This is a genomic window from Streptomyces phaeolivaceus (assembly GCF_009184865.1).
GTDB classification, from domain to species: domain Bacteria; phylum Actinomycetota; class Actinomycetes; order Streptomycetales; family Streptomycetaceae; genus Streptomyces; species Streptomyces phaeolivaceus.
This window is the reverse complement of record NZ_CP045096.1, coordinates 2,526,023-2,756,708: the sequence shown is the minus strand read 5'-3', so window position 1 is coordinate 2,756,708 and position 230,686 is coordinate 2,526,023. Positions and strand designations below refer to the sequence as shown.

The window sequence follows — 230,686 nt, the reverse complement described above, 5'->3', positions numbered from 1 at the left end:
GAGCAAGGCGTCGAGCAGCGTGTTCGGCTCCATATGGCCCCCGAATCTCTTAGTGATCCGAGCGTAGCCACGAGTGATTCACACAGTGTGTGAACGCCTCAACGCCACTGGTTCGCCGTACGCACTGCCGCCAAGACGGCTGTCACGGACAGCATTTCTCGCAGCCGCGAGAAGAACCCCGGCGACCGCTGACACGGCCCCGGGGCGCGGCCGATCTGACAAGGAGACCGACAGTGCATCTTGTATCACGCGCACTCGCGTGGGTAAGGATGGCCCTCTTCGGGGCGCCCTCCGCCGACCAAGGCACGACCTGCGAGGCGACGTCCCGCATGTCCGGTGCGACGTGCACGGACCTTCCTCGCTCCAATCCCTCACCCGAAGTCTGGGCCGCGATCCTCGCCAGTGCCCGACGCCGCCGAACTCCGCGTTCCTGGCCTCCCAGCCACCTTCCCACCATCACCGCCGAGGAAATCACCAGCACTCTTGTCGGCTCCTACCTCCTCCCGCCCGAAGTACGCCAACGCGCCCGCGCCGCAGCACGGTTGGCAGAAGAGGTGTACCGATGACGGATGTACGGAACCGTCAGCCGCCCCCTCCCCGCGCCGAACTCCCCATGCTCCGCGCCTACCGCCTCTGGTTCGAGCACACCCGCAAGTGCACCGCCGGCTGCAAGGGCAACCCCAGGGCCCAGGACGGCTGCGATGACGGACGCCAGTTCTGGGGCACCTACCGCCTCGCCCGCATCGGAAAGACGACGACGCCGTGACCTGGACCATCAAACGCCCACCAGGCCGCCCCGTACGCCGCACCGACGACAACCAACTCGCCATACCCCTACGCCTGTCCCTCGCCGACGGCCACGCCACGGACACCGAACTGACGCTCACCCTCGCCGAGGCCGAGCACCTGCACGCCGCGCTGTGCCGCGCCCTCGACGGCGAGCCCGTACCGCCGACCGCGCCCGACTGTCGGCAGTCGGTTCAGACTTCACCCGGTATGGCGCACATCGTCGGGCGCGCGTAGCTCCCCGGTCCTGTCCCACAACCCTGCCCGATGGCCCAATTGCCGCTTTGGAGTGGCCAGTTGAGCACTGCCCCTTGGCGAGCCGCCGTCGAAGCCGTGCCCCGGCACGAGTTCCTGCGCGGCGGCTTCTTCGAACGTGCCGAGGGCCCCGGTCGGACCGCCTGGCAGCCCGTCCTCCCTGATGACCCCCGATGGCTGGGCCGCTGCTACGCCGATGAATCCCTCGTCACCCAGATCGCCGGAACGATCGCACCTCGCGACATCCGCGGTGAGATCCTGCGCGAGCCCACCTCATCCGGCACCTTGCCCGGCCTTGTCGTTCGGATGCTCGAAGACCTACAGGTCGAAGACGGGCACAGCGTGCTGGAGATCGGCACGGGAACCGGCTACTCCACCGGCCTCCTCAGTCACCGGATCGGGGGCGACTCCGTGACGTCCGTGGAGGTCGACCCGGAGGTCTCCACCCACGCTCGTGTCGCACTCGGGCACACCGGGTACGTGCCGCTCCTGGTCGTCGGCGACGGGCTGGCCGGTCACCCGGACGGTGCCCCGTACGACCGGGTGATCGCCACGTGCGGTGTTACGGAACTGCCCTATGCGTGGGTGGAGCAGACCCGGCCCGGAGGGATCATCCTCGCCACCCTGGGCGGTTGGCTCCACTCCTCCGAACTCGCTCGCCTCACCGTGGGCGAGGACGGCAGCGCCCGAGGCCCACTCCTCGACGGCCACATCTCCTTCATGATCGCCCGCCCCCAGCTCCCGCCCCCGCTGGGCCTGCTGCCGGATCTGGACGACAGGGACGACGAACGCGCGACTCCGCTTGGCGCGGACTGCCTCGACGACTGGAACACGCGCTTCGTCGCTCAACTCGCGGCACCCCGCGCGCAGCGCCTCAGCATCGACCGGGACGGCCGAACCGAACACCTGCTGGTCGATGTCGACGCAGGAGCTTGGGTCGCTCTCGTCCGGGACGGCGACGGCTGGACCGTACGCCAGGGTGGCCCGGTGGGTCTGTGGGACGACATCGAGGAGGCCGTGACGCGTTGGCGTGCCGACGGTGCCCCCGGGCCCGACCGCTTCGAGGTGACCGTCACCGCTGCCGGGCAGACCGTGACCTGGTCTAGGGTCTGACGGCAACGAGCACCGGGAGGGCGTGAGCGATGGCGGAAGAGGAGCCCCTGCACGAGTGGGCCGCCCGACGCGACCGGCGACGAGCGGCGGAACGGGAGATCACCGGCACTCGCCGCGCCGTCCCCCTCGCCGACGGAGCCCGCGCCTCCCACGTGGCCCCCGATGCCCCGCGCGCCCTGCTCGAATGGGACGGGCACACGTGGACGACCATCGGTGTTGCCCCGAACGCGGACGCGGCCAGGGAGTTCCTGGGTCATCTGCCCGCCCCTGATCCCGAGAACGGACCGGACGACCGGCCCTCCCACCCCGGCCTCGGACCGGGCCGAGGACGTCACCGCAAGCCCTGACGTTGCACTCCTGCGCGGCGCCGCTCCTTGTCGCGGGTGACGGGTTGGTCGGTCATCTGGACGGTGCTCTGTGCGACCGGGTGATCGCCACGTGCGGCATCCAGACACTCTCGTGAAGTCAATACAGTGCCCCTCATGGACTGGACCGCACCTCTGAGTGCCATAGCCGGTGCGCTTGCCGGCATCGTCGCAACGTTCGTCGTGGACCGAGACCGCTGGAAGCGTGCCCAAGAGGCCGACGCGCAGACCGTTCTGCGCGAGACCTTCGTGACGTACCTCGCCCACTTGGCCCGCGCGACCGAAGGCATGCGGTTCGCCGCCGAGGCGACCTATGACGTGCCGGAGGAGCGGCGGCGTGCAGTCCGCGCGGCATTCTCCGAGTCCGGTCTGTTCGAGCAGCGCTTCGGCCTGACGATGCTCGCTCCGCCGCGCGTAGTGGAGTTGGGCGTCGAGGCGTTCCGTACCGTCCGGACGCTGCGTGACCTTCTCGCGGACGGTGCGCGCGTCACTGACGGGGCTTTCCAGACCGCCCAGCACACGTACTACAAGGCCGCTCAAGCCGCAGCAGCGGCTATGCGACAGGAACTCGGCATCCCCGAGCTCCCGTTCGTCCCGCTGGCGGCCAGCCACGATGAACGCAGTCAGCCGCAGGCTTGAGCGCGAGCCTTCTCCGAAGCCGTCGCATCATGGGTGCATGAGGCTGGAAGGCGAACCAGTCGTGGCGGCCAGGATGTTGCTGTTGAACGAGGTGCGGTTCGAACCAGATGCCGTGTACGAGTTGGAGCGGCCCCTGCTGCTTCTCCCCGGGGACGAGGTGCACCGCCACGGGCAGCGTGTGGTCGTCAGGCGGGCGGTCGGGCGCGTGGAGAGTCCGGCCGGTCACTGGGAGCCGTGGTGCTGGGACTGGCGGCTCCTGTAGGTGGACAGAGGCTGCGTCCAAGAGACAGCGGCTGCGCCGAAGCCGCTGCCGCCCCTCACCTCAACCGCACAGCCAACGTGACCTCCGCCCCCGCGCCCCTCAGGTCCGTCGTCACCGTCAGGCGGTCCGTGACCAGGTGGGCCAGCCAGAGGCCTCGGCCGGGGCAGGTGTCGGTGAGGCCGGGGAGGAGGTCGGGGATGGTGGGGGTGAAGCCGGGGCCGTTGTCGGTGATGCGGCATTCCAGTTCGTGGGGGAGGCGGCGGAGTTCGAGGCGGCCCTGCCCTCCGGCGTGTTCGACGGCGTTCGCGGCGATCTCGCTGACCGCGAGGGTGAACTCGCCGAGGCGTACGCCGCCGAGGCCCGCCGCCGCTGCCGTGTCCTCCACCTGGGCGCGTACCTGGGGGAGGTTCTCGCCTGTGAAGTGGCGTTTCAGCAAAAGCGTTTCGGGGGTGGGGCCGGGGTCGTCGCCGCCACCGGTACCGCCGGCCGTTCCGGCTTCGCCGTCCGTGTCCGCGCCCGGCATCACGGTCGCCTCCTCTCGATGGGTGTCGATCGGTACGAGCGCGGTTCGCCGGACGTCAAAGGTGAACTGCCGCACCCCGCCCACGCTAGCCGCGCTCGCCCGATGAGTACCCAGGGGATCGAGAGGGCATTGGGCCTGGTCGGAACCGTATGAATTCGATCGATTGGTGAACGCTTTCGCCTGGTTGCTGGTGATCGGTTTGCGTCCAGCGATCGGGAGGAGGGGTGGAGCGGGCGGGGTGGACCGTTTAACCAGGCGGCGCCGACGCCGGCGTGGGCGGCCCGGGGCCGGGGCTGAGGCCGGTCAGCTCAGCTCGACTCCACCCCCACCGTCAGCGACCCCGCGTACCCGGCCGTCGGGGACGTGCCCAGGGCCGTCAGGGTGAGGAGGCCCGACGCGGCGCCTCCCTCGTCGTAGATGGAGTCCTGGGCGAGGGTGGTGCGGGTGACCGTGTTCGCCGAGTACGGGGAGAGCGCGGCGACCCGTGCGGTGATCGTCTCGTCGAAGAAGAGCTGGCCGGTGTGGAGTTCCTGGCCGCCCGTGAACGAGCCGTCGGATGTGCGCGTGACGTCCGTGTGGACCTTGAGTCGACATCCTCCCCTTCTCAAAAGAGGGGGATTCCGACCCAGGTGGGTTGAGGTTCACGGGCGTTCGTACGGCTGGTGGCCGTTGTCGTCCCTCCGGCACCGGCTGTGCGCCGGGGGCGGGGGATCCCGCCCTGTCCTGCCGCGATGTTGATACTGGCGTTGGGGTCCGCGTTGCAGGTGAAGCCGCAGGAGGAACAGACGAACCCGGCTTGGCTCTTGCGCGAGTTCTTGTCGATCCATCCGCAGGCACTGCACCGCAGTGACGTGTAGGGGGAAGGCCCCGGCCTCGGTGAGCTGACGACACTGCTCCACGAAGGACGGTGCGGACCTGCGGCCTGGCCGCCGGTGCGCATGCTGCTCAACGGCGAGTTCCACACGTACCGGGCGTGCGCGCGGTGCGTGAGCATCCGCTCGGCCTGCGCGCGCGACGGATACATCCGGAAACGCGACATGCCACGAACCTGGACACCCCGTTCCCCACCCGCCCACGCCTTCGACCAACATCACCCGTGAGAGTGACCGACACACTCTTGCCTTCCAGGATGCCTGTGTCCTCCGCCCGCCCTCTCCCCTCGGGAGCGGCCTCGCTGCCAGCCTGCGCGGTGCGGTGTGCGGGTGTCCATCGGTGCTGATACCCATGTGCCGGTCGGCCGGTCGGCCGCTCGTGAGGGTGAGGATGTTGAGGAAATGAGTGCCGGGCCCGATGGTGGGGCCCTGAGCGGGCATGTGACGGTGAAACACCCCGCTCGCCGGTTCCCTGAGGGAGGAGCCATGACGCACCCCGAGATCGAGCCGCAGTCGGACGCCCGACCGCCGTACGACCGCCGACCGCCGTACGACCACCAGACGCCCCCACCCCGACGCTCGCGCCGGGCCTGGGCGTTGCTGGCCGTCGCCCTGGCCATGCTGATCACGGGCACGGTGCTGCCGCACGGCCTGCTGCTCGCATCGGGCCTGGTCGTCGCGGGGCTGGCGACGCATCTGCTGGCACCGCCGGACGCCCCCGACCGCCCCGAACCATGACCAGGACCTTGACCGGAACCTTGACCGGAACCATGAGCGGAACGATGGCCGGAACCAGAAGCCAACAGCCCCGCGAACGGCTCCAGTTGCCTACTTCGCCGCCTTCGCGATCGACTCCAGCACCTTCTGCGGGTCCCCCTCCGGGGTCACCGCCTCGCCGATCCGTTCGCGGATCGAGGCCGTCACCTCGGACCAGTTGGTCTCGGCGACCGGGTAGAGGCGGAGGTTCTGGAGGGTGTCGAGGCCGTTCCAGAGGGACTTGTGGGCCTTGTCGGCGCGCATCGCGTCGGTGGCGGACGTGGTGACGGGGAGCAGTTCGTACTGCGCGGCCTGCTCGATGACGTACTTGTCGGCGTAGAGGAAGTCGAGGAACTGCCCGATGGCGGCGCGGTGGTCGTCGTCGCGGAAGGCGACGACCCAGTCCGCGGTGCCCATCGTGGGCGTCTCCTCGCCGTCACGGCTCGGCAGCGGTACGGCGCCGTAGGGCACGGAGTCGGAGGAGTCCTCGATCTGCCGGATCAGCGACAACGGGCCGTTGACCATCGCCGCGTCACCCGTGAGGAACGCGGCGACGGCCTCGCCCCGGTTCAGCTCGCCGGGCGCGACCGGGCCCGTGAGGCCCTCGCCGATCAGGTTGTCCCGCAGCCAGGTCAGCGTCGCCACATTGGTCGCGGAGGCGATGTCGTAACGGTTCGTGGAGTCGGTGTAGCCGCCGTCGCCGGCCAGCAGCCACATCAGCGTCTCGGCCTCCGCCTCCTCCGGGCCGAGCGGCACGGCGATCGGGTACTTCACGTCCTGCGCCTTCAACGCCCTCGCGGCGGCCAGGAGTTCGTCCCAGCTCCGCGGCGGCTCAAGGCCCGCCCGCTCGAACAGGTCCTTGTTGTAGTAGAGCAGCCGGGTGCTCGCGGTGAACGGCAGGCCGTACTGGGCCCGGTCCATCTCCCCGGCGTTCGCGAGGCTCTGGACGAAGGAGGCCTGCACCGGGACCGACAGCACCTCGTCGGCGCTGTAGAGGAGGTCCCGCGCGGCGTACTCGGAGTAGCTGTCCGTCTGCACGATGTCGGGGGCCTCGCCCCGCTCGACCAGTTCGGCGACCCTCTTGTCGACCTCGTCCGGTGCGTGGACCTCCACGTTCACGTCGATGCCCGGGTGCTCCTCGCCGAACGCGAGGGTGACCCGGTCCCAGTAGCCCTCGGAGTTCTTGCGGACGCTGTCGCCGTAGTTGGTCGCGACGACCGTCAGGGAGGCCGTCGTCGACTCCGCGTCCGCGTCCCCGCCGCAGCCGGACAGCCCGGCGGCGAGCCCCAGCGCGGCCGTGGCCGCCACGAACGTCCGTGCCTTGCGACGCACGGTCCACCCACTTCCGGCTTGCAGTCGAACCCGGCACATATGTACGGGAGTTGGCGATCGAGCCTGATCGTATGGCGCGTACCGGTGTGTGCGGGGCCGGATGCGTTGCGTTCTTGTTCCGGCGACGTGACAGGTGCGACCGAGATGCCCCACCCGCGACAGGAGGTACGGATTCGGCACCCTCGTCGTTCACGCCGTACAACCCCTGGTTCCGGAGCCGTGTCGTAACGGGTACGCGCACCACCGCGCCGCGAAGGAGTCCTCGCCATGCCCGCCCACAGCCTGCCCCGTCACAGAGCCGCCACCGTCATCACGACGGCCACCACCGCCCTCACCCTCGCCCTGACCGGCGCCCTCCTCACCGCCCCCCTCGCCCAGGCCGCCCCCGCGCCCGCCGCCTCGCTCGTGCACGAGAAGGGCGAGCTGTGGTTCAAGGCCGCGCCGGGGCAGGCGAACCGGCTGACGGTGTCGGCGAGGATCGTGGAACGGACGGAGTGGGAGGCGGACTATGTGCTCACCTTCAACGACCGGTACGCCATCACACTCTCCGCGAAGGAGTGCGCGTACCCCAAGTCGACGGACCGCACGGTCGCCGAGTGCGCTGTCCCCATCCCGCTCGGCTCCGACGACTCGGACATCTACGACGTCAGCCTCGGCGACAACAACGACACGGTCACCATCGCCGCCGCCAACTCCGCCTACGCCGCGATCCACGGCGGCACCGGCAACGACATCCTGCTCGGCAACAAGTCCGTCGTGCTGTACGGCGAGAACGGCAACGACCGGATCGACGGCGGCGGCGGGGTCTGGGGCCTCGGCTCCTTCGGCGGACGCGGCAACGACACCATGACCGGCTGCTCCTACGCCTGCCACGGCGGCGCCGACCAGGACACCCTCAGCGGCGGCGCCAACTCCGACGGCCTGTACGGCGACTCCGGCGACGACACCCTGTACGGCCGGGCCGGCAACGACGGCCTCTACGGCGGCAAGGGCAACGACAGGCTGTACGGCGAGGACGGCAACGACCAGCTCTACGGCAACAGCGGCAACGACACCCTGTACGGCGGCAAGGGCAAGGACACGCTCTCCGGCGGACCGGGCCGCAACAAGCTGCGCCAGGACTGACACCGGGGTCCGGTACTGGGGTCCGGCACTGGGGTCCGACACCGGGTTCCGACACCGGGTTCCGGCATCGGGTTCCGGCATCGGGTTCCGACACGGCGACGCCCCCAACAGCGGCCCGTACAGCCCCTGTTGGGGGCGTCGCCTCACGAGGTCGGCCGAGGGTGAGGGCGCCCCTCACCCCACCTGGTTGTACACCGCTCCCGCCGCGGGCCACCCCTGCGGCTCCTCCAGCGGCTCCGGCTGGGTGCGGCCCCGTACCTGCGCGGCGGTGAGGCCCTGGGCCGCCCCATTGGTGCGGCGGCCCTGCGCGGCGGCCGCGAGGCCCGGCATTCCGGTCTGGGCGACGGGCTGGAGGCCGGGGGCCGGCATGCCGGCGGCGGGCATCGGGGCCGGTGCCGGGACGGGCATCGGCATCGGCATCGGGGCCGGCGCGGGGGCCGGGGACGGGAACTGCATGGACGACTGCATGGCCGCGGCGGGTGCCTGCGCCACGGGGGACGCGAACTGCATGGACTGCATGGCGGCGGCCGGTGCCGGGGCGGGCATGCTCATGGCCTGCGCGGCGAGGTTGTGCATCCCGGTGCCGCTGGTCTCGCCCATCAGCCGGTCCACGGCCGCCGTACCCGAGCTGTAGCTGGTCCCGGTGCCCAGCTCCGGTACGGCGGCTCCCCTCCTGGACCCGTAGAGAACCGACTCCAGGCCGGACACCAGGCGACGGACGTCCACCTGGGGCCGGACCACGAGTCGCAGGAAGCGACTGGACGAGCCGACCTTGTTGCCGCACTCGCGGACCAGGACCCGGTGCTCGGTGAGCAGCCGGTCGCGGACCACGGTGCCCTCGGCGCCCACGGGCAGGCGCACGAAGAGGAAGTTCCCCTGCGACGGGTAGACCGTCAGCCCGGGGAGGGCGGAGAGCTGGCGGGCCATGTCCAGCCGGTCGCGGCGGACCTGGTGCAGGCTCTCCATGTACTCGGCGCCGTGGTTCTTCAGCATGAACACCACATGCTCGGCGAAGGAGTTGAGGTTCCACTTCGGCAGCATCGAGCGGACCTTGCCGGCCAGCGCCGGGTTGGCGACCAGATAGCCGAAGCGGATGCCGTGCAGACCGAAGTTCTTGCCGAGGCTGCGCAGCACCACCACGTTGGGCCGCATGACCGCGTCCTGGACCGTGGACGGCTCGGACTCGGCGTCGGCGAACTCCAGGAAGGACTCGTCGATGACGATCAGATCCAGGTCGGCCATCGCGTCCATGAACTGCACCAGCGCGTGCCGGTGCAGGAAGCCGCCGTCGGGGTTGTTCGGGTTGCAGATGACGGCGACCCGGGTGCCGCGGGCGCGGATGAACTCGGCGTACTGCGCGAGGTCCAGGGCGAAGCCGCTGGACTCCTGGAGCGGGAACATGTCGACCCGCTTGCCGGTCTCCATCGGCTGGTCGGTCCAGCGGCCGAAGGTGGGGACGGGGACGGCGAGGGACTCACGGACCATCAAGTGGTCGAGCCAGGTGATGAGTTCGGTCGAGCCGTTGCCCATCGCCACGCACTGCGGCGGGAGTTGGAGCAGACTGCACAGCTCGGCCGTGATGGTGTCGGCGCTGCTCGGGTAGTACGTGATGATGTCGCGCAGCTTGCCCGCCATGTCGTCGAACATGGCGGGGGTGGGGAAGTAGGGGTTGCACGGGATACAGAAGTCCACCGGACCCACCCCGTCGCCGCCCTCACGCGTCAGCGCCGCCATGGACGGGCTGTGTGCCGCAGTGCTGCGGAACAACGAGGTGACGTTGTCGGCCATGGAACCTCCGTAGGGGGCGGACCCGTTGGGGACGACCGGGTCCGACGACTAAGGGCGGCCCGTGCGGGGGAGCACGGGCCGCCCTTACATACGCATGCTGGGGTGGCGCTGTTCAACCACTGGGAATTCCGTGGGAAATTGTGTGCGCGCTGTGAAGATCTTACGTCATGTGCGCGTCAGGCAAACGCGTGGACGGTGGTGGACCGGTAGGTCTCGCCGGGCCGCAGCACCGTCGACGGGTACGCGGGCCTGTTCGGCGAGTCCGGGAAGTGCTGGGTCTCCAGGCACAGCGCGTCCCCCTGCCGGTAGCTCCTCCCGGAGCCTCCGACGAGCGTGCCGTCGAGGAAGTTCCCGGAGTAGAACTGCAGCCCCGGCTCGGTCGTGGAGATCCGCAGCGTGCGCCCGGACGCCGGGTCCACCAGGGTCGCGGCCCACTCGGGGCCGTCCGTGACGCCCTTGTCCAGCACCCAGTTGTGGTCGAACCCCTTGGCGTGCAGCAGTTGTGGATCGGCCGCGCGGAGGTCCGCGCCGACCGTCTTGCCCGTGCGGAAGTCGAAGGGGGTGCCCTTGACGTCGGCCGGTTCACCGGTCGGGATCAGGCCCGGGTCGACGGGGGTGTAGTGCCCGGCGGCGATCGTCAGCTCGTGGTCGTGCACCGGGCCGCTGCCCTCACCGGCCAGGTTCCAGTAGACGTGATGGGTGAGGTTGACGACCGTGGTCCGGTCCGTGGTCGCCTCGTAGTCGATCCGCCACTCACCGCGCTCGGTGAGGGTGTAGCGGACCTGGACGGCCAGGGTGCCCGGGTAGCCCATCTCGCCGTCGGGGCTGGTGCGGGACAGCCGCAGGCCCACGTCCGGGCCGTCCGTGAACGGCTCGACGTCCCACACGGCCCGGTCGAAGCCGCTCGTACCGCCGTGCAGGCTGTTCTCGCCGTCGTTGACGGAGAGCGCGTACGTCTTGCCGTCCAGGGTGAAGCGGCCCGCGCCGATCCGGTTGCCGTAGCGGCCGATCAGCGCGCCGAAGTAGGGCGAGCCGGCGACGTACTCCTCGACGGTGGCGAAGCCCAGCGAGACATTGGCGTACCGGCCGGCGCGGTCCGGGATCTCCAGGGACTGCACGATCCCGCCGTACGACAGGACCTTCAGCCGGGTGCCGCCGTTCTCCAGCGACCAGCGGTGGACCTCGGTGCCGTCGGCGAGCCTGCCGAAGAGTTCCTGCACCGGTCTGCCTCCTCTCGGGAAAGACCGCCGGGCCCCGCGAGCTCGTGGCAGGCGGGACCCGACGACACTCGAAGTGTTCTTCTACGAACCGGACTTGCGCTTGTTCCAGACGTCGAACCCGACCGCCGCCAGCAGGGCCAGGCCCTTGATGACCTGCTTCCAGTCGGAGCCGACGCCGAGGAGGTTCATACCGTTGTTCAGCACACCGAGGACGAGACCGCCGATGATCGCGCCGAGGACGGTCCCGACACCGCCGCTCATGGACGCGCCACCGATGAACGCGGAGGCGATCGCCTCCAGTTCGTAGTTCAGACCCGCCTTCGGTCCGGCCGCGTCGAGGCGGCCGGCGACCACCAGACCCGCCAGGGCCGCGAGCACGCCCATGTTCAGGAAGACGTAGAAGGTGACCCGCTTGTCCTTGACACCGGACAGCTTGGCCGCCGGCAGGTTGCCGCCGATCGCGTAGATGTGCCGGCCGAAGACGGAGTTGCGCATGACGTAGCCGTAACCGACCACCAGCAGGCCGAGGATGATCAGCACGATGGGCGCACCGTTGTAGCTGGCGAGCAGCAGGGTGACGACCGTCAGGGCGGCGACGATCGCGAGGAGCCTGAGCATGAAGAGGTTGGTCGGCAACTGGTCGAGCGAGAACTCCTGCTGGCGCTTCCGGCCCCGGACCTCCTGGATCACGATGAAGGTGATCAGGACGAGGCCGAGCAGCAGGGTGAGGTTGTGGTAATTGGTCTCCGGGCCGACCGCCGGGAGGAAGCCGTTGCCCATCTTGTTGAGCCCCTCCGGGAAGGGACCGAGGGTCTGCCCCTCCAGGAGGATCTCCGTCACACCGCGGAAGGTCAGCATCCCGGCGAGGGTGACGATGAACGACGGTATGCCGAGATACGCGATGAAGAACCCTTGGATCGCACCCGCCACCGCGCCCGCGAGGAGGCAGAGCACTAGGGCGACGGGCCACGCGATGTCGTACTGCACGGTCAGCACGGCCGCGAGTGCGCCGACGAAAGCGGTCAACGAGCCGACCGACAGGTCGATGTGGCCCGCGACGATGACCAGCATCATGCCGATCGCGAGGACCAGGACGTAGCTGTTCTGCAGCACCAGGTTGGAGACGTTGCGCGGCAGCAGCGAGTCGCCGTCGGTCATCACGGCGAAGAACGCCACGATCAGGCCGAGCGCGATCAGCATGCCGTACTGCCGCATGTTGCGCTGCATGCCGTCCAGCATCAGCTGGAGCAGACCTCCGCCCGCCGCACCCCCGCTCTTGCCGGGCGGCGCGGGGGCCGGGCTCTTGGCGGTCACATCCGTGCTCATCGGGTTACCTCTTTGTCCTTCGTCATCTGACGCATCAGCGATTCCTGCGTGGCCTCGGCACGCGGGAACTCGCCGGTCAGCCGCCCTGCGGCCATCGTGTAGATGCGGTCGCACATCCCGAGCAGTTCCGGCAGCTCGGAGGAGATGAAGACGACCGCCTTGCCCTCAGCGGCCAGCTTGTCGATGACCGTGTAGATCTCGTACTTGGCGCCGACGTCGATACCGCGCGTCGGCTCGTCCAGGATCAGCACATCGGGACCCGCGAAGATCCACTTGCTGAGGACGACCTTCTGCTGGTTGCCGCCGGACAGCTTGCCCACCGGCTCGAAGACGGTCGGCGCCTTGATGTTCATGGACTTGCGGTACCGCTCGGCGACCTGCCGCTCCTCGTGCTCGTCGACCACACCGCGCCGGGAGACCTTGTTCAGGGCGGTCAGCGAGATGTTCCGGTTGATGGTGTCGATGAGGTTGAGGCCGTAGTGCTTGCGGTCCTCGGTGACGTACGCGATGCCGTGCCCGATCGCCTCGGCGACCGACTTGGTACGGATCTCGGTGCCGTCCTTGAGGAGCGTGCCGCCCGCGTACCGGCCGTAGGTCCGCCCGAAGACGCTCATCGCGAGTTCGGTGCGGCCGGCGCCCATCAGGCCCGCGATACCGACGATCTCCCCGCGCCTGACGCTGATCGACACATCGTCGACGACCTTGCGCTGCTGGTCGATCGGGTGGGTCACGGTCCAGCCGCGGATCTCCAGGGCCGGGGCCGAGCCCGCCTCCGGCTCGTGCGGGGTGCGCTCGGGGAAGCGGTGGTCGAGGTCGCGGCCGACCATGCCGGAGATGATCCGGTCCTCGGTGGTCTCCGCGGCCTGCACATCGAGGGTCTCGATCGACTTCCCGTCGCGGATGATCGTCACCGAGTCGGCGACCTTCCGGATCTCGTTGAGCTTGTGGGAGATGATGATCGAGGTGATGCCCTGGTTCTTCAACTCCAGGATCAGATCGAGGAGTTTGCCGCTGTCCTCGTCGTTCAGCGCGGCGGTCGGCTCATCGAGGATGAGCAGCTTGACCTTCTTCGACAGCGCCTTCGCGATCTCCACGAGCTGCTGCTTGCCCACGCCGATGTCGGCGACGCGGGTCTCCGGGTGGTCGTCGAGACCCACCCGGCGCAGCAGTTCACTGGCGTGCCGCAGGGTGTCGTTCCAGTTGATCACCCCGCGCGTGGCGTGCTCGTTGCCGAGGAAGATGTTCTCCGCGAGCGACAGGAACGGCACCAGCGCCAGCTCCTGGTGGATGATGACGATGCCGCGGTGCTCGCTGGCCCGGATGTCCTTGAACTCGCAGGCCGCACCCTCGAAGAGGATGTCGCCCGTGTAGCTGCCGTGCGGATGGACGCCGGAGAGCACCTTCATCAAGGTCGACTTTCCGGCGCCGTTCTCACCGCAGATGGCGTGGACCTCGCCCTGACGGACGGTCAGTGTGACGTCCGACAGCGCTTTGACACCAGGAAAGGTCTTGACGATCGAGCGCATTTCCAGGACGGGTCCCGCCATGGTCGTGCCTTCCAATCCGTGAGGGTCGACGCTTACTTGAGCTGGTCGGCCGTGTAGTAGCCGCCGTCGACGAGGACCTTCTGGTAGTTGGTCTTGTCGACGCTCACCGGCTCCAGCAGGTAGGCCGGGACGACCTTGGCGCCGTTGTCGTACGTCGTGGTGTCGTTGGTCTCGACCTTCTTGTCGTTCAGCACGGCGTCGACCATGTTCGAGGTGACCTTGGCCAGCTCACGCAGGTCCTTGTAGACAGTCTGCGTCTGGTCGCCCGCGATGATCGACTTCACCGAGGCCAGCTCGGCGTCCTGGCCGGTGAGGACCGGCAGGGGCTTGCTCTTGGTGCCGTAGCCGTCGGACTTCAGCGCCGACAGGATGCCGATGGAGATGCCGTCGTACGGCGAGAGCACCGCGTCGACCTTCTCGGTCTTGTACGAGGCGGTGAGGATGTCGTCCATGCGGCCCTGGGCGGTGGCGCCGTCCCAGCGCAGGGTGGTGACCTGGGTGAGCTTGGTCTGCTGGGACTGGACGACGAGCTTCTTGTCGTCGATGTACGGCTGGAGCACGCTCATCGCGCCGTTGAAGAAGTACTTGGTGTTGTTGTCGTCGTTGGAGCCGGCGAACAGCTCTATGTTGAAGGGGCCCTTCTTGGAGCCGTCCGCGAGGCCCAGCTTCTCGACAATGTAGTTGGCCTGGAGCTCGCCGACCTTGGTGTTGTCGAAGGAGGCGTAGTAGTCGACGTTCTCGCTGCCGAGGATCAGCCGGTCGTAGGAGATGACCGGGATGTTCGCTTCCTTGGCCTGCTGGAGCACGTTTTCGAGCGACTTGTTGTCGATCGCCGCGATGATCAGCGCCTTGACGTTCTGGGAGATCAGGGTCTCGATCTGCGAGACCTGGGTCTCGGGCTGGTCCTCGCCGTAGACCAGCTGGGTCTTGTAGCCCTTGGCCTCCAGGTTCTCGACGACGTTCTTGCCGTCGGCGATCCAGCGCTCCGAGGACTTGGTCGGCATCGCGATACCGATGGTGGCGCCCTTGGTGCTGCCCGAGGACTTCTCCTCGCTGCCGCCCGAGCCGCTCTGGCCGCACGCGGACAGGGTCAGTGCCAGGGACGCGGCGGAGGCTATGGCGGCGAGTGCGGCTCGGCGACTGCGCATGATCATCATCCTTGATGTCTTGAAGGCCTGGAACGTTCTGGCGGGGACGGCGCTTCATGAGCCGACAGGACGCCAGAGAAGATGTGGGGGATTCTGTGCGACCGTGTGTTGGTCTGTGAAGCCAGTTGTCCGGAACGTTATGCGCGCGTGTTAAGCGGGTGTTCCGAATCGCTTCAAAGCGCCCGGCAGCCGCGAGCCGAGCGGCGCCATGTCGCCGTCCGCGCCGTGCCGCGCGAGCAGGTCCAGGGCGAGCCGACCGCGCCGTACGCGCTCCTTGGCCGTGGACAGCGTGAGGTCGCGCATGTGGTGCCCGTAGGGGTAGATCCCGGGCGCCTTCGACAGGCCGAACTTCAGATAGATCGGCGCGCCGCGCCGGATCAGCTCGGCGACCTCGTACATCCGCACATAGCCGCCGAGGTCGTCCGGTGCCTCGATGTACATGTCCATCGGAGCCCCCGACACCCGCCGGATCTCCGTGAGGTGATCGAGCGTCAGATCGCTGGGCACGTTGATCGAGTCGCCGCCGAGGTTCTCGTACACGGCGTACGCGGTCGGGTTGACCGGTCCGATCAGCGCCGACACCTTGAAGGTCGTGTCGGCGGGCAGGATGCCCTCCACGCGGGCCCTGTGCAGCGTCCACAGCACGCCCTCGTCGGCGACGAGCAGGCACTTGACGCCCAGCTCGGTCGCGCGCACGGCGTCCTCCACGCAGCCGGCGACCGCGTCGTGGCCGCGCGCCCGCAGGCCCGCGCCCTTGGAGTCGGTACGGGTGGAGCCGCCGATGTCCCAGGTGCCGCGCGGGCCGGTGAACAGGCAGAGCTCGATGTCGCGCTCGGCCGTCGCCTCCACCATCTCGGTGATCTCGGCGTCGGTGAGCATCCAGACACCGCTGCCCTGGCTGATCCGGTGGATCGGTACGTCGAGCCGCGAGGCCTCCTTGAGGACCACGGCGAGCGCCTCGGGCCCCTCCACGGAGGGCACCTCGGTGCGCCAGCGCCCGCCTTCGGGGAAGGTGTGCGGGGAGGCGTCGGAAGGGTCGAGTGCGGGTGCGTTCAGCCCGAGCGCGGCGAGGGCCTGCTCGCCGGGTCGGCGCGGCGCCGGAGCGGTGGTGTCGGTCACAAGCTGTCCTTCTGCTGCGATCAGATTCGATATTTCGGACAAGGTTCGCGGCTCTTGGTGCACAAAGCTCTTGGGTGTACGCCGGTACGAAGTCGTCAGGTGCCCCGTACCGGCGTACGGCTCAGGGGTGTGTCATGGCCGCAGCAGGACCTTTCCGACGGTCGGGTCGCCCGACCCCACCAGCTCGATGGCCTGCGAGAACTCCTCCAGCGGCAGCTCGTGCGTGACGAGCGGCAGCGGGTCCAGCAGTCCGGCCCCGAAGACCCGCACGGTGTGCGCCCAGGCGTCCGGCGCCGCGCCGAACACCGTGTGCACCTCCAGCTGCCGTACGACGAGATCCGTCGGGTCGAGCCCGTCCGCGCCCGGCGCCGGGATGCCGGTGAGGACCAGCCGCCCGCCGCGCCGCAGCAGGGCGGCGGCCGTGCGCGCCGCGTCCGCGGACCCGGCGGTCTCGATGACGACGTCGAAGTCGCCCGGCAGCTCCTGGTCCTTGGTACGGAAGTCCGTGGCGCCGAACCGCTTCGACAGCTCCGCACGGTCCGGACGGGTGCCCACGACGAGCAGCTCGGCGGGGGAGGCCGCCTTCAAGAACTGAACGGCGAACATGCCGAGCGTTCCGGTGCCCACCACGGCGACCCGCTCGCCCGGGACGGCGTTCGCCTTGAGCGCGGCGGCGGCGATGCACGCGGCCGGCTCCAGCAGCGCCGCCGCCGTCAGATCCGCGTCGTCCGGCAGGACGTGCAGCAGACGGGCGGGCAGTGTGAGGGTCGTGGCCATCGCGCCGGGCTGGGTGAACCCGGTCTCCTCGTACCCGGCCGAGCACAGCGTGGTCTCGCCCGCGTGACAGCGGTCGCAGACCTGGCAGTTGCGGAAACCCTCGCCAACTACCTTGCGCCCTACAAGAGTTGAAGGAACACCGGCACCCACGGCGGTGACCGTCCCGGACCACTCGTGGCCCGGGGTCAGGGGGTAACGGACGTACCCCTCGGGCCGGTTGCCCTGGAAGACCTCGCGGTCGCTGCCGCAGATCCCGGAGGCGTGCACCCGGACCAGGGCCTCGCCGGCCTCCGGCCGCCGGGCCTCGTGCGGGACGAGCCGGTGCTCGCCCGGTGCCTCGATGACGACGGCGGCGGCCGGGGAGCCGGCGTCGGCCGCGTCGGGCGAGGCGCTCACTCGGTCCCCTTGGGCTTGCGCTGCTCCCAGCCCTCGGCCCACAGGTCGAACCGGGCCTGCTGCTGCGGGAACTCCGCCGCCGCGTCCACGTCCAGCTCGACCCCGAGGCCGGGCTTGTCGGAGAGGTGGAAGTAGCCGTCGATGACCTCCGGCGCACCCGAGACGATCTTCTTGATCTCCGCGTCCGCGAAGTCGTTGAAGTGCTCCAGGATCTTGAAGTTCGGGGAGGTGAAGCCGACCTGGAGGGAGGCCGCGGTGAGCACCGGACCGCCCACGTTGTGCGGCGCGACCAGCGTGTAGTGGGTCTCGGCGGTCGCGGCCAGCTTGCGGGTCTCCCAGATGCCGCCGATGTGGCCGACATCGGGCTGGATGATGTCCACGGCCTGGCTCTCGAAGAGCTCCCGGAACTCGATCCGGTCGTGGATGCGCTCACCGGTGGCCACCGGGATGTCCACCTTGGCGGCGACCTTCTCCAGCGCCTTCAGGTTCTCCGGCGGGCACGGCTCCTCCAGCCACGCGGGCTTGAAGGGCGCCAGGTCCTTGGCGAGCCGCACGGCGGTCGAGGGCGAGAACCGGCCGTGCATCTCCAGCATCAGCTCGGCGTCCGGCCCGATGGCGTCGCGCACGGCCTCGATCAGGGAGACCGCGTACAGGCTCTGCTCGTGGTCCAGCTCGAAGTGGCCGGTCCCGAAGGGGTCGATCTTGAGCGCCTTGTAACCGCGCTCGATGACCCCCTTCGCCGCCTTGTGGTAGGCCTCGGGGGTGCGCTCGGTGGTGTACCAGCCGTTGGCGTACGCCTTGACCTTGTCGGTGACCTTGCCGCCGAGCAGCTGCCAGACCGGCACGCCGAGGGCCTTGCCCTTGATGTCCCAGCAGGCCATCTCGATGACGGCGATGCCGGACATCACGATCTCGCCGGCCCGGCCGTAGTCGCCGTACTTCATCCGCTTGACGAGATCCTCGACAGCGAACGGGTCGGAGCCGAGAATGTGGTTGGTCTTCGCCTCGTGCAGATAGCCGAGCAGCGCGTCGGTGTGGCCCAGCATGCGGGTCTCGCCGACGCCGGTGAGCCCCTCGTCGGTGTGCACCAGGACGTAGGTCAGGTTTCGCCACGGCGTCCCGACCACGTGCGTGCTGATTCCCGTGATGCGCACGGTACTCCCTGTCCTCTGTGGTCTGTTCGAAATTTCGTCGCTCGTTCGAAATGCTGGTCGCGACAGTAAGGACGACCCGGTCGGAGTGTCAATGGGTCGAACGCACAACGGTTTCGCGTCGATGGCGGCGATGGCCGGGATCGCGCGCAAATGATCCGGACCGTACCGCGCCCGGCGGGCCGGTCCACGAGGCCCCCACACAACCTTCACGGGCCCACCCGGGAACGTCACCGCTGCGGAACATAATCTTCCGGCGTCATGGATTACTGCCACCCGTGCCAACGGCACCTCAATGGCGCCCTCTCCTGCTCGGGGTGCGGCGCGTCGGCCGAAGAATGCCGGGCCCACGCGGACGCGTCGGCCGCCCGGGACGACATGGCCCCGGACGAACGCGACGGCCCGGCCGGGGGTGATGCCGGCGACGTCCCCGGCGCCTTCGGCGAGCCGAGCGGTGGCCGCCGCGCCCGGGGGCGAGGCCGTGGCCGTGGCCGGGGCGCTCGGGTGGAGCGCGCCGACCGGGGCGGTGCGGCCGAGGACGGTGCCCCCGAGGACGCCGACGCCCTCGACGAGGCCGACACCCCCGCCGACCCCGACACCCCCGACGCCTCCGAGGTCACGGGTGGCGGACGCCGGTCCCGGTCCCGGGGGCTCGGCCGGAACGCGCGGGCCGGACGCCGCGACCGCAAGGCCGCGGCCCATCGCCGTCGGCGCCGGCGCGTGCTGCTGGCCGGAGCCGGGTTGCTGCTCGCCGCGGCCGGACTGAGCCTCGCCGAACTCGGCATGGAGGCACCCCCGCGGGAGCCCCGCGCGGCTGTCGTGGACGACGTCTCCGACGTGTCCCCGTCGGCCACGACCGACGGCGCCGAAGACGCCGGCGACGGCTCCGGCACCGCCGACGACGCCGGGAAGGACGGGAAGAAGCCGGACAAGTCGGCCTCCCCGTCGGCCTCCGAGTCCGAGAAGTCCGCGGACGAGGACGCCGCCGAGGACGAGGACAAGCCCAAGGACCGCTCGGCCTCCGACGCCTCCGCGACCCCGGCCCCCACGGCTCAGGACCCCACCGCCGGCCCCGAGGACACCGACACCCCGACCACCGAACCGACCGCCGACGAGCCGGCTCCCGAGCCCAGTCCCTCGGCGACCTGCAAGCAGTTCCTGTGGTGGTGCTCGTAGCGATAACCGCAGGTCGGAGCCCCCGGGCAGGGGTCATCGCCCGGGGGCTCCGGCATGTCCGACCCGGCCTCCCGGCGCCCTGTGTGAACCGCGCGTTACTCAACCGTGACGACTTCCCTGACGCAGCCCTCTTGACCGCCATGAATTGTTAGCGCTCACAATGACCTCCGCATTCACCAGTCGACGCCCCAGGGCATCCGAGGAGGTACGAGCGCCGTGCCAGCAGCGCCCCAACTCGCCTTACCAGTGGCCTACCTGGGGCTTTTCGGAATTCCGGCGTGAAGCCGACGGCGCGGAACCATCCGCCCGCCGCACCGGACTCGTCCACGACAGGCGAGTTGTCGGCAACACCGGACCCGTCCGCACCACCAACCCGTCCACCGTCGACCACCGAGGAGGTGCGGCCGTGACCCACTCGCAGCTCCGGCCGCCCACCATGGCCGACGTGGCACGCCAGGCAGGTGTCTCCCACCAGACCGTCTCCCGCGTCCTGGGGGACCACCCCAACGTGAAGGACGAGACCCGGGTCAGGGTGCAGCGCGCGATCGAGGAGATGGGCTACCGCCGCAACTCCTCCGCACGGGCCCTGGTGACCCGGCGCACCCAGACCCTGGGCGTGGTCGCCTCGAACACCACGCTCTACGGCCCCGCCAGCACCCTGTTCGCGCTGGAGGAGGCGGCCCGCGCCGAGGGGTATCTCGTCTCGACGGTCAGTCTGCGCGAACTGACCGTGGAGACGCTCTCGGAGGCCGTCGACCGTCTCAGCGACGGCGGTGTGGAGGGAGTGATCGCCCTCGCCCCGCAGCGCTCGGCGGTCTCCGCCCTCGCCGAACTCCGCCACCCCTTCCCGGTGGTGGCCGTCGGCACCGGCTCCGGTTCCGAGATCCCCAGCGTCAACGTGGACCAGGAACTGGGCGCGCGGCTGGCCACCGGCCATCTGCTCGCCGCGGGCCACCGCAGGGTCTGGCACCTCGCCGGACCCGAGGACTGGCAGGAGGCGGCGGACCGTACGGTCGGCTGGCGGGCCACCCTCGAAGAGGCCGGCGTCGAACCGCCGCAGCCGCTGCGCGGGGACTGGAGTCCGTTGTCGGGCTACCGGGCGGGCCAGGAACTGGCCGGCTGGGTGGGCCGCGGTCTGACCGCCGTCTTCGTCGCCAACGACCAGATGGCACTGGGGGTGTTGCGCGCGCTGCGGGAGGCGGGCGTACGCACACCCCAGGACGTCGCGGTGGTCGGCTTCGACGACATCCCGGAGTCGGAGTTCTTCGCCCCGCCCCTCACCACCGTCCGGCAGGACTTCACCACGGTGGGCCGGCGCGGTATCGCCCTGCTGCTCGACCTGATCGAGGGCCGGACCCCTGCCGGGCCGTCCCGGATCGCCATCGAACCCCAACTCGTCGTCCGCGCCAGTACCTTCCCGTACCTTCCCCAGCCGGCGAGCCCTCCGGGTTGACGCGGCATCGAGCACCTCAGCGTCACTCACCCTCAGCATGGCCGACATTTCGAACGATGATCGACAGGTTGGACGCAGTCCGACAGGTTGAACGCAGTGCGGCCGGTCCACCACGAGTACCAGCGGTCCGTTCCCGGACCGGCTCTTCAAAGGAGAAGACATGCTCAACAGACGTAACTTCCTCACCGCGGCGGTCGGCGTGGCGGCTGCGGCCGGTCTGACGGCCTGTGCCAAGGAGGACGACAGCTCCACCGGTTCGGACTCCTCCGGCGGCGGCAGCAAGAAGATCACCCTCGGCTTCTCCCAGGTCGGCTCGGAGAGCGGCTGGCGCAGCGCCAACACCGACTCGGTGAAGTCGGCGGCCAAGGAGGCGGGTTACACCCTCAAGTTCTCCGACGCGCAGCAGAAGCAGGAGAACCAGATCTCCGCGATCCGCAGCTACATCGCGCAGAAGGTCGACGTCATCGCCTTCTCGCCGGTGGTCGTCACCGGCTGGGACGCGGTCCTCAAGGAGGCCAAGGCGGCGAAGATCCCGGTCGTCCTCACCGACCGCTCCGTCGAGACCTCCGACGAGTCCCTGTACGTCACCCTGGTCGGCTCCGACTTCACCGACGAGGGCCGCCGCGCCGCCAAGATCCTGGAGAAGGTCCTGGAGACGGCCGGCCACAAGGGCAAGGTGAAGATCGCCCAGCTGGAGGGCACCACCGGTGCCGCCCCCGCGATCGAGCGCGCCAAGGGCTTCAAGGAGGTCATGGACGCCGAGCACAAGGACGACTGGGAGATCGTCGTCACCCAGACCGGTGACTTCACCCGGGCCGGCGGCAAGCAGGTCATGGCCGCCTTCCTGCAGTCCAACCCGGACATCAACGTGCTCTACGCGCACAACGACGACATGGCCATCGGCGCCATCCAGTCCATCGAGGCGGCCGGCAAGAAGCCCGGCAAGGACATCCTCATCGTCTCGGTCGACGGTGTGAAGGACGGCTTCGTGGCCATGTCCGAGGGCAAGATCAACGCCATCGTCGAGTGCAACCCGCTGCTCGGCCCCCAGCTGATGGAGGTCGTCCAGACGGTCCACGACGGCGGCACGGTCGAGCGCTGGATCAAGACCAAGGAGAGCGACTTCACGCAGGACCAGGCCAAGGACGCCCTCCCCACCCGCAAGTACTGACCCCACCGGCAGGGAGCCCCCGTCCGACCCCCCGTCGGGCACCCGGGGCTCCCTGCGGGCCTGCACACCACGATGATTTTGCTTAGGAGCGCTGCCATGGCAGAGCCGCGGCCCGTCCTGGAGATGACGGGCATAGTCAAGGAGTTTCCGGGGGTACGGGCTCTGTCGGGCGTCGACTTCCGGCTCTTCCCCGGCGAGATACACGCTCTGATGGGCGAGAACGGCGCCGGCAAGTCCACCCTGATCAAGGTGCTCACCGGGGTCTACACCCTGGACGGCGGCACGATCACCCTCGACGGCGGGTCCGTACGCTTCGCCAGCCCGCTGCAGGCGCAGCAGGCCGGCATCAACACGGTCTACCAGGAGGTCAACCTCTGCCCCAACCTCTCGGTGGCGGAGAACATCTTCATCGGCCGCGAGCCCACCCGCTTCGGCCGCATCCAGTGGAAGCGGCTGCGCAAGGAGGCCGCGGAGCTGGTCGACCGGCTCGGCCTCGACATCGACGTGACGGCCCCGCTCTCCTCGTACCCGCTGGCCGTGCAGCAACTGGTCGCGATCGTACGGTCGGTGGGCACCGGCGACACCGAGGGCAAGGGCACCAAGGTGCTCGTCCTCGACGAGCCGACGTCCAGCCTCGACCGCGACGAGGTCCTCGAACTCTTCCGGCTGATGCGCCGGTTGAAGGACGAGGGGGTGGCGATCCTCTTCGTCTCCCACTTCCTCGACCAGATCTACGAGATCTGCGACCGGATGACCGTCCTGCGCAACGGCACCCTCGTCGGCGAGCACCTGGTCAGCGAACTCGACCAGGTCGGTCTGATCCAGCTGATGATCGGCAAGGACCTGGACCAGCTGGAGGAGCTGCACGAGCAGCAGCTGCACGCCGACGTCGGCGAGACCCTGCTGCACGCGGACGGCCTCGGCCGCACGGGCGGTATCGCCCCCTTCGACCTGGACATCAAGAAGGGCGAGGTCGTGGGCCTCGCCGGCCTGCTCGGTTCGGGCCGCACCGAACTCGCCCGGCTGCTCTTCGGCGCCGACCAGCCCGACAGCGGCAAGGTCACCGTGGGCGGCAGACAGGTCTCCATGAGCGCCCCGAACGACGCCATCGGCGCCGGGGTCGCGTTCTGCTCGGAGAACCGCAAGACCGAGGGCCTGGTCCCCGATCTGACGGTCCGCGAGAACATCATCCTGGCCCTCCAGGCGTCCCGCGGCTGGACCCGGCCCATCCCGGCCGCCCAGCGCGACGAACTGGTCGCCAAGTACATCAAGGCCCTCGACATCCGGCCCGCCAACCCCGAGGCCCGCGTCGGCCAGTTGAGCGGCGGCAACCAGCAGAAGGTGCTCCTCGCCCGCTGGCTGATCACCCAGCCCAAGCTGCTGATCCTCGACGAGCCCACGCGCGGCATCGACATCGGCGCCAAGGCCGAGATCCAGAAACTGGTCGTCTCCCTCTCCGAGGACGGCATGTCCGTCCTCTACATCGCGGCCGAGCTGGAGGAGGTCCTGCGCCTCAGCCACACCATCGGCGTGCTGCGCGACCGCAAGCTGGTGGCGAAGCTCACCAACGGGCCGGAGATCACCACCAGCAGGATCCTGGAGACCATCGCGAGCGGCGAACACGGAGAGAACCAGTGAGCACCCCACCTGTGGCGACGACGGCCACGACCGGCACGGCATCCCGCTGGCGGGCGCTGACACACCACCACCTGTTCTGGCCCGTAGCGGTCCTGATAGCCCTGCTGCTGATCAACGTCCCCTTCACCCCCGACTTCTTCTCGATCAAGATGACGGACGGCCACCTCTACGGCAGCCTCGTCTCGATCGTGCTCTTCGGCTCGCCCCTGATCCTGGTGGCCGTCGGGATGACCCTGGTCATCGCCACCGGCGGCATCGACCTCTCGGTCGGCGCGGTCGTCGCCATCACCGGCGCCCTGACCTGCTCGTACATCAGCGACCAGGCCGACCAGAACGCGCTGGCCGGAGTCTTCCTGGCGATGGGCATCGGCCTGGTGGCGGCGGTCGTCTGCGGCCTCTGGAACGGCTTCCTGGTCGCCCGGATGGGCATCCAGCCGATCATCGCCACGCTGATCATCATGGTCGCGGGCCGGGGTGTCGCCCAGCTGATCACCGACGGCCAGATCATCACCATCAACAGCGAGCCGTACAAGCTGATCGGCGGCGGCTACTGGCTGACGCTGCCCTTCTCCATCTTCGTGGTGGCCGCCGTCGTCGCCGTCACCGTGGCCCTGACCCGCAAGACGGCCCTCGGCCTCCTCGTCGAGTCCGTCGGCGGCAACGCCGAGGCCAGCCGCCTGGTCGGCATCCGCTCCCGCCGCATCAAGATCATGGTGTACGTCTTCTGCGCCCTCTGCGCGGGCATCGCGGGCCTGATGATCAGCTCCAACACCTCGGCCGCGGACGGCAACAACGCCGGCCTGTGGATCGAGCTGGACGCGATCCTCGCGGTCGTCATCGGCGGCACGTCCCTGCTCGGCGGCCGGTTCTCCATCGGCGGCACGGTGATCGGCGCCCTGGTCATCCAGACCCTCACCACCACGATCTACACGATCGGCGTGCCCACCCAGACCAACCTGGTCTTCAAGGCCGCCGTCGTCATCGTCGTCTGCCTGCTCCAGTCCCCGAAGTTCCGCGCGAAGGTCTTCGGCGCCCGGTTCGGCCCCAAGTCCGGTGCGCGCGGCGGCGGTACGGGTACGTCGCCCGCGGCTCCGGTGAAGACCCCCGCGGCGCCCGCCGACGCGGCCCCCAAGATGGAGGTGTCGTGATGACCGCGACCACCAAGACCCCCGCGGCCCCGGACAGCCGTACGCCGTCGAAGGCCGCGCAGGTGCTCGGCGACCGCCGGCTGCCCGTCCTGGTCACCGCCGCGCTCTTCCTCACGATGTACATCGCGGGCCTGAGCCGCTACCAGAACTACGGCTTCGGCGAACCGCAGGTCTTCCTCAACCTCTTCATCGACAACGGCTATCTGCTGGTCGCCGCCGTCGGTGTCACCTTCGTCATCCTGTCCGGCGGCATCGACCTGTCCGTCGGCTCGGTGATCGGCTTCACCACGATGTTCACCGCCTGGCTGGTGGAGCGCCAGGGGGTGCCGCTGCCGCTCGCCGTCCTCCTCGCCCTGGGCGTCGGCGCGTTCGGCGGGTTCCTGATGGGCTATGTGATCCAGAACTTCGAGATCCAGCCGTTCATCGTGACCCTCGCCGGGCTCTTCCTCTTCCGCGGTCTCTGCCTGGTCATCAGCAAGGAGTCGATCTCGATCAGCGACTCCTCGGTGAGCAGCCTCGCCCAGACGCGGGTGTCGCTCGGGCTGGGGGAGTTGTCGATCGGCGCGGTCGCGGCCCTGGTCGCCATCGCCATCGCGTTCTACGTGCTGCACTACACCCGCTTCGGACGCCGGGTGTACGCCATCGGCGGCAACGAGCAGTCGGCCATGCTGATGGGTCTCCCGCAGGGCGGCACCAAGATCGCCGTGTACACGGTGAGCGGCTTCTGCTCGGCCCTGGCCGGCCTGCTGTTCATGCTGTACATCCAGTCCGGTGACCCGCTGCACGCCGTCGGCATGGAACTCGACGCGATCGCCGCGACCGTCATCGGCGGCACGCTCCTCACGGGCGGCTCCGGCTATGTCCTCGGCACCCTCTTCGGTGTGCTCGTCCTGGGCCTGATCAAGAGCATCATCCAGTTCGAGGGCACCCTCAGCTCCTGGTGGACGAAGATCGCCACGGGCGTGCTCCTCTGCGCCTTCATCCTCATCCAGCGGGCGATGACGGCACGCAAGCAGACATGACCGTGACCTGAGCGGATCCCACTGATCCGAGCGGACCCGAGCGGACCCGAGCGGACCCGAGCGGACCCGAGCGGCGGGGGACGCCCGCCCCACGAGGGCGGGCGTCCCCCGCGTGTGCGCCCAGCATGGGCGGTTGCTTGGGGGTGGAAGTCCCCTGGGGGAAGAGGTGGTGCTAACCCCGAGCCGGAGGCAAGGGCGTCATCGTGAGGTGGGGTCTGGAGGAAGCCCGAGGCGAGACCTGGGTACCGAGGAACACGAACCGTGTATGAGGCGTACTGGTCGGGTGAGCCTGCACGCGAAGGTGAAGCCCGTCACTGCCAAGAAGGCCAGTGCGTAGACGCGGCGGGGATCCAGGGACAGTGATCGTTCTTACCTGGGGAGATCTGTCCGGGTGTCGGTTGTGCTGAAGATGTCGCCGCGCCGACGGTCCGTGCTGGAAGGTGCGGGCTGACCGGGCAGAAGTCAGCAGAGGCCGTAGTACCAGCCGGGATGGGCACGGTGGCTGGGAAGGGCTGAACATCGAGTGGAACGGGTGATGTGGTGGTTGCTCGTGCTGGTCACAGGGACCGCAGCAACACTGCTTCGGCGGTGCCGCGGGGGGAGGAGCCGGTGCATCCGGCGGAGCCCACGGCGGAGCGTAGTGGCCGGTCGGCGCACTCCACGGAGGACGTTCACCGCGAACAGCGTTCCTCGCTTTGGGAGTTGATGCTCTCGAAGGAGAACCTGCTCGCGGCGCTCAACCGTGTCGAGGTGAACCGGGGTGCTCCCGGGGTGGACGGTATGACCACGGCCGAACTCAGGCCGTGGATCGCGGTGCACTGGCCCGAGGTCCGGGCCGAACTCGATGCGGGCATCTACCGGCCGGCGCCGGTCCGTCAGGTGATCATCCCGAAGCCTGGCGGCGGTGAGCGGATGCTGGGGGTGCCGCGGGTGCTGGACCGCTTGATCCAGCAGGCCGTCGCGCAGGTGCTCGTGCCCATTTTCGATCCTGGTTTTTCGGGGTCGTCCTTCGGGTTCCGTCCCGGCCGGTCCGCCCATCAGGCGGTCAGGGTCGCGCGGCGTGCCATCGAGGACGGCAACCGGTGGGTCGTGGACCTTGATCTGGACCGGTTCTTCGACCGGGTCCAGCACGATGTCCTGATGGCACGGGTCGCGCGCAAGGTCACTGACCGCAGGGTCCTGAAGCTGGTTCGCAGGTATCTGGAAGCCGGGGTCATGGTGGACGGCGTGAAGACGCCGGGCAGGGAGGGGACCCCGCAGGGCTCCCCGCTCTCGCCCGTCCTGTCGAACATCATGCTCGACGACCTGGACCGGGAACTGTTCAGGCGCGGTCACCGGTTCGCACGTTACGCCGACGATCTGCGGATCTTCGTGCGGAGCAGGCGGGCTGCTCAGAGGGTGCTCGACTCGGTCACGGCCGTGGTCGAGCAGCGGCTGAAACTGAAGGTCAACCGGGTGAAGTCGAAGGTGGTCCCAGCTTCCGTCATGACGATGCTGGGGTTCGGCTTCTACTTTGTCCGGGGTGGGAAGGTCAGGGTCCGGGTCGACCCGAAGGCGGTCGAACGCCTGAAGGTTCGGCTCAAGGAGCTGACCTCGCGCCGGTGGAGCGTTGCGATGGCTGACCGCATCGCGCAGATCAACCGCTTCACCACAGGCTGGATGGGCTACTTCCAGCTCGCGGACACTCCCAAGGTGTTCCAGGAGCTGGACAAGTGGTTCCGTCGCAGGATGCGGCAGATCCGCTGGAAGGAATGGAAACGGTACGCGACCAGACGTCGTAACCTGCGGGCGCTCGGGATCGGTGAGCGTGATGCTCGGGAATGGGCGGCCAGCAGCAAAGGCTACTGGCGGGTCGCGAAGTCACCTGTTCTGGACAGGGCACTGCCCATCTCCTACTGGGACGACCTGGGCCTGAAGATGCTCAAGCCGACCTGGCAACGGTTGAGACCAGCTTGGTGAACCGCCGGATGCGTGACCCGCATGTCCGGTGGTGTGGGAGGAGGGACGGGCGACCCGTCCCTCCTACCCGATCTATGCCTCGGCCCCCGCCCGCGCCCCGCCGCTCCCCGAACTCCCTTGCATCACGCGGTACATGCCGATCGAGTCGTGCGTGGCGGTGTCGGCGAAGCCGAACTTCTCGTAGAGGAAGCGGGCGGGGCCGTCGGCGATCAGGGAGACGTACGCGGTGGCGGGCGCCCGGCGCTCCAGTTCCCCGGTGAGCGCGGCCATGACGCGCTTGCCGAGCCCCCGGCCCTGGTGGGCCGGGGGCACACAGATGTCGACGATCTGGAACGCGGTACCGCCGTCCCCGATGACGCGCCCCATCCCGATCGGCTGCCCCTCGTGCCGGAGCACCACCCCGTGCCAGGTCTGCGGCAGGGCGAGCGCCACCGCCCCGGGATCCTTGTCGGACAGCCCGGCATCGGTGCGCAGCCGCCGGAACTCCTCGACGGAGGGCACACCCACCGTCAGCTCGTAAGGGTCACCATCGCTATTCATGCATTACATGCTAGCGGGCGGGACCGGCGGGGGCGGGAGGGAGCGTGGAGGGGACAGGGAGGGGACGGGGAGGGGGGGCGGATGTCGGCCCCCTCCCCGCCTCGCGGGGCCGTCAGTCCCGGCCGCTCTTTCCGAGGAGTTCGTTCATCTCGGTGATCTCGGCGGTCTGTGCGGTGACGACATCCTCGGCCAGGGCCGTGGCGGGCCCGTACTCGCCCTCGGCCTTCTCCGTGGTGGCCATCTCCACGGCACCCTCGTGGTGTTCGACCATCATGGTCAGGAACAGGGTGTCGAAGGCGGCGCCGGACGCCTTCTCCAGCTCGGCCATGTCCTGGCCGTCCATCATCCCGGGCATCCCGGACGCCCCGGTGCCGCCCGAGTGCTCCATGCCCGGCATGGAGCTCGGCATGTCGGTTCCGTTCGGCACCTCCTCGCCCCAGGCCCTCAGCCAGCCGGTCATGGTCTCGATCTCCGGGTCCTGCGCCTTCTCCACGCGCGCGGCGAGGTCCTCGACCTGGGCGGAGGCCGCCCGGTCGGCGGCCAGCGCGGCCATCTCCAGCGCCTGCCGGTGGTGCGGGATCATGCCCTGCGCGAAGGCCACGTCCTGGGCGTTGTGGGTGCCGGCCGCGTCGCCGGCACCCGCCGACGCCGATGCCGAAGCGGATGCCGACGCCGACTCGGAGCCGTGGCCGCCCCCGTCGTGACCACTCCCGCCGTCGCTCCCGCAGGCGGCGAGCACGAGGGCGGCGGTGACGGACGCGCCCGTCAGGGCGGTGAGGCGAGTGAGGGTACGGATACGGATACGGATACGGGTGGTGCGCATGCTGGAACTCCTGCTGTGCGAAAGGTGTGGGGATCCGGACGTGCCGAAGCGCACCGTGTCGCCGGGCCGGGCCGGGCCGGACCCGGAGGGCCTGGGCCGGTCGGGGCCGGGAGCGCGGTGCGTGGCGGTGTCTAGATCCGCAGGAGTTGGAGTTCCGCCAGGGACGGGGGCGCGCGTGCGCCGTCCGGCGGTGCGACCGCGTGCGCGCACACCGCGTCGGCGGTCACCGGCACGGCCACCGGGTCGGGGACGAGACCGGGCAGTGTCGGCCCGTCCTTCACCGCACTCGACACACAGGTCGGGTCGGCGTGCTGGGCGTGGTCCGTGCCGCAGTCGCCCGGACACCCCTCGTGGGCGTCGGCCGTGACCGTCACCCGGTGCCGAGGCTCGGCGTGTTCGCCGACGGCACCGCCGGGTGCCAGCGCGTGCATCCCGAACAGTCCGGCCAGCAGCCCGAGCACGAGCAGCCCCCGCCACCGCCCGAGGGGCGGTCGCGTGTGGTGTCGCTGTGCGCGGGCTGTCACGCCCCTCATCCTACGGAAGCCCTCCGACTCCAGGGCGGGCGGCCCGAGTCGGCGTGCGGCGGGCGCCGTCCCCGCCGCACACCTCGGCGGGTCGCCTCAGTGGTGGGCGTGGACGACGGCGTGCCCCTTGCCCCGGCCGATCATCCACTTGTTGACGGGCGTGGTGACCACGAACGCCACCGCGAAACCGCCCAGCAGGGCGGACCAGAACAGCCCGTCCGACAACTCGGCGTCCATCGCCCCCGGTGTGAGGGCGATGATCCCGTTGTCGACCAGCTCCATCACGGCGATCGAGACGGTGTCGGCGGCCAGCGCCACCTTCACCGCACCTCTGAGGTCCAGCCCGGCCCCGCGCACCGCGAACAACGTGAACGAGTACCCGAACACGAACGCGAGCGCGATCGCCAGCACCATGGTCGGCGCATTCCCCCACCCCAGCGCCGTCCCCACCACCATCCCGAGCACTTCCCCGACGACACACCCGCTCAGACAGTGCAACGTCGCCTTCACGGCCGTCCCCCACGAGACAGCTCCTGGCCCGTGATCGCCGTGATCGCCGTGACCGCTGTGGCTGCCGTGACTGTCATGGGCGCCGTGGTCCATGGGTTCCTCCCGAGTCCTCGTCCGCGCGGTTCCTCTTGGGCCGATGATACCCCCTGGGGGTATCCGGTGCATCGTTCGTCGCCCCCGGGTCCGCTCGGTGATCCACCCCGCCATCCCCGTACGCCGACGCCGATGACCCGCTCGTCCGGCGCGAGGTCCTCCCCGCTGAAGGGCGGGAACGCGGCGTGCGGCGTGGTGACCCGTGCGGCGACCACACCGGCGGTGTACCTCTCCTGCCCCGGCTCCTCGGGACGCCGGTGCGGATCCCGTCGCAGCGCGATCAGCCCGTGCTCCGGACGCGCGGCCCCGGCGCCCGCGGCCCTGCCTGCGCCGGCCCGCTTCACGGTTCGACCTCGTGATCCGGCAGTCGTGACCCGTACACGATCACTGCACATCGCTGCCGCCGGCCATCCGGCGGACCCCCGACCCGGGGTGGGGGTGTCCCCGGACAGGGCTTGGGCGAAGGCTCCCTACATCCCCAGCATCCGCCGCAGCAGATCCCGCAACGACTCCCGCTCGGTGGCGCTCAGCCCGGCCAGCGGCTCGCGGGCGAAGTCCAGGGAGTCTCGGAGGCTGCCCGCCACCTGGCGGCCCTCGGCCGTGGCCGCCGCGAGCTTGACACGGCGGTCGTTCGGGTCGGGACGCCGTTCGACCAGGCCGCGCGCCTCCAGTCGGTCCACGATCCCGGTCACGTTGGACGGTTCGCAGCGGAGTTTCTGGGCGAGGCGGCGCATGGGGAGCGGTTCCAGGGACAGGAGGCCCAGGAGGCGGGCCTGGGCGCCGGTGAGCGTGTGTTCGGCCGCGGCGTCCTCGTACTCCTCGTGGTAGCGGGCCACCACCGTGCCGATGAGTTCGACGACCTCCATGGTCAGCGGGTCGATGCGGGGGGCCGTCTTCTGGGTGGACATGGCTTCGAGGCTACCTCTTTACTTGACAACATGAAATATTAAAGCGCATGGTTGTTTCAGGTAGTGAAGTAACCGCACGGTATGCACCCCGCACCCGCAGGAAGGCCCACCTCCATGTCCGACACCCCCGCCCTCCCCGCCACCAGCCGTGAATGGCATCTGCTGAGCCGCCCCGTGGGCTGGCCCAAGGACGAGGACTTCGCCCTGGTCGAGGCGGAGATCCGGCAGCCCGGCGCGGGTGAGGTCCTCGTACGGAACAAGTACCTCTCCGTGGACCCGTACATGCGCGGTCGGATGAGCGACGCGAAGTCGTACGTCGCCCCGTTCGAGCTGGGCAAGGTCATGCAGGGCGGGGCCGTGGGCGAGGTCGTCGCCTCGGCGGCGGAAGACATCGCCGTCGGCGACCACGTGCTGCACTTCGGCGGCTGGCGCGAGTACGCCACGTTCGACGCCAAGCAGGCCGTGAAGGTCGACCCCGACGCCGCGCCGCTCTCCACCTACCTCGGCGTCCTCGGCATGACCGGCCTCACCGCCTACGCGGGTCTGCTGCGGGTCGGCGCCTTCAAGGAGGGCGACGCGGTCTTCGTCTCCGGCGCCGCCGGTGCCGTCGGCAGCCAGGTCGGCCAGATCGCCAGGCTCAAGGGCGCCTCCCGCGTCATCGGCTCGGCCGGCTCCGACGAGAAGGTCAAGCTGCTCGTCGAGGAGTACGGCTTCGACGCCGCCTTCAACTACAAGAACGGCCCCGTGTGGGAGCAGCTCAAGGCGGCGGCCCCCGACGGCATCGACGTCTACTTCGACAACGTCGGCGGTGAGCACCTGGAGGCCGCGATCGGCGCCCTCAACCTGCGCGGCCGGGCCGTGATCTGCGGAATGATCTCCCAGTACAACTCGACCGAGCCGACCCCCGGCCCGCGCAACATGGTCAAGATCCTGCAGAACCGCCTGCGCGTCGAGGGCGTCCTCGTCGGCGACCACTACGACTTCCAGCCCCAGTTCGTCCAGGAGGTCGGCCCCTGGGTCGCCTCCGGCGCCCTCAAGTACCGCGAGACCGTCGTCGAGGGCATCGAGAACAACCTGGAGGCCTTCCTCGGCGTCCTGCGCGGCGACAACACGGGCAAGATGATCGTCAAGCTCTGACCCCGAGCCCGACGCGACCCCGAGCCCGACGCGACATTGAGCCCGACGCCACCGTGACGAACGCCCGCTCACGTTCGTTGCACACGCCGGAGTCCGCACCCCTGGACGTGGGGTGCGGGCTCCGTTCTCGTGTGTGCGCCTCTCAGACCGCCAGCGCCGCGCGGTGCACCGCCCGTACCAGCCCCGTGTTCTCCGGTGCCGCCCCGCCCGGGAAGGCCATACGGCGGCGGGTGTAGCCGTAGGCGAGGCCGCTGCGGGGGTCGGCGAAGGCCTGGGAGCCGCCCGCGCCGCTGTGGCCGAACGTGCCGGCGCCGAGGAACGGGTAGAGGTTCTCGGCGGTGGCCTGGAAGCCGAGGCCGAACGCCTTGGGGGCACGGGCCACCAGGTCGTGGCCGAGGGAGTGGATCCGGCCGACCTCGGCGACGGTGTCGGGCTTCAGCAGCGGCGGCCGGCCGTCCACCGTGCTGATCGCCGCCGCGTACATCCCGGCGAGCCCGCGCGCCGAGGCGACCCCGCCCGCCGACGACTGCCCGCTCGCCCGCACGACACGGGCGTTGGGGAAGTCCGTCAGCTCGCCCGGCTCCGGCACCTGGCCGTTGAACGCGATCGACGCCAGCGTGTGCGGGCCGCGCTCCACGGCGTCCAGCTCGGCCTGCTGCGCGGGCGTCGGCGCGGTCGGCAGGACGGTCCGGAAACGCGGCTCGTGCTCCTCCGGCAGCCCCAGGCGGACCGTGGGACAAGACGCAAACGCAGCACCACAGCCAGTGGCGCCCGTTGTGCAAGCCCGGGACTTTAGTCCCGGGGCGTTGACGAACAGGTCGTACTCGTAGTTCTCGCCGGGCGGGGGAGTGGTCGGCTCGAGAGGCTGCTTCTACGTACCCGCGCAGATCGAGCATCACGGCCGACTGCTTGTCGATCTGGACCTGCCGCATCGCCCGCACTTCGGGCTGCGAGGCGGTGACGAAGTCCCGGTTCATTTCAAGCCCGCTCGCGGCGGTGCGCAACAAGAGGGCACGGCGGCCACGAGGGCATCGAGGGACCGAAGGAACTGCGGGACCGGCAGGGAACGCGGGACGAGGGCCGCCTGACGACCCGACCCGGGGTGCTACACATCAGCGATGACCTCTGCCGCCACCGCCCGTGCCGCCCGCCTGACCGCCCACGGCGCCGTGTCCACCGCCCTCGCCCTGTACAGCGACCGCGCCCTTGCCGAACTCCTCGACACGGCCGCCCCGATCGGCTCCGGTATCGGCGGCACGTCGGTAGCGCTGGAGGTCGCCGGGACCCCGGTCTTCGTGAAGCGCGTCCCCCTCACCGACCTGGAACGGCGGCCCGAGCACATCCGCTCCACGGCGAACCTGTTCGGGCTTCCCCTCTCCTGCCAGTACGGCGTCGGGGCGGTGGGCAGCCCCGGCTTCGGCGCCTGGCGGGAACTCGCCGTCCACACGATGACGACGAACTGGGCGCTCGCGGGGGAGTACGACGGCTTCCCGCTCCTGCACCACTGGCGGGTGGTGCCGCACTCCACACCGCTCCCCGAGGAGTTGGCCGACATCGACCGGGCCGTCGCCCACTGGGGCGGCGACCCCGGCGTGGATTCGCCCGGGGTGAGCGCCCCACCGGCATCCCGGACACGGCCGCGGCGTTGATCACCCGGCATGCCCCCGTGGCCACGGAGATGGCCGACTTCTTCCGCACCCTCGAAGCCTAAGAGGTAATCCCATTTGCCTAAAACTTTTAGGCAACCGCATAATCGACCGGGTCGAGCGAGAGGATGACCATGGCGCGCGCAGGCCTCAGCCCCGAACGTCTTGTCCGGGCGGGTGCCGAGCTGGCCGATGAGATCGGCTTCGACGAGGTGACCGTCTCCGAGCTTGCCCGGCGCTTCGAGGTGAAGGTCGCGAGTCTGTACTCGCATGTGCGCAACTCCCAGGACCTCAAGACCCGCATCGCCCTGCTGGCCCTGGAGGAACTCGCCGACCGGGGTGCCACCGCGCTCGCCGGCCGGGCCGGGAAGGACGCGCTCGCGGCGCTCGGGAACGTGTACCGCGACTACGCCCGCGCACACCCCGGCCGGTACGCGGCGGCCCAGTTGAGACTGGACCCGGAGGCCGCGGCGGCGAGCGCGGGCGCCCGGCACTCACAGATGACCAGGGCGATCCTGCGCGGCTACGACCTCACCGAGCCGGACCAGACCCACGCGGTCCGGCTCCTCGGCAGCGTCTTCCACGGCTACGTCAGCACGGAGGCGTCCGGCGGCTTCAGCCACAGCGCCCCCGACTCGCAGCAGAGCTGGGACCGGATCCTGGACGCCCTCGACTCCCTGCTGCGCAACTGGCCGACCGATCCCCCTGGTTGACCGCCGCGCGCCCCCGCGCCGCCCCCCGCCGGACAACCCACCCCACCGATCGTCAGGTTGAGCGATGCCCGAGACCCCCCACCCGAGCCCGAGCCCCCTCACCACCACCCCCCTCACCGCCGATCTCCTGCGCGGCGCCCTGGAGTTGGAGCACACCGAGCACGGCGTACTGCCGCACCGGCTGCCCGCCCGCGCCCGCGCCCAGTGCACCGACCCGCAGCTGGCCATGGTCGAGTCCCAGCCCTCCGGCGTACGCCTGGTCTTCCGCACCCGCGCCACCACCGTCGAACTCGACGCCCTGCGCACCAAACGGACGTACGTGGGCGCCCCGCCCCGCCCGGACGGCCTCTACGACCTCCTGGTCGACGGCCGACTGACCGCCCAGGCCGGCGTGCCGGACGGCAACACCCTCACCATCGACATGACCGAGGGGACGACGGAGCACCGGCCGGGCCCGCCCGGCACCGTGGCCTTCACGGACCTCCCCGGCGGCCTCAAGACCGTCGAGATCTGGCTCCCGCACAACGAGACCACCGAACTCGTCGCCCTGCGCACCGACGCCCCCGTCGAGCCCGTCCCCGACTCCGGCCGCAAGGTCTGGCTGCACCACGGCAGTTCCATCAGCCACGGCTCCGACGCCGCGAGCCCCACCGCCATCTGGCCCGCCCACGCGGCCTCCCTGGCCGGCGTCGAACTCATCAACCTCGGCCTCGGCGGCAGCGCCCTCCTCGACCCCTTCACCGCCCGCGCGATGCGGGACACCCCCGCCGACCTGATCAGCGTCAAGATCGGCATCAACCTCGTCAACCACGACGTGATGCGGCTGCGCGCCTTCACCTCGGCCGTCCACGGCTTCCTCGACACGATCCGCGACGGACACCCCACCACTCCACTGCTCGTCGTCTCCCCGATCCTCTGCCCCCTCCACGAGGACACCCCCGGCCCCAGCGCCCCCGACTTCACCGACCTCGCCGAGGGCCGTATCCGCTTCCGCGCCATGGGCGACCCGGACGACCCCACCCCCGGCCGACTCACCCTCCGCCTCATCCGCGACGAACTCGCGGACATCGTGACCCGCCGCGCCCCCGAGGACCCCCACCTCCACTACCTGGACGGCCTCACCCTCTACGGCGAGCAGGACACCCCCACCCATCCCCTCCCGGACGACCTCCACCCGGACGCGCAGACCCACCGCCTCATCGGCACCCGGTTCGCCGAGCAGATCTTCACGGCCAAGGGCCCCTTCGCGCCCTGAAGGGGCCGCAGGCCCTAAAGGGGCGCGGGGCTGTAGCGATATGCGGCTCCGCCGCGCGGGCGCGAGCAACCACACACGACCCGCAGTCGCCGGCGCACCCCACCCCCCGAGCACTCCTGCGCAAACGAACCGAACGATAAAGTGCGCCCATGCGCGATCTAGGGGTGGGTTTCCAGTACCTCGTCCAGGGCCAACGATGGGTGGCCAGGCACGGGAAGCAGTACGGCTTCGGCCTGATCCCGGGGCTGATCACACTCGTCCTCTACATAGCCGCCCTCGTGGCCCTGGCCACCTGGGGCCCGGACTTCGTCACCTGGGCCACCCCCTTCGCGGACGACTGGTCCAGCCCCTGGCCCGGCCTCTTCCGCGGCCTGCTCACCGTCGTGCTGTTCGCCCTCGCCCTGGCGCTGGCCGTCATCACCTTCACCGCCGTGACGCTCCTCATCGGCCAGCCCTTCTACGAGAACCTCTCGGAGAAGGTCGACCGGGACGTCTCCCCGGACGGCACCGCACCCGAGTCCGACCTGCCGCTGTGGCGGGAGCTGTGGATCTCGGCCCGGGACAGCCTCCGCGTCCTCGCGCGGGCGCTCGTGTGGGCCGTGCTGCTCTTCGCCCTCGGCTTCGTCCCGTTCATCGGCCAGACCGTCGTCCCCGTGATCGGCTTCTTCGTGACCGGCTTCTTCCTCACCGAGGAACTGACCGCCGTCGCCCTCCAGCGCCGTGGCGTCCAACTCCGCGACCGCCTCGCCCTCCTCCGTTCCCGCAAGACGCTGATCTGGGGCTTCGGCACCCCGCTGGGCCTCGCGTTCCTGGTGCCGTTCGTCGCCGTCTTCCTGATGCCGGGCGCGGTCGCGGGCGCCACCCTCATGGCCCGCGATCTGCTGGGCGAGGAGACGACCGGCGAGGACGAGCGCGACCAGGTCCCCCACGGCCACCCGAACCCCATGTTCCGCAAGCCCGAGGTCGGCGCGTGAACGAGATCCTCGCCGTCGCGGTCATCACCGTCCTCGCGGTGATCGCCCCCGGCGCCGACTTCGCCATGGCCATCCGCGACAGCTATCTCCACGGCCGTACGACAGGGCTGCTCTCCGCCACCGGGGTCGCGGCCGGCGTCCTCGTACGACCGCGCCCCGCCCAGCGCCCGCGCGAACTCCGGTGCCACGGCGTCGAATCCGGACCGCCGCAGGATCTCCTGGGGCACGGCCCGATCGAGCCGCTGCTCCTCGACGGTGGGGGCCGACGCCGAAGCGGTCACGGGGGAGGCGGAGGCGGGCGCGCAGAGACCGGCCAGCAGCGCCGCCAGCCCTATCGTCGCTCCGCGTGCTCGTCGGGAAGTCGGTAGGGAAGTCAAGGGAGTTCGGGTCCTTCCGTCGCTGTCGTGCCGTGGGGGTCTCGCTCCGGACGGCGGCAGTATCACGCGACGGATGGGGCGCACGCCATGCCCGACGACTCAGGTGACCCCGTCCTCCCCCTTCTCCCCGCCCTCCCCGCCCTCCCCGCCCTCCCCGCCCTCCCCGCCCTCCCCGCCCTCCCCGCTCTCCCCGCTCTCCTCACCCTCACCCTCACCCTCACCCAGCAGCGCCAGGAAGTCCCGGCACGCCTCGGCCATGTCCACGCTCCCGGGATCCAGCAGCCACTGGTACTGCAACCCGTCCATCACGGCCACCAGCAGCGGCGCCGCCCGCTCCGGGGTGAGCCCGCTCGGCAACCGGTCGCCGTACTCGGCGCGCAGCACCGCCGCCATGGCCCCCCGCACCCGCCCGTACCGCTCCGTGAAGAACTCCCGCGCGGGATGCCCCTCGGTGACGCTCTCGCCGAGCAGCGCGGAGAAGGTCTGGACGATGCCGGGACGCATGGCGTTGTACTCGACGAGGGAGCCCAGCAGGTCGAGCCGCAGCGGGCTGTCGGGCACGGCGTCCCACCGGTCCCGTTCCTCCAGGACGGCCACGAGCAGCGCGTCCTTGGTGGGGAAGTAGTGCAGCAGCCCCTGCTGGGTGAGCCCGACGCGCTGGGCGACCGCGGCCAGGCTCGCACCCCGGTAGCCGCGCTCGGCGATCACCTCCAGGGCCGCCAGCACGATCTCCTCGCGCCGCTCCGCACTCCGGACACCCCTGGTTCCGCCGGTACCGCTCATGCCGAAAACCGTACGGCATCCCCCTTCACCGAACAGCGTGAAAAGTAACGGCAAAATAACGAAACCTACCAATCGACAGGTAATGGATGCACGATGGGAAGGCAGTACGGACACGACGCACATGACGCACTCGACGCACATGACGTACGCGACGTACATGACGCACATGACGGACTCGACGAGGAGGCACCGCGATGGCGGCAACCCCGGGTACAGCTCCCACCCCGGCCGACGAGGCACGCGAGGCGGCCGTGGAGAAGGCTCTCGCCAGGCTGGACCTCGACGCCAAGGCGAGGCTGCTCTCCGGTCAGGACATGTGGACCCTGCCCGCGCTCCCCGAGATCGGCCTGGACTCCCTCGTCATGTCCGACGGCCCGATCGGCGTACGAGGGGTGCGCTGGACCAGCGACGACCCGTCCGTGGCCCTGCCCTCCCCGACCGCCCTCGCCGCCACCTGGGACCCCGAACTCGCCCGCCGGGCAGGCGTGTTGCTGGCCCAGGAGGCCCGCCGCAAGGGCGTCCACGTCCTTCTCGCCCCCACGGTCAATCTGCATCGCTCCCCGCTCGGCGGCCGTCACTTCGAGGCGTACAGCGAGGACCCGTACCTCACGGGCGAGATCGGCTCCGGTTACGTGAACGGCGTCCAGTCCGGCGGCGTCGGCACCACGGTCAAGCACTTCGTCGCCAACGACGCCGAGACCGAGCGCTTCACGGTGAACAACCTGGTCTCCGAACGCGCCCTGCGCGAGCTGTACCTCGCCCCCTTCGAGGCGATCGTGGCGAACGCCCACCCCTGGGGCATCATGACCGCCTACAACCAGGTCAACGGCTCCACGATGACCGAGCACCGCTACCTCGTGAACGAGGTCCTGCGCGGCGAGTGGGGTTTCGACGGCTTCAACGTCTCCGACTGGATGGCCGCCCGCTCCACCACCGGCGCGCTCGCCGGCGGTCTCGACGTCGCCATGCCCGGCCCGGTCACCGTCTACGGCGAGCCCCTGGCCACCGCCGTCCGCGCCGGGGAGGTCACGGAGGCCGAGGTCGACGAGGCGGTCCGCCGGGTGCTGCGGCTGGCCGCCCGCGTCGGCATCCTGGAGGGCGCCGACCCGGTGGTCACCGAACTCCCCGCCCCCGTGGACGGCGAGGCCCTGGCCCGCGAGATCGCCCGCCGCTCCTTCGTCCTGGTCCGCAACGAGACCTCGGAGGGCCGGGCTGTCCTCCCTCTCCGGCCGGGCGCGAAGGTGGCCCTGATCGGCGCGGCGGCCCGTGACGCCCGGGTCCTCGGCGGCGGCTCCGCCACCGTCTTCCCGCCCCGGATCGTCTCCCCGCTCGACGGCCTCACCGCCGCCCTCCCCGAAGGCGCGCTCACCTACGTCGTGGGCGCGGACCCCAACGAGGAACTGGCCGTGGCCGACAAGGGGTTCACCCTCCGGGCCGTCTGCCGCGACTCCGCCGGCACGCTCCTCGGCACCGGCTCCGCCCCCAACGGCCAGCTCCAGTGGATGGGTACGGACCTCCCCGACGGCGTCACCCACGCCACCCTGCACACCGTCGAGCTGACCGGCACCTTCATCCCGCGCGAGACGGGCACGCACACCCTCGGCATCAAGGGCCTCGGCGCCTTCACCCTCACCGTGGACGGCACGACCCACTTCGACGACGTCCAGCGCAGCGACAAGGACGACCCCTTCCAGGCGTTCTTCGGCGCCCCCGTCCCGAGGGCCCAGGTCGAGCTGACGGCGGGCACCCCCGTCGACATCTCCCTCACCCATGTCGTGGCGCTCCCCGCCGACATCCCCTTCAAGGTCATCGGCTTCTCCCTCTGCCACCAGGAGCCGCAGCGCGACCCCGACGAGCTGATCGCCGAGGCGGTCGAGGCGGCCCGCGCCGCCGACACGGCCGTGGTCGTGGTCGCCACCACCGACCGCGTCGAGTCCGAGGGCTTCGACCGTGCGGACCTCCACCTCCCCGGCCGGCAGGACGACCTGGTCCGCGCGGTGGCCGCCGCCAACCCCGACACGATCGTGATCGTCAACTCGGGCTCCCCGGTGGAACTCCCGTGGCACGACGACGTCGCCGCCGTCCTCCTCACCTGGTTCCCCGGCCAGGAGGGCGGCGCCGCCCTCGCCGACGTGCTCACCGGCACCCATGAGCCCGGCGGCCGTCTCCCCACCACCTGGGGCACCCTGTCCGACGCCCCCGTCACCAGGGTCACCCCCACCTCGGGCGAACTCCCCTACGACGAGGACGTCTTCATCGGCTACCGAGCCTGGGCCACCCACCCGGCGACCCCCACCTACGCCTTCGGCCACGGCCTCGGCTACACCGACTGGACCTACGAGTCCCTGGAGGTCACCGGCACGACGGCCACCGTCCGGGTCCGCAACACGGGCTCCCGCGAGGGCCGCGAAACCATCCAGCTCTACCTGGCTCCCACGACCCCGGACGAGACCCGCCCGGCCCGCTGGCTGGCAGGCTTCGCGACGATCGAGGCAGCCCCGGGCGAGACGAAGGAGGCAGTCATCCAACTCCCGCGCCGAGCTTTCGAGATCTGGGACGAGACGACCAACTCATGGGCGCACGCGGCAGGTTCATACGAGGTCGAGGCAGCCCGCTCCTTGGCCGACCGCCGTCTCACGGCACCGGTCCAGGCGTAGGGCGACCCCAGGCTCTTCAGGGGCGCGGGGCTGTGTCGATACGCGGCTCCGCCGCGCGGGCGCGACCAGCCCCCACCCACCCGCACCCAACACGCTACGAACGCACCCCGAACCCATAAACCGTCTCCGACCGATAAACGCCACCCGGCCGCAACTCCGCACTGGGAAACCGCGGCCGGTTCGGCGAATCCGGAAAGCGCTGCGTCTCCAGAGCCACCCCGTCCCCCGCCCCGAACACCCCCTCCAGATGATCCGCCGTATAGAGCTGCATCCCCGGCTCGGTCGTAGCCACACTCAACACCCGCCCCGACCCCGCGTCCCACAACTCGGCGACACCCTCCGCCCGACCCGTAACGCCCTTGTCCAGCACGAAGTTGTGGTCGTACCCGCTCCCCACCTTCCGCGCCGAACGGAAGTCGAACCGCGTCCCCTCCACCTCGTCCAGCTCACCCGTCGGAATCAGCGACGCGTCCACCGGCGTCACCCGCGACGCTGCGATCCGCAGCTCATGCCCACCCGCGCTCCCGCTGCCGGCCCCCGCGAGATTCCAGTACGAGTGATTGGTGAGGTTCACGACGGTCGGCGCGTCCGTCACCGCCTCGTACGCGATCCGCAGCGCACCCCCGTCCTCGTCCAGCGTGTACGTCGCGGACACCTCCAGCCGCCCGGGGAAGCCCTCCTCCCCGTCCGGGCTCACCCGGGACAGCCGCACCCCGGCCCCGTCCGCGACACCCTCCGCCGCCCACACCCGCTTGTCGAAGCCGAGCGGGCCACCGTGCAGGGAGTTCGGCGGGTTGTCGCGCGCCAGTTCGTACACCCGCCCGTCGAGCGTGAACCTCCCGCCCGCGATCCGATTGGCGTACCGCCCGATGAGCGCGCCGAAGAACGGCCCCTGATTCCGGAGATACCCGTCGAGGTCGGCGAACCCCAGCACCACGTCCGCCGTCCGCCCGTCCCGGTCGGGCAGTTCCACGGACTGCACGATCCCGCCGTACGTCAGAATCCGCACCCGGGTGCCGCCCCGCTCCAGCGTCCACCGGTGAACGGGCGTGCCGTCGGAAAGTGTGCCGAAAAGTTCGCTCATGCGCGAAACCCTAGGTCACGACTCCTTGGCGCTGACGATCCGGTACGCGATCTCCGCCAGCCGCGCCTGCCCGTCCACACTCGGATGGAACCAGTCCCACTGGCTGAGCTGGGCCTGCCCGAAGCGGTAGTCGAAGACGGCGTCCTCGTCGTACCGGCAGTAGCGGTCCTTCTCGCACACCTCGCGCAGGACGTCGTTGTACGCCTCCACCCGGTCCTGGACGGCGTCGCGCCGCTCGCCGGCCACCGTGGTGAGGGCGTCGGGGTCGGCCAGCATGGACGGGCAGATGCCCAGCTTCCACACCTGCTTGCCCATCGGGCTCTTCCGCCCCTCGGACCACAGCCGCTTCAGATCCGGCACGCTCGCCACGAACACCTGCGCCTTGGGCAGCGAGTCCCGCAGGGTGGCCATCGAGTCCTCGAAGTCGGCGCGGAAGTCGGCGACCGGCGTCATGTCGGCGGCCGTCGCGCGACACGCGTCGTTCGCCCCGACCATCACCGTGACCAGCTCGGGCTTACGCGTCACCGCCCGTGCCACCTGGCTCGGCAGGTCGGCCATCCGGGCCCCGGTCACCGCGTAGTTCCAGCTCCGCCCCGCCGCGCCGGACGCGCCCAGCAGCCGTACGGCGAGACTGTCGACCGAGGCGTCGGTACCGGTCGCCCAGGACACCTCGGGGCAGTCGGAGAGCACCTTGCACGCGTCGAAGCCACGTGTGATCGAGTCACCGACGGCGACCAGCGACTCGGGGGTGGTGTCCCAGGCGGGGGTGGGCGTGGGCGACGCGGACGGCTTGGCCCGCGACCCCGTCCCCTCGGGGCCGGGGGAGTCGCCGCCGGTGGCGTCGCAGCCGGTCACGGCCAGCAGGACCGCCGCCGCGACGGCCGCCGAGACCGCGCCGAACACCGCCCTCGAACGGTGACGTCGCTTCCGCATCCCCTGGTCCCCTCGTCGGTACTGCGCCTGCCGGCTCCCACCCATGACAACGCACGGGAGTTCCCGGTGAGGGAAAGCCCTGGGTCCGATGCGGCGGAAGGTGCAACTGTTCCCACCGCACAGGCGTCCCCTCGGGTGAAACCCGCGTTCATCCTGGCGCCTGCTCCGACGGTACGTCACACTCCTTGCCCCGCCGCACGGTAGCCTCGCCACGTGGCCGCTCTGCCACCGCCGATCCGTCTATTCGCGAACTGTCCTGCTCTGTGGAGGCCCCGGTGACGACACGTGGAGTCCTGTACGTGCACTCCGCGCCGCGTGCGCTGTGCCCGCACGTCGAGTGGGCCGTCGCGGGTGTTCTGGGGACCCGGGTGAACCTCGACTGGATCCGGCAGCCCGCCGCACCGGGCACCTGGCGCTCCGAGTTCTCCTGGCAGGGCCAGGCCGGCACCGCCTCCAAGCTGGCGTCCGCGCTGCGCGGCTGGCACCTCCTCCGCTTCGAGGTCACCGCCGAGCCCTGTGCCACCGCCGAGGGCGAGCGCTACAGCTGCACCCCCGACCTCGGTATCTTCCACGCCGTCACCGGTATCCACGGCGACATCCTCATCCCCGAGGACCGCCTCCGCGCGGCCCTGCTCCGCAGCCAACGAGGCGAGACCGACCTGGAGGCCGACCTCTCCAAGCTCCTGGGCAAGCCCTGGGACGACGAGTTGGAGCCGTTCCGCTACGCGGGCGAGGGCGCCCCGGTCCGCTGGCTGCACCAGGTGGTGTGACGGCCGCTCAGCACAGAGGAAGGGCCCCCACCGTCCGGTGGGGGCCCTTCCTCCGCGCGTATGACCGCGGCGGCCGGAGGTCAGACCGTCCGGAACGCCAGCACCACGTTGTGCCCGCCGAACCCGAAGGAGTCGTTGAGGGCGGCGATGCGGCCCTCGACCGGCAGCTTGCGCGCCTCACCGCGCACGATGTCGGCGTTGGCCTCGGCCTCGGGGTCCAGGTCGTTCACATTGATCGTCGGCGGAGCCACGCGGTGGTACAGCGCGAGCACCGTCGCCACCGTCTCCACCCCACCGGCCCCACCGAGCAGATGCCCGGTCATCGACTTCGTCGCGGACACCGCGAAGTGGTCGGTGTCGTCACCGAACACCTTCCGCAGCGCCTTCAGTTCGGCGATGTCACCGGCCGGCGTCGACGTCCCGTGCGCGTTGACGTGCACGATCTCCGCCGGGTCCAGATCGGTCCGGTCCAGCAGGTTCTGCAGGGCGTGGGCGATGCCCCGCCCCCCCGGCTCCGGCTGCACGATGTCGTGGCCGTCGGCGGAGATGCCCTGGCCCACGGCCTCGGCGTAGACCCGGGCACCCCGCGCCGCCGCGTGCTCGGCCGACTCCAGGACGACGACACCGGCACCCTCGCCGAGGACGAAGCCGTCACGGCCGGTGTCGTACGGACGGGAGGCGCCCTGCGGGTCCTCGTTGTTCTTGGACATCGCCATCATGTTGCCGAACGCGGCGATCGGCAGCGGGTGGATGGCGGCCTCGGTACCACCGGCGATCACGACATCGGCGCGGCCGGTGCGGATCATCTCGATGGCGTAGCCGATGGCCTCGGCGCCCGACGCACAGGCGGAGACCGGGGTGTGCACACCGGCGCGCGCGCCCACGTACAGACCGACGTTGGCGGACGGGCCGTTGGGCATCAGCATGGGCACGGTGTGCGGGGAGACACGGCGTACGCCCTTCTCCCTCAGCACGTCGTACTGGTTGAGCAGCGTCGTCACACCGCCGATGCCGGAGGCGATGACCGCGCCGACGCGGTCCGCGTCGACGGTGCCCTCGTCGGCCGAGGTCTCCGTGTAACCGGCGTCGGCCCACGCCTCCTTGGCCGCGATCAGCGCGAACTGCGCCGAGCGGTCCAGACGGCGGGCCTGCGGCCGGGGGATGACCTCGGACGGCTCCACGGCGATCTGCGCGGCGATACGGACCGCCTGGTCGGCGGCCCACTCCTGCTCCAGGGGACCGACGCCGGACCTGCCGGCGACCAGTCCCTCCCAGGTGGAAGTCGCGTCGCCACCCAGCGGTGTGGTTGCGCCGATACCGGTGACGACCACGGTGCGATTGGTCGAGCTCACGGGAATGTTCTCCAACGGTTACGAGGATTCAGCGGCGCCACCGCCGGGTGGCGGGGCAAACGGACTGCTCCGCGGGGGATCGGGCCGGACCCGATCCCACCGGATCAGCCCTGGTTCTTGAGGATGTACTCGGTCGCGTCGCCGACCGTCTTGAGGTTCTTGACGTCGTCGTCCGGGATCTTCACGTCGAAGCGCTCTTCGGCGGCGACGACGACCTCGACCATGGACAGGGAGTCGACGTCCAGGTCGTCGGTGAAGGACTTGTCCAGCTGGACGTCCTCGACCGGGATGCCGGCGATCTCGTTCACGATGTCGGCGAGACCGGCGACGATCTCTTCCTGGGTGGCGGCCATGTCAGGCGCTCCTTCTTAGTTTTCCAGAGGGTTGGCGGCCCGCCGCGTCAGCGGCAGGTTGTGCGTTTTCCCGCGCCGGACCACAGGATCCGGCAGCGGTGCCTAGGGGAGGGTAACGACCGTCGCGGCGTACACGAGACCCGCCCCGAAGCCGATGACGAGCGCGGTGTCGCCGCTCTTCGCCTCACCGGTCGCCAGGAGCCGCTCCATCGCGAGCGGGATCGAGGCGGCCGAGGTGTTGCCGGTGGTACGCACATCACGCGCGACCGTGACATGCTCCGGCAGCTTGAGTGTCTTCACCATCGAGTCGATGATCCGCTCGTTGGCCTGGTGCGGAATGAAGACGTCCAGTTCGTCCGAGGTGATTCCGGCCGCGTCCAGCGCCTGCTGCGCGACCTTCGCCATCTCGAACACGGCCCAGCGGAAGACCGCCTGGCCCTCCTGCGTGATCGCGGGGAACTTGACGTTGCCCTCGCTGTCGAGCGGGAGCCTTGCGAGGTCACCGATCCGGTACTCGTTCCACGGGACCGTCTGCTTGATCGCGCCGGACTTGTCGCCCTCGGAACCCCACACCGTCGGGCCGATGTGCGGCTCCTCGGAGGGGCCGACGACGACCGCGCCCGCACCGTCACCGAAGAGGAAGGCGGTGGCCCGGTCCTCCAGGTCGGTCAGGTCGGACAGCCGCTCGACACCGATGACGAGGACGTACTCCGCCGAACCCTCGACGACCATGCCCTTGGCGAGCGTCAGGCCGTAGCCGAAGCCCGCGCAGCCGGCCGAGATGTCGAAGGCGGCGGCCCTGGCCGTGCCCAGCTTGTCGGCGATCTCGGTGGCGACGGCCGGGGTCTGGCTGAAGTGCGAGACGGTGGAGACGACGACCGCGCCGATCTGCTCGGCGGTGATCCCGGCGTCGGCGATCGCCTTGCCGGACGCCTCGACCGACATGGCGGCGACGGTCTCCTCGTCGTTCGCCCAGTGCCGGGTCTCGATGCCGGAGCGGGAGCGGATCCACTCGTCGGACGAGTCGATCTTCTCCAGGATCACGTCGTTGGGCACCACCCGGACCGGACGGTAACCGCCCACGCCGAGGATGCGTGCGTAAGGGGCGCCCTTGCTCGGCCTGATCTTCGACATGGCTCCAGGGCTCCTAGTTCTGGTGCTCGGCGATGAGCGCGCGAGCGGCGTCGAGGTCGTCGGGGGTCTTGAGCGCCACCGTCGCCACACCCGGCAGGGCGCGCTTGGCGAGACCGGTGAGCGTGCCGCCGGGGCAGACCTCGACGATCGCGGTCACGCCCAGCTCCTCGAAGGTCTCCATGCACAGGTCCCAGCGGACCGGGTTGGCGACCTGACCGACGAGCCGGGAGAGCACCTCGGCGCCGGTGGCGACGGCCTGCCCGTCCTTGTTGGAGACATAGGTGAGCTTCGGGTCCCCGGGTGTCAGCTCCTCGGCGGCCTTGGCGAGGGTCTCCACGGCGGGGGCCATGTGGTGCGTGTGGAAGGCACCGGCCACCTTGAGCGCCACCACGCGGCGGACGCCCTCGGGCTTGTCCGCCTCCAGGGCGGCCAGCTGCTCCAGGGTGCCGGCGGCGACGATCTGGCCCGCGCCGTTCACGTTCGCCGGGGTCAGCCCCAGCTTCTCCAGATGCGGGATCGTCACCTCGGGGTCGCCGCCGAGCAGCGCCGACATACCGGTCTCGGTGATCGCGGCGGCCTCGGCCATGGCCAGGCCCCGCTTGCGTACGAGGGTCAGCGCGGCCGTTTCGTCCAGGACCTCGGCGAACACGGCGGCGGTGATCTCGCCGACGCTGTGCCCGGCGACCGCGCCGGGCACGAGGTCTCCCAGGGCGGCGGCGGACAGCAGTCCGGCCGCCACGAGCAGCGGCTGGGCCACGGCGGTGTCGCGGATCGCGTCGGCGTCGGCCTCGGTCCCGTAGTGGGCGAGGTCCAGCCCGATGGCGTCCGACCACGCGCCGAGGCGGTCGGCGGCGCCGGGGAGGTCGAGCCAAGGAGTCAGGAAGCCGGGCGTCTGGGCGCCCTGGCCGGGAGCGACGAGTACGAGCACTCTCACACTCTCTCTTGGGGACGGCTCCAGCCGCCCGTGGGGACAGGGACGAAGAACACGAGGGGGTTTTGTAGCCCTCCGACAAAACCCTAGAGCTGGGGTTCCCCATCCACCAGACGCCCCAGGATCAGTGCGATCCGCAAGGTGAAGGCAGAGCGTACATCGGAGGGCGACCAGCCGGTGACGTCAGTCACACGTCGGAGCCGGTAGCGCACGGTGTTGGGATGGACGAACAACATACGAGCCGCGCCTTCGAGGCTCGATGCCTGTTCGAGATAGACGCTGAGCGTCTCCAGAAGAGCGGAGCCGGCCTCCTCCAGTGGTCTGTAGATCTCCTCCACCAGTTGCTCGCGCGCACTGGGATCACCGGCGATCGCACGTTCCGGAAGCAGATCGTCCGCCAGAACGGGGCGCGGCGCGTCCTGCCACGCCGAGCAGGCCTTGAGTCCGGCCGCCGCCGCCTGCGCGGACCGGGTCGCGGCCAGCAGGTCGGGCACGATCGGCCCGGCCACCACCGGCCCCGCCGCATACGGCCCGATCAGCGACTTCGCGACCTGCAACGGCTCGTTGCTGCCACCGGCGATCACCACCAGCCGGTCGCCCAGCACACCCGTGAGCACCTGCAGTTTGGCGTGCCGGGCCGCGCGCCGGATGGCCTCCACGGTCAGCTCGCTGTCGCCGTCCGGGGCGGTGCCGAGGACCACACAGACATGGTCGGGGGAGTTCCAGCCGAGGGCGGCGGCCCGGCTCACCGCGCCCTCGTCGGCCTCGCCGCTGAGCACCGCGTTCACGACCAGGGACTCCAGCCGGGCGTCCCACGCGCCGCGGGCCTCGGCGGCCTGCGCGTACACCTGCGCGGTGGCGAAGGCGATCTCCCGCGCGTAGACGAGCAGGGCCTCGCGCAGCACGCTCTCGTCGCCGGGGGCCGCCACCTCGTCGATCGCGGACTCCATGACCTCGATGGTCGTCCGCACCATCTCCACGGTCTGTCGGAGCGTGATCGCCCGGGTCAGTTCCCGCGGCGCGGTCCCGAACACATCCGTCGAGATGGCCTGCGGGGCGTCCGGATGCCGGAACCACTCCGTGAACGCGGCGATACCGGCCTGGGCGACCAGCCCGATCCACGACCGGTTCTCGGGCGGCATCGCCCGGTACCAGGGGAGTGTCTCGTCCATCCGCGCGATGGCCTGCGCGGCGAGGCTTCCGGACGACTTCTCCAGCCGCTTCAGGGTCGCGACGTGCGGGTGTGCGGGCGGTGCGGACTCGGGTTTGCTGGTTTCGGGTTGGGGCACGGGACCAAGCCTGCCTTATCGCCGCGCTCGCCTGCGCCGTGGGTGTGTGGGCCGGGGGTGCGTTCGTCTGCATGGGGGTGCGCGCCTGCCAGGGGTTGGGTGGTGCCGGTCAGCGCTACCTTGGGGAGCGTGATGGAGCTGCGGCGCGCCGGTGCGCGTTACCCCGGTGGGGATCCGGAGGCGGGGATCGCCTCTCTGCACGCCTTCTCCTTCGGGGCGCACTACGACCCCGACAACCTCCGTTTCGGCGCGGTGATCGCCTGCAACGAGGAGCGGCTCGCGCCCGGTGCCGGGTTCGACGAGCATCCGCACAGCCACACCGAGATCGTCACCTGGGTCGTCGAGGGCGAGCTGACCCATCGCGACACCACCGGGCACGAGACGGTCGTCCGGCCCGGTGACGTCCAGCGGCTCAGCTCGGCGGGCGGCGTACGGCACGTCGAGCGCAACGACGGCTCCGTACCGCTCACCTTCGTGCAGATGTGGCTGGCCCCGCCGGACCCGGGCGGCGACCCCGCGTACGAGATCGTCCGCGGCATCGCCGACTCCACCCCGTACGCCGTCCCCGAGGCCGGCGCGATGCTGCATGTGCGGCGGTCGGCCGCGGCGGGGGAGCGGATCGCCGTACCGGACGCGGCGCGGACGTACGCGCATGTCGTCCGGGGTGTCGTGCGGCTCGGGGCCCACGAGTTGGAGCCCGGGGACTCCGTACGGGCCGAAGGGGAGAAGGGGTTGGAGCTGGTCGCCGTCGCCGGGCCGGTCGAGGTGCTGATCTGGGAGCTGGAACAAGGCGGGTGACGGTCCGTCAGTTCGTGGTGGTCGGTTCCTCCGCGTTGCGCCACACCGTGATGTCGATCGACACGTAGTCGCTGGGGTCCCCGCTCGGGGCCGATCCCTGGAAGGTGACCAGGCCGATGTGGCCGGAGTCGGTGCGCACGCACATCTGGGAGCCCTGGGAGACCTGGCCCAGTTTGACGTGGTCCGAGTAGCGGGTCTCGTTCCGGCAGGTTTCCAGGGAGCCCTTCTGGGAGTTGCTCAGCAGGACGAGCTTCTCGCTGCTGCTGCCCAGCCGCTTCTCCCCGAACAGCGAGTCCGAGTAGTAGTAGAAGTCCCCGTCGTCCTCGTACGGCGCGCCCACCTCGCTGTCGAGGGGCTTGGGCGGGGAGTCCGCGAAGCGCACGTAGTAGTTGCCGGGGATGTTGATGCCCTTGAAGGTGACCGGTTCGGGGTCGGACTTCGGCTTGGACTCGGAGGACTTGGAGGACTCGGAGGAACCGCCGTCCGAGCCGGTCGACGTGCCGCCGACCGAGCCGCTGGAGGAGTCGCTCGAACCCGTGAGGTTCTTCACGAGCGTCGCGCAGCTGCCGAGCAGGCCGAGCCCGAACACCACCGCGACTCCGATCCCGATCCACTTGCCGACGTTGTTGCGCGGCGGCGGAAGGGGCAGCGGACGCGGATGCCCCTGCGGATGCCCTTGGGGATGGATCTGGGGATGGACCTGGGGGTACGGCTGCTGCCGGCTCCCCGGGTGCGGGTGGTACGGCGTCGACGGCGGGCCGACCGGGCCCGGCGGGGGCGGGGTCGTCGGTCCGGGATACGTCGCCGGCGCCGCGAAGACCGTCTGCGCGCCGTGGTCCACTGACGGCGAACCCGGCTGTGTCACCGGCGCGGTGGGCGGTGGGGGCAGGGTCGCCGAGGTGGCGGCCTCGGCCGCTTTCCTCCGCTCGGCCAGCAGGTCCGCCGACGCGGAGACCCGCCGGGTGATGTCGGCGCCGATCGCCTCCGGCAGCCAGGAACCCGACTGCACCAGCGGGGTGGGTGAGGCCTCCTGGCAGAGGGCGACGACCTCGGCGGGGGAGGGCCGGTCGGCCGGGTCCTTGGCCAGACACCGCTCGATGAACCGGAGTTCGTCCGGGAGACCGCCGAGGTCGGGCTCCTCGTGGACGATCCGGTACAGCACCGCGTGCGAGGGGCCGTCGCCGTACGCGCCGGAACCGCGGGCCGCGAACGCCGCCACCTGGCCGAGCGCGAAGATGTCCGACGCGGGCGTGACCGGCTTCCCCGCCGCCTGCTCCGGCGACATGAACGCCGGGGTGCCGATGGAGACGCCGGTGCCGGTCAGCGCGGTGGCGTCGGCGGCGCGCGCGATACCGAAGTCGATGACCCGGGGCCCGTCGGCGGCGAGCAGCACATTGGACGGCTTCAGATCGCGGTGCACGATGCCCGCGCCGTGGATGACCGACAGCGCCTCCGCGACCCCGGCGAGCAGCAGCAGGACCGAGTCCAGCGGCAGCGCGCCGTGCTCGGCGACCGCCGCGTGCAGCGACGGGCCGGGTACGTAGGCGGTGGCCAGCCACGGCTGGGTGCCCTCGGTGTCGTGATCGAGGACGGGGGCGGTGTACAGGCCCTGCACCCGCTGGGCGGCCCGCACCTCCTGCTCGAACCGGCGGCGGAACTCGGGGTCCTCGCTCAGCTCGGGCCGGATCGTCTTCAGCGCGATCGGGTGTCCGCCCGGTGTGTACGACAGATAGACCGTGCCCATGCCGCCGGAGCCGAGCCGTGCCGCGAGCCGGTAGCCCGCCACGGTCGTCGGGTCACCGGCCTCCAACGGCCGGAACTGTCCGCCCGTGCGAGCCTCGCCCATGGTGTTCCCCCGAAAGCTGTGCGGCTGATGTGCACGGGGGACGTTAGCCGAAGGAACGGTGCCCGGGGCCCTTCGGACCGGGCACCCACCCCTACCGTCGAAGAGTTGTCGTTTCCTTCACGAATCAGACACCGTTCCCGACCTCGGCGAGCACAGCGTCCGTGAACGGGGGCCAGGCCTCGACCGCCCACGGCCCGAACGCCCGGTCCGCCAACGCGACGCACGCCAGCCCGGCCACCGGGTCGATCCACAGGAACGTCCCCGACTGGCCGAAGTGCCCGAACGTGCCCGGCGACGACGAGGCCCCCGTCCAGTGCGGGGCCTTGGAGTCCCGGATCTCGAAGCCGAGCCCCCAGTCGTTGGGGTTCTGGTGCCCGTAGCCCCGCAGGACGCCCTTCGTGCCCGGGAACTGCACGGTCATCGCCTCCGCGACCGTCCGCGGGTCCAGCAGCCGGGGCGCCTGCACCTCGGCCGCGAACCGCACCAGGTCGTCGACGCTCGACACCCCGTCCTTGGCCGGGGAGCCGTCCAGCGAGGTGGCCGTCATCCCCAGCGGCTCCAGCACCGCCTGCCGCGCGTACTCCGCGAACGGGATGTCCGTCGCCTTGGCCACATGGTCGCCGAGTACCTCGAACCCGGTGTTGGAGTACAGCCGTCGCACACCGGGCTCCACCGTCACCCGGTGCTCGTCGAAGGCCAGTCCCGAGGTGTGCGCCAGCAGATGCCGCACGGTCGACCCGGCCGGACCCGCCGCCTCGTCCAGCTCGATCGCCCCCTCCTCGTACGCGACCAGCGTGGCGTACGCGGCGAGCGGCTTGGTGACCGAGGCGAGCGGGAAGCGGTGCCCGGTGGGGCCGTGCGACCCGAGTACGGTGCCGTCCGCGCGTACGACGGCCGCGGCGGCGGTGGGAACCGGCCAGTTCTCGATCAGGGCGAGGCTTACCAATTTCATTAGTTATCCCTAGTGTTGTGCATGTATTGTTCAACGCGTGGAGTTGCTGCGCATGTCCAAGGCCGCGAAGCGTCTCGGGATACACCCGATGACGCTTCGCCAGTGGGCGTTGGACGGCAAGATCCCGTTCACCTGGGTCGGGCGTGAGCGCCGGTTCTCTTCGGTGGACGTGGAGAACATGAAACGCGGCAGTGACTCCAGCGTTTCCCGGCCGCGTCTGGAGTTGCTGTATGCGCGGGTGTCGGGCTCGTCGGGGCATGAGTCCTCGCTGGAGGCCCAGGAGCAGGAGTTGCGGGCTACTTCGACGGGGACGGTCGTCAAGGTCGTCAAGGATCGTGGTTCCGGTCTGAAGGAGAACCGGCCCGGCTTGAACCGGGTGATCGCGATGGTCGCGGACGGTTCGGTGACCGTGGTGCGGGTGACGCATGAGGACCGGCTCGCGCGGTTCGGTTTGGGCTGGCTGAAGCGGCTGTTCGCCGTGTATGGCGTCGCCGTGGAGGTGCTGCACCCGAAGAAACTCGGCGGCCGGGACGAACTCCTCGAAGATTTCGCCTCACTGGTGACGACGTTCGCCGGGCGGCTGTACGGAATGCGCAGTGCGGACAACCGTCGCCGTCTGCTGGCCGAGTCGGGGCAGTGCGGCGAAGAGAGCCGCCCTCGATGAGCCGGAAGCTGCCGCTCACCGAGGGCGAGACCTCCCGCACCGCCTGCGCTCGCACTCTGGTCCATGCTGGGGTGGATGAGAAGACCGGCGAAGTCCTCACCGCTGCCGTGCTGGCCGAACGCGTGGGCTGGTGCACTGGCCTGGCAGTCGGCATGGCTGCCTCCCTGCTCGGCGAGCACTGGAATGCCGCCGACGTGAACACCTTGGCCGCCGAAGCCGGCATTGCCGTGGTGACCGTGCCGCCGGCGAACACCTCCAAGCACTGTCCGCACTGCCTCACCCCACTGCGACACCGCAAGTCCCCTGACCGGCCCACCATCCGGGGCTGGAAGTGGGCCATCTGCCCGTCCTGCCGATGGCAGGACGACCGCGACCAGGGCGCATGGCGGCGGATCGTCGCGCGTGGCCTCACCCACCAGACCAAGACCGTCGTGGACAAGACCAGCGGAGCCATGGTGATCCGCAAGGTCGTGGACAAGTTCGAAGCCGGGGCAGTCATCACGGCCACACCCAAGACCAGCCGGAAAGACCGGTCCAAGACCGGCCCTACCCGGCCGCTTTCCAACCGTCCCGCGCCCAGGCGACGCGGGATTCCCTCCCCGGCCCGGCCCCCGGGCCCGGCCGGAAAGCGTCCGGAGGGACACGCACCAACGGACCGGACCAGGCTGCCCCGCGCAGCCCACCGGCACCAGGGCGCGACCGCGATCAGCACACCCACCACCGGCCACGCGGAGCAGTACTTGGCGCGGGATTCCATCTCCACGCTCATGCCACTCCGCCCAGGTGGGCAGAACCCACGCCGAACCCTACGGTTCGCATGGGATCGCTTAGCTGATCAGAGACGCTCTGCAATGACATGCCCACGAGCCTAGGCGGCTCAAAGGTCCAGCTGCATCAGCGGGTCGGGCCTGCGCCGGAAGCCCATCGACGCGTACAGCGGCTCGGCCTCGGCGGACGCGGTCAGATGGACGTAGCCGACGCCGACCTCGCGGAACCAGTCCACGAGGACCTCCATGCAGGCGCGGGCGTAGCCCCGGCGCCTGCACTCCGGGTCGGTGGCCACGCTGAACACGTGCCCGACCGCGCCGCGCGGGTTGCCCGGCTTCCCGATCCGGTAATCGACGGTCCCCACCACCAGCGCGGCGAGCGCGTCCGGCCGCTCCGGACGGTCGACGACGAACGCCGCGAACTCCCCCTCGGCACCGGCGAGTCGGCGGCGCAGGGTGGGCAGCGAGTCGGTGTGCCAGCCGGTGGGACCGGCCGTCCCCGGGGGTCCCATGGAGTCGATCATCACCTGGCGCAGTCGGAGCACTTCCAGCGCGTCCTCGGCCGTGGCACGTCGTACGAGACTCATGCCCGCACGCTAACCAGCCCGAGCACGTCAAGTCCTCATGGTTTCTCACCGGATTCGCTTGCTTGGAGCGCACTCCAAGGTTTTAGCGTGGGGGCCATGACGGTGATGGAGACCACGAGTACCAGCAGTACCGCGAGTGCGACGACCTCCGACAGCTGCGCCGGTCCGCCGCTGAAGCCTCGGCGGCCCGACGGGCAGGACAGGTACACGATCAGCGAGGTCGTCGACCTCACCGGTCTGACGGCGCACACCCTGCGCTGGTACGAGCGGATCGGGCTGATGCCGCACATCGACCGCTCCCACACCGGCCAGCGCCGCTACCGCAACCGCGACCTCGACTGGCTCGACCTCGTTGGCAAGCTCCGGCTCACCGGGATGCCGGTCGCCGACATGGTCCGGTACGCCGAATTGGTGCGCGAGGGCGACCACACCTACACCGAGCGCTTCGACCTCCTGAAGTCGACCCGGGACGACGTGCTGTCCCGGATCGCCGAGCTGCAGGACACCCTGAACGTGCTCGACCGGAAGATCAACTTCTACGCTGACGCCGGGCGGGCCCTGGCGTCGGAGAGGGCTTCTTGACGGCCGGTAGGACGAACAGCGTCGATTGCGACGGCCTAGGTTGGGCTCCGACGGCCCTGATGTCGGCGTGGACATGCGCAGCTCGCGCAGACGCATCCCGAGCGCCTCGCGTGCCTGCTGGTAGTCCGTCGGCATCGGTGCCCGCCTTGTGTCGGCCTACTTGGTTCCGGCCGTCGCCGTGAGCTGTTGGAAGGGCAGGGCGTGGTGCCAGGCGGCATCCCGCAGCATCGAGTACCGGATCACTTCCGCCGGTTCCGTGATCAGTTCGACGTCGGTCAGTTCGTCCGCCTCGGTGAAGTTGAGCCGCGCGACCAGACGGGAGTCGAAGATCCAGAAGTCTTCACTTCCAAGCCGCAGCCTCTCGGCCTCCGCACGGGGCAGGATTTGGATGTCCTCCCCGAGGTCGGCGTTCCGCTCGGCGTTGCACAGCAGGTAGCGCTGTCCGTCCGTCGGCGGGTCGTCGACCAGTCGGACGCGGCCGACCGTCTTCCCGGCCGCCGTCTGGTTGCTGATTGTGTGGCAATACCAGGAGTCCATGTCCCAGTCCACGGCCTTCGGCGAGGAACTGCGCATAGGTGTTCGTCTGCTCGTCGGAGGCGTACCGACGCCGGGTCTCCAGCCTCCAGGCGGTGTGCTCGAAGATCTCGAAGAGCTGGTTGAAGGCGTTCAGGTCGATGATGCGAGCCTGCCTCGTCGCATCCTTCGGTGCCCAGTCGGCAATCAACTCACGCGGCACGACGACGGCGATCTCACCCGGCGCCCAGGTGCCGGAGCTGAGCGATGTCGGGGGCTTCCCCCGAAGCGTGGACACCATTTGCTATGCGGCAGAGGCCAGCGTAACCGATCGCTGTTCGAAGGCGATCGGACTGATGTAGCCAAGCCCCGAGTGCCTGCGTCGCGTGTTGTAGCGGGTGACCCACCGGAACACTGCGAGGCGGGCCTCACGCGGCCCTGACCAGCCTTTCTTTCCTTGGAGGGTCTCCCTCTTCAGGGTTGCGTTGAAACTCTCCGCGGCGGCGTTGTCCGCGCTGGTGCCGACCGCTCCGCGCGAGCGGATCACGCCGAGCCGGCTGCATACCTTTGCGAACTCCTTCGACGCGTACTGCGCCCCGTTGTCACTGTGGAAGACCGCCCCGTCGAGGCTGCCGCCCCGGGTGCGGGCGGCAGCCTCGAGCGCGTCGGTGACCAGCTCGGTGCGCATGTGGTCGGCGATCGACCAGCCCGCGAGCCGCCTGGAATGCAGGTCCAACACCGTTGCCAGATAGAGGAATTGGCCATCCCCGACGGGCAGATACGTGATGTCGCCGACGTACTTGGTGTTCGGCTCGCTCGCGGTGAAGCCGCGCCGCAGCAGGTCCGGCACCGGGGCCGCTTCCGGCTCGGGGATCGTGGTGCGGACCTTCTTGCGCAGGTGCACGCCCTGCAGGCCGATGCGGCGCATCACCCGCTCGACGCGCTTGTGGTTGACGTCGATCCCGGCAGCCTTCAGCTCGGCGGTGACGCGCGGGATGCCGTAGGTGCCGTCGGACTCCTTGTGGATCTCCCGTATCCGCCGCGCGAGGCGGGCGTCCTCCCGGGCCCGCGCCATGCGGGCCGAGGCGGCCTTCAGCCACCGGTAGAACCCGGACCTGGAGACCTCCAGCACCCGGCACAGCCGCTTGACGCCGAAAGCGCCTCGATGATCATCAACGAACTGGAAACGGCTCACCAGTTGGTCTCGCCGGCGAAATACTTCGCGGCCCTCCGCAGGATCTCCCGTTCGGTTTCCAGCTCCCTGATCCGGGCCCTGAGCTGCTTGTTCTCTTCTTTCAGCACATCGTCGGAGGTTACCTCGGCAGTCTGTGCCGCCCGCGGCGAGCCGCTGGTACCCGCCACGTGGCCCCTGCGGGCCCGCTCCGCCCGCACCCAGTTCCGCAGCGTCTCCCGGCTGATCCCCAGGTCCTTGCCGACGCCCTCGAACGTGTTCTTCGGGTCCGACAGGTACAGCGCGACAGCGTCCGCCTTGAACTCCGCCGAATACACCTTCATCACCATGCGTGACATCTCTTCCTCTGGACCCTCAAGGTCCAGTGTCCAAGGTGTCCACGCTCAGGGGGAAAGGCCCGTCCTCGGGGTCGGTCAGTGGCGGGCCGTGCACAATCACCTCACCGGGTCGGTGTCCTCGTGGATCGACGGGCAACCGGTGTCCCCGCTGCCGGTGCCGTTGAAGCGGATGTTGCGCGTCACGTGCCCTCCCTCGTCCGATCCTGCTCGGTGCACTGATCTTGTCGCCGATGCGTCAGCTCCGGCTACGGGTCGCTGGGCGCTCCGTGAGAATCCTTGCCCATATGACGTAGCTACCCGCGAATAACAGCGAATATCGGCTAGCGACTCAACTTCCCCTCCGCAACGCTCATTTCATGGTCACAGCACACGAACCGGGCACCACAACCGCCGCTGGAGCGGTCGAGGCGCTGCGCGAAGCACTGATGGCGGCGGGCATCGTCCTTCCGTCCCTGGGGACGGAAATCGCGTCTCCCGCACTGAACCTGGTCACCCTGGGCCGGGTGCGGGCAGACGTCGCACTGCGGCTGGCCGAAGTCGTCCGGCGGGGGTGCTCATGAACGGGTATGCGCCCCGGGTCGGCGACCTGGTGTGGGACGGGGCAACACGCAGGGTTGGCGAGGTCAAAGGGATCGAAGGGCCGTACTGGCAGCTCCGGCCGGTCGGTGGCGGGCGGGAGTGGGACGCGAGCGGTCCCCTGCGGCCCGCCACGGCAGACGAGAGGCTGTCGGCGGGGGTCGCCCTGGCCAATGCGCGAAGTAGGGGAGCGGCCTCGTGACCGGGGTGCGGTGGGAGGACGGCGGCGGGGGCGCCAAAGACCTCCAAGCCGTTGCAAGCAATGAGGAGTTCATCAAGATCCACGATGCCTCGTACGACGTGCAGGCGTATCACGCACTGCTGGGGCACGGTATGGAGTGCCTCGCATGCAAGGACGGCGTGTGCCCCGAAGCCCGCGCCCTGTGGCGGGTGGTGAAGCGGCGGAAGCAGCCATAGCGCGACGAAGCCCGGCAGGCCTTTTGCCGTGTGGGGTGAGGTCGGGTCCAGTTCGCCGGGGGCGCCCGGCACGCGGTCGGCGGAGGCCGAACGGGCGGGCGAGCCGGACGGCGGCCACCCGCTCAACACGACGCACCCGCACCCGCCAACGCCCCGATCCCCGAACGGCGCGTGGCTAGAGCTCGGCCAACAACTCCGCCTTCTTCACGCTGAACTCCTCGTCCGTCACCAGCCCCGCCTCGTGCAACTCCCCGAGATGCCGGATCCGGTCGGCGATGTCGGCCGGATCCCGCCGGGTCCCGGCCTCGGCCGGAGCCAGGACCGCACCCCCCGCGGAGCGCACCGCCGCCAACACCGCCGCGGCGAACGGCAACGACTCGTGCACCGGCCCGTACCCCAGCCCGAACACCACAGCGGCCGGATCATGATCCGGCTGAGCGGCCCGCTCCCCGGAGTCGTCGCGCCGCAGCAGCCGCAGATACCCCTCGAACACCTCCGGCGACCGCCACTCCACCCCACTGAGCGCGCTCACCGGGAACGTCTGGTCCCCGGCCTTCCACTTCGCCGACGACGCCCCCGTCCAGAACCACCGGAACGACACGGACCGCCCGTCGAAGGACGCCTTCCCGTCGTACGCCTTGAACTGCAACGGCACCTCGGGCGCCGCCACCAGAAACCGTTCCGCCGGGCCGGACTCGGTGAGCCGCGCCCGCAGTTCGTCGGCGTAGTACTCCGCGAGCGTCTCCCGCTCGGCCGGCAGCACCAGCCGGTAGGGATCGGCCCCCTCCTTGAGCTGGTCCGCCGCCGCCTCCATCAGCGGATCGGCGCCCGGTCGCGGTACGGCACGCAGTACGACGGTGCCCCGCTTCCCGGGTGTCAGTGTCACCCCCGCGATCGCCTCCAGGGGGACGCGCCGTTCACCGAGTGCCTGGAACAGCTTCGGCGTGCGAATCCCCCGTTCGAAGCGGATGAGCACGGAGTCGGACTCGAACTCCCAGGCGGCATGAAATCCGGCCAGTACGTCACCCATGCGGCTCATCGTATGCGTGCGACGCGGGGAAGTCCCGACCGAGGCGAACCGCACTTTTACCCTCCTCTACGCGCGTCAGGCCGCAGCGCTGTCGGACAGACCGGTCAGACACGCGTCGTCCTCCCGCGCACACCGCACCGACCCGTACGCGCCGATACCGATGTCGGCGAAGTTGCTCAGGCTGTCCGTGCCCGGCTCGAAATAGCCGCTGTGCCCCCGGGCGTCGGCCGCGGACAGGATGCGCGCCCCGAACTCCGAGGAGACCGGGTCGGCGCCGTGGCCGAGCCCGCCGACCTCCAGATAGGGCACGTCCTGGACCCAGTCGTCGGCGTCCCGCATCGCCCACACCCGGGCCGCCGTACGCAGCCCGCCCACCGACTCGGCGCGCATCCCGGGGCTGCCGGCGACCGCGATGTCGGTGACCCGCGACGGCAGCGAGGGCGCGGCGACCCCGCACACCACCGAGCCGTAGCTGTGGCAGACCAGCGCGACCGTGGAGTCGCCGGGCAGGCTCCGCACCAGCGCGTTCAGCCGGACCGAGCCCTGTTCGGCGCGGAGCGCGGTGGCCGAGTCCAGGCCGATGCCGTCGGGCGCGGTGTAGTCGGCCCAGGCGATCACGGCCGTACGCGTCCCGGGGCTCGCCGCGCGCTCCGCGTCGTAGAGCGATTCGGCCATGCCGACGGGCGCGGTGTAGCGGCGGTTGGTGCGCTGGAAGGTGAGGACGTCGGTGTCGACGCCGGGGACGACGACCGAGACGCGCTCGGCCCTGTCGAGGTCGCCGAAGGCCTCGGCGACCCGGCCGTTGCCCTCGGGGTCGAAGGCGAGGATGTGCCGGGTCTTCGCGGCGAGCATGTCGAAGCGGTGCATCCGGCGGCCGGCCTCGTGCCGGCCCGTCTCGGAGAGCCGCTGGTCGTGCATGCGTTCGCGTTCGTGCCTGCTCTGCTGTTTCAGCGCGACGCGGTTGGCCCGGTACCGCAGATCGACGGGGGCGCCGTTCATATTGCCCACGGCGAGCGGATAGCGGTGCGCGAGCCGGGCGCGCTGCTGTGCGGTGAGCGAGGCGAAGAAGGCGGTGAGGCGGTGCGGGGACGATTCGGCGTCCGGCAGGTCACGGCCGTCGAGGTGGCCGCGCTGCCACGCGGAGATCGACGCCCGCAGCGGCGACTCCTCGCGGTGGCTGCGGATCGCGGTCCAACCGGTGGTCGCCAGCATCACGAAAACCACGGCCAGCGCCAGCAGCGCGCGCCAGACGTTCAGTTGCGGGGAGGAGTCGAAGGAAGTCACTGAAAGGACACACTAAGAGAACGGAAGGGTCTCGCGTTAACCGAGTGAGGGGGATCACGTTTCGATCACGCCCGTTCCGTACGGTGGCGCAGAGAAGGTCGCGATGGTGGTGTTCCCTATCCGCTTCGGCCAGTACGCCACTTCTCGGCCAACGAGGGCCGCAGGGCGTCCAGATGAGCGGTGGTCAGGGACCGCATCGCGTCCATGCTGAGGTCGCCGCCCAGTGCCCACAGGCGTTCTGTGACTCGCATCACTCCGGCGAACACGGCCACCGCCACCCGCGGCCGGGGGTCACTGTCCACGTCGAGCCCCTCGCGCTCGGCGATGACCCGCTCGATCTCCCGCCCCACCTCGTCCGACCGTCGCAGATGCGCGGCCAGCAGCGCGGGCGTCGACTCGACCATGCCGTACGCCTGGAGGTACAGCTCCACGGGGACGACCTGCTCGACGGCCTCGCCGAGGGCGTCCCAGCCCTCCAGGACGGCGTTGCGCATCGCCTCCAGCGGCGCCTCGTGCGCCGGCCGGGCCCGTACGGCGGCCAGGAAGTGCTCCTGGGTGAGGTCCAGGACCGCGAGGACGGCCTCCTCCTTGCCCGCGAAGTAGCGGAAGAAGGTGCGTTGCGAGACATCGACGGCCTCGGCGATCTCGTCGACCGTCGTCGCCTCGTACCCCTGGGTCGTGAACAGGTGCAGGGCCGCCCGCAGCAACGCGTCGTGGGTGCGCTGCTTCTTGCGCTCCCGCAGTCCCGGCCGCTCCTCGGCCGCCGCCGTCGGGCCCGTGGCCGCCGTCTCCATGAACCCTCGTCTCCACCCGCCCCTGCGGCGAGTGACGTGACAGTTACCGACTTGTGAATTGGTTTGTCAACTGTCAGTGGCTGACATTAGCCTCGCGCGTATGACTAGTCAGACCACTGTCGACAAGACGGGACCGGGGGACAAGGCGCCAGTCGTCCCGTCGGACCCGACGACGAACCGGGGCCTGCGCGGCCACCCCTGGTTCACCCTCCTCACCGTGGCCGTCGGCGTCATGATGGTCGCCCTCGACGGCACCATCGTGGCGATCGCCAACCCGGTCATCGCGGACGACCTCAAGGCGAGCTTCGCCGAGGTCCAGTGGATCACCAACGCGTACTTCCTCGCGCTGGCGGTCACCCTCATCACGGCGGGCAAGCTGGGCGACCGCTTCGGCCACCGCCAGACCTTCCTGATAGGCGTCGTCGGCTTCGCCGCCGCCTCCGGGGCCATCGGCCTGTCGGACTCGGTCGCCTTCGTGGTGACCTTCCGTGTCTTCCAGGGCCTGTTCGGCGCGCTCCTCATGCCGGCCGCGCTCGGTCTGCTGCGCGCCACCTTCCCCGCCGAGAAGCTGAACATGGCGATCGGTATCTGGGGCATGGTCATCGGCGCCTCCACCGCGGGCGGCCCGATCCTCGGCGGCTTCCTCGTGGAGAACGTCAGCTGGCAGTCGGTGTTCTGGATCAACGTCCCCGTCGGCGTCCTCGCCGTGGCCCTGGGCGCCTGGATCCTGCTCGACCACCGCGCCGAGAACGCCCCGCGCTCCTTCGACGTCCTCGGCATCGGTCTGCTCTCCGGCGCGATGTTCTGCCTGGTCTGGGCCCTCATCAAGGCTCCCGAGTGGGGTTGGGGAGACGGTCTGACCTGGACCTTCCTGGTCGCCTCCGTCGCCCTCTTCGCCGTCTTCGCCCTCTGGGAGACGAAGGTGAAGGAGCCGCTCATCCCGCTGGCCCTCTTCCGTTCCGTCCCGCTCTCGGCGGGTGTCGTCCTGATGGTCCTGATGGCCATCGCCTTCATGGGCGGCCTGTTCTTCGTGACGTTCTACCTCCAGAACGTGCACGGGATGAGCCCCATCGACGCGGGTCTGCACCTTCTCCCGCTCACCGGCATGATGATCGTCGGCTCGCCGCTGGCCGGCGCGCTGATCACCAAGGCCGGACCGCGCATCCCGCTGGCCGGCGGCATGGCCCTCACCGCGATCGCGATGTACGGCATGTCGACGCTGGAGACCGACACCTCCAGCGTCGTGATGTCCCTCTGGTTCGCCCTCCTCGGCCTCGGCCTCGCCCCGGTGATGGTCGGCGCCACCGAGGTCATCGTCGGCAACGCGCCGCTGGAGCTGTCCGGTGTCGCCGGTGGCCTCCAGCAGGCCGCGATGCAGATCGGCGGCAGCCTCGGTACGGCCGTGCTGGGCGCCGTGATGGCCTCCAAGGTCGACGGCGACCTGCCGGGCAACTGGGCGGACGCCGGTCTCCCGCCGCTCACCGAGGCCCAGCTCGGCCAGGCCTCCGAGGCCGTCCAGGTCGGTGTCCCCCCGGTCGCCGAGGGCACCCCGGCCGAGATCGCCGCGAAGATCACCACCGTCGCGCACGACACGTTCATGGCCGGCATGAGCCTGGCGTCCCTGGTGGCCGCCGGGGTGGCCGCGGTCGCCGTCCTCGTGGCGTTCCTGACCAAGCGCGGCGAGAACGCCGAGGCGGGCGCCGGAGCGGCGCACATCTAACCGCTCCGCCACTGCTTCACGCGCGGGTTTCCACCCGCGTTCGCCTATCAGGGTGACAAGGCTGAAGATCGCTTCCACCCGGCGCGCGCCGCAGGTCACAGTAAGTCAAGTCCTCCGCACGACACGGTCGTTCGAGTGCGGGGCGACCCGGGGGGTCTGTGGCGCGCTGCCGGAGGGGGGCAGCGCGCGCAGACGGCTCCCGCAACAGCCCCTGACACCCCCTGGTTTCAACCACTCCGCGGGGGTACCCGCCATCCCGTACCCGAACTGGCCGCGAGGATCAGGGAGTTGTCGACGATGGCGGGCTTCGGACACGGTACGCGCAGGCACCCCCGATCACGTGGCCGTTCGTGGTCACGATGGGGGTCCCCCCGGTCGAGCGAAGCCGAGACTGGGGGAGGGCCGGATCGCGCGACCCTCGGGATCATCGGCGTCATCTGCGCGATCGCGGGACTCTTCGTCCTGGGCATCGTCCTCGGCCCCGTGGCGATCCTCTGCGGCTGGTCGGCCATGAACCGCACCTGGTCCGGCACCCGCCCCGTCCCCGCGATCATCGCGGTCGTCCTGGGCGCGATCGACACGGCCCTGGCCCTCATCCGGCTGACCGGCATGGCGACGCCGGGGGCGGGCCTTTTCTGACTGCCGGGTACGTCGTCGACCGCGGGCCCGGTGGGGCTTCTCGCGCGGTTCCCCGCGCGACCCGCCCCCACGCACCCGCACCCGCACCCGCCCACGCACCCCACCCCCAAGCTCAACGGCGTTGCTCAGGCACCCCCTCGACCGCGACAGACTTCAACGCCGAGACCTCCGCCCGCAACAACCGAACCTCCTCCGCCAACTCCGCTATCGCGGCCGTCTGCCGCCGCTCCTCCGCGTCGTCCTTCTCGAACCGCGCTATGAACCACGCCGCGATGTTCGCCGTCACCACACCCAGCAGCGCGATCCCCGACAGCATCAGCCCGACCGCCAGCACCCGCCCCAGCCCGGTCGTCGGCGCGTGATCCCCGTACCCCACGGTCGTCATCGTCGTGAACGACCACCACACCGCGTCGTCCAGCGTGTCGATGTTCCCCCCGGGCGCGTCCCGCTCCACGGACAGCACCGCCAGCGACCCGAACATCAGCAGCCCGATCACCGCCCCGCCGACATACGTGGTGAGCCTTATCTGCGACGCCATCCGCGCCCGCTGCCCGACCAGCAGCAACGTGGCGACCAGCCGGAGCAGCCGCATCGGCTGGATCATCGGCAGCACCACCGCGCACAGGTCCAGCCAGTGCGACCGTACGAACTCCCGTCGCCGCTCGGCGAGGAGCAGACGGATGACGTAGTCCAGGGCGAACGCGCCCCAGACCCCCCATTCGACGGTCTCGCACCACCACTCCACCCGGTCGCTCGTGTCCGGCCGGACGATCGGCACGGCGTACGCCACGGCGAACAACGCCGCGAGGACGAACAACGGCCGTTGAGTGTGCCGTTCCCATCGGACCTGCGCCGAGACCGCTCGCTGCTTCATGGCCGCATACTAGAAAACGTGAAGGGGTGGTGAACCCACCGGTTCACCACCCCTTGACCCGAAAACCGATGCTATGCATCGCCTCCCGCGGCGCCCGGGTCCGCCGCCGTCACATCGAGCAGCTGGTACCGGTCGATGGCCTGCTTCAGCACCGAACGGTCGACCTTGCCCTCACGGGCCAGCTCGGTCAGCACCGCGACCACGATCGACTGCGCGTCGATGTGGAAGAACCGCCGCGCCGCGCCCCGTGTGTCGGCGAAGCCGAAGCCGTCCGCGCCCAGCGACTGGTACGTGCCCGGCACCCACCGCGAGATCTGGTCCGGCACCGACCGCATCCAGTCGGAGACGGCCACGAACGGCCCCTCGGCCGCGCTCAGCTTCCGCGTCACATACGGGACCTGCTGCTCCTCCTCGGGGTGCAGCAGATTGTGCCGCTCCACGTCGACGGCCTCGCGGCGCAGCTCGTTCCAGGAGGTCGCCGACCAGACGTCCGCCTTCACGTTCCAGTCGGCGGCGAGGATCCGCTGCGCCTCGACCGCCCACGGCACCGCCACACCGGAGGCGATGATCTGCGCGGGGATCGAGCCCTCCTCGGCGGCCCGGTAGCGGTGGATGCCCTTGAGGATGCCCTCGACGTCCACGTCCGCCGGCTCGGCCGGGTGCTGGATCGGCTCGTTGTAGACGGTGAGGTAGTAGAAGACGTCCTCGCTGTCCGGGCCGTACATCCGGCGCAGACCGTCCTTCACGATGTGCGCGATCTCGTACCCGAACGCCGGGTCGTAGGCGACACAGCCGGGGTTCGTCGAGGCGAGCAGCTGCGAGTGTCCGTCCGCGTGCTGGAGGCCCTCACCGGTCAGGGTCGTACGGCCGGCGGTCGCGCCCAGGACGAAACCACGCGCCAGCTGGTCGGACATCTGCCAGAACTGGTCACCGGTGCGCTGGAAACCGAACATCGAGTAGAAGACGTACACCGGGATGAGCGGCTCGCCGTGCGTGGCGTACGCCGAACCCGCCGCGATCAGCGAGGCCGTACAGCCCGCCTCCGAGATGCCGTCGTGCAGCATCTGGCCCGTCGGCGACTCCTTGTACGCGAGCAGCAGATCACGGTCGACCGCCTCGTACTGCTGGCCGAGCGGGTTGTAGATCTTCGCGCTCGGGAAGAACGAGTCCATGCCGAAGGTGCGGTACTCGTCGGGCGCGATCAGCACGAAACGCTTGCCGATCTCCTTGTCCCGCATGAGGTCCTTCAGTAGCCGGACGAACGCCATGGTGGTGGCGATCGACTGCTGACCGGACCCCTTCTTCACACTCGCGTACGTCTTCTCCTCCGGCAGGGCCAGCGGCTTCGCCCGCACGACACGCGTCGGGACGTACCCGCCGAGCCCCTTGCGGCGGTCGTGCATGTACTGGATCTCCTCCGAGTCCCGGCCCGGGTGGTAGTACGGCGGCGCGCCGGACTCCAGCTCCTTGTCGGAGATGGGCAGATGGAGGCGGTCACGGAAGCCCTTGAGGTCGGCGACCGTCAGCTTCTTCATCTGGTGCGTGGCGTTGCGGCCCTCGAAGTTCGGGCCCAGCGTCCAGCCCTTGACCGTCTTCGCCAGGATGACCGTCGGCTGGCCCTTGTGCTCATGGGCCGCCTTGTACGCCGCGTAGATCTTGCGGTGGTCGTGACCGCCGCGACCCAGGTGCAGGATCTGGTCGTCGGTCATGCCCTCGACCATCGCGCGCAGCCGCTGGTCGTCACCGAAGAAGTGGTCGCGGATGTACGCGCCGGTCTCCGTGGCGTACGTCTGGTACTGGCCGTCCGGAGTGGTGTTCATCCGGTTGACCAGCACACCGTCGCGGTCCTGGGCCAGCAGCGGGTCCCAGGAGCGGTCCCAGACCAGCTTGATCACATTCCAGCCGGCGCCCCGGAAGACCGACTCCAGCTCCTGGATGACCTTGCCGTTGCCGCGCACCGGGCCGTCGAGGCGCTGGAGGTTGCAGTTGACGACGAAGGTCAGATTGTCGAGGCCCTCGCGGGCGGCGAGCGTGAGCTGGCCGAGCGACTCCGGCTCGTCCATCTCGCCGTCGCCGAGGAACGCCCAGACATGGGACTTGGAGGTGTCCGCGATCCCACGCGCCTCCATGTACCGGTTCATCCGCGCCTGGAAGATCGCGCCCAGCGGACCGAGGCCCATGGACACCGTCGGGAACTCCCAGAAGTCCGGCATCAGCCGCGGGTGCGGGTAGCTGGACAGGCCGTAGGGCGCCTTCGACTTCTCCTGGCGGAAGGCGTCCAGCTGCCGCTCGTCGAGCCGGTCCAGCATGAACGCGCGGGCGTAGATACCGGGGGAGGCGTGGCCCTGGAAGAAGATCTGGTCGCCGCCGTCGCCCTCGTCCTTGCCGCGGAAGAAGTGGTTGAAGCCCACGTCGTAGAGGGAGGCGGAGGACGCGAAGGTCGCGATGTGGCCGCCGACGCCGATACCGGGCCGCTGGGCGCGCGAGACCATCACGGCGGCGTTCCACCGTGTCGCGTTGAGGATCTTCCGCTCGATCTCCTCGTTGCCCGGGAAGAACGGCTCGGCCTTCGTCGGGATGGTGTTGACGTAGTCCGTGCTGCGCATCTCCGGCACGGCCACGCGCTTCTCGCGGGCCCGCTCGATGAGCCGGAGCATCAGATAGCGCGCGCGCTCACGGCCGCGCTCGTCCACCGCGGCGTCGAGCGAGTCGAGCCACTCCTGGGTCTCCTCGGGATCGAAGTCAGGGACCTGACTCGGAAGGCCGCCAATGATGATCGGATTGCGATCGGATCCGGAAGCCACGCTGTTCCTTAGCTGTCAGAGGGCCGCTCTTCAGGGGTTCTTCGGGGGTACTGCACCGCCCCCCATCGTGTACCTCGGGGACGCAAACGTCATCTCTACCGAGAGGTAACCAGGGCGGTTACTTGCTCGACAAAGGTAGTAAAGGTATTCGATGCTCGTACCCCCCTATGGTTGCCGAATGCACAAAACGGGCAGAACGGTGTGGCGTGCGTCACGTGAAGCTGTGAATCCGCGCAGAGAGTTGCGGTGACACGGCCCGGATCGTCACCGTTTCGGCGGTCTGGAAGGCTGGGTACTTGCGCGATCCGTCCCGCCCGTGTGGACTACGGCCATTGCTTCGCGCACGCGCGTGGCTGATTCCCCAGGGGGCGACCCCATCCGAACATGATCAGGAGGCAACCCGTGAGCGCGACCGCGGACCACGCGGAGGAGCGGACGAACCCTGCCGCGAGGCTGGGGTTCCAGCCCGAGCAGGTGGTCCAGGAGATCGGCTACGACGACGATGTCGACCAGGAGCTCCGCGAGTCCATCGAAGAAGTCGTAGGCAGTGAGCTCGTCGACGAGGACTACGACGACGTGGCCGATGCCGTCGTGCTGTGGTTCCGAGACGACGACGGCGACCTGACCGACGTACTGGTGGACGCCACCACGTACATCGAGGAGGGTGGCTCGATCCTGCTGCTGACGCCCAAGACCGGGCGTGACGGCTATGTGGAGCCCAGCGACATCTCCGAAGCCGCGACGACCGCGGGACTGTCCGCGTCGAAGAGCGTCAGCGTCGGCAAGGACTGGAGTGGGAGCCGGTTGGTGACGCCGAAGGCGGCGAAGTCGAAGAAGTAGTGAAGCAGTGACGTTCGCCTGAGATTCCGGTTGGGTTCCGCGCGATGACACCGCGGCTCCGTCGCGGCCTGTCGCGCGGTTCCCCGCGCCCCTGGAGGGGCCCCTTCGTGGCCACCCCTCCAGGGGCGCGCTGTTTCCGCTGCGTAGGCTGGGCCACCCGAACAGTCCATGAAGGGACTCAGGAAGATCATGGCGATCCAGGTCGGCGACAAGGCACCCGACTTCGAGCTCAAGGACAACCACGGCGCCACCGTGCGGCTCTCGGACTTCCGGGGCGAGAAGAACGTGGTGGTGCTCTTCTACCCGTTCGCGTTCACCGGGGTGTGCACGGGCGAGCTGTGCGAGCTGCGGGACAACCTGCCGAAGTTCGTGAACGACGACGTACAACTGCTGGCGGTGTCGAACGACTCGATCCACACGCTGCGGGTCTTCGCCGAGCAGGAGGGCCTGGACTACCCGCTGCTGTCGGACTTCTGGCCGCACGGCGAGGTCTCCCGGGACTACGGCGTGTTCGACGCGGACAAGGGCTGCGCGGTGCGCGGCACGTTCATCGTCGACAAGGAGGGCGTCGTCCGCTGGTCGGTCGTCAACGCCCTGCCGGACGCCCGTGACCTGAACGAGTACCTCAAGGCCCTCGACACCCTGTGATTCTTCGGTTCCAAGCCCTGCGGGGAACGGGAACCCGTCACTAGGATCGACACGTTGATCCGACACCAACGCACGACGGGGCTCCCGCCCCAGAAACCAAACGGAGGACTTCGTGGGAGTCAGCCTCAGCAAGGGCGGCAACGTATCGCTGACCAAGGAGGCGCCGGGCCTGACCGCGGTCATCATCGGACTGGGGTGGGACATCCGCACCACGACCGGTACCGACTTCGACCTGGACGCCAGTGCCCTGCTGCTGGACGCGTCGGGCAAGGTCAGCAGCGACGCCAACTTCATCTTCTTCAACAACCTGAAGAGCCCGGACGGCTCGGTCGAGCACACCGGTGACAACCTCACCGGTGAGGGCGAGGGCGACGACGAGCAGATCAAGGTCAGCCTCGCGACCGTCCCGGCCGAGATCGAGAAGATCGTCTTCCCGGTCTCGATCTACGACGCCGAGAACCGCCAGCAGTCCTTCGGCCAGGTCCGCAACGCCTTCATCCGCGTGGTGAACCAGGCCGGCGAGGCGGAGATCGCCCGTTACGACCTCTCCGAGGACGCCTCCACCGAGACCGCCATGGTCTTCGGCGAGCTGTACCGGCACGGCGCCGAGTGGAAGTTCCGCGCCATCGGACAGGGATACGCCTCGGGCCTGCGCGGTATCGCCCAGGACTTCGGTGTGAACGTCTGAGTCACGGGGGAGGACCCCCGTGAACCACAGACGCACCACGTCCGGCGCCGCCGTCGTTCACCGACCGCGGCGCCGGACGCGTCCGCGTACGCGAGGGCGGGCGGCCCACGCGTACGCGGACATACGCGGACAACTGAACAGTTGAGCAACGGAAGCTCGAAAATCGGGGAGGACCAGCACCATGGGCGTCACACTCGCCAAGGGAGGCAATGTCTCCCTCTCCAAGGCCGCACCGAACCTCACGCAAGTGTTGGTCGGGCTCGGCTGGGACGTTCGGACCACCACCGGAGCCCCTTTCGACCTCGACGCCAGCGCGCTGCTGTGTCAGGGCGGGCGGGTGCTGGGGGACGAATGGTTCGTCTTCTACAACAACCTGAAGAGCCCGGACGGCTCGGTCGAGCACACCGGCGACAACCTCACCGGCGAGGGCGACGGCGACGACGAGTCGCTGATCATCGACCTCTCCCGGGTGCCGGCCACCGTCGACAAGATCGTCTTTCCGGTCTCCATCCATGACGCGGAGAACCGCGGCCAGGCGTTCGGCCAGGTCAGCAATGCCTTCATCCGTGTCGTCAACCAGGCCGACGGTCAGGAACTCGCCCGCTACGACCTCTCCGAGGACGCCTCCACCGAGACCGCGATGATCTTCGGTGAGGTGTACCGCTACGGCGGCGAGTGGAAGTTCCGCGCGGTGGGGCAGGGGTACGCGTCCGGTCTGCGGGGCATCGCACTCGACTTCGGTGTGAATGTGTCGTAGCGCTTCTCCATGTGAAAGCCGGGGCGTTGTGGGGTGCGCGGGGTACCCGACTAGACTTCGGGTTCAAAGTTTCGTAAAGCCGCGCGCGGCGCGGGGGAACCCCGTACACACACGATTGGGTAGCCAGTGGTTCTGAAAACCTTCGGCTGGTCGTTCGCGGTCACCGCGCTCGGCTTGGTCGCAGCGGTTCTGTTCGGAGGATGGACGGCCCTTGGGATCGTGGCCATCCTCTCCGTCCTGGAGATCTCGCTGTCGTTCGACAACGCGGTGGTGAACGCCGGGATCCTGAAGAAGATGAATGCCTTCTGGCAGAAGATCTTCCTCACCATCGGCATCCTCATCGCCGTCTTCGGTATGCGGCTGGTCTTCCCCGTCGTGATCGTCGCCATCAGCGCCCAACTCGGCCCCATCGAGGCCGTCGAACTGGCGTTCAACGACAAGGATCGCTACGAGCAGCTGGTGACGGACGCCCATCCGACGATCGCGGCCTTCGGCGGCATGTTCCTGCTGATGATCTTCCTGGACTTCGTCTTCGAGGACCGCGAACACAAGTGGCTCGCCTGGCTGGAGCGCCCGCTCGCCAAGCTGGGCAAGATCGACATGCTGTCGACCTGTATCGCGATGATCGTCCTGCTGGTCACCTCGATGACCTTCGCGACCCATGCCCACCAGCATGGCGGCACCCATGTCGACAAGGCGCAGACCGTACTGGTCGCCGGTCTCGCGGGCCTCATCACCTATCTCGTCGTCGGCGGCCTCTCGGGCTTCTTCGAAGGCAAGCTGGAGGAAGAGGAGGAGCGCGAGCACGAGGAGGAGGAAGAGGCACGGCGCACGGGCAAGGCGCGTACACCCGTGGCCCTCGCCGGCAAGGCCGCGTTCTTCATGTTCCTCTACCTGGAGGTCCTGGACGCCTCCTTCTCCTTCGACGGCGTGATCGGCGCCTTCGCCATCACCAACGACATCGTCCTGATGGCGCTGGGTCTCGGTATCGGCGCGATGTACGTCCGGTCGCTGACCGTGTACCTGGTCCGCCAGGGCACCCTCGACGACTACGTCTACCTGGAGCACGGCGCGCACTACGCGATCGGCGCCCTCGCCGCGCTCCTCCTGATCACCATTCAGTACCAGATCAGCGAACTCATCACCGGTTTCATCGGGGTCGTCCTGATCGGCTGGTCCTTCTGGTCCTCGGTCCGCCGCAACAAGGCGCTGGCGGCCGAAGAGGGCGACGCGGACGCCGCCGACAAGTCGGAGGTCTCCTCCGGGGTGTGACCACCCGCGGGGTGAGGGCAGGCTCTGAGCGGGGCGGCCGACGAGGACTCCTCCTCGTCGGCCGCCCCGCTGGTGGTTGACGTGACGACACGGCTAGGTGTGGGGCGGGCGGGCATGAGTTTCCTGGACAACCTCTGGCGCGGGCGGGCCTCGGAGTTCGACGCGGGCAACGCGGCGACCAACGCGATCGAGCTGACCAAACGGCACCAGAAGGTGTCCCTGTCCAAGCAGAACGCCGCAGCGGGCCATCTGCGCGTCAACCTGTCCTGGCGGATGCGGACGTCCGACATCGGCGCGCCCAAGCGGCAGAGCGTGCTGCGGCACCCCTTCAAGGCCCTGCGGCCGGAGGAGGTGCAGGCGCACAGCCAGAGCATGGTCAACGTCGACCTCGACCTCGGCTGTCTCTACGAGCTGGCCGACGGCACCAAGGGGGTCGTGCAGCCGCTGGGCGGCTTCCTCGGGGACATCAACGAACCGCCGTACATGCGGCTCAGCGGGGACGACCGGTTCGGGTCGGGGTCCGGCGAGACGATGTACATCAACCTCGACCACCGGGACGCCTTCAAGCGGATGCTGGTGTTCGTCTACATCTACGACCAGACACCGGCGTTCGACCGGACACACGCGATCGTCACGCTGTATCCGAGCAACGGGCCGCGCATCGAGATAGGCCTGGACGAGCGGCATCCGCAGGCGCGGTCGTGCGCGGTGGTGATGATCGAGAACGTCAAGGGGGAGATCACCGTGCGCCGGGAAGTGAAGTTCGTCTATGGCTTCCAGGCCGAGCTGGACCGGTTGTACGGGTGGGGGTTGCAGTGGGGGCGTGGCTACAAATCCAAGGCCGATCAGCGATGAGGTGGGTCTGCGGCGTAAGGCCTCAGCGGCCGATGAACTGCGGGCCCTGAGGCGGCAGACGGAAGTCGGGGTCCAGGGCCGCCGCCGTGGGCTGGGGGTAGCCGTAGGCCGGGCCGTTGGTGGTGGCCGGGGTCGGCTGGGGGTGCGGGTAGCCGTAGGCGGGCTGGGTGGGCTGCCGGGTCGGCGCCGCCGGGGGATAGCCGTACGCGGGCTGGGACGGGACGCCCGTCGGGGGCTGCTCGGGTGGCAGGGGCGCCGAGATCTCGGGGGCCGGCGTCTGGGTCGTGGCCGTCAGGTCGGCCGCCGCCGCTGCCGACTCGTCGACCAGGATGCCGAAGTTCGTGGCGAGACCCTGGAGACCGTTGGCGTACCCCTCGCCCAGGGCGCGGAACTTCCAGCCGCCGCCCCGGCGGTACAGCTCACCGCAGATCAGCGCGGTCTCCTCGCCGGTCTCGGGCTTGACGTCGAAATACGCCAGCGGCTCGGCGTCGGCGTCGGTGGCGTCGTACAGCAGGATGCGCAGGGACCGTACGCGGTCGAAGCGGACGGGTTCGCCCTGCTCGTCGTCGGCGGAGGCCACGATGAGAATTTGGCCGACGGCGGACTCGACACCCGAGAGATCGGTCTGGATGGTGTCGGTGAGGCCGTCCGACACACGCTTTTTGCCCAGCCGCCACACCTTGCCCGAAGGGTGGCGCGGCTGGTTGTAGAAGACGAAGTCCTCGTCGGATCGTACGCGTCCGTCGGGGCCGAGGAGCAGCGCCGAGGCGTCGACGTCCGGGGAGTTCTGGCCCGCCGCCCAGCGCAGCACGGCGCGGACCGCCGTGGCCTCGATCGGGACGTTCGACCCCTTCAGCATCGCGTGCGTCATGCGGTCATCCTGCCCTCTCGGTCCTGACCACGACAACGCGGGGGCGTCGAATCGTCGGGGAAATCGTCCGACGCCCGACATGGCCGGGTTACCAGAACTTCACGCCCGGCGGGAACTGATGTCACACATTTGTACGTACTATTACCGGCCACGATCGTGACCGGACGCCCAGCAGCCACGGGGGAACCACATGCGTCATTTCGGGCACATCGCCCCTGAGGAGCGTCGTCGTCTCTTCTACCGGGAGCCGGGCGTCTTCGACGCCGACTCCCCCTCCCGCGTGCTCGCCGCCGCGCTCGGCGCCACGCTCTACAGCCCGGCGACCCGCGAGCGGCTGGCCGACGACATCGTCAAGCAGGCCGGGCGTGGCGTGGTCTCCATGGTGCTGTGCCTGGAGGACTCCATCGACGACGCCGAGGTCGTGGGCGCCGAGGAGAACCTCGTCCGGCAGTTCGTCGACCTCGCCGGACGCACGGACACCGAGCTTCCGCTGCTGTTCATCAGAGTCCGCTTCGCCGAGCAGATACCCGACCTCGTCCGCCGTTTCGGCCCGGCCGTACGGCTGCTGTCCGGTTTCGTGTTCCCGAAGTTCACCGAGGAGCGCGGGATCGCCTTCCTGGAGGCGCTCACCGCCGCCGAGGCCGCGAGCGGGCGGCGGCTGTTCGGTATGCCGGTGCTCGAATCGCCCGAGCTGATGTACAGGGAGACGCGCGTAGAGGCGCTCCAGGGCATCGCCCACACCGTCGACAAGTACCGCGACCGCGTCCTCGCGCTGCGGCTCGGCGTCACCGACTTCTGCTCCTCCTACGCCCTGCGCCGGGCACCCGACATGACCGCGTACGACGTCCAGATCGTCGCCTCCGTGATCGCGGACGTGGTCAACGTGCTGGGGCGCGCCGACGGCACCGGGTTCACGGTGACCGGGCCGGTGTGGGAGTACTTCCGGGTGCAGGAACGTATGTTCAAGCCACAGCTGCGCACCAGCCCCTTCCTGGCGAACCGGGCCGGGGAGCTGCGTGAGTCGCTGATCGAGCACGCGCTGGACGGTCTGCTGCGCGAGATCTCCCTCGACCAGGCCAACGGGCTGCTCGGCAAGACCTGCATCCATCCCACGCACGTCCTGCCGGTGCACGCGCTGTCCGTGGTCAGCCACGAGGAGTTCGGCGATGCCCAGGACATCGTGCGGCCCGACCGCAACGGGGGCGTCCTGCGGTCCGCCTCCCGCAACAAGATGAACGAGGTCAAGCCGCACCGCGCCTGGGCGGAAAGGGTTCTGCAGCGTGCCGAGGTGTTCGGTGTCGCCAACGAGGACATCGGGTTCGTGGATCTGCTGGCGGCGGGGCTGCCCGACTGAACGTCCACGCCCCACGCCGATGTCCATGCCCATGCCCATGCCCATGACCGTCTTCACGCCGTACCGACGTGACCGACGTACCGACTAAGGAATCGATGACTAACGCAGCGAACGACACGACCGGCGGGGTCTGGTCCGGGGCCTGGGTCCGGGAGCGGCTCGGGGTCGAACTGGTCGGGGACGCGGAGCTGGGCGGACTGCTGGGACTCGCGCTGCGGCGCAACCCCAAGCGGGCGCATCTGCTGGTGTCGAACGTCCTCGGCAAGCATGTGCCGCAGTCGCCGGCCGTCGTGCACGGGCACGGGTTCGCGCTGGGCCGCCGGGTGCGGGAGCTGCTGGGGCCGGCCGGGGCGCGGACCGCTGTCGTCCTCGGATACGCCGAGACGGCCACCGGGCTCGGGCACTCGGTCGCGGACGGCGTGGGCGAGGCGCCCTACCTCCACTCCACCCGGCGCCCGGTCGAGGGCGTCCACCAGGCCGGCGGCTTCGAGGAGTCCCACTCCCACGCGACCTCGCACCTGCTGCTGCCGGAGGACCCCACGCTGCTCGCGGGCCGGGGGCCGCTGGTCCTCGTCGACGACGAGTTCTCCACCGGGAACACGGTCCTCAACACCATTCGCGCACTGCACGAGCGGTATCCGCGGGGGCGGTACGTCGTCGTGGCGCTGGTCGACATGCGCTCGGCCGCCGACCAGGGGCGGCTGGACGCGTTCGCCCGGGAGATCGGGGCCCGGGTGGATCTGGTGACCGCGACCAAGGGGACCGTGCGGCTGCCGGACGGGGTGCTGGAGAAGGGGCAGGCACTGGTCGCGGAGTACGAGGGGACGGGCGCGGGAGCGGGCGCGGGGGCGGGGGCGGCCGGGGACGGCGGGGCCGCCCGGGTCACCACCGTCGAGCTGGGCTGGCCCGACGGGGTGCCCGACGGCGGCCGGCACGGGTTCACCCCCGCCCATCGGGTGCGGCTGGAGCGCGCGCTGCCCGCGATGGCCGCGCGCCTCGCCGGGGCACTGCCCGCGGAGGCCCGCCGGGTGCTCGTGCTCGGCTTCGAGGAGCTGATGTACGCCCCGCTGGCGCTCGCCCGGGAGTTGGAGAAGGCGGCGGAGGGGCTGGACATACGGTTCTCCACCACCACACGGTCGCCCGTGCTCGCCGTCGACGACCCCGGCTACGCGATACGCAGCCGGATCGTCTTCCCGTCGCACGACGATCCGGCGGACGGGCCGGGGGAGCGGTACGCCTACAACGTGGCCGGCGGCGGCTTCGACGCGGTGATCGCCGTCGTCGACTCGGTCGCGGACACACCCGCCCTGCACGCCCCCGACGGCCTGCTGGCCACCCTCGCCGCGCACACCCCCGGCGTGCTCCTCGCCGTGGTGCCGTCGTACGTCCCGCCGACCGCGGCACGGGCGCTCACCCCCACCACCGCACCCCGCACGCGTACGCCGGTGCCTACGCCCGCGACCCCGCACCTCACCGAAAGGCCCTCCATGCTCCCCGACCCCCTGCGCGGCCCCGACTTCTCCTCCTACGCGCCCGAGGAGGTCGGCTGGCTGCTCCAGGATCTGTCGGAGGTGACGCTGGAGGCGCCCACCGAGGAGCGGGAGGAGGCCATCCAGAGCGGCGGGGCGCACTACGCGGAGTCCCTGCCGGTCGAGTACCAGCCCAGTGAGCGGTACCAGGCGCTCTTCCACAGCGCGCTGGAGGAGTCCGCCGAGCGGATCGCGCTGGCGGTGGGGGTCGTCACCGAGACCGTGCTCGCCGAGCGTTCCGCGCGGCCCGTCCTCGTGTCGTTGGCGCGGGCCGGGACACCCGTCGGTGTGCTGATGCGGCGGTGGGCCGAGTACCGGCACGGGATCGAGGTGCCGCACTACGCCGTGTCGATCGTGCGCGGGCGCGGTATCGACGCCAACGCGCTGCGCTGGCTGGCCGCCCATCACGACCCCGCCGACGTCGTGTTCGTCGACGGCTGGACCGGCAAGGGCGCCATCACCCGGGAACTCGCCGCCGCCCTGCTGGAGTTCGAGGAGTCCGACGGCATCACCGGCTTCGACCCGGAGATCGCCGTGCTCGCCGACCCCGGGTCCTGCGTGCGGACGTACGGCACACGGGAGGACTTCCTGATCCCGTCCGCCTGCCTCAACTCGACCGTCTCCGGGCTGATCTCACGGACCGTGCTGCGCGCGGACCTCGTCGGGCCCGACGACTTCCACGGGGCCAAGTTCTACCGGGAGTTGGCCGGCGTCGATGTGTCGGTGGACTTCCTGGACGCCATAGCCGCGCGGTTCGCGGAGGTCGCCGACGCCGTCGACGCCCGTACCAAGGAACTGCTCGCCGCCGACCGCACCCCCACCTGGGAGGGCTGGGCGGCCGTCGAGCGGATCAGCGAGGAGTACGGGATCCACGATGTGAACCTGGTCAAGCCCGGTGTCGGCGAGACCACTCGGGTGCTGCTGCGCCGGGTACCGTGGAAGATCCTCGCGCGGGCCGGGGCGGGCGCGGACCTCGACCACGTACGTCTGCTCGCCGAACAGAGAGGGGTACCGGTGGAAGAGGTGGCCGAACTGCCGTACACATGCGTGGGGTTGATCCACCCGCAATACACGCGGGGCGCGACCGGTGCCGACGGCAGGGCGGTGGCGGTCTGATGCCCGGTCCCAGGGTTCTCGTCGCGAGCGATCTCGACCGTACGCTCATCTACTCGTCCGCCGCGCTCGCGCTGACCATGCCGGACGCGCGGGCGCCCCGGCTGCTCACCGTCGAGGTGCACGAGAGCAGGCCGCTGTCGTACATGACGGAGACGGCCGCGCGGCTGCTCGCCGAGCTGGGGGACACGGCGGTGTTCGTGCCGACCACGACCCGCACGCGCAAGCAGTACCAGCGGATCAATCTGCCCGGCCCGGAGCCGGCCTACGCGATCTGCGCCAACGGCGGGCATCTGCTGGTGGACGGTGTCACGGACACCGCCTGGCACGAGCGGGTCACCGCGCGGCTCGCGCGGGAGTGCGCGCCGCTCGCCGAGGTCCGGGACCACCTGGAGGCCACGGCGGACCCGGTGTGGCTGCGCAAGCTGCGGGTCGCGGAGGAGCTGTTCGTCTATCTCGTCGTGGAGCGCGAGCTGCTGCCCGAGGAGTGGGTGAAGGGGTTCGCGGTGTGGGCCGAGAACCGCGGGTGGACCGTGTCGCTCCAGGGCCGCAAGCTCTACGCGGTGCCGAGGCCGTTGACCAAGTCGGCGGCGATGCGGGAGGTCGCGCGGCGGACCGGGGTGGAGTTGACCTTGGCCGCGGGGGATTCGCTGCTCGACGCGGATCTGTTGCTGGCGGCGGATCGGGCCTGGCGGCCGGGGCACGGGGAGCTGGCGGACGAGGGGTTCGTGGGGCCGACGGTTGCCGCGCTGCCGGAGCGGGGTGTGGTGGCCGGGGAGCGGATTCTTCGGGAGTTCTTGCGGGCCGTGCGGGAGCGCTGACGCGGGGTTCGGGGCCGGTCAGGGGGTGGGGGTGCTGTGCGTTTCGGGCTGTGGGTTCGTCGTGGCTTGTCGCGCCCGCGCGGCGGAGCCGCTTGTGTCAGCGCCCCGCGCCCCTGAAGAGGGCCTGCGCCTCTTCAGGAAGCGGGCCACCGCGAACGCCAGGACCGCCAGGGCCGCTCCCGCCAGGACGATCTTGGAGTAGGTCGAGGCTATCGCCGTCACCTCTGTCCAGTTGGCGCCCAGGAAGTAGCCGGCCAGGACGAAGGCCGTGTTCCACAGGGCGCTGCCGAGGGCGGTGAGGAGGGTGAAGACCGGCAGGGGCATGCGTTCCACGCCGGCGGGGACGGAGATCAGGCTGCGGAAGACGGGGATCATCCGGCCGAAGAAGATCGCCTTGGTGCCGTGCCGGAGGAACCACGCCTCCGTCCGCTCGATGTCCGAGACCTTGACCAGGGGCAGCCTGGCGGCGATGGCGACCGTGCGCTCGCGGCCGAGGGCGGCGCCGACGCCGTAGAGGGCGAGGGCGCCGACGACCGAACCGGCGGTGGTCCACAGCAGGGCGGCCAGGAGGCTGATCTGCCCGGTGCTCGCGGCGAAGCCGGCGAGGGGGAGGACGACCTCGCTGGGGATCGGCGGGAAGAGGTTCTCCAGCGCGACCGCGAGGCCCGCGCCCGGCGCGCCCAGCAGATCCATCAGACCGATGATCCACAGGGGCGCGCCGCTCATCGACTCCGCTTGCATGGCTGTCATGGGGGCACGCTAGGCGAGCGAAGCTGAAGAGAGCCTGAGAAAACCCGGACGCCGGCGGAACGGTGAACGATCACGGCCCGTCGACCGTTGATCGAAGTGTGTTGATCAACCGCAGCAGCCGCCTCCGCAGCACCCGCCACCGCCGCCGCCTGTCCGGGGCGTGGGTGCGGACGCGACGGCCGACCCTCCGACGGCGACCGTCGACAGAAGCTTGACCGTGTCGGAGTGGCCATCGGGGCAGTCCGCGGGGGCGGACGACTCGGCCATCGGGCGGCTCAGTTCGAAGGTGTCGCCGCAGGTCCGGCAGCGGTACTCGTAGCGAGGCATGGGCCCAGGCTAGCCGTCGTCGGGCCGGGGGCAAGGGGGCTTGTGTTTGGCTGGTCGATCACACTGGCCAAATTTTCACGCTACTGACAGAAGCAGTTGTGAAAGTGACTGATAATTTGTGGTCGCTGTGTGGAGGCCGAAAGGCTGGGGGAACAGGGGGCTCACGGCCGCGGGTGTGGCGGCTGTGACCGTCCACACGGGCGATGCCAAGTGGGGAGGGGGGACAGTAGTGACCGCTGTCCTTTGTCGATCGGGAGCCATGTGTCCCGGTCGTAAAGTCGCCGTGCGCGGGCGGACGGTTGCCGCGCGGGGCCGAACGATTGCCGTGCATCGCCGGTGCCGCCCGGGTGCGGGAGCCCGGCGTGACTGACCCGGGGAACATGACCGGTTCCGAGGGTGAGCGCCGTGCGCGCCGTCGGCGTGCCCCGGCGGAGGGGCGGGGCGAGGAGGTGCGGGAGTCCGACCTCACGATGCAGCTGAAGCTTCCGCCCGCCCCGCCGGACGAGACCATGCAGCTGCGGCTGCCCGAGCCGGGCGCGTTCGACCTTCCGCAGGAGCAGCCGAAACCGGGAAAGAGGGGCAGACGCAAGGCGCCCAGGCCGTCTGTTCTGGCCAGATTCACCGCCGTCGCCGGCTCCCGGCTGGCGCCTTTCGCCCCGTTCGCCCGCCGGCTGCGCCCGCGGTACCCGCGTCCCGGCCGTACGGACTGGCGGCGCTGGGTGCCGTCCTGGCGGCAGTCGCTGGCCGCCGCGGGGCTGACCGCGGGCTGCGGCGGCATGTTCCTGACCGTCGCCTACGCCGCCACGGACATACCGGCCGACCTCAACACCTTCGCCACCCAGCAGGACAATGTGTACTTCTGGTCCGACGGCACGCCGATGGCCCGCACCGGCTGGGTGCGGCGGCAGGCGATGCCGTTGAAGGACGTCCCCGAGGACGTGCGCTGGGCGGTCCTCTCGGCGGAGAACGCGAGCTTCTACTCCGACCCCGGTATCTCCGTCAGCGGTATCACCCGCGCCCTGGTGCGGACCGTCGGCGAGGGCGACACCCAGGGCGGCTCGACGATCACCCAGCAGTACGTGAAGAACGTGTACCTGTCGCAGGATCGTTCGCTCGGCCGCAAGTTCGACGAGGCGATGATCGCCCTCAAGCTCGACAACCAGATGAGCAAGGACGAGATCCTGGAGGGCTACCTCAACACCAGCTGGTTCGGCCGCGGCACCTACGGCATCCAGCGGGCCGCCCAGGCGTACTACGGCAAGGACGTCAGCGAGCTGAACGTCAGCGAGGCCGCGGTCCTCGCCTCCCTCCTCAAGGGCGCGGGCCTCTACGACCCCACCCTGAGCAAGGCCAACCACGAGCGGGCGGTCGAGCGCTGGGAGTGGATCCTGGACCGGATGGTCGCCATCGGCAAGCTGTCCAAGGCCGAGCGCGCCAAGTACACCAAGTTCCCCGAGCCGATCGAACAGTCCAGCCAGTACGACACCGGAAAGCAGACCGACTACCTGGTGCAGCTGGCCTCCCAGTACGCGCTGAAGGCCTCGAACCTCACGGCCCAGGAGTTCGACCGGGGCGGCTACCAGATCTACACGACCTTCGACAAGGACCGGCAGAACGAGCTGACCGACGCCGTGACCAAGGCACGCAAGGACGTGCGCAAGGACAACCCGAAGAAGGCGCGGACCGCCCACATCGGCGCCTCCTCGGTCGACGCCGACGGGCGGATCGTCGCCGTGTACGGCGGCCCCGACCACCGCAGCCAGGGCTACAACGAGTCCAACGCGACCACCGTCCCGTCCGGCTCGGCCTTCCTGCCGTTCGTCTACGCGGCCGGTCTGGAACACGGTGTCGTGAAGGAACGCGGCGGCGAGGCTACACCTGTCACCCCGCAGACGATCTACGACGGGAACGACGCCGTCCCGGTGACCACCCCCGAGGGGCCGTACTGGGACCGGGACGGCGACCAGGTCTCCGCCCACAACGACGGCAAGAAGTCCTGGGGCCCGATCAGCCTGCACGACGCGCTCGCCGGATCGGTGAACACCCCGTTCATGCAACTGGGCATGGACACCGGCCTGGACAAGGTGCGCGACACCGCCGAGGCCGCCGGACTGCTCTCCTCCAGCCTGGGCGCCCAGGTGCCCGCGCTGTCCGTGGGCAGCGCCACGCCCAGCGCGATCCGTATGGCCAGCGGCTACAGCACCTTCGCCGCCTCGGGGAAGCACACCGAGCCGTACTCCGTGCGGAAGATGACCCACAACGGGTCCAAGGTCGCCCTGAACACCCCCAAGCCGAAACGGGCCGTGGGCTCCGAGGTGGCCGCCGAGGTGACGTCGGCGCTCACCGACGCCTACCGCGCCGCCCACCCCGCCTCGCCCGGTGCCGCCTCCTACGAGGTGGCCGCCAAGGGCGGCACCACCCAGGACGACAAGGCCGCCTGGTATGTCGGAACGGCCGACGACGTGTCCACCGCCGTCGTCGTCTACCGCATCGACCTCGCCAAGAGCCTGGAGCCGCTGCCGCTCGACGGGATCGCCGGAACACCCAATTCCGGAATCCCCTACGACATCTGGTCCAGTGCGATGAGTATCGGCTGACCACCGATGAGCACCCGCACCCGCCACCCTCGCAGAATGAGCCGTACATGAACCCTGGCAGCAAGCCGCACAAGGGCCGCCGTCGCAAGGCGCGTCCGCCGCGCCGCACCACCCGCCCCCAGTTCCTGACCCTGGCCGCGCTCCTCGTGGTCGCCTCGCTGGTCGGCGGCTATCTGGTGCTGAATCGTTCGGCCGACACCGCGCCGACCGCTTCGTCGGCCGGCAGCGGCAGCGACAAGGGGGCCACGAAGAAGGAACCCGTCTGGGACGGCAAGACGAAGATCATCGGGGATGGCTCCACCTCCTACACGGGCCCGCAGAAGGGCCGGTTGAAGGCCGTACCGCTCAAGAAGGGCGAGAAGCCGCCGCAGTTCGTCGTCTTCTCCTGGGACGGCGCGCTCGCCGGGGACGACAACCTCTTCGAGCACTACCGGCAGATGGCGAAGAAGTACGACGCCCATATGACGTTCTTCCTCACCGGCATCTATCTGCTGCCCAAGGCGAAGCGGGACCTCTACGACCCGCCGCAGCACGACAAGGGCGCCGCCGCGATCAGCTACCCCACCGACGAGCACATCCGCACCACCCTGGCGGAGCTGAGCGAGGCGTGGAAGGAGGGCAACGAGATAGGCACCCACTTCAACGGCCACTTCTGCGGCGAGAAGGGCGGCGGCGACTGGAGCGTCGCGGAATGGAAGCAGGAGATCAAGGAGTTCAACGACTTCGTCGCCAACTGGAAGACCAACACCGGTGACACCGACCTCGACCCGCTGCCCTTCACCGTCGACGCCGTCAAGGGCGGCCGCGCCCCCTGTCTGGAGGGCCAGGAGAACCTGGTGAAGGCCGTCAAGGACTTCGGCTACCGCTACGACGCCAGCTCGCCCGGCGCCTACCAGGTGTGGCCCGGCAAGAAGAACGGCATCTGGGACTTCCCGCTGCAGATGCTCCCCTTCAACGACGACTACCAGGCCCTGTCGATGGACTTCAACTTCCTCTACAACCAGTCAGAGGGCCAGACCGACGGCGATCCCGCGATGTACTCCACCTGGCAGCAGGAGACCATCGACACCTACATGGCCGGCTTCAACCGCGTGTACTACGGCAGCCGGGCGCCCCTGCTCATCGGCAACCACTTCGAGCAGTGGAACGGCGGCATCTACATGAACGCCGTCGACGAGGTCATCAAGACCGTGTGCGTGAAGAAGGACGTGAAGTGCGTGTCCTTCGACGAACTCGCCGACTGGATGGACGTCCAGTCGCCGCAGACCCTGGCGAACCTGCGCGGGCTCGACCCCGCCCAGGCCCCGTCCGACTGGGCGACCGTGGTGAAGTAGGCGACCGTCGCGAGGTATTCGCGCGAATACCCATGTTGCGCAGTTGTTATTCCCCCCGACCTCACTCCTCTTGAGGAGGTCATGTAAAGATTCGTCTCTCGGGTAAGACCAACCCGGGGTCAAGGAGATTCCCAGTGAGATCAAGGACGTTGAGCCTCGCAGGCTCGACCCTCACGGCGGCCGTGCTGGCATCCGCACTGCTGCCCGTCACCGCCGCGCACGCCGCCGCGTCGACGCCCAAGGTCACCAAGGCCACCAAGGACGCCTTCGGTCGTGTCGCGGACAACGTGCTCACCGACCGCACCGCCGTCCTGCTCGGCAGCAAGGCCGCCCGCAAGGCGCTCAAGCCCACCGGTGGCGTCCAGCTGTCCGCAGCTCAGAAGAAGTCCGAGGACGGCAAGCTGACCGCCCTCAAGGGCACCAAGTCCCGCCTGGCCGGGCTGGGCGAGGCCTACACCTCGGCGGACACGAAGGTCACCGTCGACGGCGCCACGGTCAAGGGCAAGAAGGCCACGGTCAAGGTCACCGAGACCACGAGCCTCAAGTACAAGAAGATACGCGGCGACGAGCCCGCCTCCACCGGTTTCGACGCGCACCACGTGCTGACCTTCACCGCGCAGGCGAACGGCACCTGGCAGCTCACCGCGATGCGTTCCACGGACGGCGGCGCCCCGCGCATCAACGAGCCCGTGACCGCCTCGGCGGACGCCAAGCTCAGCCGCTCCACGATGGCCGTGCACCAGGCCCCCAAGGCGGCCACCACGCCCAACCCGGCCCCCAAGCCGAAGACGCTCACCGGCGGCGCCTACGACTACAGGGCGATGGCCACGTACACCGAGAAGTACTGGAAGAACTACAACCCGGCGTACCGCAAGTACAACTCCGCGGGCGGCGACTGCACCAACTACCTCAGCCAGGGCCTCCTGGCGGGCGGCTGGAAGCAGATCTCCACGGTCACGCCCGAGGAGTACGACACCTGGTACTACGCCTCGAACGGTACGGCCGACGCCTGGATAGGCGTCAACGAGTGGTCCTGGTTCACCCAGACCGCCAAGCGGACCACCGCGCTCGCGAACGTCTACCAGATGGACGTCGGCGACGTGATGCAGGTCGACTTCGACAAGGACGGGTCCAAGGACCACTCCATGATGACGACCTACCGCAGCTCCAGCGGCGTCCCGTACCTGACGTACCACGACGCGGACACCTACCGCCGTTCGGTCGCGAGCGTCATCGCCTCGTACCCGACCGCGAACTACTTCGCGTACCGCACCTGAGCCCAGCGAGCACGGTGTCTCACCCGGCGCCCTTCCCGTCGTCCGTCCCGGACTCGGGGAGGGCGCCGGCCCGTTCCGGGTGACGGGCCCGCCAGTACGGGTTGTCGTGCGGCAGCGCCGTGCCGACCCTGCCGTACATCCCGAACGTCATCAGCAGGATCCCGACGACAAAGCTGAACAGGACGTTCTGGATGCGGAACGCCAGGAAGTTGGAGTCGGTGTCCAGCAGCGCCATGTTGGCGAAGCCGCTCAGGATGAACAGGACGCCCAGGGTCATGTTCAGCGTGGAGGCGAAGTTCCCGCCGATCACCATGCCGACGAGCAGCAGCAGCCCCACGGCGATCGACAGCACGCTCAGCGTGCCGTTGGTGTTCAGCCCCACGACCTCGTCGCCGCCGGTGTCGAACCAGCCCACCTTGTCGATCAGGCCGAGGACGCCGAAGACGACCAGGAACAGCCCCATCAGGCCGGCCCCGAACCGGTAGACCCTGCTGAGCCGATGATCGACGGGCAGATGCTCGTCGATCCTGATCCGCCGTCGGGAACCCGCGTGCCGACCCTTGCCCGGACGCACCGTGTGCGTGGCATGTGTGGCCATGTCCGCCTCCCATCGCGCGAGCATGAGCGGAGGCCTGCCTGCCTACCTCCTCAGCATCCGCCGGGCCGCTCGGGCGGGCAACCCCGCGCGGATCCGGCCCGTCCGGGGCCCGAGGACGAGGCCGTGGAACTCAGGCCCCCGCCCCACGCTCCTTGCGGATCAGATCCACCACACGCCCCACGTTCTGCCGCACCGCCTCGGTCTCCGTCAGAAAGTGCCAGTAGTCGGGGTGACGCCCCTCCAGCGTGGCGATCGCCCGGTCCAGCCGGCCCACGGAGTCGTCCAGCGGACGGGCATGGCGCGGCTCCGGCGTGGAGCGCCCGGTCATGGCCAGCCGCTGGGCGTCCCGGATCGCGAACCTGGTCCGGTCGATCTCCTGCTGCGGGTCCTTCTGCACGGCGTTCAGCCGCCGCAGCCGGTCACCGGCCGCCGAGACCGCCTCGTCGGTGTGGTTCAGCAGCGCCCGGACCGTCGACAGCAGCGAGGTCGCGTCCGGCCAGCGCTGCTCGTCCCGCGCGGCCCGCGCCTCCCGCAGCTTCAGCTGCGCCTGCTCGACGTCCCGCGCGGCCTGGTCCGGCACCTGCTGGAGGTCCTGCCAGCAGGCCGCCACGAACCGCCGCCGCAGCTCGCTCAGCACCTGCGGCACCTGGCCCGCCCGGGTGCCCAGCGCCTCCGCGCGGGTACGCAGCGACACCAGCCGGTGATCGATCTCGGCGGCCTTCTCCGGCAGCCGCTCGGCCTCCGCCCGCACCGCCTCCGCCTCGCGCACGACCCGGTCGGCCCGCTCCAGCGTCTCCCGCACGCCGTGCTGCCCCGCCCCCTGGTTCAGCTTGGTCAGCTCCGGCGCGAGGGCCGCGAGCCGGGCGGCGAGATCGTCGGCCTTCAGCCCCGAACCCCGTACGGCGTCCAGCGCGTTCGAGGCGGCCAGCAGGCCCTGCCGGGCGCGCTCCACCGCCGGGACCAGGCGGGCCAGCTGGGTCTCGGCGGTGCCGAGCAGCGGGCCGAGCCCCTGGGCGAACCGGTCCAGCTCCTGCTTGACCCGCCCCAGCTCCTCCTTGGCCGCCGTCAGCTCGGCGCGCGCCCGGGAGGCCGCCGACGCCTCCAGATCGTCCCGGTCCAGGTCATGGGCGTCGACGGCGTTGATGTACTGGTGGCTGACCTCGTCGATCCGCCGGCCCAGCGCCGCGAAGCCGTCCGCCGCCCGGCGGGCGCCCGGGGAGTCGTCCACCGCCGTGATCGTCTCTATCGAGATCCGCAGATCCCGCTGTGCGGTGTCCAGCTCGTAGAACGCCGCCGCCGCCGCGTCCTTCGCCGCCTGCGCCTCGGCCCGCTGCCCCTCGGCCCGGCCCCCGAACCACCGCCGCGTACCGCCTCCGGCGAAGGCCGCGGGCAGGACGAGGGCGGCGAGCAGGGGGAGCGCGAGGAGGGCCACGGCGTCCCGGACGGGGGAGCGACGGCGGTAGGACTCCGGTCGTGGCGCGCGGCTGCCCGGTTCCGGTCGTGGTGCCCGGTTGTGCGGTTCTGGTCGTGGTGCCCGGTTGTGCGGTTCTGGTCGTGGTGCACGGCTGTGGGTGTGTCGTGCGCTCGGCGCACTCGGCGTGTACGGCTCTGCAGGTGTCGCCGTCACATCCCTCTCCCGTGCTGTCATCCGCCCTGACCGGTGCCCATTCTCCCACCGGTCAAGGACGAAAACACGGGGCGATCGGTTCGAGCTTCCCGGACGGCGCTCAGTCCACGTTCCGCACCTTCACCGAACCGTCCTGGCTGTGGGCGGTCACCACATGGGAGCTGCGCTCGTCACGCGGCACCGACACCTCCACGGAACCGTCGTCGCTGCCGGTCTCGACCCGGTACGAGGTGTCGCGCGGCAAGGCGATACTGATCGAGCCGTCGTCGCTGAGGGTCTCCACCAGGTCCGGTACGACGCCGAGTTCGAGCTTGACCGAACCGTCCTTCGTGCTCACCTTGACGCTCCGCGACTCCACGTCCAGCGCCCGCACCGAACCGTCGTCGGTGTGCAGCTCCAGCGGCCCGGTGGAGTCGGCGACCCGTACGGCACCGTCGGCCGACCGCACCTCCAGCGGCTCCGCGAAGCCCTTGGCGGTCACACTGCCGTCGTCGCTCGTCACGGCGACGGCGACCCCGCGCGGCACCTCGATCCGGTGCCTGGCCGCGCAGTCGGCGACCATGCCGGAGCACTCCACCCGCAGCTTCAGCCGGTCGTCCTTCATCTCCCAGGTCACCCGAGGCTTCCCACCGACCATGACCCGCCCCTCGAACCACCGGGTCACCTCGACCTCGTCCACGTCCGCCGCGACCAGTTCCAGCGCGGAGTCGTCCGAGTCGACCGTGAGCGTCCGTCCGTCGAGCGCGAAGCTCCGCCGCTCCGGCTCCCGGTCCGCCGAGGCATCGGCCCCGCACGCGGCGACGGACGCCATGAGCGCGACGGCGAGCCCGGCGACGGCCACCGCTCCCGTACGTGACCTGCGCGTCGTACGTGCCGTGTGTGTCGTACGAGCCGTACGTGCCGTACGTGCCATGACGATCTCCCCCTGGGGCTTGGTCCCGAGCCGCTGAACCGCGCTGTCCCGCGCTGTTCTTCGCTGTCCTTCAGACCGTACGGAGCATGGGAGTTCAGGGGGATCCGGGCCGCTCCCGGATCGGGGGTGGGGAAAACCCCCGGTTACTGGTTTGCCGGGCACCGCCTCGCGCAATGTAGGCTGTCGGCTCGTACTCGGGCGTGTAGCTCAGGGGTAGAGCGCCTGCCTTACAAGCAGGATGTCGGCGGTTCGAAACCGTCCATGCCCACCCGTAGGCGACGAAGACCCCGGCCGGTCCACGGCCGGGGTCTTCGTGCGTGTGCGCCCAGCATGGGCGGTTGCTTGGGGGTGGAAGTCCCCTGGGGGAAGAGGTGGTGCTAACCCCGAGCCGGAGGCAAGGGCGTCATCGTGAGGTGGGGTCTGGAGGAAGCCCGAGGCGAGACCTGGGTACCGAGGAACACGAACCGTGTATGAGGCGTACTGGTCGGGTGAGCCTGCACGCGAAGGTGAAGCCCGTCACCGCCAAGAAGGCCAGTGCGTAGACGCGGCGGGGATCCAGGGACAGTGATCGTTCTTACCTGGGGAGATCTGTCCGGGTGTCGGTTGTGCTGAAGATGTCGCCGCGCCGACGGTCCGTGCTGGAAGGTGCGGGCTGACCGGGCAGAAGTCAGCAGAGGCCGTAGTACCAGCCGGGATGGGCACGGTGGCTGGGAAGGGCTGAACATCGAGTGGAACGGGTGATGTGGTGGTTGCTCGTGCTGGTCACAGGGACCGCAGCAACACTGCTTCGGCGGTGCCGCGGGGGGAGGAGCCGGTGCATCCGGCGGAGCCCACGGCGGAGCGTAGTGGCCGGTCGGCGCACTCCACGGAGGACGTTCACCGCGAACAGCGTTCCTCGCTTTGGGAGTTGATGCTCTCGAAGGAGAACCTGCTCGCGGCGCTCAACCGTGTCGAGGTGAACCGGGGTGCTCCCGGGGTGGACGGTATGACCACGGCCGAACTCAGGCCGTGGATCGCGGTGCACTGGCCCGAGGTCCGGGCCGAACTCGATGCGGGCATCTACCGGCCGGCGCCGGTCCGTCAGGTGATCATCCCGAAGCCTGGCGGCGGTGAGCGGATGCTGGGGGTGCCGCGGGTGCTGGACCGCTTGATCCAGCAGGCCGTCGCGCAGGTGCTCGTGCCCATTTTCGACCCTGGTTTTTCGGGGTCGTCCTTCGGGTTCCGTCCCGGCCGGTCCGCCCATCAGGCGGTCAGGGTCGCGCGGCGTGCCATCGAGGACGGCAACCGGTGGGTCGTGGACCTTGATCTGGACCGGTTCTTCGACCGGGTCCAGCACGATGTCCTGATGGCACGGGTCGCGCGCAAGGTCACTGACCGCAGGGTCCTGAAGCTGGTTCGCAGGTATCTGGAAGCCGGGGTCATGGTGGACGGCGTGAAGACGCCGGGCAGGGAGGGGACCCCGCAGGGCTCCCCGCTCTCGCCCGTCCTGTCGAACATCATGCTCGACGACCTGGACCGGGAACTGTTCAGGCGCGGTCACCGGTTCGCACGTTACGCCGACGATCTGCGGATCTTCGTGCGGAGCAGGCGGGCTGCTCAGAGGGTGCTCGACTCGGTCACGGCCGTGGTCGAGCAGCGGCTGAAACTGAAGGTCAACCGGGTGAAGTCGAAGGTGGTCCCAGCTTCCGTCATGACGATGCTGGGGTTCGGCTTCTACTTTGTCCGGGGTGGGAAGGTCAGGGTCCGGGTCGACCCGAAGGCGGTCGAACGCCTGAAGGTTCGGCTCAAGGAGCTGACCTCGCGCCGGTGGAGCGTTGCGATGGCTGACCGCATCGCGCAGATCAACCGCTTCACCACAGGCTGGATGGGCTACTTCCAGCTCGCGGACACTCCCAAGGTGTTCCAGGAGCTGGACAAGTGGTTCCGTCGCAGGATGCGGCAGATCCGCTGGAAGGAATGGAAACGGTACGCGACCAGACGTCGTAACCTGCGGGCGCTCGGGATCGGTGAGCGTGATGCTCGGGAATGGGCGGCCAGCAGCAAAGGCTACTGGCGGGTCGCGAAGTCACCTGTTCTGGACAGGGCACTGCCCATCTCCTACTGGGACGACCTGGGCCTGAAGATGCTCAAGCCGACCTGGCAACGGTTGAGACCAGCTTGGTGAACCGCCGGATGCGTGACCCGCATGTCCGGTGGTGTGGGAGGAGGGACGGGCGACCCGTCCCTCCTACCCGATCCGGGGTCAGGACTCGCGCACGTGCTTCAGACGCGTGCGGGCCTCGACCTTCTCCTCGGTGGCGACCTCCGCCCAGAAGCGGTGGCAGCTCACGAAGACCGCCAGCTCGCGTTCCCGTTCGCGGAGCTTCTCGACCTCGGCCTGCTCGTCGGGCGTCCAGCCCGGGGAGGCGGGGCGTTCGATCTTCCGCCAGCCGTTGTCGTCACTGAATCCGTCCAGGGGGTCGACCGACCAGGGCAGCCGCTTCAGCAGTGCCAGGAGCTCGGCCCGGACCTGATGCAGCTCCTCCTGACCGGCGAGGAGGTCACTGGGGAAGTCATAGGTCTTGGCCACGCGGCAATGGTACGCCTGTTCGAATTTGGGATGCGAGTTCCTTCTGTCACTTCGGGCATGGGTTCATTCGAACGGGTGGACGGGAGGAGGGACTGCTTGGAGGGCGGCTCCATACCCAAGGTCCACCTTGGGCATCTTGGGTATCGTCCTGCCATGACCCTCGACGATCTCCGTGTCTTCGTCGCCGTCTGCCGGGCCGGGAGCCTCAGCGCGGTGGCCCGGGAGCTGGGCTGCACCCAGTCGGCGGTGAGCCAGCACGTACGGCGGCTGGAGCGGGAAGTCGGCGTCGGGCTGGTCGAGCGGCAGGCCCGGGGGGTCGTGCCCACCCGGGCCGGACGGGTGCTCCAGGAGGCCGCGGCCGAGGGCATCACCGGGCTCGACCTCGCGCTGCGCCGGCTGGCCGAGATGGTGCGCGGCGACGGCGGGGTCGTACGGATCGCGACCGGCGGTACGACCGTGCGGCACTTCATGGCGCAGGGCATCGTCGACTTCCGGCGCTCCTACCCGGACGTGGGCCTGGAGTTCCAGACCGTACGGTCGAGCGCCGGCTGCTGTGACGCGCTGGCCGACCCGACCCGGGACCTCGACCTGTCGTGGCTGACCCTGGGGCCCGCCGTCCGTGGCATCGAACAGCGGGCCGTCGCGGAACTGCCCTGGGTGCTCGCCGTCCGCGCCGACGACGAACTCGCCGGACGGGAACGGGTGGAGGGCCGGGAGCTGGACGGGATGCGGCTCATCGGGCTGCCGGAGAACTCCACCTCGTACGCCCATCTCGCCGCCGCCTACCGCGAGTTGGGCATCACCGTCAGTGCGTCCGGTGCCGGTGTCGCCGACTGGGACACCGCGATCCTGCTCGCCGAACTCGGTGTCGGCCACGCCGTCGTCCCCGCGCTCCCGGGCTGGACCGGCCCCGGCCACCCCGGGCTGCGCTTCGTCCCGATCCCCGATCTGCCCGCGCTCACCGTCGGTTGGGCGGTACGGAGCTGGGAGGCGCTGTCGCCCCCGGCCCGCGCCTTCGCCGACACGGTGGCCCGGCACGCGGTGCGGGTGGGGGGCGGGGTGCGGGCGGTCGAGGGGTGAGGCCGGAGTCAGGGGAGCGTCGCCCGCGGTCCCTCCGCCGCTCGTAGGTCCGTCACCACCTCGGTCGCCACCGGTGCCGGTACGCCGTGGCGTTCGGCCGCGCGGAGCAACGCGCCGCCGATCGCGTCCAGTTCGAGGGGGCGCCCGTTCTCCGCGTCGCGCTGCATGGAGGACCTGGTGGCGGGCGGGAAGGCGTCGTAGCGGCGGAGGGCCTCGGCCGGGTCCACGGGGGCGCCGGAGGCCGCGCTGATCGCCGCCGTCTCCTCGACCAGGGCGGCCAGTTGGGCGCGGTGACGTGTGCGGATCTCGCCGAGGGGCAGGCCGTGACGGGTCGTCAGCAGCGCGAACGGGGCCAGGAACGACATCTTCGCCCACAGCACCGCCGTCTCGTCCGGCAGGACGCGGGCGCCCACGCCGGACCATTCCAGGGCCCCGGCAAGGGAGTTGAGGCGGCCCGGCGGGACCCTGTCGCCGGTCAGGTCGACCTCCGCGAAGGGGCTGCCGTGTTCGATGACGCCCGGGGCGATTCGGGTCGACTCGACGCGGATGGTGGCGGGGGCGACGGGGACGGTGTCGCCGTAGTGGGCGCGGAGGGTCGCCGGGTGCTCGACGCCGTTCAGGAACGGTACGACCAGGGTGTCGGGGCCGAGGGGTGGTGCCGGGAGGCGTTCGAGGGAGGCGGCGAGGGTCGTGTGCTTGACCGTGATCAGTGCCGCGTCGACCGGTTCGCGGAGTTCGGTCGCCGTCTCCACACGGGCGGTGAAGTCGCCGAAGCGGGCGCTTCTGATCTGGATGCCGTCCTTGGCCAGGGCCGCCGCGGTGGTCTCGCCGGCCAGGCAGATCACTCGGTTGCCGGCGCGGGAGAGGAGGGCGGCGAGCAGGCCGCCCACACCGCCCGGTCCCAGCACCGCCACCGTGAGCCGGTCGTTCGTCCGGTCGTTCGTCCGGTCGTTCGTCATGGTGCCCTCGTTTCCGCCGGGTGGGTCGCGCCGGTCCTGGTGATGATCACAAGGGGGAGGGGGGGGAGTCAATCCTCGGGGGAACTTGCCGATATCCAAGGGTGTGCTTGGGGGTACGCGGGGGAGGCGGTGACCTGCGGGCTTCGTGGTCTGGGGTTGTGGGGGCGCACGCGCGAGACTGGGGGTATGTGCCGCAGTATCAAGACGCTTCGTCCGCCCGTCCTGCCCGAAGAGGCCACCGAGGACGACATCCGGGCCGCCGCGCTTCAGTACGTCCGTAAGGTCTCCGGGTTCCGCGCGCCCGCCGCACACAACCGTGAGGTCTTCGAGCAGGCCGTGGACGCGATCGCCGAGGCGACGGCCGAGTTGCTGGCCGGCTTGGAGGTGCGGGGTGCTCCGCGGCGGGCGGGGTAGGGGTGCGTTGTCGGGTGCGGGTCCGGTGGAGGCTGGTCGCGCAGTTCCCCGCGCCCCTGAAAAGCCGGGGCTGCGCCCCGTGCTTTTCAGGCCCGTGGGGGCCTGTGTCTTTTAGGGGTGCGGGGAACTGCGCGAGAACCTCCACCGGACCCGCACCCGACAACGCACCCCTCCGGCCCGAGTGCTGCCGCGTCCCCGATCAGCGTGGCTGAGGCCGACGCATGAAGTACGCCGCCGCCGCGCCCGCGGCGAAGAGCGCGGCCAGGGAGACCGCCGTCGCCAGCCAGGTGGGGCCGAGCCACTGCGCGCCGAAGTAGCCGAGGGCCACGCTGTACGCGGCCCAGGTGAGGCCGGCGACCGCGGACCAGGGCAGGAAGTCGCGGGCGCGATGACGGGCCGCGCCCGCGCCCAGCGAGACCACGGAGCGGCCCGCGGGGGCGAAGCGGGCGACTACCACCAGCAGACCGCCGCCCCGGGCGAGCGCGGCGCCGAGACGTTCCTGCGCGGTCGTCAGACGGCGGGACCGGGCGATGGCACGGTCCAGGCGGGCGCTTCCCCGCCACGCCAGCCGGTACGCCACCAGGTCGCCGAGCACGGACGCGGTCGCCGCCGAGAGCATCAGCACCAGGATGTCGGGGACCTCACGGGCCACACCCGCCGCCGTCTCGGCCGCGGCGGCCGTGGCCACGGCGACGACCAGGACACCGCTCGGGAGCACCGGGAGGAACACGTCCAGCACGATGGACACGCCCACGACGGCGTAGATCCATGGGCCGGCGGCCAGCCAACCCAGACTCTCAAGCACCGAGCACTCTCCTGTTTTTCCCCCGACGCCACGGCGACCCGTGACAGCCGAACAGCGTACGCCCCGGGTATGACGGACGGCTCACAGGGGCTCATGTGTCCGTCACACCGTGTTCATTCGGAGTGGGGGAGGGAGGGGAGAGGGGGACAGGAGATGGAGGGGGAGGAGGGGGAGGAGGGGGAGGAGGGGGAGGAGGAGGAAGTGGTGAGAGTGCGGGGAGGGGCCGCCGGGTGGTGTTCCCCGGCGGCCCCGGTTTCTTCCTTCTGGCTCGTGGGGTCAGGCCGCCACAGGGGACTTGCTCGCCGTGGTGCTGCCCGCGGACGCGGACTGGCGCTTGGCGAAGAGGCGGTCGAGGCCGAGTGCTCCGGAGCCGGTGAAGATCAGCAGGAACATGGCCCAGCAGTAGAGGGCCGCGCCCTCACCGCTGTTCTCGACCGGCCACAGGGCCTGCGGCTGGTGGACCTTGAAGTACGCGTAGGCCATGGAGCCGGAGGCGATGAACGCCGCCGCGCGGGTGCCGAGGCCCAGGAGGACCAGGGCGCCGCCGACGAGTTGGATGACGGCCGCGTACCAGCCGGGCCAGGAACCGGTGGCGACGGTGCCGCCCTGCCCGTCCGCGCCGCCCAGGACGCCGAAGAGGCTCTTGGCGCCGTGGCAGGTGAAGAGCAGACCGATGACGATGCGGAACAGTCCGAGGGCGTATGGCTGGGCGCTGTTGAGGCGTCCGGTCATAGTGGGGGACTCCTTCGGTAGTGACCCGGTCCTTGTGGGACCGGTGGGGACGGTTATTACCGGTGAGTCACACGTTAGGCAGGCCTAATCAATGCTTGCAAGTTCAACATCTGGCCGGCTCTTTGCCTGCTCTTGAGGGGAGTTCGCGGGTGTCGTCGCACGTAGAACGGCTCGCGCCACCGCGTCCGCGTCCAAGAGTGTGACCGAATCCACCCCTGGCCGGGCGCCCGCCGCCGTCACCCAGTGCACGCCCTCCGTGGGTACCCCGAACGCGAACCGCCGTGCGTGCGCGGCACCTTGACGGTCTATCAGGTGATAAGGGCGCGGTGTCACGTCCAGTCCGCCCGTCTCGTACCCGTCCGTCCGGTGCGGGCGGCACGCTCCCGCCGCCAGCAGCCCGGCGAGCAACTCGTCGGCCGTCCTGCGCAGATCCGGCTCCGGGAGGCGGGCCTCGACCACCGTCGTCACCCGCACCGCCGACCCCGGCACGTCCGGCGAGCGCGCCAGCCAGGCCCCGTCCTCCTGGCGCACCTGGAGTCGTGGGCCGAGCACGGTCAGTACGCCCGCCTCGATCAGCGCGGCCATCTCCTCGATACGGCTGCGGGGCGGGCCGATCGACAGGAACGCGTTCAGCGGGGTGTACCAGCGGTCCAGATGCTCCCGGCGCGACCCGCCCGCCAGCCCGCCGTGGTCCACGATCAGCCGCAGCTCGTTGCGCAGGTCCCGCAGCACGTCCAACGCGGCCTTCACCGGCCCCTCGACGTTCCCCAGCGCCGCCTGCGCCGCGTCCTCCCGCAGATACTCCAGCAGCCACCCCCGCCACTCCGCCGCGCCCGCGAACTCCCGTCCCGCGTACGGCCGCGACACCCGGTCCCAGGACCACCGGTCCGCCTCCGCCACCCCGAACTCGTCGAGAACGGCGCTTTCTTGGGGGGACCGGTGAGGGGCGGTCAGGAAGCGGTCGCGGAAGGGGGTGTGTGGTGGGCGGTCCTGCGCGTCGCCCCGTGGCGAGTCCCGTGGTGCGTCCCGTGGGGCCGCCGCGTCCAACAGCCCCTCGTAGTAGACCGTCTCCACCTCCTTCGCGACCAACGGCCATATCTCCGCCAGGAAGTCGGGCGCCTCGCCGGAGTCCGCGCGTTTGCGGAAGGCCGCGATGACCTCGGGGGTCAGGACGAGCGGGGTGTGGCGGCCGTAGGGGCCCTTGGCGTTGTCGCCGCGTGCCTGGTACGGGACACCGCGCCGGGAGCCGGCGTACAACCGGGGCTCGTGGCCGGAGGGGACGTATCGCGGGCGCCGCGTGCTGCCGGTGTCCCCGGTGTCGTATACGAAGCGGCCTCCCCGGCCGGTCGTCAGCAGGGCCATGTGGTCGAAGAAGTTGAGACCGAGGCCGCGCAGGAGGACGGGTTCACCGGGGGCCACGGGGGAGAGGTCGAGGTCGGCCGGGTTGGCGGGCGGGAAGTGGCGCAGACGGTGGCGGGCGGCGTACGCGGTGAGGTCGCGTTCCGTGCGGTCGGGGAGGGCGGGGAGGTGGCCCTGGGTGAGGACCACGGCGGCGAGACCGGTGAGGACGCGGCCGGAGGCGAGGGTGAGCCGCTGGCCGCCGTCGGGCTCGTCGTCCAGACGGACCGCGCGGGTGCCGTGCACCTCGACCCGGATGCCGGGCGGCGCGCCGCGCACCACCTCGGCGAAGACCCACTCCAGATAGCGGCCGTACCGGGCCCGGGTCGGATAGTCGTCGGGCCCCAACTCCGGTGATCCGCCGGTCGTTCCGGTCGCTTCGGCCGCCCACTCGTACAGGCTCGGGCCCGGCCGTACCGGGCCCGAGCAGTCCACGCTGTCGTCGGTGAAGAGGGTGACCTGGGAGGCCACCGTGTTCATCAGCAGGTGGGGGGACTGGGCCGTGCGCCACACCCGGCCCGGACCCGGCGGCGCGGGATCGACGACATGGACGGTCAGACGGGTGCCGGGGGCGAGCAGTTCGGGGGCGGAGGCACAGAGGCGTTCCAGGACGCTGGTGCCGCGCGGGCCGGCGCCGACGAGCGCGATGCCGATGTCACTGCCGATGTCACTGATCCCTGGAAAATCGGACAAGGGGGTAACTCCCGTGCGTGTGGGGCGCATCGTGGGGCGCGGTGCGGCGGACCGCCCGCCGGGAAGCGGACGGTCCGCCTCATCATGCCGCCGTACGTCACGGGATCGGAGCCCTGGGCCCCATCGGGCGCGCCAGGTGTGGGATGCCTCACGAGCATCTCGGACAACAGGGGTAACAAGGGGCGGCAAGGGGTCGCAAAGGGTGGCAACCGTGTGGAATGGGCGGATCAAGGAGTGAGCGTCGACTCCGACCGTGTCTTCAGACGGGGCTTGGCGCCGCGCCCGGCCTCGGCGCGGTCGAGCCGCAGCCGTGCCGAACGGCCGTGCAGCGTCAGCGTCATGAGGTGGTTGCCGAACCAGGGGCCGCCCGTCCGGCGCCAGTCGATCGACGGCCGCTCCCCCCGCCCGTGCCGCCCGAACCACCGGCCGAGCGCCCGCCCGGTCCCGCTCCAGCCGAAACGGAAGCCGAGTCTTATCGAGAGCGGGATGGAGTTGTGCACGGGGGAGCAGGTGAGCTGAAGGACGCGGGCGTCGGGGGCGTTGGGGGTATCGGGAGTGGTGGGAGTGGTGGGAGTGGCGTCGGGGGCGCCGGGTCCGGTTTCCGGCCAGGACGGCTCGGCGATGTACGCGTGGTGCACGTCGCCGGAGAGCACGAGGACGGTCGCCGGGGCGTCCGCGCCCGAGCCCGCCTCGGCGATGAGCCGGGTCAGGGACTCGAAGGAGGCGGGGAAGGCCGCCCAGTGCTCCAGATCGGCGGCCTGGCGCAGCTTCTCCCCGAACCGCGCCCAGCGCTCCCCGCGCTCGCCCCGGCACAGCGCGGCGCTCCAGGACTCGGCGTCGTGCACCAGCTGGGGCAGCAGCCAGGGCAGGGACGTACCGATGAGCAGATGGTCGTACGAGCCGGGCGTGTCCAGGGCCTGGTCGCGCAGCCAGCGGGCCTCGCCGGGGTCCAGCATCGAGCGGTCGCCCTCGTCGAGGACGCGCGCGGCCCGGGTGTCCAGCATCAGCACCCGTACCCGGCCGAAGTCCCGCCGGTAGCTCCAGCGCACCGAGGCCGGTTCCCGGTCGGCCCGGGAGGCGTGGGCGCGCAGCGCGTCCGTACCGTCCGGGGTGGCGCGTACGGCGGCGTGGACCGGGTCGGCGGCCAGTTCGGCGGGGGAGAGATTGCCGAGGTGCTGGTGGACCCAGTACGACATCAGGCCGCTCAGGATCCGCTCACGCCACCAGGGGGTGGCCCGCATGGCTTCGAGCCAGGCCGCGCTGGTGTTCCAGTCGTCGATGACGTCGTGGTCGTCGAAGATCATGCAGCTGGGGACGGTGGAGAGCAGCCAGCGGATCTCCGGGTCGAGCCAGGACTCGTAATAGAGGTGGGTGTACTCCTCGTAGTCCGCCACCTGGTCGCCCGGCGGGTCCGCCAGGTTCCGGCGGGCGGCGAGCCAGGCGCCGGTGGCCTTGGAGGTCTCGTCCGCGTAGACCTGGTCGCCCAGGAGCAGGAGCACGTCGGGCCGCTCGGCGCCCGGTTCGGTGGCAAGGCGGGCCGCGAGGGTGTCCAGGGCGTCCGGGCCCACCGGGTCCGGGTCGCCGGCGGGCGGCGCGGCCCAGCGGCAGGAACCGAAGGCGACCCGGACGGCGTCGCCCTCGGCCGGGGTGCGGATCTCGGAGGGCGGGAAGGGGGAGTCCGGCAGGGGCCAGACGGGGGTGGAGTCGAGGAGGACCTCGTACGCCGAGGCCGTGCCCGGGGCGAGGCCCGTCACCGGGACCAGCGCGTAGTGGTGGCCGGCGATCTGGAAGGTGCGGGCCTCACCGCGCCCGCCGCCGGCGCAGCGGACCTCGGCGACGCAGGGACGGCTCGCCTCGACCCACACGGTCGCGGACGAGCCGTCCACATATCTCAGCAGTGGTCCCAGGCGCAGCCCCGCCATAGCGATCACTCTCCTCCGTCGCCCCGTACGGTACGGAACGACGGAGGAGAACGGGGAGGTTCCGGAGCACTTTCCGGGCCACTTTCCGGGCCGGCCGGTTTCCGGGCCGGTTTCCGGTGGGGGTGTCAGCAGTTCGCGAGGTAGCTGGTGAGGGCGCTCTTCTCGGCGGAGTCGACGGAGAGGTCGTAGTAGTACTTCACCTGGACCCAGGCGCGGACGTACGTGCAGCGGTAGGACGAGACCGAGGGCATCCACTCGGCGGGGTCCTGGTCGCTCTTCGACTGGTTCACGTTGTCCGTGACGGCGATGAGCTGCGGGCGGGTGAGGTCGTTGGCGAACGCCTGGCGGGTGGCGCTGCTCCAGCTGTCGGCGCCGGAGTCCCAGGCCTCGGCCAGCGGCACCAGGTGGTCGATGTCCAGGTCGGAGGCGGCGGTCCAGGTGGCGCCGTCGTACGGGGAGTACCAGGTGCCGCTGGTGGCGGCGCAGGCGGAGCTGGTGACGACGTTCGTACCGTCGCGCTTGAGGACCGTCTCGCGGGTGTTGCAGGTGCCGCTGATGGTGATCCAGTGGTTGAACAGGTCCCGGTCGTACCCGGTGCGGTCCTCGGTCGCGACGGTGAGGGTGGCGAGGTAGGAGCGGGCGGTGGACGCGCTGATGGGGGTCGGCAGCGCGGCGGAGGCGGTCGGAGCGTTGAAGAGCGCGACGGAGGCTATCAATCCGCTGAGCGCGGTGAGTATGCTGAACCGTCGACGCGCGTAGAACCTGCGCATGGGAACTCCTTGTGGGGCCGGGGTGTTGGGGCGCGAGCGATTGAAGGGTCGCGTCGTCGTGTTACCGGCGGATGTGCGTCTGGTGAGAAGCTAGTGACGTGTGCATGACACGACAAGGGGTTCGGTCGTGATTGTGGCCGGGGGAGCCTGGGGGTGGGGCGTCCTGGGGCGTCCTGGGGTGCCTTGGGGCGCCCTGGTGAGCGGGTGCCGGGGGGTGCGTTGTCGGCTGCGGGTGCGTGGGGCTTCTCGCGCGGTTCCCCGCGCCCCTGAAAAGCAGGGGCTGCGCCCCGGGCTTTTCGGCGTCGGCGTACCATTGACGTCGCAGAAGGGGAGTAGCTCTTCGCCGGGACCGTCGACATACTGCTCAGCTCGTCTGAGCCGGCGCCCGGAGGCGGGTCCCGTGGATCGGGACCGCGCCAGCGAGACCTTCGGCAAGCAGTGCGCATCCGTGCCGTCCGGCGCGGTCGAACCGTGTGCTGCCGTGCCGAGGTGTCGCGTCAGCGGATGATTTCTCTCGGTGGGGTGGCCCGACCGATTGAGGAACCTTGATCAGCTTCAGTGTCACGGCGCTCGTCTTCGGCGTCGTCTTTCTCGCCGAACTCCCCGACAAGACCGCGCTCGCCGGCCTCGTCCTCGGCACCCGCTACCGCGCCTCGTACGTCTTCGCCGGTGTCGCCGCCGCCTTCGCCGTGCATGTCGCGCTCGCCGTGGCCGCGGGCAGCGTCCTCACCCTCCTGCCGCAGCAGATCGTGCACGCGCTGACCGGCGTGCTGTTCCTGGGCGGCGCGGCGGTGCTGCTCATGAAGAAGGACGAGGGTGAGGAAGAGGTCCGGCGGCCCGAGAACCAGAGCTTCTGGAAGGTCTCGGGGGCGGGGTTCATGCTCATCCTGGTCGCCGAGTTCGGAGATCTGACGCAGATCATGACCGCCAACCTCGCGGCCCGCTACGACGATCCGCTCTCCGTCGGGCTCGGCGCGGTGCTCGCGCTGTGGGCCGTGGCGGGGCTCGGCATCGTCGGCGGCAAGGCGCTGATGAAGCGGGTGCCGCTGGGGCTGATCACCCGGATCGCCGCCGTGCTGATGGTGGGGCTCGGTGTGTGGAGTCTGTGGGAGGCCGTGGCGGGATGAGTGAGGGGGTGGCGGGGCCGCGGAATGTTTTGTACCGTATAGAAACAAAGTGGCTCCCGCCCGCACTCCCTGACCGGCGGGCGGGGCCGCCTTGTCCCTCCGGGCCGCCTCGCCGGGTCCGACCGGCGGTCCGCGGCCCCTTCCTTCCTCTCCTTCCACCATTCATTCCTCCCCTCCGTTCTCCCGCGTTCGTTTCGCGTCTTGGAGCTGCTGATGACGGCCACCACCGTTCTGACCGCCCGCGCCCTCCTGCTGGACATGGACGGCACCCTCGTCAACTCGGACGCCGCCGTGGAACGTGTCTGGCGGCGCTGGGCCGAGCGGCACGGGCTGGACGGCGCGGAGATCATGAAGGTGGTGCACGGCCGCCAGGGCTACGCCACGATGGCCGTCCTGCTGCCCGAGCGGCCCATGGCGGAGAACCTCGCGGACAACACACGGATGCTGGCCGAGGAGACCGCCGACGTGGACGGCGTCGTCCCGATACCGGGCGCGCCCGAGTTCCTCGCGTCCCTCGTCTCCGGCGGTGTCCCGCACGCCCTCGTGACCTCGGCGGACGTCGCCCTGTCCACGGCACGGATGGCCGCCGCCGGGCTGCCCCTGCCCGAGCTGCGCGTCACCGCCGAGTCCGTCGGCGCGAGCAAGCCGGACCCCGAGGGCTTCCTGAAGGGCGCCGCCGAGCTGGGCGTGGCACCCGGGGACTGCGTCGTCTTCGAGGACTCCGAGGCGGGCATCGCGGCCGGGCGCGCGGCGGGGATGCGGGTCGTGGGGATCGGAGAGCGGGCGGGAGCGCACGGCCCCGACGTGGTGGTGCCCGACCTGACGTCGGTACGGGTCGAGGTGGGCGAGGGTGGGGTTGTGCGGCTGCACGCCGGGGGTGACGGGGAGGCTGGGGGTTGATCGGAAGGCGGGGTCGGTGGAGGCCGTGGCCGACGGGGTGGCGGCGGACACTGAGGCCGGCGGTCGACCGTCGGTGCTGGTGTGAAGGGGGAGCGGGATGTGACGCAGGCGTACCCCAAGACCCGAACGTGATGCGGTGCGCTGGCTGAGTCCCGCGAGATTGCCCGCGAAGTCCGTGACCTTGCCGCAGTACAGGGCACCAGCGAGGAAATCGCGAAGCATCCGCATTCCGCTGTGGACGCCCGGCGCCCGCGTGTCTGGGGTGTGCTGTGAACCGGTACCCCGAGCCGCCGATTGACCTGCCGCTCGATGACTGGCTGTACGAGGCGAAGCCGAAGGCCGACTGCGAGACATGTCAGAGTGCCGCCGGAGAAATGCTCAGCGCGAAACAACGTGGCGACGCCAGAGTCAGGTTCGAGGCTGCGCGCACGATCAGGGCTCACCCGCACAAGAGCGACTGATGCCCGCCCCAAAGCCGCGAGCCGGCCGACGCCCATCCGACCCAGCGCCACCGGCAACGGTTCTCGATCTCATGGCGGCGCTGCCTTCGCACTGCGGTGTGTGCATCGGCGCGCGCCTGATGTTCTGTCCATACTGCTATGGCTTCGGCGGATGTTCCACGTGTGCGCAGACCGGTCAGGTCGCCTGCCCTTCGTGCGCTGGGGGTGACCTTGAACCATTTCAGTGGTGAAGACAGGATCCGACTCGAATGTGTCCCGCGTACGAAGACGGCCAGCACCGACCCCAACGCCAAGGCGACGTGATGGTGTGCGCCTGCGGGTCGACCACATGGCCCTCATGGTGACCCTCTGAAGACTGCCCCGTCTCATTTGCTCTCCCCCCGTAGGCGAGTGGGACGGCATCACGGGTCGGCGGGGGACGCCGACCGACCCCGCCGCCGTTCACGGTTCCTTCGTCTCGGACTCCAGTCGGGCCCGGGTGACCTGGCCGTAGACGCCCGGCTTCTCCTTGGCCTCGGTGATGCCCCGGTCGTCCTGGTAGTCGAGGACGGCCTGTTCGACCTGGGTGTCGTAGTTCTCGTCGATGTCGCCCTCGTAGTAGCCCAGCTGGCGCAGCCGGAGCTGGAGTTCGGTGACCTCGGGGTCGTCGTCGCCGAGGCGGAGCGTCTTGGGCATCACGAGCCGGCTGTCGTCCGAGCCGTCCGAGTCGTCCGCGCCGGCGGCCGACGAGCCGGTGGAGGCGCCCGCGCCGGGCGCGCTCGGTGAGGGGCTCGGCGAGGCGGACGCCGACGGCGAACCGGACGGCTCCGAGGGCGACGGAGAGGGGGACGCGCTCTTCGAGGGGCTCGGCGACGCGGCACCGCCGGCCGGTGGCGCCGGCGCGGGAGCCGCGCCCCCGCCCTTCGCGGACGGCCGCACCGGCGAGGAATCCCCGTCGGGCGTGGTGTCCGGCACGCTCGCCCGCAGATCGTCCGGCAGTGCGCGGTCGCGCTCCGGGGCGTCGTACGCGAACAGCCCGCTCGCGAATCCGGCGGCGGCCATCACCCCGGCGACGGCGGTTCCGGCGAGGGCGACGACGAGCGTGGCGCGTCGGCGGCGTCGGCGGGCGGGAGTCGTCGAGGCGGCCCGCGCCGCCGACCGTGACCCGCCGGCGCCGGGCTCCCTGGCCCAGCCGGGCCTCCCACCCCGCCGGTCGAACATTCGTTCGTTAGTCGTGCTCTGCCCGGTCGTGGGCATCGCCGCCGTGGGTGTCTCCGTGGTCGAGGGCGTCACCGTTGTGGAGGGTGTCGTCGTCGCGGGCGCCGCCGTGGTCATCGGCAGGGCGACCGTCGGGGCCTGGTCGGGGCCCGGGGTGTCGCCGTCGGGGGCCGTGGGGTGCCATGGGCCGCCGGGGTGTGCCTGGTTCTCGTGGCCCAGCTCCACGTAGGGGCGTATCCGGAGGGGGTCGAAGTCCTCCGCTGCCGCCGCCTCGGCCGTACGCGCTTCGAGTAGGGCCTCGGACGCGCGGCGGCCGCACGCGCAGGACGGCGTGCCGTCCGAGGCCCTGGGTGTGGAGCATTCCGGGCATATGTGACTGGTCGGTTCACTCACGTGTCGTTCCTCCCCGCGAAGACTCCAGAGTTTAAGCAAACGGTCGCCACAGAATCTCCCAGGCGCCCCGGGAATCAGGGGTTCCGGAACGGCTCGACAGGCCATAACCGGTCACACCGACCACGATGGAACGGACATGGAGGAAGAGGACGAAGAACAGGGCGAAGGAGAGGAGACTGAGGGCGCTGCCATGAGGCCCTCGGGTCCTCGGGAGGTCTGCATGACCGACGACAACGGCCGCGACACCGACCGCACCGGCCACGGCATCGACGACGGCGGCCACGGCACCGACGGTGCCGACCAGGGCGCGGACGACACCGACGCGCCCGCCGGGCGTACGCCCCCGCCCGGACCCCGTGGCCACGGCGTTCCGACCCCGGAGGGGGTGCCCGGCGGGGTGATGGTCTCCATCGGGGCCCTGCTGCTGGGGATGCTGCTGGCGGCGCTCGACCAGACGATCGTGTCGACGGCGCTGCCGACGATCGTCAGCGACCTCGGTGGGCTGGAGCATCTGTCGTGGGTGGTCACGGCGTACATGCTGGCCGCGACGGCGGCGACCCCGCTGTGGGGCAAACTCGGCGACCAGTTCGGCCGCAAGAAGCTGTTCCAGACGGCGATCGTGATTTTTCTCATCGGGTCGGCGTTGTGCGGAGCGGCGCAGAACATGCCCCAGTTGATCGGCTTTCGGGCGCTTCAGGGCCTCGGCGGCGGCGGGTTGATGGTGCTGTCGATGGCGATCGTCGGCGATCTCGTGCCGCCGCGCGAACGCGGACGCTACCAAGGGCTGTTCGGCGCCGTCTTCGGTGCGACGAGCGTGCTCGGGCCGCTGCTCGGCGGACTGTTCACCGAGCATCTGAGCTGGCGTTGGGTGTTCTACGTCAACCTGCCCGTCGGCGCGGTCGCGTTGCTCGTCATCGCCGCCGTGCTGCGCATCCCGCGCAAGGCCGAGCGGCATGTCATCGACTACCTCGGCACCTTCCTCATCGCCTCCGTGGCCACCTGTCTGGTCCTGGTCGCCTCCCTCGGCGGCACCACCTGGGAGTGGAACTCACCGCAGATCATCGGCCTCTCCGTACTGGCCGTGCTGCTCGTCGCCGTCTTCGTGGCCGTCGAGCGGCGGGCCGCCGAACCCGTCCTGCCGCTCAAGCTGTTCCGGGTCCGCACCTTCACCCTCTCCGCCGTGATCAGCTTCGTCGTCGGCTTCGCGATGTTCGGCGCGATGACGTATCTGCCGACGTTCCTCCAGGTCGTGCACGGGGTCTCGCCGACCATGTCCGGTGTGCACATGCTGCCGATGGTGTTCGGGCTGCTGCTGGCCTCGACGGTCTCCGGCCAGCTCGTCAGCCGTACCGGCCGCTGGAAGGTGTTCCCCGTCGCGGGCACGGGCGTCACCACGCTGGGCCTGCTGCTTCTGCACCAGCTCGACGCGGACAGCTCCACCGGTGAGATGAGCGCGTACCTCTTCGTCTTCGGACTCGGGCTAGGGCTCGTCATGCAGGTCCTCGTCCTCGTCGTGCAGAACGCCGTCTCCTACGAGGACCTCGGCGTCGCCACCTCCGGCGCGACCTTCTTCCGGTCCATCGGCGCCTCGTTCGGCGTCGCCGTCTTCGGCACGGTCTTCGCCGGGCACCTCGGCGACAAGCTCGGCGACGCCCTCGACGGGGCCCGGCTCCCGGCCGGCGTCAGCGTGGACGGGCTGAAGTCCGACCCGCGCGAGATCGCCGAACTCCCCGCCACGCTGCGCCCGTCCGTCCTCGACGCGTACGCCTCCTCCATCACCGACGTCTTCCTCTACGCCGCCCCGGTCGCCCTCCTCGGCTTCGTCCTCGCCTGGTTCCTGCGCGAGGACCGGCTGCGGGCCTCCGTCACGGCACCCGACGCCACCGAGACGCTCGCCAGCAACCCCGTCGAGCGGTCGTCGTACGACGAGGTGTGCCGGGCGCTGTCGGTGCTCGGGTCCCGGGAGGGGCGCCGCGAGATCTACCGGAAGATCACCGCGCGGGCCGGCTACGACCTGCTGCCCGCCGCGAGCTGGCTGCTGCTGCGGATCCGGCGGTACGGCTGGGCCGAACCCGCCGTGCTGGCCGAGCGCAGTACCGTCCCGCTCGACATCGTCATGGCGGCGACCCGGCAGGTCGAGGAGCGCGGCCTCGCCCGCCGCGACGGCATCGACCTCGTCCTCACCGAGGCCGGCCACCGGGCCGCCGACCGGCTCGCCCAGGCCCGCGAGGACTCCCTCGCCGAACTCCTCGGCGACTGGTGGGGCCCCGACCGCCCCACCGATCTCGTCCGGCTCGTCGGTGAACTCAACGCCGAGCTGTGCGGCTCGGACGCGGAACGCCCGCACGCCGAGGGCGCGATCACCCGACGGCCGATGACCCCGCCGCCGTCCGACCCGCCGCCCGCACCTCCTACGGCTCCCACGTCCACGCCAGCTTCTTCGTGAACCAGTGGTCCGCGTACGCGGCGTCGTTGTGCGGGGCGGTCTCCTCGTAGCCGAGGCGGGCGTACAGCGCGCGGGCCTCGACCAAATCGTCCCGGGTGTCGAGGACGATCCGCCCGGCGCCGAGCGCGCGGGCCGTGTCCTCGGCGGCCGTCACGAGCGGCGCGGCACCGCCCCTGCCCCGGGCCTCCTTCAGCAGGAACACCCGCTTCAGCTCGGCCGTCGTGGCGTCCAGCAGCCGCACCCCCGCCGTACCGAGCGGCTCGCCCCCGTACCGTGCCACCAGCAACACCCCACCGGGCGGCGCCAGATACTCCCCGGTGTCCGCCGTGACCTCCCGCTCCAGCTCGTCCGGTTCCGTGACATGCCCCTCGTGCAGCAGATACCAGCGGTCGCTGACCTCCGTGTAGTACGCCCGCCAGAGCGCGGCGGCGACGGGGGAGTCATGGGGCTCGGCGGTCACGGACCAGACAGTCGTCATGGCGGTCATTGTCGGGAGCGGGTGCGGGTGGCCCGCAAACGATTTATGTCCGTCTCCGCCCGCGCGCCCACCGTTTGAACGAACGGGTTCGGGCAACCCGGTGCGAAACGGCCCGACGGGGCGAGGCGCCCTGGGCCGAGGACTCTGGAAGGTAGAGTCGGCGCGGAGCGCGGTACCGGTGTTGCCACCGGCCCGTCTCTCCGCGCCGCTCACCGAACCCGGCGTGCGCCTCTCAACGCACCGGGCTCTCCACGGAATCTGCCGTTCAGGCGTGGTTGGGCAGGGCCCAGGGGGTGGGGATCGTGTTGCCCCGGTAGCGGTAACGGGTGACCGTCACCGTTTGCAGGTCGAACAACTCGATCCCGCCCGCCGACGGTCTTTGCCACCGGCCGTTGTGGTCGGTGAGGCGTCGGCGGACGTCCTTCCACCTCCAGCGGTGCAGCCGGATCCACCAGTTGATCACCCGGTGCCAGACGAAACGCTGGAGGGTTCTCAGGGTGACTTTCGCGACCGCGTGCTTGAAGTAGTTGGCCCAGCCGCGCATGATCTGGTTGAGCCTTCTCAGCACGTCCCTCGGGTCCTGCTGCGACTTTCTGTTCGTCAGGGCACGGATCTTGTCCTTCAGCTGCCGGATGGGCCGGTCAGCGATGTAGGTGTAGACGTACCACTTGTCCGATCCCCGCTTGCGGCGCCACTGGATGCGGAACCCAAGGAAGTCGAACCCTTCCGACATGTGCACCACCTGGGTCTTGGCCTCGGAGAGGCGGAGCCCGAGCGGTCGCAGCGCGTCGGTGATGCCCTCGCGCAGCGCTTCGGTGTCGTCGCGGCCGGAGTCCACCAGGACGACGAAGTCGTCCGCGTAGCGGACGATCCGCCAGTTCGGCAGACCTTTGCGACGGCGCCTCATGCGCCTCTGGCCGGTCGACATCTCCCGCCCCGGCTCCCACGGCCCGGTCAGGTGCTCGTCGAGCGCCGACAGGGCGATGTTCGCCAGGAGCGGGGAGAGGATGCCGCCCTGCGGGGTGCCGGTATAGGAGGTCTCGCGGACGGCGGACTCGGTGAGCACGCCGGCCTTGAGGAACGCCTTCACCAGCAGCAGCACGCGCTTGTCCTTCACCCGCGCTCGCACCCGGTCCATCAGGGCCGTGTGGTCGATCGAGTCGAAGCACGCCTCGATGTCCGCGTCCAGGACCCAGCGGTGGCCGTGGGTGCCGTAGAAGTGGATCTCGGCGATCGCGTCGTGTGCCCGCCGCAGGGGCCGGAAGCCGTAGGAGACCGGCTTGAAGTCGGCCTCGAAGATCGGCTCCAGCACCAGCTTCAGGGCCGCCTGGACCACCCGGTCGGTCACGGTCGGGATGCCGAGCTTGCGCACCTTCCCGCTCCCACCGGGCTTGGGGATCTTACGTTCGCGTACCGGCAGCGGGCGGAACTCACCCGTCCGGAGTATGCGGCGCAGGTCCTCCAGGAACCCATAAGGGCCAATCTCCTGCTCGATGTTGACGACCGTCAGGCCGTCAACTCCGGGTGTTTTGGCCCCTTTGTTACCCGCGACCCGTTCGAACGCCATCATCAGCGTCGCCGGGTCGTGCACGAGGTTGAACAGATCGTCGAACCTGCGGCCGGGATCGGCCGCCGTGCGTGGCGTACGGGGCCGCGCTCCAGGCGGGCGTGCTCACCGGCAGCGTCCGTGACACCCTGCTGCTGGACGTGACCGCGAGCTCCCTGGGGATCGCCGTCGGGGGCGGGGCGACGCACAAGCTCATCGAGCGGGGCACCACCATCCCGACGAAGCGCTCGGAGATGCTCACCCTGGCCCGGGACACGGACGCGGCGGCGACCGTGCACATCCCGGTCGTGCGGGGCGAGAGCGAGACCGCCGCCGACAACGAGCGACTCGGCGTCCTGCGCCTCACAGGCCTGACCAGTCCCGCCAAGGGCGGCCCACCGGACATCGAGGTGATGCTCGAGATCGACGCCAACGCCTTGCTGCGCGCCTCGGCGACGGACCTGGCCACCGGCACGACCTGGTCGATGAACATCGACGGCGTCTGCGCGGTGGAACGCACGCGCGTGCGCCAGGAGTCCGCACGGACCCCGGTTCCGAGGCCCCGGCCGCTCCCCGAACAACCCCCGGCCCAGGAGCAGCGGACGAGCGGTACGCCGAAGCGGTTCCGTCTCCCGTCCCTCGCCGCCCTGCTCAGACGATCGTGGTGATCTCGAACCGGGAGTCGGGTCCGCCCCCTTCGGCCGTGCGCTGTCTCGGGTCCATGCCCACCGTCCGCAACGTGGGGTGGGCGGCCAGCGAGGAGAGGTCCAAGGCGTCGAAGCCGCGGTCGAGCAGCAGGGTGTGCAGATGGGGGAAGGCGGTGAGCCAGTCCCAGGTGGGGGCCTGGTCGGCGCGCAGCCACAGACAGGTGAGACGGTCGGCGATACGGGCGTTCACCAGGTCGTCGGGGGTGAGATCATCCCCGATGCGCAGCCGGGCCCGGCCGCCGAGGTGTCCGATCGCGGAGAGTTCGGCCCGGGTCACGATCTCGAAGTAGATGTCGTCGTCCGGGAGTCGGGCGATGACCTCGGCCGCGTACTGGTCGGTGTCGAAGCGATGCCAGGCCTGGGCGACATGGCTGCGGACGACGGGGTCCGGGTCGTCCGTGTAGCGGGCGAGGACGGGGATCGCCGCGTCGCCCCCGATCAGTGTCGCCGTCCGGACGGTGTGCACGGCGGTCTCGGGCTCCTGGTTCTCGGGCCCGGGGAGCAGTTCGAGGACCACGGGGCCCACCTGGGCCAGGTCCTGCGCCTCGGTGTTGTTCCTGGGCGGGATCAGCCGGGCGGCCCGCTTCTCCACCCGGGCGCGGATCGTCGGTTCGAGTTCCGTGGCGTGCTCCAGCGACACCATGGCGAGCAGATGGAGAAGGGTGCGCCGGCGCGGGACGGCGACATCGCCGCGGGTGATCAACTCACCGAGCAGGACAGCGCGTTCCTTGGGCCGGGCGTGGGCGATCGCCATCCGGATGACGTCCTCCCACTGGCTGTCCGTGGCACGCAGCACCAGCAGGGACAGATCGCCTTCCTCCACGGCCGCCTTGGCGCCCAGATAGTCCTGGAAGGTGCGGTGGACGAAGTCGATCGTGCCGGGCGCGGGCTCCCGCAACACCCCGCTGCGCAGCAGCAGATGGCGGAACACCTGCTGTGCCGTGCCCTGGCTCGCGGCGGCGGACACCGACGGCAGTGTGTGCGCGATGATCCGCTCCGCCTGGTCGCTGTCGATCTCCGACTTGCCGTTCAGCAGGAACTTGTAGGCGAGCTTCTGCAACAGCTGGGTCTTGGGCTCCTCGGTGAGGTCGATGCTGTCGGTGAGCCCCATGTTCCGTTCGATGTCGCGGCGGGAGAGCAGCATCGACAGGGCGGCGTCGTACAGATCCTTGCGGGCGCGGGGCAGGAAGCCCCGGCGGTCCCGGTGGAGGGCGCAGATCAGGCCGCACATCAGGGGGTTGGTGGCCAGCCGGGAGAGGTCGCCCTTGGTGCGGACCGCCGCCATCAGCGACTGCTCGTAGCTGTCCAGCAGTTCCCAGTCGGAGGTGTCGCTGGCCCGTGCCGCCGAGTGCCAGCGCCGGATGAAGTGGTTGACGTCGGCCGTGCTCATCGGGGCGAGGGACCCCTCGGTGAACCCTTGGCCGTCCAGCCAGTGTTCCCGTACCGCCGAGGGGCGGGAGGTGATCAGCCACAGGTTCCCCGGGTAGGCGGCGATCAGGTCGCGCAGCCATTCCTTGGCCTTCTCCCGTACGGCGGACGGCACTTCGTCCACGCCGTCGACCAGCAGCAGCCCGCGTCCCGCTTGCAGGACGCGGTCGGCCCAGCCGTGCGGCTGCGCGTCGGCGAGGGGGTTGCGGGCGGCCGTCAGGAAGCGTCCGGGGGTGGGCAGGTCGTGCCAGGAGTGCGTCAGGGTCCGCAGGGCCAGGACGAACGGGACCCGGCCGGTCAGGGAGGCCAGATGGCCGTCGAGCGTGGTTCCCCGGGCGGCGGTCACCGCCAGCCACTGCACCAGTGTGGTCTTCCCGGATCCCGCGACGCCCCGCAGCAGGACGCGGTCGCGTCCGTCGAGCACGTGGTCGGCGCGGACCGGCAGCTGGCGGGTGCCCTCACCGACGGCCAGCTCCAGGCTGAGGTAGGCGGTGTCCAGCGGCCACTGGGCGGGGGAGTTGGTGAAGTCGATGCCGTAGATCGTGAGCGTGCCGTACTTCTCGATGACGTACGCCGCGTAGCGCGCCTCGAAGGCGGCGTCCTCGCCGATCCGGGAGGGGGTGCGTTCCAGCAGCAGGTCGATCCGGGTGACGGCCTCGGCGAGCTGGGCGCTCTGGCTGACCAGGGTGCGGGCGACGAAGGCCGAGCGCTGGGTGAAGAAGTGCAGGATGTGCAGACAGGCGACGTCCACCAGGGTGTCGTGCAGCCGGGCCGCGTCGTCGGACAGGTCGAAGGTCACCCGGGGGTCCGCGTCGCGCAGCCGTCTGGCCAGGGCCCGGTGGCCGAGCTGCACCGCCTGGACGTCGTCCATCTCCAGGTCGCCCAGGGCCCGTAGCGTGCGGGTCAGTGCCACGGCGACGGCCTCGTCCTCGTCGACCGGCACCGGTCGCTCCGCCGGGCCGGCCGAGCCGACGGCCCGTGCCACCAGCTCCGTGGCGACCTTCTGCAGTTCCTTCTCGCCGAGGACCCGCTTCTCGCCCCGGAACGACACCAGGCCCGAGACCTTCACCGGCTGCGCGACGAGGCCGGCACCGGCGCCCGGCTGTGCGAAGAGTTTCTTGACCAGGGGAGCGACCACGCTCGACGCCAGACGAGCACCGACGGCAGCAGCGTCCACATGTTCCCCTTCCCCCGATGCCCTTCAGCATAGGACGCCGGGGGCATCGAGGGACCGGGTCCGCCGCACCCGTACCGCGCGGCCGGACAGCGGATTCACCCCTGCTGGCGCTCGCTCCCCTCCCGTCGCTCACGCCACTCCCGTACGACCTTCTCCACGTCGTACGGCTTCAGGCCGAGCGGTGGTCCCGGTGGGGGTTTGAACATCATTTCTCGGATCTTGGTGTTGATCTCGGTGATGATCTTGCGGACGACGTGTTCGGACGGGGCCTCGGCGGCGGTGGCGAGGGCGTCCTCGGCCTCCTTGCGCAGGGCCAGGGTGGGAGGCAGGACGGAGAGGCCCTCGCGGGCCATCTTCCGCTTGATCCACCAGAGTTCGTCGTACGTCGTGTCGTCGCTCTCCAGCGGGCGGCCGACGCCCGGGAGGGACGTGAAGTCGCCGCGCGCCTCCGCCTCGCGGATCTGTTTGTCGACGAAGGACTCGAAGCTGACACCGGGGGGCTTTCGCTCGGTCATGCGTCCATTGTGCCGGAGCCCGCACAACAGGACGATCCGGCGAATTATCATGCGGCGGCGGCGCGCCAAACGCGCCGTGCGCAGCGACAATTGGAGTTTGACCCGTTAGGAGCGGTACGTGCTCGAACTCACCATGGCCTCGGTCTCCGAGGCGGACGCCGGGGCGACGGCCGGCATGCTGATGGCCGACGCGCCCAGCGAGCCGGGCGGCGTGCTCCGGGTGGGCCGCGATCGGGCGGTGTGCCGGCTCGCGACACCCGACGACTGGCTCTTCGTCTCCCGGGTGCATCTGGAGTTCCTCTGCGCCCCGGACGGGAGCTGGCAGGTCACCTGGCTGCGCGGCTCGCACGCCGACCCCTCCTCCGAGGTACGGCTGACCCTGCTGGGCCACCAGCCCTCACCGCTCCCGTACGGCGGCACGGCGAAGCTCCCGCACGGCAGCTCCGGCGAACTCGTCATCTACGACCGCACCGGCCCCCGCAGCGTCAACGTGGGCTTCTATCACGAGGCCTGACGGGAGCCCCCCGGCCGGCGGGGTCAGTCCAGTACGCGGGCCAGTGCGAAGCCGTCGTACCCCTTGGAGCCCACCGTCTGGATCGCCGTGCCGCTCAACTTCGGGTGCGCGGCGATGAGTTCGATGGCGGCCCGGGTGCCGACGACGTCCGGCTCGGTGCTGTCCGGGTCGGCGACCCGGCCGCCGCGGACGACGTTGTCGACGACCAGGACGCTCCCGGCCCGGGTGAGCCGGAGGGCCCACTCCACGTAGTGCGGGTTGTTGGCCTTGTCGGCGTCGACGAAGACCAGGTCGAACGGCTCGGGGTTCTCGTCGGCCAGCTTGGGCAGCGACTCCAGGGCCGGGCCGACCCGGACCTCCGCGAGTGCGTCGAGCCCGGCGCGCGCGATGTTGCGGGTGGCGACCTCCGCGTGCTGGGCGCTGTACTCCAGGGAGATCAGTCTGCCGTCGGCGGGCAGCGCCCGCGCCAGCCAGATGGTGCTGTAGCCGCCCAGGGTGCCGATCTCCAGGATGCGGCGGGCGCCCTGGATCAGGGCGAGGAGATGCAGGAACTTGCCCTGGTTGGCGGCGACGTCGATGGCCGGGAGCCCGGCCGCCGCGTTCTCCCGCAGCACCGCCTCCAGTGCCTCGTCGTTCGGGGCGAGTTGGGTGGTGAAGTAGGCGTCGACGTCGTCCCAGGTCCGCGACTCGCTCATGAAGCTGTGCCTCCCGCGCCTTGTCAGGCGATCGCTAATTACTTAGAACAGCTAAGTAGGTGCGCTAATGAATATAGGCGCGGGGTGGGTGTTCTGCCAGCGGTTCCGGGGTGTGTTTCAGTCGTTCGGCCCGGACTTCGGATTCGTGGGCGCATTCGGCGGCGGATAGGCGCCTGGTGCCCCCGGCGGGTATGCCCCCGGCGGGTAGGCGCCCGGCGGAATGAAGACCGCGCCCGGTGGCGGTACGGGCGGCAGTTGCCGCTTGGCGTTGCGGATGAGCACGATCGCGACGGCCACCGCCTTGATCGCCAGTACGGCCATGCCGATGCCGAACCACACCAGCCACTCGGGCATGCCCCACACGGTCTGCATCTCGTCCACTTGACATCCTCCCCCTCTTGGAAGAGCGGGATTTTAGCCCATTCGGGCCGAGGTTCACGGGTGTTCGTACAGCTGGTGGCCGTTGTCACCCCTCCGGCACCGGCTGTGCGCCGGGGGCGGGGGATTCCGCCCTGTCCTGCCGCGATGTTGATACTGGCGTTGGTGTCCGCGCTGCAGGTGAAGCCACAGGAGGAACACTCGAACCCGGCTTGGTTCTTGCGCGAGTTCTTGTCGATCCAACCGCAGGCACTGCACCGCAGACAACTCTGCGCGCACTATCGTCATCCGGACAAAACAGGGGCGACTCTCAGGTGAAGAGGGGGTTGCCCGCGTCTCACAACCGGGACAGTGCGAGCCTTCTCGGTGGGACGTCTACGGGGCGGGAGGACGACAGCACGTGGCGACGGAGCAGAGCAGACCGGGCGGTGCCGTGGGCAGGAGTGCGACGGCGGCGAGACTGGGCACCGTCCGGGCCCTGCTGTGGCTGTTCGCCGGGATCCTGGCGGTGCGGCAGGTCGCGGTCGTGCTGAGCACGCCCCGGGGCGATCGGCTGACGGATCTGGAGACCTGGGTCGGCCCCAGCGGCGTCCTGCATGTGAACGGCTCGCTGTACGACTCGACGCGGTTCACGGGCACCCCCTTCGGCGGCCTCGTCCTCAAGCCACTCACCCGAATGGCCGAACAGACACTCGGCTGGGGCTGGACCTTCGGCACCCTCCTGCTGGTCGTCGCCCTAGGCCTGGTCGCCGCCCGCGCCCTCCCCCAGCCAGTTACCCGCCGTACGGCGCTGCTCGCGGCCCCCGTCGCGGTCACCCTGCTGATGCTGTCGCTGCCCGTGCGCAACACGCTGTACCTGGGCCAGACCAGCATCATCCCCGTCCTGCTCGTCCTCGCGGGATGCTTCGCGGTACGGGGCGAGCGCACCAGCGGGGTCTGCACAGGGCTGGCCGCGGCCCTCCAGCCGACCGTCCTGCTGTTCGTGCCGCTGCTCTGGTTCACCGGCCGCAGGCGGGCCGCCGCGAGCACCGGCATCACCTTCGCCGGGGCCACCGCGCTGGCCTGGGCCGCGATGCCGCACGACTCGTACACCTACTGGGTGCACCATCTGGCCGGGGTCGGTCTCGGCGGCCGGGCGGACGATCTCGCCAACCAGTCCCTGCACGGCGCGCTGCTCCGGCTCGGGCTGGAGGGGCCGCTGGAGATCGCGGTCTTCTTCGCGCTGGCCGCCGCCGTCGCCGTACTCGGCATGCGGCGGGCCATCCGCTACGCCCGTGACGGACAGCTGCTGCTCGCCGTCGCGATCACCGGCTGTGTCGTGGTCGCCGTCTCGCCGACGTCCTGGAAGCACCAGCTGCTGTGGGTGCTGCTCGCGGTGGTCGGCCGGGTCGGTACGAAGGCCTCGTCGCGGTACGTCTGGCCGGTCGCCGTCGTCCTGGTGATGACACTGCCCGCGAAGATGATGGTGCCGAACACGGGCGTCCTGCACCCACTGCGTGACAACGTCGTCCTGCTGGCCGCGCTCGCCGCCGCGCTCGTCGTGCCGTTCCTGTCCCGCACCTCGGAGTACTACCGGGCGCCGATCCCCACCGAGTACGCCCCGAAGACGGAGACCCGCTTCAGCTGGGCCCCGCTGCTGCGCCGGGTGGCCACCCGCCCCAACCTGCTGCTCGAACTGCTGCTGATCCGCGTCACCTACGCCGCCTACCAGCGCACCCGGCTGGAGGCCACCGGCAGCCGGGCCGCCGCCGAGGAGCACGCCGGGCAGGTCCTCGCCGTCGAGAAGGCCCTGTTCCTCGACATCGAGCACTGGGTCAACCACACCGTCGTCGGGATCGGCTGGCTGCGGGACTTCTTCGACTTCTACTACACGTCGTTCCACTTCGTGGTCCCGCTGACCGTCCTCGGCCTCCTGTACTGGCGCCGCCCCGCCGACTACCGCTGGGCCCGTACGGCCATCGGCTTCACCACGGTCCTCGCGCTCGTCGGCTTCTTCTTCTACCCGCTGGCCCCGCCGCGCCTGATGCCCGGCCTCGGCATCATCGACACCATCCACGGCGTCCAGGACTTCTCCAAGCCGGACTACGGCAGACTCACCGAACTCACCAACCAGTACGCGGCGATGCCGTCCCTGCACTTCGGCTGGTCCCTGTGGTGCGGCCTGACCATCGCGATCGTCGCGCCCCGGGTGTGGATGAAGGTCCTCGGCCTGCTGCACCCCTTCTTCACGGTCCTGGCGATCGTCGCGACGGGCAACCACTGGGTGCTGGACGCGGTCGGCGGCGCGGCGGTGGTGGGCGCGGGCTTCGGCCTGACGTACCTCCTGACCGGCCCCCGCACCACCGCGCCCCGGAAGGGGCGCGGGGAACCGCGCGAGCAACCGGAGACGACCGGCAGACTCGCCACGGCCGCCCGGCGCATCGGCGGTGGAGCGGACGGAGACGACGGAGGCAGGGGCGGGGCGTAGGGGTGTGGCCCCTGCCTCCGGCGGGACGGGACGGGCCGACGGCGCCGGGAGGCCGTCGGCCCGAGTACGGCGGGGTGGGGCGGTCAGCCGGTGGTCACCTGAAGGTGCTTCACCCCGTTGATCCAGGCGGAGCGCAACCGGCTCGGCTCGCCGGCGAGCCGCAGCCCCGGCATCGCGTCGGCGATCGCGTTGAAGATCAGGTCGATCTCCAGGACGGCCAGCGACTTGCCGAGGCAGAAGTGCGGGCCTCCGCCGCCGAAGCCGAGGTGGGGGTTGGGGTCGCGGGTGATGTCGAAGGTGTCGGGGTTCTCGAAGACGTCCGGGTCGTGGTTGGCGGAGGCGTAGAAGATGCCGACGCGGTCGCCCTTTCTGATCAGCTTGCCGCCGAGTTCCACGTCCTGGGTGGCGGTGCGCTGGAAGGAGTTGACCGGGGCGGCCCAGCGCACGATCTCCTCGGCGGCGGTCGCCGGGCGCTCGCGCTTGTAGAGGTCCCACTGGTCGGGGTGGGTGAGGAAGGCGTGCATGCCGTGGGTGATGGCGTTACGGGTGGTCTCGTTGCCCGCGACCGCCAGCATCAGCACGAAGAAGCCGAACTCGTCGGAGGTGAGGTTCCCCTCGTCCTCGGCGGCGACCAGCGTGGTGACGATGTCCTTCGCCGGGCACTGCTTGCGGTCGGCGGCCATGTTCATGGCGTAGGCGATCAGTTCCATCGCCGACTGCTGGCCGACCTCCTCGGTGATGGCGTACTCCGGGTCGTCGTACGAGATCATCCGGTTCGACCACTCGAAGATCCGGATGCGGTCCTCCTGCGGGATGCCGATCAGTTCGGCGATGGCCTGGAGGGGGAGTTCGCAGGCGACCTCGGTGACGAAGTCGAAGGGGCCGGCGTGGGCGACGGCCTCGCGGGCGATGTTCAGGGCGCGGTGGCGCAGATTGTCCTCCAGCGCCCGGATCGCCCGCGGGGTGAACACGCGCTGCACGATCTGGCGGACCCGGGTGTGCTCCGGCGGGTCCATGTTCAGCAGGATCAGCCGCTGCGCGTCGATCGCGTCCCGCTCGATGTGCTCGTTGAAGCGGATGATCGCGGTGTTGACCGTCGAGGAGAACAACTCCGGGTGTGTGGACACGTACTTGACGTCCGCGTGCCGGGTGACGGCCCAGTAGCCCTCGTCCGCGAAGCCCGCGACGCCGGGTGCCTGTGGGATCCAGTGGACCGGTTCCGTACGGCGCAGTGCGGCGAACTCGGGGAGGGGGACACGGTGGTGCAGCAGGTCGGGGTCGGTGAAGTCGAACCCGTCGGGCAGCGCTGGACAGGGCATCGGCGACTCCTGACGGAGCATCAGATATAGGGAATTGCGGTGACCGTAGTAACGGGTTCCAGAACAAGCAAGGGGTATGGGCCCTTCGGTCGGCTTTTCAATTGCCGCACGCCCCTTGCGGTCCCGGAGCAGGGCTCAGCAGACTGCTGAAGAGAACTAGAACGCGTACTAGTTCTGCGTGGCGGGCCGGGCCGGGACGCCCCGCGCCGCGCGGGTCACCGTTGAGAGGATTCCCATGGCCGCGGAACCCGTGATCGTCGAAGCCGTACGCACCCCCATCGGCAGGCGCGGCGGCGCGCTCGCCAATCTGCACCCCGCCTATCTGCTGGGCGAGACCTACCGTGAACTCCTCGGCCGCACCGGCATCCCCGCCGACTGCGTCGAGCAGATCGTCGGCGGCACCGTCACCCATGCCGGCGAGCAGTCCATGAACCCCGCGCGCACGGCCTGGCTGACCATGGGCCTGCCCTACGAGACGGCCGCCACGACCGTCGACTGTCAGTGCGGCTCCTCGCAGCAGGCCTCGCACATGGTGGCCAACATGGTCGCGGCCGGGGTCATCGACGTCGGGATCAGCTGTGGCGTCGAGGCCATGTCCCGGGTGCCGCTCGGGTCGGGGTCCAAGCACGGGCCCGGGAAACCGTTCCCGGAGGAGTGGAACGTCGATCTGCCGAACCAGTTCGAGGCGGCGGAGCGGATCGCCCGGCACCGGGGGCTCACCCGGGAGGACGTCGACGCCCTCGGGCTGCTCTCGCAGGAGCGGGCCGCCGCCGCGTGGGCCGAGGAGCGGTTCAAGAAGGAGACGTTCGCCGTCCAGGTGCCGACCACCGAGGCCGAACAGGGCGCCGGGCAGGGCATGTGGCGGCTCGTCGACCACGACGAGGGGCTGCGCGACACCTCCCCGGAGGCGCTGGCCCGGCTGAAGCCGATCATGCCGACGGCCGTGCACACGGCGGGCAACTCCTCCCAGATCAGCGACGGCGCGGCGGCGATCATGTGGGCGTCCAAGCGGATGGCGCGGGCGCTGAAGCTGCGGCCGAGGGCGCGGATCGTCGCCCAGGCACTGGTCGGCTCCGACCCGCACTTCCACCTCGACGGGCCGATCGACGCGACGAAGGCGGTGCTGGGCAAGGCCGGGATGTCGCTCAAGGACATCGACCTGGTCGAGATCAACGAGGCCTTCGCGTCGGTGGTGCTGAGCTGGGCCCAGGTCTTCGACCAGGACCTGACGAAGGTGAACGTCAACGGCGGTGCCATCGCGCTCGGGCATCCGGTGGGCGCGACCGGCGCGCGGCTCATCACCACCGCGCTGCACGAACTGGAGCGGACCGACAAGGAGTTCGCGCTCGTGACGATGTGCGCGGGCGGCGGTCTGGCGACCGGGACGATCCTTCAGCGGCTGTGACGCGGAACGGGCTCCGCCGGCCGTGGTGCGGCCGGCGGGGCCCGTCCCTTCCCCCCCCGTGAGCGGCCGTCCCCCGTGGTCGCGCCGCCCGGTCCCCCGTCGTGGGCGGCCCCGTGCCGTCCACACCACCGATCCCACCAGAGGAGGTCTTCACCCTCTGCCACGACCCGGCCGAACGCGCCCGGTTCATCGACCTGTCGCCGACCGCACGCGAACCGGGGAGCCGGCTGCGGGTGCTGGTGGCGGTGCGGGCCGACTTCCACGGCCGCTGCGCCGAGCACCGCGGGCTCGCCGAGGCGCTGGGGGACGCCAACCTGCTGGCGGGGCCCATGAGTTCGGCGGAGCTGCGCGAGGTCGTCGTCGGACCGGCCGCCGCGGCCGGACTGACCGTGGAGCGGGCGCTGACCACCCGGCTGGTGGAGGAGATCACCGACGCGCCCGGCGGGCTGCCGCTGCTGTCGCACGTCCTGCTGGAGACCTGGCGCCGCCGCCGGGGCAAGACCCTGACCCTCGCCGGGTACGAGGCGGCCGGCGGACTGGACGGGGCGATCGCCAAGACCGCCGAGGACGTGTACGGCCGGTTCACCGACGGCGAGGCGGCCACCGCCCGCCGGGTGCTGCTGCGGCTGAGCTCCCCGGGCGACGGCACCCCCGACACCCGCCGGCCCGCCGACAGGGCCGAACTGGAGACCACGGGCACCGGACGGGAGGAGGTCGCCCGGGTCCTGGAGGCGCTCGCCCGAGCCCGCCTCCTCACCGTCGACGGCACCGCCGTCGAGGTCGCCCACGAGGCGCTCCTCACCGCCTGGCCCCGGCTGCGCGGCTGGATCGAGGAGGACCGCGACCGGCTGCGCGCCCACCGGCAGCCGACCGAGGCGGCCCGCGCCTGGGAGGAGCTGGGCCGCGACGCGGGCGCGCTGTACCGGGGGAGCCGGCTCGTCACGGCACGGGAGCACTTCGGAGCGCCGGGCCGCACCGACGACCTGACCGCCCAGGAGGCCGCCTTCCTCGCGGCCGGGCTCGACGCCCTGGAGCAGGAGGAGCGCGCCGAGGCCCGCACCACCCGCCGGCTGCGTGTCCTCGTCTCCTCCCCGGCCTGCCTCCTCGCCCTCGCCCTCACCGCCACGGCCGTCGCCTACTCACAGCGCCAGAACGCACTGGACGCCCAACGCGACGGACCCTCCCGGCAGTTGGCCGCCCAGTCCGCCGCCCTGCTGGAGAGCGACACCGACCTCGCCTCGCTGCTCGCCATCAGGGCGTACCGGACCAGCCCCACCCTGGAGGCCACGCGGAGCCTGTACGCCGCCGCGGCCGTCCCTCTGGAACGCCGGCTGACCGGGCACACCGGGACGGTGTCCGCGCTGGCCCACGGCCCGGACGGCACGACCCTCGCCAGCGGCAGCCACGACGGCACGGTACGGCTGTGGGACACCGGCTCCGGAGACCTCGACGCCACGCTCACCGCCAGCCTCACGGAGGGCCCGGTCGCGCTGTCCTTCAGCCCCGACGGCCGGACGCTCGCCACCGCCGCCGACGGCGCCGTACGGCTGTGGGACACCGCCACCCGGTACGTGCGCGCCACTCTGCCCGGGGACAGCGCGGCGAGTGTGACGTTCAGCCCCGACGGCCGCACCCTCGCGGTCGGTGACCACGGGAACCGTCTGCGGCTCTGGGACGCGGCCCTTCCCCGCCCGGCCGAGGCGATCGACGACATCTGCCGGGCGGTCCACCGCGACCTCACCCGGCAGGAGCGGGCCCGGTATCTGCCGGAGCAGGAATCCGGCGGGGCGTGCTGACACCGGAGGCCGGGGCCGGGGCCACCCAGGGCGAAGCTGAGTAGTCGTACTCATGTCCGGTTCGTTGCCCGCGCCCACACTTCTGGCATGAGACGAACTGCACGGGGAACGCGGCGCGTCGGCGCCGCGCTGGCGGCAGTGTGCGCGCTCGCGCTGACCGCCTGTGGCACGGATCGGGCGGACGCCGGTGACCCGGCGAACGCGGCCGGGTCGGGGCCGGGTCGGCCGCGGCCGATCGGGCCGCCGCCGCCGACGCCGAGTATCTGGCCTTCATGGAACTGCTCGTCGGCCTCGGCGAGCCGTGCGCGGGGAAGCGCCCGGCCCCGCCGACCGCGGTCCCGGAGGAGGAGCCGGACTCCGCCGCACCACCGACGACCGAGCCGACCGAACTGCCCCTTCCCGACGAGCCGTTGCCCACCGGGGAACCCCGGGATCCCGAAGACGCCGCGAAGGAGGTGGAGTTGACCTCGCTGGAGAAGTGCGAGGCCCGTGTCCACACCGGCCGCGTCACCAAGGCGTTCGAGGGCGCCTCCGCACCGACACCCGGCGCCGTGGGCGACACCCTGCGCGGCCTCGGCTACATCGACGACCGGGTCCAGGGCCTGCGGCGCTCCGGCGAGGGCGTCCGGTTCACGCTCGATCTGCGGCTGATGGACGGGCAGTTGTGCCTGGACGGCGAGGTCACTCCCACGGGGACGACCGTCGACCCGTACGGCGCCCGGGGCACCGACGACGTCGAGTGCGCGGACGTGCGGCGCGACGACCGGGGCCGATGACGCCGGCCGGTGGTGATCGGCCGGTGTCGGCCGGCGTCGGCCGGCGGCGCCGGTCAGCGTTCCGGTGGGTGGAGGGTCGTCAGGTCCGGGGGGAGGAGTTCGGGATGGTACGCGGCGAGGCCGGCGCCGCCCAGCCACCAGCCCCGGTGGACCAGGGCCCGGCACAGGGACGGGGCGAGGCGGTCGAAGACGGTGGGGACCAGGGACAGATCGCGGCCGTCGTGGGTGCGGTGCTCGGGGAACGTCGCGCGCCAGCGGTGCAGCAGCGGGTCCGCGAACGGGAAGTCCGTGGAGAGCTGCACCAGGATGCCCCGGCGGGCCCCGGGCGGGACCTCACCGTGCGGACCGAGGGCCGCGCCGCGCCGGAACCGTTCGATCGTGGCCCGGGTGCGCAGCGCGGTGCTCTGCCGGTAGAGGAGGGAGTTGGCCCGCGCCAGATCGCGGATCACCGGGACCCGGCCGTACAGACCCGGCCGCAGCAGGCCCCCGGCGTTGAGGGCGCACAGGAACGTATGGCGGTAGTTGTCGCTGTCCAGGGCCTCCAGGCCGGTGTTGTCGTAGGTGCCGCCGTCCAGGAGCGCCGGGCGGTGGGTGGCGCAGGGGAACGGGGAGGCGTCGAGGACCACGGGTGGGAAGAGGCCGGGGACGGCGGCCGAGGCCGAGACGGCCCGGCTCAGGCGCAGGCCCGTGCCGGACGTGCGGGCGAGACCGATCGCGTAGTCGCCGTACACCTCGCGTTCGAAGGTGAAGCGGACGCCGGTCGTCAGGTTGGCGGCGTTGACGATCCAGCGGACCTGCGGGTCCAGGTCCGCCAGCTCGGTCCCGTCGAGGAACCAGTCGTCGAGGCGGCGGGCCAGCAGATCGGTGCGGGTGGTGGGGCCGAGGGTGCGCCAGATGTCCCGGAGCAGCGCCCGCTTGAGGGAGTGGGCGCCGACCCGGTCGACGACGGGGGCGATGACCAGGTCGTCCACGGCCTCGGGGGTGAAGTCCCGCGCGCGCAGGGCCGGCCAGGCGGTGGCCAGACAGGCGTTGGCGATCGAGCCGCCGGACACGGAGGAGGAGTAGCGCAGCCGGGCGAGCAGTCCGGTGTCGGCCAGCAGCCGGACGAAGCCCAGCGCGGAGAGCGTGGCGCGGAAGCCGCCGCCGGAGAGGGCGAGGGCGACCGGGGTGCCGGTGGCGGGCGGTGGTTCGGCCGGGCGGAGGGAGTCGCCGCAGGGCCGGGTGGTGAGGCCCGTGCCGAGCGCGGGGGAGTCGACGGCCCAGGCGGGCGCGTCGGCCGGGCCGGGGGAAGGGGCCGCGGCGGGTGGGGCGGATACGGGGGCCGTACGCGGGCCGGGGCGGGTGAAGGTGTCCTCCGCATGCCGTGACCTGGTCATGGCCGGCCTCCGATCGGGATGACGAGCGCCTGGTCGGCGGGCCCTCTGACGTCGACCTCGAAGGCGCGGTCCGCGCGCAGTCCTTCCAGCGTCTCCTCGGCGAAGGGGATGTGGTTGGTGAGGTGGACGACGTACTCGTCCTCGGGGGCGCGGGACTCCACGAGCCAGCGCAGGGTGTCCTCGCCCGGGTGGTGGTGGCGCACCCCGTCGGCCGAGACGACGTAGTGGTCGGCCCGGATCCGCTCGAAGAAGTCGGGCTCCACATTGCGGTCGCTGCCGTGGTGCGGGAGCTTCAGCAGATCGAGGTGGAGCGGGCCGGCGTCGTCGACCAGGTCGAGGGCGCGCAGCCCGGCCAGGACGTGGTCGCCCCGGGCGTCACCGGTGAGCAGCGCGGTGCCGCCCCCGTGCCGCAGCAGCAGCACGATGCTGGACAGGTTCTGCACCGAACTGTCCGCGTACGCCGCCGAGATGACCTCCGGATCGCGCCGCAGCTTCGCCTCACGCCACTTCTCCTCCAGTTCGGCGAGGGCGCCCTCGTCCGGGGCGACGACCGTGACGTCCAGGTCGTGCAGGGTCGCCTCGGCGCCCTCGGTGAGGGGGCCGGAGAAGGGCGCGTTGCCGTCCAGCCGCAGGGCGGTGGCCGCGTTGCGGATGTCCCGGCCCTGGTTGTAGCTGGCGGTGACGGCCGCGTCGGAGGAGGCGGCGGCTTCGAGGAGTGGGTGGACGGAGGCGCTCAGCCCGGGGGCCCGCTGGTCGACGAGTTCCTCCACGGAGTTGAACCACAGCGCGTCCACGTCGTACGGCGGGGCCTCCCCGTCCTGCTGGGCCTGCCGCATGTCCTTGAAGAGCCGGACCAGACCGCCGGCGTGGTCGTCGTCGACGTGCGAGAGACAGACGACGTCGAGGTGGGGTGGGGTGCCGTCGTCCGGGCTCCGGTGCGCGCCGCCCCCGTTCCGGCCGGTGAGCGCGCGCAACCGGCCCTGGAGGGAGGCCCGGTAGACCCCGGCGGGCCCGCCGTCGACGAGCATGACCCGCTCGTCGTGCCGCTCTTCGCGCCGTTCGTCGTGCCGTTCGTCGTGCCGTTCGTCGCGTGGGCCCCGGGGGTCTTCCGCGTCCCAGCGGACCAGGAAGCAGTCGCCGTGGCGGGCGTCGAGGAAATCGAAGGTCAGCATGGTCGTCCGCCTCACCGGGCCGCCTCACCGGGCCGCGTCACACGGACTGCATGGCACGCAGTACGTCGACGAGCCCATGGCCCTGGAAGTCTCGTTCACGGGCGAGGTCGGTCGCCGTCGCGCAGAGGATCTCCTTCACGCGCTCGGGGCGGCCGAGCAACTCGCGGTAGCGGGCCAGCAGCATGGCCGCCGCCCCGCTCACATGGGCCGCCGCCTGGCTGGTGCCGTGCATGGCGGCGATGCCCTCGCCGGGGATCGGACCGTCGATGTCCTCGCCCGGCGCCACCAGGTCGGGCTTGGGCCGCCCGTCGCCGGTGGGGCCACGGCTGGAGAAGTAACTGACGCCGTGGCGGTGCGGATTGCTGCGGTGCGTGGAGCCGACGGTGATGACCGACTCCGCGTTGCCGGGATCGGAGATGCTGATGTCGTGGTAGCCGGTGCCCAGGGTGCGGACGGTCCCGGTGAACCCGGCGTTCCCGGCCGCCGTCACCACCACCACACCCGACCGGGTCAGCCGGTCGCACTCGACGCACACCGGGGTCCAGCCGGTGGAGTGCGTGGCGACGTCGTGCGGCACCGACAGACTGAGGTTGACCCCGGCGATCACGAACCGCCCGGCCTGCTCGTTGATGTGCCGCACCGCCTGGAGCGCGGTGACGATGGAGAACTCGTCGCCCTCGCCGTCGTCGTCGAGCACCCGGAAGTCGTACAGCCGGATACGCGGACAGATCCCCCGGAACTCCAGCTCCGGCCACCACCCGCCGATGATCCCGGCGATGTGCGTGCCGTGCTGGTCGCCGGGCGGGACGTACGGGTCGGGGTGCCCCGGCGCGGGCGGGCCGGGAGCCGGGTCGTGCTCCACGGACGGCAGCGCGGCCGACCAGTTCACCAGCCCGTTGACCAGCGCGTCGTCGGGCAGCTTCGCCCGTACGCAGGTGAAGTCGAAGGAGCGGGCGATACGCGACTCCAGCTTGCGTGGCGGGGAGACGGTGGTGTCCCACTCGTGGAACGCCGAGTGCCGTGCGTCGATGCCGCTGTCGACCACGGCCCAGCCGATGGAGGCGCTGTCTACCGAGAACACCTGCTCGGCGGCGTCGGCCTTGATCGTCCGCCGGGACCGTACGACCGCCCGGGTCGCCCGGCGGTTCGTCGTCACCGACACGATCGGGTACTTCTGCCGCCGGTCGACGGCCTGGCCGACGGGACTGTGGGCGCCGCGCACCGGGTGGGTGTCCGGGACGGCGTCGGCCAGCATCCGCGCGAGCACGCCGGTCACGTCGCGCCCGTCGCGCCCGTCCGGGGCCGCGTCCGCGACGACCCGGTGCAGCAGGTTCAGGAACCAGGTGAGCTGCCGTCCGCGTTCCTGGCGGCGCTGCATGTTGTCGTGGATCTCGCTGGTCGCCGGGGCCCGGACATGTCCCCGGAGCGCCGCCTCGATCCCCTCCGCCCCGCTCTCGACGGCGAGTTCGTGCGACACCCGCACCACGCCCGCGAGACTGGTCAACGGCAGCAGCGCCGTCACCAGTTCCTCCAGCGTCACCTGCGCCACCACGAAACTCCCGGCCGCCACGGGCCGGCACGCCTCCGTCAACCGCATCCGCGTCAGCCGTTCCAGCGCCCGCTCGACGCCGTACTCCTCACGGACGGCGAGGATCAGATCCTGCCGGTATGCCGACGGGGGCGCCGACGGGGGCGCCGGTGGGGGCGACGACGGTGGTGGCGCCGGCGGTGGTGGCGCCGGGGGTGGTGAGGCGAAGGCCAGCCACACGTCGAAGTGCACCGGGCAGTCGGTCGCCCACAGCACGGGGACGGGCCCCTCCCCGTAGAACACGGCCAGCAGTTCCGCTCGGTCCATCACGGCTCCCGATGCGCGTGGCGTGGGAGGGACGCCTCCCATTCTCCGCCCCGGCCATGACCACCGCATCCGGGGCGGGTTGTCAGCCCTCGGGGGCGGGGCGGGTGCTGCGCAGATAGGCGAGGACGGCGAGGACCCGGAGGTTGACGTGGGAGCGCTCATGGCTCTCGGGGTGGGGGAGGCCCGGCTGGGGCCTCACCCCGAGTCGTGGACACCGTTTGCTATGCGGCATCGGCCAGCGTAGCCGATCGTTGTTCGAAGGCGATTGGGCTGATCTGGCCGAGTGCTGAGTGCCTCCTTCTCGTGTTGTAGCGAGTGACCCACCGGAACACCGCAAGGCGGGCCTCGCGCGCTCCTGGCCAGCGTCTCCTTCCTTGCAGGGTCTCCTTCCTTGCAGGGTCTCCCGTTTCAGGCTTGCGTTGAAAGACTCGGCAGCGGCGTTGTCCGCCGAGGTTCCGACCGCCCCGCGCGATCTGGTCACGCCGAGTTCGCGGCACACGTTCGCGAAGTCCTTCGATGAGTACTGGGCGCCGTTGTCGCTGTGGAATATCGCCCCGTCAAGGGTTCCGCCACGGGTACGGGCCGCGGCCCGGAGCGCATCGGTGACCAGTTCGGTGCGGCGCCCTTCACGATCCGCCCCGGGCCGGGGGTCCCGGGGAGAGCGGGGGCGGGGCACGGGGGAAATGGGGGGAGCGGGGGATGGCGAAGGCGGCGGCCCCGGGGATCGGGGGCCGCCGCCTTCGGTCCGTGCCGGCACTCGGACGTGCCGGTGGTGAGGGTGGAGCCGGTGGTGCCGCTCGTGCTGCTCGTGCTGCTCGTGCCGCTCGTGCCGGATCAGTACCAGTTGTTGGCCTGCCAGAAGTTCCACGCGCCACAGGGGCTGCCGTAGCGGTCCTTCATGTAGTCCACGCCCCACTTGATCTGGGTGGCGGCGTTGGTCTTCCAGTCGGAGCCGGCGGAGGCCATCTTGGAGCCGGGGAGCGCCTGGACCAGGCCGTAGGCACCGGAGGACGCGTTCGTCGCGTTGACGTCCCAGTCGCTCTCGTGGTCGACGATGTGGGAGAAGCACTTGTACTGGGCCGAGTCCGAGATCATCTTCTTCGCGACCGACTGCGCCTGAGAGGCCTCCGACGCGGCCTGGGCGGGCGCGGCGGCGAGCAGGGCACCGGTCGCGGTGGCGGCCAGGGTGACACCGGCGAGGGCCTTCTTCGGGGAGGCGATACGGCGGAGAACGGAGATGGTCACGGGGCACCTTTTCTTCGGGGACATGGCCGTCGCGGGCATGCCTTCACCACGTGGTGTGCGGTGGGGGCGTACGTCGGCGCCGAGGCCCGGGTGGGCTCGTCGGCGCCGTTGCGACTCATTCAGAGAAACAGCCGGAGCGAGCGTCCGCAATGACCCCTTTTGCTAGTGGTGGTCGTATCCGCGCCGAACGCCCCCTCTGTGACGTGGCTCTCAAAGCCCAGGTCAGCGCCCATAAGGCCGTGCACATGTCATGCGCTTCGATCTACGAGCCCGGATCGTATGTGATGTGGGCCCTGTGGGGTGGTTCACGGTTCATGTGACGGACGGTGGACGGGACCTCACACACGGGTCACCGGGTGGGCGGGGTGAAGGTGACCGCGCTCTCGAACGCGGCCCGGCGGGTGGCCCGGCGCAGTGCCTTCAGGACCGGGGCGCCGAGGGTGAGGGTCAGCACGACGGTGACGGTCGCGCGGCCCAGGTCCCAGCCGAGGGAGGTGGCCAGGCAGTACGCGGTGAAACGGGCGAGGTTCGTGGCCGGGTCCGCCGCCGCGTCGAAGGCGATGTTCGAGGCGAGCGTGTCGATGAAGGGCCAGCCGTAGAGGTTCATGACCGTGCCGTACGCGAACGCGGCGACGAAGCCGTACGCGGCGAGCAGGACGAGTTCGCCACGGCCGCGCAGGCGCCGCGCGCCCGGCAGCAGCCCGGCGCCCATCGCGAACCACCCCATCGCCAGCATCTGGAACGGCATCCACGGCCCCACCCCGCCCGTGAGCAGCGCGGACGAGAACATCGTGACCGCGCCGAGGGTGAAGCCGAAGCCGGGGCCGAGGACCCGGCCGCTGAGCACCATCAGGAAGAACATCGGCTCGATCCCGGCGGTTCCGGCCCCGATGGGGCGCAGCGCCGCGCCGGTCGCCGCGAGCACCCCGAGCATCGCCACGGCCTTCGCGCCGAGCCCGGCCTCGGAGAGCGTCGCCCCGACGACCCCGACCAGCAGCACGAGCAGCCCCGCGAACAGCCAGGGCGCGTCCTTCGCGTGCGCGGTCACCTGCGACCCGGGATCCGCGAAGAAGGGCCAGCCGAAGGCCGCGCCCCCGATGACACTGACGATCAGGAGGGCGGCGACGGTACGGGGGGAGAGGGGGACCGGGCGGCTCATGACCGCTCCCCGGGGGCGGGCGCGCCCCGCTCCGGCCGGTCCGGTCCCTCCGCCGCCCGCAGAGCGCGTCGTACCTGGGCCGTGGTCAGCCACTGCTGCGGCGCGAGGATCTTCGTGACCTGCGGGGCGAAGGACGGGGAGCCGACGACGACCTCGGGGGTCGGACCGTCGGCGACGATCTCGCCGTCGGCGAGGATCAGGACCCGGTGGGCCAGCTCGGCGGCCAGTTCCACGTCATGGGTGGCCAGCACGATGGCGTGACCGTCGGCGGCGAGCGCGCGCAGGGTCGTGACCAGGCGGGACTTGGCCGCGTAGTCGAGGCCCCGGGTCGGCTCGTCGAGGAGCAGCAGCGGGGGGCGGGCCGTCAGGACGACCGCGAGGGCGAGGGCCAGGCGCTGACCCTCGGACAGGTCACGGGGGTGGGTGTCGTCCGCGATCGCCGGGAGCAGACCGGAGACCAGCGCCCGGCACGTGCCCGGCTCGGCCCCCGCGTCCCGGTCGGCCGCCGCGCACTCCGCCGCGACCGTGTCCGTGTACAGCAGATCGCGGGGCTCCTGCGGTACGAGTCCCACGCGGCGTACGAGGTCCTTGGGCGCCGTGCGGTGCGGTGTGAGGCCGCCCACGCGTACCGAGCCTGACGCCGGTGTCACCAGGCCGACCAGGGCGGAGAGGAGTGTGGACTTGCCGGCGCCGTTGCGGCCCATCAGGGCGATCGTCTCGCCGGGGGTGACGGTGAGGGTGACGTGGGTGAGGGCGTGGACGTGGCCGTGGTGGACGGAGAGGGCGTCGACTGCCGCCGGGGAGGGGGTGGGGGGTTCTGTTGTGTGCGGGGTGCGGGTGGTTCGTGATTGCTCGCGCCCACGCGGCGGAGCCGCACATGTGACAGCCCCGCGCCCCTCCGGTGCCCGGGTCGGTGCCCGGGGCGGGGCTTGAGTCGCCAGGCGTTCCCGCAGGGGGCCCGACCTGCGGCGGGCGTCCCGCACCGTCAAGGGCAGCGGGGACCAGCCCGCCAGGCGGCCCAGGTCCACCACCGGGGGGTACACCGGCGAGATCGCCATCATCTCGGGTGGTGTGCCGAGGGTCAGGGGGGCGCCCGGCGCGGGGAGGAGGGCGACCTGGTCGGCGTACTGGACCACTCGTTCCAGGCGGTGTTCGGCCATGAGGACGGTCGTGCCGAGGTCGTGGACGAGTCGCTGGAGCACGGCCAGGACCTCCTCGGCGGCGGCCGGGTCCAGCGCGGAGGTCGGTTCGTCGAGGACGAGGACGCGTGGGTGCGGAGTGAGGACGGACCCGATGGCGACGCGCTGTCGCTGGCCGCCGGAGAGCGTGGCGATGGGCCGGTCGCGGAGGTCCGCGAGGCCCAGCAGATCGAGCGTCTCCTCCACCCGGCGCCGCATCACGTCCGGGGCGATCCCCAACGACTCCATCCCGTAGGCGAGTTCGTCCTCGACGGTGTCCGTCACGAAGTGCGACAGCGGGTCCTGCCCCACCGTGCCCACCACATCGGCGAGTTCACGCGGCTTGTGGGTACGGGTGTCCCGGCCGGCCACGGTGACCCGGCCGCGCAGGGTGCCACCGGTGAAGTGCGGCACGAGCCCGTTCACCGCCCCGAGCACCGTCGACTTGCCGACGCCCGACGGCCCGACGAGCAGCACGAGTTCACCCTCCGGGACCTCGAAGTCCACGCCCTGGACGGTGGGTCGGTCCACCCCGTCGTACGTCACGGAGACATCCTCGAAGCGGATCATGCGCGTTCCTTCGTCGGTGCGGCGGATCTCGGTGCGGCGGATCTCGGTGGGGCGGATTCCAGCGGTGCGGATCTCGGTGGGGTGGGCACGACGAACGCGGGGAGGAGGCCCAGCAGGATCGCGGCGGCCGGCCCGAGGGGGAGGCTCGGAGAGGTGAGGGGGACGACACCGGGGTGCAGGGCGGCGGCGTCGTACGCGGCGCAGACGATCAGCAGCGCGGCGACGGCGACACCGGACCCGGCCACCAGCCACGCGCGCACCCCCCACACATCCGGCCGGTAGCGGGTGCGCGGCGAGCGCCGGCCGCCCAGCCGCAGCCCCGTGAGCGCGGCGGCCAGCCCGGTGAGCAGCACGGGGAGGCCGTAGGTGCCGCCCTCGGCGGTCAGTACACCGTACGTTCCCGCGCAGACGCCGAGCAGCCCGCCGAGGGTGAGCGCGGCGGTCGTACGGCGGACCGGGGCGGGGACCTGTGCCGTACGGCCGTAGCCGCGCGAGTCCATCGCGGCGGCGAGGGCGACCGACCGCTCCAACGCGCCCTCCAGCACCGGCAGTCCGACATGCAGCAGCCCCCGAACGCCCCGGTCCGGGCGCCCGCGCAGCCGTCGCGCGGCCCGCAACCGCTGGACGTCCGCCACCAGGTGCGGGGCGAACGTCATCGCCACGACGACGGCCACGCCCGCCTCGTAGAGGGCGCCGGGGAGGGACTTGAGCAGCCGTGCCGGGTTGGCGAGGGCGTTCGCGGCGCCGACACAGATCAGCAGGGTGGCCAGCCGCAGCCCGTCGTACAGCGCGAACAGGAAACCCTCCGCCGTGACCCGGCCGCCGAGCCGGATCCCCTGCGACCAGTCGGGGAGCGGCACTTCGGGCAGCGTGAACAGCGTGTGCGTCCCCGGGACGGGCGACCCCAGCACGACCGCGAACCCCAGCCGTACGACCAGCACCACCAACCCCAGCTTCACGAACGCGGCGTACGAACGGGCCCAGGGCGCGTCCGTCCGATGCGTCGCCACGACGAACCCGGCGACCGCGACGAGCAGCCCGAGCAGCAGCGGGTTGGTGGTCCGCGACGCGGCGGTCGCCAGCCCCAACGCCCAGAGCCACCACGCGAGGGGGTGCACCCCACGTTCCCGACCAGCCCTGGGGGAGGGTTGCCGGGCCGCCGAGTCGCGGGACCCCGCCCCGGCCGACCCCGACTCCGGGCGCCCTGTGAACCACCGCATCGACCCCTACCCCCGGCGCCGCCGCGCCTGCCACACCGCCGCGGCCCCCAGCACGGCCACCACCCCCACACCCGCGAACAGCCCGACGGCCGGCCCTGCCCCCTCCCCGCCGGAGGAGTCCGCGGCCGATGAACTCGCGGCATCAGCATCAGCATCAGCATCAGCATCAGCGCCGGCGGTGGCGGTGGCGGTGGCGTCGGCGTCGGTCCCGACCGCCTCCCCGCACCCCGCCCTCGGATACCCCGCGATCGCGCAGAGCATCGCACTCGTGTCGTACCGCAGCGGCCCCGCGACAGCGGCCAACGCCTCGGCAGTGGTCGCGTCGTCCGCCACCCGCGCACACGCCGTACGCGCCGCCGGAGGCGTCTCGCCCGCCGGCGCGTCCGCCGCCGTACCGAAGTCGATGACCAGCGCGACCCGCTTCTCCCCGCCCCGCGCGCCCGTGCCCCCGCAGATCGTGGCGAAGTCGGCGGCCCCACGCGGCCGGACCGCGTCCCCGGAGTCCCGGCTGACCGCGAACCGGAAGCCCTGCACCTCCCCGTCGGACGGCCGCGCGGTCGACGGCCCCTGCGTGGCGTACGCCCAGGCCGAACCGTCCCGCTCCCAGAACGACCAGTAGCGGTACGCGGCGGCTTGCGCCTGCGCCTGCCCCTGCCCCAGGCCCCCCGGCCCCAGCACGACCAGGACACCGCTCAGCAGCAACAGCACCCCACGCGACCGCGACCCGGCGCCCCCGCGACGACGGCCGGTCACGCCTCCCGCCGCTTCCTGCCGGCCCTGACCGCCACGAACCCGACGACAGCCGCCACGACGACGCCCCCGAGCCCGATCGCCCACCACGCGCCCGCCCCGAGTCCACCGTCGTAGCGCGTCTCCCCGGCGGCCGTGTCGTCGTGGGGTACGGAGGAGTAGTCGTCCACATCACGCGCCGGACCGGTCTCCTTCAACCGTGCCACGAGGTCGGTGCCGCCGAAGTCGCGCGGATCGCCGCCGGAGGCGTGCGCGGCGAAGACGAGCTGGGCGTACGCGGCGGGCCCGGCCTCGGCCGCCCAGACGCCGTGGTTCTTCGCCAGCCAGGCGAGCGGCTTCGCGGTCGCCTCCTCGTCCCCGGCGGCGGCGAGCGCGACGACCGCGTCGGCGGTGTTGCCGTGGTCCGGCTGGTCCTCCGCACCCGCGAGGGCGGACTTCAGATAGCCGTCGGCGGCGAGGTCACCGGCCAGGTAACGGGCCCCGTTGTGGGCCAGCTCCTCAGGAGAGTCACCCGCGACGCACTTCCCGGCGGCACCTTCCCCGGTCCCCGCCTCGGCCACGAACCCCTCACCCAGGCTGCCGAGCACGGCGGCGGCCGTCGCATCGGCGTCGGCCACGAGCCCACCCTTCTTGTCGGGCTGATAGGCGAAGCCCCCGCCGCCCCCGCCATCCCCGCTGTTCTCTCCGGCCTCCGCGTCCTCGCCATCCCTTTCGGCGCAGGGGATGGCGAGGGCGCGGAGGGCGTCGTAGGGGGAGTTGCCGTCCTTCTTCTGCCGCTCGGGGGCTTCGTCCACGGCGGTCAGGGCGCCGATGACGACGGAGGTCGAGTTCGCGTCGCTGGGTCCGCCGGCGGTGTAGCCCCAGCCGCCGTCCTTGTTCTGGTTCTCCTTCAGCCAGCTCACCGCCCGCCCGGCCTCGGCGTTCCGGCCGCCAACCGCGGCGAGCGCCTGCACCGCGGCGGCCGTGCTGTTGGTGTCGACGGCCGTCTTCGCGTCGCACTCGGCGGTGGCGTCCGCCCGGTACGCCGCGAACGCCCCACTGCCGCACTGCTGCCCGACGAGCCACTCCACCGCCCCCGCACCCGGCTTCTCCCCGACGGTGTCCAGCGCGAGCAGCGCGAGCGACTGCCGCCAGACGCCGTCGTACGTGGGGTCGTTGGAGCCGTACAGACCGGTGGGGATCGCCTGCGACGGCGAGGCGGAGGGAGCGGCGGCGGTGTCCGGGGACGCGGAGGCCGCGTCGGCGGCGGTGACGGCGACGGCGACCGGCGCGAAACCGGTGCCGGTACCGCTACCGCTACCGGTACCGATACCGGTACCGCTACCGAGTCCCGTGCCGAGACCGGCTGTTACGGCCAGTACGGCGACTACCGCGGCGCTGCGGCGGACGTTCATGATCGGGGGTTGCCCCTCCCTGACGGGGAGCCGGGCGCACGGCGAAGCGCCGGGCGGCTCGGCTCCGTATTCCTCGACGGTGCCGTGCACCGGCGGACCGCCGGTGACGCGAGCCGGTCACGGTTCCGTACCGGGCGATCCGACTCACCGTCCCCTTGCCGGGGCCGGTTCACGGTTGCGGGTCAGCGCCGGATTTGCACCGGCTTCCCCCAGTACGGGTGTGATGACGACCCGGTCACTCTACCTGCCGGTAGTAAAACCCTGAGCGCTCCCTGTGCACCGGGATAGGTTCGGGCGATGCGCACGGGAAGACTCCTCGGCTCGGGCCGCACGGCCGACGTGTACGAACTCCACGACGACGAACCCGAGTCCGGAGCGGCCCGCCCCGGCCCACTCCCCGAAGGCCCCGAAGCCGACACCCCCCACCTCCCCGCCGACCGTGACGCATCCGACACACCCCCACGGGACCCGGCGGGCGGCGCCCGAGCCTGGGTGCTGCGGCGCTATCGGGACGACTGGGGGGACGCGGTCGCCGAGGCCGAGGTCATGGAGTACGTGCGGAGCCACGGCTATCCCGTACCGCGTGTGCGCTCGGCGACGCGTGCGGAGATGGTGCTGGAGCGGCTGTCCGGGCCGACGATGCTGGAGGCCTTCGCCTCGGGCCTGCTCGGACCGGACCGGGCCGGCGCCGCCCTGGCCCACCTGCTGCGCACACTGCACGCCCTCCCGCCCCGCGGCCACGCGTCCGACCGCCGAGTCCTCCACCTCGACCTGCACCCCGAGAACGTCATCGTCACGCCCTACGGCCCCCAGGTCATCGACTGGAGCAACGCCGAGGAGGGGCCACCCGGCCTGGACTGGGGCATCTCCGCGATGATCCTCGCCCAAGTCGCCGTCGACACCGCCGACTTCCGCGCTGCCATGGCCCACGCCACCCTCGTCTCCCTCCTCGCTCATCAATCCGACGGCCCCTCCGCGCTCACGGAAGAGGGCCTGGTCGAGGCACGACGACGCCGGGCGGCGCAGCCGACGATGAGTGCACGGGAGGTCGAACTGATGGGAGCCGCAGAGGAGTTGATACGCACCCTCAAGGGCCCGGGGAGGGCGGCGACTTGAGGGCGGGGGAGCGGAGCGCAGGGGAGGGGAGGGGAGGGGAGGGGAGAGGAGGGGAGAGGAGGGGGGAGGGGGCAGGGCAGGGTGAGCCAGGCGCCCCGCGAAGACCGCGCCCCGCCCCGCCTCACGCACCCGCCCGCCCCACGCCTCCGCACCCCCTCACACCTGCCCCCCTCACACCGCCACATACACCACCGGATCGCTCCCCGTCACCGCCTCCGCCCGCCCCAGTTTCACCAGGCGTCGTAGGTGCGCCTCCGCCTCGGAGACCGCGATGTTGCGGGAGGCGAAGGGGATCTGGGGCCAGGGGCGGTTCCACTCCATGCGTTCGGCGAGCTGCCAGGGGGTGAGGGGCGTGGCGAGGAGGGTGAGCAGACCGGTGAGGCGGGCCTCGTGGTGCGCCAGCAACTCCCGTACGCGCGCGGCGGAGTCGGTGAGCGCGTACTGGTGGGCGGGGAGCACCTCGGCCGGGCCGAGGCGCCCGACGCGTTCCAGGGAGTCGAGGTAGTCGCCCAGAGGATCGGTGACCGTGTCGTCGTCCGGGTCCTCGTAGAGGCCGATGTGCGGGCTGATCTCGGGCAGGAGGTGGTCGCCGGAGAACAGCCGTCCGTGGCCGGGCAGTCGGGAAGGGTGCGCCTCCTCCAAATGGAGGCAGACGTGCCCCGGCGTGTGGCCCGGCGTCCAGATCGCCCGGATGCGGCGGCCGGGGAGGTCGAGGAGTTCACCGGGGACGATGTCGCGGTCGGGGAGCGCGGGCGTGAACCCGGGCAGGGCACGCGGCCTGCGGGGTGCGCGGAGCGGCGCGAGATGCTCCTCCGGGGCGCCCGCGGCCGTGAGCTTGGCCGTCATGTACGTGAACCACCGGTCCGGACCGGTCCCCCGGGTCCGCCGTACGATCGCCGTGTCCGCCGCGTGCATCGCGATCCACGCCCCGGACGCCTCCCGCACCGCCCCCGACAGACCGTGGTGGTCGGGGTGATGGTGGGTGATCACGACCCCGTGGACCTCCGCGACCGACGTACCGCACGCCGTGAGCCCCGCGGCGAGCCTGTCCCACGACGCCGGGTCGTCCCAGCCGGTGTCGACGAGGACCGGCCCCCGGTCGGTGTCGACGACGTACACGAGGGTGTGGCCGAGCGGGTTGTCCGGGATGGGGACCTCGATGGACCGTACGCCTCCGCCGTGATCGGTCACGTGTGTCATGAAGTCACTATAACTAGAACGAGTTTCACCAGGGATGGGTGCGAGACGGTCCGCGCGCGGCCGTCGATCGGCGCACGACATGGACTCCTTCCACTGGAACTGGTATCAGTTCCCTATTCGAAACTGACGGTATGTCAGAGAAGTGGCTCCGGGAGGCAACGGCCATGACCGAACTCGTGGAACACGGACAGCTGTTCATCGGCGGGGAGCTGACCGACCCCCTGGGCACGGACGTCATCGAGGTGGTCTCGCCGCACTCGGAGGAGGTCATCGGCCGCGTCCCGCACGCCTCGCGCGCGGACGTCGACCGCGCCGTGGCCGCCGCGCGCCACGCCTTCGACCACGGCCCCTGGCCCCACACGACCCTCGACGAGCGGATCGCGATCGTCACCCGGATCAAGGACGCCTTCGCCCTGCGGTACGAGGAGTTCGCCCGGATCATCAGTTCCGAGAACGGCACCCCGTACACCTCCAGCGTGATGGTGCAGGCGCTCGCCTCGATGATGGTGTGGGACGCGGCGATCACGACGGCGCGCGGATTCACCTACGAGGAGCGGCGGGACGGCGTCCTCGGCAAGATCCTGGTGCGCCGCGAGCCGGTCGGGGTGGTCGCGGCCGTGGTCCCCTGGAACGTCCCGCAGTTCACCGCCGCCGCCAAACTCGCCCCCGCCCTTCTCGCCGGCTGCCCGGTCGTCCTGAAGGTGTCGCCCGAAACCCCGCTGGACGCCTACCTGTTGGCGGAGATCGCCGCCGAGGCCGGACTGCCCGAGGGCGTGCTGTCCGTCCTGCCCGCCGACCGGGAGGTCAGCGAGTACCTGGTCGGTCACCCGGGCGTCGACAAGGTCTCCTTCACCGGCTCGGTCGCCGCGGGCAAGCGGGTCATGGAGGTCGCCGCCCGCCATCTCACCCGCGTCACACTGGAGTTGGGCGGCAAATCGGCCGCCGTGATCCTCCCGGACGCGGACGCGGCGACCGCCGTGGCGGGCATCGCCCCCTTCGCCTGGATGATCAACGGCCAGGCGTGCGTGGCCCAGACCCGCATCCTCGTCCCGCGCTCCCGCTACGACGAGTTCGCCGAGGCCTTCGCCGCCTACGCCTCCGCGCTGAAGATCGGCGACCCCCTCGACCCGGCCACCGAACTCGGCCCCCTCGTCGCCGCCCGCCAGCAGCGCCGCAGCCTCGACTACATCCGCATCGGCCAGGAGGAGGGCGCCAAGATCCTCACCGGCGGCGGCCGTCCGGCCGGCCTGGAGCACGGCTGGTACGTCGAACCGACCCTCTTCGGCGACGTCGACAACTCCATGCGCATCGCCCGCGAGGAGATCTTCGGCCCGGTGATCTGCCTCCTCCCGTACGGCGACGAGGACGAGGCCGTACGCATCGCGAACGACTCCGAATACGGCCTCAGCGGCAGCGTCTGGACCGCCGACGACGAACGCGGCATCGACATCGCCCGCCGGGTCCGCACCGGCACCTACTCCGTCAACACCTTCAGCCTCGACATGCTCGGTCCGTTCGGCGGCTACAAGAACTCCGGCCTCGGGCGCGAGTTCGGCCCCGAGGGCTACGGCGAGTACCTGGAGCACAAGATGATCCACCTCCCGGCCGGATACGAGCCCCCGGCCGCCGCCGGGGAGGCGGGGGAGGCGTAGTTATGGGCGACCGCTGGCACCTGGAGGTCGACCGTTCCCTCTGCATCGGCTCCGCCCAGTGCACCCACCTCGCACCGGACTCCTTCCGCCTCGACTCCGCCATGCAGTCCCACCCCGTCGACCCCGAGCCCGACGCCGGCGAACGCATCCTGAAGGCGGCCGAGGGCTGCCCCGTGGAGGCCATCTCGATCGCCCTGCTCGGGAGCGGGGAGCCGGTGTTCCCGCCGGAGGACTAGTACTGCAACCGCATCTGCGGGTTGTGGCCTCGGCGTTTGTAGTGGGAGCGGCGGGCACGGGCCTGGCTGCGTCGTCGGAAGCGTGACCAGTGCAGATGATGGTCGTTGCTGTGGTGGCGGGGCGTGACGATGATGTGGCCGATCAGTCGGCGGATCTCCGGGACGCTGAGGGGTATGAGGTCTTGCTCGTCGTCCGCTCCGCCCCTTTTGCGGCTTCTGCGGCGCGGACGGCGGTCAGGTAGGCGAGGGCGGCCATGGCCAGGGTGATGTGGCGGTACCAGGCCCGGTAGAGCCTCACCTGGTAGTGGTCCAGGCCGCACTCGCCCTTGGCGGTCTGGAAGCACTCCTCCACCGCCCACCTCGCGGCGGCTACCTTGACCAGGTCTTTCAGCCGGGAGGCCACCGATCCGTAGCAGACGTAGTAGGCGATCTCGGTGGGGTCGCTGATGCTGCGGCGGGCCAGAACCCAGTGCCCGAAGCCGTTCTCCCAGTACGGGCGGATGGCGACGCGGGCCCAGTCGTAGATCCGTTCGCCGTGCGCGCCCTGGCCCCCGGAAACCCGCTTCCACGCTTGCCTGGGCAGGGCGGCGACCAACTGGTCCACCCTGGCGTCGCCGCCGTCCGCCGTGGTCACGGTGTCGTTGACCTTGGTGGCCAGTACGTGCGCGATCCTGCGTTCCTCCAGCCATACCCGCAGGTGCTTGACCTGCCCGTATGCCTCGTCAGCGGTGACCCACGCGAACGGGATGCCTGCGTCGACGGCACGTTGCAGCATCCACTTGCAGTGCTCATTCTTGGTCGCGAAGGGGATCTCGTCGTCGATCCCGGCTGCGCGGCAGCGCTCACGGTCATCCGTCCAGGAAACGGGGATGTAGAGCTCACGGTCGATCAATGCCCGCCCCCTGGCGGAGGCGTAGGCCAGGAAGGTCCCGATCTGGCAGTTCTCCGTGCGGCCGGCGGTACCTGTGTACTGCCGCTGGACTCCGGCGGACTTGGTGCCCTTCTTCAGGAAACCGGTGTCGTCGCAGATCAGGACCGCGTTCTTGGCTCCGATGGTCTCCACGACGAAGTCGCGCACATCGTCGCGGACCGCGTTCTCGTCCCAGTCGGAGTGGTTGAGCAGGCGCTGGACGCCGTCCGGGCGGAGCTGCCCGACCTGCTCGGACAGCGTCCACCCGTTCTTCTTCTCCAGCGGCGCGACGAGTCCGTTCAGGTAGTCCAGCGCCCGCTCGCGGGGCTCCGACCTGCCGAAACGGTGGGCGAACCGGGCATGGAGCCCGGCCACCCCCTCGGACCACGACTCGACCTGCTCAACCGTCAGCGCATCAGCACACAGTCATACCAACGAGACCGCCGACCATCCGTCACGCCAGATGCGGTTGCAGTACTAGGGTCCTTCTGATGGATCTCCGTGGCGTCGCGACGCCCGGCACGCCGAGAGCACGCACCGAACGCCGCTCCTTCTCCCACGGAGATTCATCAGAAGGACCCCAGGGGGCTTACGCTCTGCCGTCGGCACAGGAACGATCAGGAAGTCGGGGCGGGGAAGAAGTGCGGAAGTCCGAGGCCGAAGAGCTGATCGAGCAGGCGTACGCGGCCTGGGACGCCGAGGAGTGGCGGCGCGCCGCCGACCTCTACGAGCGGGTGCTCGCCCATTTCCCGGACGAGACGTCGAGTGCGGAGTGGTGGTACGACGCCGCCCTCGGCCACAAGTTCCTGCGCGACTGGGACAAGGCGTACGAGCTGGGCGTCCAGGCCGCCGCCCGCGCCCCGCGCGGCGAGGGCGACCCCGCGTTCTGGAACCTCGGCATCGCGGCCACGATCCGCCGCGACTGGGCCGTCGCCCGCGACGCCTGGGCCGGCTTCGGCGTTCGGCTGCCCGACGGCGAGGGCGAGATCGACGCCCGCCTCGGCCATGCCTGTGTGCGTCTGGACACCGACGGCGCACACGAGGTCGTGTGGATCGAGCGGCTCTGCCCGACGCGCGGACGCGTGATGAACGTCCCGGTCACCGGCGGCCGACGCTACGGCGAGATCGTCCTCCACGACGGGCAGCCCAACGGCGAACGCGTCCTCGACGGCACGGCCTTCCCCGTCTTCGACGAACTGCTCCTCTTCGAACCGTCCGAGCTGCCCACCCTCCAGGTGACGGTCGCGGCCGGCGAACCCGCCGACCTGGAGGCCCTGCTCGCCCTCTTCGCCGACCACGACTTCGGCGCGGAGCCCGCGAGCGCCGTCACCATGCACTGCTCCTGCTGCGGCGAGGGCACCCTCCACAAGGAACGCCACACCCCGGGCACCGGCGCCCAGCGCGTCTCCCTGGCCGCCCCGGAGGAGGACGCCCGGCGGCTGCTGGACCGGTGGGCGGGCGAGAAGGCGATCGGCCGGACCTGGAGCGGCCTGGAGATCATGGGCTAGAGGGTAAAAAATCCCCTTTGGGGGTTGTGCTCCCGTATGGGTGTTCTATCGTGGAAAGCAGCCTACGAGACGAGTGAGGGAGTCGACCGGAGTAGCCGACAGCGGCGAGAGGTTGTGTGTCGCCGGTGCCGACGTCGACGGTCGGGCTGAGAGGCCGGAAGGTCGCACGACAGGGCCGGCCGGTGACCCTCGGCACCTGCCCCGGAAGAGCGGTACCGGCGCAGGGAACCCGTCTCGTAGGTCTTTTCCGTCGCCGGTGTCCCTACGGCCGTCGCTCCGCGGCCGTCAGGTCGATCAGGCGGCACACCGTCTCGATGTCGATCTTCACCTGGGCGATCGAGGCGCGGCCGGAGAGCCAGGTGATCAGGGCCGAGTGCCAGGTGTGTTCGATGACGCGGACCGCCGAGAGCTGCTCCGCCGTCGGGTTCTCCAGGCCCATCGCGTCGAGGATGATCGCGGTGGTCTGGTGGGAGACCTGGTCGACCTCGGGGCTGACGCCGCGGTCGGCGAAGGTGAGGGCGCGGACCATGGCGTCGGCGAGATGGGGCTCGCGCTGCAGGGCACGGAAGGCCCGCATCAGGGTCTCGGCGACGCGCTCGGCGGCCGTCTCGCCGGTCGGGGGCTTCTTGCGGAGCGTGCCGTGCATGTGCTCCAGCTGGGCCTGCATGGTGGCGACCAGCAGATGGATCTTGGAGGGGAAGTAGCGGTACAGCGTCCCCAGGGCGACCTGGGAGGACTCGGCGACCTCACGCATCTGCACGGCGTCGAAACCGCCCCGGCTGGCCAACTGGGCGCTCGCGTGCAGGATGCGGCGCCGACGGGCCTCCTGCCGCTCCGTGAGGGGCGGCGAGTCCGGTCGCGCGGTGCCGGCGTCCACCTTGGACGCCGGCTTGGTCTCCACCTTGGCTTCCGCAGGCATGGGTCTCGTTCCGTGACGGTCGTGACGGTCGGTGAGGGTATGCGATCAAATAGCATGCCAGGGCGTCCGCCGCGGCGTCTGCCGTGGCGTGAATCACCTGATCCACTTCTCGCAGCGGTTCTACCACCCGGTAGATTCAGAGCCTCTTGAACGATCAACTCTGAAACTTGTTCTAGATTACCGTCTCGTCGTAATCTCACGGGAAATCGCAGTGAGAAGGGGGCCAGGAGTGACCGCTGAGGCCAGTCAGGCGGGGTCCCGACACGACCTCGCCGCGGACGGCGAGCGACCGCTCGACATCGCGCTCCTCACCTATAAAGGGAACCCGTTCTGCGGGGGCCAGGGCGTCTACGTACGCCACCTCTCGCGCGAGCTTGCCCGCCTCGGCCACCGGGTCGAGGTGATCGGCTCCCAGCCCTACCCCGTGCTCGACGAGGACGCCGTGCCCGGCGACGGTCCGGGCCGGATATCCCTCACCGAACTGCCGAGCCTCGACCTCTACCGGCAGCCCGACCCCTTCCGCACCCCGGGGCGCGGCGAGTACCGCGACTGGGTCGACGCCCTCGAAGTGGCGACCATGTGGACCGGCGGGTTCCCCGAACCGCTGACCTTCTCCCTCCGCGCCCGCCGCCATCTGCGCGCCCGGCGCGGCGAGTTCGACGTCGTCCACGACAACCAGACCCTCGGCTACGGGCTGTTGGGGAACGTGGGCGCCCCGCTCGTCACCACCATCCACCACCCCATCACCGTCGACCGGCAGTTGGAGCTGGACGCCGCCGAGGGCTGGCAGCGGCGGATGTCCGTCCGCCGCTGGTACGCCTTCACCCGGATGCAGAAGCGCGTCGCGCGCCGGCTGCCGTCCGTGCTCACCGTCTCCGGCACCTCCCGCCAGGAGATCGTCGACCACCTCGGCGTACGCGACGACCGGATGCACGTCGTGCACATCGGCGCCGACACCGACCTCTTCTCGCCGAATCCGGCCGTGGCCCGGGTGCCGGGCCGGATCGTCACCACCTCCAGCGCGGACGTGCCGCTCAAGGGCCTCGTCTTCCTCGTCGAGGCGCTCGCCAAGGCCCGCGCCGAACACCCCACCGCCCATCTGGTCGTCGTCGGCAAGCGCCCCACCGAGGGCCCGGTCGCCGCGGCGATCGAGCGGTACGGCCTCGAAGGCGCCGTCGACTTCGTCAAGGGCATCTCGGACGCCGAGCTGGTCGACCTGGTCCGCTCGGCCGAGGCCGCCTGTGTGCCCTCGCTGTACGAGGGGTTCTCGCTGCCCGCCGCCGAGGCCATGGCCACCGGTACGCCGCTGGTCGCCACCACCGGCGGGGCCATACCGGAGGTCGCCGGACCCGACGGCGAGACCTGCCTCGCGGTGCCCCCGGGCGACCCGGGCGCCCTGGCCGCCGCGCTGAACCGGCTGCTGGGCGACCCGGAGCTGCGCGCACGGCTCGGGCGGGCGGGACGCGAGCGGGTGCTCCAGCGGTTCACCTGGGCCCGCGCCGCCGAGGGCACGGTCGCGCACTACCGCGAGGCGATCGCCCGCGCCGACACCTCCACACCTACCTCTGCGGCCTCCACCAGCAACTATTCCGAAAGCAGGGCCACGTGCTGACCGTCGATTTCTCCCGGTTCCCGCTCGCCCCGGGGGACCGTGTCCTGGATCTCGGCTGTGGAGCGGGCCGGCACGCCTTCGAGTGCTACCGGCGCGGCGCCCGGGTCGTGGCCCTCGACCAGAACGGCGAGGAGATCCGCGAGGTCGCCAAGTGGTTCGCGGCGATGAAGGAGGCCGGCGAGGCCCCCGAGGGCGCCACCGCCACGGCCATGGAGGGCGACGCCCTCGCGCTGCCCTTCCCCGACGAGTCCTTCGATGTCGTCATCATCTCCGAGGTGATGGAGCACATCCCCGACGACAAGGGCGTACTCGCCGAGATGGTCCGGGTGTTGAAGCCCGGCGGCCGGATAGCGATCACCGTCCCGCGCTACGGCCCCGAGAAGGTCTGCTGGGCGCTCTCCGACGCCTACCACGAGGTCGAGGGCGGCCACATCCGCATCTACAAGGCGGACGAACTCCTGGCCAGGATCCGCGAGGCGGGCCTCAAGCCGTACGGCACCCATCACGCGCACGCCCTGCATTCGCCGTACTGGTGGCTGAAGTGCGCGTTCGGCGTCGACAACGACAAGGCGCTGCCGGTGCGGGCGTACCACAAGCTGCTGGTCTGGGACATCATGAGGAAGCCGCTGGCCACCCGGGTCGCCGAGGAGGCGCTGAACCCGCTGATCGGCAAGAGCTTCGTGGCGTACGCGACCAAGCCGCACCTGCCCGTCGCCGCCGTCGCCCCCACCGCCGCCGCTGCCCCGGCGGACGCCAAGTGACCACTCCCCGGACAGAACACCTGGTCCTGCCCGGGGTCCTCACCGCCGAGGAGGCCGCCGTCACCGTGCGGGGCATCCTCGCGGTGCAGCGCGCGGACGGTGCCATCCCGTGGTTCCGCGGACACCACCTCGACCCGTGGGACCACACCGAGGCCGCCATGGCCCTGGACGCGGCCGGTGAGCACGAGGCCGCCGAGCGCGCCTACGCATGGCTGCGCCGCCACCAGAACGAGGACGGCTCCTGGTACGCCGCGTACGCCGACGGGGACGCCGACGACGTCACCGACCGGGGCCGCGAGACCAACTTCGTCGCGTACATCGCCGTCGGCGTCTGGCACCACTACCTGGCCACCGGCGACGACACCTTCCTCGACCGCATGTGGCCCGCCGTGTACGCGGCCGTCGAATACGTCCTGCGGCTCCAGCAGCCCGGCGGGCAGATCGGCTGGAAGCGCGAGGACGACGGCACGGCCGTGAACGACGCGCTGCTGACCGGGAGTTCCTCCATCCACCACGCGCTGCGCTGCGCGCTCGCCATCGCCGAGCAGCGCGAAGAGGCGCAGCCGGACTGGGAGTTGGCGGTCGGCGCGCTACGGCACGCGATACGCCGGCACCCCGAGCGGTTCCTCGACAAGGACCGCTACTCGATGGACTGGTACTACCCCGTGCTCGGCGGCGCGCTCACCGGCAGCGAGGCCAAGTCCCGTGTCGAGGAAGGGTGGGACCGGTTCGTCGTACCCGGCTACGGGGTCCGCTGCGTGGTCCCCAACCCGTGGGTGACCGGCGGTGAGTCGGCCGAACTCGCCCTGGCGCTCTGGGCGATGGGCGAGTCCGACCGTGCCCTGGACATCCTCCAGTCCATCCAGCACCTCCGCGACGCCGACTCCGGCCTGTACTGGACGGGTTACGTCTTCGAGGACCGGGTGATCTGGCCCGAGGAGCTGACCTCCTGGACCGCGGGGTCGCTGCTGCTGGCGGTGGCGGCGCTGGGGGGCGACGAGGCGACGTGCGCGGTGTTCGGAGGGGAGCGGTTGCCTCGCGGGCTGGACGCGGAGTGCTGCTGAGGTGAGGGTGCGTTGTCGGGTGCGGGTGGTTCGTGGTTGCTCGCGCAGTTCCCCACGCCCCTAGAAGCCAGGCCCTGCGGGCCTGAAAGGCATGGGGCGCAGCCCCTGCTTTTCAGGGGCGCGGGGGGAACTGCGCGACCAGCCCCCGCCGGACCCGCGCTCGCTCAGTGGCGGTGCATCCGGTTGGCGATGGCGTGGCCCACGAACAGGTAGACGACGGCCGCCAGGCCATACCCGGCCACCACCCTGGCCCACTGCTCGTCGAACGTGAACAGGTCGTGCGACCAGCCGGCGAGCCAGCGGGCCGCGTCATGGACGAACTGCACGAAGTCGTTCGTGCTGTTGGCGTCCAGCAGATACATCAGGATCCACAGGCCGAGGATGAAGGCCATGATGTCGGCGACGATCGCTATGACCCGGCCCGCCTGGTTGGAGCCGCTATATCGAGACATGCCGTACGGGTTGCCCGTGAATCCCGTTCGAAACCGAACGGACGACGGGCACTTCGCCGACACCCGCCGGTCAACCCGCCGTCGCCGTGGCTCGTTCGGAGGCCGTGGCAAGGTCCGCACCTGGGACCGGGAGACGCCCGGCCTAGGAGTTGAGTTCGGCGAGCACCCGCAGCGTGTGCGGATCGGGGGCGAGGACCAGTAGATCGGTCACCGGCCCCTTCCGCCACAACTCCAGCCGCTCCGCGATCCGTTCACGCGGTCCGACGAGCGAGATCTCGTCAGCGAAGGCGTCCGGCACGGCGAGTACGGCCTCCTCGCGCCGCCCGTCGAGGAAGAGCCGCTGGATGTGCCGGGCCTCCTCCCCGTACCCCATCCGGGCCATGAGATCGGCGTGGAAGTTGCGCTTGGCGTGCCCCATCCCGCCGATGTAGAACCCCAGCATGGCCTTGACGGGCAACAGCCCCTCGGCGATGTCGTCGCAGACCTTCGCCTGTGCCATGGGCGCGACGAGGAAGCCCTCGGGCGCGTCGGTCAGGGACGCCTCGTAGACCTCGGACCGCGTCGGCGACCAGTACAACGGCAGCCAGCCGTCCGCGATCCGGGCCGTCTGCGCGATGTTCTTCGGCCCCTCCGCACCGAGCAGGACGGGCAGATCGGCGCGCAGGGGGTGGGTGATGGACTTCAGCGCCTTGCCGACGCCGGTGCCGTCCGGGCCGTCGTACGGCAGCGGGTGGAAGCGTCCGTCCAGCGCGACCGGGGCCTCACGGCCGAGGACTTGGCGTACGACATCGACGTACTCCCTGGTCGCGGTCAGCGGGGACCTCGGGAACGGGCGCCCGTACCAGCCCTCGACGACCTGTGGCCCCGAGAGCCCGAGACCGAGCAGGACGCGCCCGCCGGAGAGATGGTCCAGGGTCAGGGCGTGCATCGCGGTGGTGGTGGGCGACCGGGCGGCCATCTGCGCGACCGCCGTACCCAGCTTGATCCTTGACGTCCGCGCCGCGATCCAGGTGAGCGGCGTGAAGGCGTCCGAGCCCCAGGACTCGGCGGTCCACACCGAGTCGTAGCCGAGCCGCTCCGCCTCCCGCGCCAGCGGGACATGGTCCGCCGAGGGGCCGCGCCCCCAGTAGCCGAGTGCCAGACCGAGCCGCATACGCCTGCCTCCTGACGGTGCGTCAGCCGAACCGGGCGGAGGCGACTGTACGACAACGGCCCCCCGCTCGGAAGAGCGAGGGGCCGGTCGTACGGACGCGGGAGGCGATCAGCCGCGCTGGATACCGCTGGTGTCCTGGAGGACGCCGCGGCGGCCGTCCTGCGTCTGGGCCACCAGGTTGGGGCCGCGCTGCTCGACCGCCAGGTACCAGGTGCCCGGAGCCAGTTCGGCGATCGTCGACTGCGAACCGTCCTCCGCGAACAGCGGACGGGCCACCGGCACGGCGAACCAGAACGGCGAGAAGTCACCGGCCGGCGGCTGCGGCGCCGCGGCCTGCTGCTGCGGAGCACCACCACCGAACGGCGCGCCCGGACCCGGTTGACCCGGCCCCGGCTGCCCCGCACCGAACGGGCCCGGGGCACCGGCGCCCGGGTACCCGTAACCACCGGGCGGCTGCGCCCCGTACGGCTGCGGCGCCACGGCCGGACGCGGAGCACCGACCAGAGCGGCCTTGAGGGCGGGGACGAGGGGGGTGGCGATGGCGGCGACGGCCAGGAGCAGGCACGCGATCAGACCGAGAATGAGGCCGGCACCGGAGTCGGGCTCCGAGCTGCCGAAGGTGCCGAAGAGCTCCTCCATCGCTCCGAACGGGTCGATGATGGACCAGAACGAGGTCCACGCGGCGAAGATGGTCAGCGCCACCCCGAGCTGGCCGACGTCCAGGCCGATGACCTTGGGCGGCTGCGGCAGCGCACGGGCGAGGACGATCAGCACCGCACCGACGATGCCGCCGACGTACATGCTCATCACCAAGCCGAGGTTGTCCCAGGCATTGGGTACGTCGTCGCCGGAGCCGTCGAACGTGTCGAGGAACGACGCGATGAACAGCAATACCGCTGCTCCGATCACGACGCCGTCGCCTCTGGTGAGGGAGCGGATATTCACTTCAGGTCCTTCGTCAGTCGTCTCGTCATCGGTGGAGGCGTCGCCGTCACCATGTCGCCGTCAGGCCGTGGTGGGAAGCGCGGGGGTGGCCCCTCATCGTACGGACGACCCTATCGCCCGACCGACGTGGGTGTCCGCCGGGATCATCCCGATGATCACGACCCGCCCGCTACCCTCGCAGGAAACTCACGATTTCCTCAGAGTTCCCCCGTGCCACTTTCTGTCGCCGGGCACCGCTGGTCAACGGTGCCGCGTCATGGATATCGCGCATCGCGGCGCACACGATGAACACGGCGGGAACTGTTGACAGATTGAGACCGCCGCGCGCATTCCGCAAAGGGAAAGTTGTTCAATTTTCGAGGAAGCTCGTGATGCCGTCCGAGATTCCCTGGGCCGCTTTCTGGCGCCAGGGGCCGCTGGTGAGCTGGGCCGCGTCCTTGCTGTCACGCATGTTGCCGCACTCGATGAACACCTTGGGGACGGTGGAGAGGTTGAGGCCGCCGAGGTCGGTGCGGGTGACGATGCCGGTGCCGCCGCCGACGTAGTTGGAGGGGGCGCTGCCGGTGGCGCGGACGAAGTAGCCCGCGATGCGTTCGCCGAGGTCGCGGGAGGGGGCGACGATGGGCCGGGTGTCGGCGGCGCCCTCGTGCACCGAGCCCGGCAGGATGACGTGGAAGCCGCGGTTGCCGGCGCCGGAGCCGTCCGCGTGGATCGAGACCACCGCGTCCGCCTTCGCCTCGTTGCCGATCTTCGCCCGCTCGTCGATGCAGGGGCCCCAGTCGCGGTCGTCGTCCTGGGTGAACTTCACCGTGGCGCCCTCCCGTTCGAGGAGCGTCCGCGTCCGCCGGGCGACATCCAGCGTGAACTCGGCTTCCAGATAACCGTCGTTGGTGGTCGTGCCCGTCGTGTCGCACTCCTTCGCGTTCGTCCCGATGTTCACCTTGCGGTTGATCTCGGTGGTGTGCTGGAAGTTGCCGGGGTTGTGACCGGGGTCGATGACGACGACCTTGCCCTTGAGGGGGCCGGTGGCGGCGGGCGCGGAGGCGGAAGGGGTGGCCTCCTCGCTCTCGCCCTTGCCGGCGTCACCGGAGGTGGACGGCTCGCCCGTCGCCGGGGGAGGGGGCGCCGACCGGGTCTGCGGGCCGGTCGCGCCACCGGACCCGCCGCCGGAATCCCCGACGGCCTGCCACACCCCCCACCCGGCCACCGCCCCCACCACGACCGCGGCCACCGCCACGGTCGCCGGGCGACGGAAAACGGGACGGCGGGGCTGGGGCGGATCGAAGTCCGGGCCTACGTACGACACGTCCGCCACCTTACGGGGCGGGGCCGTGGCGGTTGTCGGGCGCGGGCCCGGTGGGGCTTTTCGCGCAGTGAAAAGCATGGGGCGCGGCCCCTGCTTTTCAGGGGCGCGGGGAACTGCGCGAGAAGCCCCACGCACGCGCGGTCGGATAACGGGGGATCGAACCCCGAGCGGAACCCCCAGGGGAACGATCACCCGCTGACCAGCGGTAGGCGTACACGCCGTCGCGGGATAGAGTCGTTCGGTTACGTCTGGTTGTGGGGGCGGGGCTTCGCCGTGCGGTCGGCGGGGCTCCGGTGGGAGGGCCTGTAGCGCATGAGTCGTCGCTCCAACGGGTTGGCCGGGATCTGGGCCGAGGCACAACGCCAACAGCAGCGTCAGTCGGAGGAACGGGCCCGGCAGCAGCGCGAGTACGAGCGACAACAGCGCGCGTACCAGCGGGAGGTGGCGCGCAGCCAGCGGGAGCAGCAGGCGCACTACCGGCAGCAGCGCGAGGCGGAGGCCCGCCGCCGCACCGAGGAACTGGACGCCCAGGTCGAGGCCCTGGAAGGGCTGTTGGCCGCAGGCTGCCGCGCCCCGGCGTTCCGGGCCGCGTCCCTCACCCGCCCCGAGCGCCTGGAGCCGTTCTCCCCCGGGCCGCTCGCCCACCCCGTACCCATGCCGGACCCCAACCACTATCAGGCACAGGGCGGTTGGTCCGCGCAGCGGCGCGCCCAGGCGCAGGCCGAGGCACGCGCCCGCTTCGAGCACGACTGGCACGCGGCCCAGGCCGCCGAAGCCCAGAGGCAGCATCAACTCGCCCAGTACCAGCGGCAGTACGAGCAGTGGGCGGACGGACAGCGGGCCGAGATCCGACGGCACAACGCGGGGCTCACGCGGATGGCGACCGCCCTGCGCGACGGCGACCCGGAAGCCGCCGTCGACTACTTCTCCGCCGCCCTCTACGCCTCGCCCGCCTGGCCCGAGGGCTTCCCCCGGGGCGTCGCCGCCGCCTACGACTCGGCGGCCCGCCAACTGGTCCTGGACTGGGAACTGCCCAGGTACGACGTCGTCCCCGAGGCGAAGACCGTCGTCTACATGCCGAGCGTCGACCAGGACAAGGAGCGCCCGCGCCCGGTCACCCAGCGGCGGTCCCTCTACCGTGACGTGCTCGCTCAGTGCGCCCTGCTCGTCCTCCACGACCTCTTCGCCGCCGACGAGTTCGGCGCGCTGGAGTCGGTCGTCCTGAACGGCTTCGTGGACGACCACGACCCGGCGACCGGCCGCCGCGCCCAGATCTTCGTGACCACCGTCCAGGTGCCCCGGTCGGTCTTCGCCGACCTGCACCTGGAGCAGGTGAGCGCCGTCGACTGCCTCACGGACGCGCTGCGCGGCCAGTTGTCCGCCCGGCCGGACCAGCGCACCCCCGTCCGCCCCGGCCGCCGCCCCGACGACGTGGGCAACGGCGTCGTCACCCACGGCGGCGAGGACGAGCCCGACCTGCTGGAGATGGACCCCCTGGCCTTCGAGTCACTGGTCGCGGAACTCTTCCGGGCCATGGGCATGCAGGCGGTCACGACCCAGCGCTCGGGCGACGGCGGGGTGGACGTCGACGCCCTGGACCCGACCCCCATCCGGGGCGGCAAGATCGTCGTCCAGGTCAAGCGCTACCGCAACACCGTCCCGCCGTCCGCCGTCCGCGATCTGTACGGCACGGTCCAGGACGCCGGCGCCAACAAGGGCGTCCTCGTGACGACGTCCAAGTTCGGACCCGGCTCCCACACCTTCGCCAACGGCAAACCGCTGGAGCTGGTGTCGGGGCGTGAACTCGTCGACCTGCTGCACCGGCACGGCCTGCGGGGACGCCTGGGCACGGGCGAGGCCCCCGCTCCCGCCCCCAGTCCCGCCCCCGCTCCCGTGTCCTCCACCGACCCCACCGTGGTGCTGCCCGCGCAGCGAACCCCTGCGGACCCCTCGAACGGGCCGGCCCCCACCCCTGCCCCCGACGACTACAGCGTGCTCGGCATGTACTGGACCGGTGGCGTCGCCCTGGACGTCTGCGCGCTCGTCTGCCACGGCAACCGGGTCCTCAGCGACGACCACTTCGTGTTCTACAACAACCCCCGGACCCCGGAAGGCACCGTCAGAGCGGTCCCGCCGACCGTGCCCGACAAGGCCGCGATCCAGGTCCACTTCGACGCGCTGCCCCCGGAGGCCGACCGTCTCGTCCTGGTGGCGGCGATCGACCCGGCCGTGAACCCCGACGCCGACCTCTCCGGCTTCACCGACGCGGGCATCCGCCTCCTCGACCCGTCCCGCGCCGAACAGGGCCGCCTGGACGTCTCCGACGGCCGCACCGGCGAAACGGCCCTCACCCTCGGCTCCTTCCGCCGCCGCGCGGGCGGCGACTGGGACTTCGTCGTGGGCGGCAAGGGATACCGGGGCGGCCTGGAGGAACTGGTCCAGGACCACGGCATAGAGGTGGCGTAGCGCCGGCCCGGAGGTGGCCCGGGGGAGGCTCGGAGGGTCAGATCCCGGTCCTGGTCCCGGTGCGCCGTAGCACCCGCAGGGAGTCCGTCGCCGAGACCTCCGTGAAGGCGCCGGAGGCGAGCGCGCGGAGGTAGACGCGGTACGGGGCCTGCCCGGTGAACTCGTCCTCGGGGTCCGGGAAGACGTCGTGGATGACGAGGAGACCGTCCGGGGCGACATGCGGGGCCCAGCCCTCGTAGTCGGCGGTGGCGTGCTCGTCGGTGTGGCCGCCGTCGATGAAGACGAGGCCGAGCGGGGTGCCCCAGAAGGCGGCGACCTGCGGGGACCGGCCGACGACCGCGACGACGTGGTCCTCCAGGCCCGCGCGGTGGAGGGTGCGGCGGAAGGTGGGGAGCGTGTCCATGCGGCCCACCTCGGGGTCGACGGTGGACTCGTCGTGGTACTCCCAGCCCGGCTGCTGCTCCTCGCTGCCCCGGTGGTGGTCGACGGTGACCGCGACGACCCCCGCCTCCCGGGCGGCGTCGGCCAGCAGGATCGTCGACCGCCCGCAGTACGTGCCCACCTCCAGCAGCGGCAGGCCCAGGCGCCCCGCCTCCACCGCCGCGGCGTACAGGGCCAGGCCCTCACCGACCGGCATGAACCCCTTCGCCGCCTCGAACGCGCCGAGGATCTCCGGCTTGGGGGCGGCCGGGGTGGTCGGGGGGTTCGGTGCCGCGGACATGGGTCCTCCGTGTCGTCGTACGCGCTGGGGGCGCCCCATGCTGCCATGCGGTGAGCGGCGGGAGGGGGTGGGGTGGGCCGGGTCCACTGTCGGCCGCGGGCCCGGCGGGGCTTCTCGCGCAGTTCCCCGCGCCCTGAAAAGCCGGGGCTGCGCCCCATGCTTTTCACCCCGCGGCCCCGTCGCCTTCCAGGCCCGCAGGGCCTGGTCTTTGTCTTTGAGGGGCGCGGGGAACTGCGCGACCAGCCCCCACCGGACCCGGACCCGGACCCGGACCCGGACCCGGACCCGGACCCGGACCCGGACCCGGACCCGGACCCGAAGCCGAAGCCGAAGCCGAGGACGAAGGTCGGCCGGGGTGAAGGCTCGCGCGCGCCCTATCGGACGACAGCCGCCCTGTCCTCCTTGGACACCACCTCCGCCTCACCGATCCCCCCGCCCGCGCCCGCGCCCCCGCCCGCACCCCCACCCTCACTGCTCGCGCGGAGCGTAAGCGCGGGGCGACGGCTGGGCAGGAACACGGCCAGCAGCAGTCCGACGGCGACCGCGGCCGTGGCGATGAGGAAGGAGATACGGAACCCGTGCATGGTCGGGACCGCGACACCCCCGACATGGTTCGCCGTGTTCGCCAGCACCATGCCGATCACGGCGCTCGACACCGACGTACCGATGGACCGCATCAGCGTGTTGAGCCCGTTCGCCGCCCCCGTCTCGGACGCGTCGACGGCCCCGATGATCAGCGCCGGGAGCGAGGAGTAGGCGAGCCCGATCCCCGCCCCCAGCACCACCGACACCACCACGGTCTGCCACGCGGCGCTCATCAGCCCGAGCCCGGCCCCGTAACCGATCCCGATGATCAGCAGGCCGAGGATGAGGGTGCTCTTGGGGCCGTACTTCGCGGAGATCCGGGCGTAGACGGGCGCCGTGAACATCATCGTCAGACCGAGCGGAGCCACACACAGCCCCGCGACGATCATCGACTGCCCGAGGCCGTAGCCCGTGGAGGAGGGCAGCTGGAGGAGCTGCGGGAGGACGAGGGAGACGACGTAGAAGGAGACGCCGACCATGATCGAGGCGAGGTTGGTGAGGAGGACCTCGCGGCGCGCGGTGGTGCGCAGGTCCACCAGCGGCGCGGGGATACGCAGTTCCAGAACGCCCCAGAGCAGCAGGACCGCGGCCGACGCGCCGAACAGGCCGAGCGTGGCCGGGGAGGTCCAGCCCCAGTCGCTGCCCTTGGTGATCGGCAGGAGGAAGAGGACGAGGCCGGCGGAGAGGCCGAGCGCGCCGAGGTGGTCGAAGGTGCCCTGCGCGCGGGTCCTCGTCTCCGGTACGGCGACGAGCGTCAGCACGATGGCGAGGACACCGAGGGCGGCGGCGCCGAAGAAGAGGACGTGCCAGTCGGTGTTCTGGGCGACCGCGGCGGCGAGCGGCAGCGCGAGTCCGCCGCCGACGCCTATGGACGAGCTCATCAGGGCCATGGCGGAGGCGAGGCGTTCGCGGGGCAGTTCGTCCCGCATCAGGCCGATGCCCAGCGGGATCGCGCCCATGGCGAAGCCCTGGAGCGTACGGCCGACGATCATCGGGACGAGCGCGCTGGTGAAACCGCTGATCAGCGCGCCGACCACCATCACGGACAGGCTGGCGAGCAGCATGCGTCGCTTGCCGAAGAGGTCGCCGAGGCGGCCCATGATCGGGGTGGCCACGGCACCCGAGAGGAGGGTGGAGGTCAGGACCCAGGTCGCGTTGCTGGGGGAGGTGTCCAGCAGCTGCGGAAGGTCCTTGATCACCGGGACCAGCAGGGTCTGCATCACCGCGACCACGATCCCCGCGAAGGCCAGCACCGGGACGATCGCGCCGGAGGCGCCCGTGGTGGACCTGTCGTGGGTCGGCGGTGTGTGCGGTCGTGTCATGGAGCGTGGCCTCCTGGCCGGGTGAGGGTATGTGCCATCTGAACCTCGTGCGCCTGGGCAACTATTCCGTTGTTTCGAGTGACTAACGAAAACTTGACCTGCCCATGAGGAAGTGGCGAGCCGTCAGGGGAAGGGGCGGGGTGGCGGCGGGCCGGTGAGGCTGTGCGGCCAGGCTCGGACGTGAGCCGGTTCGTGGCACTGGCGGCGGCTACAGCCACCCCCGCTGGCGGGCCTCCCGTAGTGCCTCCACGAGGTTGCGGGTGCCGGTCTTGCCGATGGCGGCGGAGAGGTGGTTGCGGACGGTGGACTCGGAGAGATGGAGGCGGGTGGCGATGTCGGCGACGGTGGCGCCGTCGGCGGAGGCGTTGAGGGCGTCGCGTTCGCGGTCGGTGAGCGGGTTGGGGTCGGCGCTCGGCGCGGCCGTGGCGAGGGCCGGGTCGACGACGGTCTCACCGGTCAGCACCCGGCGGATGGCCCGCGCCAGCTCCTCCACGGGCCCGTCCTTCACCAGGAACCCGGCGGCGCCCGCGTCCATGGCCCGGCGGAGATTCCCCGGCCGGCCGAAGGTGGTGAGGATCAGTACGCGGCAGTCGGGCACCTGGTCGCGAAGCTCGGCGGCGGCGTCCAGACCGCTCATCCCGGGCAGTTCGATGTCCAGCAGCGCGACATCCGGCCGATGGATCAGCGCCGCGTCCACGATCGCGTCCCCCGCCCCGACCTGCGTCACGACCTGGATGTCCGCCTCCATCCCCAGCAGTAACGCCAACGCGCCCCGCGTCATCCCCTGGTCCTCGGCGAGCAGCACCCTGATGGACTTGGCGGGCCGGTGATCCCGGGGCATCTCGTTCACGGGCCAAGGTTAGGCCGGGGACGCCGATGGGGGAGGGGGCGCGCGGGGATCGCAGCCCAGGCCCCGGGCACCCAGGGCCCGGCCCCGGAGGAGGTTCGCGAAGGCGCCCATCCCCATCAGCGACCACGGCACCAGGGTGAGCCCGGTGGCCGGCGGGCCCGCCTCGTCCGCCGCCGCCGCCCGCCCGCCACGGGGCCCCCTTCCTCTTCATCGCCCGCCGGGGGAACCACGCGCCCACCCCGCCCCGGCTCGCACACCCGCCGCCCGCACCCGCACCGGAACTCGCACCCGCACCCGTCGCCGCCGTCCCGCCCGCCTCCGTCCGCCTCATGTTCTCGACAGTACGAAGGCGGGGCGCGGCCCGGCAGGCGCGCTTGTACCGAGTCCGGCAGGACGAATGTCGTGGGTGGAGCAGGACGGTTCCCGCACCGCATCTGACGTACTGTCAGGAGCCTTCACAAGTGCACGTGGCTCGGCTATACAGAGGTCGCCGGACTGGAACGCGTTCTAGGTGGGCGGTTCCGGGCCGGCCGTGACGACCTCGGTGCGACCGCTGGTGCGGACGGTCGTGCCGAGGTTCCTCCGCCTTCTCCATCGGCCTCCGCCCCCGTCGTCCCGCACAGGAGCCCCATGCCCATCGACGCAGCCAAGGCGCTCGCGGCCGAGCCGCGTTCCGCCGAGATCGCGTGGACTCGTAAGGACGTTCTCCTCTACCACCTCGGTATCGGCGCCGGTGTCCCCGCGACCGACCCCGACGAACTGCGCTACACACTGGAGTCCCGGCTGCACGTCCTGCCGAGCTTCGCGACCGTCGCCGGCGCGGGCTCACCGGACGTCATCGGCGGCCTGAACGCACCCGGCGTCGACGTCGACCTCGCCAAGGTCCTGCACGGCGGCCAGCGCGTCGAACTCCACCGGCCGATCCCCGTCGAAGGGCGGGCGACCGCGACCTCGCGTGTGGCGGCGGTGTACGACAAGGGCAAGGCGGCGGTCCTGGTGATGCGGACCGAAGTCGCGGACGCCGCAGGCCCGTTGTGGGTGAACGAGGCGCAGATCTTCGTACGGGGAGAGGGCGGCTGGGGTGGTGAGCGCGGGCCGTCCGCCCGGCGGGAACCGCCGACGACCGCGCCCGACAAGGAGGTCGAGCGGCCAGTCCGCGAGGACCAGGCGCTGCTGTACCGCCTCTCCGGCGACTGGAACCCGCTGCACGCCGACCCCGAGTTCGCGGCGGGCGCGGGCTTCGACCGGCCGATCCTGCACGGGCTGTGCACCTACGGGATCACGCTGAAGGCCGTCGTCGACACGGTGCTCGGCGGGGACGTCGGCCGCGTCCGCGCGTACGGGACACGCTTCGCGGGCGTCGTCTTCCCGGGCGAGACCCTCCGCATCCGGATGTGGACGCCGGACGACCACGCGGTACGAGTGACGGTGACCGCCGTGGAGCGGGACGACGCGCCGGTACTGGCGGACACGCTCGTCGAGCACGAATGAGCAGTTCCGTACGGATGAGCAGTTCCGTACGGATGAGCAGCTCGGTACGGACGAGCAGTTCCGTACGGATGAGCAGCTCGGTACGGACGAGCAGTTCCGTACGGATGAGCAGCTCGGTAGGGCCGTAAGTCAGGTACTCCTGAGGGGAGCCGCACCATGCGCGCAGCCGTACTGCACGAGATCGGTCAGGACAAGCTCGACGTGCTCGACGACGTCGAGGCGGTGGGCTTCGGGCCGGGCCGGGTGAGGATCCGGGTGCGGGCCACGGGGCTGTGCCACTCGGACCTGTCCGCGATGGCCGGGGTGCTGCCGCAGCCCGGCCCCTTCGTCCCGGGGCACGAGGGCGCCGGCGAGATAGTCGAAGTCGGGGAGGGCGTAAGCCACTTGAAGGCGGGCGACCGTGTCGTGGTCTGCTGGCTCCCCGCCTGCGGCACCTGTCCCGCCTGCAAGCGCGGCCAGACACATCTCTGCCTCGCCGGGTTCCTCAACGCCGGTACGCCCAACTTCAAGCGGCCCGCCGGGGACGTCTTCGGCTTCGCGGGCACCGGCACGTTCGCCGAGGAGGTCGTCGTCGACGCGGGCTGCGCCGTGCCGATACCGGACGACGTGCCCTTCGACATCGCCGCCCTCATCGGCTGCGGTGTCACCACCGGACTGGGCGCGGCCCTCAACACCGCCGACGTGGAAGCCGGTTCGTCGGTCGCGGTCATCGGCTGCGGGGGTGTCGGCATCTCGGCGATCCAGGGCGCCCGGCTCAAGGGCGCCGCCGAGATCGTCGCCGTCGACCCGGTGCTCTCGCGGCGCGAGGCGGCGCTCAAGTTCGGTGCCACCAAGGCGATTTCGCCGGACGAACTGGCCGACGCCAAGCAGTCCGTCACCGCCGGGGAGGGCTTCGACTACGTCTTCGAGGTCGTCGGCCGCTCGGCCACCGCCCGTACCGCGTACGAGACGACCCGGCGTGGCGGCACTCTTGTGGTGGTCGGCGCGGGCGCGCTGGACGACTTCCTCCAACTCAGCATGTTCGAGCTGTTCTTCGACGAGAAGCGGATTCTGCCGTCCATGTACGGCGGCGGCGACGTCCTGCGCTCCTACGAGCGGGCCATCGCCCTCTGGCGGGCCGGCCGTATCGACCTCGCGAGCCTGATCACCCACCGGGTGCCCCTCGCCGACATCAACGAGGCCCTCGACCAGATGCGGACCGGGGTCGCCCTCCGCACCTGCATCGAGATCTGACCACGGCCACCGTGCACGGCGAGAGGAGTTCGGGGATGGCGGGGACCACGGGGATGACATCGCCGCTCGAAGGGCTGCCTCTCGACGGGCTGTCCGCGATCGTGACCGGTGCGGGGCGCGGGCTCGGCCGGGCCGAGGCGCTGGAGCTGGCGCGGCTGGGCGCGGCCGTCGTGGTGAACGACTACGGGCGGCCCGGCCGGGACGGCTCCGGCGAGGTGTCGGCGGGGCCCGCCGAGGAGGTGGCGGAGACGATCCGCGCGGCGGGCGGACGCGCGGTCGTCCACACCGGGGATGTGGCGGACCACCAACAGGCGCGGGAACTGGTCGAGTTGGCGGTCGCGGAATTCGGGAAGCTGGACATTCTCGTCAACAACGCGGGAATCCTGCGCGACCGCATGGTCTTCTCGATGTCGGAGGAGGAGTGGGACGCGGTCCTCCGGGTGCATCTGAAGGGGCACTTCAACACGACACGGTTCGCCTCCGCGTACTGGCGTGACCGGGCGAAGGCCGAGGCGAGGACGAAGGCGGCGGCGGAGGCCGAGGCGGGTGGCGGCGGTCCGGTGTACGGGCGGATCGTGAACACCTCCTCGGAGGCCTTCCTCGCGGGCTCGGCCGGACAGCCCAACTACGCGGCGGCGAAGGGCGGCATCGTCGGACTGACCACGTCCACGGCGCTCGCGCTCGCCAAGTACGGCGTCACGGCGAACGTGATCTGCCCCCGGGCCCGCACCCGGATGACCGAGGACGTGTTCGGCGAGTCCGCGTCGCCCGGCGACCTCGACCCCCTCGCCCCCGAGCACGTCGCCCCCCTCGTCGGCTACCTCGCCTCGCCCGCCGCCGCCGGGGTGAACGGCCAACTCCTCGTCGTCCACGGCGGCATGGTCGCCGTCGTCGAACGTCCGCGCGTCCAGGCCAAGTTCGACACCAAGCAGGACGCGTTCACCTACGACGAACTGGACGGCCTGCTCACGCCGTACTACGCGGACCGGCCGAAGGGCGAGACGTTCGCGGCGGCGGAGGTGCTCGGGTTGCGGCACGGGCCGGGGGCGACCCCGTAAGGCGCGAAGCGGCCCCGCCCGTCGATGACGGGCGGGGCCGGATGCCGTGTCGGTCGGTTCCGGCGTCGAGTCGCCGAGTCGCCGAGTCGCCGAGTCGCCGAGTTGACGAATTGACGAGTCGCCGAGTTGACGAATTGACGTTTCTCCAGAGGCGACCGGGAGGGACTCGTGCCGCCGTTCAGGCGGACATCGGCGTCGTCTCCGTGTGTTCGGCCGGCTTGCGGTGGCGTCCGCGAGGGGTCGCCTTCTCGGCTTCGTGGGCCGAGATCTGGCCCCGGTGTCTGCCGTGTCCGTCCGCCTCTTGGGGGTTGGCCGTGGGCGGCTGGGTGGTGTGCACGTCGCTCATTGGAAGTGTTCCCCGTCGAATGATCTTCTTACCGGCGGGTGATTTTAACGGTCCGCCCCGCTCGCCTCGAAGCCGCCCGAGGGCGTGTCGCCCGCGCCGCGTCCACTTCGCCCGCAGCCCGCACATCACGTTCACCCGACGGTCACCTCCTCGGGTACGCGCCCCTCCAACGGCGCCTGCTGCAACGGCACGGGCCGGGCGACGGCGGACACGGCCGGCTCCGCACCGGAGGGGTCCCCACCGCCGGCACCCACGCCGGAGGCACCCCCACCGGAAGCCGCCCCACCCGCCGTGGACGGGGGCAAGGCGTCCGAGCCCTCCCGAGCCTCCTCCAGAGCCCCTTCCCGGGCCTCCTCCCGCGACTCCCCCCGCGCTTCCGGCTCCCCCCAAGGCACCCCTACCCGAGCCACCCCGCACCGCACCACCCCTGTCGTGTACGGCAGTTGCAGCACGCCCTCCCGGCTCCACAGCCCCGCCCCCGCCAACCAGCCCTCGGGAGCGGGCAGATGAAGGATCCGGCGGGCCGCCGGGCGCCAGACGCCGACCCAGCTGCCCCGGGGCCCGTCCACGCGCAGCGCGACCGCACAGCTCTCGGGGGTCAGGATCTGGCCCGGCTGGATGGCGAACGGGGTGATCCGATGGCCGTCGGGCACCCGCAGACACTCCGGGAAGCGGACCGGGAGCGTACTGCCCAACACGCCCCAGCCGAGCCGGTCGTGGCCGGGGGAGGCCGCGTCCGAGCGGATCAGGAGCAGCCCGCTGTCGGGGTCGGCGAGCAGCACCCGGTCGTTGCTGTCGTCCGCGATCTGCAGCAGCGGCGAGATCGCACCGGCCTGCTCCAGATCGACCGCCACCGACTTGGTCCGGCCGCCCCATTCCTGGTCCAGCGCGAGCAGCCGGCCCGTACCGTCCAGCCATACGCCGCCCGAACACCGTCCCGGCACCTGCGCCACCATCTCCGGCCCGAACGCGCCGCCCGCCACCAGCCAGACCGTGGTGGCGCTCCGGCCAAGGGCGAGGGCGTACGCCCGCTCCCCGCACGGCGCGGGCGGCAGCAGCCGCAGCTCGGCCGCCGGATCGGCGCATTCGACCGCGCCGAGCGGGAGTTCGCCGGTGCCGGGCCCGGTCGGGTAGAGCAGCGAGAACAGATGCCGGTCGGCGGCCAGCCGGTGGATCAGGACCCGGCCGTCGGTCATCGGGAGCACCTCGGTGCCGGGCTCCTCCGGCTGGTTGCCGGGCAGCGGTACGGCGTACGGCTCGGGGCCGTCGAGGGTCCAGCGCTCGGGGAACCAGGACTCCCCGTCGAGCGCGAGGCGCGCCGCGTACGTCCCGTCGGCGGTGATCACACAGCCGGGCGGCGCGAGCCCCTCGCCCCCGCCGCTGCCGTCGTAGTGATCCCGTCCCGTGCTCTGCCGCCCCTCGTCCGCCCGCCCTTCGTCCTCCTGCCCTGTCTCCTCCTGTCCCGTCTCGTGCCCGTGGCCCGTCGTGGGTGAGGGTGATGGTGTACAGGCCGTCATCGTTCGATCACCTCCGGCGACGAAGCTAGTTTTCGTACGCACAGACGTGGGACAACCCGCACCCCCTTCACACATAAGGGTGCTCGTCGGGCGATTCACCTGAGGGAACGGCGATCCATGTGCTGGCGGACGGGGCGGGAGAGGGTGTCCGGGCACCCGGGGCGGGAGGGCGGCTGGTCAACCGACCCGCGGCCGGTCTGGGACGGGAGCGGTGCAGGTAGCCTTTGTGCGTGCCCCGTCTGTCTGAAGTCATCGCCGCGCTCGACGCCCTCTGGCCGCCCGAGCGGGCCGAGGGGTGGGACGCGGTCGGCACGGTCTGCGGAGACCCCGACCAGGAGGTCACCCGGGTCCTGTTCGCCGTCGACCCGGTCCACGAGATCGTCGAGGAAGCGGTGAAACTGGGCGCGGACCTGCTGGTCACCCACCACCCGCTCTATCTGCGCGGGACGACGACGGTGGCGGCCTCCACCTTCAAGGGCCGCGTCGTGCACACCCTCATCAAGAACGACATCGCGCTGCACGTCGCCCACACCAACGCCGACACCGCCGACCCGGGAGTCAGCGACGCCCTCGCCGGCGCGCTGGACCTCAGGGTCGTACGCCCCCTCGTCCCGGACCCCGCCGACCCCACGGGGCGGCGCGGGCTCGGCCGGGTCTGCGAGCTGGACCAGCCGCTGACCGTGCGTGAGCTGGCCGCGCGGGCCGCCGAGCGGCTGCCCGCCACCGCGCAGGGCATCCGGATCGCCGGCGACCCCGAGGCGCTCGTCCGCACGGTCGCCGTCAGCGGCGGCTCCGGCGACAGCCTCTTCGACGACGTACGCGCGGCCGGTGTCGACGCCTTCCTCACCGCGGACCTGCGCCACCACCCGGCCTCCGAGGCCGTAGCCCGTACGACGGAGGGCACCTCCACACCTCTCGCGCTGCTCGACGCGGCGCACTGGGCCACCGAATGGCCCTGGTGCGAGCTGGCCGCCGCCCAGCTCGACGAGATCTCCGACCGTGAGGGCTGGGGCCTGCGCGTCCACGTCTCCAAGACGGTCACCGACCCCTGGACCGCCCACGCGGCGTCCGCCCACCCGTCACCCGCCACCACCCTTCCAACGAGCGCTTCGCGCCCCCCTTCTTCTGACCCACTGGGAGCCCCCAACTGAACGCCGCGCCCGCCGACCAGATCCGACTTCTCGACGTCCAGGGCCTGGACGTCCGCCTCCAGCAGCTCGCGCACCGGCGGAGGTCGCTGCCCGAGCACGCCGAGATCGAGTCGCTGACGAAGGACCACACCCAGCTGCGCGACCTGCTGGTGGCCGCGCAGACCGAGGAGAGCGACACCGCCCGCGAGCAGACCAAGGCCGAGCAGGACGTGGACCAGGTGCGTCAGCGCGCCGTCCGCGACCAGCAGCGCCTGGACTCGGGCGCGGTCAGTTCCCCGAAGGACCTGGAGAACCTCCAGCGCGAGATCGCCTCCCTCGCCAAGCGGCAGGGCGACCTGGAGGACATCGTCCTGGAGGTCATGGAGCGCCGGGAGTCCACGCAGGAGCGGATCGCCGAGCTGACCGAGCGGGTCGGTGCCGTGCAGGGCAAGGTCGACGACGCGACCGCGCGCCGGGACGCCGCGTTCGAGGAGATCGACGGCGAGGTGGCGACGGTGACGAAGGAGCGCGAGGTCATCGCGGCCTCGGTCCCCGCGGACCTCCTCAAGCTCTACGACAAGCTGCGCGACCAGCAGGGCGGCATCGGCGCGGCCAAGCTGTACCAGCGCACCTGCCAGGGCTGCCGTCAGGAGCTGTCGATCACCGACTTCAACGACGTCCGCAAGGCCACGCCCGACACGGTCGTGCGCTGCGAGAACTGCGGTCGCATCCTGGTACGCACGTCCGAGTCGGGCCTCTAGGACCAGCAAGGGGCCTGTGTCGTGCGGGAGTTCATCGTCGAGGCGGACGGCGGTTCCCGGGGCAACCCGGGGCCCGCGGGCTATGGCTCGGTCGTCCTCGACGCGATGACGGGCGAGACATTGGTGGAGGCCGCCGAGTACATCGGGGTCGCCACGAACAACGTCGCCGAGTACCGGGGTCTCATCGCGGGCCTGAAGGCGGCGTACGCGCTGGACCCGGCGGCCTCCGTCCGGGTCCGGATGGACTCCAAGCTCGTCGTCGAGCAGATGTCGGGCCGCTGGAAGATCAAGCACCCCGACATGAAGCCCCTGGCCGCCGAGGCCGCCCGCGTCTTCCCGCCCGGCCGCGTGACGTACGAGTGGATGCCACGCGACCGGAACAAGCACGCCGACCGCCTCGCCAACGAGGCGATGGACGCGGGAAAGCGGGGGGAGCGGTGGTCGCCGTCGGCGTCCACCGCCGAGTTGGACACCCGGGCGGGAGCGACGGCGAAGGCCGCGCCCTCACAGCCGCCGGCCCCTTCGGGCCCACCCGGCGACGCGACCGCCGGCGCGGCGAGGGCCCGAGCGGCACTGGCGGGAGCGAGGGGCGAAGCCGGAGGCCGTACGGCGACACCACCGCCGGCGACCGCCGGAACCGAAGCCGATGCTGATGCTGACGCTGACGCTGACGTCGAGGCCGAGGCCGAGACCGACGCCGAGGCCGAGGCCAAGGCTGAAGCAGCCCCGAACCCCGGCCCGTCGCCCGGCCCGAACCCCGGCCCGAACCCCGGCCTGTCGCCCGCCCCGAACCCCGGCCTGTCGCCCGCCCCGAACCCCGGCCTGTCGCCCGGCTCGAACCCCGGCCCGAACCCCGGCCTGTCGCCCGGCTCGAACCCCGGCCCGAACCCCGGCCTGTCGCCCGGCTCGAACCCCGGCCCGAACCCCGGCCCGTCGCCCGCCCCGAACCCCGGCCCGTCGCCCGGCCCGAACCCCGGCCCGAACCCCGGCCCGAACCCCGGCCCGTCGCCCGGTGCCGCCGGTGCCGCTTCGGCCGTGCCCGTCGGACCGCTGGGCGAGGCCGGGGATCCGGCCGACCCGCCGAGTGCTGTGGGTGCTCGGGGCGGTGCCTCTCCCGGCTCGGCTTCCGCGCTTTCCTCGGCCGGGCGCTCCGTGGCGCCCGGCGCCGACGCCCGCCCGGCGGCCCTCGCGGAGGCCGCCAACCCCGCCACCTCCGGCGGCCCCCGGTCGGCCAAGGCCGCCGCCGACCTCCGTGCCGCGACGAACGTCGCCTCCGCCGCCCCCGATCTCGGCACCCCCGCCACCTTCGTGCTGCTGCGTCACGGCGAGACGCCCCTCACGCCCCAGAAGCGGTTCTCGGGGAGCGGCGGCTCGGACCCGGCCCTCTCCGACGTCGGCCGGTACCAGTCGGAACGGGTCGCCGCCGCGCTCGCGGCCCGCGGCACGATCCAGGAGGTCGTGTCGTCGCCGCTGGCCCGCTGCCGGGAGACGGCCGGGATCGTCGCGGCCCGCCTGGGCCTGACGGTGTCCGTCGAGGGCGGGCTGCGGGAGACGGACTTCGGCGCCTGGGAGGGCCTGAGCTTCGCCGAGGTGCGGGAGCGGTACCCGGACGACATGAACGCCTGGCTGACCTCCCCGGACGCCGAACCCACCGGCGGCGGCGAGAGCTTCGAGGCCGTCGCCCACCGCGTCGCCGCCACCCGCGACGAACTGATCGCGGCCCACCGGGGCCGTACGGTCCTGCTCGTCAGCCACGTCACACCGATCAAGACCCTCGTACGCCTGGCCCTCGGCGCACCCCCGGAGTCCCTGTTCCGCATGGAACTCTCGGCGGCCTCCCTGACGGCCCTGGCCTACTACGCGGACGGCAACGCCACCCTCCGCCTCCTCAACGACACCTCACACCTGCGCTGAGGCCCGGCCCCGAAGCCCCGCCGCCGCTCGCGCCAGCCTCTCGATCCGCCCCCAGTCCCGCGCGGCCAGGGCATCGGTCGGCAGCATCCAAGTCCCGCCCACACAGCCGACGTTGGGCAGCGCGAGATACTCCGGCGCGTTGCCCGGCCCGACCCCGCCGGTCGGGCAGAAGCGCGCCTGCGGCAGCGGCCCGGCGAGCGACTTCAGATAGGCCGTACCGCCCGCCGCCTCCGCCGGGAAGAACTTCATCTCCCGCACCCCGCGTTCGAGCAGCGCCACGACCTCCGACGCGGTCGACACCCCCGGCAGGAACGGCACCCCGGACGCCCGCATCGCCTCCAGCAGTACGTCCGTCCACCCCGGACTGACCAGAAAGCGCCCGCCCGCCGCGACGGCCTCCGTCACCTGCGCCGGGGTGATGACCGTCCCGACCCCGACCACGGCCGCCGGTACCTCCGCCGCGATCGCCCGTACGGCGTCCAGTGCGCCCGGCGTCCGCAGGGTCACCTCGATCGCCGGCAGCCCACCCGCGACCAGGGCCCGCGCGAGCGGCACCGCGTCGGCCGGGTCGTCGACGACGACCACCGGCAGCACGGGCGCGAGATCGAGAACGGACACGCGCGAGGACGGGGGCAGCGGTGAGGACATACCGGCATCCTGCCCGGGAGAAACAGCATGCACAACGAGCGTTGCGCATGCTGCAATGCGCCAAGGGGTGCGAGGGAGGCGTGGGAGGCGTGGGAGGGCGTGAGGGGGCGTAAGGGGACGAGGTTCAGTGAACCTCGTCCACCAGCACATCCAGCGTCCATGCCTTCCCCGCCCCGGCCGGAGGCTCCACCTCCACCACATACCCGAGGTCCCGCAGCGCCTCCACCAGCTCCGCCGGGCCCTTGGGCGCGATCCCGGCCGACAGCAGACTCCGTACGATGCGGCCCTTGGTCGCCTTGTTGAAGTGGCTGACGACCTTTCGGGTCGGCGCGTGCAGCACCCGTACGGTCGCGGTCCGTCCGGCCACCGCGCCCTTCGGCTTCCACGCGGCCGTGTACGCGGAGGACCGCAGGTCGAGGACCAGCCCGTCGTCGGCGGCCTCGGGGAGCGCCGACGCCATCGGCGTACGCCAGTGCGTGCCGAGCGCGCCGATGCCGGGCAACTTGACGCCCATCGAGCAACGGTAGGAGGGGATACGGTCCGTCACCCGGACCGCGCCCCACAGCCCCGAGAAGATCAGCAGCTGACGGGCCGCCCGCTGCTTCGCGGCGGTCTCCAGACCGGCCAGGTCGAGGGCGTCGTACAGCACGCCCGTGTACACCTGCCCGGCCGGTCGCGCCCCCGCCGTCAGCAGCTCGGCGTTCTTCGCGATCTCGCCGCGCAGTCCCTCGCTCAGCCCGAGCACCTCACGCGCCTTGTCCTCGTCCCCGGCGCACAGCTCCACCAACTCCCCGATCACCGCCTCCCGCGCCCCGGCGAGCGCCGGCAGCGACAGCCCCTCCAGCTTCAGGGGAGCCCCACCCGAGGAGGGGGCCTTGCCTTCGGACGGCGGCAACAGGACGAGCACGGTCACTCCTTGCTCTCGGGGGGTTCGGGGCTCCGCGACAGCGTACGGGTGCGAGGGCGCCCCTCCGAAACGTGCCGCCGTCGGGATGCCACCCCGCCCGCCCCGCCCTACGCTCGACCCATGCCCCGCCGCCATCTCCATGTCACGGGCGCCGCCGAGGCTCCCCTGCGGGCGGCCCTGCGCGCACTGCGCACGGAACTCGCCGTGCCCGACGCCTTCCCCCTCCAGGTCCTCGTCGAGGCGGAGCACGCCGCGAAGGCGCCGCGCCTGCCGTCGTACGACGCCACGGACCTCCCCCTCTTCACCATCGACCCGCCCACCTCCACGGACCTCGACCAGGCCATGCACCTCTCGCGCCGACCGGGCAGCGGCTCGGCCTCGGGCGCGGGCCCCGGTGGCTACCGCGTCCGGTACGCCATCGCCGACGTCGCCGCCTTCGTCACCCCCGGCAGCGCCCTGGACGCCGAGGCCCACCGCCGGGTGAGCACCCTCTACTTCCCCGACGGCAAGGTCCCCCTCCACCCGGCCTGCCTCTCCGAGGGCGCCGCCAGCCTCCTCCCGGCCCACACCTGCCCGGCGGTCCTGTGGACGCTGGACCTCGACGCGGACGGCCGTACCGAGAGCGTCGACGTCCGCCGGGCCCTGGTCCGCAGCCGCGCCAAGCTGAACTACGCCGGCGTACAGAAGGAGATCGACGCGGGCACCGCCGAGGAACCCCTCGCCCTGCTGAAGGAGATCGGTCAGCTGCGCGAGCGCCTCGAAGTCGAACGCGGCGGCATCTCCCTCACCATCCCCGAGCAGGAGATCACCGAGCACGCAGATGGTGAGACTGGTGGCGGCACCTACGAGCTGACCTACCGCGCCCCGCTCCCCGCCGACGGCTGGAACGCCCAGATCTCCCTCCTCACCGGCATGGCCGCGGCCGATCTGATGCTGGCCCACGGCAACGGCGTCCTGCGCACGCTCCCTGCCGCTCCGGACGGCGCGGTGGGCCGCCTGCGCCGTACCGCCGAGGCCCTGCGGATCGACTGGCCGCACCACGTCTCGTACGCGCGACTGATCCGCTCCCTCGACCCGCACGACCCCCGCCACGCGGCCTTCCTCCAGGAGTGCACGACGCTGCTGCGCGGCGCGCACTACACCCCGTTCCGCGACGGCGACCTCCCGACGATCACCACCCACTCGGCGGTCGCCGCCCCCTACACCCACTGCACGGCCCCACTCCGCCGCCTCGTGGACCGCTACGCCTCGGAGATCTGCCTCGCGGCGGTGGCCGGCACCCCGACGCCCGACTGGGTCCTGGCGGCCTTCGACACCCTCCCCGACGAGATGACCGAGGGCGGCCGACGGGCCGGACGCGTCGAGCGCGAGTGTGTGGACCTGGTCGAGGCGGCGCTGCTCAGGGACCGGGTGGGTGAGGTCTTCGAGGGATTCGTGGTGGACGTGGAGGACGTGGAGGACGTGGAGGATGCCAACGAAGATCAACCCGTCACAGGAACCGTGCAGTTGGAGTCCCCGGCGGTCGTCGGCCGCGTGACGGGAACCCCCGGCACCCCGCTGCCGCTGGGGGAGCGTCTGCGCGTACGGCTCACACAGTCCGAGCCGGGAGCGGCGAAGGTACGGTTCGTTCCGGTCGTTCCGGTCGATCCGGTCGATCCGGCATGAACTCCCTGACGGCGCGCACGAGTTGGTCGGACTCGTCGGCGTGGAAGCGCACCAGGCGTACTTCCCTGGGCCGCCCGAAGAAGGTCAAGTAGGAGAGGGGCTCGGCCAGTTCCAGGGTGACGGTGGTCTGCGACCCGACCTCCATGTTCAGCTCGCCGTCCCGCTTCTCGTGCGTCGTACGCAGCTCACGGCGGACGGAGGCGACCGCGCTCAGCGGCACACACAGATCCACGGTGGCGAAGCGGCGCACCCGCAGGGTCGTGCCGGTGAGGACGTGCGGGCGGGTCACGGAGGCGGCGTGCAGCCCGGCGACGATGAGGATCGTATAGAGGTCGAGGACGAGGAAGACCGAGTGCATGAGCGGGAAGTCCCGCAGCAGGACGGACAGGGCCACGGTCTCGACGACACACACGAAGCCGAACCCGAACATCATGGCCCCCTGCCCCCGCGCGTACCCGAACACCCGCGAGCCGTCCTCCCCGACCCCGTGCGGCCGTCGCGCCACCCAGCGCAACAGGCTTGCCAGCAGCAGGAGTTCATGACGTACGAGGGAGTGGGCGATCCGGTACCAGCTCCTCATGGGCGGTCCTCCGTCAGGATCCGAAGCGTGCGGCGGATGGCCTCCGCCTGGGCGGGCGCGAAGTCGGCGTAGAAGGCGCGCAGAAAGCTGCCGGTGCCGCCGCCGTCTTCGAGGTCGATGCCGGTGTCCTGCGGGACCATCTCCGGCGGGACGAGGCCGGCCAGTACGCGAGCCGCCTCCTCCACGCGGGGGTCGTCGGGTGCGACGTCGGCGAGCGCGTCGAGCAGCGCGTACGCCTCGTGCGCCCGCTCCACCGCGCCGGGGGCCGCCATCATGCTCTCCAGCGAGGCGATCAGCTCCCCCCGCACCTCCGGCGTCGCGGTGGTCTCCAGCAGGGCGAACACCTCCCGGTCCTTGGCGGCCATCGGAGAGTGCGGCGCGGGCCCGAACTTCCCGAAGAGCGCGGCGAGTTCGGGGGACACGGGCCCCTCGGCGGGAAGCCGCCCGGCACGCGCGTCCTCGATCAGGACCCGCAACCGCGCCCGCCGCTCCCGGACCTCCGCCTCCTGCCGGGCCAGATCCTCGTCCAACTCCCCGAGCACCTCGACGAGTTCACGCCCCGCGTCGTCCGCGAGCACATCCCGCACCTCGGCCAGCCCGAGCCCCAGCTCCGTCAGCCGCCGGATCCGCGCCAGCACGACCGCGTGCCGCAACGTGTAGTCCCGATACCCGTTGGCCCGCCGCTCCGGCTCCGGCAACAGCCCGAGATGGTGGTAATGCCGCACGGCCCGCGGGGTGACCCCGACGGCCGCGGCGAGTTCTCCGATCCGCATACCCCCAGTAGAAACGTTGACGCTGCGGCAGGGTCAAGCGACGGGTTCGGCCGATGCCACGTTCGAGGGAACCGTCAGCGACCTCCTGGCCGGGGCCCCGCGCCGATGCCTCAGCCTGGCGATCGACCGAGGAAGGAGGGCCTGACATGACCGCAGTGGCCCGCAAGCAGCTCAGGCCGTTCGTCCAGGCGGAGGTCCTGCTGGAGGGTTTCTTCGCCCTGCGCACCCCGGAGGGGCTCCGGGCAGAACTGATCGAGGGGGAGATCGTGGTGACGCCACCATCGGACGGGGACCACGAGGACTGTGTCGGCTTGATCGTGAGCCAGGTGATCAAGCGGTCCCGGACCGACATGCAGTTCTCCGGTAACAAAGGGCTGAAGCTGGGGAAGGCGGACAGATGCCCGCAGGACTACGTGATCCCGGACGGCACTTTCGCGGCCCAGTCGCTGCGGCTCTACCGGGGAGCGGACACCTGGATGCCTTGTCAGGGCGTGTCCATGGTTCTGGAAGTCACCTCCACCAAGCCCGAGATGGACCGCGAAGTCAAACGCCGCTGCTACGCCCGTGGCGGCATCCCGCTCTACCTGCTGATCGACCGGGACATGTCCGAGGTGAAGCTGCTCAGCGACCCACGAGACGACGACTACCGTCAGCGCTGCACCGTCCCCTTCGGCAAGCCACTTCCCCTCCCCGAGCCCTTCGCCTTCGACCTGGAGACGGCGGACTTCATCTGAGCCATGACGGTCGGGTCGGAGGTCGGGTCGGAAGTTAGTTCGGATGTCGGCCGACGCGGGCGGTATGAAACCCGGCCACCCGAATGTTGCACCCGTACAGCCCGCGAGAGGGGCGGGACAGGGGTGCGAGAGGGGTGCGTGAGGTGACCGGCGACGGCGGAGGAGCAAGCGGACAGACCACCAGCTGGACCCGGGCCACCCTCGGGCGCCCCGACCGCCCCCTCGACCTCCTCACCGCCCGCTTCGACCGCCACCGCTACGCTCCGCACACCCACGAGGAATTCAGCATCGGCATCTGCGTCCTCGGCGCCTCGTGCATCGACTACCGGGGCGGTGGCCTCAGGGTCGGGGAGGGCTCGATCGTCGTCCTGGCCCCCGGCGAGGTCCACACCGGCGAGTCGGCCTACGGCACCTACGCCTACCGCGCCCTCTACCCGGCCCCCGCCCTCCTCACCGACGGCGTCCTCGGCGGCACCCCGCACTTCCGCGACCCCCTCCTCCACGACCCCGAACTCGCCGCCGCGCTCCGCACCGCCCACACCGAGCTGAGCACCTGCCCCGACCCCCTGGAGGCCGAGTCCCGCCTCCCCTGGCTGCTCACGGCCCTGGCCCGCCGCCACTCCACGTCCCGCGCGACCCCCGACACACTCCCCGGCGCGAACACCATCGCCCTGGCCGTACGCGACCGCCTCGCCGACGAGCTCACCACCCCACCCTCCCTCGCCGACCTCGCAACCGACCTGGGCCTCTCCCGCTACCAACTCCTCCGGGCCTTCCGTACGACCATGGGCATGCCCCCGTACGCCTGGCTGGCCCAGCACCGGGTGAGCCGGGCCCGGGGCCTGCTGGAAGCGGGCGGCCGTCCGGCGGAGGTGGCAGGCCAGGTGGGCTTCGCCGACCAGGCGCACATGACGCGCTGGTTCAGGAAGGTGCTGGGGGTGACCCCGGCGGCGTACCGCAACAGCGTTCAAGACGTACACCGCTGACCCGGCCGAGACTCGTCCCATGACTGCACGCGGCTGGGCGTTGTTCTCCCTGATGGGAGTCCTCTGGGGCATCCCCTATCTGATGATCAAAGTGGCGGTGGACGAGGTCTCCCCGTCCATGGTCGTGTTCGTACGCTGTGCCCTGGGCGCGGCCCTCCTGCTCCCCTTCGCGATCCGCCAGGGCGGACTGATCGTCGTGGTCCACCAGCACTGGCGCCCCATGCTGGCCTTCGCCGTGATCGAGGTCATCGGCCCGTGGTGGACCCTGACCGACGCCGAACGCCACCTCTCCAGCTCCACGGCCGGCCTCCTGATCGCGGGAGTACCGATCGTGAGCGTGCTCCTGGCCCGCTACTTCGGTGACGCGGAACGCCTCGGCGCCCGCCGTATGACCGGCCTGACCCTGGGCCTGGGAGGCGTGGCGGTCCTCACCGTCCCCCACCTCACCGGCGGAAACATCCTCTCCCTCACCGAGGTCCTGATCACGGTGATCGGCTACGCGACGGCCCCCCTGATCATGGCCCGCCACCTGAAACAGGTCCCCACGCTCCAGCTGATAGCCCCGGTCCTGCTCCTGTCGGCGATCGTGTACGCCCCCGCGGCGGCCCTGACCCGCCCGTCGGCACTTCCCTCTTCCTCGGCCCTGATCTCCCTGGCGGCCCTGGGCGTGATCTGCACGGCGTTGGCCTTCGTCGCCTTCCTGGAACTGATCCGAGAGGTCGGCCCGACCCGGGCGACGGTCTTCACCTACGTCAACCCGGCGGTGGCGGTGGCGGCGGGCGCCCTGTTCCTGGACGAACACCTGACCCCCGCGATCCTGGCCTCCTTCACGTTGATCCTGACGGGCTCGTTCCTGGCAACGGCCTCGACGCCATCGACGCCATCGGCGCCATCGGCGTCATCGACGCCATCGACGGCGCGGAGGACCGGTGGGCTCCGGGTAGCATGGTCACCACGGCAGACGAGCCGGGCGGACGGCCGCGTGAAGGTCCTCACGGACCTCCCCGAGGAACGTCCGGGCTCCACAGGGCAGGGTGGTGGCTAACGGCCACCCGGGGTGACCCGCGGGACAGTGCCACAGAAAACAGACCGCCCAGTGCTCAGGCGCTGGGTAAGGGTGAAACGGTGGTGTAAGAGACCACCAGTGCCCAGGGTGACCTGGGCAGCTAGGTAAACCCCACCCGGAGCAAGGTCAAGAGGAGCCGCCCTAAAAAGCGGCTCTGCGCGGACGTTCGAGGGCAGCCCGCCCAAGTCCGCGGGTAGACCGCACGAGGCCAGCGGCAACGCTGGCCCTAGATGGATGGCCGTCACCACGGGCGCCGCGAGGACCCGTGGTACAGAACCCGGCGTACAGCCCGACTCGTCTGCCGCCACCTGCGGCTTTGCCTGGGAAAGGGCCTCTGACCTGCGTCGGAGGCCCTTTCCGATCTTTCAGGAGCTTGCCGTGTTAGGCGGCGAAAAGTCCCTCGGAAGTCCCTCGGACAGAGCTGAAAGTCCCTGAAAAGTCCCTGGAGCGGAGGGGCGGGCGACGCCTCTGAGCTGGGTGTTCGCGACAGCTGTTGGAGCATGGCGCTGGAGCCGCGGGCATCGTGGCGGTCCTGGCCCGGCGGGGTTACGCGGCCTCTGCGTCGGCCGTCGTGTCGTTCCGCGCGGCCCATTCGGCGCGGGCTGCGGTGAGCCGGGGGTGCATGGCGCGAAGTTCTTCCAGCTGCCCGGCCACCGTTTCGATGAACTCGGCCAGCTGGTCCGGACCCATCGGGCGGGTGTACATGTCGGCGGCTACTTCGACCTGTACGTGCGGGACTCGGTGGGCCGGGCTGACTGTCGAGTCCGGGCTTACGGCGAGGTGGGCGCAGAGCACCTGCCAGGACTCGTACTCCTCGTAGGCCTCGGTGTATTCGGCAGAGGCCACAGCGCCGTACATCTGGTGGTGTACGTCGGCCGGGTGGGGCTTGCCCTTCATTTCAAAGGTGTGGTCCGTCGTGCACCAGGACGGGCAGGTGACGGTGTGCCGGGTGCCGTATCTGTCGCGTACATCCAGGTGCGGTCAAGCGCTGCGGCCGTCTCGCCGGTCCGCCCGGATACCAGGCACGCGAGCTGCGTACGTGCGGCCCGGAGCTTCGCCAGGTGCGCGCTCATGTCGCTGATCAGTTCGTCGACCTCTCCGAGGTCGAGCGTCGGCCAGTCGCCGCCGGCCACGAAGTCCAGGCCGGGCGTTTCGTCGTCTACCTGGGACAATTGGAACGCCATGATGCCGTCCCTGCGCTGACAGGCGTAAGGGCGGTGAGCACCCATGGCGGTTAGCGGGCCGTGGTGAAGGTGTTCGCGCGGGTCCTCGTGCTCCCTGGGGTTTCCATCGCAGAACGAGACGCCGGCGGGGCAGGCGGTCATCTGCGGAGTGCCCGATGGCTCGTGGCTGGCGGAGACCTCCACCTTGTCCGCGAGGGTCTCGAGCTCGTCGGCGAACCTGCGAAGCTCCGTCGCCTTGACGCGGGCCTCGGCCGCAGTAGTGTCCGTGTCGCCCAGACCGATGATCGGCTTCGAACCAGACAGATCCAGAAGGTGCGCATTCAGCAGCTCCCGGCCGTCATTGCCCTTGACGGTGTGCAGGGTTCCGAAGTGGTCGTAGTGGTTGCCGGTTTCTGTGCACCAGTCCGGGTGGACAGTGCACGGCTGCCGGTCACTGGGCTCGAGGCTTGCCTCGGTCCGGGGCATCGAGGGGGCGTCGGCAAGTTGGAGGGCCCTGGCGGGGAAGTCCTCGTCGCTCTCAGTAGCTGTTGTCGCGATGATGCTCACGCTTCTCTCCTTGTTGCAGAAAGGCTGGGGCAGAGATGTTGGCCTGTGGGCGCGACTGTCGAATGCACGGCTGTTCTGCTGCTTCGGTCCTCGTGGTCGCCCAGCCTCGCCAAGGTCAGGCACCTGCCTCTCCGTTCGGGCGGCACTTGCCTCAGAACTGGCTGCTCGGCGGTACACTGCGCGGCTTTTGCGGCGAAGCGGAGCACGGTGGGGCGCTGTGTAGACAACGTGATGTCGGCGAAGTAGTGGCGACGCTTCGGTTGAAGGGGGGCGAGCAGGCGCCCGTTCTCGCCCTGTGAAGTGACTGGTTCCAGCCTCATGCCGCAGCACGATGTTGTGTCCGCAGTGGCGTACGCGAGAGCATGTTCGATGATCGATGAGACGTTCGTCTTGTCGGGACAGTCGGTGCGGCGGCAGGGGCTGACGCTCTGTATCGGGTGGCTCTTGGCGTGTACGGGGGTTGGGAGAGCGGTGTGACGGGGTGGGACATAGACCCGGTCGGGGTGCGCGGTGTTCTGGAGACGTCGGGTACGCATGGGAAGAACCTGTCGGAGGCGGGTTCGGCGATGCAGGGCAACCTGGAGGAGGCCGCCTCGGCGGCGGGGATGATCACCAGTCAGTACGGGCCCTACACCAGCACCGTTGGCGTGGTGGGCGCGGCGCTGGGGGAGTTTCTGCAGCAGTGGAGCCGTGACCTGCTCTATATCGCCGAGCGGGCGTCCAGGTCGCTGAGTGGGGCTGCGGAGGCCACCGGGCATTATGTCGAGGGCGACCTGACTCTGGCGGCCAACGCACAGAGTGAAGCGGCCAAGGAACCAAAGGTCGAGCTGCCTGGTGTCGATGCGTCGGCCAAGGGTCAGTGATGGCCGATGAGGCGAACCTGATCGACCCCTCCGGGATACCGCAGTTCCTCGGGGATCTGCCCACGCTGGGCGTTGACGTGATGCTGCTGTACGCCAACGCGGGTCAGTTCCGGGCTTCGGGCGCTGATCTGCACACCGCCTTCCAGGGCTTGTCGGCCTTCTACCGTGCCCCGGAGGCCCATGACCTGTTCTCCTCGACGCAGCCGGTGAAGGCGAAGGCGGACGCGTTCGCGGACGATCTGGAGAAGGTCGCCGGGGCGCTGGACGAGTACGGCGTCGAAGTCAGGCCGCTGGTGGAGAAGTTGGCCACGCTCAAAGCGGATGCACGGACGTTCGTGGACTCGGTCGTGGGGGATGACGACTGGCGCAAGGACAAGGACAAGGTCGACACCAACAACGACCTGTGGCACGACGTCAACCACACCGTCGCCGCCTTCCAGGCCGCCGAACGCGCCTGCCACAACAAGATCACCGCCCTCGTCGGCGGCACCACGCTCACCGTCGACGACGGCTCGCACGGCGAGAACATGTACGGCTACCGCGCCGAGGATCTCGATCACGCCGGGGAGACCCCGTGGGGTTCGGCGGTCGAGCAGGAGTACGAGGGCTGGGACTGGTTCACGCACACGTCCGGGCAGGTCTGGGACGGTTTCTGGACCGACGGTGTGATGGGCACGGTCCACGGCGTGGGCACCCTGTTCGGCGCGGACGGTTCGGACGCGGCGGGCGAGGCGTGGACGGGCCTGGCCAAGCTCGGCACGGCCTCCTTCCTGACCAGCGCCACCCTCGGCACCTGGTGGCTGGTGCCCGACGACAAACTCCCCTCGTGGCTGCGCGACTCCCGCACCACCTACAAGCAGACTGTCAAGGGCTTCGTCGCCTGGGACACGTGGGAGAGCAACCCAGCCCGCGCGGCTGGCACCGTCAGCTTTAACGTCCTTGGCCTGCTGGGCACCGAAGGGGCGGGCGCGGCGGCCACCGGCGCCGGTCGTACCGGTGCGGCGGCTCGCGCTGTGTCGGTGGTGGGCAAGGTTGGCCGGGCTGTCGACCCGTTCACGTATGTCGGCAAGGCGGGCAAGTTCGCGTACGTCAAGGTCGGGGACGCCTTCAGCACATTGAAGAGACTGGACTCTGGGGCCACACTCGACCTCCTCGAACGAGGCGATGCCCTCTGGTCGCCCAAGGTTCCCGACAACGCGATCCCGTACGTCGACGACGCGACCGGAAGGGTCGTCTACCTCACCGACAAGGGCCACCTGCTCAACGCCGACGGCACCCTTCACCAGCACGCCTCCCAGGCCAAGGCCGAGCCGTCGGCCGCCGCCCGCGCCGGGGACGACTCCACGTCCCGCGCCCCGGTGACAGGAAGCCGGGAGCCTGAACTCGTCGGTGCTTACGCGGGGACGAATTCCGTCGCCGACGTGGGCCGGACGGGCGAGCGCGCCGCAGGGAACGGTGTTGGGCATGGTTCGGGAGACGGACCGGGCACGGGCAGGGGGACCCCAACCGGTTCCGGTCCTGGACATGGCGGGCCGCATGACCGCGTCACGCGGCCGGCAGGAACCGATGAGCATCGGGCGGATCGGGCGGACGGCGACGGCTCCCGGGACGAAGGACAGCGGAAGCTGACTCCGGCCGAGCGCAAGGCCATCCAGGACGAGCATGTCCGGAAGGCCAACGAAGACCCCGAGTGGCGCAAGAAGCACTACGACACCCTCGGACGCAGGAGACCCCATATCGGGCTGGTGGACGGCGTCGAACTTCCCCAGCTCGCGAAGGATGCGCAAGGGCGCTTCGTGGCCAAGCACGACCTGCCGAGTGGTCCGTCCGAAACCCGGTTCGGCGCGAAGCCGCTTCCGCGGAGTACCGCCCCCGACGACGTTCTTCCGAGGCTCGACAGAAGGACCGCCGACCGTCGCGCCTATATGGACCTCATGAACGCGCAGAAGGCCTTCGACGAGACGCCCTCGGCATCGAACCGCGAGGCCCTTGCCGCTGCTCAAAAGGCCTATGGCAAACAGCTCGGAGACGTGCCTCCGAACAGCAAGATCTCCGAGAAGCTGGGTGAGGACGCCTCCAGGCTCCACGCCATTCGACGCGAGTTCCCGGACGCTCAGGAGATCGACCTCCCGAAGACGCCCACCGGGGCCCACATGTTTGATGGCGCATACAGGCTTGAGGACGAAAAGATCCTCATCGTTGAGGACAAGGCGCCGGGAAACGATCTCCAATGGCGACAGGGACGGGCCGACCCCGAGGATCCTGCGCGACCGCACGTCGGCGACGACGGCGGGGCGGCCGGTATGCGAGTGAAGCAGGGAACGCATCTGTACCTGCGGACCATCCTGGGCGAGATGACGAAACGTGGCGGTCGGGACGCCGAACTCGCGCGAGAGTTCAGACAGGCGCTCAAGGACAGGAAGTTGCAGTACGTCCTGGTCAAGGTCCAGGAGCCGGACGGCACCCTCTATGCTGGCGTCGTGATCGAACACATGAAAATCAACTGAGAAGGAGGGGCGCGTGGTCATCCATATTCCCCGTCACGACTTCCCCGTGGACAACGTGGCCGAAGCCATGGCGCCGATCGTCCAAAGCAACGACGAAGCACTTGCTGAACTCGAAACATCAGAGTTCGACCGCTTCGACGCCTTGGACTATTCACTGACTGTCGCCAAATGGAACTGCCTGACGGATCCCTCGGGCGAGGAATTTTCGACGTGGGAGACCTGGGTCACCGCGATGCAGGTCGGATCGGGCCTGTTCATCTCTGGAGCGGCTGCGGAAGGCCCTGTCCCATGCCGTATCGGAGGAAAAGGTGAGATCAAGAACCTTCCGGCAACCGGCCCGCAGGAATATCTGCACGCCGGCAACTGGCTCACCACGTACTACTTGGCGGTGATCTGCCGGGAGAACGAGCGTCTCGACCAACTCGCCCGTGTACCCGTCTCCTTCCTGCGCGCATCAGGTGTGGAGTTCGACGAGTACATCTACGCCTGGGTGGAGACCCTGCAAAATGCCTGGTTCGGCCGCCCGGAAACCTGGAACACCCTGGCCGCCGCGATTGACGGGACGGACCCCGAAGCCCCCCACATCGCCAGTGCCGAACTGATGCTGAAAATTCTCTACCCGCCGCTGGAGATCTTCCACCGCTACCAGCGGCAGGAGCCGGAGCCGTTCAACACCGCTCTTGCGGAAGCACTCACCTGGCATCGCGAGTACTGGACCGAGAACGAGACACGGTCGAAGAGCAGCGAAGGCCTGGTGGCTCTGGCCCCATTGGCCGTCGCCTGCATGGCGTTCGACGCGGACATCCCGGTCGACGTCGAATCCGCGTACCTGCCCAAGCACCTCCTCGAACGTTCCTGGGTGGGCGAGTTCCCGACGTGACCAAAGACGTCATAGCCCTCACCCCGAAGATGCCGGACACCCGCTCCTTGATCGCCGGCCTCTCAGCAGGCGGCCTCGACCTGGGGCTGACCTCTACCGGTGACGGCGGCGTCCTTCAGCTGTGCACAAGCGTCGGCCGTCCGCTGGTCTCCGTCGAGGCGCCGCTCCTGGTCCACATACCCGGCGAAGCGGAACGCCTCCTCGGCCCCGATGTGTCAGCGCCACCGCCGCCGTACTGGTGGACCGAGACCCGCGCCTCGACCTCGGTACCCGAAGCAGAAGCTCTCGCTGAATCGTTGTGCGGACGCCTGACCACGCTGCTCGGCGGGACAGTCTGGCCACGCGCCGCAAGTACGACACGCGTGGTGGCCATCCCGCAGGACCAGTCGGCCGATGACGCACAGGAGGTCGTCGCCCCCTCCGCTCCCACCGTTCCCTCGGTCGACGTCCTGACCGACTCCACGGCGGTCGTCATCTCCGACCGCCCCGTCCTCGCCTTCACCACCTGGCTCTCCGACGTCCTGCGCACCACGAGCGCCACCAACCGAGCCCTGCACCTGGTCACCCCGCTCCAGGCCCGGCTCACTCTCCCCCTGCGCACGGCGCTGCGGGGCGCCCCCAACCGGTGGGTGGTCCAGGACCCGGCCGGCGGTTACTACGACGGCCTGTCCGGTGTCCCTCTTGCCTGGCAGCAGGGCACGTTCCTCCCGACCGGCACCACGGTCGCCGCCGCGTTCACCCGGCACACCGAGCCCACCCCGGAACGCCAGCTGACCCTCACGTTCCGCACGCTCCACGCCCCCACCGCCGACCTGGTCCTCGGCCGCGGCCTGGAGACCGCCTGGCGCCACCTGACGGGCTCGGCGCCGGTGGGGTGGAGCACGGCAGAGCCGGTCAACCTGCCGTGGTCACCGCGCCAGTTGACGGATCTGGCCCGCGACAGGTCACCTGCTCCGACCCACCTGGTCGCGATCGGCGCAGCGGATCCTCCGTCCATCGCCACACTCCGCACAGCGCGTACGAAGGCTGGCGTCGCCCAGGACATCACGCTCACCCTCGGATACACGTCCGCTGCGGACGTCCCTCTGGACGCCATCGAATCCCTCGCCGCCGCGCTGGTCGACGAGCACGGCCTGGTGTCGATGCTCACCACGCTCCGAGCAGCGCGCGCGGACCTGACGCTGACCCCGCGTCTGGAGGCCCCGCCCATCCCGGTGTCCTTCACCCTCGGCGTCCGAGACGTCAACGCCATCGGCCTCACCCACGCCCGACGACCACCCCTCGCCCTGCGCCCGCGACAACTCGGCACACACGCGCACCCCGCCCTGCACTACCTCCTGAGTGACGGAACCGACTCCGGCGCGTGGACCGCGCTCCAAGATCTCACCACCCACCTCAAGGCCGCTCCTGGAGCGGGGTGAATCGGCCTGATGAGGAATGAGCCTCCTCCAGTCGGCCGTCACTTCCGGTGCGCGTGTTGGTCACGCTCCATTGTCGGTGGTTCCGTCTCATCGGCAGGGGACTCATCGTCCCCGGATACGTTGGCGCCCCCGGTCCAGTCCCGTCGTTCAGCCCGCCTCCCCCGATCCAGAGAGGCCTGCCAGTTCATCTCCGCGTCGGCTTCCATCATGGCGTGAATGCCGTCAGCGCGAGCTGCCCGGAGCGCGAAATCGATCACGAACTGCACATGGCTGGGCGGCAGTACCTCCGAGGCATCGGCGTTCGGCCAGCACCTCGTTCCGTCGTCCGCCACGACCGAGGCACGGGGCGACGGAGTCAGTGCCATCAGCGTGGCCACGACAGCCCTTCTCACCTCGCTGACCGCGGGCCTGGTGGTGGTGGGCGGGGCCATGGCGTGGCGGAGCCGACGGCGGCGCCGAGCGTTGCTACGGCGGTACTGATCCGCTCCGGATCCGCAGTCCGAGGCCGCTCCGGATCCGGGCTGCGGCAGGCGCCGTTGAGCAGGGCGTCCAGCAGCAAGGTGCGCGGGGGCGCCCGTCTCCCTCGGCCCGGACCGGCTCCGCGAGCCGGTCCGCGGTCCGTAGTCCGTGAGGGAGGAGGCGGCAATGGCAGCCCGGCGGCCGGGTGTACCGCCGTACGTCAATAGCGCCGCCCGAGCACAGCACGCAGTCCCTCTTGGCGATGAACACAGGCGACCTGTGCACCAAGCCGATCGGCAAACTCCCGCGCGGGCCCCTCCGGTCGTGACCCTGCTGCCTGCCGCCGGCTCATGGAGGAGACACAGTCGCCGTTGCCTGAAAGGGCTGAGGCCCGTAGCGGACGGGGGCAACGTTGGCTGACGCGTTCGGCGTGCTGCTGGTCGACCTCGACGTGGAGTGTCTGATCGCCTTCCGCGCACTTGCAGACGACGTCGGTTCGACCGGCATGCCGAGGCTGCGCGACCACCGAGAGAACCGTTCCGTAGTTAAGGCTTCACGCATTGGTGAACTGACCGTAGAATTCCGCATTCAGGGGGATCAGCGGGACTTGTGCGGCCACCAGGACAGTACGGACTTCGGTGGCCGCGCTTTGCGTTGGCGGCCAAGGGGGACTGCTGCCGACGCCGGTGCTCCGTCGGCCCAGAAGCGACAACATCAGGGACCAGCGTGACGAACTCGGGTGACTTCGGGGGCAGCCAGGAGCTCGACCGCCTCAAGGCGATGCTTGAGAACTGGCGCACCTCTCTGGTGGACCTGAGCGGGCGTAATCGGCTGCTCAATTTTCGCCACACCAAGTCGGCGACACTTGAGATCTCGACCCCGTCCGCACAGGACCTCGTCGAGGGCCTGGCTCGCGGCTGGGACTTCGCGCCGCTCCCGGACGAGGAACCGGAGGTCGGCGAGGGTACGCGACCCGGCGATGTGCTCCTCGCCAAGAAGGGCGACCGCGGCGACGGAATCGTCACCCAGAAGGCCACCGCGCCTTCTCTCCTGCGTGCGTTGAACAGCCTTCGCGCCAAGGCGACCCAGATCTTCAACGACTACGGCCTGTGGACCCTGAACCTTGGCGTCGGCATGCTCCGCTGGCGTGAGGACGGAGCCGAGACGGGCAGCGACGCCCCCCTGGTCCTGATGCCGGTGGTCATCGAGCGTGCGCGCAACGGCCGGATCCGCCTCAGGGCGAGCGACGACGAGGAACCGCGCCTCAACCCGGCCCTGAAGGTGAAGCTGGAGCAATTCCATATCGACTGGACGTCGGTTGGCGAACAGGACCCCTCGGACCTGCGGGCCGTGCTCTCCGCTGCGGCTCGCGCGGTGGCGGGCAAGGCCGGATGGCAGATCTCCGACCGTGTGGTGCTCGCACTCTTCGCCTCCCACAAGGAGTCGATGTATCAGGATCTGCTGGACAACGAGGACCGCGTCCTCGGCAGTGATTTGGTAAGGGCGATGGCTCTCGGGCCGAACTCCGGACTCGCCTCCGACCGTTTCGACTTCGAGGCGATCGAGCTGGACCGGATCGACGAACTGAGCCCGCCCGAGGACAGTCCGCTGGTGCTCGACGCCGACGCCTCGCAGCGGCAGGCCGTCGCCGCGGCCGTGGCCGGACGGTCGTTCGTCCTGGACGGCCCGCCGGGCACCGGCAAGAGCCAGACGATCACGAACATGATCGCCGGTCTGATGCACGCGGGCCGCAGTGTGTTGTTCGTCAGTGAGAAGGCGGCGGCCCTCGACGTCGTTCTCGACCGGCTGAAGTCGGTCGGACTCGACTCGTACGCCCTTGCCCTGCACAGCCACAACACCAGCCGCAAGGCAGTGGCCCAGGAACTGGGGCGGGTGCTCGCGGAGGAGCCGCGCGCCCCGCAGCTGTCACAGCAGACCCTGGCCCAGGCCAGGGAACTGCGCCTCGCGCTCAGCGCCTACGCCGAAGCGATGAACGAGGTCCGAGTGAACCGCCCCGGGTTCGGTAGAGATCTCAGATTGTGGTTGTGACCTGGGGTTTCGTGGATTCCTTGTAGTGATTGGCCTCGTACTCGGCGGGTGGAACGTGGCCTATCTCACCGTGGAGTCGGCGGTGGTTGTACCAGTCGGCCCACTCGGCGGTGGCCAACTCGACCTGGGAGAGCGACTTCCAGGGACGCTGGGGTTTGATCAGCTCGGTCTTGTACAGGCCGATCGTCGACTCCATCAGGGCGTTGTCGTACGCATCCCCGACTGATCCAATACTCGCCGCGATGCCGGCCGCGTCGAGGTGTTCGGCGAGGCGGAACGACGTGTACTGCGACCCGGCATCGGAGTGGTGGATCAGCTGCCCCGGAGTGTGCCGGCGGTCCTCGCGGTCACGCTGCCACAGGGCCATCTCCAGTGCATCCAGGACGAGTTGGGTCTCCTTGGAGGCGGAGGCGGACCAGCCGACGATGCGCCGGGAGAACGTGTCCACGACGAAGGCGACGTAGACGACACCGCTCCAGGCGGCGACATGCGTGAAGTCGGCGACCCAGCAGCGGTTCGGGGCACGGGCGACGAAGTCGCGGTCGAGAAGGTCCGGGGCCCGCCCGGCGGCCGGATCGGTGATCGTCGTGATCACCTTCCTGCCGCGGACGGCGCCGGTGATGCCGAGTTCGCGCATCAGACGCTCGATGGTGCAGCGGGCCACCATATGTCCCTGCCGGTTCAGCTCGCGCCATATCTTCCGGGCCCCGTAGACACGGTAGTTGGACGTGTAGACCTCCTGGATCCGTTCTTTGAGTTCCTCATCGCGCACGGAACGGGCGGAGGGAGTTTCAAGGCGTTTCTTGTGGGCGTAATACGTGGAAGGGGCGATCTTGCAGTCGTGCTCGGTGAGCGTCCTGCAGATCGGCTCGACGCCGCCGAAGCGGTCCCGGTGCTCGTCGATGAACGCTACGAGCGTGTGTGTGGCCGGTCGAGCTCGGCCGCGAAGAAACTCGCCGCGGCCTTCAGGATCTCGTTGGCCCGCTTGAGTTCGGCGTTCTCCTTCTTCAACGCCTTGAGCTGGGCGGACTCCTCCGTCGTCATCCCCGGACGCTGGCCACCGTCGATCTCGTGCTGCTTCACCCAGTTCCGCAGCGTCTCGCGCGAGCCGATGTCGAGCTTCTCTGCCACCGCCTGCAAGGCGGCCGTCTCGGTCGGATAGCCGTCGCGCACCTCGGCGACCATGCGCACCGCACGACGGCGGAGCTCAAGCGGGTAACGGGAAGGTCGTGCCATGACTCGATCCTTTCATGAAATCGAGTCTCCATTCGAGCCGGGGCGATTCACGAGACCCGCTGGGACGGACCCTGCACGATGTGCTTGGCCGGGTCGGCCGGCTGTCCGAGGCGCCGGTGGCCTACCTGAGCCATGGTGACGACACCCGTACGGGGGCAGAAGCGGCGTTTCGTGCCGAGACGCTCAGTGACGAGGACCTGCGCCTGATCGTCGAGGCGACGAAAGTCATCTCCGATGCCTGGGACGCGGTCGCCGATCCGTCGTTTCCCTGGCGCGACCTACAGGCCGACCTGCCGCATCCCCGTCCCGTGCTGGAGCAGGCCCAGGCGGCGCGGGACGCGCTCGCGACAGCGGCCGACCGGTACCGGGATCTCACGCTCGAAGGAGCACCCCTTACGGATCAGAGCGGAATCGACCGTCTGATCCTGCTGCTACGGCTCCTGGAGGTGCGGAGTGCCGTGCCGGAGGCCTGGCTGACCACGGATGCCTTCGCCGACGAGGTGGACGACCGGGTCGACGCTTTCCTGGCGGAGCTGCGCAAGGTGCAGCGTACGGGTGATGTCGTCCGCGCCACGGTGGGCGAGCGGTGGCAGGAACTGTCCACCAGGCTGAAGGCTGAGCCGGGGGAGGCCGAGAAGACCCTACCGGCGATGGCGCCGCGAGGCCTCGACCTTGCCGGACTCACGGAGGGGCGAGCGCGACAGTTCGCCCAGGAGTTCGACGCGACCGCTGGTGTGCTGGAGCGGACCCTGCAGAGCGTTGCCCGTGTCAGCCAACTCGTCGGGCTCACGCATTCCAGCACCCCCGAGGAAGCACGTCATCTGTGTGACGTGATCGCCGTGGCCGGTACCGAACACCGCCCACTTGCACAGTGGTTGGTCGCTCAAGGCCCCGCGCAGGCCGAGGCCGCGGCGGTAGGGGTCGTCGCCGACGCACTGAGTGACTTCTTCACACGACGGAACCAGGTGCTCTCCGCCCGGGCCCTCGCGACGGATCACGCGGGCCCGGGGTGGGCCGAACTGCGTCCGGAAGTGAGCACCGAGCGACCGGCCAACGAGCAGGCGCTCGCCGTGCTGGAACCGCCTGGTGTCGACATCGCGTCGTTGACCCGCCGTGAGGCCGCGGAGCTGGCCGAGCGATTCGACACGCTCGCCGATGCGCTCGAGTTGGCGGCCGAGCACGCCGACTCGGTGGCCGAGCGCCTCGGCTGTGACCGGCCGCAGGTGACATCCGAGGCGGACGACCTGGCCACGCTTGTGGAACTGGCCACAGCCTCGGACCGCGCACTCGAGGCATGGCTCGATCCACGGGCGCTTCCCGGTGTCCGGGCAGCCGTCGCGGAGATCTCCTCGGCCGCCGAAGACCTGGCTGCCGCCGAGGAGGCGGCGCGCGACACCTTCCTGCCCGAAGTCGTCTCCACACCAGAACTGCCCGATGCGGTTCACCGGCTCCTGGAAGGACGCCAGGGACTCGTCGGCATGCTGTCCAGTGGCATCCGGGCCGACCGGAAGCTCGTGGCCCGGCTGACACACGGCGGCTCGTGGCGCGGAGAGCTGTACGACCGGCTGCCACTCGCCGACGCATGGTGCGCCGCTCACCGCAAGCTGCGGTCGCTGGCCACGACCCATGCCGAGCTGATCGGCCGCCATCGGGGCACACGGTTGCCCGATGTACCGGCACTGCGCAAGGCACTCGCGCACGCCGAGGCGGTCCACGCACTCGCGCCGGAAACCGTCGCCGACCCCTACCGTCGGAGTCTGCTCGCCACTCACCTCGCCGACGGCCGGGAGCCGCAACCCGCACTTGTCGAGCAGGGCACAGCACTGCGCAGCCATCTCGCCACGTGGCGAAGGGATCTGGACGGTCCGTCGCTGGCACCGCATGCGGCCGAGCTGACCAAGCAGCCGCTCGGCGGCGACGCCCGCTGGCTGCGCGCCCACCTCACCCCGTTGCGACAGGCCGTCGCGCTGCTGGATACCGTGGCCTTGGTCGGTCGCCGGGATCACGGCCCCGGCTCCGAGCACACGCTCGCCTCCGCGCGTACGGCGGTCACGGTCGCGCACGCGGCACAGAAGGAGACCGCCGCGTTCGACGCCTGGGCGGTGACCGACCGCAGCCTTCTCGGTCCCTGGTACCGGGGCCTCGACACGCAGGCGGACGACCTGCACGATGCCGCGCCCAACAGTGTGACGGGCTACGAGCACATAGGACTGCTCCTGCGTCGAGGCCTCGACCTGACGCGACAGCAACCGGGCCCGTACGCCACGGAGCAACAGCGCGAGTCGCTGGGCCGGTATGCCGCTGAAGGGCACCTCCGCACCGAGGCACTGTGCGCCGCCCTGGACTCCGCCCGGCTGATCGCCCGCCTCGCACCTGACACGCTCACGGAACCAGCGCGTCGGATCAGCCTCGCCGAGGTACTGGCCGACGGCCGACCCCAACCGCGTGAACTCCTCGCGCAGACGGACCAGATCCGCCGTGACCTGGACCTCTGGCAGGAGTACACCGGGCAGCCCCACTTCGCGACGGTCGGCACAGCGCTTGCCGCCCGCCCCCTCGAACGGGCGGCGAGTTGGCTTCGCGCGCATGTGGAGCCCTTCGAGGACGCGGCCGACCTCCTCCGCTCAACCGCCCGCGTCATAGAAGAGGGGACGGACCTCACACTGTCGCGGGCCAGGGAAGCGGTGGCCGCCGTCGTTTCCGCCCGCGCCGCCGCGTCCTCCTTCGCGGAGAACGACGCCGCGCACCGAAGCCTTCTCGGTTCCCTCTACCAGGGCACCGAGACAGACCGTGACGCGATCCTGGACGCCCTGGACTGGGCTCAGAAGGTTCGTCGCACCGCACACGGCGGCCACTCCGCGGCCCTGTCCCAGGCTGCCGCCCGGCTGATGCTGGCCGCGCCGGCCGACCCGTCCGTCGCGGCCCGCGCCGACGACTGGAGCGGTCGGCGCGAGGCACTCGCCGGGTACTTCGAGCCCGAGCGTGCTGAGGAGCTGCGACGAGAACTCGCCGCACCCCTCACCGCGGCCCAGTCCGTCCTGTCCCGCCTCGACCGCGACCCCTTCGGCCCGGAAGCGTGGACCAGCTGTGCCGACGCACTGACCTTGCTACGCCGCTACCACCTCGACGGGCTCCCCGACCAGCTCGCACGCCGCGAGGCCTCTGCCGAGGACTTCCCCGCCGCCATGGAACGCGCGGTGCTCACCGCGTGGGTCGAGCACCAACTGGCCACCGACCCGAGGCTGAAGCCGATGCGGGCCGTGGAACGCGACCAGTTGGTGGAGCGCTTCCAGAGGGCGGACCAGGACCTGGTGGCGGCGGCACACGCCGAGGTCATCGCCGCGTGCAACTCCCGCCGCCCTCGCCGGACAACGGTGGGCCAGGCCGCCGTGATCCGCCGCGAGTCAGAGAAGCAGCGTCGTCACATGCCCGTACGACACCTGCTGCAGCAGACCCGCGACGTCGTACGGCTGGTCAAGCCCTGCTTCATGATGAGTCCGCTGACGGTCAGTCAATTTTTGCCGCCGAACTTCGAGTTCGATGTCGTCGTCTTCGACGAGGCATCCCAGGTGCTGCCTCAGGACGCCGTGAACTCCGTCTACCGGGGCAAGGCCCTCATCGTCGCGGGCGACCAGAAGCAGCTGCCGCCGACCTCGTTCTTCAGCGCGGCCGGCGACAGCGACGACGGCGACGAGTGGGACGAGGACGCCACCGACGGCTTCGAGTCCATTCTCGACATGTGCAAGGCCAGCGGAGTCCTGCGTGGGCTGCCGCTGCGCTGGCACTACCGCAGTCGGCACGAGAACCTGATCGCCTTCAGCAACCACGACTTCTACGACAACTCCATGGTCACGTTCCCGGGCGCGCTGGAACAGGGACCGGACATCGGGGTGGAGTTCATCAAGGCGGACGGCGTGTACGACCGCGGCGGGAACAGCGACAACCCCCTTGAGGCCGCGAAGGTGGCCCAGCGCGTCATCCACCACTTCGACACCCGCCCCGAGCACACCCTCGGCGTGGTCGCGCTGTCGAAGGCGCAGGCGGAGGCCATCGAGGAGGCGGTGCAGAAGGCGAGGGCGGCCCGCCCGGACCTCGACCACCACTTCACGGAGGGCCGGCTCGACGGTTTCTTCATCAAGAACCTCGAGACCGTCCAGGGCGACGAACGCGATGTCATCATCCTCTCCATCGGCTACGGTCCCGACCACCGCGGCAAGCTGCTGTCGTCGTTCGGCCCCATCAACAGGGAGGGCGGCTGGCGACGCCTCAACGTGGCCGTGACCCGTGCCCGGCGCCGCATGGAGGTCATCGCCTCCTTCCACGGGGGCGATCTGCCGGACAGCCACAACAAGAGCGTGCAGCACCTCAAGCGGTACCTGCGGTACGCCCAGCACGGTCCTGCGATCCTCCAGACCGAGGCCGCCGATCCGGAAGCGGCACCGGAGAGCCCCTTCGAAGAGGAGGTCATCGACGTCCTGCGCGGCTGGGGATACGAGGTCCAGCCGCAGGTCGGGGTCGCCGGTTTCCGCATCGACATGGCGGTACGGCACCCGGGCGCTCCCGGCACGTACGCGCTCGGCATCGAGTGCGACGGCGCCATGTACCACTCCTCGCGGGCGGCTCGGGACCGCGACCGGCTCAGGGAAGCGGTCCTGCGCGACCTGGGGTGGAAGCTGCACCGAATCTGGGGGACGGACTGGTATCGGAACCGGCGGGACGCCATGGCACGGCTGAGGTCCGCGGTGGAGGCGGCGTCTGCGGAGGATCCGCATGCGGTGCGAGTGGCACCGCCCGTGAGGTTGGACGCCAGTGACGGTGGCCTTGGCGACCGTGACAGCACGGTGGAGGCCGTGGACGGCCCCCTGAGCACCGGGAGTGGAGAACCTGGAGAAGCGGCTGGTGGTCCGGCGGCCCCGCGAGTGGAGTTCGTGACCGTCGACGCCGGCCCTGCGCCCTGGAGCCGTCCCTACCAGGATGTCGATCCTGACTTGTTGGCAGAGGTACGGGACAGGTCGAGCATTCAGCGGGGCATGCGGGGCGCGGAGTTGCAGGACCCCGATGCCCTCGACGTGGTGGCGGACGTGGCGCTGTGTGTGGTTGACGTGGAAGGGCCCGTCGAGAAGGACGTGATCTATACCCGGGTCCGACTCGCGTGGGGCCTCGGACGAGCCGGCCAGGTGGTCCGCGACCGCATCGACCGAGCCCTTCGCCGCCTGCTCAAGCAGGGCAAGATCGTTCGCGTCGGTACGGCGTACGACAGGCCCGGCCACCAGACGGAGTTCGCCCGTACACCCACTGAGCGGTGCGCCCGACGAGTGGCGGAGGTTCCTGCGGCGGAGCGGCAGCTCGTGCTCAGGAGCGTCGTCGACGAAGGACCGGGCGTGCACCGCGAGGACCTGCTGCGGGAGGCCGCTCGTTTCTTCGGCTGGGCCCGCCTCGGAGCCGATATCCGGGATGCGCTGACCGGCGACATCGACACGTTGATCGCCGCAGGGGACTTGATCGATTCGGAGGGCGGCCTGATGCCTGCGGAGAGTTCCTGATCCGTTGCAAGGGGTTCCTTCCTCGTCGGTAGGGGCGATCGGGCACGGCTTCCGCTGCCACGCCTCCGTCCACCGATAGGACTGCCAGTACCGCCAGGTACCCTCAAACACATCGTCAACGCGGCCCGACGGGCTTCCGCTCCACCCCGGTGGAGTCTCGAAGGACATGCCCCCACCCGCACGAGTCTCTTCGTGCTGCCTGGGGGAAGTCCTTGCTGTTCCGCGCGTCCGCGAAAACGGTCGCCGTCATGGCACTCGACGGTTCGCTGTTCCTGCACCTCACCGAGCAATTCGTCCACATGCACGGCTATCGACCCGGAGCCTCGGAGGCACGTTCCTGGGAGCGCAGCATCCCGCTTCTGACAGCCGCGCTCAACGACGCAGGCCTGGGCGACGTCGAGGTCATGCTGGAGTACGCGCTACCGCTGAACAGCAAGCGTGCCGACGTCGTCCTCGCCGGCTCGCACCCGGTCACGCAGGAGCCGACCAAGATCTGGTCCGTGCACGAGAACGGCCTCGGCCAGATCGGCTGCGTGTACACCGCGCAGGGCCTGGAGTGGGACTGGTGCGGCGTGATCATGGGCGAGGACATGGTGCGCCGGGGGGATCGCTGGGTGTTCCGCCGGGGCAAGGAGAAGGCGGACAAGGAGGCGGGCGTCAAGCGGGTGGCCGATCCCGGGTCGTTCGATCCCAAGGTGAAGCCGAAGAGCGTGGAAGACGACGAGTTCGCCCGCCTCGTCCGGCACGCCTACCACGTGCTGATGACCCGGGCGAGCAGGGCGACCGTGCTCTACTCCACGGACGAGGAGACCCGGGAGTACCTGAAGGGGCTCGTCGGCGACGTCCAGATCCACGGTCTGAGACCCACCTGGGAGAACCTGCCGGAGCAGGCGCGACAACCACACCTGCCCCGCCCCGGCCGAGGACGGCGCCGCCGTAGAAAGCGTCAGAAGGACACCCCGCTCGGAGAGCTGCGTCTCTTCTGACGCGGGGACCGGCACGTGGAGTGGCGGGCTCTCCGGGCCCGCCACCTGCCGGTCAGAAGACCAGGCGTGCTGCCACGGTCATGGCCGCCATCAACACGTTGATGACGACTCCCACCGCGACGTCGACCAGAATCTGACGAATCCGGTCACGACGTGCAAGCCTGTACTCAACGGGGTTCATCGGTTTCCACTCCTGAGCGTGAGCTGGGAATGGCAGGGATCGCCCTACCGGGCATCCGCAGTCACACCGCGTACAGCACGCGGTGGAGACCACTCGTCGCTCATCGCCGAGAACCGGCACCTGGAACACCGCCGACGTACCCTCCGGGAAGGTGCGCAGCGGGTAACCACGTTAGTGCACGCGCCAGTTGGCGCAGATCGATTTTGGACGCGCGATGCCCTCCGAGGGGACGCACGGGGCTCCAGGACATTCGTGATCCATGCGCGACAAGTCACCGGAGTCGGATGATAAGGGTGGAATATTCCACGCTCCCGTCCTTCGCCGCCTCTTTTCACGGCACGACCAGCCACTAGGATCTGCGTCGAGGGTCTGACCACGGGGAACGGTCGCCCTTGCGGGACACGAGAAGCGGGGAACAGGCATGCGGGAAGGCCGGTGGGTCACGGTCACCGAGTCCGAGTTCGATCATGAACGCCGTGGCCTGGACGCGATCCGGGAGAAGCTGCCGGACTCCGACCCCTGGCGTGCCTGGTCGAACTTCACCTTCACCGCGAACACCGGCCACGTCCGGGAGGTCGACCTCCTGGTCGTCACCCCCGGCGGCGTCTGCATGATCGAGCTGAAGGACTGGCACGGCTCGGTCACCTCCGAGAACGGCACCTGGGTACAGACCACACCAGGCGGTCGCCGCCGTACGCACGGCAACCCGCTGCATCTCGTCAACCGCAAGGCCAAGGAACTGGCCGGCCTGCTCGCGCTGCCCGCCGGCAAGCGGGTCTGGGTCGCCGAGGCCGTCTGCTTCACGGACAACGGCCTCCGGGTACGTCTGCCCGCCCATGACCAGAACGGCGTGTACACCGTCCACCAGCTGGTCGAGCTGCTCAAGCAGCCTCCGCGTGACGAGCGGCGCCGCATCACGGCGATCGGTTCGCGCGAGATCGAGGCGGCCCTCAAGAACATCGGCATCCGCAAGAGCGACGCGCAGTACAAGGTCGGCCCGTACGAGCTGGAGCGGAAGTCCTTCGACTCCGGGCCCACCTGGGCGGACTACCTCGCCCGTCACAGCGACCTGCCCGAGGCCGCACGCGTCCGCATCTACCTCAGCGAGCGCGGTTCGGACGCCTCCCTGCGCCAGTCCGTCGAGAACGCCGCCCGGCGCGAGGCCGCGGTGCTGGGCCGTTTCAAGCACCCGGGCGTGGTCGAGCTCAAGCAGTACTTCCCCTCCGGACATGCCGCCGGCCCCGCGCTGATCTTCGACTACCACCCGGACACCCTGAAGCTGGACGAGTACCTGGTCCAGTACGGCGAGAAGCTGGACATCCTCGGCCGGATGGCGCTGGTCCGCCAGATCGCCGAGACCATGCGCTCCGCGCACTCCAGCCGCATCCACCACCGGGCGCTCGCCGCCCGCTCCGTGCTCGTCGTCCCCCGGCCGCGCGGCGGGAAGGGCCGGGCCGTGGGGGAGGAGGCCGCCTGGCTCACCCCGCACCTCCAGATCTCCGACTGGCAGATCGCCACCCAGCGCAGCGGCGACTCCTCCCAGGGCATGACCCGCTTCGCACCGACCGCCCTGTCCGCGATGCACCTGGCCGACGACGCCGACGCCTACCTCGCCCCCGAACTCACCGCCGTCAAGCCCGACCCGGTCCACCTCGACGTGTACGGGCTCGGTGTCCTCACCTATCTCCTGGCCACCGGAAAGGCCCCGGCCGCCAGCCAGGCCGAGCTGCTCGCCCGCTTGGAGGCGGGGGAGGGCCTGCGCCCCAGCTCCCTCGTGGACGGCCTGTCGGAGGACGTGGACTTCCTGGTCCAGGCCGCCACCGCCTACCGGCCGGGCCAGCGGCTGTCCAGCGTGGACGAGTTCCTGGAGCTGCTGGAGGTCGTCGAGGACTCGCTCACCGCCCCGGCCCAGGCCGCCACAGCTACGGAGGGGTCGGACGGCGAGGACGACGGGACCGCCGCCGACAAGGACCCGCTGGAGGCCGTCGCCGGTGACGTGTTCGCCGGCCGGTGGGAGATCCGCCGCCGCCTCGGCACCGGCTCCACCAGCCGCGCCTTCCTCGTCCGCGACCTTCAGGCCGAAGCCCGCAGGACCCGCCCGCTGGCCGTGCTGAAGGTCGCCCTCTCCGACAGCCGCAGCGAGATCCTCGCCCGCGAGGCCGAGGCCATGGGACGTCTGCGCCCCCACTCCGGCATCATCCGCCTCGTCGAACCCGAGCCGCTGCACATCGGCGGCCGTACCGTCCTGGCCCTGGAGTACGTCGGCGACGAGCGCGACGACAACGGCCAGGGCGCCGAGGGCGGCGCACGTCCACGCCGCCGCGAGGAGACCGTCTCCCGCCAGCTCCGCGAGAACGGCCGCCTCCAGGTCGACCAATTGGAGGCGTACGGCGACTACCTCTTCGGCGCCGTCGACTTCCTGGAGGGCGAGGGCGTCTGGCACCGCGACATCAAGCCCGACAACATCGCCATCCGCATCCGCCCCAACCGCACCCGCGAACTCGTCCTCATCGACTTCTCCCTCGCGGGCTACCCGGCGAAGAGCACCAACGCGGGCACCGACGGCTACCTCGACCCCTTCGTCGACGTCATCACCCGCGGCTCGTACGACTCCCACGCCGAGCGGTACGCCGTCGCCGTCACCCTGCACCAGATGGCCTCCGGCGAGCTGCCCAAGTGGGGCGACGGCAGCGTCCTGCCCCGCATGACCGACGCGAAGGAGTGGCCGTACCCGACCATCGCGGCCGAGGCGTTCGACCCGGCCGTACGGGACGGTCTCGTCGCCTTCTTCCAGAAGGCCCTGCATCGCGACGCGGCCAAGCGCTACCCCGAGCTGAAGCCGATGCGGGACGCCTGGCGCAAGGTGTTCCTCGACGCCTCGCAGACTGTCCCGTCCAGCCACCGTTCCCGCCACCCGGTCGCGGCGGCCACGGGGGAGGGCACACCCGCCGAGGGCGCCGCCGCGGTGGCGATCGCGGACGCCGAGCCGGAGACCGCCCAGCAGCAGCGCGACCGCCTCGCCGCCGAGGTCACGCGGGATACTCCGCTGACGGTCTCCGGCCTCACGCCCGCTGCCCAGTCGTTCTTGTACGGCCTGGGCATCACGACGGTGGGCGAACTGCTCGACTACAGCCGCCGCAAGCTCGTCAACGCCCCTGGACTGGGCGCCAAGACCCGCAACGAGGTCCAGCAGCGGCAGCGCGAGTGGGGCGAGCGGCTGCGCGGGGTCCCCGTCTCGCCGCTGACACCGAAGGGTCGCGCGGAGGCCAAGGAGGAGCTGGAGCAGCTGACGGCTGCCGAGTCGGCCGTCGTCGGCCAGCTCGCGACGGGGGATTCGGCCGGCCTGCTGTCCCCCCGCACGCTCCGCTCCGTAAGCCTGGACACCCTCGCCACCGTCTTCGTGCCCGCCGTCAACAACAACGGCTCCAACCGCAACAAGGCGGAGATGGTAAGGCTGTTGCTGCGCCTGCCCGACGAGCGCGGCGTGCTGCCCGACATCGGGGTCTGGCCGAAGCAGAAGGACGTGGCGGAGGGGCTTGGGCTGAGCCAGGGCCGTATCCCGCAGTTGCTCAAGGACGAGCGCAGGCGCTGGAAGGCGGAGCCCGCCGTCCAGGCACTGCGCGAGGAGATCATCGACCTGCTGGTGAGCATGGGGCGCGTCGCCTCGGCGGTGGAGATCGCGGATGCCCTGGCGGTCCGGCGCGGCACGCATCTCGCGGGGCGCGAGCAGCGGCGTGCGATGGCGCTGGCGGCGGTACGGGCTGTGGTCGAGGTCGAGCAACTGCTGCCGCAGGAAGCCGAGTTCCAGCACCAGCCCAACCGCAAGGCGACGGACGAGTCCCTGGGCGCCGGCCTGCTCGCCCTCGACGTACGGGAGAACGACGGCCCGGACACCCCGACCGCGCCGGGCCTGTTGGAGTACGCGACTCGTCTTGGTCGTACGGCGGACCGGCTGGCCAAGCTGGACACCCTGCCGACGGCCGCGACCGTCCTGGCCGAGCTGGGCACGCTGACGGTGCCGCCGGGCGCGGTGGACTGGGACGAGCGGCGGATGGTGGAGCTGGCGGCTGCGGCGTCGGTGAATGCTGCGGCTACTCCGCGTCTGGAGATTTATCCGCGGGACCTGTCGCTGGTCCGGGCGTTGCGGCTCACGCAGGCGGGGCTCGTGCGCTGGATCCCGGGTATGCCGGAGGGACAGCAGCCGGGGCTGACCGGCGAGGCGGTACACGAGCGGGTCCGGGCTCGCTTCCCGGAGATGGTCGTCCCTGACGGGCGCGGCGGCACGCACCACGAGCTGCCGACGGGTGGCCCGCTTACGAAGGCGTTGCGCGACGCGGGCTTCGAGTTGTCGCTCAACATGCACGAACGTGAGGGCGTGCTGCGGTACTTGCCGACGCGGGTGGACGATGCGTCGAGCTATCTGACGACGGGTGCGTGGCGACAGTCGACGCGTACGGGCGCGGTGACGCGGTACGCCGACGATCCGCAGCTCGCGGGAGCGGTGCGTGCGGAGGAACGGCTCCTCGCGTCGGCCCGCCGGGACGGGTACCGGGTGCTGACGGTACGGCAGCAGTTGGTGCGGGACGCGGTGCGGGAGCTGGGTGCGGGGCGGCTGGGCACGGATGCGGTGTCGGTGACGGAGTTGTTCTTGGAGGCCCTGCACGCGCTGGTCACGCCTGGCACCAAGCCGACCTGGGAGACCTTGCTCAAGGCGGACGCCGCCGAGCCGGGCACGACGGGAGCGGTGCGGTTCGCGGAGTACGCGCGGACGGCGTGGGGCGCGGTGGAGCCCCGGATCGCGGGGTTGCTGGGTGAGGGTGGCGGGGGCGGGGCCGGTTCTGGTGGTCCTGTGCTGCTGACGGAGGCCGGGGTGTTCGCGCGTTACGACGCGATGGGCGTCCTGGACCGGCTGGCGTCGGCGGCGCGGCGGGGCGGGCGGGGGCTGTGGCTCCTGGTTCCGCAGAGCGACCCGTCGCGCGAGCCCCGGCTCGGACAGGTGGCGGTGCCGTACCAGGCGGGCCTGGGGGAGTGGATTCAGCTTCCGGACACGTGGGTGGGCAACGCCCATCGCGGGTCCGGTGAGGGTGTGGCTAGTGCCAGTGGTGTCGAGGGAGACGTCAAGTGATCGACCGCAAGGCTCTGTTGAACGACCTGAAGCAGCAGGTCAAGGCGGTCGAGACCGACCTCGGGCGCCAGGTGAAGGCACTGGGGGATGTCGGCGCGCGGTTGAAGGCCGAGTACGACCAGGCGCGGAAGCTGGGGCGTACGGCGGCGACTTGGACCTCGTGGCTGGACGAGCGGGTCACGCAGGTCGCGGTGGCGTGGGTGCTGGGGACTGTCTTTGTGCGGTTCTGCGAGGACAACCGGCTGATTCCGGAGCCGTACTTGACTGGGCCGGACGGTGACCGGCGGGAGTTGGCGGAGTCTCGGTACGACGCGTATGTGGAGTCGGACGAGGATCCGACGTACCGGGGGTGGCTGGAGAAGGCGTTCGAGGAGCTGGGGCAGGGGCAGGCGGGGCGGCTTCTTTTCGACCAGCGGCACAACCCGCTGTACCAGGTCCCGCTGTCGCATGACGGTGCGCGGGACCTGGTCGAGTTCTGGCGGGGGAGGGACAAGGCGGGCGTCCTCGTCCACGACTTCACCGACCCGCTGAACGAGGACGGTACGGAGGGCTGGGACACGCGGTTCCTGGGTGACTTGTACCAGGACCTGAGCGAGGCCGCGCGGAAGACGTATGCGCTGCTCCAGACGCCGGAGTTCGTGGAGGAGTTCATCCTCGACCGGACGATGAATCCGGCTGTGCGGGAGTTCGGGTACGAGGAACTGAAGATGATCGACCCTACGTGTGGGTCGGGGCACTTTGTGTTGGGGGCTTTTCGGCGGTTGGTGCGGCTGTGGGGGGAGGGGCAGCCGGGGCGGGATGTGCATGAGCGGGTGCGGGCTGCGCTGGACTCGGTGCACGGGGTGGACATCAACGCGTTCGCGGTGGCTATTGCTCGGTTCCGGTTGCTGGTTGCGGCTATGGCGGCGAGCGGAGTGCGGACGCTGAGGGAGGCGGCGAGGTACGAGTGGCCGATTCATCTGGCGGTGGGGGATTCGCTCATCAAGGCCAGGCAGTTGGAGTTGACGTTGGGCGGGGACGAGGACGGGGTGGATGACCCGCTGGCCTCATTCGCCTACGCCACGGAGGACGTGCACGAGCATCCGGGGATTCTGCAGCAGGGCCGGTACCACGTGGTGGTGGGGAACCCTCCATACATCACGGTGAAGGACAAGAAGCTGAACGCGCTGTACCGCGAGCTGTATGACGCATGTGCCGGTAAATATGCGTTGTCAGTGCCTTTCGTGCAGCGGTTCTTTGAGCTGGCCAAGCGCGGTGGTCCTGAGGGGAGTGGGTACGGTCTGGTGGGGCAGATTACGGCCAGCTCCTTTATGAAGCGGGAGTTTGGTGCGAAACTAATCGAGGTGTACTTCGGGCAAAAGGTGGAGTTGACGGAAGTAATCGACACCTCGGGTGCCTATATTCCTGGGCACGGTACACCGACGGTTATCTTGATCGGCAAGAGGCGTGAAGGTAACCGGCGTTCCAAGACCGTCCGGACCGTCCGCAGTGTTCAGGGTGAGCCTTCCGTTCCCGCCGAAGGCGAAGTCGGGCTGGTTTGGGAGGCGATCACGCAGCAGATCGACAGGCCCGGCTCTGTAAGCCGATGGGTTTCGGTGGGCGATTTGGAGCGTGCGCGCTACTTCGATCGACAGCCGTGGAGCTTGACTGACGGTGGCCTTGAAATTGTGGAAAAGCTGTCGGAGGAGTCGGTTGGCAGCCTTCGGGATATCACGGCCGAGGCCGGCATCTCATGCGTTACCGGAGAAGATGACCTGTATTTGCTGCCTGCTAACGGAAGTGCAAACAGGTGCGGTATCAAAAATGTGCGCTCTGTAATTACCGGCGACATAATTCGGGACTATCAGATCACCTCTATCTTCGATGCTGCCTGGGTTTATGATTCGAATTTCAAGGTTCTCGATCTTGATGACATCCCGGAAGTTGACCGGTTCCTGCGCCCCTATTGGTCTGTCATTTCGCGTCGTCGCCGCTTTGGTACGCCCATGCTTGAGCGGGGTCTCACCTGGTATGAGTGGCAGGAGCTCTATCCTGCCAAACTCCGGACACCTCTGACTATCACGTTTGCTTTCGTCGCCACTCACAATCACTTCGTGCTGGATCGAGGGGGGAAGGTCTTCAAGCAGTCGGCGCCGGTGATCAAGCTACGCAAGGGTGGGAGTGAGGAGGAACATCTGCGGCTGGTGGGGCTGCTTAACAGTTCTATCGCCGGCTTCTGGATGAAGCAGGTCAGCCACAATATGGGCAGTACAGTGGACTCGAAGGGGGCCCGTCAAAGTACTGTTCCTTTCGACGATTTCTATCAGTTCAACAGCACGCCGCTGCAGAGTTTCCCGCTGCCTGCCAACTATCCCACCGCTCATTCCGTTGCTCTTGACGATCTCGCCCAGCAGTTGTCGTCCACCGGTCCCGAGGCGGTAGCCGCACGGTCTGTTCCTGCCGCATTGACTCTCCGCGAGGCCAAGACTCTTTGGGCCTCCGTTCGCGCTCGCATGATTACCCTTCAAGAGGAGCTGGACTGGCAGGTCTACTCCCTCTACAACCTCCACTCCGAAGACCTCCGCGTTTCCGATGACCCCGAGGACCCCAACATCCCGGAACTTGCCCTCGGCGAGCGTGCCTTCGAGATCGTCCTTGCGCGCCGCATCGCCGCAGGTGAGGCGAGTGACGAATGGTTCAAGCGGCACGACTCCACTCCCATCACGGAGATCCCCGCCCATTGGCCCGCCCCTTACCGTGAGGTCGTTCGGAAGCGGATCGATGCCATCGAGTCGAACCGTGCGATTGGCATGGTCGAGCGCCCTGAGTACAAGCGTCGCTGGTCCACCGAGGGTTGGGACGGCCTCCAGGGCAAGGCCCTGCGTTCCTGGCTGCTGGACCGGTTGGAGAATCGCGGTCACTGGTTTGACGAGAACGGTCAGCCCGTCATCCTCACCCTGGGCCGCCTCACCGACGCTCTCTCCCGTGACGAGGACTTCGTCTCCGTAGCCAAGCTCTACGCGCCCCGCAAGGAACTCGCGAAGGTCGTCGCCGAGCTGATCACCGACGAGCACGTGCCGTTCCTCTCCGCCCTGCGCTACAAGCCCGCCGGAATGAAGAAACGCGCCGACTGGGAAGAGGTCTGGGACCTCCAGCGCAAGGAGGATGCCGCTCCTGACGAGCCCGCCAAGCGGAAGATTCGGGACTCCATCCCCGTGCCGCCGAAGTACACCTCGGCCGACTTCCTCCGTCCGTCCTACTGGAGGGCGCGCGGCAAGCTTGACGTGCCCAAGGAGCGGTTCGTCTCCTACGGGCAGACCAACGCCGCCACCCCCGAGCTGTACGGGTGGGCCGGTTGGGACCACCGGGAGCAGGCGCAGGCTCTCGCCACGTACTTCACCAATACCGCGCTGTCCACCGAGGAGATCACGCCGTTCCTCGCCGGCCTGCTGGAACTCCAGCCGTGGCTGTCCCAGTGGCACAACGAGTTCGACATGGCTTATAGCGGCTCCCCTGCGGACTTCTTCGCCGGTTACCGTCAGCAGATGCAGGGCGAGCACGGACTCACCGACGACGATCTCCGTAACTGGCAGCCCCCGGCCGCAACCCGGGGTCGTCGCGCCGCCGCGAAGAAGTAGCCGGAAACGACTCGGTGTCGTGCCTGTACGCCGATGCCGAGTCTGCCTGACGAGGGGCCACCTGGCGCATGCGCGGGTGGCCTTCGGTCTGTAGGCGCAGCTCGGCCCATACGGTCTTGCCGGGGGCGGCCGGGCGAGGCGTGACGCCCCAGTCGTCCGCGAGGGCGGCGACGAGGAACATGCCGCGGCCGGACTCGGATGCGGAGTCAGGGGTCGGAGGAGTGGACGGGGGCTGGCTCTCGGCTCGGGTGTCGGTCACCTCGACGCGGAAGGTGCCCTCGGCCAGGGTGAGTTGGAGGCGGAAGTCGCGGCCGGGGACGTGGCCGTGGCGTACGGCGTTGGCGGTGAGTTCCGCTGCGATGAGGGTGAGCGTCTCGTTGGCCGGGGTCGTGTAGGGGTGGCCCCAGTCGTTCAGGCGGTGAGAGACGAGTCGGCGGGCGAGGCGGGCGCCGCGTGGGGTCGAGGTGAGGCGCATGGTGAACTCGCGTTCGGGTGCGGGGTGCTGTGGCATATGCCCGTTCGGGGGAGTTGCTGACTTCATGGGGTCAACGGTCGCGGACTCTGCGTAGCGTTGACCAGGAGCGATGCGCTGACGGGTGCGGACTGTACGCGTGCGCCGTGTGCTTGTGTGCGGCGCGGGGCGTGACCGGTTTCCGACGCCGCGTGTTGGGTCGGGTTCGGTGGCTGTGGTGGTCGTACGGGAGGAGTCGCGGCGTGGACGACGAGGTTCAGCAGCCGGAGTACGAGGTCGGGTCGGGCATGTTGTGTGTGTTCGGGCGGCAGTTGAAGCTGTTCCGGGAGCGGGCGGGGATGGATCGCGCGAGGCTCGGGGCGCTGACCGGGTACTCGGCCTCGACCATCGCGGCGTTCGAGCAGGGCAGACGTATTCCACCGCCGAAGTTCATCGACGGGGCTGATGAAGTGCTGGAGGCGGGTGGGGTGTTGAGCGCGAGCAAGGAGGAGGTGGCTCGGGCGCAGTATCCGGCGTTCTTCCGGGACGCGGCACGGTTGGAGACCAAGGCCGCAGCCCTGCATGTGTATGCGACCAAGGCTGTACCGGGGCTCTTGCAGACGGAGGAGTACGCGCGAGCGGTCTTCTCCATGTGGCGTCCGCTGCTGGACGAGGAGACCATCAGTCAGAGGGTCGTGGCTCGTCTGGCACGTCAGGAGATCTTTTCCCGGCCCCTGTCGCCCACCGTCAGCTTCGTCATCGAGGAGTTCGTTCTGCGGCGTCCGCTTGGTGGACGGGCTGTGATGCGGGGCCAGTTGGAGCAGATTCTGTTGCACGGACACCGGCGTAACGTGGAGATCCAGGTGATGCCGATTGAGCGGGACGAGCACGCCGCGTTGGAAGGGCCCTTCACCTTGATCGAGACACACGAAGGGCAGAGGATCGCCTACGTGGAGGCGTACAAGGACAGCCGTCTCTACACGGAGCGGAGGCAGGTGCGGGAGATCGAGGAGCAGTACGGCATCCTTCGGGCCCAGGCACTCACTCCGGGTGAGTCGCTGGCCCTCATCGAGAAGTTGCTTGGAGAGAGATGAACGCCCAACAGCTCATAAAGCCGGTACCTCAGTCGGCCTGGTTCAAGAGCAGTTACAGCACGGGCTCCGGCGGCGAATGCGTCGAGGTCGCCACCCGCCCCGCCAGGGTTCACGTCCGCGACTCAAAGGACACAACCCGCGCCGCACTCGCCGTAGAACCCACGGCGTGGACCGCGTTCGTCAAATTCGCGGCACTCTGACAGGGGCCGGCCCTCGGCGGGCGGGACCGTCCTGCCCTCGTGATCAGCCCGGATGTGCGGGGCGGCTTCACCCGTGGCGTGATGGACGGGTAGTTCCGCGCGTAGCCCGTAACACGTCGGCGCCCCGCTCCAGCCTCGGAGCAGGGCGTTGGTGGTGGTGCGAGCCCGTCAGTTCTCGCCGTCCGGGTCGGCGGCGGGGGCCAGGTAGTGCTGTACGCGAAGGATCAGCACGACGTCATCGCGGTAGTCCTCCTGATACCAGATCATGACGGGCCCTTCGGCGTGGGTCTTGACGCCGGAAGCGGATTCCTGGATGTCGAAGGGGTGGCCGATGCGGCGGACGCCGACGGCTTCGGCGATGCGGCGGGCGAGGTCTTCGACTTCGTGCCGGTGGGGCTCGGGGAGGTCACCGACGACGTGTTCGGCGTCCGGGTTGTACTCCCAGGTCCAGTCACTCACGCGGCGTCGGCCTCCGCGTCGGCGAGGATGCGGCCGAGTTCGGCGGAGGCGGCGCGGCGGGCGTCCTTGTCGTCGCTGGTGGCGACGATGTGTTCGCATGCCTGGAAGCGGGTGGCTCGTTCGGGCCACCGCTGGACGGCGACCCATGCCCACCAGTGATCGACGAAGTGGCGGCCGGGCAGAAGGCTGAACTCGTCGCGGGCCTGGTTCATGGCCTCGGCCCAGTGGGTGTCGAACTTGGGCAGGGCTTCGGGGCTGAGGCGGGCGACGGCGACACGGAGGGCGGCGGGGTTCCTGTCCGGCATGGGGATGAGCGGACCCGCCGGTGTGTCGGTGAGCGTGGTCATGAGCGGCGTTCCTTTTCGGCGACGACGTTCGTCAGGCGGCTACGGGGGTGGGTGTGGTCTGTTTGAGTTCGTCACGCTGGGCAGTGGTGACCATGCGGGCGTACGGGTGGATCTCGCTTCGGGCGTAGGCGTCCAGAAGGATCTCGCAGAGTGCGGACATCGAACGGACTTTTTCCTTTATGCGACGCTTGTCTGCTTCGTTCCATACGGTGTCGCTTGCGAAGACGGTCCGGCCGCGGCGTGGTCCGGCCTCAGGGCTGGCGGTGGTGCGGGACAGGGTGAGGGTTCCGGCGGCGTAGTCGGTGAGGGCTCGGCTCATGACCCAGATGAGAGGTAGTCCCTCGCTCTTGGCGCGTTCGCTCGCGCTCTCCCATACGGCCTTCCCGACGTTGGGGGCGCGTTCGGTCTCTCCTGTCGCCGGCATGTTGGGCCCTGGTTCTCGTGACGGCATGTTCTACGGATCGAAACGGTACTACGGGTGAGGGTGTCATGCCGAACGTGAAAACGGTGACGGTGCCCCGGGCCTCAGTACGCGGTATCCAGACGTGCGCAGCTCCGCGCGAAGTCACGTCACGCGGGGCTGCCCCCTGCTCCGGCCGCGGAGAAGGCCGCCGCGCTCGCGGCGCGCAGTGTCGCGTGGGGTTGAGGTGAAGCGCATGGTGAACTCGCGTTCGGGTGCGGGGTGCTGCTGACCGGGTACTCGGCCTCGACCATCGCGGCGTTCGAGCAGGGCAGACGTATTCCACCGCCGAAGTTCATCGACCGGGCTGATGAAGTGCTGGAGGCGGGTGGGGTGTTGAGCGCGAGCAAGGAGGAGGTGGCTCGGGCGCAGTATCCGGCGTTCTTCCGGGACGCGGCACGGTTGGAGGCAGAGGCGGTCGAGTCGCATGTGTACGCGAACCAGGCGGTGCCCGGACTCTTGCAGACCGAGGAGTATGCGCGGGCCATCTTCATGATGATGCGGCCACCCATGGATGACGACCTGATCGAGCAGCGAGTCGGTGCGCGCCTGGCTCGGCAGGAGATCTTGTCCGGCCGTGAGGCACCGCTCGCCAGTTTCGTCGCCCAGTTGGCGTGGCACAAGAGCAGCTACAGCAGCGAGGAGGGCGGCGAATGCGTCGAGGTCGCCACCCGCCCCGCCAGCGTCCACGTCCGCGACTCAAAAGACACAACCCGCGCCGCACTGGCCGTGCACCCCACGGCGTGGACCGCGTTCATCGAGTTCGCGGCACTCTGACAGGGGTGGCCCGATGGCAGGGCCTTCCGGTGGGCATGTGCTTGCCGAGGGCCCTGCGCATCACCTGCCACCGCAGCACCTTCAGCAGCCCTCGTGTCGCCTTGCTCGCCGGGTGCCGCGTCGGCGCTGACTGCCACGGCGATCAACGTCTGCCCGGAGACGGCCGTTTCGCAACAGCGGTCGCCTTTCCGGGTGACGATCGACATCGTGATGGACCCCGCCCACACGCCACCGTCACTGACACAACGAGGCCCCAACTGAGCTGACACAGTACGGCTCTTGGAGCGCGCAGTTACTGTAGATTCCTGCCATGAAACCGGGCAAAGTGAACGAGAACCCCGAGTCGCGCTTCTCTGCGGTGCTGCTGGCGGCAGCAAAGCTTCCGGGTGTGCGTATCAACAGGGAGGCGTACCTCCGAAGTGCGCTGGCTCGCCACTGCTCCGAGGACGACATCCGAAAAGCGGTGGAAGAGTCCCCCGCTGCGGCGGGCATCACTGTCGAGGTTCTCGACAAAGTGGCCAACGACTCCATCCGCTTCGAAACCGCCAAGGTCAGCGCGCTCTCCGCAGCTGCCGGGATTCCCGGCATCCTCGCCCTTCCCGCCACTGTGCCCGCCGACGTGGCCCAGTACTTCGGCCACATGGTGCGTATCGCGCAGAAGCTCGCGTACCTCTACAGCTGGCCCGATCTGTTCTCCGACGACGGCGATGACGTCGATGACGCGACCATGGGGGTGCTCACGCTGTTCTTCGGCGTGATGTTCGGCACCCAGACGGCGAACGCCGCTGTGGGGAAGGTCGCCGGGATGATGGCGGAGCAGGTCGCCAAGAAGCTGCCTCAGAAGGCACTCACCAAGGGCGTCATCTACCCGATCGTGAAAAAGGTCGCGGCTTACCTTGGCGTCCAGATGACAAAGCAGTCCTTCGCGAAGAGCGTCTCGAAGGCCATCCCCCTCATCGGGGCCGCTGTCTCCGGCACGCTCACTCTCGCGACCTACCTACCGATGGCCAAGAGGCTCAAGAAGCACCTCGCCAGCCTGCCGCTGGCGGAGCCGACGCACCGAGTGATGGATGGGGAAGTCGTGGACGGTGACGTCGTTGAAGACGACGCCTCTTTCGCCACAGCACATGCTGACCAGCACAGCGCGGACTCCACTGCCGTCAAGCTGGAAGAACCGCAGTCTTGACGCCGCGAGTGCTCTCATGGCTGCAGAAGGAGTGGCTGATGCTGCGGGCGAGCTCGTCATTGCCTCCGGGGGCGGTGATCTGTCGGCATGAGGGCTCGCTCGTCATCCCGCCCCGCTGGTCACCGTGAACCGCGACTGCCCGTCGCGACGCCGGACACCCGGGGCGGAGCCAGGTTGAGGATCTCCCGGTCGAAGAAATCGTGAAATCCCTCGCCGCGTTCATAAAGCGCATCGAATCCGGCGTTCGTTTCCCGGATCAGTGAGCGGTCGGCGTAACGGTTGGCTCCGGCCGCATTTCCGTCCTCGTCGTAAACGACCTCATACATGGCCACATCGCCGAGAATCACCACTTCTTCAGGAACCAGGCGAGTCCGCTCGATACTCGAAATATCGCGAGCGTCGAGAACCTTGATGTCGTCGCCCAGGTCCACGCGCACCCGCAGGACGAACAACTCCCATTGCACATACGGCGTGATCGGGAATTCCACGACGCGAAGGCGGCGGTGCGTGACGCCCAGCCGCGATGCCTGGCGGAGTTCCTGGGTGTAGTCCTCGCGCCTGTCGTCGGCCAGGGACAGCGCCCTCTCCCAGTCGCCGTCGGCGAAGGCCTCCCAGCTCGGGAAGCCGCGCTCCTTGAAGTGCTGGCCGCGCTCAAGCTTGTTGAGGAAGCCGATCCCGCTGCTGTAGACCCGGCCCAAGTCCGCGTGGTACGTCGGGCGGTCCAGGCGTTCGGAGGCGCCGCCCGGGAAGGAGTCAAACACTGGGGATATCCGGCTTCGCCGCGATGAGCATGTTCCTGGGGATGACCACGAGGCGTTCGTCCGGTCCGATCGAGACCCCGTCGGGCAGGTTCCTGCCGAGTGACTGGGTGAGGTCCCGGCCGATGACGGCGATGTCGCCGTTGGTGAGTTCCCAGATGTCCGGGCAGTCAGGCGTTCCGGTTGTGTTTCCGAGTTCCTGGGGGTGTTTTTCCCAGGCGGCGTTTGAAGCTCGTGTCCGGATCCGCTTCCCATGGCCTGGCCATTTACCATCGCCCCCTCGATCGGTTGGGATGCCTCACTGTAGCGCGCAACCCGTCTGCCTCACCATGTGTTAGATCCGGCTCGCGGGGGTAATGGCGAGGATCGATTCCTCCTTGTCCCATGTCGCTCAGGGGTGGAATGATATTGGCCGAAAAGGAAATCATGCACATGCGCGACGGTTCGTTCGACGTCGGGGCGGGTGTACTCCCCGGTCCAGCCGCTCACACGGGGCCGGCCTTCGCCGGGTGACGCTCGGCGTACGGACGTCCGTAGGATTGGCAGGTCGCGGCTATCGCCACCTGTCCGTATATCCGGATTCTCCCCTACGATCTGGACCGGTGGCCGGCCTCGCGTCAGGGGGGAGCGCGGACACACCGAAAGAAGCGAAGCGCGAAGGGGGACGGGCCGTGTTCGGCTCAGAGCTTCACGACGACCACGCGGTCGGCGCACAGCTTGCGCATGTCGTCCTCGTCCGACGTGAACACGGTGACCGGGCCGGGCTGCCGGAGGGCGACAGCGGCGAGGGCCGCGTCGATGGCGTACTTGTGGCCGTGCAGGCCGGTCTCCTTGACGAGGCGGATCGCCTCGTCGGCGATCTCCTTGGTCACCGCTTCAACGCGGATCTGGGAGAGCGCCCACTGCCAGGACGGGAGATAGCGCGTCGGGTTGTAGGCCTCGATCAAGGTCATCGATGTGGTCATGACTCGAATGTCTGCCTTGAGGGCGTCCCTGATGCGCATGCCCATGCGGCGCTCCCCTCGGACCCACTGGGACAGGCCCTCGCTGTCGAGCAGGTAGGCCGCTGCGCCGTTCACGCGGCCTTCCGGGATGCGCCGGACGACTCAGCGGTTTGCGCCTCGGGGAGCGGCTCCTGTGCCTCGTCGGCTGCGCGCGGTGCACGGGCGAGTTCCGCGTGCCTGCGCTCGATCTCCCGGCGCTCGGCCTCTGCCTCGGTCATCTCCGCCTCGGTGACCTCGCCGTATTCCTTCTCCCACCAGTCGACTGCCTCACTGAGGCGGTCCCGCTCACGCTGGCGCTCTATGGCCTGCGTGACATAGCGGCTGAAGCCGCCGGGGCCGACCTCGGTCCGGATGGCCTCGGCGAGCTCCTCGGGAAGCGTCACGGTGTACTTCTTGGTTGCCATACCATCGACCATACCGAGGGTCTGGGTAGGCAGCCAAACCGACAGTGGATATTTCACACGATCGAGCAGCAAGCGGCGGCGGAAGCCGCCAGATGGAGAGCGTGACCGGTAATGGCCCAGCAGCCGCCCCTGCTCCGCGATGTCATCGACATCAAGGAGAACATCTCCACATCGGACTTCGTGCTGTCCCTCGCGGAGGCGACGACACCCGAGGGCGCCCAGAACGCGCTCAGGGACTACGTCGTCACCGAGCGGCTGCTGGAGAACTTCGACGAGTCGCTGGCGCTCATCAAGTCCTCGCTCGACGGGCACCGCTCCAAGGCGGCCTACCTGCACGGCTCGTTCGGTTCCGGTAAGTCGCACTTCATGGCCGTGCTGTACGCGCTGCTCAGTGGCGACCCGGCCGCCCGTGCCCGTACCGAGTTCGACCCGGTGCTGACCAAGCACGAGTGGCTGACCACGGACGGCAAGAAGTTCCTCCTCGTGCCGTACCACATGCTCGGCGCGAAGGCCCTCGAACAGCGGGTGCTCGGCGGGTACGTCACCCATGTCAAGAAGCTGCACCCGGACGCCCCGACCCCGCAGGTGTACCGGACCGACTCCCTCTTCGCCGATATCCGGGCCAACCGTGCCACCTACGGTGACGAGGCGGTCGTCCGTGGCCTGGGCGGAGGCGACGCGGGCGACGGGGAGACGGACGAGTGGGGTGAGGGCTTCGCGTGGACCCCGCAGCTCCTCGACACCGCTCTCGCCGCCGAGGAGAACCACGAGGGGAGCACCCCGCTCAACCTCCGTAATCCCTCCACCCCGGCCGAGCTGCGCGCCAAGCTCGTCAACGACGCCAGCACCAACCTCTTCCCCGGCTTCGCCAAGAACGCCGTCGAGAACGAGCACGGCTTCATCTCCCTGGACGCCGGTCTGTCGGTCATCGCCGAGCACGCCAAGTCGCTCGGCTACGACGGACTGATCCTGTTCCTGGACGAGCTGATCCTCTGGCTGGCGACCCTGATCCACGAGCAGAAGTTCGTGGCCCGCGAGGCCAGCAAGATCACGAACTTCGTGGAGGGCGGCGACGCCCGACGTGCCATCCCCGTCGTGTCGTTCATCGCCCGCCAGCGCGACCTGCGGGAACTCGTCGGCGAAGAGGTGTCCGGCGCGGCGGAAGCCTCCATCCAGGACACCCTGAACCTGGCCTCCGGCCGCTTCGACAAGATCACCCTGGAGGACCGCAACCTCCCACAGATCGCTCACGCGCGCATCCTCAAGCCGAAGGACGCCGACGCGGAAAGGCTCATCGACGCGGCCTTCGAGCAGACCAAGCGGGTCGGCACCCAGGTCTGGGACACCCTCCTCGGCTCGGAGAAGGGCACGACCGGCGCGGACGCGGAGTCGTTCCGGCTGACGTACCCGTTCTCGCCGGCGTTCATGGACACCCTCGTCCACATCTCGTCCGCGCTGCAGCGCTCCCGTACCGGTCTGAAGCTGATGGGCGAACTCCTCGCCGACCACCGGGGCGAGATCCGGCTCGGGCAGCTCATCCCCGTCGGCGACCTCTACCCGGTGATCGCCAAGGGCGGTGACAAGCCGTTCACCGACAGTCTGAAGGTCGTCTTCGAGGCCGCCGACAAGCTGTACAAGACCAAGCTGCGGCCCTACCTGCTCAGTTCGTACGACATCACCGAGGACGACGTCGAGCAGTTCGTCAACCGGCCCGAGGCCATCACCGACCAGCAGCGTGCCCACCGCTGCCGCATGTTCGTCGGCGACAACCGGCTCGTGTGCACCCTGCTGCTGTCCGCGCTCGCGCCCAGCGTGCCGGCGCTGGCCGAGCTGACCGTCCGGCGGCTCGGCGCGCTCAACCACGGGTCGGTGCTCGCGCCCATCCCGGGCGCCGAGGTCGGCATCATCAAGAACAAGGTCGCCGATTGGGCGGCCAGGTTCCCCGAGATCAAGGAGACCGGCACCGACGCCAACCCCGGCGTACGGCTGGAGCTGTCAGGCGTCGACGTGGACTCCGTCATCGCCAACGCCCAGGTCAACGACAACCCCGGCAACCGGGTCGCCCTCGCGCGCCGTCTGCTGTCCGAGGAACTGGGCGTCGAGCACGGGCAGTTGAGCGACCAGCTCGGCTTCGTATGGCGCGGTACCTCCCGCACCGCCGAGATCGTGTTCGGCAACGTCGCCGACGAGGACGAGCTGCCCGACCACGATCTGATGCCGCAGGAGGACGGCCGCTGGCGCATCGCCATAGACCTCCCCTTCGATGAGGGGGAGTGGGGCCCGGTCGAGGACGTCAACCGCATCCGGCGGCTGCGCGAACGTCAGCAGGGCGAGCGGTCCCGTGTCGTCGCCTGGCTGCCCGCCCACCTGTCCGCACAGCGCTTCGCGGACTTCCGGCGCCTCGTCGTCATCGACAAGGCCCTCGCCGACGAGCACCGCTTCGACACCCAGTACGCCGGCCATCTCAACGCCGACAACCGCAGCCGCGCCAAGGGGCTCCTCGAAACCCAGCGGGAGGCTCTGCTCAAGCAGGTCAAGGGTGCCTTCAAGCAGGCGTACGGGCTCGCCCAGAAGCAGGCCGCCGACGTCGTGCCCGACTTCGACGACCACCTCGTCGCGTTGCCCGACGTGGACGGTCTCACCCTGTCCATCGGGCAGAGCCTGCACGACGGTATCCGGCATGTCGCGGGCAAGCTGCTCGTCCACCAGTACCCGGCGCACCCCGACCTCGACCCCGACGGCACCGGCATCGCCGTCAAGTCGATCGACACCAAGAAGGTGTTCACCCACGTCCGGTCCGCCGCCGAAGCGCGTGACGGGCGGGTGGAGGTCCCGGCCGTCGACCGCAAGCTCATGCAGCGGATCGCCGGACCCCTGCGCCTCGGGCAGCAGAAGGAGGCGTACTTCGAGCTGTCCCGCTACTGGGCCGACCACTTCCGTCAGCTCGCCAGCGCCCAGGGCGTCACCGGGGACCTGACCCTGATCACCCTGACCGACTGGACGGACAAGCCCGACCCGCGCGGCCTGCCCGATTTCCTCGCCCGGCTCGTCGTCGCCTCCTTCGCCGAGATGGACGACCGGGTGTGGGTACGCGGCGGCACCGTCCTCGACCCCGCGCCCGAACTGTCCGCGATCAAGGACCTCGACGCGCTGCGCAACCAGCCGCGGCCCGCCGAAAGTGACTGGGACATCGCACGGCAGCGCTTCGAGACGATCTTCGGCGCCAAGCCGCCCGCCCTGTGGCGCGGTCGCATGATCAACCAGTTCGCCCGCCAGATCATCGAGGCCGCCCGAGCCCACCGGGACCACGCGGCGGACCTGGTGCACCAGTTGGAGGCCCACGCCTCTTTCCTCGGCCTCGACCAGACCGCCGACACCGGACGGCTCGCCCTCGCCCGTCGCTCCCTGCAACTGCTGGACGCGCTCACGGCGGAGGCCGGCAAGGGCGCGGCCGGGGCGAAGAGGACCGTGGAGGCCCTCGCCTCCTTCGACCTCGGCGAGACCAGCGCCGACCGCTACGGGACCTCCATCAAGCAGTCCCGCGCCGTCGCCGAGGCCGTGGCCTCCGCCCCTTGGAGCACCCTGGAACTCGCCACCGGACCTGAGGGCGAGGCGCTGCTCGAATCGCTGCGCAACGTGGCCCGGGACGACCAGCGCACCGCGGACCTGCGCGAGGCCCTCGCCCGTACCCAGCGCGAGGTCGTCGCCCTGCTGAAGCGGAACCAGGCCGCCGCCCAGCCGCCCGCGCCCGTCGCGCCGCGGCCCACGGCCGACGACCTGTCCCTGAACACACCGACCAGCGACCCGCGTATCCCCTACGCCCCGCCGGAGGCACCCACGTCGGCCTCCTCGGGCGGCGGCTCCGCGCGGACGGCCGGTGGCCGCCGTACGACCGTGGCACGCGCCGCCGCCGACCTCCGGGCGGAACTGTCCGAACTGGCCGCCCGCCACCCCGACGCGACCATCGAGATCACCTGGAAGGTCGTCGAATGACGGACACCGTCGCCGCCGCACCGGGCGCTGTCCGCTTGAACACCGCGACCGTGACCCAGTACCTGTCCTCGGAGTCCTCCCTCGCCGCCTCCCTGACCGGAGACGGCGGGGGCAGGCGCCGGGTCGTGCTCCTGCGGTCGGCGCTTCAGTGGGACGGGACCACCGAACCCGCCTGGGGCGAGGGTCGGACGGCCGGCGTCGCGGTCGCGCCCTCACCGCTCGCCGTCCACGAACTCGTCCTCGACCATCTGACGGGCCGGCGCCCCGGCCCCGCCGTCCTGGTCGTCCTCACCGACCGCGAGCAGAACGAACTCGACCCGGCGATCGTCGCCCGCGTCCACAAGAAGCGCATCGACATGGTCGACAGCTGGGACGTCGTGCGGGAGGCGTTCGGCGCCCGGCAGATCGACCCTCGCCTGAAGGACGCCAACTGGGCCGCCGAAGCGCTGCTCGACGCGACCCCGCCCGGCGGCTGGCCGCCGGTGCCCGGCGGCTGGCTGTCCCGGCAGTACGCCCTCACCGCTCTCGCCCAGCGCCGCCTGCGCCTCGGCCGCTACGACACCGAGGGCGGTACGCGGCGCCACGGCGAGGACCGGCTCGACGCGCAGACCTTGCTGCACTGGTCTACCCGGCCCGGAGCTCCCGAGCGGCTGCCGACCCTGCGGGGTCCCGAGCGCGCCGGGCTGACCGCTTTCCTCGGGGAGGAGGACCAGGCAGGTCTCGCGGGGCGCGCTCTGCTCGCTCTCGTCGACGCCGAGCGCGGTACGGACGCCGCCGCCTTCGGCCTCGTATGCGAGGCATTGTGGCGGCACGCCGAGCCCGCACCCGAGACGTATCAGGCCCGGGGCCGTGCCGAACGCTACTTCGGCGACCAGCCCCCGGCCGTCGGCGAACAACTCGACGCCCTGGTGGGCGTCTTCGGACGGTCCGCCGAGGAATACGTGAGCACGCTGCTGACGGCCGGACACCGGATCGGCGGCGTCGACGCCGACCAGGCCCGCGAAGCGCGCCGCACCAGCGGCATCGTGCTCGACCGGGCCGCCGTGCTGGCCCGCCAGTTCGGCGCGGAGGCGGCCGTAGCGGCGAGCCCCGTCCTGCGCGGCGGACTGGAAGCCCGGTTCACCGCCGTCGGCCGGGCCCTCGCGGCGGGCGAAGCCGCTACGGTCACGGCGGCCGTGCGACGACTCGCGGACCACAGGCTCGCCGCCGACCCGGAGGAGTCCGCCCGCATCGAGCGTGCCCGCATGGGGCAGCGCCTCGCCCTCTGGCTGGCCACCGATCCGTCCACCGACGCCCCAACCGTCGCCGACGCCATACAGCGACACATCGGCGAGACCGGCTGGGCCGACCTCGCCCTGGAGTACATCGAGGCCGGTGGCGACCCGGACTCCGTTCTCAAGGCCGCCTACGACACCCTCGGCGCGCGCGTCCGGGACCGGCGGCGGCAGATCGACGCGAACTTCGCGCGCTCGCTGTCCGGTTGGACACAGGACGGCACCCGGCCCGGCGCCATGCTCACCGTCGAGACCTTCCTCGACCGGGTGGTCGGACCCGTCGTCCGGCGCGGGGAGGAGAGGCGGGTGCTGCTCCTCGTGCTCGACGGCATGAGCGCGGCCATAGCGAACGAACTCGGTGAGGAACTGCGCCGCTCCTGGGCGGAGTTCGACCCGCTGGCCGAGGACACCCCGCGTCGACGGGCGATGGCCGCCGCCCTCCCCACGGTGACGGCCGTGTCCCGGACATCGCTCTTCGCGGGCACCCTGATGAAGGGCACCCAGGCCGACGAGAAGAGGCTCTTCCCCGCGCTGAAGCTGTGGAGCGGGGCACCGGCCGCCGTCTTCCACAAGGACGACCTGCGCACCGAGACCGCGGGCGACACCTTCGGCCCCGCTCTCACGGAAGCGCTCACCGACGGCAGGACCCATGTCGCCGTCGTCCTCAATGCCATCGACGACCGCCTCGCCAAGGAGCAGAAAATCGGCGACGGGACCTGGCGGGTCGACGACGTACCCGGCCTGCGCGATCTGCTCCGGGTGGCGGCGGCCCAGGGCATGGCGGTCGTCGTCACCAGCGATCACGGCCACGTCGTCGACCGGCACGGAACGAAGGCCGACGCGACCACCGAGCCCGCGTCCGCGCGCCACCGCCTGCCCGGTGGCGGACCGATCGGCGAACGGGAGATCGCCCTCACCGGGCCGCGTGTGGTCTGGCCCGAGCCCGGCGCGTCCATCGTCGCGCTCTGGGACGCGGACTCCCGCTACACCGCTCTCAAGGCCGGCTACCACGGCGGAGCCTCCCTCGCCGAGTTCACCATCCCGGTCCTCGCCTTCCTGCCGTTCGGGGCGGAACCGCCCAAGGGGTGGCGGGAGTTGGGAGACCAGCGGCCACCCTGGTGGGCTCCGGAGGAGGCGGGCAGGCCGGTGCCGGGCGAGCGTTCGGCCCAGTTGGTCGGCGCGGTTCCGAAGAAGGGGGCGGCGAAACCCCGCAGGAAGCAGCCCGACCCTGAGTCGCTGCCCGACGCGCTGTTCGACGTGGCACCGACCGCCGGGGGAGAGGACACCTTGCTCACACCGACCCTCGTCTCCCGGACCGAGGTGCTCGTGAAGGCGCTGCTCGACTCGCAGACGTATCAGGTGCAGCTCGACGGGCTGGCCCGCAAGCCGCAGCAGGAGCAGGTCCACAAGGCCCTCGCCGCGCTGCTCGACGCGGGTGGCACACTGCCCGTGACCGCTCTCGCCCAGCGCGCGGGCATGCCCACCACCCGAGGCGACGGCTTCGCGGCGGTCCTGCGGCAGCTCCTCAACTACGACGGCGTGCAGGTGCTGGAGACCCTGCCGGACGGGCGCACGCTACGGCTCCATGAGGGGCTGCTGCGCGAGCAGTTCGCCCTCGGGGCGAACTGACAGCGGCCGGGGTGCCTCTGGCGTTCGACTGAAGGCATCCCGAGCCGTGTGTTCGCCGGGAATGAACGGCGCAGGGTGCGACGACGATCTCGACGCAGTCGGCGCCACCCGTACCTCTGGAGCTGCTCGGATGCGGCGAGTCCGTGGCCTGCCGCGCGCTCCGCACGTGATCATTCTGCGGGCCCAATGTCAGTGCGGATCAATACAGTTGTTCCGCCGGCCGCGCCCGTGCGGCCGGTTCCGTACGCGAAGGAGCTCCTAAGGTGCATTTACGAAGACGTGCGGCGGGTGTCGCGCTGGTCCTGGCCGCCACGTCGTTCAATCTGCTCGGTGCCCCCGGCACGGCAGCGGCACAGTCCCAGGGCGGCATCGTCCTGCCCCTGCGGTCGCACTGGCAGACCCTCGCCGACAGCCGCCATGTGTATGTCAGCTCGCCCGGCGACGACGCTGTGCTGGCCACCGACCACGACGGGCAGGTCGTGAAGAAGGTGGAGGGTCTCGACGGGGCGCGGGGCATGGCCGAGTCGGCCGACGAGTCCACCCTGTACGTGGCGCTCCCGGACGCTGACGCGATCTCCGTCATCGACACCGCGACCTTGACCGAGACGCGGCGCGTCTCCACAGGGACCGACACCGAACCGGAGAGCGTAGCCCTCGCCGGCGACCGGCTTTTCTCCGGCTACCAGGCGACCGTCTTCGACGCCGGCATCGGGTCGGTCGCCATCGCCGAGGCGAACCCGACCGTCCGCCTGGACGACAACCCCGTCTGGTACGGCAAGCCACGGCTCGCCTCGTCGTCGGGTGCGCCCGACCGGCTCGTGGCCGCGGAGACGGGACGGCAGCTTCCACTTCAGTGACACCCCGCCTGACTGGATGACGTATCCCCAGTACACGGTCACCTACGCGGGCGACGCCACGCATGTGTCCGGCACGGCGACCGTCATGGTCGAGCTCGTCGGCTGACCGGGCCAGGCAGTTTCCCGATCCCGGCACACGGGGCCGGTGTCCCGGAGGACACCGGCCCCACGCTGCACCGACGTACCGGACCTCCTGAGACCGCCACCCGCCGCCTCAGGACACGAACGCCCGTAGCACCTTCGCGAAAGTCGTCAGCTCGTCGAGCAGCTCCTGCGGGAGCGGCTTCTCGTCGAAGTGGGCGATCCGGTTGCGGATGTCCTTCACTCGCTTCAGACGGCCGATGAACTGCTCCCTGGGCATGTTGGGCCACTTGAGGGCTTCCCAGTTGGCGTCGGCGGCCTCGGCCAGTGATGTCTTGGTCTGGTCGCCGTCGAGGAGCTTCAGATAGTCGCCGAACATGAGGTCGGAGACCTGGCCGGTGCGGTGCTCGGCCTTCTTGTTCGTCTGAACGGTTTTGATGGTCTCCTCGTCCAGTGCCGCGCCCAGGCATCGCCGCAGCAGGGACTCGATCTCCCCGACGATGAAGAAGGGCCGTGCCGCGCCTTCGAAACGGTCCGTCACGTCGGCGGCGGTGACGATGCCCGAGAGGCAGCCGTCGTCGCCCCGGACCAGGAGATATCCGTGTTCGCGGATGACCGGCAGGGCGGAGAAGAACTCCTCTCCACCGGGGCGTCCAGCCACAGGGCCTGGAAGAGGGAAGTGAGGCGTTGCTGCCCATCCAGAAGAAGGAGGTCCGCCGCCGGATCCCCGTCCGGGCGTGCTCCGGTGAGTGTCCGGGAGCGGAAGCGGGTGGCGCCGCCGGTCTGCAGTGTCATCACCACACCGAGCGGATAATCCAGCGTCACCGTCGCGATGATGGCGCGGATCCGGTCGTCGTCCCACTTCCAGTTCCGCTGGAAGTCGGGCAACTGTAAGGAGCCCGACGCGACATCCGCGAGTACGTCTTTCAGCTTCACATTGTCGAGTGCCGCCACGTTCGTCCCACTCCCACGCTGCCGTATGTACGGAGAGTGATTCCAGCAGTGTCTTCAGGTGACCGTCAACCGATTCGGCGAAGAGGGCGTCTCGCCCCCGCACGGGCGTGCCCTGGGAAATGGAAGACTGCTTCTTGTGAGCACCACCGGATCCCAGCGCCCCGCCCAGGTGAGCGTCGCCCGCCGCCGCACCGTCATCGATGCCCTGCGACGCGGTGCCGTGCCCGACAGCGGTCTCGACCTGCTGGCCACCGGACTCGACCGGTTCGAAGCGGCTCTGGACGCGGAACTGGACGCCGTGGCGTCCGGCGGGTCCGTGTTCAAGGCCGTGCGGGGCGAGTACGGGTCCGGCAAGACGTTCTTCACCCGCTGGTTGGGGGAGCGGGCCAAGCGCCGTAACTTCGCCGTGGCCGAGATCCAGATCTCGGAGAACGAGACACCGCTGCACAGGCTGGAGACGGTCTACCGGCGGCTCACCGAGCGCCTCACCACGTCCAGCTTCCCCGCGAGCGCTCTCCGACCAGTCGTCGATGCCTGGTTCTACGCCCTGGAGGAGGACGCCCTCGCCGCCGGTGCGACCGAGGACGATCTTCCGGGAGAGGTGGAGAAGCTGCTCGTCGCGCGGCTCGCCGAGGTCTCCCGGCACGCCCCGTCGTTCGCCACCGCGCTGCGCGGCTACCGTGCCGCCCTCGCCGATGGTGACGAGGCGACCGCCGCGGCCGTCCTGGCCTGGCTCGGCGGCCAGCCGCACGTGGCAGCCTCCGCCCGCAGGTCTGCCGGGGTGCGCGGCGACCTCGACCACTTCGGTGCACTCGGTTTCCTGCAGGGGCTCCTCACGGTGCTGCGCGACTCGGGACACACTGGGCTGTTCGTCGTCCTCGACGAGGTGGAGACGTTGCAGCGGGTCCGGTCGGACGCCCGGGACAAGGCACTCAACGCGCTGCGACAGCTCATCGACGAGGTGCACTCGGGCCGTTTCCCCGGCCTGTATCTGGTGATCACGGGTACCCCGGCCTTCTACGACGGTCAGCAGGGTGTGCAGCGGCTGGCACCGCTGGCCCAGCGGCTGGCCACCGACTTCACCACCGACCCGCGCTTCGACAACCCTCGCGCCGTGCAGATCAGGCTTCCCGGCTTCAACCAGGAGTCCTTGGTCGGACTCGGCCTCACCATCCGTGACCTGTACGCCGATGCCGCAGAAGCTCCCGACCGTGTGCGGAAGGTCGTCGACGACGTGTATGTCGCGGACCTCGCGGTGGCCGTCGGCGGGGCACTGGGAGGGAAGGTCGGAGTGGCTCCCCGGCTGTTCCTGAAGAAACTCGTCGGGGATGTACTCGACCGCGTGGACCAGTTCGACGACTTCGACCCCCGGCAGCACTACCGACTCACGGTCGTCGGCAGCGAACTCACCGACGTCGAGCGAAATCTGGCGGCCGCGGTCTCCGGAGACTCCGCGTCGGCCGATGACATCGACCTGGAGCTGTAATGGCGGACGCGGGACTCCCGGCCGGGAAAGACCCGGGTGACGAGGACGTCGACGTACTCGACCGACTCGACCCCGTCGTCCTGCATCACATCGTCAACACCCTCGGCTGGCCCGATCTGCGCCCCCTGCAGCGGGCGGCGATCCCCCCGCTCATGGAGGGGCAGGACGCCGTACTGCTGGCTCCGACGGCGGGGGGCAAGACCGAGGCGGCCTGCTTCCCCCTGCTGTCGGCGATGGCCGAGCAGAAGTGGACAGGCACATCCGTGCTGTACCTGTGCCCGCTCAAGGCACTCCTCAACAACCTGGTCGGCCGCGTCGACACGTACGCCCAGTGGCTGGGGCGCCGGGCCGCGCTCTGGCACGGCGACACCAAGGAATCGCAACGGCAGCGCATCCGGGCCGAGGCACCGGACATCCTGCTGACCACGCCCGAGTCGCTCGAAGCGATGCTGATCGGCGTCAAGACCGATCATGCCCGCCTGCTGGGGAGCGTGCGGGCCGTCGTCGTCGACGAAGTGCACGCGTTCGCGGGGGACGACCGTGGATGGCACCTGTTGGCCGTGCTCGAACGGTTGGAACGGGTCACCGGACGGCCCATCCAGCGCGTCGGACTCTCGGCGACCGTCGGCAACCCGGCCGAGCTGCTGCACTGGCTGCAAGGCGCGGGCGTCGGCCGTCGCACCGGTCAGGTCGTCGCCCCCGGAGTGCGTCTGCCGGCCACCGGCGGCAGCGGACACGGCGACAAGGCGAGCATCGAGTCGCCCAGCAGGCCTGCGGGCGAAGTGGAACTCGACTACGTCGGCTCCCTCGACAACGCGGCCAAACTCATCGCGGCGCTGCACAGAGGAGAGAAGCGGCTCGTCTTCTGCGACTCGCGCCGCCAGGTCGAAGAGCTGGGCGCGGCGCTTCGCGCGCGCGAGGTGACCGTCTTCCTGTCTCACGCCTCGCTCTCCGTCGATGAACGCACCCGTTCCGAGCAGGCGTTCGCCGAGGCGCGCGACTGCGTCATCGTCTCCACGTCAACTCTCGAACTCGGCATTGACGTCGGCGACTTGGAACGCGTCATCCAGATCGACTCACCGGCCTCCGTCGCCTCGTTCCTGCAGCGCATCGGCCGCACCGGCAGGCGGTCCGGCACCGTGCGGAACTGTCTGTTCCTCACCACCCGCAAGGACACGTTGCTGCAGGCGGCGGGGTTGTTGCTGCTGTGGTCGCGGGGCTGGGTGGAACCGGTCGTCCCGCCGCCGGAGCCGCGTCACCTGGTGGCTCAGCAATTGCTCGCCGTGACCTTGCAACAGCACAAGCTCGGTGACCAGTTGTGGGATCGGCAGTGGAACGGCCTTGCGCCTTTCGACAAGTCGGCTGCCCCGATCCTGCGCTTCCTCACCGAGGAGGGCTTTCTCGACAGCGACGGTGGGATGCTGTTCGTCGGCCCAGAGGCGGAACGCCGCTTCGGCAAACGCCACTTCATCGAACTCACCGCGTCTTTTACCGCGCCTCCGCAGTTCACCGTCCTGTCCGGACGGACGGAGATCGGCCGCACCGACCCGAGTGTGCTCACAGAGGAGCGCCCCGGCCCCAGGCGGTTGCTGCTCGGCGGACGCAGTTGGCAGGTCACGTACATCGACTGGCTGCGCAAACGGGTCTTCGTCGAACCGGCAGACAGCGGTGGAATCGCCAAGTGGATGAACGGTGGCGTCGTCGGACTGTCATACGCCCTGACGCGCGCCATGCGCGAGGTGCTGCTGGGCACGGCCCCGCCGGTCTCCCTCACCCGGCGTGCGGAGGCATGCCTGGCCGAACAGCGTGAGACCGACGCACCTGAGACCGTCCACCCGGGTGGCACGTTGATCACGCGCGTCGGCTCAGACGTCCGTTGGTGGACCTGGGCCGGCTATCGCGCCAACGCCACCTTGGCAGCCACACTCCAGTCGGTCGCCGATCCCCTGCAACGGCCCACCGACAGCTGGCTGCGCCTGCGCGAGAACCTCACTCCGGCCGACTGGCGTGCGGCTCGTGACAGCGTCGGCGAGAACCTCGTACTGCCAGACGTGGACCGCCGGGCTGTGCGCGGCCTGAAGTTCTCCGCGGCCCTTCCGGAACGCCTCGCCGTGGCCACAGTGGCGTCCCGCTTGGCCGACTTCGATGGCGCCCGCTCGGTGCTCGGAGAGTCGGTGCGTTTCCAGTACGGCGGCTGAACCGGAGAAGCCGTTGAGACCACCCCGGACAGACGCCAGGTATCGCGCCTGCCTCAACAGCTTCGTCACCCGCCTTGTGGTTCTGCCGCGGAGATCGTGAGCAGGCCGTCGCCAGAGGGCCCATGGGCGGAGCCCGCTGAGAGATCGCCCTTCACCGCTGGCGAATGTGCCTGACTCCCGTGGGCCGGACCAGGCCCGATTCGTAAGCCGTGATGACGAGTTGGGCGCGGTCGCGGGCGTTGAGTTTGGTCAGGAGGTGGCCTATGTGGGTTTTTACCGTGCCGGGGCTGAGGTGGAGGGTGTGGGCGATCTCGGTGTTGGAGGAGCCGGTGGCGATGAGGTGGAGGACCTCGCGTTCGCGGTCGGTGACTCCGGTGAGGGGTGTGGGGGTCGGGGCCGGGGGGCGGCGGCAGAACTCCTCGATCAGGCGGCGGGTCACGGTCGGGGCGAGTAGTGCCTCGCCCGTCGCGATGACGCGGATCGCGGTGAGGAGGTCGGCCGGTGGGGTGTCCTTCAGGAGGAAGCCGCCGGCGCCGGCGCGGAGGGCGGCGAAGACGTAGTCGTCCAGGTCGAACATGGTGAGGATGAGGACGCGTACGTCGGCGGTGAGAGGGGACGCGCAGATGCGGCGGGTCGCTTCTATGCCGTCCAGTTCCGGCATGCGGATGTCCATCAGGACCAGGTCGGGGTGTTCGGTGCGGGCCATGGCCACCGCCTGGGCGCCCGTGCTTGCCTCGCCCACCGTGATCAGGTCCGGTTCGGAGTCGATCAGGACGCGGAAGCTGCCGCTCAGCAGGGCCTGGTCCTCGGCGATCAGGATGCGGGTGGGGGAGGCGGGGGCGGGCGTCGTCACTGGGGCTCCGGTGGCTGCTGCGGGTGGTACGGCAGATGGGCGGATACGCGGAAGCCGCCGTCGGGGTGCGGGGCGGCCGTGAGCGTGCCGCCGTACAGCTTGGCCCGCTCGCGCATTCCGGGGATGCCGTGTCCGCCGGCCGGTCGGGAGCCGTGGCGCCCTCGGTCGCGAACAGCTGGCGGCCCCTCGTCGCGGACCTCCAGGCGCAGGCCGACCGCGGTCGTCTCGATCCGTACGGTGCAAGTCGTCGGGGCGGCGTGGGTCATGACGTTCGTCAGGGCTTCCTGCACGATGCGGTAGGCGGCCAGGCCGATGCCGTGCGGTGGTTGGTGGACGTGCCGTTTGGGCATGGTCAACTTCACCTGGAGTCCGGCTTGTTGGGCGCCGTGGACGAGCGTGGGGATGTCCGGCAGACCCGGTGTCGGGGTCAAATCGGCCGGTTTGTCGTCTCGTTCGCTGTCTCGTTCGCTGTCTCGTTCGTCGTCTCGTTCGTCGTCCCGTTCCGCGTCCGGGGGCGGTGGCACGCGTAGTACTCGCAGGATGCCGCGCAGCTCCGTCATCGCCTCTCGGCTGACCGTCTCGATGATCCTGAGTGCGTCGTGGGCCTCCTCGGGCCGGGATGCCAGGACGTGGTTGGCGACGCTCGCCTTGACCGTGATGACGCCCATGGTGTGGGTGACCACGTCGTGGAGTTCGCGGGCGATGCGGAGGCGTTCGTGGTGGAGGGACCGTTCCTCGCGGCGGACGGCTTCCGCCCGGGTCAGGGCGCGCCGTTCCCGGACCGCGAACGCCGTCGTCCACGTGGCCCCGAGGATCGCGATGCCCACGATCAGGAAGCCGACGCCGTGTTGCCAGCCCCGGGGCGCGCCCGCGACCGTTCCGAGGAGGAGGGCCGTCGCGCAGAGCGCGGTAAGCGGTACGGGGCCTCCCTCGCCGTCGACCGGCTCTCCTTCCGGGCCGAACCCGGGCGGGTCACCGGGTTTCTCGGGCCCAACGGGGCCGGGAAGTCGACGACGATGCGGGCCATGGTCGGGCTGTGCCGGCCCGATGGCGGGCGGGTGTTGCTGAACGGGCGCCGGTACGGGGAGTTGCGTGAGCCGTTGCGGACGGTCGGGGCCATGCTGGAGGCCAGGGCCGCGCATCCCGGGCGTACCGCCTACCACCATCTGCTCTGTGTCGCCGAGAGCAATCGGCTGCCGAGGCGGCGGGTGGGGGAGGTGCTCGGGCGGACCGGGCTGGACGGGGTCGCGGGGCGGCGGGTCGGGGGGTTCTCGCTCGGGATGGGGCAGCGGCTGGGGATCGCCACCGCGCTGCTCGGGGAACCCGAGATCCTCCTGCTCGACGAACCCGTCAACGGGCTGGACCCGGGCGGAGTGCGCTGGATCCGTATGTTGGTAAGGGAGTTGGCGGGCGAAGGGCGGACCGTGTTCCTGTCCAGCCATCTGATGAGCGAGATGGCGCGGACCGCCGACCGTCTGGTCGTCGTCGGGCGGGGGCGGCTCCTCGCCGACACCGACATGGACGGATTCATCGAGGCCGACTCCGTGCCGAAGGTCAGGGTCCGGACCCCGGAGAGGGCGCGGCTGGTCTCGCTGTTCTCCGGGAAGGGCATCGACTTTCACGAACAGGCCGACGGGACCGTACTGGTCGTGGGGGTGGATGCGGCGAGTGTCGGCCGTATCGCCTCCGCGCACGGGGTGACCGTGCATGAACTGGCCGTCGAGCGCGGCTCGTTGGAGGAGGCGTTCATGCGGCTGACCGCGCTGGACGCCGAGTTCACCGCCGAGTTCCCTGCCGAACCCCGCGCCGAGGGGGGATCGTGAGGGCCGCCGCCACCTTCGTCGCAGTCGTCCGTTCCGAATGGACCAAGGCGCGGACCGTGCGGTCCACCAGCTGGACGCTCCTCCTCACGTTCGTGATCAGCGTCGGAGTGGGTGTCGTCAACTGTCTGTCCGTCAAGAAGGCCATCGAGGAAGGTAGTTCACTGGTCCGAGCCGACTTTCATCCTGCCGATGCCGGGTTCGTCGGGGTGGGTATGGGCCAGTTGGTGCTGGTGGTCTTCGTCGTCCTTCTCGTCTGTGGTGAGTACTCCGGCGGCATGATCCGGACCTCGTTGACGGCCGTGCCCCGACGCGGACTGCTCTACGGGGGCAAGCTCGCCGTCGGCGCGGGACTGGCGCTCGCGGTGTCGCTCGTCACCGTGCCGGTCGCTTTTCTCGCCTCCGAGCGGGCACTCGGGAGCCTCGCCGTGCCGCTGGACGGCCCGGGGGTGCCCAGGGCGCTTGTGGGGGCGGTCGTGGGCATGACCCTGATCGCCGTGTTCAGCGGTGGTGTGGCGGTCGTGCTGCGCGGTGCCGCGGTCTCCCTCGGCGTGCTGGTCCCGTTCCACTTCGTCCTGCCGACCCTCATGCTCAACATCCCCGGCCTCCGGACGATCGCCGTCCACCTGCCCACCCAGGCGGGCGCCCGGATCATGCGGGTGGCCGAGTCGGGCGACGCGACCCTCTCGCCGGGGGCCGGGCTGATCGTGCTGCTCGGGTGGACGGTGGCCGCGACCCTCGGGGGGTACGTCGCGCTGCGTACGCGGGATGTGTGACCGAACCGCCGACCGCGGGCCCCCTTGGCCTCTCAGCCCAGGACGAGTGGCAACTTCCCTTCCAGAAGCCCGAGTTCGGCCCTCTCCGTATCCGACGGCGCCCTGCGGCCCGTGCCGATCAGCAGAGCGTCCTCGTCGGTGAGGGAGCCCGGGAACGCCGTACCCGCGATCCGCTCCAGCGCCGTACGGGAATGAGCCAGGCTCTCCGGGGACGGGCCCGGGGTGGTCGGGGACGGGCCCTGCCGGGTCGGGAGGTGGGCGGTCAGGTCCAGGTGGTGGAGGGTCCACTCCAGGACGTACGCCGTGAGGTAGTCCTCGACCGTGAGGATCTGGTTCTGGGTGGTCACCCGGGCGGCGGGGTCGGCCAGTTCGGCGGCGCGGGCCGCCGCGGAGCCCACGTCGTCCAGGTGGAATGTGAGCAGGGCCATGTCCTCGTACGCGGCGGCCAGGCGGACGGTCAGGGACGCCAGAGGGTCCTCGGCGGCCGGGGGTTCGTGGGTCACGTGCCAGTACGTCGTCGCGTCGGCCGTGGGGGCGGCGTCGGTGGCCGCGGGGGTGACCAGGGTGATCAGGACGTCCTGGGCGTCGATGATCAGGTGGCAGACGAGGTCTCTCACCAGCCAGCCCGCGCAGCCCGACGGCTGTTCGAAGTCCTTGTCCGTGAGGTCGGCGACGGCCGTGCGCAGCGCTGCCCAGGAAGGCGAGAAGAGATCCACCCTCGCAAGGTAGTTCAAGGCATTGACCCTTCGCCGGGAGCGCGCTTTCATCGTCGTCCGGTCTGTCCGAGGGGGAGCCAGTCCAGTGAAGAGACCTGTGTTACGTGTGTTGGTGAGTGGCTTCGGTTGCGTGCTGGTGGTCGCGGCCGTCGTCACACCCGCCGCGCCCGCGTCGCCCGCGTCGCCCGCGTCGCCCGCGTCGGCCGCGTCGGCCGCGTCGGCCGTCGTGCCACGCACCGAGCGGATCAGTGTGGCCCCCGACGGCGTCACCGGCGGCAACGGCCACTCCACCGAACCCGTGGTCAGCGCGGACGGGCGGGTCGTGGCCTTCATGTCGTCGGCTACCAACCTGGGGCCGGGGACCGATGTGCGGAACAGCGTGTACTACCGGACGGGGCCCGGGGAGCCGTTGCGGCGGGTCGTGGTGCCGGGGGAGACCACGTCCACACCGCAACTCTCTGATTCCGGGCGGTATTTGACCTTCGGGTCGTACGCGACCGCGACCGCGACGTCCTCCGTCCACGTCATGGATCTGAGCGCCGGCACCCTCGAACGGCTGGCTCCCGCGATGGACGAGGGCTACGTCGCGTCGTACGGCATCGCGCCCATCAGCGCCGACGGGCGGTACGTCGCCTTCGTCGCCCGGCCCGTCGTCGATCCGAACACTGCCTTCGCCTGCCGGGTCATGCTGCTGGATCGCGAGACGGGGGAAGTGCGGCGGGTCAGCCGGGAGTCGGACGGTTCGAAGAACTTCCACCGGTGCGATCAGATCTCGATGAGCGCGGACGGGCGCAGGGTCGCCTATCTGGAGGGCTACTCCGGGCCGTCCGACGACGACCAGGGCGACATCCTGGTCTACGACCGGGAGAGCGGACAGACCGTGCAGGCCGACGCCACCCATGACGGGGCGGCGGCCGACAGGTCGGCGGTCGCACCGGTGCTCAGCGCCGACGGGTCCACGGTCGGATTCAACTCGGTGGCCACCGATCTGGTCCCCGGCGCCGATCCCAACGGAAACACCGGTACGGCCTGGAACGCCTTCGTCCGTGATCTGCGCACCGGCACGCTCCAGCGGTACGACGGCCACGCGCCCACCGATCTCACCCTGCTGTCGGATCTGTCCGCCGACGGCTCGAAGCTGCTGCTCAACACGGCAGACGCCGATCGCCGCTCGCTCGGGCTGATCCTGCGCGATCTGTTCACCGGGCAGGAGGAGTTGCTGTCACCGGGGCAGGACGGCAACCCGCTCACGGTGGGGCGGGCGGCGCTGAGCGCGGACGAGTCCACGGCCGTCTTCGACTCGTACCACCCCGGCCTCGTCCCCGAGGACACCAACCTCATCGGCGACGTGTTCGTACGCACCCTGCGCTGACCCGCGAAGCGCGGGCGGGGGCGGCCCCGTCCGCCGCCCGGTCGCGGGCGAGGCGGAGCGAGGTGTACGCCCGTGTCGCCGGCCCCGTGCTGCCGCCGAGCCAGATCGCGCTGCGGCCCGCCCCTCCAACTCGGCTCCGGCATCGGCGAGTTCATCTCTCCAGGCCCGGTCCTCATTCCGCGGCGCGCATGATGCTCCAGACGCCCTACCGCCCGGCTTGCCCCGCGTTCTCCTGTTGCTGTTTCACCGTGCGAACGCCGACTCACCCCCCTCCGCGATCCGTTCCGGCGGGCTCGTAGGCATCAAATCGTGTCGCATCCATTGACGTCCCTCCTGCCTCACCTTTACCTTCTGGCCGAAGTTACGCACAACGTTCGCAGTTTCGAACAATCCCTTCTTGTTTCCTCCCCCCTCTAGAGCCGCTCCCCGAAGGGACTTGCCGTGTTCCGCATTCAAGTCCGGCACTGGGTGACCTTGGGGGCCGCACTGCTGGCCCTGCTCGCGTCGCTCGTCACCCTCCAGCCGGCGTCGCCCGCCGCCGCGGCCGACGGCAAGCCGTACACCAACCCGGTCAAGTCCCAGAAGGGCGCCGACCCCTGGCTGGAGTACTACAACGGCAACTACTACCTGGTGACGACGACGTTCACCAACAAGCTGCTCATGCGCAGGTCCCCGACCCTCGCCGGCCTGAGCACCGCCCCGAGCGTGGAGATCTGGTCGGACACCACCGCCGGGCGCAACGCCAACATCTGGGCGCCGGAGATCCATTTCCTGGACGGCAAGTGGTACCTCTACTACTCGGCCGCGCAGAGCGGCGCCGCGTGCTGCGACACCCAGCGCACCCAGGTGCTGGAGAGCTCCGGCACCGACCCGCTCGGCCCCTACACGCACAAGAACACCCTCACCGGGTCCAACCTCACCCCGGGTGGCTGGCTCATCGACGCCAGCGTGCTCAAGCACGACAACAAGCTCTACCTGATGGGCAGCGGCTTCATCGGCGGCAGTACGCAGAGCCTGGTCATCGCGCCGCTGAGCAACCCGTACACGCTCGCGAGCAACACCTTCTCGATCATCTCCAGCCCCACGCTGAGCTGGGAGACCTCCGGCGGCGCGGTCAACGAGGGGCCCGAGCCGCTCTACCACGACGGCCGGACCTTCGTGTCCTTCTCCGCCAGCCACTGCCAGACCGCCGACTACAAGCTCGGCCAGCTGGAACTGACCGGCAGCGACCCGCTCCTCGCCTCCTCCTGGACCAAGAAGCAGACCCCGGTCTTCCAGCGCAGCGACGCCAACGGGGTCTACGGGCCGGGCCACAACGGGTTCTTCACCTCCCCGGACGGCACCGAGAACTGGATCGTCTACCACGGCAACAGCGCGGCCAACGGCGGCTGCGGCAACGGCCGTACGACCCGCGCCCAGAAGTTCACCTGGAACGCGGACGGCACCCCGAACTTCGGCACCCCGGTCGCCCTCGGCGCCACCCTCGCCGGTCCTTCCGGTGAGACGGCGACGACCCCGACCGCGTACACGATCGTCAACCGCAACAGCGGCAAGTGCCTGGACGTCGAGGGTGGCAACACCGCCGACGGCACCAACATCTTCCAGTGGACCTGCACCGGCGGCGCCAACCAGAAGTGGCGCGTCGAGGACATGGCGGACGACACCAGCCGGCTGGTCAACGTGGCCACCGGCAAGGTGATGGACACCGCCGACTGCTCCGCCGCCGACGGCGCCGACATCCGGCAGTGGTCCTGGCTGAACAACAACTGCCAGAAGTCCCGCCTCATTTACACCGGCGGCGACTACGTGCGGATCGTCAACGCCTCCACCGGCAAGGTCGCCGACGTCGCCAACTGCGGTACGGGCAACGGCGTCGACGTACGCCAGTGGACCTGGCTCAACAACAACTGCCAGCAGTGGCGCCTCGTCCCCACGACCGCCTGATCCCCACGACCGCCTGATCCCCACGACCGCCTGATCCCCACGACCGCCTGATCCGCCACGACCGCCTGATCCCCACGACCGCCTGATCCGCCACGACCGCCTGAACCTCACGACCGCCTGAACCCCACGACCGCCTGATCCCCCACAACCCTGACCTCGAAGGGCCGCAACCAGACATGAGACGACTCGTCAGACGGGTACTGGTGGCCGCCGCAGCCGCGCTCACCGTGCTCACCGGCGTCACCACCCCCGCCCAGGCCGCCGCGCCCGCGTCGCCCGCCGTCACCTTCACCAACCCGATCGCCGAGCAGCGCGCCGACCCGCACATCTACAAGCACACCGACGGCTACTACTACTTCACCGCCACCGTCCCGGCGTACGACAAGATCGTGATGCGCCGCGCCACGACCCTCCAGGGCCTCGCCACGGCCACGGAGACCACCATCTGGACCAAGCACGCCAGCGGTGAGATGGGCGCCCACATCTGGGCGCCGGAGATCCATTACATCGACGGCAAGTGGTACGTGTACTTCGCCGCCGGTGCCACGAACGACATCTGGAAGATCCGGCCGTACGTCCTGGAGACCAGCGCGGCCAACCCGCTGACCGGGACCTGGACCGAGAAGGGCCGGATCGCCCTGCCCCTGGACACCTTCTCGCTGGACGCCACCACCTTCACGCACAACGGCACCCGCTATCTGAGCTGGGCGCAGAACGACCCGGCGGTCGGCACCGGCACCAACCTGTATCTGGCGAAACTCGCCAACCCCTGGACCATCAGCGGCAGTCCGGTGATGATCTCCAAGCCCGAGTACGCGTGGGAGACCATCGGCCACCGCGTCAACGAGGGACCGGCCGTCATCCAGCGGAACGGCAAGGTCTTCATGACCTTCTCGGCCAGCGCCACCGACGCCAACTACTGCCTCGGCCTGCTGACCGCCTCCGCCACCGCCGACCTGATGAACCCGGCCTCCTGGGCGAAGACCGCGACCCCCGTCTTCACCAGCAACGCGGCCACCAGCCAGTACGGGCCCGGCCACAACACCTTCACCACGTCCGAGGACGGCAAGTCGGACATCCTCGTCTACCACGACCGCAGCTACAAGGACATCAGCGGCGACCCGCTCAACGACCCCAACCGCCGCACCCGTTACCAGAAGCTGTACTGGAACGCCGACGGCACACCCAACTTCGGTATCCCCGTCGCCGACGGCGCCACCCCGGTCCGGCTCTCCTCGTTCAACTACCCGGACAGGTTCATCCGGCACTGGGAGTACCGGGCGAAGCTGGAGGCCAACGTCACCAACCTCGCCGACTCGCAGTTCCGCGTCGTCACCGGCCTCACGGGCAGCGGCACGGTCTCGCTGGAGTCCGCGAACTTCCCCGGCTACTACCTCCGTCACAAGAACAACGAGGTGTGGGTGGAGAAGGACGACGGCACGGCCCTGTTCGACGCCGACGCCTCCTTCCACCAGCGGGCCGGCCTCGCCGACACCGCCGCCGGGGTCTCGTACGAGTCGTACAACTTCCCCGGCCGGTACATCCGCCACTTCAACAACCTGCTGTACACCCAGCCGGTCAGCACCACCCTCGACCGACAGGACGCCACCTTCTACAAGGAGTAGGTGACCTCAAGGGAGTACGGGGACGGGGTGGCACCGCCTACTCCGGTGGTGTCACCCGGATCAGGCCCGACTGGTAGGCCATCACCACCAGTTGGGCCCGGTCCCGTGCCCCCAGCTTCGTCATCGCCCGGTGGATGTGGGTGCGTACCGTCAGCGGACTGACGTACAGCTTCTCCGCGATCTCGTCGTTGGAGTGGCCCTCGGCGGCCAGGGACATGACCTCGCGTTCCCGGGTGGTGAGGATGGTCAGCCGGTCGGGGGTGGCGAGACGGCTGCCGGGGGTGGGGGCGGCGAGGAAACGGGTGATGAGGGTGCGGGTGGCGGCGGGCGACAGGAGTGTGTCACCGGCGGCCACCGCGCGGATGCCGTCGAGGAGGACGTCGGCGGTGACGTCCTTGCCGAGGAAGCCGCTGGCGCCGGAGCGCAGCGCCTGGGCCACGTACTCGTCGATCTCGAAGGTCGTCAGGATCAGTACCCGGGTGTCGGCGAGCTCCTCGTCGGCGCAGATCACGGCCGTGGCGGTGAGCCCGTCCGTGCCGGGCATCCGGATGTCCATGAGGACCACGTCGGGGCGGTGGACGCGGACCAGGTCGACCGCCTCCCGGCCGTCGGTGGCCTCGGCGACCACCTCCATGTCCGTACAGGAGTCGATGAGGATCCGGAAGGTGGCCCGCAGCAGGGCCTGATCGTCGGCGAGCAGGACACGAATGGTCATGGTGCTGTTCTACTTCCGCTGGTCAGGGGCCGGTTCCGGGTCCGGCGCGGGGGTGCGGGGGCAGGGGCGCAGCGGGAGGTCGGTGGTGACCTCGAAGCCGCCCTGGGGACGCCGGTCGACCCTCAGGGAGCCGCCGACGGACTGGGCGCGCTCACGCATGCCGATGAGACCGAAGCCACGGCCGGGGTCCGGGACGCAGCCGGTGCGGTGCGGGGGCCGGGCGCCGTCGTCGGTGACCGTGATCGTGAGATGGGCCTCCGCGTACGCGAGGCGGATGTACGCCGTGTCCGCGTCGGCGTGCTTGCTGACGTTGGTGAGGGCCTCCTGCACGATCCGGTACGCGGTGAGGTCCACGCCGGGGTCGAGCTGCCCGAGGGAGCCCTCCGTGGTGACGGTGACCGTGAGACCGGCGGACTCGCACGCGGCCGTCAGCTCCGGCAGCCGGTCGAGGCCGGGGGTGGGGGCCAGCGGCGCCTCGGGATCGTCGGGGCGGCGCAGCACACCGACGGTGCCCTTCAACTCGCGCAGCGCCGCGGACGTGGTGGCGGTCAGGTCGGTGAGGATGCGGTGGGCCTGCTCGGGGTCGGTGCGGGTGAGGTGCGCGGCGGTGCCCGCCTGGGCGTTGGCGAGGGCCAGATGGTGGGCGACCACGTCGTGCAGATCGCGGGCGATGCGCATCCGTTCCTCGGTGACCCGCAGCCGGGCCTCCTCCTCCCGGGTGCGTTCGGCGTACTCGGCGCGGGCCTGCACCGACTTCAGATAGGCGCGCCGGATCTGGGTGCCCCGGCCCGCGGCGAGCGGCAGCAGCAGCCAGAAGGCGGGGCCGATCGTCCTGAGCACCAGGGAGAGATGGGTCATGGAGTCGGAGAGCACGGCCGCCAGCGTCATCGCCGCGATGGTGGTCAGCCCGTAGTAGCGGGTGGTGAGCCGGTCGGTGAAGGTGGCCAGCCAGTACAGCGCCGCCATGATCGGGGCCAGCAGCAGGGGGGTGAGCAGATAGCCCATCGAGATCGCGGCCCCGGTGCACAGCACCGTCACGACGAGCGCGGCGCGCGGGTGTGTGCGGTGCTTGAGCAGGCTGACGCAGGACACCCCCATGATGGCGACGCCGACACCGTCGTGCTTCGGTGGCTCGGCGCCGGGCAGGGTGAGCATCAGGCCGAGGACCACACAGCCCATCAGCGCGCAGCTCATCGCCAGATCGACGAGGAACGCGTGCCGTTCCGAGAAATCCTCGAGGCGGTCGGCGTAGCGCCTCTCCCTGCTCACGGTCGTCATCGGGACTCCGGCGGTCATCGGGACTCCGGTCGGGGATCGGGGACCAAGGTGGTGGGGGACCAGGGGTGGTCGGGGGCCAGGCTGGTCGGGGGGCTGGGGACCATGGTGGTCGACTTCGGGGGCGAACGCCCGGGGGCCGTCCGTGGCCGAGGCCACGGACGGCCCCCGGTGGTGGTGGGTGGGGTGGGGTGGGGCGGTCGGCTCAGGTGCGGGTGACTTCCAGCTCGGCCGTGTCGGCGGGGGCGGCCGGCGTCTCGTCGGCCCGGCGGGTGAGCGCCTCGCCCTCCACGTCCACGTGCGGCAGCGCCCGGTCCAGCCACTTCGGCAGCCACCACGCCTTGTCGCCGAGGAGCGCGAGCACGGCGGGCACGATCGCCATCCGGACCACGAACGCGTCGAACAGGACCGCCGAGGCCAGCCCGAACCCGATCATCTTGATCATGGAGTCGCTCTCGCCGATGAACCCGGCGAACACCGCGATCATGATGAGGGCGGCGGCCACGACCACCCGGGCGCTGTGCCGGAAGCCGCTGGTGATCGCCTCGTCGGCCCGGTCGCCGTGGACGTACGCCTCCCGCATCCGGGAGACCAGGAACACCTCGTAGTCCATGGCCAGGCCGAACACGATGCCCACCAGGAAGATCGGCATCAGGCTCATGATCGGGCCGGTCTGCTCCACGCCCAGGATCTCCGCGCCATGGCCCTGCTGGAAGACCAGCACGACCACACCGAGCGACGCGAGCACCGACAGCAGGAAGCCGAGGGCCGCCTTCAGCGGGACGAGGAGGGACCGGAAGACCACCAGCAGCAGGATGACGGCCAGACCGACCACCACCAGCAGATACGGGACCAGCGCGGACCGCACCTTGTCGGAGATGTCGATGTTCAGCGCGGTGGTGCCGGTGACCTCGAAGGTCGCCCCGGTCTCCGACTCGATGCCGGGACGCTCGTCCCGGATGACGGTCACCAGGTCCTTGGTCTTCTCGTCGGTCGGCGCGGTCGAGGGCGCCGCCGAGAAGACGGCGGTGTCACCGGCCTCGTTGAAGCGGGCCGGGGAGACGGACACGATCCCCTTCGTGCCGCCGATCTCCCTCGCGATCGTGTCGGCCGCGCTCTTGGCGTCGTCGGCGCCCTTGGCGTCCACCACGATCGTCAGCGGCCCGTTGAACCCGGGCCCGAAGCCTTCCGCGAGCGCGTCGTAGGCCCGCCGCTCGGTGGTCGACGTCGGCTTCGCCTCGTCACCGGGCATGCCCAGCTGCAGATCGGTCATCGGCACCGCGAGCGCGCCCAGACCGATGACACCGAGGACCAGGACGGGTATCGGGCGGCGCAGCACGAACCGGGACCAGCGGGTGCCCCCGTTGTCCGCGCCGCTCTCCTCGATACGGCCGCTCTTGCGGGCCTTGCGGGCCTTGCGGGCCTTGCGGGCCTTGCGGGCCTTGCGGGTCAGCACGGCGTTCGGCCAGAAACCGAGGAGGGCCGGGACCAGCGTCAGGGCGATCAGTACGGCGACGACGACCGCGCCGGCCGCGGCCAGCCCCATCTTCGTCAGCATCGGGATCCCGACCACCGACAGCCCGGCCAGCGCGATGACCACGGTGAGCCCGGCGAACACGACCGCCGAGCCGGCCGTCCCCGTCGCGAGGGCGGTGGCCTCCTCGGGCGAACGGCCCTTGGCGCGCTCCTCCCGGTAGCGGGAGACGACGAACAGGGCGTAGTCGATGCCGACCGCGAGGCCCAGCATCATCGCCAGGGTGCCGGTGGTGGTGGACAGACCGAAGGCGTCGGACAGGGCGAGGATGGTGGCCATGCTGAAGGCGACGCCGACCAGCGCGGTCAGCAGCGGCAGCCCGGCCGCGGCCAGCGAGCCGAAGGTGACGAGGAGTACGACGGCGGCGATGGCGACACCGATCACCTCGGCCATCCCGCCCGCACCGCCCTGCTCGGCCATCGCGGTGCCGCCGGCCTCCACGGTCAGCCCGGAGTCCTGGGCCGCATGCAGCACCTCCTCCAGGTGGGCCCTGCCGGCGTCGGTGAGGTCGTTCGCGGTGACCTTGTAGGTGACGGTCGCGTACGCCGTGGTGCCGTCCTGGCTCACCGCCTTCGCCTGGAACGGGTCGACGGCGCTCGCCACCTGCGAGCCGTCGGCCAGCTCGGCCACCGTCTCCTCGATCGCCTTCTTGTTCTCGGTGGCGGTCACCTTCTCACCGCCCGGCGCGACGAACACGACCCGGGCGGTGGCGCCGTCCGCCGTGACACCGGGGAAGCGCTGCTCCAGCAGGTCGAACGCCTTCTGGGACTCGATGCCCGGCATGGAGAACTCCTCGTCGGAGGCTCCGGGGGCCTTGAGGGCGCCGACACCGACGGCGCCCAGGACCGCCGCCCATATCAGGAGGACGTACCAGCGTTTGCGGAAGGCCAGCCGGCCCAGCCGATGCAGGAAGGTTGCCATGGGTCGCAGGTCTCCACGTGAGAAGTCTTCAGAGGAATCAAGAGGTCTCGGATTCCTGCTCAGACTCCCCTTCCGGGGCCCGTCCCGTCGTCGTGCGCCTGCCGACAATCGCGGGTACTCAGTTCGCAGTACGACGCGGGTGCCGGGTCACCCCGGGGTATGACCGGGGCGTCACCGGGGTATGACCCAAGATCGGCCTACAGGGAGTATCGGCCTACGGGGAGTATCGGCCTACATGGAGTGCAGGGTGTCGCGGGAGGCCTTGATGAACTCCTTCAGCGCGTCCCAGAACGGCGAGTAGCAGGCGTCGAAGCGGGCCACGGCACCGGTGTCGCCCTCGATCATCGCCTCGATCGCCTTGTGGAACGGGTTCGTCGTCCGCCGGACCTTGTTGGCCAGCTCGGCGACCTCGTCGGGCCCTTCCAGCGACACGACCCAGGTGAGGTTCCGCAGCGTGGCGTACTCGTCCCGCTGGCGCTCCCGCAGCCGCCGCAGCTCCTCGACCCGCTCCTCACCCAGCACACCCCCCTCGGCGCCCCGGACCGCGTCCGACACCCTCCAGTGCACATCGCTCAGCCGCTGCGCCTGCTCCATGAACTCCGCGTACGCCGTCCGCCGCGCCGCCCGCAGCCGTTCCACGCGCTGCGCGTCCGCCGTGGTGTCCGCCTGGATGCGTGCCGCCCGCGAGGTCCCCCGGCTCGTCACCCAGCTCGCGAGCACGGCCGTACCGGCGGTGAGCGAGGCGATCCAGAACGCGCTGTCAGCCATGGCGGGAGTCCAGCGAGCGCGCGGTGACCCCGGCCAGATGGGCGGTGAAGACCTCACGGGCGTCCGGGGTGAGGGCGCGCAGCGCGATCAGGGCCGTGACGACCACGTCGCACAGCTCCGACTGGACGTCCTCCCAGGTGTGGGTGGTGCCCTTGCGCAGGTTCTGCCCGGTGACGCCGATGAC

General features: G+C 70.4%; 191 protein-coding genes, 1 tRNA gene, 1 other RNA gene, 17 pseudogenes and 1 riboswitch (2 of these 211 cut by a window edge). Of the genes and pseudogenes, 102 read left to right on the top strand and 108 right to left on the bottom strand.

Going from position 1 to position 230,686, the window contains the following annotated elements; all coding sequences use genetic code 11:
* A protein-coding gene (locus F9278_RS12890) for a transcriptional regulator (protein WP_152168451.1) crosses the window boundary here: on the bottom strand, positions 1–33 show its beginning. The gene continues 1,305 nt to the left of window position 1, outside the view; only the first 33 of its 1,338 coding nucleotides appear in the window; the start codon lies at positions 31–33; its stop codon lies beyond the left edge, outside the window.
* 529 nt (positions 34–562) lie between these two features.
* Between F9278_RS12890 and F9278_RS12880 the strand changes: the two genes are divergently transcribed.
* The 6 genes from F9278_RS12880 (at position 563) to F9278_RS12855 (ending at position 3,420) form a co-directional block, all read left to right on the top strand.
* On the top strand, positions 563–766 hold the full coding sequence (locus F9278_RS12880; protein WP_152168449.1) for a hypothetical protein: 204 nt from the start codon (positions 563–565) through the stop codon (positions 764–766).
* A complete protein-coding gene (locus F9278_RS12875) occupies positions 763–1,023 on the top strand; it encodes a hypothetical protein (protein ID WP_152168448.1) in 261 nt (86 codons plus the stop codon). Before F9278_RS12880 ends, F9278_RS12875 begins: the two co-directional genes overlap by 4 nt.
* 60 nt (positions 1,024–1,083) lie before the next feature.
* The gene (tgmC, locus tag F9278_RS12870; protein ID WP_319023105.1) at positions 1,084–2,154 is read left to right on the top strand and encodes an ATP-grasp peptide maturase system methyltransferase; all 1,071 of its coding nucleotides are present in this window, start codon (positions 1,084–1,086) and stop codon (positions 2,152–2,154) included.
* Positions 2,155–2,183: 29 nt separating this feature from the next.
* The gene (locus F9278_RS12865) at positions 2,184–2,501 is read left to right on the top strand and encodes a DUF6087 family protein (RefSeq protein WP_152168446.1); all 318 of its coding nucleotides are present in this window, start codon (positions 2,184–2,186) and stop codon (positions 2,499–2,501) included.
* 135 nt (positions 2,502–2,636) lie between these two features.
* Positions 2,637–3,158: a hypothetical protein gene (locus tag F9278_RS12860; protein WP_152168445.1), complete on the top strand. Its 522-nt coding sequence runs from the start codon at positions 2,637–2,639 to the stop codon at positions 3,156–3,158.
* Between the two features lie 37 nt (positions 3,159–3,195).
* Entirely contained in the window at positions 3,196–3,420 is a 225-nt protein-coding gene (locus F9278_RS12855; RefSeq protein ID WP_152168444.1) for a hypothetical protein, read from the top strand.
* Positions 3,421–3,475: 55 nt separating this feature from the next.
* On the opposite strand, the gene F9278_RS12850 is transcribed toward F9278_RS12855, so the two are convergent.
* From F9278_RS12850 to F9278_RS12840, 3 genes and pseudogenes are all read right to left on the bottom strand, one after another.
* On the bottom strand, positions 3,476–3,943 hold the full coding sequence (locus tag F9278_RS12850; RefSeq protein WP_152173829.1) for an ATP-binding protein: 468 nt from the start codon (positions 3,941–3,943) through the stop codon (positions 3,476–3,478).
* Between the two features lie 308 nt (positions 3,944–4,251).
* A pseudogene (locus F9278_RS12845) lies at positions 4,252–4,530 on the bottom strand (protocatechuate dioxygenase); the annotation flags it as partial.
* A gap of 17 nt (positions 4,531–4,547) precedes the next feature.
* On the bottom strand, positions 4,548–4,937 hold the full coding sequence (locus F9278_RS12840; RefSeq protein WP_404819010.1) for a zinc ribbon domain-containing protein: 390 nt from the start codon (positions 4,935–4,937) through the stop codon (positions 4,548–4,550).
* Between the two features lie 364 nt (positions 4,938–5,301).
* On the opposite strand from F9278_RS12840, the gene F9278_RS12830 reads away from it, so the two are divergent.
* Positions 5,302–5,553 (top strand): hypothetical protein, encoded by a 252-nt coding sequence (locus F9278_RS12830; RefSeq protein ID WP_152168443.1) that lies wholly within the window; start codon positions 5,302–5,304, stop codon positions 5,551–5,553.
* A 90-nt stretch (positions 5,554–5,643) separates the two neighbouring features.
* On the opposite strand, the gene F9278_RS12825 is transcribed toward F9278_RS12830, so the two are convergent.
* A complete protein-coding gene (locus F9278_RS12825; RefSeq protein ID WP_226966723.1) occupies positions 5,644–6,903 on the bottom strand; it encodes an extracellular solute-binding protein in 1,260 nt (419 codons plus the stop codon).
* Positions 6,904–7,170: 267 nt separating this feature from the next.
* On the opposite strand from F9278_RS12825, the gene F9278_RS12820 reads away from it, so the two are divergent.
* Complete coding sequence (locus F9278_RS12820; protein ID WP_152168442.1) at positions 7,171–8,028, top strand: calcium-binding protein; 858 nt, start codon at positions 7,171–7,173, stop codon at positions 8,026–8,028.
* A 174-nt stretch (positions 8,029–8,202) separates the two neighbouring features.
* Here F9278_RS12820 and F9278_RS12815 read toward each other — a convergent pair whose 3' ends face one another.
* From F9278_RS12815 to F9278_RS12780, 8 genes are all read right to left on the bottom strand, one after another.
* Entirely contained in the window at positions 8,203–9,816 is a 1,614-nt protein-coding gene (locus F9278_RS12815; protein ID WP_152168441.1) for a pyridoxal phosphate-dependent aminotransferase, read from the bottom strand.
* A 176-nt stretch (positions 9,817–9,992) separates the two neighbouring features.
* Entirely contained in the window at positions 9,993–11,087 is a 1,095-nt protein-coding gene (locus F9278_RS12810; protein WP_226967282.1) for an aldose epimerase family protein, read from the bottom strand.
* Between the two features lie 30 nt (positions 11,088–11,117).
* Positions 11,118–12,362: a multiple monosaccharide ABC transporter permease gene (mmsB, locus tag F9278_RS12805; RefSeq protein WP_152168439.1), complete on the bottom strand. Its 1,245-nt coding sequence runs from the start codon at positions 12,360–12,362 to the stop codon at positions 11,118–11,120.
* Complete coding sequence (mmsA, locus tag F9278_RS12800; protein WP_152168438.1) at positions 12,359–13,909, bottom strand: multiple monosaccharide ABC transporter ATP-binding protein; 1,551 nt, start codon at positions 13,907–13,909, stop codon at positions 12,359–12,361. Before mmsA ends, mmsB begins: the two co-directional genes overlap by 4 nt.
* Positions 13,910–13,941: 32 nt before the next feature.
* On the bottom strand, positions 13,942–15,057 hold the full coding sequence (gene chvE / locus F9278_RS12795) for a multiple monosaccharide ABC transporter substrate-binding protein (RefSeq protein ID WP_404818874.1): 1,116 nt from the start codon (positions 15,055–15,057) through the stop codon (positions 13,942–13,944).
* Positions 15,058–15,207: 150 nt separating this feature from the next.
* Positions 15,208–16,176: a hypothetical protein gene (locus F9278_RS12790; protein WP_152168436.1), complete on the bottom strand. Its 969-nt coding sequence runs from the start codon at positions 16,174–16,176 to the stop codon at positions 15,208–15,210.
* A 132-nt stretch (positions 16,177–16,308) separates the two neighbouring features.
* Complete coding sequence (locus F9278_RS12785) at positions 16,309–17,349, bottom strand: zinc-dependent alcohol dehydrogenase (RefSeq protein ID WP_152168435.1); 1,041 nt, start codon at positions 17,347–17,349, stop codon at positions 16,309–16,311.
* A complete protein-coding gene (locus F9278_RS12780) occupies positions 17,346–18,503 on the bottom strand; it encodes a mandelate racemase/muconate lactonizing enzyme family protein (RefSeq protein WP_152168434.1) in 1,158 nt (385 codons plus the stop codon). The genes F9278_RS12785 and F9278_RS12780 overlap by 4 nt, the downstream gene beginning before the upstream one ends.
* Before the next feature lie 258 nt (positions 18,504–18,761).
* Between F9278_RS12780 and F9278_RS12775 the strand changes: the two genes are divergently transcribed.
* The 7 genes from F9278_RS12775 to ltrA (F9278_RS12745) all read left to right on the top strand — a co-directional run bounded on the left by F9278_RS12775 (position 18,762) and on the right by ltrA (F9278_RS12745) (position 28,067).
* Complete coding sequence (locus F9278_RS12775) at positions 18,762–19,676, top strand: SCO2400 family protein (RefSeq protein ID WP_152168433.1); 915 nt, start codon at positions 18,762–18,764, stop codon at positions 19,674–19,676.
* Between the two features lie 406 nt (positions 19,677–20,082).
* Positions 20,083–21,129, top strand: a complete 1,047-nt coding sequence (locus F9278_RS12770; protein ID WP_152168432.1) for a LacI family DNA-binding transcriptional regulator — start codon at positions 20,083–20,085, stop codon at positions 21,127–21,129.
* Positions 21,130–21,289: 160 nt separating this feature from the next.
* On the top strand, positions 21,290–22,300 hold the full coding sequence (locus F9278_RS12765; RefSeq protein WP_152168431.1) for an ABC transporter substrate-binding protein: 1,011 nt from the start codon (positions 21,290–21,292) through the stop codon (positions 22,298–22,300).
* A 96-nt stretch (positions 22,301–22,396) separates the two neighbouring features.
* Positions 22,397–23,938, top strand: a complete 1,542-nt coding sequence (locus F9278_RS12760) for a sugar ABC transporter ATP-binding protein (RefSeq protein ID WP_152168430.1) — start codon at positions 22,397–22,399, stop codon at positions 23,936–23,938.
* 11 nt (positions 23,939–23,949) lie between these two features.
* Positions 23,950–25,086 carry an ABC transporter permease gene (locus F9278_RS12755; protein ID WP_152173827.1) on the top strand — a complete coding sequence of 379 codons (1,137 nt, stop codon included), beginning with the start codon at positions 23,950–23,952 and terminating at the stop codon, positions 25,084–25,086.
* On the top strand, positions 25,086–26,108 hold the full coding sequence (gene yjfF, locus F9278_RS12750; RefSeq protein WP_152168429.1) for a galactofuranose ABC transporter, permease protein YjfF: 1,023 nt from the start codon (positions 25,086–25,088) through the stop codon (positions 26,106–26,108). The genes F9278_RS12755 and yjfF overlap by 1 nt, the downstream gene beginning before the upstream one ends.
* A gap of 705 nt (positions 26,109–26,813) precedes the next feature.
* Positions 26,814–28,067, top strand: coding sequence for a group II intron reverse transcriptase/maturase (gene ltrA, locus F9278_RS12745; RefSeq protein WP_152167255.1), 1,254 nt, complete (start codon positions 26,814–26,816; stop codon positions 28,065–28,067).
* Between the two features lie 72 nt (positions 28,068–28,139).
* Here the strand turns inward: ltrA (F9278_RS12745) and F9278_RS12740 are convergent, their stop codons facing one another.
* The 5 genes from F9278_RS12740 to F9278_RS12715 form a co-directional block, all read right to left on the bottom strand.
* Complete coding sequence (locus F9278_RS12740; protein WP_152168428.1) at positions 28,140–28,607, bottom strand: GNAT family N-acetyltransferase; 468 nt, start codon at positions 28,605–28,607, stop codon at positions 28,140–28,142.
* Between the two features lie 112 nt (positions 28,608–28,719).
* Positions 28,720–29,430, bottom strand: coding sequence for a DUF305 domain-containing protein (locus tag F9278_RS12735; RefSeq protein WP_193241455.1), 711 nt, complete (start codon positions 29,428–29,430; stop codon positions 28,720–28,722).
* 131 nt (positions 29,431–29,561) lie between these two features.
* Positions 29,562–29,963, bottom strand: a complete 402-nt coding sequence (locus tag F9278_RS12730; protein WP_193241454.1) for a DUF6153 family protein — start codon at positions 29,961–29,963, stop codon at positions 29,562–29,564.
* Between the two features lie 87 nt (positions 29,964–30,050).
* Complete coding sequence (locus F9278_RS12725) at positions 30,051–30,557, bottom strand: DUF4396 domain-containing protein (protein WP_152168427.1); 507 nt, start codon at positions 30,555–30,557, stop codon at positions 30,051–30,053.
* A gap of 470 nt (positions 30,558–31,027) precedes the next feature.
* Positions 31,028–31,465, bottom strand: coding sequence for a MarR family winged helix-turn-helix transcriptional regulator (locus F9278_RS12715; protein WP_152168426.1), 438 nt, complete (start codon positions 31,463–31,465; stop codon positions 31,028–31,030).
* A gap of 114 nt (positions 31,466–31,579) precedes the next feature.
* Between F9278_RS12715 and F9278_RS12710 the strand changes: the two genes are divergently transcribed.
* Positions 31,580–32,602: an NADP-dependent oxidoreductase gene (locus tag F9278_RS12710; protein WP_152168425.1), complete on the top strand. Its 1,023-nt coding sequence runs from the start codon at positions 31,580–31,582 to the stop codon at positions 32,600–32,602.
* A 142-nt stretch (positions 32,603–32,744) separates the two neighbouring features.
* Here F9278_RS12710 and F9278_RS12705 read toward each other — a convergent pair.
* A pseudogene (locus tag F9278_RS12705) lies at positions 32,745–33,326 on the bottom strand (serine hydrolase); the annotation flags it as partial.
* 394 nt (positions 33,327–33,720) lie between these two features.
* On the opposite strand from F9278_RS12705, the pseudogene F9278_RS12700 reads away from it, so the two are divergent.
* From F9278_RS12700 to F9278_RS12680, 5 genes and pseudogenes are all read left to right on the top strand, one after another.
* Positions 33,721–34,197 (top strand): annotated as a pseudogene (locus tag F9278_RS12700) (protein kinase family protein); the annotation flags it as partial.
* A 185-nt stretch (positions 34,198–34,382) separates the two neighbouring features.
* Positions 34,383–34,961: a TetR/AcrR family transcriptional regulator gene (locus F9278_RS12695; protein ID WP_152168424.1), complete on the top strand. Its 579-nt coding sequence runs from the start codon at positions 34,383–34,385 to the stop codon at positions 34,959–34,961.
* Positions 34,962–35,025: 64 nt separating this feature from the next.
* On the top strand, positions 35,026–36,216 hold the full coding sequence (locus tag F9278_RS12690) for a GDSL-type esterase/lipase family protein (protein WP_152168423.1): 1,191 nt from the start codon (positions 35,026–35,028) through the stop codon (positions 36,214–36,216).
* A gap of 149 nt (positions 36,217–36,365) precedes the next feature.
* Positions 36,366–37,190 (top strand): EI24 domain-containing protein, encoded by an 825-nt coding sequence (locus F9278_RS12685; RefSeq protein WP_152168422.1) that lies wholly within the window; start codon positions 36,366–36,368, stop codon positions 37,188–37,190.
* Positions 37,187–37,336 (top strand): annotated as a pseudogene (locus F9278_RS12680) (LysE family translocator); the annotation flags it as partial. The gene F9278_RS12685 and the pseudogene F9278_RS12680, both read left to right, overlap by 4 nt.
* 330 nt (positions 37,337–37,666) lie before the next feature.
* Here the strand turns inward: F9278_RS12680 and F9278_RS12670 are convergent.
* Positions 37,667–38,350 (bottom strand): TetR/AcrR family transcriptional regulator, encoded by a 684-nt coding sequence (locus F9278_RS12670; RefSeq protein WP_152168421.1) that lies wholly within the window; start codon positions 38,348–38,350, stop codon positions 37,667–37,669.
* A gap of 194 nt (positions 38,351–38,544) precedes the next feature.
* Between F9278_RS12670 and F9278_RS12665 the strand changes: the two genes are divergently transcribed.
* Positions 38,545–41,007: a glycoside hydrolase family 3 protein gene (locus tag F9278_RS12665; RefSeq protein WP_152168420.1), complete on the top strand. Its 2,463-nt coding sequence runs from the start codon at positions 38,545–38,547 to the stop codon at positions 41,005–41,007.
* Positions 41,008–41,101: 94 nt separating this feature from the next.
* On the opposite strand, the gene F9278_RS12660 is transcribed toward F9278_RS12665, so the two are convergent.
* Both F9278_RS12660 and F9278_RS12655 read right to left on the bottom strand, forming a co-directional pair.
* Positions 41,102–42,091, bottom strand: a complete 990-nt coding sequence (locus F9278_RS12660) for an aldose epimerase family protein (RefSeq protein ID WP_152168419.1) — start codon at positions 42,089–42,091, stop codon at positions 41,102–41,104.
* A gap of 15 nt (positions 42,092–42,106) precedes the next feature.
* Positions 42,107–43,024 (bottom strand): SGNH/GDSL hydrolase family protein, encoded by a 918-nt coding sequence (locus F9278_RS12655; protein ID WP_152168418.1) that lies wholly within the window; start codon positions 43,022–43,024, stop codon positions 42,107–42,109.
* A gap of 275 nt (positions 43,025–43,299) precedes the next feature.
* Between F9278_RS12655 and F9278_RS12650 the strand changes: the two genes are divergently transcribed.
* On the top strand, positions 43,300–43,794 hold the full coding sequence (locus F9278_RS12650) for a DUF3145 domain-containing protein (protein WP_152168417.1): 495 nt from the start codon (positions 43,300–43,302) through the stop codon (positions 43,792–43,794).
* 80 nt (positions 43,795–43,874) lie between these two features.
* Here F9278_RS12650 and F9278_RS12645 read toward each other — a convergent pair whose 3' ends face one another.
* From F9278_RS12645 to fasR, 5 genes are all read right to left on the bottom strand, one after another.
* A complete protein-coding gene (locus F9278_RS12645) occupies positions 43,875–45,146 on the bottom strand; it encodes a beta-ketoacyl-[acyl-carrier-protein] synthase family protein (protein WP_152168416.1) in 1,272 nt (423 codons plus the stop codon).
* A gap of 104 nt (positions 45,147–45,250) precedes the next feature.
* Positions 45,251–45,499, bottom strand: coding sequence for an acyl carrier protein (locus tag F9278_RS12640; protein ID WP_152168415.1), 249 nt, complete (start codon positions 45,497–45,499; stop codon positions 45,251–45,253).
* Between the two features lie 102 nt (positions 45,500–45,601).
* Positions 45,602–46,633 carry a ketoacyl-ACP synthase III gene (locus tag F9278_RS12635; RefSeq protein ID WP_152168414.1) on the bottom strand — a complete coding sequence of 344 codons (1,032 nt, stop codon included), beginning with the start codon at positions 46,631–46,633 and terminating at the stop codon, positions 45,602–45,604.
* Positions 46,634–46,646: 13 nt separating this feature from the next.
* On the bottom strand, positions 46,647–47,561 hold the full coding sequence (locus F9278_RS12630) for an ACP S-malonyltransferase (RefSeq protein WP_152168413.1): 915 nt from the start codon (positions 47,559–47,561) through the stop codon (positions 46,647–46,649).
* 89 nt (positions 47,562–47,650) lie between these two features.
* Positions 47,651–48,853, bottom strand: a complete 1,203-nt coding sequence (gene fasR, locus F9278_RS12625) for a fatty acid biosynthesis transcriptional regulator FasR (RefSeq protein WP_152168412.1) — start codon at positions 48,851–48,853, stop codon at positions 47,651–47,653.
* A 132-nt stretch (positions 48,854–48,985) separates the two neighbouring features.
* Here fasR and F9278_RS12620 point away from each other — a divergent pair, with 132 nt between their 5' ends.
* Positions 48,986–49,651, top strand: a complete 666-nt coding sequence (locus F9278_RS12620; RefSeq protein WP_152173824.1) for a pirin family protein — start codon at positions 48,986–48,988, stop codon at positions 49,649–49,651.
* A 7-nt stretch (positions 49,652–49,658) separates the two neighbouring features.
* On the opposite strand, the gene F9278_RS12615 is transcribed toward F9278_RS12620, so the two are convergent.
* Together F9278_RS12615 and F9278_RS12610 are read right to left on the bottom strand one after the other, a co-directional pair.
* Positions 49,659–51,497 carry a serine/threonine-protein kinase gene (locus tag F9278_RS12615; RefSeq protein WP_152168411.1) on the bottom strand — a complete coding sequence of 613 codons (1,839 nt, stop codon included), beginning with the start codon at positions 51,495–51,497 and terminating at the stop codon, positions 49,659–49,661.
* Between the two features lie 124 nt (positions 51,498–51,621).
* Positions 51,622–52,449 carry a serine hydrolase domain-containing protein gene (locus F9278_RS12610; protein ID WP_152168410.1) on the bottom strand — a complete coding sequence of 276 codons (828 nt, stop codon included), beginning with the start codon at positions 52,447–52,449 and terminating at the stop codon, positions 51,622–51,624.
* Positions 52,450–52,486: 37 nt separating this feature from the next.
* Here F9278_RS12610 and F9278_RS12605 point away from each other — a divergent pair, with 37 nt between their 5' ends.
* Positions 52,487–53,113 carry an IS607 family transposase gene (locus F9278_RS12605; RefSeq protein WP_152168409.1) on the top strand — a complete coding sequence of 209 codons (627 nt, stop codon included), beginning with the start codon at positions 52,487–52,489 and terminating at the stop codon, positions 53,111–53,113.
* Positions 53,110–53,985 (top strand): transposase, encoded by an 876-nt coding sequence (locus tag F9278_RS12600; RefSeq protein ID WP_226966722.1) that lies wholly within the window; start codon positions 53,110–53,112, stop codon positions 53,983–53,985. Before F9278_RS12605 ends, F9278_RS12600 begins: the two co-directional genes overlap by 4 nt.
* A gap of 5 nt (positions 53,986–53,990) precedes the next feature.
* Here the strand turns inward: F9278_RS12600 and F9278_RS12595 are convergent, their stop codons facing one another.
* Entirely contained in the window at positions 53,991–54,467 is a 477-nt protein-coding gene (locus F9278_RS12595; RefSeq protein ID WP_152168408.1) for a GNAT family N-acetyltransferase, read from the bottom strand.
* A 96-nt stretch (positions 54,468–54,563) separates the two neighbouring features.
* Here F9278_RS12595 and F9278_RS12590 point away from each other — a divergent pair, with 96 nt between their 5' ends.
* Positions 54,564–55,049, top strand: a complete 486-nt coding sequence (locus F9278_RS12590; protein WP_152168407.1) for a MerR family transcriptional regulator — start codon at positions 54,564–54,566, stop codon at positions 55,047–55,049.
* Positions 55,050–55,205: 156 nt separating this feature from the next.
* Here F9278_RS12590 and F9278_RS12585 read toward each other — a convergent pair.
* The 3 genes and pseudogenes from F9278_RS12585 to F9278_RS49020 form a co-directional block, all read right to left on the bottom strand.
* Positions 55,206–55,834 (bottom strand): annotated as a pseudogene (locus F9278_RS12585) (DUF6879 family protein); the annotation flags it as partial.
* Positions 55,835–55,866: 32 nt separating this feature from the next.
* Positions 55,867–57,083 (bottom strand): IS3 family transposase gene (locus tag F9278_RS12580; protein ID WP_152168406.1). Its coding sequence is split into 2 segments (ribosomal slippage): positions 55,867–56,768 and positions 56,768–57,083, totalling 1,218 coding nucleotides; the frame shifts between segments, so codons are not numbered across the junction.
* 70 nt (positions 57,084–57,153) lie between these two features.
* Positions 57,154–57,275: pseudogene (locus F9278_RS49020) on the bottom strand (DUF6879 family protein); the annotation flags it as partial.
* Between the two features lie 173 nt (positions 57,276–57,448).
* Between F9278_RS49020 and F9278_RS12575 the strand changes: the two are divergent.
* Both F9278_RS12575 and F9278_RS12565 read left to right on the top strand, forming a co-directional pair.
* Positions 57,449–57,652: a hypothetical protein gene (locus F9278_RS12575; protein ID WP_152168405.1), complete on the top strand. Its 204-nt coding sequence runs from the start codon at positions 57,449–57,451 to the stop codon at positions 57,650–57,652.
* 214 nt (positions 57,653–57,866) lie between these two features.
* Complete coding sequence (locus F9278_RS12565; protein ID WP_152168403.1) at positions 57,867–58,085, top strand: hypothetical protein; 219 nt, start codon at positions 57,867–57,869, stop codon at positions 58,083–58,085.
* 175 nt (positions 58,086–58,260) lie between these two features.
* Here the strand turns inward: F9278_RS12565 and F9278_RS12560 are convergent, their stop codons facing one another.
* From F9278_RS12560 to F9278_RS12550, 3 genes are all read right to left on the bottom strand, one after another.
* Positions 58,261–59,115, bottom strand: a complete 855-nt coding sequence (locus F9278_RS12560) for a DUF4429 domain-containing protein (protein ID WP_152168402.1) — start codon at positions 59,113–59,115, stop codon at positions 58,261–58,263.
* Positions 59,116–59,190: 75 nt separating this feature from the next.
* Positions 59,191–60,399: an alpha/beta hydrolase gene (locus F9278_RS12555; protein ID WP_152168401.1), complete on the bottom strand. Its 1,209-nt coding sequence runs from the start codon at positions 60,397–60,399 to the stop codon at positions 59,191–59,193.
* Between the two features lie 116 nt (positions 60,400–60,515).
* Complete coding sequence (locus F9278_RS12550; RefSeq protein ID WP_152168400.1) at positions 60,516–61,193, bottom strand: TetR/AcrR family transcriptional regulator; 678 nt, start codon at positions 61,191–61,193, stop codon at positions 60,516–60,518.
* A gap of 100 nt (positions 61,194–61,293) precedes the next feature.
* Here F9278_RS12550 and F9278_RS12545 point away from each other — a divergent pair, with 100 nt between their 5' ends.
* Both F9278_RS12545 and F9278_RS12540 read left to right on the top strand, forming a co-directional pair.
* Positions 61,294–62,913 (top strand): MFS transporter, encoded by a 1,620-nt coding sequence (locus F9278_RS12545; protein ID WP_152168399.1) that lies wholly within the window; start codon positions 61,294–61,296, stop codon positions 62,911–62,913.
* A 297-nt stretch (positions 62,914–63,210) separates the two neighbouring features.
* Complete coding sequence (locus F9278_RS12540; protein WP_152168398.1) at positions 63,211–63,552, top strand: small hydrophobic protein; 342 nt, start codon at positions 63,211–63,213, stop codon at positions 63,550–63,552.
* Positions 63,553–63,664: 112 nt separating this feature from the next.
* On the opposite strand, the gene F9278_RS12535 is transcribed toward F9278_RS12540, so the two are convergent.
* Complete coding sequence (locus F9278_RS12535; RefSeq protein ID WP_152168397.1) at positions 63,665–64,426, bottom strand: potassium channel family protein; 762 nt, start codon at positions 64,424–64,426, stop codon at positions 63,665–63,667.
* A gap of 71 nt (positions 64,427–64,497) precedes the next feature.
* Positions 64,498–67,230: a pyruvate dehydrogenase (acetyl-transferring), homodimeric type gene (gene aceE / locus F9278_RS12530; RefSeq protein ID WP_152168396.1), complete on the bottom strand. Its 2,733-nt coding sequence runs from the start codon at positions 67,228–67,230 to the stop codon at positions 64,498–64,500.
* Positions 67,231–67,632: 402 nt separating this feature from the next.
* Between aceE and F9278_RS12520 the strand changes: the two genes are divergently transcribed.
* From F9278_RS12520 to F9278_RS12495, 6 genes are all read left to right on the top strand, one after another.
* Entirely contained in the window at positions 67,633–68,070 is a 438-nt protein-coding gene (locus F9278_RS12520) for a DUF3052 domain-containing protein (protein ID WP_020115348.1), read from the top strand.
* A gap of 189 nt (positions 68,071–68,259) precedes the next feature.
* A complete protein-coding gene (locus tag F9278_RS12515) occupies positions 68,260–68,718 on the top strand; it encodes a peroxiredoxin (protein WP_152173823.1) in 459 nt (152 codons plus the stop codon).
* 112 nt (positions 68,719–68,830) lie between these two features.
* Entirely contained in the window at positions 68,831–69,406 is a 576-nt protein-coding gene (locus tag F9278_RS12510) for a calcium homeostasis/redox stress adaptation protein (protein ID WP_152168395.1), read from the top strand.
* A gap of 181 nt (positions 69,407–69,587) precedes the next feature.
* Complete coding sequence (locus F9278_RS12505; RefSeq protein ID WP_033527290.1) at positions 69,588–70,163, top strand: TerD family protein; 576 nt, start codon at positions 69,588–69,590, stop codon at positions 70,161–70,163.
* A gap of 126 nt (positions 70,164–70,289) precedes the next feature.
* Entirely contained in the window at positions 70,290–71,435 is a 1,146-nt protein-coding gene (locus F9278_RS12500; protein ID WP_152168394.1) for a DUF475 domain-containing protein, read from the top strand.
* A gap of 114 nt (positions 71,436–71,549) precedes the next feature.
* Positions 71,550–72,290 (top strand): TerD family protein, encoded by a 741-nt coding sequence (locus tag F9278_RS12495; RefSeq protein ID WP_152173822.1) that lies wholly within the window; start codon positions 71,550–71,552, stop codon positions 72,288–72,290.
* 22 nt (positions 72,291–72,312) lie between these two features.
* Here the strand turns inward: F9278_RS12495 and F9278_RS12490 are convergent, their stop codons facing one another.
* Entirely contained in the window at positions 72,313–73,161 is an 849-nt protein-coding gene (locus tag F9278_RS12490) for a TerD family protein (RefSeq protein ID WP_152168393.1), read from the bottom strand.
* A gap of 190 nt (positions 73,162–73,351) precedes the next feature.
* Here F9278_RS12490 and F9278_RS12485 point away from each other — a divergent pair, with 190 nt between their 5' ends.
* From F9278_RS12485 to F9278_RS12475, 3 genes are all read left to right on the top strand, one after another.
* Entirely contained in the window at positions 73,352–74,515 is a 1,164-nt protein-coding gene (locus F9278_RS12485; protein ID WP_152168392.1) for an HpcH/HpaI aldolase/citrate lyase family protein, read from the top strand.
* A 95-nt stretch (positions 74,516–74,610) separates the two neighbouring features.
* Positions 74,611–77,160 (top strand): phosphoribosyltransferase, encoded by a 2,550-nt coding sequence (locus F9278_RS12480; protein ID WP_152168391.1) that lies wholly within the window; start codon positions 74,611–74,613, stop codon positions 77,158–77,160.
* On the top strand, positions 77,160–77,978 hold the full coding sequence (locus tag F9278_RS12475) for an HAD family hydrolase (protein ID WP_152168390.1): 819 nt from the start codon (positions 77,160–77,162) through the stop codon (positions 77,976–77,978). The genes F9278_RS12480 and F9278_RS12475 overlap by 1 nt, the downstream gene beginning before the upstream one ends.
* A gap of 18 nt (positions 77,979–77,996) precedes the next feature.
* Here the strand turns inward: F9278_RS12475 and F9278_RS12470 are convergent, their stop codons facing one another.
* Positions 77,997–78,719: a DedA family protein gene (locus F9278_RS12470; RefSeq protein WP_404819009.1), complete on the bottom strand. Its 723-nt coding sequence runs from the start codon at positions 78,717–78,719 to the stop codon at positions 77,997–77,999.
* Positions 78,720–78,833: 114 nt separating this feature from the next.
* A complete protein-coding gene (locus F9278_RS12465; RefSeq protein ID WP_152168388.1) occupies positions 78,834–79,055 on the bottom strand; it encodes an FmdB family zinc ribbon protein in 222 nt (73 codons plus the stop codon).
* A gap of 470 nt (positions 79,056–79,525) precedes the next feature.
* Between F9278_RS12465 and F9278_RS12460 the strand changes: the two genes are divergently transcribed.
* From F9278_RS12460 to F9278_RS12450, 3 genes are all read left to right on the top strand, one after another.
* The gene (locus F9278_RS12460) at positions 79,526–81,652 is read left to right on the top strand and encodes a transglycosylase domain-containing protein (RefSeq protein ID WP_152173821.1); all 2,127 of its coding nucleotides are present in this window, start codon (positions 79,526–79,528) and stop codon (positions 81,650–81,652) included.
* A gap of 47 nt (positions 81,653–81,699) precedes the next feature.
* Entirely contained in the window at positions 81,700–82,986 is a 1,287-nt protein-coding gene (locus F9278_RS12455; RefSeq protein WP_152168387.1) for a polysaccharide deacetylase family protein, read from the top strand.
* A 134-nt stretch (positions 82,987–83,120) separates the two neighbouring features.
* Positions 83,121–84,263, top strand: a complete 1,143-nt coding sequence (locus F9278_RS12450) for an amidase domain-containing protein (protein WP_152168386.1) — start codon at positions 83,121–83,123, stop codon at positions 84,261–84,263.
* A 19-nt stretch (positions 84,264–84,282) separates the two neighbouring features.
* On the opposite strand, the gene F9278_RS12445 is transcribed toward F9278_RS12450, so the two are convergent.
* The 3 genes from F9278_RS12445 to F9278_RS12435 all read right to left on the bottom strand — a co-directional run bounded on the left by F9278_RS12445 (position 84,283) and on the right by F9278_RS12435 (position 87,401).
* Positions 84,283–84,861 carry a DUF4383 domain-containing protein gene (locus F9278_RS12445; RefSeq protein ID WP_152168385.1) on the bottom strand — a complete coding sequence of 193 codons (579 nt, stop codon included), beginning with the start codon at positions 84,859–84,861 and terminating at the stop codon, positions 84,283–84,285.
* Positions 84,862–84,991: 130 nt separating this feature from the next.
* On the bottom strand, positions 84,992–86,509 hold the full coding sequence (locus F9278_RS12440; protein WP_226966721.1) for a hypothetical protein: 1,518 nt from the start codon (positions 86,507–86,509) through the stop codon (positions 84,992–84,994).
* 79 nt (positions 86,510–86,588) lie between these two features.
* Positions 86,589–87,401, bottom strand: a complete 813-nt coding sequence (locus F9278_RS12435; RefSeq protein ID WP_152168383.1) for a DUF4097 family beta strand repeat-containing protein — start codon at positions 87,399–87,401, stop codon at positions 86,589–86,591.
* 196 nt (positions 87,402–87,597) lie between these two features.
* On the opposite strand from F9278_RS12435, the gene F9278_RS12430 reads away from it, so the two are divergent.
* Positions 87,598–87,669 (top strand) — tRNA-Val (locus F9278_RS12430).
* A gap of 642 nt (positions 87,670–88,311) precedes the next feature.
* Positions 88,312–89,565, top strand: a complete 1,254-nt coding sequence (gene ltrA, locus F9278_RS12425; RefSeq protein WP_152167255.1) for a group II intron reverse transcriptase/maturase — start codon at positions 88,312–88,314, stop codon at positions 89,563–89,565.
* 78 nt (positions 89,566–89,643) lie between these two features.
* Here the strand turns inward: ltrA (F9278_RS12425) and F9278_RS12420 are convergent, their stop codons facing one another.
* The gene (locus tag F9278_RS12420) at positions 89,644–89,970 is read right to left on the bottom strand and encodes a hypothetical protein (RefSeq protein ID WP_152168382.1); all 327 of its coding nucleotides are present in this window, start codon (positions 89,968–89,970) and stop codon (positions 89,644–89,646) included.
* Positions 89,971–90,123: 153 nt separating this feature from the next.
* On the opposite strand from F9278_RS12420, the gene F9278_RS12415 reads away from it, so the two are divergent.
* Positions 90,124–91,050 carry a LysR family transcriptional regulator gene (locus F9278_RS12415; protein WP_152168381.1) on the top strand — a complete coding sequence of 309 codons (927 nt, stop codon included), beginning with the start codon at positions 90,124–90,126 and terminating at the stop codon, positions 91,048–91,050.
* A gap of 8 nt (positions 91,051–91,058) precedes the next feature.
* Here F9278_RS12415 and F9278_RS12410 read toward each other — a convergent pair whose 3' ends face one another.
* Entirely contained in the window at positions 91,059–92,009 is a 951-nt protein-coding gene (locus tag F9278_RS12410; RefSeq protein WP_152168380.1) for a ketopantoate reductase family protein, read from the bottom strand.
* Positions 92,010–92,195: 186 nt separating this feature from the next.
* Between F9278_RS12410 and F9278_RS12405 the strand changes: the two genes are divergently transcribed.
* On the top strand, positions 92,196–92,423 hold the full coding sequence (locus F9278_RS12405) for a DUF2277 domain-containing protein (RefSeq protein WP_152168379.1): 228 nt from the start codon (positions 92,196–92,198) through the stop codon (positions 92,421–92,423).
* A 199-nt stretch (positions 92,424–92,622) separates the two neighbouring features.
* On the opposite strand, the gene F9278_RS12400 is transcribed toward F9278_RS12405, so the two are convergent.
* The 5 genes from F9278_RS12400 to F9278_RS12375 all read right to left on the bottom strand — a co-directional run bounded on the left by F9278_RS12400 (position 92,623) and on the right by F9278_RS12375 (position 98,743).
* Positions 92,623–93,228 carry a DedA family protein gene (locus tag F9278_RS12400; RefSeq protein WP_152168378.1) on the bottom strand — a complete coding sequence of 202 codons (606 nt, stop codon included), beginning with the start codon at positions 93,226–93,228 and terminating at the stop codon, positions 92,623–92,625.
* Positions 93,229–93,504: 276 nt separating this feature from the next.
* Entirely contained in the window at positions 93,505–93,960 is a 456-nt protein-coding gene (locus F9278_RS12390; RefSeq protein ID WP_152168376.1) for a DoxX family protein, read from the bottom strand.
* A gap of 84 nt (positions 93,961–94,044) precedes the next feature.
* Positions 94,045–96,081 (bottom strand): FAD/NAD(P)-binding protein, encoded by a 2,037-nt coding sequence (locus F9278_RS12385; RefSeq protein WP_152168375.1) that lies wholly within the window; start codon positions 96,079–96,081, stop codon positions 94,045–94,047.
* 197 nt (positions 96,082–96,278) lie between these two features.
* A complete protein-coding gene (locus F9278_RS12380; RefSeq protein ID WP_152168374.1) occupies positions 96,279–97,973 on the bottom strand; it encodes an alkaline phosphatase D family protein in 1,695 nt (564 codons plus the stop codon).
* A gap of 125 nt (positions 97,974–98,098) precedes the next feature.
* Positions 98,099–98,743: an HNH endonuclease family protein gene (locus F9278_RS12375; protein ID WP_152168373.1), complete on the bottom strand. Its 645-nt coding sequence runs from the start codon at positions 98,741–98,743 to the stop codon at positions 98,099–98,101.
* 545 nt (positions 98,744–99,288) lie between these two features.
* Here F9278_RS12375 and F9278_RS12370 point away from each other — a divergent pair.
* Entirely contained in the window at positions 99,289–99,870 is a 582-nt protein-coding gene (locus F9278_RS12370) for a TMEM165/GDT1 family protein (RefSeq protein ID WP_152168372.1), read from the top strand.
* A gap of 213 nt (positions 99,871–100,083) precedes the next feature.
* Entirely contained in the window at positions 100,084–100,770 is a 687-nt protein-coding gene (locus F9278_RS12365) for an HAD-IA family hydrolase (protein WP_193241453.1), read from the top strand.
* A gap of 902 nt (positions 100,771–101,672) precedes the next feature.
* On the opposite strand, the gene F9278_RS12360 is transcribed toward F9278_RS12365, so the two are convergent.
* Positions 101,673–102,821 (bottom strand): peptidoglycan-binding domain-containing protein, encoded by a 1,149-nt coding sequence (locus F9278_RS12360; protein WP_226966719.1) that lies wholly within the window; start codon positions 102,819–102,821, stop codon positions 101,673–101,675.
* A gap of 220 nt (positions 102,822–103,041) precedes the next feature.
* Here F9278_RS12360 and F9278_RS12355 point away from each other — a divergent pair, with 220 nt between their 5' ends.
* The gene (locus F9278_RS12355) at positions 103,042–105,267 is read left to right on the top strand and encodes an MDR family MFS transporter (protein WP_404818872.1); all 2,226 of its coding nucleotides are present in this window, start codon (positions 103,042–103,044) and stop codon (positions 105,265–105,267) included.
* Here F9278_RS12355 and F9278_RS12350 read toward each other — a convergent pair.
* The gene (locus F9278_RS12350; protein WP_226966718.1) at positions 105,233–105,745 is read right to left on the bottom strand and encodes a GNAT family N-acetyltransferase; all 513 of its coding nucleotides are present in this window, start codon (positions 105,743–105,745) and stop codon (positions 105,233–105,235) included. The genes F9278_RS12355 and F9278_RS12350 overlap by 35 nt on opposite strands.
* Before the next feature lie 265 nt (positions 105,746–106,010).
* Positions 106,011–107,336 carry a group II intron reverse transcriptase/maturase gene (gene ltrA / locus F9278_RS12345; protein WP_226966717.1) on the bottom strand — a complete coding sequence of 442 codons (1,326 nt, stop codon included), beginning with the start codon at positions 107,334–107,336 and terminating at the stop codon, positions 106,011–106,013.
* 47 nt (positions 107,337–107,383) lie between these two features.
* On the opposite strand from ltrA (F9278_RS12345), the pseudogene F9278_RS12340 reads away from it, so the two are divergent.
* Positions 107,384–107,959, top strand: a pseudogene (locus tag F9278_RS12340) (Hsp70 family protein); the annotation flags it as partial.
* Here F9278_RS12340 and F9278_RS12335 read toward each other — a convergent pair.
* Both F9278_RS12335 and F9278_RS12330 read right to left on the bottom strand, forming a co-directional pair.
* Complete coding sequence (locus tag F9278_RS12335; protein ID WP_152168367.1) at positions 107,943–110,603, bottom strand: NACHT domain-containing protein; 2,661 nt, start codon at positions 110,601–110,603, stop codon at positions 107,943–107,945. The pseudogene F9278_RS12340 and the gene F9278_RS12335 overlap by 17 nt on opposite strands.
* Before the next feature lie 95 nt (positions 110,604–110,698).
* On the bottom strand, positions 110,699–111,118 hold the full coding sequence (locus F9278_RS12330; protein WP_152168366.1) for a DnaJ family domain-containing protein: 420 nt from the start codon (positions 111,116–111,118) through the stop codon (positions 110,699–110,701).
* Positions 111,119–111,236: 118 nt separating this feature from the next.
* Between F9278_RS12330 and F9278_RS12325 the strand changes: the two genes are divergently transcribed.
* Positions 111,237–111,632, top strand: a complete 396-nt coding sequence (locus F9278_RS12325) for an FHA domain-containing protein (protein ID WP_152168365.1) — start codon at positions 111,237–111,239, stop codon at positions 111,630–111,632.
* Positions 111,633–111,655: 23 nt separating this feature from the next.
* On the opposite strand, the gene F9278_RS12320 is transcribed toward F9278_RS12325, so the two are convergent.
* The 3 genes and pseudogenes from F9278_RS12320 to F9278_RS47010 all read right to left on the bottom strand — a co-directional run.
* Positions 111,656–112,327, bottom strand: a complete 672-nt coding sequence (locus F9278_RS12320) for an O-methyltransferase (RefSeq protein WP_152168364.1) — start codon at positions 112,325–112,327, stop codon at positions 111,656–111,658.
* A 117-nt stretch (positions 112,328–112,444) separates the two neighbouring features.
* Positions 112,445–112,708 (bottom strand): hypothetical protein, encoded by a 264-nt coding sequence (locus F9278_RS12315; protein WP_226966716.1) that lies wholly within the window; start codon positions 112,706–112,708, stop codon positions 112,445–112,447.
* A gap of 155 nt (positions 112,709–112,863) precedes the next feature.
* A pseudogene (locus F9278_RS47010) lies at positions 112,864–112,968 on the bottom strand (zinc ribbon domain-containing protein); the annotation flags it as partial.
* A 137-nt stretch (positions 112,969–113,105) separates the two neighbouring features.
* On the opposite strand from F9278_RS47010, the gene F9278_RS12305 reads away from it, so the two are divergent.
* Positions 113,106–115,172 (top strand): bifunctional glycosyltransferase 87/phosphatase PAP2 family protein, encoded by a 2,067-nt coding sequence (locus F9278_RS12305; protein WP_152168363.1) that lies wholly within the window; start codon positions 113,106–113,108, stop codon positions 115,170–115,172.
* An 83-nt stretch (positions 115,173–115,255) separates the two neighbouring features.
* On the opposite strand, the gene F9278_RS12300 is transcribed toward F9278_RS12305, so the two are convergent.
* Entirely contained in the window at positions 115,256–116,491 is a 1,236-nt protein-coding gene (locus tag F9278_RS12300) for a cytochrome P450 (RefSeq protein WP_152168362.1), read from the bottom strand.
* Positions 116,492–116,726: 235 nt separating this feature from the next.
* Between F9278_RS12300 and F9278_RS12295 the strand changes: the two genes are divergently transcribed.
* From F9278_RS12295 to F9278_RS47005, 3 genes are all read left to right on the top strand, one after another.
* Positions 116,727–117,896: a steroid 3-ketoacyl-CoA thiolase gene (locus F9278_RS12295; protein WP_152168361.1), complete on the top strand. Its 1,170-nt coding sequence runs from the start codon at positions 116,727–116,729 to the stop codon at positions 117,894–117,896.
* Positions 117,897–118,009: 113 nt separating this feature from the next.
* Entirely contained in the window at positions 118,010–119,692 is a 1,683-nt protein-coding gene (locus tag F9278_RS12290; protein WP_152168360.1) for an nSTAND1 domain-containing NTPase, read from the top strand.
* Between the two features lie 272 nt (positions 119,693–119,964).
* Positions 119,965–120,468, top strand: a complete 504-nt coding sequence (locus F9278_RS47005; protein WP_226966715.1) for a hypothetical protein — start codon at positions 119,965–119,967, stop codon at positions 120,466–120,468.
* A gap of 53 nt (positions 120,469–120,521) precedes the next feature.
* Here the strand turns inward: F9278_RS47005 and F9278_RS12275 are convergent, their stop codons facing one another.
* From F9278_RS12275 to F9278_RS12225, 10 genes and pseudogenes are all read right to left on the bottom strand, one after another.
* Positions 120,522–121,844, bottom strand: a complete 1,323-nt coding sequence (locus F9278_RS12275; protein ID WP_152168358.1) for a patatin-like phospholipase family protein — start codon at positions 121,842–121,844, stop codon at positions 120,522–120,524.
* Positions 121,841–123,016, bottom strand: a complete 1,176-nt coding sequence (locus F9278_RS12270; protein ID WP_152168357.1) for a ComEC/Rec2 family competence protein — start codon at positions 123,014–123,016, stop codon at positions 121,841–121,843. The genes F9278_RS12275 and F9278_RS12270 overlap by 4 nt, the downstream gene beginning before the upstream one ends.
* A 37-nt stretch (positions 123,017–123,053) precedes the next feature.
* The gene (locus F9278_RS12265) at positions 123,054–124,871 is read right to left on the bottom strand and encodes a S8 family serine peptidase (protein WP_152168356.1); all 1,818 of its coding nucleotides are present in this window, start codon (positions 124,869–124,871) and stop codon (positions 123,054–123,056) included.
* Between the two features lie 221 nt (positions 124,872–125,092).
* Positions 125,093–125,490: pseudogene (locus F9278_RS46120) on the bottom strand (transposase); the annotation flags it as partial.
* Between the two features lie 215 nt (positions 125,491–125,705).
* Positions 125,706–126,140, bottom strand: coding sequence for an aggregation-promoting factor C-terminal-like domain-containing protein (locus F9278_RS12250; RefSeq protein WP_450373524.1), 435 nt, complete (start codon positions 126,138–126,140; stop codon positions 125,706–125,708).
* Positions 126,141–126,465: 325 nt separating this feature from the next.
* Positions 126,466–127,275 carry an ECF transporter S component gene (locus tag F9278_RS12245; RefSeq protein ID WP_152168354.1) on the bottom strand — a complete coding sequence of 270 codons (810 nt, stop codon included), beginning with the start codon at positions 127,273–127,275 and terminating at the stop codon, positions 126,466–126,468.
* Entirely contained in the window at positions 127,272–129,023 is a 1,752-nt protein-coding gene (locus F9278_RS12240) for an ABC transporter ATP-binding protein (RefSeq protein WP_152168353.1), read from the bottom strand. The genes F9278_RS12245 and F9278_RS12240 overlap by 4 nt, the downstream gene beginning before the upstream one ends.
* Complete coding sequence (locus F9278_RS12235) at positions 129,020–130,141, bottom strand: CbiQ family ECF transporter T component (RefSeq protein ID WP_152168352.1); 1,122 nt, start codon at positions 130,139–130,141, stop codon at positions 129,020–129,022. Before F9278_RS12235 ends, F9278_RS12240 begins: the two co-directional genes overlap by 4 nt.
* Before the next feature lie 108 nt (positions 130,142–130,249).
* On the bottom strand, positions 130,250–130,942 hold the full coding sequence (locus F9278_RS12230; RefSeq protein WP_226967279.1) for an SCO2322 family protein: 693 nt from the start codon (positions 130,940–130,942) through the stop codon (positions 130,250–130,252).
* Between the two features lie 50 nt (positions 130,943–130,992).
* The gene (locus F9278_RS12225) at positions 130,993–132,387 is read right to left on the bottom strand and encodes a prenyltransferase/squalene oxidase repeat-containing protein (RefSeq protein ID WP_152168350.1); all 1,395 of its coding nucleotides are present in this window, start codon (positions 132,385–132,387) and stop codon (positions 130,993–130,995) included.
* Between the two features lie 149 nt (positions 132,388–132,536).
* Positions 132,537–132,595: riboswitch (cobalamin riboswitch) on the bottom strand.
* Between the two features lie 89 nt (positions 132,596–132,684).
* Between F9278_RS12225 and F9278_RS12220 the strand changes: the two genes are divergently transcribed.
* Positions 132,685–133,503 carry a phosphotransferase gene (locus tag F9278_RS12220; RefSeq protein ID WP_152168349.1) on the top strand — a complete coding sequence of 273 codons (819 nt, stop codon included), beginning with the start codon at positions 132,685–132,687 and terminating at the stop codon, positions 133,501–133,503.
* 171 nt (positions 133,504–133,674) lie between these two features.
* Here the strand turns inward: F9278_RS12220 and F9278_RS12215 are convergent, their stop codons facing one another.
* On the bottom strand, positions 133,675–134,703 hold the full coding sequence (locus tag F9278_RS12215) for an MBL fold metallo-hydrolase (protein ID WP_152168348.1): 1,029 nt from the start codon (positions 134,701–134,703) through the stop codon (positions 133,675–133,677).
* A 164-nt stretch (positions 134,704–134,867) separates the two neighbouring features.
* Here F9278_RS12215 and F9278_RS12210 point away from each other — a divergent pair, with 164 nt between their 5' ends.
* Together F9278_RS12210 and F9278_RS12205 are read left to right on the top strand one after the other, a co-directional pair.
* Positions 134,868–136,355, top strand: a complete 1,488-nt coding sequence (locus F9278_RS12210; RefSeq protein ID WP_152168347.1) for an aldehyde dehydrogenase — start codon at positions 134,868–134,870, stop codon at positions 136,353–136,355.
* A gap of 2 nt (positions 136,356–136,357) precedes the next feature.
* Complete coding sequence (locus F9278_RS12205; protein ID WP_152168346.1) at positions 136,358–136,591, top strand: ferredoxin; 234 nt, start codon at positions 136,358–136,360, stop codon at positions 136,589–136,591.
* A gap of 142 nt (positions 136,592–136,733) precedes the next feature.
* Here F9278_RS12205 and F9278_RS12200 read toward each other — a convergent pair whose 3' ends face one another.
* Positions 136,734–137,912: an IS701 family transposase gene (locus F9278_RS12200; protein ID WP_152166950.1), complete on the bottom strand. Its 1,179-nt coding sequence runs from the start codon at positions 137,910–137,912 to the stop codon at positions 136,734–136,736.
* A 230-nt stretch (positions 137,913–138,142) separates the two neighbouring features.
* Between F9278_RS12200 and F9278_RS12195 the strand changes: the two genes are divergently transcribed.
* Entirely contained in the window at positions 138,143–139,009 is an 867-nt protein-coding gene (locus F9278_RS12195; RefSeq protein ID WP_152168345.1) for a tetratricopeptide repeat protein, read from the top strand.
* A gap of 262 nt (positions 139,010–139,271) precedes the next feature.
* Here the strand turns inward: F9278_RS12195 and F9278_RS12190 are convergent, their stop codons facing one another.
* On the bottom strand, positions 139,272–139,928 hold the full coding sequence (locus tag F9278_RS12190; protein ID WP_152168344.1) for a TetR family transcriptional regulator: 657 nt from the start codon (positions 139,926–139,928) through the stop codon (positions 139,272–139,274).
* A gap of 229 nt (positions 139,929–140,157) precedes the next feature.
* Here F9278_RS12190 and F9278_RS12185 point away from each other — a divergent pair, with 229 nt between their 5' ends.
* Genes F9278_RS12185 through F9278_RS12175 form a run of 3 tightly spaced genes read left to right on the top strand, consistent with a single transcriptional unit; the run spans position 140,158 to position 143,365 of the window.
* A complete protein-coding gene (locus tag F9278_RS12185; protein WP_152168343.1) occupies positions 140,158–141,540 on the top strand; it encodes a glycosyltransferase family 4 protein in 1,383 nt (460 codons plus the stop codon).
* A complete protein-coding gene (locus F9278_RS12180; protein WP_152168342.1) occupies positions 141,534–142,301 on the top strand; it encodes a class I SAM-dependent methyltransferase in 768 nt (255 codons plus the stop codon). Before F9278_RS12185 ends, F9278_RS12180 begins: the two co-directional genes overlap by 7 nt.
* Positions 142,298–143,365: a prenyltransferase gene (locus tag F9278_RS12175; RefSeq protein WP_152168341.1), complete on the top strand. Its 1,068-nt coding sequence runs from the start codon at positions 142,298–142,300 to the stop codon at positions 143,363–143,365. The genes F9278_RS12180 and F9278_RS12175 overlap by 4 nt, the downstream gene beginning before the upstream one ends.
* Positions 143,366–143,529: 164 nt before the next feature.
* On the opposite strand, the gene F9278_RS12170 is transcribed toward F9278_RS12175, so the two are convergent.
* The 4 genes from F9278_RS12170 to F9278_RS12150 form a co-directional block, all read right to left on the bottom strand.
* Positions 143,530–143,817, bottom strand: a complete 288-nt coding sequence (locus F9278_RS12170; protein WP_152168340.1) for a hypothetical protein — start codon at positions 143,815–143,817, stop codon at positions 143,530–143,532.
* A 142-nt stretch (positions 143,818–143,959) separates the two neighbouring features.
* A complete protein-coding gene (locus tag F9278_RS12165; RefSeq protein WP_152168339.1) occupies positions 143,960–144,970 on the bottom strand; it encodes an LLM class F420-dependent oxidoreductase in 1,011 nt (336 codons plus the stop codon).
* 108 nt (positions 144,971–145,078) lie between these two features.
* Positions 145,079–145,915, bottom strand: a complete 837-nt coding sequence (locus tag F9278_RS12160) for a DUF5336 domain-containing protein (RefSeq protein ID WP_193241451.1) — start codon at positions 145,913–145,915, stop codon at positions 145,079–145,081.
* A 349-nt stretch (positions 145,916–146,264) separates the two neighbouring features.
* Complete coding sequence (locus F9278_RS12150) at positions 146,265–147,221, bottom strand: N-acetylmuramoyl-L-alanine amidase (protein WP_152168338.1); 957 nt, start codon at positions 147,219–147,221, stop codon at positions 146,265–146,267.
* A 312-nt stretch (positions 147,222–147,533) separates the two neighbouring features.
* Between F9278_RS12150 and F9278_RS12145 the strand changes: the two genes are divergently transcribed.
* Entirely contained in the window at positions 147,534–149,687 is a 2,154-nt protein-coding gene (locus F9278_RS12145) for a restriction endonuclease (RefSeq protein WP_193241450.1), read from the top strand.
* Positions 149,688–149,724: 37 nt separating this feature from the next.
* Here the strand turns inward: F9278_RS12145 and F9278_RS12140 are convergent, their stop codons facing one another.
* From F9278_RS12140 to F9278_RS12130, 3 genes are all read right to left on the bottom strand, one after another.
* Positions 149,725–150,408, bottom strand: a complete 684-nt coding sequence (locus tag F9278_RS12140) for a class I SAM-dependent methyltransferase (RefSeq protein ID WP_152168337.1) — start codon at positions 150,406–150,408, stop codon at positions 149,725–149,727.
* Positions 150,409–150,782: 374 nt separating this feature from the next.
* Entirely contained in the window at positions 150,783–152,315 is a 1,533-nt protein-coding gene (locus tag F9278_RS12135; protein WP_152168336.1) for an MFS transporter, read from the bottom strand.
* 208 nt (positions 152,316–152,523) lie between these two features.
* Positions 152,524–153,156, bottom strand: coding sequence for a response regulator transcription factor (locus F9278_RS12130; protein ID WP_152173816.1), 633 nt, complete (start codon positions 153,154–153,156; stop codon positions 152,524–152,526).
* 639 nt (positions 153,157–153,795) lie between these two features.
* Here F9278_RS12130 and F9278_RS12125 point away from each other — a divergent pair.
* From F9278_RS12125 to F9278_RS12115, 3 genes are all read left to right on the top strand, one after another.
* A complete protein-coding gene (locus F9278_RS12125) occupies positions 153,796–154,656 on the top strand; it encodes a MaoC/PaaZ C-terminal domain-containing protein (RefSeq protein ID WP_152168335.1) in 861 nt (286 codons plus the stop codon).
* 156 nt (positions 154,657–154,812) lie between these two features.
* Positions 154,813–155,889 (top strand): Zn-dependent alcohol dehydrogenase, encoded by a 1,077-nt coding sequence (locus tag F9278_RS12120; protein ID WP_152168334.1) that lies wholly within the window; start codon positions 154,813–154,815, stop codon positions 155,887–155,889.
* Positions 155,890–155,942: 53 nt separating this feature from the next.
* Positions 155,943–156,947, top strand: coding sequence for a 3-oxoacyl-ACP reductase (locus tag F9278_RS12115; RefSeq protein ID WP_152173815.1), 1,005 nt, complete (start codon positions 155,943–155,945; stop codon positions 156,945–156,947).
* 178 nt (positions 156,948–157,125) lie between these two features.
* Here the strand turns inward: F9278_RS12115 and F9278_RS46115 are convergent, their stop codons facing one another.
* Entirely contained in the window at positions 157,126–157,293 is a 168-nt protein-coding gene (locus F9278_RS46115; RefSeq protein ID WP_193241449.1) for a hypothetical protein, read from the bottom strand.
* A 131-nt stretch (positions 157,294–157,424) separates the two neighbouring features.
* Positions 157,425–158,810, bottom strand: coding sequence for a hypothetical protein (locus tag F9278_RS12110; protein WP_226966713.1), 1,386 nt, complete (start codon positions 158,808–158,810; stop codon positions 157,425–157,427).
* 230 nt (positions 158,811–159,040) lie between these two features.
* On the opposite strand from F9278_RS12110, the gene F9278_RS12105 reads away from it, so the two are divergent.
* The 4 genes and pseudogenes from F9278_RS12105 to F9278_RS49010 all read left to right on the top strand — a co-directional run.
* On the top strand, positions 159,041–159,961 hold the full coding sequence (locus F9278_RS12105) for a Nif3-like dinuclear metal center hexameric protein (RefSeq protein WP_152168333.1): 921 nt from the start codon (positions 159,041–159,043) through the stop codon (positions 159,959–159,961).
* Positions 159,958–160,701 (top strand): zinc ribbon domain-containing protein, encoded by a 744-nt coding sequence (locus tag F9278_RS12100; protein WP_152168332.1) that lies wholly within the window; start codon positions 159,958–159,960, stop codon positions 160,699–160,701. Before F9278_RS12105 ends, F9278_RS12100 begins: the two co-directional genes overlap by 4 nt.
* Before the next feature lie 21 nt (positions 160,702–160,722).
* A pseudogene (locus F9278_RS49015) lies at positions 160,723–161,364 on the top strand (reverse transcriptase-like protein); the annotation flags it as partial.
* A gap of 327 nt (positions 161,365–161,691) precedes the next feature.
* Positions 161,692–162,615, top strand: a pseudogene (locus tag F9278_RS49010) (histidine phosphatase family protein); the annotation flags it as partial.
* On the opposite strand, the gene eda reads toward F9278_RS49010, so the two are convergent.
* Both eda and yaaA read right to left on the bottom strand, forming a co-directional pair.
* A complete protein-coding gene (eda, locus tag F9278_RS12090; protein WP_152168330.1) occupies positions 162,601–163,263 on the bottom strand; it encodes a bifunctional 4-hydroxy-2-oxoglutarate aldolase/2-dehydro-3-deoxy-phosphogluconate aldolase in 663 nt (220 codons plus the stop codon). The pseudogene F9278_RS49010 and the gene eda sit on opposite strands and share 15 nt — an antisense overlap.
* A 124-nt stretch (positions 163,264–163,387) precedes the next feature.
* On the bottom strand, positions 163,388–164,170 hold the full coding sequence (yaaA, locus tag F9278_RS12085; protein WP_152168329.1) for a peroxide stress protein YaaA: 783 nt from the start codon (positions 164,168–164,170) through the stop codon (positions 163,388–163,390).
* A 120-nt stretch (positions 164,171–164,290) separates the two neighbouring features.
* On the opposite strand from yaaA, the gene F9278_RS12080 reads away from it, so the two are divergent.
* Positions 164,291–165,835 carry an RNB domain-containing ribonuclease gene (locus F9278_RS12080; RefSeq protein ID WP_152168328.1) on the top strand — a complete coding sequence of 515 codons (1,545 nt, stop codon included), beginning with the start codon at positions 164,291–164,293 and terminating at the stop codon, positions 165,833–165,835.
* On the opposite strand, the gene F9278_RS12075 is transcribed toward F9278_RS12080, so the two are convergent.
* On the bottom strand, positions 165,759–166,415 hold the full coding sequence (locus F9278_RS12075) for a hypothetical protein (RefSeq protein ID WP_152168327.1): 657 nt from the start codon (positions 166,413–166,415) through the stop codon (positions 165,759–165,761). The two genes, F9278_RS12080 and F9278_RS12075, sit on opposite strands and share 77 nt — an antisense overlap.
* On the bottom strand, positions 166,412–167,188 hold the full coding sequence (locus tag F9278_RS12070) for a MerR family transcriptional regulator (protein ID WP_152168326.1): 777 nt from the start codon (positions 167,186–167,188) through the stop codon (positions 166,412–166,414). The genes F9278_RS12075 and F9278_RS12070 overlap by 4 nt, the downstream gene beginning before the upstream one ends.
* A 146-nt stretch (positions 167,189–167,334) precedes the next feature.
* Between F9278_RS12070 and F9278_RS12065 the strand changes: the two genes are divergently transcribed.
* The 4 genes and pseudogenes from F9278_RS12065 to rnpB all read left to right on the top strand — a co-directional run bounded on the left by F9278_RS12065 (position 167,335) and on the right by rnpB (position 170,275).
* Complete coding sequence (locus tag F9278_RS12065; RefSeq protein ID WP_152168325.1) at positions 167,335–167,922, top strand: Uma2 family endonuclease; 588 nt, start codon at positions 167,335–167,337, stop codon at positions 167,920–167,922.
* A 134-nt stretch (positions 167,923–168,056) separates the two neighbouring features.
* Positions 168,057–168,908 (top strand): helix-turn-helix domain-containing protein, encoded by an 852-nt coding sequence (locus tag F9278_RS12060; protein ID WP_404818871.1) that lies wholly within the window; start codon positions 168,057–168,059, stop codon positions 168,906–168,908.
* 19 nt (positions 168,909–168,927) lie between these two features.
* A pseudogene (locus F9278_RS48695) lies at positions 168,928–169,770 on the top strand (DMT family transporter); the annotation flags it as partial.
* Positions 169,771–169,870: 100 nt separating this feature from the next.
* Positions 169,871–170,275: RNase P RNA component class A (rnpB, locus tag F9278_RS12050), an RNA gene on the top strand.
* 245 nt (positions 170,276–170,520) lie between these two features.
* Here rnpB and F9278_RS12045 read toward each other — a convergent pair.
* Positions 170,521–170,871: a DUF6907 domain-containing protein gene (locus F9278_RS12045; RefSeq protein ID WP_152168324.1), complete on the bottom strand. Its 351-nt coding sequence runs from the start codon at positions 170,869–170,871 to the stop codon at positions 170,521–170,523.
* Positions 170,868–171,704, bottom strand: a complete 837-nt coding sequence (locus tag F9278_RS12040; RefSeq protein ID WP_152168323.1) for a DUF6907 domain-containing protein — start codon at positions 171,702–171,704, stop codon at positions 170,868–170,870. Before F9278_RS12040 ends, F9278_RS12045 begins: the two co-directional genes overlap by 4 nt.
* A 473-nt stretch (positions 171,705–172,177) precedes the next feature.
* Here F9278_RS12040 and F9278_RS12035 point away from each other — a divergent pair, with 473 nt between their 5' ends.
* The 6 genes from F9278_RS12035 (at position 172,178) to F9278_RS12010 (ending at position 179,883) form a co-directional block, all read left to right on the top strand.
* Positions 172,178–172,567 carry a DUF6507 family protein gene (locus F9278_RS12035; RefSeq protein WP_152168322.1) on the top strand — a complete coding sequence of 130 codons (390 nt, stop codon included), beginning with the start codon at positions 172,178–172,180 and terminating at the stop codon, positions 172,565–172,567.
* Complete coding sequence (locus F9278_RS12030) at positions 172,567–175,074, top strand: hypothetical protein (RefSeq protein ID WP_152168321.1); 2,508 nt, start codon at positions 172,567–172,569, stop codon at positions 175,072–175,074. Before F9278_RS12035 ends, F9278_RS12030 begins: the two co-directional genes overlap by 1 nt.
* Positions 175,075–175,087: 13 nt before the next feature.
* Positions 175,088–175,954, top strand: a complete 867-nt coding sequence (locus F9278_RS12025) for an immunity 49 family protein (RefSeq protein ID WP_226966711.1) — start codon at positions 175,088–175,090, stop codon at positions 175,952–175,954.
* A complete protein-coding gene (locus F9278_RS12020; RefSeq protein ID WP_152168320.1) occupies positions 175,951–177,375 on the top strand; it encodes a DUF6177 family protein in 1,425 nt (474 codons plus the stop codon). The genes F9278_RS12025 and F9278_RS12020 overlap by 4 nt, the downstream gene beginning before the upstream one ends.
* A 216-nt stretch (positions 177,376–177,591) precedes the next feature.
* Positions 177,592–177,855, top strand: coding sequence for a hypothetical protein (locus tag F9278_RS12015; protein WP_152168319.1), 264 nt, complete (start codon positions 177,592–177,594; stop codon positions 177,853–177,855).
* A 705-nt stretch (positions 177,856–178,560) separates the two neighbouring features.
* A complete protein-coding gene (locus F9278_RS12010) occupies positions 178,561–179,883 on the top strand; it encodes a DUF4011 domain-containing protein (RefSeq protein ID WP_152168318.1) in 1,323 nt (440 codons plus the stop codon).
* Here F9278_RS12010 and F9278_RS12005 read toward each other — a convergent pair.
* A protein-coding gene (locus tag F9278_RS12005) for an IS3 family transposase (RefSeq protein ID WP_152166439.1) occupies positions 179,867–181,119 on the bottom strand; the annotation gives its coding sequence in 2 pieces (ribosomal slippage) (positions 179,867–180,837 and positions 180,837–181,119; 1,254 coding nt in all). The genes F9278_RS12010 and F9278_RS12005 overlap by 17 nt on opposite strands.
* Before the next feature lie 80 nt (positions 181,120–181,199).
* Between F9278_RS12005 and F9278_RS12000 the strand changes: the two genes are divergently transcribed.
* From F9278_RS12000 to F9278_RS48685, 3 genes and pseudogenes are all read left to right on the top strand, one after another.
* Entirely contained in the window at positions 181,200–186,662 is a 5,463-nt protein-coding gene (locus tag F9278_RS12000; RefSeq protein ID WP_226966710.1) for a DUF3320 domain-containing protein, read from the top strand.
* A 212-nt stretch (positions 186,663–186,874) separates the two neighbouring features.
* Positions 186,875–187,156: pseudogene (locus F9278_RS48690) on the top strand (ATP-binding protein); the annotation flags it as partial.
* A gap of 6 nt (positions 187,157–187,162) precedes the next feature.
* Positions 187,163–187,648: a DNA/RNA helicase domain-containing protein gene (locus tag F9278_RS48685; RefSeq protein ID WP_404819008.1), complete on the top strand. Its 486-nt coding sequence runs from the start codon at positions 187,163–187,165 to the stop codon at positions 187,646–187,648.
* A 52-nt stretch (positions 187,649–187,700) separates the two neighbouring features.
* Here the strand turns inward: F9278_RS48685 and F9278_RS46995 are convergent, their stop codons facing one another.
* Complete coding sequence (locus tag F9278_RS46995) at positions 187,701–187,829, bottom strand: DUF6408 family protein (RefSeq protein ID WP_226966709.1); 129 nt, start codon at positions 187,827–187,829, stop codon at positions 187,701–187,703.
* A 421-nt stretch (positions 187,830–188,250) separates the two neighbouring features.
* Here F9278_RS46995 and pglW point away from each other — a divergent pair, with 421 nt between their 5' ends.
* On the top strand, positions 188,251–192,954 hold the full coding sequence (gene pglW, locus F9278_RS11990; RefSeq protein ID WP_152168316.1) for a BREX system serine/threonine kinase PglW: 4,704 nt from the start codon (positions 188,251–188,253) through the stop codon (positions 192,952–192,954).
* Entirely contained in the window at positions 192,951–196,571 is a 3,621-nt protein-coding gene (pglX, locus tag F9278_RS11985) for a BREX-2 system adenine-specific DNA-methyltransferase PglX (RefSeq protein ID WP_152168315.1), read from the top strand. The genes pglW and pglX overlap by 4 nt, the downstream gene beginning before the upstream one ends.
* On the opposite strand, the gene F9278_RS11980 is transcribed toward pglX, so the two are convergent.
* On the bottom strand, positions 196,498–197,082 hold the full coding sequence (locus tag F9278_RS11980) for an ATP-binding protein (RefSeq protein ID WP_404819007.1): 585 nt from the start codon (positions 197,080–197,082) through the stop codon (positions 196,498–196,500). The genes pglX and F9278_RS11980 overlap by 74 nt on opposite strands.
* Positions 197,083–197,285: 203 nt before the next feature.
* Here F9278_RS11980 and F9278_RS11975 point away from each other — a divergent pair, with 203 nt between their 5' ends.
* Positions 197,286–198,116, top strand: a complete 831-nt coding sequence (locus F9278_RS11975; RefSeq protein ID WP_152168314.1) for a helix-turn-helix domain-containing protein — start codon at positions 197,286–197,288, stop codon at positions 198,114–198,116.
* A complete protein-coding gene (locus F9278_RS11970) occupies positions 198,113–198,316 on the top strand; it encodes a DUF397 domain-containing protein (RefSeq protein WP_152168313.1) in 204 nt (67 codons plus the stop codon). Before F9278_RS11975 ends, F9278_RS11970 begins: the two co-directional genes overlap by 4 nt.
* A 168-nt stretch (positions 198,317–198,484) precedes the next feature.
* Here F9278_RS11970 and F9278_RS11965 read toward each other — a convergent pair whose 3' ends face one another.
* The 3 genes from F9278_RS11965 to F9278_RS11955 are packed head-to-tail and all read right to left on the bottom strand — an operon-like array spanning position 198,485 to position 199,546.
* Positions 198,485–198,775 carry a hypothetical protein gene (locus tag F9278_RS11965; protein WP_152168312.1) on the bottom strand — a complete coding sequence of 97 codons (291 nt, stop codon included), beginning with the start codon at positions 198,773–198,775 and terminating at the stop codon, positions 198,485–198,487.
* Positions 198,772–199,122: a DUF6247 family protein gene (locus F9278_RS11960; protein ID WP_152168311.1), complete on the bottom strand. Its 351-nt coding sequence runs from the start codon at positions 199,120–199,122 to the stop codon at positions 198,772–198,774. Before F9278_RS11960 ends, F9278_RS11965 begins: the two co-directional genes overlap by 4 nt.
* A gap of 31 nt (positions 199,123–199,153) precedes the next feature.
* Entirely contained in the window at positions 199,154–199,546 is a 393-nt protein-coding gene (locus tag F9278_RS11955; RefSeq protein WP_152168310.1) for a hypothetical protein, read from the bottom strand.
* Between the two features lie 264 nt (positions 199,547–199,810).
* On the opposite strand from F9278_RS11955, the pseudogene F9278_RS11950 reads away from it, so the two are divergent.
* The 3 genes and pseudogenes from F9278_RS11950 to F9278_RS11945 all read left to right on the top strand — a co-directional run.
* Positions 199,811–200,197 (top strand): annotated as a pseudogene (locus F9278_RS11950) (Scr1 family TA system antitoxin-like transcriptional regulator); the annotation flags it as partial.
* On the top strand, positions 200,192–200,359 hold the full coding sequence (locus tag F9278_RS46990; protein ID WP_226967277.1) for a DUF397 domain-containing protein: 168 nt from the start codon (positions 200,192–200,194) through the stop codon (positions 200,357–200,359). The pseudogene F9278_RS11950 and the gene F9278_RS46990, both read left to right, overlap by 6 nt.
* Positions 200,360–200,669: 310 nt before the next feature.
* Complete coding sequence (locus tag F9278_RS11945; RefSeq protein ID WP_152168308.1) at positions 200,670–201,545, top strand: hypothetical protein; 876 nt, start codon at positions 200,670–200,672, stop codon at positions 201,543–201,545.
* A 119-nt stretch (positions 201,546–201,664) separates the two neighbouring features.
* Here the strand turns inward: F9278_RS11945 and F9278_RS11940 are convergent, their stop codons facing one another.
* The 4 genes and pseudogenes from F9278_RS11940 to F9278_RS11925 form a co-directional block, all read right to left on the bottom strand.
* The gene (locus F9278_RS11940; protein ID WP_152168307.1) at positions 201,665–202,306 is read right to left on the bottom strand and encodes a DUF6879 family protein; all 642 of its coding nucleotides are present in this window, start codon (positions 202,304–202,306) and stop codon (positions 201,665–201,667) included.
* Positions 202,299–202,569, bottom strand: a pseudogene (locus F9278_RS46985) (hypothetical protein). Before F9278_RS46985 ends, F9278_RS11940 begins: the two are co-directional and overlap by 8 nt.
* Positions 202,570–202,983: 414 nt before the next feature.
* Entirely contained in the window at positions 202,984–203,382 is a 399-nt protein-coding gene (locus tag F9278_RS11930) for a PIN domain-containing protein (protein ID WP_152168306.1), read from the bottom strand.
* On the bottom strand, positions 203,379–203,711 hold the full coding sequence (locus F9278_RS11925) for a hypothetical protein (RefSeq protein WP_226966707.1): 333 nt from the start codon (positions 203,709–203,711) through the stop codon (positions 203,379–203,381). Before F9278_RS11925 ends, F9278_RS11930 begins: the two co-directional genes overlap by 4 nt.
* Positions 203,712–203,822: 111 nt before the next feature.
* Here F9278_RS11925 and pglY point away from each other — a divergent pair, with 111 nt between their 5' ends.
* The 3 genes from pglY to F9278_RS11910 all read left to right on the top strand — a co-directional run bounded on the left by pglY (position 203,823) and on the right by F9278_RS11910 (position 211,464).
* Positions 203,823–207,704, top strand: coding sequence for a BREX-2 system ATPase PglY (pglY, locus tag F9278_RS11920; protein WP_152168305.1), 3,882 nt, complete (start codon positions 203,823–203,825; stop codon positions 207,702–207,704).
* Entirely contained in the window at positions 207,701–210,607 is a 2,907-nt protein-coding gene (pglZ, locus tag F9278_RS11915) for a BREX-2 system phosphatase PglZ (RefSeq protein ID WP_152168304.1), read from the top strand. The genes pglY and pglZ overlap by 4 nt, the downstream gene beginning before the upstream one ends.
* A gap of 263 nt (positions 210,608–210,870) precedes the next feature.
* Entirely contained in the window at positions 210,871–211,464 is a 594-nt protein-coding gene (locus F9278_RS11910) for a YncE family protein (protein WP_226966706.1), read from the top strand.
* 214 nt (positions 211,465–211,678) lie between these two features.
* On the opposite strand, the pseudogene F9278_RS11905 reads toward F9278_RS11910, so the two are convergent.
* Both F9278_RS11905 and F9278_RS11900 read right to left on the bottom strand, forming a co-directional pair.
* Positions 211,679–212,185: pseudogene (locus F9278_RS11905) on the bottom strand (CBS domain-containing protein); the annotation flags it as partial.
* Positions 212,173–212,499: pseudogene (locus F9278_RS11900) on the bottom strand (DUF262 domain-containing protein); the annotation flags it as partial. The pseudogenes F9278_RS11905 and F9278_RS11900, both read right to left, overlap by 13 nt.
* 136 nt (positions 212,500–212,635) lie before the next feature.
* Here F9278_RS11900 and brxD point away from each other — a divergent pair.
* Entirely contained in the window at positions 212,636–213,985 is a 1,350-nt protein-coding gene (brxD, locus tag F9278_RS11895; RefSeq protein WP_152168303.1) for a BREX system ATP-binding protein BrxD, read from the top strand.
* A complete protein-coding gene (locus F9278_RS11890; protein WP_152168302.1) occupies positions 213,985–216,183 on the top strand; it encodes a DEAD/DEAH box helicase in 2,199 nt (732 codons plus the stop codon). The genes brxD and F9278_RS11890 overlap by 1 nt, the downstream gene beginning before the upstream one ends.
* Positions 216,184–216,334: 151 nt before the next feature.
* On the opposite strand, the gene F9278_RS11885 is transcribed toward F9278_RS11890, so the two are convergent.
* Positions 216,335–217,036, bottom strand: a complete 702-nt coding sequence (locus tag F9278_RS11885) for a response regulator (protein WP_152168301.1) — start codon at positions 217,034–217,036, stop codon at positions 216,335–216,337.
* Positions 217,033–217,863: a sensor histidine kinase gene (locus F9278_RS11880; protein WP_193241448.1), complete on the bottom strand. Its 831-nt coding sequence runs from the start codon at positions 217,861–217,863 to the stop codon at positions 217,033–217,035. Before F9278_RS11880 ends, F9278_RS11885 begins: the two co-directional genes overlap by 4 nt.
* A gap of 18 nt (positions 217,864–217,881) precedes the next feature.
* Here F9278_RS11880 and F9278_RS11875 point away from each other — a divergent pair, with 18 nt between their 5' ends.
* Entirely contained in the window at positions 217,882–218,859 is a 978-nt protein-coding gene (locus F9278_RS11875) for an ATP-binding cassette domain-containing protein (RefSeq protein ID WP_226966705.1), read from the top strand.
* Entirely contained in the window at positions 218,856–219,632 is a 777-nt protein-coding gene (locus F9278_RS11870) for an ABC transporter permease (protein WP_152168298.1), read from the top strand. The genes F9278_RS11875 and F9278_RS11870 overlap by 4 nt, the downstream gene beginning before the upstream one ends.
* A gap of 32 nt (positions 219,633–219,664) precedes the next feature.
* On the opposite strand, the gene F9278_RS11865 is transcribed toward F9278_RS11870, so the two are convergent.
* Positions 219,665–220,348 carry a maleylpyruvate isomerase N-terminal domain-containing protein gene (locus tag F9278_RS11865; RefSeq protein ID WP_152168297.1) on the bottom strand — a complete coding sequence of 228 codons (684 nt, stop codon included), beginning with the start codon at positions 220,346–220,348 and terminating at the stop codon, positions 219,665–219,667.
* 112 nt (positions 220,349–220,460) lie between these two features.
* Here F9278_RS11865 and F9278_RS11860 point away from each other — a divergent pair, with 112 nt between their 5' ends.
* The 3 genes from F9278_RS11860 (at position 220,461) to F9278_RS11845 (ending at position 225,289) form a co-directional block, all read left to right on the top strand.
* Complete coding sequence (locus F9278_RS11860; protein WP_226966704.1) at positions 220,461–221,720, top strand: TolB-like translocation protein; 1,260 nt, start codon at positions 220,461–220,463, stop codon at positions 221,718–221,720.
* Positions 221,721–222,161: 441 nt separating this feature from the next.
* Positions 222,162–223,664, top strand: a complete 1,503-nt coding sequence (locus F9278_RS11855; protein WP_152168295.1) for a family 43 glycosylhydrolase — start codon at positions 222,162–222,164, stop codon at positions 223,662–223,664.
* A 176-nt stretch (positions 223,665–223,840) separates the two neighbouring features.
* Entirely contained in the window at positions 223,841–225,289 is a 1,449-nt protein-coding gene (locus F9278_RS11845) for a family 43 glycosylhydrolase (protein WP_193241447.1), read from the top strand.
* Between the two features lie 37 nt (positions 225,290–225,326).
* On the opposite strand, the gene F9278_RS11840 is transcribed toward F9278_RS11845, so the two are convergent.
* From F9278_RS11840 to F9278_RS11820, 5 genes are all read right to left on the bottom strand, one after another.
* Positions 225,327–226,004: a response regulator transcription factor gene (locus F9278_RS11840; RefSeq protein WP_152168294.1), complete on the bottom strand. Its 678-nt coding sequence runs from the start codon at positions 226,002–226,004 to the stop codon at positions 225,327–225,329.
* 9 nt (positions 226,005–226,013) lie between these two features.
* Positions 226,014–227,300, bottom strand: a complete 1,287-nt coding sequence (locus tag F9278_RS11835; RefSeq protein WP_152168293.1) for a sensor histidine kinase — start codon at positions 227,298–227,300, stop codon at positions 226,014–226,016.
* Positions 227,301–227,484: 184 nt separating this feature from the next.
* Positions 227,485–229,734, bottom strand: a complete 2,250-nt coding sequence (locus tag F9278_RS11830) for an MMPL family transporter (protein WP_152168292.1) — start codon at positions 229,732–229,734, stop codon at positions 227,485–227,487.
* Between the two features lie 231 nt (positions 229,735–229,965).
* On the bottom strand, positions 229,966–230,502 hold the full coding sequence (locus F9278_RS11825; RefSeq protein WP_152168291.1) for a hypothetical protein: 537 nt from the start codon (positions 230,500–230,502) through the stop codon (positions 229,966–229,968).
* On the bottom strand, positions 230,495–230,686 hold the 3' portion of the coding sequence (locus F9278_RS11820) for a MazG-like family protein (protein ID WP_152168290.1). It continues 162 nt past the right edge of the window; only the last 192 of its 354 coding nucleotides appear in the window; the start codon falls outside the window, past its right edge — the gene reads right to left on this strand; it ends in the stop codon at positions 230,495–230,497. The genes F9278_RS11825 and F9278_RS11820 overlap by 8 nt, the downstream gene beginning before the upstream one ends.

Coding starts and splice junctions, on each gene's coding strand:
- F9278_RS12655 (WP_152168418.1), bottom strand. CDS start 43,024: ATGCGGAAGCGACGTCACCGTTCGAGGGCGGTGTTCGGCGCGGTCTCG.
- F9278_RS12275 (WP_152168358.1), bottom strand. CDS start 121,844: ATGACCAGGTCACGGCATGCGGAGGACACCTTCACCCGCCCCGGCCCG.
- F9278_RS11890 (WP_152168302.1), top strand. CDS start 213,985: ATGGCGGACGCGGGACTCCCGGCCGGGAAAGACCCGGGTGACGAGGAC.
- F9278_RS12225 (WP_152168350.1), bottom strand. CDS start 132,387: ATGAACGTCCGCCGCAGCGCCGCGGTAGTCGCCGTACTGGCCGTAACA.
- F9278_RS12665 (WP_152168420.1), top strand. CDS start 38,545: ATGGCGGCAACCCCGGGTACAGCTCCCACCCCGGCCGACGAGGCACGC.
- F9278_RS12165 (WP_152168339.1), bottom strand. CDS start 144,970: ATGCGGCTCGGTCTGGCACTCGGCTACTGGGGGCGCGGCCCCTCGGCG.
- F9278_RS11980 (WP_404819007.1), bottom strand. CDS start 197,082: ATGCCACAGCACCCCGCACCCGAACGCGAGTTCACCATGCGCCTCACC.
- pglZ (WP_152168304.1), top strand. CDS start 207,701: ATGACGGACACCGTCGCCGCCGCACCGGGCGCTGTCCGCTTGAACACC.
- F9278_RS12540 (WP_152168398.1), top strand. CDS start 63,211: ATGGCGGGCTTCGGACACGGTACGCGCAGGCACCCCCGATCACGTGGC.
- F9278_RS12765 (WP_152168431.1), top strand. CDS start 21,290: ATGCTCAACAGACGTAACTTCCTCACCGCGGCGGTCGGCGTGGCGGCT.
- F9278_RS12690 (WP_152168423.1), top strand. CDS start 35,026: ATGCCCGAGACCCCCCACCCGAGCCCGAGCCCCCTCACCACCACCCCC.
- F9278_RS12485 (WP_152168392.1), top strand. CDS start 73,352: ATGCGTCATTTCGGGCACATCGCCCCTGAGGAGCGTCGTCGTCTCTTC.
- F9278_RS12535 (WP_152168397.1), bottom strand. CDS start 64,426: ATGAAGCAGCGAGCGGTCTCGGCGCAGGTCCGATGGGAACGGCACACT.
- F9278_RS12865 (WP_152168446.1), top strand. CDS start 2,184: ATGGCGGAAGAGGAGCCCCTGCACGAGTGGGCCGCCCGACGCGACCGG.
- F9278_RS12460 (WP_152173821.1), top strand. CDS start 79,526: ATGCAGCTGAAGCTTCCGCCCGCCCCGCCGGACGAGACCATGCAGCTG.
- F9278_RS11825 (WP_152168291.1), bottom strand. CDS start 230,502: ATGGCTGACAGCGCGTTCTGGATCGCCTCGCTCACCGCCGGTACGGCC.
- chvE (WP_404818874.1), bottom strand. CDS start 15,057: ATGCGCAGTCGCCGAGCCGCACTCGCCGCCATAGCCTCCGCCGCGTCC.
- F9278_RS12725 (WP_152168427.1), bottom strand. CDS start 30,557: ATGGACCACGGCGCCCATGACAGTCACGGCAGCCACAGCGGTCACGGC.
- F9278_RS12440 (WP_226966721.1), bottom strand. CDS start 86,509: ATGACAGCACGGGAGAGGGATGTGACGGCGACACCTGCAGAGCCGTAC.
- F9278_RS12435 (WP_152168383.1), bottom strand. CDS start 87,401: ATGGCACGTACGGCACGTACGGCTCGTACGACACACACGGCACGTACG.
- F9278_RS11970 (WP_152168313.1), top strand. CDS start 198,113: ATGAACGCCCAACAGCTCATAAAGCCGGTACCTCAGTCGGCCTGGTTC.
- F9278_RS12140 (WP_152168337.1), bottom strand. CDS start 150,408: ATGTCCGCGGCACCGAACCCCCCGACCACCCCGGCCGCCCCCAAGCCG.
- F9278_RS12045 (WP_152168324.1), bottom strand. CDS start 170,871: ATGAAGGGCAAGCCCCACCCGGCCGACGTACACCACCAGATGTACGGC.
- F9278_RS12760 (WP_152168430.1), top strand. CDS start 22,397: ATGGCAGAGCCGCGGCCCGTCCTGGAGATGACGGGCATAGTCAAGGAG.
- F9278_RS12355 (WP_404818872.1), top strand. CDS start 103,042: ATGACCGACGACAACGGCCGCGACACCGACCGCACCGGCCACGGCATC.
- pglW (WP_152168316.1), top strand. CDS start 188,251: ATGCGGGAAGGCCGGTGGGTCACGGTCACCGAGTCCGAGTTCGATCAT.
- F9278_RS12030 (WP_152168321.1), top strand. CDS start 172,567: ATGGCCGATGAGGCGAACCTGATCGACCCCTCCGGGATACCGCAGTTC.
- F9278_RS12465 (WP_152168388.1), bottom strand. CDS start 79,055: ATGCCTCGCTACGAGTACCGCTGCCGGACCTGCGGCGACACCTTCGAA.
- F9278_RS12015 (WP_152168319.1), top strand. CDS start 177,592: ATGCCGTCAGCGCGAGCTGCCCGGAGCGCGAAATCGATCACGAACTGC.
- F9278_RS12250 (WP_450373524.1), bottom strand. CDS start 126,140: ATGTCCCCGAAGAAAAGGTGCCCCGTGACCATCTCCGTTCTCCGCCGT.
- F9278_RS12120 (WP_152168334.1), top strand. CDS start 154,813: ATGCGCGCAGCCGTACTGCACGAGATCGGTCAGGACAAGCTCGACGTG.
- F9278_RS12715 (WP_152168426.1), bottom strand. CDS start 31,465: ATGTCCACCCAGAAGACGGCCCCCCGCATCGACCCGCTGACCATGGAG.
- F9278_RS12145 (WP_193241450.1), top strand. CDS start 147,534: ATGAGTCGTCGCTCCAACGGGTTGGCCGGGATCTGGGCCGAGGCACAA.
- F9278_RS11945 (WP_152168308.1), top strand. CDS start 200,670: ATGAAACCGGGCAAAGTGAACGAGAACCCCGAGTCGCGCTTCTCTGCG.
- F9278_RS12115 (WP_152173815.1), top strand. CDS start 155,943: ATGACATCGCCGCTCGAAGGGCTGCCTCTCGACGGGCTGTCCGCGATC.
- F9278_RS12495 (WP_152173822.1), top strand. CDS start 71,550: ATGAGTTTCCTGGACAACCTCTGGCGCGGGCGGGCCTCGGAGTTCGAC.
- F9278_RS12515 (WP_152173823.1), top strand. CDS start 68,260: ATGGCGATCCAGGTCGGCGACAAGGCACCCGACTTCGAGCTCAAGGAC.
- F9278_RS12405 (WP_152168379.1), top strand. CDS start 92,196: ATGTGCCGCAGTATCAAGACGCTTCGTCCGCCCGTCCTGCCCGAAGAG.
- mmsA (WP_152168438.1), bottom strand. CDS start 13,909: ATGGCGGGACCCGTCCTGGAAATGCGCTCGATCGTCAAGACCTTTCCT.
- F9278_RS12445 (WP_152168385.1), bottom strand. CDS start 84,861: ATGGCCACACATGCCACGCACACGGTGCGTCCGGGCAAGGGTCGGCAC.
- F9278_RS12775 (WP_152168433.1), top strand. CDS start 18,762: ATGGATTACTGCCACCCGTGCCAACGGCACCTCAATGGCGCCCTCTCC.
- F9278_RS12065 (WP_152168325.1), top strand. CDS start 167,335: ATGACCGCAGTGGCCCGCAAGCAGCTCAGGCCGTTCGTCCAGGCGGAG.
- F9278_RS12635 (WP_152168414.1), bottom strand. CDS start 46,633: ATGTCGAAGATCAGGCCGAGCAAGGGCGCCCCTTACGCACGCATCCTC.
- F9278_RS12670 (WP_152168421.1), bottom strand. CDS start 38,350: ATGAGCGGTACCGGCGGAACCAGGGGTGTCCGGAGTGCGGAGCGGCGC.
- F9278_RS12660 (WP_152168419.1), bottom strand. CDS start 42,091: ATGAGCGAACTTTTCGGCACACTTTCCGACGGCACGCCCGTTCACCGG.
- F9278_RS12710 (WP_152168425.1), top strand. CDS start 31,580: ATGTCCGACACCCCCGCCCTCCCCGCCACCAGCCGTGAATGGCATCTG.
- F9278_RS12110 (WP_226966713.1), bottom strand. CDS start 158,810: ATGACGGCCTGTACACCATCACCCTCACCCACGACGGGCCACGGGCAC.
- F9278_RS12265 (WP_152168356.1), bottom strand. CDS start 124,871: ATGGACCGAGCGGAACTGCTGGCCGTGTTCTACGGGGAGGGGCCCGTC.
- eda (WP_152168330.1), bottom strand. CDS start 163,263: ATGTCCTCACCGCTGCCCCCGTCCTCGCGCGTGTCCGTTCTCGATCTC.
- F9278_RS12640 (WP_152168415.1), bottom strand. CDS start 45,499: ATGGCCGCCACCCAGGAAGAGATCGTCGCCGGTCTCGCCGACATCGTG.
- F9278_RS12820 (WP_152168442.1), top strand. CDS start 7,171: ATGCCCGCCCACAGCCTGCCCCGTCACAGAGCCGCCACCGTCATCACG.
- F9278_RS12575 (WP_152168405.1), top strand. CDS start 57,449: ATGGTCACAGCACACGAACCGGGCACCACAACCGCCGCTGGAGCGGTC.
- F9278_RS12320 (WP_152168364.1), bottom strand. CDS start 112,327: ATGAGCGAGTCGCGGACCTGGGACGACGTCGACGCCTACTTCACCACC.
- F9278_RS12415 (WP_152168381.1), top strand. CDS start 90,124: ATGACCCTCGACGATCTCCGTGTCTTCGTCGCCGTCTGCCGGGCCGGG.
- F9278_RS12470 (WP_404819009.1), bottom strand. CDS start 78,719: ATGCAAGCGGAGTCGATGAGCGGCGCGCCCCTGTGGATCATCGGTCTG.
- F9278_RS11925 (WP_226966707.1), bottom strand. CDS start 203,711: ATGGCAACCAAGAAGTACACCGTGACGCTTCCCGAGGAGCTCGCCGAG.
- F9278_RS12735 (WP_193241455.1), bottom strand. CDS start 29,430: ATGCGCACCACCCGTATCCGTATCCGTATCCGTACCCTCACTCGCCTC.
- F9278_RS12240 (WP_152168353.1), bottom strand. CDS start 129,023: ATGATCCGCTTCGAGGATGTCTCCGTGACGTACGACGGGGTGGACCGA.
- F9278_RS12455 (WP_152168387.1), top strand. CDS start 81,700: ATGAACCCTGGCAGCAAGCCGCACAAGGGCCGCCGTCGCAAGGCGCGT.
- F9278_RS12205 (WP_152168346.1), top strand. CDS start 136,358: ATGGGCGACCGCTGGCACCTGGAGGTCGACCGTTCCCTCTGCATCGGC.
- F9278_RS12595 (WP_152168408.1), bottom strand. CDS start 54,467: ATGAGTCTCGTACGACGTGCCACGGCCGAGGACGCGCTGGAAGTGCTC.
- F9278_RS12880 (WP_152168449.1), top strand. CDS start 563: ATGACGGATGTACGGAACCGTCAGCCGCCCCCTCCCCGCGCCGAACTC.
- F9278_RS12295 (WP_152168361.1), top strand. CDS start 116,727: ATGGCCGCGGAACCCGTGATCGTCGAAGCCGTACGCACCCCCATCGGC.
- F9278_RS12620 (WP_152173824.1), top strand. CDS start 48,986: ATGGAGCTGCGGCGCGCCGGTGCGCGTTACCCCGGTGGGGATCCGGAG.
- F9278_RS12220 (WP_152168349.1), top strand. CDS start 132,685: ATGCGCACGGGAAGACTCCTCGGCTCGGGCCGCACGGCCGACGTGTAC.
- F9278_RS12245 (WP_152168354.1), bottom strand. CDS start 127,275: ATGAGCCGCCCGGTCCCCCTCTCCCCCCGTACCGTCGCCGCCCTCCTG.
- F9278_RS12490 (WP_152168393.1), bottom strand. CDS start 73,161: ATGACGCACGCGATGCTGAAGGGGTCGAACGTCCCGATCGAGGCCACG.
- F9278_RS12840 (WP_404819010.1), bottom strand. CDS start 4,937: ATGCTCACGCACCGCGCGCACGCCCGGTACGTGTGGAACTCGCCGTTG.
- F9278_RS12850 (WP_152173829.1), bottom strand. CDS start 3,943: ATGCCGGGCGCGGACACGGACGGCGAAGCCGGAACGGCCGGCGGTACC.
- F9278_RS12410 (WP_152168380.1), bottom strand. CDS start 92,009: ATGACGAACGACCGGACGAACGACCGGACGAACGACCGGCTCACGGTG.
- F9278_RS12385 (WP_152168375.1), bottom strand. CDS start 96,081: ATGCGCCCCACACGCACGGGAGTTACCCCCTTGTCCGATTTTCCAGGG.
- F9278_RS12860 (WP_152168445.1), top strand. CDS start 2,637: ATGGACTGGACCGCACCTCTGAGTGCCATAGCCGGTGCGCTTGCCGGC.
- F9278_RS12685 (WP_152168422.1), top strand. CDS start 36,366: ATGCGCGATCTAGGGGTGGGTTTCCAGTACCTCGTCCAGGGCCAACGA.
- F9278_RS46995 (WP_226966709.1), bottom strand. CDS start 187,829: ATGAACCCCGTTGAGTACAGGCTTGCACGTCGTGACCGGATTCGTCAG.
- F9278_RS12380 (WP_152168374.1), bottom strand. CDS start 97,973: ATGGCGGGGCTGCGCCTGGGACCACTGCTGAGATATGTGGACGGCTCG.
- F9278_RS12475 (WP_152168390.1), top strand. CDS start 77,160: ATGCCCGGTCCCAGGGTTCTCGTCGCGAGCGATCTCGACCGTACGCTC.
- F9278_RS11955 (WP_152168310.1), bottom strand. CDS start 199,546: ATGCCGGCGACAGGAGAGACCGAACGCGCCCCCAACGTCGGGAAGGCC.
- F9278_RS12270 (WP_152168357.1), bottom strand. CDS start 123,016: ATGCTGACCTTCGATTTCCTCGACGCCCGCCACGGCGACTGCTTCCTG.
- F9278_RS47005 (WP_226966715.1), top strand. CDS start 119,965: ATGGAACTGCTCGTCGGCCTCGGCGAGCCGTGCGCGGGGAAGCGCCCG.
- F9278_RS11835 (WP_152168293.1), bottom strand. CDS start 227,300: ATGACCGCCGGAGTCCCGATGACGACCGTGAGCAGGGAGAGGCGCTAC.
- F9278_RS12560 (WP_152168402.1), bottom strand. CDS start 59,115: ATGGGTGACGTACTGGCCGGATTTCATGCCGCCTGGGAGTTCGAGTCC.
- F9278_RS12075 (WP_152168327.1), bottom strand. CDS start 166,415: ATGAGGAGCTGGTACCGGATCGCCCACTCCCTCGTACGTCATGAACTC.
- F9278_RS11830 (WP_152168292.1), bottom strand. CDS start 229,734: ATGGCAACCTTCCTGCATCGGCTGGGCCGGCTGGCCTTCCGCAAACGC.
- F9278_RS12080 (WP_152168328.1), top strand. CDS start 164,291: ATGCCCCGCCGCCATCTCCATGTCACGGGCGCCGCCGAGGCTCCCCTG.
- mmsB (WP_152168439.1), bottom strand. CDS start 12,362: ATGAGCACGGATGTGACCGCCAAGAGCCCGGCCCCCGCGCCGCCCGGC.
- F9278_RS12330 (WP_152168366.1), bottom strand. CDS start 111,118: ATGACCGAGCGAAAGCCCCCCGGTGTCAGCTTCGAGTCCTTCGTCGAC.
- F9278_RS12590 (WP_152168407.1), top strand. CDS start 54,564: ATGACGGTGATGGAGACCACGAGTACCAGCAGTACCGCGAGTGCGACG.
- F9278_RS12070 (WP_152168326.1), bottom strand. CDS start 167,188: ATGCGGATCGGAGAACTCGCCGCGGCCGTCGGGGTCACCCCGCGGGCC.
- F9278_RS12300 (WP_152168362.1), bottom strand. CDS start 116,491: ATGCCCTGTCCAGCGCTGCCCGACGGGTTCGACTTCACCGACCCCGAC.
- F9278_RS12135 (WP_152168336.1), bottom strand. CDS start 152,315: ATGACACGACCGCACACACCGCCGACCCACGACAGGTCCACCACGGGC.
- F9278_RS12215 (WP_152168348.1), bottom strand. CDS start 134,703: ATGACACACGTGACCGATCACGGCGGAGGCGTACGGTCCATCGAGGTC.
- F9278_RS12830 (WP_152168443.1), top strand. CDS start 5,302: ATGACGCACCCCGAGATCGAGCCGCAGTCGGACGCCCGACCGCCGTAC.
- F9278_RS11840 (WP_152168294.1), bottom strand. CDS start 226,004: ATGACCATTCGTGTCCTGCTCGCCGACGATCAGGCCCTGCTGCGGGCC.
- F9278_RS12210 (WP_152168347.1), top strand. CDS start 134,868: ATGACCGAACTCGTGGAACACGGACAGCTGTTCATCGGCGGGGAGCTG.
- ltrA (WP_152167255.1), top strand. CDS start 88,312: ATGCTCTCGAAGGAGAACCTGCTCGCGGCGCTCAACCGTGTCGAGGTG.
- pglY (WP_152168305.1), top strand. CDS start 203,823: ATGGCCCAGCAGCCGCCCCTGCTCCGCGATGTCATCGACATCAAGGAG.
- F9278_RS11845 (WP_193241447.1), top strand. CDS start 223,841: ATGAGACGACTCGTCAGACGGGTACTGGTGGCCGCCGCAGCCGCGCTC.
- F9278_RS12365 (WP_193241453.1), top strand. CDS start 100,084: ATGACGGCCACCACCGTTCTGACCGCCCGCGCCCTCCTGCTGGACATG.
- F9278_RS12610 (WP_152168410.1), bottom strand. CDS start 52,449: ATGAAATTGGTAAGCCTCGCCCTGATCGAGAACTGGCCGGTTCCCACC.
- F9278_RS12695 (WP_152168424.1), top strand. CDS start 34,383: ATGGCGCGCGCAGGCCTCAGCCCCGAACGTCTTGTCCGGGCGGGTGCC.
- F9278_RS12740 (WP_152168428.1), bottom strand. CDS start 28,607: ATGAATAGCGATGGTGACCCTTACGAGCTGACGGTGGGTGTGCCCTCC.
- F9278_RS12600 (WP_226966722.1), top strand. CDS start 53,110: ATGAGCCGGAAGCTGCCGCTCACCGAGGGCGAGACCTCCCGCACCGCC.
- F9278_RS12480 (WP_152168391.1), top strand. CDS start 74,611: ATGACTAACGCAGCGAACGACACGACCGGCGGGGTCTGGTCCGGGGCC.
- yjfF (WP_152168429.1), top strand. CDS start 25,086: ATGACCGCGACCACCAAGACCCCCGCGGCCCCGGACAGCCGTACGCCG.
- F9278_RS12390 (WP_152168376.1), bottom strand. CDS start 93,960: ATGACCGGACGCCTCAACAGCGCCCAGCCATACGCCCTCGGACTGTTC.
- F9278_RS12130 (WP_152173816.1), bottom strand. CDS start 153,156: ATGCCCCGGGATCACCGGCCCGCCAAGTCCATCAGGGTGCTGCTCGCC.
- ltrA (WP_152167255.1), top strand. CDS start 26,814: ATGCTCTCGAAGGAGAACCTGCTCGCGGCGCTCAACCGTGTCGAGGTG.
- F9278_RS11960 (WP_152168311.1), bottom strand. CDS start 199,122: ATGACCACGCTCACCGACACACCGGCGGGTCCGCTCATCCCCATGCCG.
- F9278_RS12615 (WP_152168411.1), bottom strand. CDS start 51,497: ATGGGCGAGGCTCGCACGGGCGGACAGTTCCGGCCGTTGGAGGCCGGT.
- F9278_RS12170 (WP_152168340.1), bottom strand. CDS start 143,817: ATGTCTCGATATAGCGGCTCCAACCAGGCGGGCCGGGTCATAGCGATC.
- F9278_RS12505 (WP_033527290.1), top strand. CDS start 69,588: ATGGGCGTCACACTCGCCAAGGGAGGCAATGTCTCCCTCTCCAAGGCC.
- F9278_RS12350 (WP_226966718.1), bottom strand. CDS start 105,745: ATGACGACTGTCTGGTCCGTGACCGCCGAGCCCCATGACTCCCCCGTC.
- F9278_RS12550 (WP_152168400.1), bottom strand. CDS start 61,193: ATGGAGACGGCGGCCACGGGCCCGACGGCGGCGGCCGAGGAGCGGCCG.
- F9278_RS12855 (WP_152168444.1), top strand. CDS start 3,196: ATGAGGCTGGAAGGCGAACCAGTCGTGGCGGCCAGGATGTTGCTGTTG.
- F9278_RS12190 (WP_152168344.1), bottom strand. CDS start 139,928: ATGCCTGCGGAAGCCAAGGTGGAGACCAAGCCGGCGTCCAAGGTGGAC.
- F9278_RS12375 (WP_152168373.1), bottom strand. CDS start 98,743: ATGCGCAGGTTCTACGCGCGTCGACGGTTCAGCATACTCACCGCGCTC.
- F9278_RS12125 (WP_152168335.1), top strand. CDS start 153,796: ATGCCCATCGACGCAGCCAAGGCGCTCGCGGCCGAGCCGCGTTCCGCC.
- F9278_RS46115 (WP_193241449.1), bottom strand. CDS start 157,293: ATGAGCGACGTGCACACCACCCAGCCGCCCACGGCCAACCCCCAAGAG.
- F9278_RS12545 (WP_152168399.1), top strand. CDS start 61,294: ATGACTAGTCAGACCACTGTCGACAAGACGGGACCGGGGGACAAGGCG.
- F9278_RS12730 (WP_193241454.1), bottom strand. CDS start 29,963: ATGAGGGGCGTGACAGCCCGCGCACAGCGACACCACACGCGACCGCCC.
- F9278_RS12815 (WP_152168441.1), bottom strand. CDS start 9,816: ATGGCCGACAACGTCACCTCGTTGTTCCGCAGCACTGCGGCACACAGC.